Below are 227,792 nucleotides of genomic sequence, written 5' to 3'. Positions count from 1 at the left end.
GAGCTTCATACAGTTCGACCACTTCTGGAAGATGGCGGTCACGCGGCCATCCGCCAGTGAGTCGGTGAAGCTCTTGGCCTTGATTTCGTTGACCAGGCCGGTTGCCTGCCATCGTCGCGCCGTCATGACCCGCTCAAGTTCGGTGAGGCAGCCGTTCTTGGGTACCGGTTGACCCTTGTACATGGTCGCCGGAGCCTGGGTTGTGGGGTCGGTACCGGTCAAGACGATCAGGGCCTCCGGGGACATGTCGCCGATTCGTTGGGGCTCGCCAGTGGGCGCTGTGGTCCCGGTCTGGCGCCGAAGGTGGTACCCCCATTGCGAAACGGTGTCCAGGTCGGTGACGCCGTAGCGGCGGTAGAGCACGGAGTAGGCGGACGTGATCACGCTGCTGTCCGTGGCCGGCTTGGCCGGGACCGGGTAGTCGAGTCCGAAGCGCACCATGCAGGACCGGATGGCGGCCCTGTTCACCCAGTCCAGCTGTGCTGACTGCGTGGGCGTAGGCATGTAGGTCTCGATGGGCAGATGCAGGCTCTCCAGCGGTGGCGCAGGCGATGCGGACATGACTATGGGTGGCTTCTGCGCTGATGCGGAGGGTGACGTGCAGCCGCTTGCCATGGACAGTGCGCATACGCCGACTGCAGCCATGCGGCGAAACCTCGTGGGGAACATGGAAATCCTCAGAGCGGCCAAGAGTGCCATCAAGGCCGTCCACCGGTATTTATCGGTGGACGGCCTGATGTTACGGACGGTAAGGGTCGACGCCGACGCCGGGGCAGTTCACCGGGTCGTAATAACCGATCGAGGCCTCGTTGTTGCGGAGGTTGGACGTGAGGTTGCCACCTCGGTACGCAGGGACCCAGTTGACGTCGCCGACGTAGTTGGGATAGACCCAGACTCCCAGTCGGCACTCCGCCGAGTTCTCCACGGACGCCGCGTTGTTGCGCACATTCTGACCTGCGCCGGCTGAGCCGTACCCGTCATTTTCGAAGGTTCCGTAGATCGTGTTCTGAGAGGTGGAAGCGGTCCACCAGATGGCGCCCTCTGCACCCGGGGAGTAGTAAAGGCAGACGTCCCTGCGCTGGGGCCCACAGCGGACGGGTGCCGAGGCGGTGTTCCAGCCGCTGACGGTCGACTCGGAGGCACTGGCCGGACCTGCCCCGGCAATGAGGCCCGAAGAAGCTACAACGACCGACGCAGCGGCGATGGCGAGGTTGCGGGTGGCCGATCCGACGATGAAGCCGGACCTGGCAACGGTGTTCCCTATCAAGTTCTTCCTAGGAATCTCGGTGTTGCTGCTCGCGCATGCAGACTTCAAAGGAGCGCAGCGATCCCCGATGCTCCGTTGCCCGGGGTGGTCCCAGGGTTGTTGGAGTCCTGGCGCGTCAGGTGCTCGGGGTAAGACTCTGGCAGCCTAGGAGCCCACCGGATCTCGTAATTGACCCAGCGTGCGGACTTCCTTGATCATGCGTGCAAGTGCGGCTCAGGCAGGTGGGCTCCGCGAGGGCCGCGTTTGCGTTCATGTCCGTACCCCGTGCGGCGCCGCTGCGGGCAGCCACCTGCCCGGGAGGGGGAAGGTGCCGATGGACTGTCCGGAGTCCTCCTCGCCGCGCACTCGGCTCGCCTCGGCGAGAACACCGCCTGGAAGGACGCCCCGTCCTCCGCCGCGGCCCCTGGTGATCGGTGAGGGTCCGGAGACATCGGGCGTGGTGGACCGGAACAGCGGGTGATGGGACAGCGGTAACCGGTGGCCGCTTGTTGGGAGAACCCGTGACACCCGCGTACTCGTCGCTGACGCATGCGTTGGCCGAGGCCGTGGTCCGATGTTGCCTGGTTCATCGACGGCGCGGAGGACGAGCAGCAGAGCGACGATGGTCACGGGCTGCTGGCAGTGCGGGCAGTTCCGTCGTGGTCGTGCTGGGGCTTGGTTTTCTGGTCAGGAGACACGGTCGACGTTCACGGCATCGGGCTTTTCGTGCCTCAGTGCGGTTGTCCGGCGCGGCGCAGGGCGCCGGGGGTGGTCCCGTACCACCGCTGGACGGCCCGGCGCAGGGCCCGGGCGTCGGCGTAGCCACTGCGGGCGGCTATCGCGTCGATGCCGAGGTCGGTGTCGTGGAGCAGCCGCGTGATGTGCGTGCGGCGCAGGGCCTCGACCTCGGTGGTCCACGTGGTGGCGTGCTCGTCCAGGCGCCGCTGCAGGGTCCGCGTGCTGATGGCCATGCGCCGTGCCACGTCGGACAGCGCCGGAGCGGCCGCGTAGGGCAGGGAGGCCAGGGCGGTGCGGAAGAGGTCCAGCCAGTTGTGCAGCGGGATCGAGTCGGCGAGGTTCTGCTCGGCGTGCTTGCGGAGCACGGCGGAGAGGCCGGGCTGGGCGTGGGGCGTGGGGGCCTTCAGGTCGCGCGCGAGGAAGGTGATCGAGCTGACCGGGGCCCCGAACTCGATGGCGCGGGTGCCGTACAGCTCGATCAGGGCGTCGTGCCGGCGGGGCGTTTCGGCTGCCAGGACCACGCGGATCGGGACCAGTCGGCGCCGCAGGGCCTCGCTGAGGCGGCGCTGGTACAGCCCGAGCGCGTAGGCGCGGATGGCGCAGGCCGCCTCATGGGTCAGATCGGAGTTGTTGAGGTGGCTGATCGTGACCTGTTCGCCGTCCTCGGTGACGCGGAGGGTCTCGGTGCCGGAGTCGGCCACGCTGGCCATGTAGGCGGCGGCGTCCCGGATTCCTTCGAGCGGGGTCGGCGCCGAGGTGATCAGGTAGTCCCAGACCCCGAGGGCGCCGAGGGGCGACTGCTCCGCCATCAGCAGGGACACCTCCGTCCAGGGCGCGTGGACGGTCGACAGTTCCGCGATGCGGATGCTCGTGACCGCGGGGGTCCGGCACAGGTCGTCGTTGAGGTGTTCGGGTTTCAGGCCCAGCATGTGCGCGTATCCGTCCGGGGGTACGCCGAGCAGACGTGCGGCATTCACGTTCAGACGGGTGAGGGCCGAAGAAGTCGTTCCTTGATGCACATGCGAGACCACAAGGTCGGAGCATATGCGAGCACGAAGTGCCAGATCGCCTTCGGAGTCCGGCGTCCGATGCCCCCATCGTGGCGCGGAGAGTCCCCGTGGCCGGACCGCGTACGAGGACCCGCCCAGTACCGCCGCCGACTGGCCCTGCGGGCACGCGCTTTCGAGTGACAGCACCGCTCGGCGCCGTGCGGGCCGCCGTCGTGGTCCCCCACGATCGCCGGTGGTCGTTCGTGTCACGGACATGATCCGTCGCCCGCCGCGGAGGAGATTTCGTGCAGGTCCTGCTCATCGCGAGTGCCTTCAACAGCCTCACGCAGCGCGTCCACGCGGAGCTGCGCGACCACGGCCACCGGGTCGCCGTCGAACTCGCCGTCCCCGGCGCCTCCATGACGCGAGCCGTCGACCGCCACCAGCCGGACCTGGTCATCGCCCCCATGCTGCGCACGGCGATCCCCAAGGAGATCTGGTCCGCCCGGACCTGTCTGATCGTCCACCCCGGACCGGTCGGCGACCGCGGCCCCTCCTCGCTCGACCGGGCGGTCCAGGAAGGGCGGACCCGATGGGGCGTCACCGTCCTCCAGGCCGTCGAGGAGATGGACGCCGGTGACGTCTGGGCCACCGTCGAATGCGCCGTCCCGCCCGTCGCCAAGAGCGATCTGTACCGCGGGGAGATGGCCGACGCCGCACTCGAAGCGGTCCTGCTGGCGGTCGAACGCTTCGCCTCCGGCACGTACGCCCCACAGCCCCAGCTCACCGGGCACGCCCGCCCGTACCTGCGGCAGGAACACCGCCGCATCGACTGGGAGACGGACTCCACCGAGCGGGTGCTGAGCGTCCTGCGGGCCGCCGACTCCCAGCCCGGCGTACGGGACGAACTGCTCGGCGGCGAGTGGTACCTGCACGGCGGCCACCCCGAAGCCCGCCTGCGGGGGCGCCCCGGCGAGCTGCTGGCCACCCGCGCCGGGGCGCTCTGCCGGGCGACGACCGACGGCGCCGTCTGGATCCCCGAACTGCGGGCCCGGCGCGTGCCCGGGGAACCGGCGCCCCTGAAACTGCCCGCCACCGTGGCCCTCGGCGACCTGCTGCGGCCCCCGTACCTGCCGCGCCCGCTGCCCGAACACCCCGCCCCGCCGTCCGGCGCGGCCACCGGACGCGACCGGACCTGGTCGCAGACCGATTACCGGGAGGAGGGCGGGGCGGGGTTCCTCACCTTCTCCTTCCCCGGCGGGGCCATGAGCACCGAGCGGTGCCGGCGGCTGCTGGACGCCTACCGGACCGCCTGCTCCCGCCCCACCTCGGTCCTCGTCATCGGCGGCGGCCGCGACTTCTTCTCCAACGGCATCCACCTCGGCGTCATCGAGGCCGCCGCCGACCCGGCCGAGGAGTCCTGGGCGAACATCAACGCCATGGACGACCTCGTCGAAGCCGTCCTGAACACCACCGACCGCCTCGTCGTCGCGGCCCTCGGCGGGAACGCGGCCGCGGGCGGCGCCATGCTCGCCCTCGCCGCCGACGAGGTCTGGTGCCGCTCGGGCGTGGTCCTCAACCCCCACTACCGCCTGATGGGGCTGTACGGCTCGGAGTACTGGACGTACACGCTGCCGCGCCGGGTAGGGGCGGCAGCAGCCACCCGGCTCACCCGCGACGCCCTACCCGTCAGCGCCGCCGCCGCGCTGCGGATCGGCCTGGCGGACCGTACGGTCGCCTGCGCGCCCGCGGCCTTCGCCGACGTGACGGCCCGCCTCGCCGCGCGGCTGGCCGGCTCGCCCGGGGCGCAGGCCAGGATCGCCGCGAAGAAGGCGCGGCGGGAGTCCGACGAGGCGATCCGGCCGCTGGCCTCCTACCGGGAGACCGAGCTGGCCCGGATGCGGGAGACCTTCTTCGACCCGCAGGCCCCGTACCACGCCCTGCGCAGGGCATTCGTGCGCAAGGAGAGCCCGGAGGCCACCCCGGCCCACCTGGCCCGCTTCCACGGCGGCAGCCCCTGGCACGGGGAGGGCGCCTCGCACGGCGACGGCGCCTCGCACGGCGACGGCCCCTCGCACGGCGACGGCCCCTCGAACGGGGACGGCCCTGAAGCGGGCCCGCTCCCACAGCCGGGTGTCACTGGACTGGGCGTACATGACCAGGCACCGGGTCCTCCCACCTGTTAGCAAGAAAGGTGACGCCGGCATGCAGACCCTGCCGGTCCCCGTCGCCCTTGCACTCCCCCCACCGCTCCCACCCCTCCCCTAGGAGGCATCCGGATGGACACAGCAACGCAGACCGAGGCCGAGGATCCCCCGATCCACATCCTCTGGATCAACGCGGGACTGAGCTGCGACGGCGACTCCGTGTCGCTGACCGCGGCCATGCAGCCCAGCATCGAAGAGATCGTCATGGGCGTGCTGCCCGGTCTGCCCAAGATCGCCGTGCACTGGCCCCTGATCGACTTCGAATGCGGCCCCGTGGGCGGCGCGGACACGTTCATCGAGTGGTTCTTCAAGGGCCAGCGCGGGGAGATCGACCCCTTCGTGCTCGTCGTGGAGGGATCCATCCCCAACGAGGCCATCAAGGCCGAGGGCTACTGGTCCGGTTTCGGCGACGATCCGGAGACCGGCCAGCCCATCACCACCAGCGAGTGGATCGACCGGCTGGCGCCCAAGGCCCTCGCCGTCGTCGCCATCGGCACGTGCGCCACGTACGGCGGGATCCACGCCATGGAAGGCAACCCGACCGGCGCCATGGGGCTGCCCGACTACCTCGGCTGGGACTGGAAGTCCAAGGCCGGCATCCCCATCGTCTGCGTGCCGGGCTGTCCGATCCAGCCGGACAACTTCTCGGAGACGCTCACCTACCTGCTCTACCAGGCGGCCGGCTCCGCCCCGATGATTCCGCTCGACGACAAGCTGCGCCCGACCTGGCTGTTCGGCAACACCGTGCACGAGGGATGCGACCGGGCCGGCTACTACGAGCAGGGGCAGTTCGCCCACACCTACGACTCCCCGAAGTGCCTGGTCAAACTCGGCTGCTGGGGCCCCGTCGTGAAGTGCAACGTCCCCAAGCGCGGCTGGATGAACGGGATCGGCGGCTGCCCGAACGTGGGCGGCATCTGCATCGCCTGCACCATGCCCGGATTCCCGGACAAGTTCATGCCCTTCATGGACGAACCGCCCGGCGGCAAGGTGTCCAGCGCCGCCAGCGGAGCCTACGGGGCGGTGATCCGCAAGCTCCGGGCCATCACGGCGCACACCGTGGACCAGGAGCCGAAGTGGCGCCACCGCGGCGACACACTGACCACCGGCTACCGGCCGCCCTGGTGACGGGACGCGAACCGGTCCCTGGCAACCCCCAACATCCGCAGTCCCGTTGAGAACCACTGATCCCGCACCGAAGGGTCACGCAGACACGATGGCACCGAAGACGAACGCAGCCGGTGACGGCAGCGGCCTGGTGGAGATGGCCTGGGATCCGATCACCCGGATCGTGGGCAGCCTCGGCATCCACACGAAGATCGACTTCAAGCAGAAGCGGGTCGCCGAGTGCTACAGCACCTCGTCGGTCTTCCGCGGCTACAGCGTCTTCATGCGCGGCAAGGACCCGCGCGACGCACACTTCATCACCAGCCGCATCTGCGGCATCTGCGGTGACAACCACGCCACTTGCTCCGTCTACGCGCAGAACATGGCCTATGGGGTGAAGCCGCCCCACCTCGCCGAGTGGATCATCAACCTGGGCGAGTCCGCGGAGTACATGTTCGACCACAACATCTTCCAGGAGAACCTGGTCGGGGTCGACTACTGCGAGAAGATGGTCCGCGAGACCAACCCCGGAGTCCTGGAGCTGGCCGAGCGCACCCCGGCCCCGCACGCGGGCGAGCACGGCTTCAAGACCATCGCCGACATCATGCGCTCGCTCAACCCCATCGAGGGCGAGTTCTACCGCGAGGCCCTCCAAGTCAGCCGCTACACCCGGGAGATGTTCTGCCTGATGGAGGGGCGCCACGTGCACCCCTCCACCCTCTACCCGGGCGGTGTGGGCACCATCGCCTCCGTCCAGCTCTTCACCGACTACATGAGCCGCCTCATGCGGTACTGCGAGTTCATGAAGCGCGTGGTCCCGCTCCACGACGACCTCTTCGACTTCTTCTACGAGGCCCTGCCCGGGTACGAGGAAGTCGGCCGCCGACGCGTCCTGTTGGGCTGCTGGGGCGCCCTCAACGACCCCGAGCACTGCGACTTCACCTACGCCAACATGACCGACTGGGGACGGAAGATGTTCGTCACCCCCGGCATCGTCGTGGACGGCAAACTGGTCACCAACGACCTCACCGAGATCAACCTCGGGATCCGCATCCTGCTCGGCAGCTCGTACTACGACGACTGGCAGGGCCAGGAGAAGTTCGTCACCCACGACCCGCTCGGCAACCCGGTCGACGCCCGCCACCCCTGGAACCAGCACACCATCCCCGCCCCGCAGAAGCGGAACTTCGACGACAAGTACAGCTGGGTGATGTCCCCCCGCTGGTTCGACGGCAAGGACCACCTCGCCCTCGACACCGGCGGCGGCCCGCTCGCCCGCCTGTGGTCCACCGCCCTGTCCGGGCTGGTCCACACCGACTACGTCCAGGCCACCGGCCACAGCGTGGTCATCACCCTGCCGCGCACCATGACCAAGCCCGAGACCCGCTTCGAGTGGAAGATCCCGAAGTGGAGCAACGCGCTGGAGCGCAACCGCGCCCGCACGTACTTCCAGGCGTACGCCGCCGCCATCGCCCTGCACTGCGCCGAGAAGGGGCTGGCCGAGGTCCGCGCCGGACGCACGCAGACCTGGGAGAAGTTCGAGGTCCCCGACGAGGGCCTGGGCGTCGGCTTCACCGAGGCCGTGCGCGGGGTGCTCTCGCACCACATGGTGATCCGCGACGGCAAGATCGCCAACTACCACCCCTATCCGCCGACCCCGTGGAACGCGAGCACCCGCGACACCTTCGGCACGCCCGGACCGTACGAGGACGCGGTGCAGAACACCCCGATCTTCGAGGAGAACACCCCGGAGAACTTCAAGGGCATCGACATCATGAGGGCGGTGCGCAGCTTCGACCCCTGTCTGCCGTGCGGAGTCCACATGTACGTGGGCAAGGGGCAGACCGTGAAGCAGATGCACGTCCCCACCGGACTGAGCGGACTGGGCGGATGAGCGCCCGCGAGAACGCACAGGCGGACGCCCGCCAGGCGGGCGTCCGCGTCGAGGAAGTGCTCGACCGGCTCGCCGCCACCGGCGACCGGCAGGTGTGCGAGGCCGCCGAGGAACTCGTACGCGTCCTGATGGACTTCTACGGCGCCGGGCTCGCCCGGATCGTCGACCGCCTCGGCGAGGAGCGGCTCTCCGTCCTCCTCGACGACGAACTGGTCGCGAGCCTCCTCGCCCTGCACGACCTGCACCCCGAGGACGTGGACACCCGGATCGCCCGCGCCCTGGCGGCCGTACGGGAGGACGTGGAGGTCCTCGGCTTCGACTCCTCCACCGGGACCCTGAGGCTGCGCTCGGCGCCCAGTACCGGCTGCGGCTGCTCCGGCGCCGCCGAGGGTCCCTCGCAGGCCGTCGAGGACGCCCTCGCCTGCTTCGCCCCCGAGGTGGCCACGGTGGAGATGGCACCGGCCGAGGCCCCGCAGCCGGCCCTGCTCCAGATCGGCACCCGCCCGCACACCCCGGTCCGGGTGCCGTGAGCGGCGCCCCCGGGTGGTCCCCGCCCGCCGTCCGCACGGACGGCGGGCCCGGGCACCCTGAGCGCGCGGGCCTGCCCCACCGGGTGGACCTCCCGGGCGGGCCGCGCGGCCTGCGCCGGTTCACCGGTGCCCGCCCGCCCCGCCCGGAGACCTGCGAGCTGTGCGGGGTCGCGGTCGCCGAAGGCGCGCACCGGCACGTCGTGGAGACCGAGAAGCGCTCGCTGGTCTGCGCCTGCACCGCGTGCGCCCTGCTGTTCGACCGGCCCGGCGTGGCCACCGGCCGGTTCCGCGCCGTCCCCAACCGGTACCTCGCCGACCCCGCCCACCCGCTCGACGCCGGCGCCTGGGAACGGCTCCAGATCCCGGTGGGCGTCGCCTTCTTCTTCCGCAACGCCGCCCTCGACCGCCTCGTCGCGCTCTACCCGAGCCCGGCCGGCGCCACCGAGAGCGAACTGGACCCCGAGACCTGGCAGGCCGTACTCGGCGCCGGACGCCTCGCAGCCCTCCTCGAACCCGACGTGGAGGCCCTGCTGCTGCGCCGCGAACAGGACCGGACCGACTGCTACCTGGTACCGATCGACATCTGCTACGAACTCGTCGGCCGCATGCGCCTGTTGTGGACCGGATTCGACGGCGGGGCCGAGGCGAGAGCCGCGCTCGCGGCCTTCTTCGCCGAGGTCGGGCGACGCGCCAGGATCCCGGCGGAGGCACCCGCGCCATGACGGACTTCGAGTTCACCTGCACCGGCGTCCGCGCCGACCCGTACGCCGCCGGGCCCACCCTGGTGTTCCGGCTGCGCGTCACGGCCGGCGGGACCCCGGAACCCGCCCGGGTCCACGCCCTGGCCCTGCGCTGCCAGCTGCGCATCGAACCGGCCCGGCGCGGCTACGGACCGGCCGAGGCGGCCGGACTGGCCGACCTGTTCGGCGAACGCTCCCGCTGGGGCACCACCCTGCAACCCGTGCAGTTCGCACAAGTCGCCCTGATGGTGCCCAGTTTCACCGGGGAGACCGAGGTCGACGTGGTCGTGCCGTGCACCTACGACATGGACATCGCGGCGAGCCGCTACTTCAGCGCCCTTCAGGACGGGGAGGCGCCGCTGCTGATGCTGTTCTCCGGCACGGCCTTCACCGGGGCCGGCGGATTCCACGTCGAACCCGTGCCCTGGGACCGCGAGGCCCCGTACCGGATGCCGGTGGCGGTCTGGCGCGAGATGGTCGAGCAGCACTTCCCGGGCTGCGGCTGGCTGCGGCTGCCCCGCGACCTCATGGACGAGCTGCTCGCCTTCCGGTCGCGGCACGCGCTCGCCTCCTGGGAGGCGACCGTACGGACCCTCCTGGACGCGGCGGCCGGACCCCGGCCGGAACCCGCGCCCTCCTTCCGGCTGGGCGCCGTCCTGCCGCGCGTCACGGAGAGGACGGCGCCGTGACGACGGCCACCGCACTGGAATCCCGGTTCGCCCACGCCCGGCAGGTGGCCGACGCGGTCCTCTTCGAGGGGTACGTGCTGTACCCCTACCGGGCCTCCGCGGCCAAGAACCGGCTGCGCTGGCAGTTCGGGGTGCTCGTGCCGCCCGCATGGGGCCGGGTACAGGACGAACACGCCTTCCAGCAGACCGAGATCCTGATGGAACCCAAGGGTGAAGCCACCCTCTGCGCGGAGCTGCGCTTCCTGCACGCCAGACGGCGCACCGTCCAACGCTCGCTTCCCGACGGCTCCTTCGAAGAGGTGGCCGAACTGCACCTCGACGACCGGGTACTGGTGCCCTGGGACGAAGGGATCGAGGAGCGCGTCGAACTGGGCGTGAAACTTGTGGAGTTGACGGGCGACGGGGCGGTGATCCCCTTCGAGCGTCCTGCCCGGGAGGAAGTCGAGCCGGTCACCGGCGCCGACGGGGGAATCGTCGGCCGCCTCGTACTGCGTACCGAACCCGTCGAGGGCCGCGTACGGCTGCGTGCCGTCGAACTCGACGGACCCTACCGGGTGTTGAAGCTCACCGCCGTGGTGGAGAACACGAGCCCCTGGACCCCGGCCGCCGACGGCGGCGACCGGGAGGCGGCGCTGCCGCGCTCGCTCGTCGCCGCCCACCTCCTGCTCGGCCTGAGCGGCGGATCCTTCCTGTCGATGACCGACCCGCCGGAGTGGGCCAAGGGCGCCGTCGCCTCCTGCGTCAACCGGCACACCTGGCCGGTCCTCGCGGGCGAGCCGGGCCGGGCGGACGTCGTACTCTCCTCGCCGATCATCCTGGAGGACCATCCGGCCATCGCACCCGAGAGCATCGGAGCGATGTACGACTCCACCGAGATCGACGAGATCCTCGCCCTGCGCACCGCGGCCCTGACCGACCAGGAGAAACGCGAAGCGCGCGGCACGGACCCGAGGGCCGCCGCGGTGATCGACCTGGCGGAGTCGATGCCCCCCGAGGTGCTGGAACGGCTGCACGGAGCCGTACGCGCCCTGCGCGAGATCACCGGCCCGGACGGAACGGACGAGCCGGAGAACCCGCGGGAGCTCTTGGAACTCTTCGACGAGCAGGCCGTGTTCAGACCCGAGACCCCCTGGTGGGATCCGGCGCACACCGACACCTCGGATCCCGCGCGCGACCGGGTCCTCGTCGACGGCGTGCCGGTGGGCGTCGGCAGCCGCGTGCTCCTGCGGCCCGGCCTGAGGCGCACCGATGCCCAGGACCTCTTCCTCCAGGGCCGCGCGGCCCTGGTGGAGGCCGTGCTGCACGACGTGGACGGGGGCATCCACCTCGCCGTCACCGTGGAGGGAGATCCCGGGGCGGACATCCGCCGGGAGCAGGGCCGGTTCCTCTACTTCCAACCCGACGAACTCAGCCCCCTGGAGGACGCGTGAGCGGCTCCCGCATCCTCGTCGCGGGCATCGGCAACGTCTTCCTCGGCGACGACGGCTTCGGGGTGGAGGCGCTGCGGCAGCTGTCGGCGTACGAACTCCCGGACCACGCCGAAGCCGTGGACTTCGGCGTCCGCGGGGTGCACCTCGCCTACCAGCTCCTCGACGGGTACGACACGCTCGTCCTGGTGGACGCCACCGCCCGCGGCGGCGCCCCCGGAACGCTCTACCTCATCGAGCCGAACGAGCCGAACGAGCTGAACGAGCCGAACGGGTGGGACGGGCGGGACGGCCCGGACGCGCCCGACGGGTCCGGCCGCATCGCTCCGGCGGCGCCCGTGCTCGACGGCCACCAGATGTCCCCGGACGCGGTCCTGGCCCTGCTGCACTCCCTGTGCGAGGGAACGGGCACCACGCCGCCGCGGCGGATCCTCGTGGTGGGGTGCGAGCCCGCCTCCCTCGAAGAGGGCATCGGGCTGAGCGAGCCGGTGGCCGCCGCGGTGCCGGAGGCGGTACGGATGATCCTGGATCTCCTGCGGAACGGGCATGCCGAGCCTGCCGGACATGCCGATGACACCGGTCGCGACACCGTGGCGGCGCCGGTCGCCGAGTTGAGGAGGACCCCGTGAAGAAGGCCGTCATCGGCGGTGCGGCGGCAGCCGCGCTCATCGCCGTACTGAAGCAGATCATCCCCGACGTCAAGCGCTACCTGCGCATGCGCCGCATGTGAGGGAGTCGGCCCGCCGACGCCCGAACGGCGTACGAGCGGGGCCGCGCGTCGGCGTGCCCGACCGTACCGTCCGGGTCCAACCGGTGTAATGGGCCCGGCAGGACGGAGTCCGATGCACGAAATGTCGATCGCCATGGCCGTCGTGGGCCAGGTGGAGGAAGCGGCCGAGGCCGCCGGGGCGAGCGGTGTGAGCCTGGTGCGCCTCCAGGTGGGCGAGTTGGCCGGGGTGGTTCCCGACGCACTGGCCTTCTGCTTCGAACTGGCCTGCGCCGGAACGGTCCTCGAAGGAGCCGAACTCACCACCGAGCCGGTCACGGCCCGCGCGCACTGCACCTCCTGTGCCCAGGAGTGGGCGGTCGGCATGCCGCCCTCGCTGTGCTGCCCCGGGTGCGGGAGCGCGGCACACGTCGAACTGCTCTCGGGCCGGGAGTTGCAGATCCTCAGCGTGACCTGGGAGGACGGCGACGGCAACGGCAGCGGCGATGCCCAGGCCCCGGCCGAGGCCCCGTACCGGCCCGCGAACCCAACCCCGAGGAGCACCGAACCATGTGCCGAGTGGTCGACCTGAAGCAGGCGGTACTCGCCAAGAACGAGGCCGCCGCGCACGCGCTGCGCACCGAACTCACCGCCCGCGGCACGGTGACGATCAACCTGCTCTCCAGCCCGGGCAGCGGCAAGACGGCCCTGCTGGAGCGCGAGTTGCTCCTCGCCCGGGAGCGCGGCCTGTCCGTCGCCGCCCTCACGGCGGACCTGGCCACGGAGAACGACGCGGTGCGGCTGGCGCGTTCGGGCGTACCCGTCAAACAGGTGCTCACCGACGGGCTCTGCCATCTGGAGGCCGGAATGCTGGGCCGGCACCTGGACGGCTGGCTGCCCGAGTCCACGCGGCTGCTGTTCGTGGAGAACGTGGGCAACCTCGTCTGCCCGGCCTCCTACGACCTGGGGGAGTCCCTGCGGGTGGTCCTGGCCTCGGTGACCGAGGGCGAGGACAAGCCGCTGAAGTACCCGACGGCCTTCGGGCTCGCCCAGCTCGTGCTGATCACCAAGACGGACATCGCCGAGGCGGTCGAGTTCGACGAGGACGCTTTCCGCGCGCACGTCCAGCAGGTCAACCCCGGTGTGGAAGTGGCCCTGACCTCCGCTCGCACCGGCGAGGGCATCGGGATCCTGCTCGACCGTGCGAATGCTGTCGCGAACGGCGCGGCCACGCATACGCCGGTCATGGCCGGGCAGGGGGCGGGCCCCAACGGACACACCCACGGACCTGGAGCCGGGCACATCCACGACCACGCGGACGGCCAGGGGCACGGCCACGCCGACGACCACGAGCACGCGGACGGGCGCGCCCACGCTCACCCGCACGCCCATCCGGACCCCGATCCCCAGGCTCAGGCTCGCCCCATTGCGGTGCAGACGCGTTGATGGAGGCGGTCCAGCGCCGCCGGGTCACCGTCCGCGGCGTGGTGCAGGGCGTCGGCTTCCGGCCCTACGTGTACACCCGCGCGACCGGGCTCGGACTGGCCGGCCACGTCACCAACACCGCCGAGGGCGTCGTGGCCGAGGTGGAGGGAGACCCGGCGGCGGTCGCGGAGTTCTGCGACCGGCTCGCCGCCGACGCGCCCCCGCTCGCCGTCGTCGACGCCGTCCATCACCACCAGGTCCCGGCTGCGGGCGGCGCCGGATTCCGCATCATCGCCTCCCGGTCCGGCGGAGCCGTCCGTACGCTGGTCTCCCCGGACACGGCCACCTGCGCCGACTGCCTCGCCGAGCTCGCGGACCCCGCCGACCGGCGCCACCGCCACCCCTTCATCACCTGCACGCACTGCGGGCCGCGCTTCACCATCGTCACCGGGCTGCCCTACGACCGGCCCTGCACCACGATGGCCGGCTTCCCGATGTGCCCCGACTGCGCCCGTGAGTACGCCGACCCGGCCGACCGCCGGTTTCACGCGCAGCCCATCGCCTGCCCGGCCTGCGGACCCCGGCTGCGCCTGCTCGCCGGCACCCCGCCGCGCGAGACGGAAGACGCCGACCCGGTGGCCGGGGCCCGGCGGCTCCTGGGCTCCGGGGCGATCCTCGCCGTCAAGGGGATCGGTGGATACCACCTCGCCTGCGACGCCTCCCGTGCGGACGCCGTCCGGGAACTGCGCCGCCGCAAGGCCCGCGGAGACAAGCCGTTCGCCCTGATGGCCCGTGACGCGGCCGCCGTCGAGGAACTCGTCCACCTCGGGCCCGAGGAGCGGAGCCTGCTCACCGGGCGGGAGCGGCCGATCGTCCTGCTCCGCCGCCGGACAGGCCGCGCCGGTCCGGCCGCGGAGGTCGCCCCGGGCAGCCCCGACCTCGGGCTGATGCTCCCGTACAGCCCCGTGCACCACCTGCTGCTCGGCCTGCCGGGCGACCCGCCCGGACCCATGCTGCTGGTGATGACCAGCGGGAACCTCGCGGGGGAGCCCATCGTCACCGACGACGCCCAGGCCCTGGAGCGGCTGGCGGGGCTCGCCGACGCCTGGCTGACGCACGACCGCCCGATCCACGTGCCGTGCGACGACTCGGTGGTGCGCGTCTGCGACGGGGCACCCCTGACCGTCCGCCGCTCCCGGGGCTACGCCCCGCTGCCGCTCGCGCTGCCCCTGTCCGTCCCCGCGACCCTCGCGGTCGGAGGGGACCTGAAGAACGCCTTCTGCCTGGGCGAGGGGCACCGGGCCTGGCTCTCCGCGCACATCGGCGACATGGACGACCTGGCCACACAGGACGCCTTCGAGCGCGCCGAGCGGCAGCTCGAGTCCGTCACCGGGGTCAACCCGAGGTTGATCGCCGCGGATCGGCACCCCGGCTACCGCTCCGCGGGGTGGGCCGGGCGACACGCGGGCGACCGGCCACTGGTGCGCGTACAGCACCATCACGCGCACATCGCTTCCGCGATGGCCGAACACGGCCTGGACGGGAGCCGCCGCGTCATCGGCGTCGCGTTCGACGGCACCGGCTACGGGGACGACGGAGCCGTGTGGGGAGGCGAGTTCCTGCTCGCCGACTACGGCGGATACAGCCGCTTCGCGCACCTCGCCTACGTCCCGCTGCCCGGCGGCGACGCCTCCGTACGGCGGCCGTACCGGATGGCCCTGTCGCACCTGCGGGCCGCGGGCCTCGACTGGGCGCCGGACCTGCCGTGCACGGCGGCCTGCCCGCCCGATGAACTGCGGGTTCTGGGAACCCAGTTGGACCGGGACCTGAACTGCGCTCCCACGTCGAGCATGGGGCGGCTCTTCGACGCGGTGTCCTCGCTGGCCGGCATCTGCCATCACGCGGGGTACGAAGCCCAGGCGGCGATCGAGCTGGAGTCCGCGGCCCGCGCCGCCGAGGCTCCGTACGAGGACTGTGACCGGGACGGAGGCGGCGAGGGGCCGGGGTACCGGTTCGCCCTGCGCCTGCCCGCGCCCGGTGGCGGTGGTCCCGTCGTGGCCGATCCCTCGCCCGTCCTGGCCGCCGTGGTGGCCGACGTACGTACGGGTACTCCGCCGGCGCTGATCGCGGCCCGTTTCCACGGCGGTGTCGCCGCACTCGTCGCCGACCTGTGCGTCCTGGCGCGCGAGCGGTTCGGCCTGGAGTCCGTCGCGCTGACCGGCGGGGTCTTCGCCAACACCCTGCTGTCCTCGGCCTGCGCCCGGCGGCTGCGCGGACACGGGTTCACCGTACTGCGACACCAGCGCGTACCCCCGAACGACGGAGGCCTGGCACTGGGCCAGCTCATGGTCGCGGCAGCCGTCACGGCCAGTACGACCGAACACCCACAGCAAGGAGAAGCCCATGTGCCTGGCAGTACCCGGCAGGGTGATTGACATCGGGGAGCGGGAAGGGACACGCATGGCCACCGTCGACTTCGGCGGGGTGGTCAAGGAGGTCTGCCTGGAGTACCTGCCCGACCTCCAGGTCGGCGAGTACGCCATCGTCCACGTCGGCTTCGCACTCCAGCGACTGGACGAGGAGTCCGCCAAGCAGACCCTCGAACTCTTCACGGAACTCGGCATGTTGCAGGAGGAGTTCGGCGATCCCTGGGAGCAGGCGGCGCAGGCCGGCGGGGCTCCCTGGCCGTTCGCCGACGACCCGGAGGAGACCCCGGTTCCGGGGGAGGCCCCCGTCCCGGCCCCCGCGGCAGAGGCGGTTCCCGAGATCACGGCGCAGGAGGCGGCTCAGCAGTGAAGTACATCGACGAGTTCCAGGACCCCGCCCTCGCGCGCCGACTGCTGGACGACATCCATGCCACGGTGACCCGGCCCTGGGCTCTCATGGAGGTGTGCGGCGGCCAGACCCACACCATCATCCGGCACGGCATCGATCAACTCCTCCCGGACACCGTGGAGTTGATCCACGGCCCGGGCTGTCCGGTCTGCGTGACCCCGCTGGAGGTCATCGACAAGGCGCTGGAGATCGCCTCCCGCCCCGACGTCATCTTCTGCTCGTTCGGCGACATGCTGCGCGTCCCCGGCACCGGCCGGGACCTCTTCCAGGTGCGCAGCGAGGGCGGCGACGTACGGGTGGTGTACTCCCCGCTCGACGCCCTGAAGGTCGCGCAGCAGAACCCGCAGCGCCAGGTGGTGTTCTTCGGCATCGGCTTCGAAACCACGGCCCCGCCCAATGCCATGACGGTGTATCAGGCGAAGAAGCTGGGAATCCGCAACTTCAGCCTGCTGGTCTCCCACGTCCGGGTGCCCCCGGCCATCGAGGCGATCATGCAGTCGCCGAGCTGCCGGGTCCAGGCCTTCCTGGCCGCCGGGCACGTGTGCAGCGTGATGGGTACGGGGGAGTACCCGGAGCTCGCCGCGCGCCACCGCGTCCCGATCGTGGTCACCGGCTTCGAACCCCTGGACATCCTGGAGGGCGTACGCAGGGCCGTACACCAGCTGGAACGCGGCGAGCACACCGTGGACAACGCCTACGCCCGCGCGGTGCGGCCCGAGGGCAACCCGGCCGCGCTCGCCATGCTGTCCGACGTCTTCGAGGTCACCGACCGGGCCTGGCGCGGTATCGGAGTGATCCCCGACAGCGGCTGGCGGCTGTCGCCCCGCTACCGGGAGTACGACGCCGAGCACCGCTTCTCGGTGACCGGCATCAACACCTGCGAACCGGCAGAGTGCCGCAGCGGCGAGGTGCTCCAGGGCCTGCTCAAACCGCACGAGTGCGAGGCCTTCGGGACCACCTGCACCCCGCGCAACCCGCTCGGCGCCACCATGGTCTCCAGCGAGGGCGCCTGCGCCGCCTACTACCTCTACCGCCGCCTGGAGATCACGCCGGCCCGTACGGTCGTCCCCGCCGAGCGGGCCTCCACCACCGAAGCGCCCCTGGAGGCGAGCCCCGTTGTCTGACACGACCCTGGACATCACCGGCTGGACCTGCCCCGCGCCCCTGCGCGACCGGCCCCGGGTGGTGATGGGCCACGGCGGCGGAGGGGCGCTCTCCGCCGAACTGGTCGAGCACCTCTTCGCGCCCGCCTTCGGGGGCGAAGTGCTGTCCCAGCTCGGGGACTCCGCGGCCGTCACCCTGGGCGGGGTCCGGCTCGCCTTCTCCACCGACTCCTACGTGGTGCGCCCGCTGTTCTTCCCCGGCGGCAGCATCGGCGACCTCGCCGTCAACGGCACCGTCAACGACCTGGCCATGAGCGGAGCCCAAGCCGCCTACCTGTCCTGCGGGTTCATCCTGGAGGAGGGCGTGGAGATGTCCGTGGTGGCCCGGGTGGCGCAGGCCCTGGGCGACGCGGCCCGTACGGCCGGGGTCGAAGTGGCCACCGGCGACACCAAGGTCGTCGAGGCCGGCCACGGCGACGGGATCTACATCAACACCGCCGGCATCGGGATCATCCCCCAGGGCGTGGACCTGCGGCCACAACGGGTGGTCCCCGGCGACGTGGTGATCGTCAGCGGGGAGATCGGGCTCCACGGGGTGGCGATCATGAGCGTCCGCGAAGGCCTGGAGTTCGGCGTGGACATCGAGAGCGACTGCGCACCGCTCGGTGGCCTCGTCCGGGCCATGCTTGCGGTCACCCCCGACCTGCACGTCCTGCGCGACCCCACCCGGGGCGGACTGGCGGCCTCGCTCAACGAGATCGCCGCCGCGTCCGGCGTGGGCGTGGTCATCCAGGAGGGCCGGGTCCCGGTTCCCGTGCCCGTCGCCAACGCCTGCGCGATCCTCGGCCTCGATCCGCTCTACGTGGCCAACGAGGGCAAGCTCGTCGCGTTCGTACCCCGCGAACACGCCGAGGCCGTACTCGCCGCGATGCGCGCCCACCCCGCCGGCCGGCACGCGACGGTGATCGGCGAGGCGGTCGAAACCCACCCCGGCCTGGTCGTGGCGCGCACCGGACTCGGCGGCACCCGAGTGGTCGACCTGCCGATCGGGGAGCAGTTGCCGAGGATCTGCTGAGTACCTCCTCGGTTGATCGACGAGCACCGTCTGGCAGCATGAGGCGATGGAACGCATACGACAGACCGTCGCCTCCGGGTCGCCGCTGGAACCGGAGATCGGCTTCTCCAGGGCCGTCCGAGCGGGCAACCACGTAGCGATCGCCGGAACGGCGCCCATCGGGGAGGACGGCTCCACGGTGGGACCGGGCGACGTCTATGCGCAGACGGTGCGGTGTCTGGACATCGCCGAGCGGGCGCTGGAGGAGGCCGGGGCATCGGCGGGAGACGTCATCCGCACGCGCATCATGCTCACCGACGTGACCCGGTGGAAGGAAGCCGCGAGAGCCCACGGCGAACGGTTCGCATCCGTCCGGCCCGCATTGACGGTCGTCGAGGTCTCCCGCTTCATCGACCCCGCCTGGCTGGTCGAAGTGGAGATCGACGCCGTCATCGGCTGAACCGTCGCACCGGTACCCGGCTCAGGCACCGGTCGTCCTCGGCGTACGGGTTTGGCCGCGGCCGAGGAGTTCGGCCAGTCCCCGCCGGGTGGCGGCGACGACCACACGGTCCTGGGGCCGCAGGACGTAGCCGGGGTGCAGGTCCCAGACCAGAGCGGGAGGCCGGCCGGTGTCCGTCGTCAGTGCGGTGGCCAGGTCGGGGCGCCGGGTCCCGGGGGACGAGGTGTCCAGGGCGATCACCCGCCAGGCACCGGGGCGGAAGGACTCCGAGATCGTGCGGGACTCCAGCGCAGGCTGCCCCGCCACGTCGACGGTGGCGAAGAGCAGCACCCTGCGCTCCACCGGGATCGCACCGAGCACCCTGCGCCCCATCATCGCCCCGGCGAAGGCCGGCGCCGCCAGGTGGGTGACGCTGCGGCTGCGGGTGTGCGCTCCGGGATGGGCCGCGCGCAGGGTCCGGTAGACGGCGGTCGCGAAGTCGTCGTCGTAGAGCCGCATGACGACCCGTACGTCCGGGCGCACCGAGCGGGCGTACAGCGCGGCCTCCAGGTTGGTGGTGTCGGAGCTGGTCAGGGCGAGCAGCGCGTCGGCACGGTGGATGCGGGCCGCCTCCAGCACCCCCTCGTCGGTGACGTCGCCGATGACCACGGGCACGTGGAGGGAACGGGCCAGCGCCACGCCCCGGGCGGTCGGGTCCGACTCCACGCACACCACGGGGATCCCCAACTCCCGCAGCCGCGCCAGCACCCGGGCCCCGATCTTGCCCAGGCCCAGCAGCACGACATGGCCGGACAGGCCGCGCGGTGGCCGCCGTAGCGCCGTGGCGGTGCGGAACGCCCCCAGGGCCTCCAGGGCCGCGGCCACCAGGACGGGCAGCAGGAGCAGGCCGACGAAGCCCGCCAGGATCTGCAGGACCTGCTGCTCGGGCGGCTGGTCGAGAGCCGGGTCGTTGATCGCGAAGATGTCGAGCAGGGTGAGGTACACGGCGCGCAGCGGGGTCTCGCCGGTGATCAGCGAGGAAGCCACCGCCAGGGCGGCCACGGCCGCGGTGATCCCGGCCAGGGACCAGCGGAGCCGACGCGAGAACAGCGAGGCCAGCGGCAGCGACACCTGGTCGAGCCGACGCCCGGCCGACGGCGGCGCCGCGTGCGCGACCGCCTCCAGGGCCACGATCCCGCGCCCGACCGCCGCGGCCACCGCCCGGTCGTCCGGGAGCAGTTGAGGGCCCCGGTCCCCGGACTCCGCCCCCGGAGGGCCGCCGTTCGTGGCCGACAGCAGCGCCAGGGTGCACAGCCCGGCGTCGGCCACCTCGCCCCGGCCCGGCGGGGTGCGCTCCACCGCGCGCAGCAGCAGACCGTCCGCCTGGACCACCTTGCTGGTGCCCGCGACGGCCGAGGCGGCGAGCGCCGGAGCCGCCGTATCGGCATCGGAGAGCACCGTCGTCGAGGAGTCCAGCTCCCGCAGATCGATCCCGGGCTCGGCGACGAGCGCAGCCTGGTCGAGCAACTCCTCCAGGTGCTGGCCGAGTTTGCGGTTGTAGAGCCGGATCACCAGCCGGAGCCGCGGATTGAGCCGACGGGCCACCAACGCGGCGCGGACGTTGGTCTCGTCGTCCTCGTAGACCAGCGCCAGCGCCGCCGCCCCGGCGACCCCGGCGGCCGACAGCGCCGCCTCGTCGGGAACCGCGGCATGCAGCAACCGCATTCCCCGTACGGCGTTTTCGCCACCGGCGGCGGCACGGCCCCGCGCGGCGGGCAACCGCCCCAGCAGACCGCGCACCGGGCCCGGCTGCGGCTGGGCCGCCCCGGGCGCCACGAGCGTCACCCGCTCCTCGTACACGTCCCGGAGCTCGGCGGCCAGCCGGTGGGCGAGCCCGTCGTCGCCACAGACGACCATCCGGCCCGCTTCGACGTCGTGTTGGGGATTCTGAAGTATCGAGGACACCGCCACAGGATGCCCTGCCCGGGCCGGCCGACCAGATCACGGGGTAGGTTCCCGGCATGGCTGAAGACTGGCGGGGGGCCGGCGTTCCTGTCCGGCATGGAGCAGCTCGGAGAAGCCGTCGAGCCGGCATCCCGTCACCTGGGCAAGGCATTTCGACGGGTGAATCCGGAAATCCTCGGCAATACCGCCGGGTTGCCGCACGCGCACGTATGGCCGCGGTTCGAGTGGGAGTCGGCCGACCCGCTGCGCGAGGCGATCGGGGAGGAGTTGGACCGTGTGCGGTTGGTCACTCCCAGGTTGCCTCCGGTCGGAGATGCGTGATCATGGCCGGAATGAACGTTCGTTTCCTCGGCATCGCCGATCTGACCGAAACCCCGTCCGTGGCCGTCGTCGTCGACGTCATGCGTGCCTTCACCGTGGCTGCCTGGGCCTTCGCCCAGGGGGCGGACAGAATCGTTCTTGCCGAGACGCTGGACGAGGCTGTGGCGCTCAAGGCCGGCCACCCGGACTGGGTGGCGCTCAAGGACGGCCCGCCCGCGCCCGGGTTCGACCTGGTCAACTCGCCGGGCCTGCTGCGCACCGCCGACCTCGCCGGACGGACCGTCGTGCAGAAGACCACGGCGGGCACGGTCGGCGCCCTCGCGGTCAAGGAGGCGTCACTGGTGCTGTGCGCAGGCTTCGTGGTGGCGGAGGCGACGGCTCGGCTCCTGCGGACATGCGGCAGCGACAGCGTCACGTTCGTGGTCACCGGCGAGGACGGTCAGGCCGAGGAAGATCTGGCGTGCGCCCAGTACATCGCCCAGAGGGCTGCCGGGACCGCGACGGATGGTTCCCCGGCCGCGACGGAAGCCGCCGGGTTCCTCCGCCGCGCTGCCGATTCGCGCGCCGCCGCCGAGCTGGCGCAGGGCGTACGCGAAGGGGCCCACCCCGACGACGTCGCGCTCTGTCTCGAGCTCGACCGGTTCCCCTTCGCCATGGTGGCGACCTTGGAAGACTCCCTCATGGTCCTGCGTCCGTACGCCGTGCCTCCACGGACGGAAGACGCCCTGCTCTGATCGAACCCGTCGTCCGGACACGACTCCCGATTGCCGTCCGATTGCCCTCCGCTTGCTCCGAGCAGGGGGACGGCGACGCCCTTCGGTCCGCCCTCGTAGGGGTCTTGAAGGGCTGTACGGCCGTGTTCGACTGCACCAGACTCGCGGTCACGCCCACTTCACCTTCCCCGACTCCTCCGAGGTGCCCATGCTTCCGCCGACGCTGCCTTCCGCCTGGAATCCGGAACTCGTTCCGGACGGTCTCGCCGTCCGAAGAGCCGGGGACCTGTGCGAAGAGCTCGACGGTTTCGCCCACACCGCGACCCGGCTGCTCCTGGGCAGCGACGGGCTGACGACGCCCCTGCTGGAGGCCTGGGTCGGCTCCGCGGTCTCCGTCCGCCGGATGAGCCACCGGCTGGTCGTTGCCGGCGATGCCCCCGCCCGAGCAGTGGGCCTGCTGGAGGCCGCGGCCGACGAGATGCTGCTGGAGCGGCGCTCCGTACTGGCGTCATCGGAGGGCGTGGACCTCTCCCGCAACGTGGTGGTGGCCCGGTCCGGGGTCTCCGAGGCCGTCGAGGCGTGCCTCACCGACGGTTCGGCGACGATAGGCCGGATGCTCCAGGCGGCCGGGACCGGCCACCGGCGCACGATCGTCGAGGTCGGACTGGGCACCTGGGGAGGGGAACCCGCGGCGTACAAGACCTACCTCCTGTTCCACGGCGAGCAGCCGTTCGCCACCATCACCGAGCTGTTCAACCCCGAGGTCGTCCCCGCCTCGCTGCGCGCCCCCCTGGCCCTGGCGGGCCGGCTGTGACCGCGCCCCGACGCCACGTTCAGGTGGCCATCGTCGGCGCGGGGCCCGCCGGGCTCGTCCTGGCCAATGTGCTCCACCGGGCCGGAGTCTCGGTCGAGGTCCGTGAACGTTCCAGCCGGGCCCGGACGGAGCAGCAGGCCCGCGCGGGCCTGATCGAGCACCGGGTGGTCGAGTACCTGCGCGACCACGGGCTCGCCGATCGGCTGCTGGCCGAGGGCGGCCGGCACGACTGGTGCGAGTTCACGTGCCTCGGGGACCGGATCCACCTCCCCTACGGGGACCTGTCCGGCGGGGCCGGGCACTGGGTGTATCCGCAGCAGTTCCTGGTCCGCGACCTGATCGCCTCGCTGGAAGAGGCGGGTGGCGTCGTGAGGTTCGACTGTCCGGTCCTCGAAGTCGACACCTCGGGCCCCCGCCCGCTCCTCCGCTGCCAGGACGAGGTCCTGGAGGCCGACCACGTCGTGGGCTGCGACGGCCCGCGCAGCACGGTCGCGCAGTCGTTCCCCGCGGACCTGGACGGAGCCGTCGAGCGGCGGTACCCGTACGACTGGTTGACCGTACTCGCCGAGGTGGACCGACCGGTGGAAGGCATCCGGTACGCCCTCCACGAGGAGGGGTTCGCCGGGATGATGCCGCGCACAGCCACGCTGGCACGCTTCTACCTCCAGGTGCCGCCGGACGCCGATCTCTCGGAGTGGCCCGAGTCCCGCATCCGCGAGCAGCTCTCGCTGCGCCTGGGACTGCGGCCGGAGGCGGGGGACCCCCTGCTGGGCGGGCTGACCGAGGTCGGCATGCTCCGGCTGCGGGGCCGGGTCCGGCACCACGTGCACGCCGGCCGACTGCTGCTGGCCGGAGACGCGGCGCATGTCCTGACACCCGCAGGAGCCAAGGGGCTCAACCTGGCGGTCGCCGACGTCGCCGACCTCGCCGACAGCCTGGTGCGCTACCACCGCGACGGCGACGAGGACACCCTGGCCGGGTACGGAGGCCGGCGCCAGCAGGACGCCTGGGCGACGCAGGAGTTCTCCGACCGGCTGCTGGAGCTGCTGCACCTTCCGCAGGGTGACGCGGAGCAGTCCGCCTTCGGCCTCCGGCTGCGCCGCGAACGCCTCGCACGGCTCTCCGCCCCGGGCCCGGAGGGCGAGATCTTCGCCCGCACCTACGGTGGCGCGGGCCGACTGCACCCTGCTGCGGCGCCCGTGGCCTAGCGAAGCCAATGGACTACGGAGTCAAACCGTCCACGAGTTCCGTCAGAGCCGCCGCCAGGGCAGGGAGGCCGGGGCCCGCGGGGCCGCCCGGTTCGGACATGTACGTGTCCCGGCGGATCTCGATCATCAGTGCGCCGACCCGGTCGTCCTCGCCGTAGTACCTCAGCGGTACGTACGTGCCGGCGAAAGGGCTGTCGAGCCCGGTGCCGCCGAAGCCCGCGAAGGCCTTCTGCGCCGCGGCGAGGAGCGGCGCCGGGGTGTGGAAGGCGTCCGTGCCCAGGCAGATCGGCGGCCGACCGCCCTCGCCGTGCAGTTCGTAGGGGAGGTGCACGGTCGGGTACGAGTGCACATCGATGATCACGGCTCGTCCGACCGCCTCCAAGCGGTCCTGGACGGCCCGGGTCATCGCGTCCGCGTACGGGTGGAAGTAGCGGTCGATCAGGGGCTGTTGCTCGAAGCCGTCCGGACGCAGGCGCTGCCTGTGGGTGGTGTGCGTGTACACCGCGCCCATCCCCACGGCCAGCATCTCCTCCCGGTCGTCGGGGAAGCGCTCGGGGTCGACGACGAGACGGGACAGCCCATTGACGAACTGCCACGGTGTGACGGAGGCCCCGGCCGAGGCGGCCGCCGCGATCTCGGCCGTGCAGGAGTCGGTGATGTGGTCGAGCTCCTGCTCGAGCGCCTGCCCGTCCAGCAGGATGCCGGCGCGGACCGCCTCCGGGACGACGCGCGAGGAGTGCGGAACGTGCAGGATCACCGGCGACGCACCGGATCCGGGAAGCAGCCGGAAGGGCTCGGGCGAGTGGTTCATGTGTGATTCCTCGGTGAACGGGCCGCGCCCGAAGGCGCGCGCCCGGCAGGGTGTGACGGGCGGCCCCATCCTCCCGTGCAACCACCCTGCCAGGCCCGGGAATTGCTCTGTCGGCCGGTAGGGGTGCGGCCCGTCGGTGGCGAAATCCGGCCAGTGCGGACGTGCCGCTCTGGCGCCCGGTTCGGCGCCGGGTTTCACTGCGGGCCCATGAGACGACACAGGATCATGGGCGCGCTCGGCGCGCTGACCCTCGCGGCGGCCACCCTCGCCGCCGCGGGCCCGGCAGCGGCGGCCGAACCCGGCGGCACGCTCGCGACGGCCGCCCCCTTACAAGCAGCCTCCGCCCAGGCCGCCCCCGCACCGGCGGCGCCCGGCTCGGAGCCGCCGCCCGCGGAGTTCGGAACGGACTGGCACGACCCCCTCACCCCCGCCCCGTCCGTGGCGCACCCCGCGACCCGGTCCTGCCAGGTGACCCTGGCCGAGGTCCAGTTCCGCGATTTCACCCCCTACCGGGGCAGCTACACGCCGCCCACCGGATGCGGAACGGCCGACTGGGCGAAGGTGGTGCTCCGCCTCGACGGCAAGGTCAAGGGCCGCCAGTTCGACCGGCTCGGCCACCTCTCCGTCGGCGGGGTGGAGATCTTCCACACCTCCACCCCCGAGCCCTCGCCGGATGGCATCGCCTGGTCCGTGGAGAAGGACGTCACCCATTACCGGGACACCTTCAGCCGGCCGCAGCCCGTCGAGATGCTCATCGGCAACGTCGTCAACGACACCTACACCGGAGTCATCGACGTCAAGGTCACCCTGACCTTCTACGCGGCCGAGGGCTCCTCCGGCCCCGGCCACGGCCGCGCCGACACCGGCCGCCCGGGCGCGGGCTCCGTACCGGACCGCGTCCTGCCGCTCACCACACCGGCCGTCACCCTCCCGCGCAACACCGAGCGGCTGCTCGCCGAGGTCTACGCCACGGGCTCCGGCGGCGGCTGCGAGGAGTTCTGGTACATGACCACCCCCGACCCGGCCCCGTACTCCTGCAAGGCGGCCGACGGCCCCTACCGCGAGGTCCGGATCTCCGTCGACGGCCGGCTCGCGGGCATCGCCGCACCCTTCCCGACCGTCTGGACCGGCGGCTGGTCCAACCCCTTCCTCTGGTACGTCACCCCCGGGCCCCGGGCCTTCGACGTCCAGCCCGTCCGCTACGACCTCACCCCGTACGCCGCCCTCCTCAACGACGGCCGCCAGCACCGCATCGAGGTCTCCGTCGCCGGAGTGCCGGCCGGGCAGAGCGGCTGGAGCGCGCCCGCCAACCTGCTGCTCTGGCAGGACGCGGCCCGCGAGGTCGTCACCGGCGCACTCACCCGCGAGGAGCAGAGCGATCCGGCCAACTCCTCGCACTGGACGCCCGCCGCACCCGGCTCCGAGCACCGCCTGGACACCGAGGGCGGCCACCGGCTGACCGTCGCCGGATACCTGAACACCTCGCACGGCCGGGTGGCCACGACCGTCACGCGCACCGTGCACAACACCTCCGTCCACCGCTGGACCGAGGGGGAGGACCGCGACGGGCTGAGCGCCACCTGGACCGACGAGGAGAGCGTGACGCGCGGAGCGACCACCACCCGGACCAACCGCACATACACCATGGAGGGCGAGACCACCCTCGGTGCGGGCGACCGGCTCCGTACGGTCATCTCGCTCGGCGACCGCGCCGACGCCGTCACCCTGCGCGGCGGGCGGGAGACCGACCGGTCCCGGATCGACGACCAGTACACGGGCGACGCGAGCTACACGGCGAACGTCCCGCGCGACCAGCGCCACGCGGTCGCCACCACCTCCGCCCGCTACCGGATGTACGGGACCGGGGCGCCGGGCGGATGCTACGACCGCACGGTGAACACCGCTCAGGGCACCCTCACGCAGGACCGCCGACTCTGCTGACCCCGGCGGGGCAGGGCGACCTGCCCCGCCCCCGCGGGGAGGCGGGGGCGCAGACGGGGATCGAGAGGGGGGAGCGGCGGGACGACCTTGTTCTTGAATGACCATTCATGTATTTTCGAGTCATGCCCCGCCCCCGCGAATTCGAGCCCGAAGCAGTGCTGGACCAGGCCATGCTGCGCTTCTGGTGGCAGGGCTACAAGGCCACGTCGATCGAAGATCTCGTGAGGGCGACCGGGGTGAAGCCCGGCAGTCTCTACAGCGCCTTCCCCGGCGGCAAGCGCACGCTGTTCCTGAAGTCGCTGGAGCGGTATTCCGCGCTGGTCGTGCCGCAGAAGCTGGGCGAGCTGGCGGCGCCCGGCGCCTCCCTGGCCGAGCTGCGCGGCTACTTCGACGGACTGGTGGGCGACCTGCTCAGTCCGGAGGGCCGGCAGGGGTGCCTGCTGGTGAACACCGCCATCGAGAACGCGGCCGAGGACGACGAGGCCGCCGCCGTCGTGCGCGGCCATCTGGCCCGCTTGGAGCAGTGCATGGCCACCGCCCTGCGCAACGCCCGGGACGCCGGTGAGGTGCGCGCCTCGGTGGATCCGGGCGGCAGCGCCAAGCTGATGGTCGCGACCTGCCAGGGGCTGATGGTCGTGGGGAAGGCCAATCCTGACGGGACGGTACTGCGCGCCATCGTGGACAACGCCTTCGCCGTCCTCGTCTGAAGACTCCCGTCAGGGGCCACCGCATGCGGTGGCTCTTTTTTCGGACCCGATAGTTGAATACCCATTCAAGAATGGACCCGATGCAATGAAGGCCATCGTCATCTCCTCCTACGGAGCTCCCGAGGTACTGCACGTCACCGACCTGCCCGACCCCGTGCCCGCACCCGGAGAGGTGCTGATCCGGGTCAAGGCGTTCGGCCTCAACCACGCCGAGGCCTACATGCGCGCGGGCGCCTGGGGAGAGGTCGCGGCCGTCCCGGGGATCGAGTGCGCCGGACTGGTCGAGGCCGACCCCTCGGGCCGGCTCGCCCCCGGAACCCGCGTCGTGGCGATCCTCGGCGGCATGGGCCGTACCCGCAACGGCAGTTATGCCGAGCTGGTCACGGCACCGGCGACCAACGTGGCCGCCGTGGACTCCTCACTGGGATGGGCCGAGCTGGCGGCCGTTCCCGAGGTCTACGCGACCGCGTGGTACGGGCTGTTCGGCAACCTCGGCCTGCGCCCCGGCGAGCGGGTCCTGGTGCGCGGAGCGACCTCCGCCCTCGGCCAGGCCGCCGTCAACCTCGCCGTCGACCACGGCGCCAACGTGCTCGCGACCACCCGCAACCCGGCGCACGCGCCCCTCCTGAAGGAACTCGGCGCCGAGGACGTCCTCATCGACGACGGCAACCTGGCCGCCCAGGTCAACGGGGGCGACCGCATCGTCGACGCGGTCTTCGACCTCGTCGGCAACAACGCCCTGCGCGACTCCCTGGCCACGGTCCGCCTCCGCGGCCGGGTCTGCCAGCTCGGCTTCCTCGGCGGCTTCGAGCCGGTGAGCGAGTTCAACCCGCTCACCGACCTCCCCACGGGCGTGCAACTCAGCTTCTTCGGGAGCGCCTTCGTCCTGGGCAGCCCCGAATTCCCTCTGACTGCCGTCCCCTTGGACGCGATCTACGCCAAGGTCGCATCGGGAGCCTTGCCGGCGGGGCCGACCCGGATCTTCCGGTTCGACGAGATCGTCGAAGCCCACCGGGTCCTGGAAGCGGGTGGGGCGCTGGGCAAGATGGCCGTCCGCGTCGACTGAGACACCCCGACCACGCCCCGCCCTCCCCACCCGGGCTCGCCCGCCTGCCGTGCACGGCGAGCCCCGGGGAGTCGGCGCTACCCGAGGGCTTCGAAGGAGGCGACGAGGTCGGCGGGGGAGGGCAGTGCGCCGATGTCGGCCTGGGTGGTGGCGGCGGCCTTGCGCAGGTCGTCGTCGGTGAGGAGGCGGCTGAGCAGGGCGGCGTCCACGCTCTCGTCGCTCGCGCGCAGGGCGAAGCCCAGGCCCGTCGCGGCGTCGACGTTGATGAAGTGGTCGGCGCCCTGGGGGAGGATCAGCTGGGGGACGCCCCGGGCGGCGGCGGTGAGCATGGTGCCGGAGCCGCCGTGGTGGACGACTGCGTCGGCGGTGTCCAGGAGCTGGGCGAGCGGCACCCAGGGCAGGGCGCGGACATTGGAGGGGAGGGTGCCGAGCGGGCTCAGGTCGGTGTCGCCGACGGCGAGGAGGAAGTCGGCGTCGACGGAGGCGGCCTCGGAGACCAACCGGGCGACCGGGTTGACGCCCGCGTACGCGGTCACCACCGTCCCGAGGGTGACGGCGATCCGCGGTCGGGAGCCGCGGGCCAGGAGGTCACTGGGCACCGTTCCGCCGCCGTTGTACGGCACGTAGCGGACCCGCCATCCGGTCCCGTCGCCGCCGAGCGAGGCGGGTACGACGTCCAGGACGGTACGGGTGGCCGGGCCCTGGAGGTCGCGGGCCCGGTACTCGTCGTCCAAGAGGCCGGCGAGCCTGCCGACCATGCCGAGACCGGACATGACGCCGAAGTTGTGCACCACGGCGGGTATGCCGAGTGCCGCGGAGACCAGGGGTGCGGCGGCCTGGAAGGCGGCGTGGACGATGAGGTCCGGCCGCCAGGCGGTGGCGAGGGCGAGCAGGTCCTCGATGGTGACCCGGCCGTGCTCCGCGAAGCCGCTCGCGGCCAGCCGCTCCATGTCCTCCGGGCTGCTGCCGTCGTTGACGAACTGCGGGTCGGTGCCGTGCGAGGCGCGCCGGAAGGCCTCCATCAGCGTCGAGCCGTCGCCGATCTCGGCGGTGGGCAGACCGGTCTGCCGGAGCTGGTCGAGCGGGGCCGAACCGGCGAACAGCACGTGGTGCCCGGCAGCCTGAAGCGCCTGGGCGGTCGGCACCATCGGGAACAGGTGGCCCGCCGAAGCGGGGCCGGTGAACAGGATGCGCACGGAGTTACTCCTCGGGTGGAGCCCTTTGATTCCCCTGACAGACCGTGGAACGCGTCGGCTGCCGCGTCAGTTTCCGTAGAGGCGGGCGAATTCCGGACGATCTCGACGGCTGGCCGAATCCAAAGGGGCCCCCGATGCCTGTGCCACCTGTCCGAGAACGTCCGGGATCGTCCTAAAAGTTGCTCGACCCGCGTGGGAACATCCGGGACAACGGGACCGCCGTGACCCAGTGGGACTGCTACGGAGGTGCGACCCGGCTCTGGCACGGGTAACACCTGCGCGGCGCCGCATCCGAAAGAGCCGGCCCGGATCCTCATTTGGCGGACAGGAGCTCCCGGAAGACCCGTGCGGAGCGCGGGTTCTTGGTGCACTGCCACACGCCGTGCGGGCAGTAGTCGGTGATGCTGTGGTAGAGCGGCTTGTGCTCGGCGATCCATACCAGCATGCGCCGCATGTAATCGGGGTTGTCGCCGTTGCGGAACAGCCCCCATTCGGGGTACGAGATCAGCTTGTGGTGCGCCTTCGCGAAGTCGACCTGGTGCTGTAGTCCGTAGGGCTGGGTGACCTGCTCGCGGAAGGTAGAGCCCGGCGGCTGGTCGTAGCTGTCCATGCCGATGATGTCGACCACGTCGTCGCCGGGGTAGCACCGGGTCCAGGCGATCGCGTCACCGCCGCGGTTGGGTGCGAAGTCGAAGCGGAACCGCTGCCCCTCCACCGAACGCATGGCGGCCACGATGCGCCGCCAGTACCTCTGCCAGTTCTCGGGGTCGGGCCGGCACCGGTGCGTGTAGTTGAAGCCGTTCATCTCCCAGCCGAGCACGATCACCGTGTCGGGCACCCCGAGGGCGACCAGGCGCTCGGCCAGCCGCCGGAAGTGGTGGTCGTACTCACCCTCTGCGCCGGAGCCGATCAGCTCGGCCACCCGGCCGTCCGGGACGCCGGCCTCGTTGTGCTCCAGCATCGGCACGTTCAGGACGAACAGCCGGTCCGCCTTCGCCTTGCGCCACCGCGCCCAGCTGCGCAGTGAATCCGGTGCGCCCTCGATGTTCGACCAGGTGTCGCCGGGCAGGTAGGTGTGTCCGGCGCGCAGCTCGGTACCCCCGAGCCAGCGCGAGAGCTCGCGCATCCTCTCGACGCCGGGCGAGCCGTAGTGGAGGTAGGCGCCCACGGCCACCTCGGTCCGTGCGCTGCGGTCGGAATCCTCTTGCGGCGGCGTGGCGAGGGCGCCCCCGGTGACGAGCAGGCCGACGGCGACCGTACTCGCGCAGGCACCCGCCAGCCAGCGGGCCCGACGGGACATGGTGCCTCCACAGGGGTCGCGGTGTCAGCGGTCGGGAGAGCCGGGCCGCCGACGGAGTTCGAGCAGGGCCAGCGCGATCTTCACGGCGGTCGAGATCGTCAGGGCCTGCAGAAACGGCATGCCCATGAGCCACAGGGCCACCATCATGACCGTGAGCACCAAGAACGGCGGCAGCAGATTGGTTCGCCCGATCGCAGCCCTCAGGCGCCCGGCCCTGCTCCGGTGCGGAGGCACCGTACCGATCGGGCGTGCGATGACGCCTTCGTCCTCGGCTTGCTCCATTGGCCGCTGCCCTCTCCTCGTGTTCCCCCACGGAACGAGTCTTGGGTGCGCCCGGGCGGACTGCCACTGCTGTCACCCTTCCCCGCCGCCATCCGGGGGAGAGGTTCGGGCCGGACGCTGAACCCGCCTTTGGTCCAGACCTATTGACCGCCCCTGCCGGCCCTCCTACGATCCGGTCCGGCACAGCCCCACATGTCCCCACCTCACCCAGCGCCGGGCGCCGCACCCCCACGCGTCGGTCATGTCCATGACGCTCGGCCGGAAGGAAGCGCAGCATGTTCCGTCGAAGGTCGCGCACTCCACGTCTCCCGGGAGACATCCGCCCTGCTCCGCCCACCGGCCGTGCCCAGCACGGACCGACCGTCCTGAGCCGCTCCCTGGCCGTGGTGAGCGCCGCAGCCGTCGTCGGCGCAGGCCTCGCGGCGGCGGGCGCCGTCTCGGCCGGGGCCGTCACCGCCGGGGCCGTCGCCACCAACCTGGTGGCCAACTCCGGTTTCGAGAACGGACTCTCCGACTGGACCTGCTCCAGCGGCTCCGCCGTGGCCGTCAGCAGCCCGGTCCGTTCCGGTGCCTCCGCGCTCAAGGCCACACCGGCCGGCCAGGACAACGCCCAGTGCACCCAGACCATCAGCGTGCAGCCGAACTCCCAGTACACCCTGAGCGCCTACGTCCAGGGCAGCTACGTCTACCTGGGCGCCACCGGCACCGGCATCACCGGCACCCCGTCCACCTGGACGCCGAACAGCCCGTCGTACGGGCAGCTCAGCGTCGGCTTCAGCACCGGGCCGAACACCACCTCGGTGACCGTCTACCTGCACGGCTGGTACGGCCAGCCGGCCTACTACGCGGATGACGTGGCGCTCACCGGCCCCGGCGGCAGCAGCCCCACGCCGACGACCGCCCCGCCGACGACCGCTCCGCCCACCACCGCTCCGCCGACGACCGCCCCGCCCACCACTGCCCCGCCGACCACCGCTCCGCCCACCACCACGCCGCCGCAGGGCGACACCTGCCCCACGAAGCCCAGGCCGTCGGGCAAGGTCCTGCAGGGGTACTGGGAGAACTGGGACGGCGCCTCGAACGGGGTCCATCCCGGCATGGGCTGGGTCCCGATCACGGACAGCCGGATCGCCGCGCACGGCTACAACGTCATCAACGCGGCCTTCCCGGTGATCCTCTCGGACGGCACCGTCCAGTGGCAGGACGGCATGGACGCCAACGTCAAGGTCGCCACCCCCGCCGAAATGTGCCAGGCCAAGGCGGCCGGGGCGACGATCCTGATGTCGATAGGCGGAGCCGCCGCCGGCATCGACCTGGGCTCCAGCACCGTCGCCGACCGGTTCGTGGCGACCGTCGTCCCGATCCTCAAGAAGTACAACTTCGACGGAATCGACATAGACATCGAGACCGGCCTGTCCGGCAGCGGCAACATCAACACGCTGTCCGCCTCCCAGGCCAACCTGGTGCGCATCATCGACGGCGTGCTGGCCCAGATGCCCGCCGGCTTCGGCCTGACGATGGCCCCCGAAACCGCGTACGTCACCGGCGGAAGCGTCACCTACGGGTCGATCTGGGGCGCCTACCTGCCCATCATCAAGAAGTACGCCGACAACGGCCGGCTGTGGTGGCTGAACATGCAGTACTACAACGGCAGCATGTACGGCTGCTCGGGCGACTCCTACCAGGCCGGTACCGTGCAGGGCTTCACCGCGCAGACCACCTGCCTGAACAACGGCCTGACCATCCAGGGCACCACCATCAAGGTGCCCTACGACAAGCAGGTGCCCGGCCTGCCGGCCCAGCCCGGTGCGGGCGGCGGCTACATGGCGCCGAGCCTGGTCGGCCAGTCGTGGAACGCCTTCGGCGGCTCGCTGAAGGGGCTCATGACGTGGTCGGTCAACTGGGACGGCTCGAAGAGCTGGACCTTCGGCGACAACGTCAAGTCCCTGCAGGGCCGTTGATCAGAAGCCCCAGGTCGTCGCCGACCTGGGGCTTCGTTCACCCTGAACGGGGCTCCGGCCCCGTGCCCGCGAAGGGCCTAGCGACCGTGTCCCCGCTGGATCTCGAAGTGGTCGATCCGCTGGCCCGACTCGGCCAGTGCGCTGACCTTCAGCTTCGGGGAACGGCCCGTCTCGACCTCCACCGCGAGGAAGGAGTAGTTGGTGTAGCGCACCCGCGACCATTCCACCGTCTCGGTCGCCTTCGCACCGCCCTTGACCCACCGGTAGGTGTCGACGCTGTCGCGGTCCGCGACGTGGCCCTCGTACGAGTCCGGCACCGGGAAGCTGTACAGCGAACGCCCCGCCGCACCGGCCGTGACGTACACGATGCCGTCGCGCGTCGGGTCGGTGCGCTCGCCGATGGGGACCTTGCGGCCGACCTTGTTGCCCTTGATGGCGTCGGTCCGTTCGTACACGTGGTTGTGGCCGTTGATGACCAGGTCCACCTGGTGCTTCTCGAACAGCGGCACCCACACGTCGCGCACCCCGCCCTCCGAGGCGTGCGCACTGGTGGTGGAGAACGCGCAGTGGTGGAAGAACACCACGATGAAGTCCACGTCGCGGTGGTGGCGCAGCTCGCCCAGCCGACGGTCCAGCCACGCGGTCTGCTTCCCGCCGCTGATCCCGAAGTTGGCGGGGATCTCGTACGAGATGTCGTTCGCGTCGAGCGCGACGACTCCGACGTTGCCGTGCACGAACGAGTACACGCCGGGCTGGTTGACCGGGTCCGGGCCGTTGTCGGGAAGGGACCAGCGGGCGTTCTGGCCGCCGTAGCCCTGGGGCGAGTACCAGGCCTCCATGTCGTGGTTGCCGGTCGTCACCATCCACGGCACGGTCTTGGCCACCGTCTCCGTCTGAGCCAGGAACTGGTCCCAGGCCCGCGCGTCGTAGGTGTCGCCGGCGGTGCCCGAACCGGAGGAGTCGGCGTAGCAGATGTCACCCGCGTGCAGGTGGAAGGCCGGGTTCTGGGCCAGCAGCACCGCGTCGTTGCCCAGTGCGTGGTAGCTCACGCCCTGGTCGCCGAAGGCGGTGAAGGTGAAGTTCTCGGCGTGCGAGGGGGCGGTGGTGAAGGTGCCGAGCGTGCCCAGGTTGCGGTGGTCCGCGGGGTCGAAGCCCTCGTGTCCGACCCCGTAGTAGTAGGTCTGACCGGCCCTCAGCCGGTCCAGGCCCACGTGCAGGTAGAACTGCTCGGCCGCGGCGATCTTGCCGCCGTTCAGGACCGGGGTGCTCAGGTGGCGCACCTCGGCCTCGATCTTCGTGCTCAGTGCCCAGGGGCTGGTGCCCACGCGCAGGTACGGCTTCTTCACCGCGAAGGGCACCTGCCAGGACACCCGCATCTGGGTCTTCGGGTCGGCGCCGTACTGCAAGTGCCGTGCGAACGGCGCGGCCAGCGAGCCGTCGACACCGCGCCGCTCGGTGGAGGTCAGCACGGCCGGAGCCGCGTACGCGGGCGAGGCCGCACCGAGGCTCAGGCCGGCACCGGCGACGGCCGCGGTCACCGCACCCGCGCGCAGTGCGCCGCGCCGGGTGAACTTCGAGCGCAGGTAGTCGTGCTGCTCGGCCATGCTCATCCGGGAGGCGAGCTTCTCGGGGATGCCGAAATCGGGAAGGTCCATGGCTGCAAACCTCACGGTCCGAGGCGACGAGGAGTTCGCCGCGAGGTGAACGGACGGGGGAGGGACACCCATGAGAATCCCCGGAATTGCCCATCCCCGGGCCAACCCGCCCCACCTGACGGCGTACGGCCCGCTTCAGCCGGTCGCGCGCAGCGACAGCCGGGCGTAGGCGGGTATCAGCACTCCGCGGGCCGGGCGCCGGCGGACGATGCGCAGTCCCGGGAAGCCCCGCAGCGCCCCGACCACCGCCCGGACCTCGGCCATCGCCAGCGGCATCCCGAGGCAGAAGTGCGGTCCCGCGCCGAACCACAGTCGGCGCAGCTCGGCAGGGTCGGGCCGGTCGGGAGCGCCGTCAGGAGCGAAGGACCCGTACGCCCGGGTGCACAGCAGCGTGGCGATGACCACCCGCTCGCCGGCCTCCACGCGTACGCCCCCGATCCGTCCCGCCCGCGCCGCGCTGCGCAGCATCAGCGGTGTCGGCGACGTCACCCGCAGCGCTTCCTCGATCAGCGCGTCGGTGATCCGGTCCGGGCCCAGGCCGGCGTCGTGGGTCAGCGCGATCAGCCGGGGCACGAAGGAGACCAGCGTCTCGGTGCCGGTCAGCAGGAACACGACGACCGCGGCCCGCGCCTCCGCCTCGTCCAGCCCCAGCGCGCGCAGCCGCCCCGGCACCGTCGACTCGTCACCCGCCCGGTAGGCGGCCGCCGCCGCATCCCCGAGGCGGGCCAACGCCCCTCTCGCCTCCCGCGCCTGACGCCCAGTCAGAGAAGTGCGCCAAAGCCGTACGCCCGCTACGACCGCGGCCGCCCGGGCGAAATCCGCCTCCGTGTCCCGGAGTCCGACGAGCTCGCGGATCACCTCGGTGGCGCCGTCGCGCACGACCCGTACGAGGTCCACCTCCCCGCCCGCCGCGAGCCGCCGCTCCATCTCGCCCAACGGGCCGCGCAGCACCCGTTCGCAGACGGCCGCCACGTGCCCCGGCGTGAACAGTCCGCCCAGGCGCCGGCGCAGCGCCGCGTGCTCCGGGCCCTCCATGTTGATCAGCGCCCGGGGGCCGAGTACCGGGGTCCACAGTCCGCCGGCCGCCCCCGGGCCGGTCTTCGTGTACCCCTCGGTGTCCAGGAGCACGTCCCGGGCCGTCCGGGCATCGCTCACCACCACCCCGACCCGCGGCACCCGCACCACGGGGCCGCGGGCCGCGACGGCCTTCAGTAGCCGGTACGCCACCGGGTGCGCGGCCGTCTGGACCCGGTGTTCCCAGCGCTCCCACTCGTCCATCCGAGCAGGCTAATGCCGACGGTGGCTTGAAATAACCCCTCGATCAAGGATCTTGCCCCGTCAGTCAGTCAGTCGCACGCCGCAGCCGGTCCTTGCCGTCCGCGATCGGACGGCAAGGACCGGCTGCGGTACGCGCAGACCCCGGCGGGCCGGTTACTTGGACTGCGTGGACAGGCTCACGCCGCTGAAGTCCTGCGCGGCGGCGAGGCTGAAGTAGACCCAGCCGGAGGGCGGGTTGTCGATCGTCAGGGTCTCGCCGTTGCCGGCATGGGTGGACTTCGCCTGGTAGCTGCTGGTGGTGGCCCAGCTGCTGCCGCCGTAGTACAGGTCGGCGTTGCCGGTGCCGCCGCTGCTGGTGATGGTCAGCTGCTTGACGCCGGCCGGGAGGTACACGAAGTGGTAGCTGTAGTTCCCGGTGACCGCCGCGAGGTTGTCGCGGCGGCAGTTCCCGTCGAACTGACGGGGGTCGCTGATGGTGCACAGCGGGGTGGACGGGGCCTCCGGCAGGGGGCCGCAGTCGTTGGTCGCGCAGGCGGTCGTCAGCCAGGTGGCGAAGCCGGCGTCGTAGCTGGTGCCGATGGTCTGCTTCAGGACGGTGCGGGCGCCGTTCCAGTCACCGGCGCGGTACTTGCCCAGCACGGTCTGGACGTCGGCGGGGTGCGCCTGGAGCATGTAGCGGACCGCGAGCCAGCCCCAGCGGTAGACCCGGTTCGAGTTGACGTCGGGGTCGGCGTCCTGGCCGTAGACGGTGTCGAAGAGGTCGCTGAGCTTGTAGGTCTGCTTGCCGGCCTCGGCGATCGCGTCGGCGTTGCGCACGCCCCGGTAGCCGTACGAGATGTTCTCGGCGATGCCCTCGACCCACCAGATGGTCGGCGTGGTCAGGCTGGCGTCGAAGTCGCCGGCCATGTTGTAGCGGCCGTCGAGGTAGTGGGTGTATTCGTGGTTGAGGTTCCAGATCTGGAAGTCCGGGCGCAGCCAGCTGGCCTCGTGGGCGATGAAGCGGGCCTGGTTGCCGACGGCGGCCGGGTTGCCCTCCTCGTACATGCCGCCGTTGTCGACGTCGATGTTGTAGATGGCCCAGGCGTAGAGCGAGTACTGGGTGTAGTCGTCGAAGACGACGACCTCGAGGCTGGTGTTCACGTCGCCGGGGATCGCGCCCTTGTCGCCGATGACCCGGTGGAAGTAGGCGTCCTCGTTGACCAGGCTGGTGCAGGTGCTGTCCAGCTGCCCGGGGGACATGTCCTGGGCGCGGATCTTCAGCCCCGGGGTGCACGTGTGCTGGATCGGCAGGACCGCCGGGAGGACGCGCTCGCCCAGATCGCAGATGGCGTAGGCCGCGCAGTTGTACCTGTCGTACTGGCGCGTGTACCAGCCCAGGTTCATGGTGATCGGGGCGGTGGGGCCGACGTTCGGGTAGCGGTTGATCAGGTCCTTCAGCAGCGGCCGGACCCGGTCCTTGAGCTCGGGGACATCGAGGGCGTAGCCGAGGTAGCGGCCGACGTTGCTGACGACGTCCAGGCGGTTCAGCTGCGCGCTGTTGCGCGTGATGAAGCCGGCCCAGGTGTCGAGGACGGCGGGGTCGGCCTTGAGGGCGGCCCGCCAGCCGCGGTCGTCGTTCTTGGCCTTGAAGCCGTTCTCGACGACCCACTCCACGTGCTGCATGGCGAGGTTCATCTGACCGGGCCAGGTGCCGTCGTAGCTGCCGAGCATCCACTTGACGACGCCGGCGTAGCGGCCGGCCGCGTGGGTGCTGTCGATCAGGGTGACGACCTCGTTGAAGATCTCGCCGTTGGCGTCGGTGACGTCCTTGCTGTGCGGGGCGGCGAAGAACGCGTCCAGCGCGCCGAGCGCGGCGCCGTTCAGCGCCGTGCCGTAGTCGCCGACGACGTCCGCGTGGTTGTCCTGTACGTAGTAGCCGGCGCGCAGGAACAGGACCAGCTGTCCGACGGCGGCGCTGTTGCTGCCCGAGTAGGTGGCGGAGGCGTCGCGCAGCGCATTGGCGACGGTCACCATCTGCGCTTCGCGGAACGCCTTGCGCGCGTCCTCCCCGGTGAGGTTGAACAGCGGGTACGTACAGCTGATCCGGGGGAGGGCCTTGAGCTGCTGCACCAGCGCGCTGCCCGTGGCGTTGATCACGCCGGAGAGGTCGCCGCACTCGTCCGCGGCGGCGGCCGGGGACTGCTGGCCGAGCTTGCTGGGCTTGGCGGTCGGGGCGGCCACCGGGGCGGGCGCCGGGGGGATCTCCTCGGCACTGTCCTGGGAGGAGATCCGGAAGCGGGGGACGCTGCGCAGCGCGTCGGGTGACTTGGGGACCGGGATCGACCGCGGCGCCGGGCCCGTGGTTCCACTGGCGTGTGCGGCGGCCCGGGTGGCGGCGCCTGCGGAGGAGGCCTGGCTCTGTGGTGCGAAGAGGCCGAGTGCGATGAAGACGGCTGCGCCGAGCGCGGGAAGTCTGCGCGCGTTGGCCTTCGATATCCGGAAGGGATGCATCTGTGGGGGCCTCCGGGGCCGTTGTGGCCGCGTGTGCTGGAAACACGGGCGTTTGATGTGTGACATGTAAAATTTCACATGTCGCATCGCGCCGTAAGGTTTTTGGCCAGATTTTCCGGCTACCGCAACTGAAACGTTGTCAACTTCCGGCGCAGATCCACGCCAACCACCCGCACCGGACACCGAGGTGAGGCGGGTGCCGGTGCTCTGGCCGGGGCGGGCCGGAGCGTCATTTATGCTTCAAGGCGGCCGCGGGGCGGCGGCTCGTCGCTGACGCGGCACTCCACAACGGCCGGTCAGCCGGTCGGGCCGGTCGAGGAGGGCGTCCTGCGCCGGGCCCCGGACCGGACGGGGACCGCATGGCGCCGATCATGAAGACCTTGGGGAATCGAGTGATCGCCGACACGCGCCCCAGTGGTGTGGCGCGCCCACCCCACCCGCCCGCGAACACAAGACCCCCAGGGAGAAGCGAGGTATGCCAGTGATCTGCGTCGGAGGCATGATCGGAATCGGCAAGACGAGCGTGGCCGAACTGCTCGCCAAGGAGCTCGGCAGCGAAGTCTTCTACGAGAGCGTGGAAGACAATCCGATCCTTCCGCTCTTCTACACGTCGAGCCCCGAAGAGATCCAGGCGAAGCGCTACCCCTTCCTCCTCCAGCTCTACTTCCTGCAGACCCGGTTCGCCGCGATCAAGGAGGCGTACAAGCAGGGCGACAACGTCCTCGACCGGTCCATCTACGAGGACTGGTACTTCGCCAAGGTCAACCACGACCTGGGCCGGATCAGCACCCTCGAGATGGGCGTGTACGAGGGCCTGCTGAACGAGATGATGCGCGAGATCGACGGCCTGCCCTACCGCAAGGCACCGGATCTCATGGTCTACCTCAAGGCGGACTTCGAGACGGTGCTGCACCGCATCGGGCTGCGGGGCCGCGATTTCGAGCAGGACGAGAGCCTCGTCGAGTACTACCGGACGCTGTGGTCCGGCTACGACGACTGGGTGCACAAGCACTACTCGGCCAGCGAAGTCCTCGTCATCGACATGAACCGGACCGACGTGGTGAACAACCCCGAGGACGCGGCCCGCGTGGCGCAGGAGGTCAAGGACGCCCTGGCGGCGAGCAGGCTCCGCGCCTGAGGCCGGACCCGCGCACGGCGCGGGCCCGTCCCGGACCGGCGGACAGTGCCGATGCCGCTGGTCCGGGATCCGCTGTTACTGGTCCTGGATCCGGCGGAAGGGCCGGTCGGCCTCCAGCTCGAAGGCGATCTCCAGCAGCCTGCGCTCGGCTCCGGGGCGGGCGGAGAACATGACGCCGATGGGCAGCCCCTCCGCCGTCGCGCTCGCGGTGGGCAACGAGATCGACGGAGTGCCGACGACGTTGTCCACCGGGGTGAACGCCACGTATGCCAGGATCCGCTCGATCAGCTGCGCGTAGGGAACGGTCGGGCTCAGGTGGCCGATCGCCGGCGTGGTCTGGGCGAGCACGGGCGAGAGGATGAGGTCGAGGCCGCGGAAGGACGCCGCGTACGCCTCCCTCGTACGCTTCAACCGCCGCAGGACGCCGGGAGTCCGCCGCCAGTTGCGGAGGTACTCCTCGCGCAGCCCCTGGCTGAGGCCGTCCATGCGGCGGCGGTCGAAGTCCGCGCCGAGGGTCCGGCCCGTGACGCCGAGGAAGAAGGACAGCATCCCCCAGTACGTCAGGAAGTCGTCGGTGAAACTGGGGTCCATGCTCAACTCCACCGGTTCCACGGTGTGTCCGAGCTTTCCGAGCGTCGCCACGGTCTCCGTGACCGCCGCCCGGGTGGCGTCGTCCGAGCGGACGCCGTTCGGCGAGTCCAGCAGGAACCCGATGCGCAACCGCTGCGCCGAGGGGCCTTCCACCAGACCCAGCGGCGGCAGCCCGGGGCTCCGCCAGTGCCTCTCCGCGGCGGCGAGGAACGCGGCCGAGTCCCGCACGGAACGGCTCAGGATTCCGTCGGAGATGAGATCGATCGGCATCGGGCGGCCCAGAGCGCTCGCCACCACACGGCCACGGGTCGGCTTGAGGCCGACGAGTCCGCAGCAGGCCGCGGGTATCCGGATCGAACCGCCCCCGTCGTTGGCGTGCGCGATCGGCACGGCGCCGGCAGCGACCAGCGCCGCACTGCCGCCCGAGGAACCGCCCGCCGAACGGCCCGTGTGCCACGGGTTGCGCACCGGCTCCGCGCCGTCGTACTCGGTGGTCGGACTGAACCCGAACTCGGGCAGCCGGGTCTTGCCCAGTACGGTGACTCCGCTGCTCAACAGCTGCCGGACGAACGGCGCGTGCTGCCGGGCCGCCTTCGGGCGGAAGGCGGCGCTGCCGTGGCCCGTGGGCAGCCCCTGGAAGTCGGTGTTGTCCTTGACGAAGACCGGTACGCCGGCGAAGGCGCCGTCCGTTCCGGCGCCGCCCGCTCCTGCGCCGTGCGCAGGGCTTTCGACGCGCACCTGAACCGCGCCCAGCCGTGCGTCGACCGCCCGCACCCGCTCCCCGGCATCCCGGGCGGCCTCGGCGGGTGAGACCTCACCCCGCCGGATCGCCGCGGCGAGCCCCACGGCGTCGTGCTCTCCCAGGGCGTCGTCCCGGAATGCGTGCACGATGGCCCGTTCGTCGAAAGTCGTCACCGCTGCCTCAGCCCCCGCCGTTGGATGGTTGCCCGCCATCATTCCGTACCGCCGAGTAACACGCGAGGGGGTTCGCCCATCCATTCGATGTCGCCGAGGGGCTCGGTCGGTGTCGGCCGTGTCCCGAGCCACGGGTGGTGGCGGGGCTCCGGGCGCCGCCTCGCCACCGGTTGTCGTGCCGCGCTCTAGGAAGCGGCCAGGGCCTCCAGGGCCGGAACCGTTTCGGCAGGCGTGGGCAGGGCGGCGTTCTCCGCCCGGAGGCGGGCGGCGGCTTCGAGCAGTGCGGTATCGGTGACGAGGCGGGTGAGGAGCGGGGCGTCGATGCCGTCGGAGGTGGAGCGCAGGGCGGCGCCGGTCGCGGTGAGCGCCGCGGCATTGGTGAAGTGGTCGGCGCCCTGGGGGAGCAGGAGCTGGGGCAGGCCGGCCTGAAGGGCCGTGAGGAGGGTGCCGGAGCCGCCGTGGTGGATCAGTGCGTCGGAGGCGGTCAGCAGCTCGGCCAGCGGGATCCAGGGCAGTGGGCGGACGTTGTCGGGGAGGGTGCCGAGCGGGGTGAGATCGGCGTCCCCGACGGCGAGCTGGAAATCGGCGTCCACCGAGGCGGCGGCCTCGATCAGGCGGATGATGGCGCGGACTCCGTCCAGCTCGGTCAGCACGGTGCCCAGCGTGATGACGACGCGCGGACGGGTCCCGCGGCGGAGCAGCTCGGCGGGGACGGTGCCGCCGCCGTTGTAGGGGAGGTAGCGCATCCGCAGGCCGCCCGGGTCACCGCCGAGCGAGGCGGGGACGATGTTCAGCGCGGTGGGCTGTGCGGGGCCGGCGACCCCGTACGTCTCGTAGGCCTCGGTGAAGTGGTCGGCGAGCCGGCGGACCATGTCGAGGCCGGAGGTGATGCCGAAGTTCTGGAGCACCGACGGGATCTTGAGCTTGGCCGCGACCAGCGGGGCGGAGGCCTGGAAGGAGTCGTAGACCAGCAGGTCGGGACTCCAGCTGTCGGCGACCTCCAGCAGGCCGTCGACAGTGGCGCGGGAGACCAGCGCGAAGCCGCGGGCCGCCCTGTCGAGAATCTGGTCCGGGGTCATGTCGGGGGCTACGTAGCGCAGTTCCTCGCCGCTGGACTGCTCGAGCACGTCCCTGATGGTGCGCCCGTCGCCGATCTCCACGATCGCGAATCCCGCCTCGCGGAGCCGGTGCAACGGCTGCGAGCTCGCGAACAGCACCTCGTGTCCAGCGGCGCGCAGGGCCTGCGCGGTGGGGATCATCGGGAAGACGTGGCCGGCCGCGGCCGGTCCGGTGAAGAGTATGCGCACGGTTCTCCTTGCCCAAGGCTTATCGGTCCAGGACGACTTGTGCGGGCTCGCCCTGGTTCTCCCCGGTGAACTGTCGGGAAGAGACCCTGTGTTCCCGGGAGGGGGTCGATAACCGGACGTTCTGTTATGGGTGTTGTGGCCGGAGGCCGCGCAGAACCAACCGGCAGACCGGCCGAGGGATCTGCCGTCACCCCGTCTGATCTCGGGAAATGCCGTTTGCGTGCGGGTCCGGTCCGACGTAGGTTCTACCGCGCCCGCGCGTCAGCGGGCCCTTTCCTTTTGCAGATCACAGGTTCCTGTTCCCGTGGGGGGTACCACTTCATGTCCTTCAGCGCGCCCGGCTCACCGCCACCCGCGAACCCCGACCAAGCCCAGGTCCACGCCCAAGGCCAAGGCCACGCCCACGCCGAAGGCCATGCCCACGAAGCGGTCCCCTTCAAGCCGTTGCCGGGCTGGAACCCGTTGCCGGTGGCACCCCGTCCGCCCCGCGGCCTCTCCATCGCCACGATCGTGCTGCTCGCGGTCTCCGCCGCGTACGCCCTGTTCCTGACCGGTACCAACCTGTACGTCCGCTCGGTCCTGGAGGACGGCCAGTACCCGGACGCGGGCGCCCCGGACAGCCTCACGCCGCCGGACGTGCTGATGGCGCTGGCCGCCACCATCCAGCTGCCGGTCCTGCTCGCCACGGCCGTCGTCTTCATCATCTGGTTCTACCGCGCCCACAGGACCGCGAAGGTCTTCAGGCCCGACACGGCCACCCGGGGCAGCGGTTGGGCCATCGGCGGCTGGTTCATACCCTTCGGCAACCTGGTCATCCCGTGCCGCATGGCGAGGGAGACCTGGGAGGCGAGCCGCCAGCTCGGTCCCGACGGATCCGACCGGCCCGCCTCGACCGCGTTCATCACCTGGTGGTGGCTGATGTGGCTGCTGTCCCTGCTCGCCGACCGCCTGTACGGGGCCGTGTACGAGAGCACCGCCGACGCGGCGGGCCTCTCCGCCGCCGCCACCGTCGGCGCCGTACAGGGCGTGCTGTCGTTCGTCGCCGCCCTCCTCGCGATCCGCCTCGTACACAAGCTGGCGGCCCTCCAGACCGCCAGGGCTACGACGGGACCGTACGCGGCCGAGTAGCAGGGGCAGCGCCTCGGCGGCCCCGGCGTCAGACCCGCTCCGGAACTTGACGCGGGGCCTCAGGGGCAGAAGCCGGGGCCGAGGCGCCGGAGGTGGGAGCGGCGTCCCGGGCGGTGGGGAGGAGGGGCGGGGTGATTCCACGGAGGAACGCGCGGACCGGCAGCGGCAGGACCTCTGCCCCGCCGGCCGCTGCGGCGAGGTGCTCTTCTGCCGCGGCGACGGCTTCGTGGGCCGTGGTCCGGCCCATGAGTACGGACAGGGTGTAGACGGAGTCGTCCATGGCCTGGAGGGCGGCGGGGTCCTGGGGCGCGGCCGCGAGGCGGGCCTGGCAGCCGCGCAGTCGGGTCAGGGCGTCTTCGGTCCGGGAGGGGCTCGGCGTGAGCCCGGCTCTTCGGGGCCCGTGGGTCGGGGCGGGGGTGCGGGCGGCTTCGACGGCGTGGTGCAGGGCACGTTCGACCCGGGCGGGCAGCGAGGTGCCGCGGGCCGCCGAGACCATGGCGGCGGCCAGGTCTTCGGCGCTGACGGCGGCGTGACCGGCGGCCGTGGCGAGGATCCGCTGGGCATCGCGTTCCGAGCACGGGGTCCTGGCCATGAGTATCCCGACCGCCCAGGTGGCCGTCGGCGCAGACGCCGGGTGCCTACGGGTCAGGAGGATGGTGGCAGCGGGGCGCGTCGGGTCTTCGGGAGTCGGCACAGGGGTCCCTTCAATCCAGGCCAGCGGGGGGCGGCGAGGTGGTCCGCGTAGGGAAGGTATGCCTGCCGTCCCTGCGTGGGGCACGAGCCGCACTAGTGGCGGGTTGGCACCCGTGTGGCGCGGAGTCCGTGCGGGACCGGCCCCGGCCCGGTATCCGGGACGCGCAGGCCCGCTTCGAGGCGCGCACGCCGATCGGGCACAATGAGGGACGGGGCGGAGCCGTAGCGCAGAGGTCGACGCGCGCGGTCTCCAAAATCGCGAGGACACCGGTTCGAATCCGGCCGGCTCCGCCTTCCCATTCAACCTCCTGAGCGCGAAGGCGTCGGCCGCGTCGGCCGGCCCCCGGGCGCCAAAGGCGGCTTCTCCGACTCCGTGTGCGGCGAGGTCTGCACGTACGACCCCACCGTGCGCCTGGGCGCAGAATCCGGCCGTCCGGGCGCCCCCGGCCGCCTGGCGCAAGCACCGTCATATCTGCGGTATTCGCAGATCTAGTGATCGTCTGCCTATTACCGCATTCGGATTACTCTTGATCATCCGCGAGTTCTTCCGTGTTTATGATTCCCGATCTATGAAAGAAAGTCAGAACCGCCAAGCGTTACGCGAATCGGCCGACGTCGTCGTTCTCGGCGCCGGCCCCGCCGGCCTCGTGCTCGCCAACCTCCTGCTCGCCGCCGGGATCGACTGCGTCGTCCTCGAACGCGCCGCTCGCTTACAGGTCCAGACCCGGGCCCGGGCCGGCTTCCTGGCGCCGAACACCGTACGGATCCTGGAACGCCACGGCCTCGCCGCCGGGCTCCACCGCCACGGACGCACGCACGGCACATGCGAGTTCCGCACCGGGGACGGCCGCTTCCGCCTCGACTACGGGGCCCTCGGCCGCGGCGAGCAGCACACCGTCTACCCGCAGCAGAACCTGCTGACCGACCTCCTGGCGCACTACTGCGAAGCCGGCGGGCGGATCCGCTTCCGTACGGAGGCGCTGGCCGTCCACGATGCCGACGGCGCCCGGCCCTACGTCACCACCCGCGAGCCGGACGGCCGCCCCACCCGGTGGGACGCCCGGTACGTGGCCGGCTGCGACGGCCGGCACGGAGCAGCCCGCCGCTCGCTGCCGCCCGATGCGGTGCGCCACCACCACGACCACGGGGTGAGCTGGCTCGGGCTGCTCGCCGAAGCGCCGCCCAGCCTCGATGCCGTCGGCTACGCCGTCCACGACCGAGGCTTCGCCGGCCACATGGCCCGCAGCGCGCAGGTCACGCGCTACTACCTGCAGTGCTGGCGCGGTGCCCCCGCCGACGCCTGGTCCGACGAGCGGATCTGGGACGAGCTCGACCTGCGGATGCGCGCCGCGGAGCACGGCCCGCTGCACAGGGGGCCGATCACCGAGCGCGGCGTCGTCGACCTGGCGTGCGACGTGGTCGAACCGCTGCGCCACGGCTCGCTCCTGCTCGCCGGTGACGCCGCGAGCCTGACCGCCCCGGCCGCCGGGAAGGGTGCGAACCTTGCCGTCCTGGAGGCGGAGATCCTGGCCGGAGCCCTCGTAGAAGCGTTGGCCGCGGGGGACGGCACGGCCCTCGACCGCTACTCGGCCCAGTGCCTGGCGCACATCTGGCGGGCGCAGGAGTTCACCCAGTGGATGACCGGGCTGCTGCATGCGATTCCCGGCCAGGACGCCTCAGGCGGATCGTTCTTCCACGCCTCCCTGCGGCGCGCCCGGCTCGACTCCCTGCGCACCTCGCGTGCCCACCAGGACTGGTTCGCCGAGAACTACGTCGGCGTCTGACCACCGTCCCGCCCGCGCCACCCCACCCCGCTCCGACCGATCCGGCGCCCCCCCCCGGCGCACCCCCGGCCCACGCCGGCCCACCCCACTCCGTCCTGCTCCGCCCCAGCACCCGCCACCCGAGGAAACCTCCCCGATGACGACGACCCTCCCCGACGTAGCGACCCTCCCCGACGCATCTGCGCTTTCAGGCGAAACGATGCTTCCCGACGACACGGCCCGCCTGCGCGCGGCAGCCGCCTTCGTACGGGAACACGACACCGCCACCCTGCTGCCCCTCCTGCTGCCCGGCCTGCGCGGCACGGAACTGAACTCGCTGGCCGCGCACTGCCGGTTCGTCCACGCCGGCCTGCTGCTCTTCCCGACCGACCCGCAGGATCTGAGCAGCCGACTCGCCGACTGCGGGCTCGCCGCCGACACCCCGTCCCAACCCAGCGTCGTCGTACGGGAACGGCTCGCCCGACGCCACCGCCGAGGCACGGGCGAACTCGACGTACGGATCCTGCGCCCCGCAGTCCGGGGCCCGGCCGGGGAGCGCCGCGCGGTAGAGGTGTTCGCCCTCACGGTGCCCGCCGGCTCGGACCTGGAAGCGGTCGCCGCGCACGAGCGGGCCCGGGGCCACGAGGCCCACCTGGCCTTCGAACTGGAGCAACCGGACCCGCTGGTGCTGCGCGGTCTGTGCACGGTACTCACCCGGCACGGCGCCCGCCCCGACGGCGGCGGGTACAACCCGCACGAGGACGGCACCGTCCTCTACTTCACCACCCCGGCGGGCGAGACCTACGGCTACCGGCGCATCGAGCTCTACATGCACGGCGACCACCGGGACGCCCTCGCCGCCCACTTCGACGAGCGCCCCGGCGCGGGCCGGCCGGCGGAGACGCTCCTCCACCTCCTCACCGGAGCGTGGACCACACAGGCCCTCGCCGCGTTCGCACGCCTGCGGCTGCCCGAGGCCATGGACACCGATGCCGCCACCAGCACCCGGGAACTGGCCCGGAGGACCGCCACCCACCCCGACAGCCTCGCCACGCTCCTGCGCTACCTCACGATGCTCGACATCGTGGCCGAGGACACCGGGGGACAGGACGGCTTCCGCCTCACCCCGCTCGGGGCCCTGCTCCGTGCGGACTCCCCGGACTCGATGCGCCCGCTGGCCCTGATGTACGCGGGCCCCTTCTACCGGTCCTTCGGCGCCCTCGACCACACCGTACGGACCGGGCAGCCGGCCTTCGACCACCTCTTCGGCGAGAACCACTTCGACCATTTCGCCCGCGACCCCGAACTCGCCGACCTCTTCGACCGTTCCATGGCCGCGAGTTCACGCATGTTCCAGCCGCTCCCCGCCCACCCCGTGATCACCGCCGCCGCCCAGGCTCCCACCCCCCGGACCGTCGTCGACGTGGCCGGCGGGAACGGCGAACTCCTCGGCCGCATCCTCACCGCACACCCGAAGCTGCGCGGCACGCTCCTGGAGCGCCCCCACGCCGTGGAAGCCGCCCGCCGCTCGCTCGACGCCGCGGGCTGCGGCGCCCGGTGCGACTACCGCAGCGGTGACTTCGCGGACGTGCCGCACGGTGGCGACGTCTACGTCCTCTCCCGCATCCTGCACGACTGGGACGACGACCGGTGCCGGGAGATCCTGCGCCACTGCGCCCGCGCGATGCCCGACCACGCCGACCTGCTGGTCATCGAGCGGCTCCTGCCCACCGACGGCTCCCCTTCGCTCGCCACGGCCTGGGACCTCCACATGATGTGCAACGTCGGCGGCCGCGAGCGCCGCGGCGAGCACTACGCCCGACTGCTCGCCGACGCCGGACTGGAACTGATCGACCGCACGCCCCTGCCCCTGGAGGCGTACGTCCTGCACGCCCGCAAGGCCGCTCCTGAGATCGGCGCCTGAGGTCAGCCGTTGGAGGGGACCGGGCCGAGCATGCGCTTGCTGATCCATTCCAGAGGGCCCGCCGCGGTCATCCGGCGCCTGGAGGTCTTCCCCGAGCGGATGGCCCGCAACATCGACCAGACCCACGGCCTCGTCCACTCCTCCGAGGTGTCTTCCTCGGCCTGGTCGCCGACGGCGCGGAGCGCGAGCACGCGTACCGGCTCGTCCAGGCTGCCGCCGAGGAGGCCTGGCGTACGGAGACCCCACTGGCCGGCGCCCTCGCGGCCCGGGGGGTCGCCGTCCCCGACGGCCTCGTCGATCCCCGGCGGTTCCTCGCCACCGGAGCCACCTCAAGTCCCGACTCGAAGAACTCGGCGCAGAACTCGGCGCGGACCTCAGCAAGGAGCTGTAGCAGCATGTGGAAGTGTGAGCAGGTCATCGGCGGCGCCCTGGACGTCGAGGAGGTGGCCACCCTGTACCGGGCGTCGACCCTCGCCGAGCGCCGCCCCGTGGAGGACACCGGGCGCTTCACCCGGATGCTCGCGGGCGCCAACCTCGTCATCGTCGCCCGCGACGAGGACGGCCGTCTCATCGGGATCTCCCGCTCGATCACCGACGGCGCGTACTCCACGTACCTCAGCGACCTCGCCGTCGACTCCGCGTACCAGGGCAAGGGCGTGGGCCGCGACCTCATCCGCGCCACCCGGGACTCCGCCCCCCAGGCCAAGCTGATCCTCCTCTCGGCCCCGGCGGCCGTGGACTACTACCCGCACATCGGATTCACCGCCCACGATTCCGCCTGGACCATGGACGGCCCGGCCAACACGTAGCCACGGCACCCGCGCGCACTGCGGCAGTGCCGGACCCGGTAGGGGCCGAAAGGAGGGGAAGGGGCGGCCCATGGGCGGGGGCCGGAGGTCCCGAGTCCTGTATCGCGGACGACCGTGGCCTTTCGGCCGGTGTGCTCCGCACGCCACCCGGTGTTCCCTGGAGGAGGACGCCGCGGACATGCGGAAGGAATCCCGAGAGACTGGAAGACCACCATGTCGACGTGCACCGAGCAGAGGGCGGAGGTGATCGCAGAGAACCGCACCCGCAAGGGTCTGCTGCCGCTGTGCCTGAGCGAAGCAGCCGAGCGGTTCTCCTTAGCGGTCCTTCTACGGAATGCGCGCGGTCCTCGTGCTCTTCCTGATCGACACCGCACACGGTCTCGGCATGTCGAAGGGCACGGCGGTGGCCCTCGTCGGCGCCTACCTGTCCGCCTGCTACTTCACCGCCCTGCCCGGGGGCTGGATCGCCGACCGGCTGCTCGGCGCCCGTAGGACCGCCCTGACCGGCGGCATCGCCATCCTGGTCGGGCACATCGCGCTCGCCCTGGAGGCCGGAGCGGCCGGGGTCTGTGCCGGGCTCGTCCTGATCGCGGTCGGCACCGGCCTGCAGAAGCCCAATATGACCGCCATGGTCGGGAAGCTCTACGCCGAGCGGACCGACCAGGAACGGGACGCGGCCTACAGCAAGTTCTATGCGAGCGTCAACGTCGGCGGCCTGGCCGCGACCCTCCTCGTGGGCTGGCTCGGACTGCACTTCGGCTGGAACGTCGCCTTCGGCACGGCAGCCGTCGCCATGGCCGTCAGCCTGTGCGTCTTCCAGTCGTCCGGCAGCCTCCGCGAGGCCGCCGACGCACCGGGCCGCCCACTCACCCGCGCCGAAGCCCGCACGGTGGCCGTCCGCACCCTGTGGAGCGCGGCCGGTGTGCTCGCCGTCGGTGCCGCGGCCCGGGCGAGCGGAACGCTGACGCTGCCGGGCGCGCTCACCGCGTTCGCGGTCCTGGCCGTCGTCGTACCGGTCGGCTGCATCGTCAAGCTGCTGCGCCGCACCGATCTCGACGAGCGGGGACGGGCCGGTATCCGTGCCTACGTGCGGCTGTTCGCGGCGGCCGTCGCCTTCTTCTGCATCTTCGACCTGGCCGGGTCCAACGTGCAGCTGTTCGCGGCGGACCACGTCGACATGATGGGCATCCCGGTCACCTGGCAGGCGGCCCTCAACCCCGTCATGACCATCACCTTCGCCGGAGTCCTCGCCTTCGTATGGCGCAAGGTACGGATCTCCTCGCCCGCGAAGTTCTCCTCGGGCCTCGTCCTCGGCGGGCTGTCGTTCCTCCTGCTCGCTCTCGCCGCGGGCCATGCCACCGGCGGCGCCCACATCTCGCTGCTCTGGCTGGTCGGCCTGTACGTCCTGCTGAGCATGGGCGAGCTGTTCCTCGCCCCCACCGGCCTGTCCATCAGCCACAAGCTGGCTCCGCCCGGTACGGGCTCCCAACTCGTGGGCCTGTTCTTCCTGGCCGCCGCCGCGGGTGACGCCATCGGCAGCCAGGTGGCGACCCACCTGACCGGAGCCGCCCTCTACATCGCGCTCGGAGGCCTGGCGATCGCAGCCGGCCTCGCCATGGCCGCGGCCACACCGAAGCTGCGACTCCTGACCGGCGAATGACACCCATGCGGCATCCGGCTCAGGTCCGGCGCCATGCGCGCAGGGGTTCGGGGCCGCCCACATGAGGGTGATCCACGGTGCCGACCGGCCCCGAATGCCCGCCGAAGCCGTTGTACGCCCTGCTGGCCCCACCGCCCTCAGGAGCACCACATGACCCACTTGCCCTTACCCGCGACCCCTGACCATGACCCCGACCCGGCCGCTGTCCCTGACCCTGTCCGTGTCCCTGGGCCCACCCCGAGCCCCGGCCCGATGCGTCAGACCCTCGGCGAATGGCGCATCGGGCTCGTGGCCTGGCGGCTGCTCGTCCTGCAGACCGCGCACCCCGTCGTAGCGGCCGGCACCGCCCGCTACTCCACCTACCGCGCCCACCCGTGGCGGCGCATCGAGCACACCATGGACAGCGGCAGCCGGCTGTTCTTCGCGGGCCCGGAGGAGCGGCAGCGCGAGATCGCCCGCCTGGAGCGCGCCCACCGCAGGATCCGCGGCACCGACGACGCCGGGCGCCCGTACAGCGCCGAGGACCCGGAGGTCCGGGCCTGGGTGATGGTGACGCTGTACGAGGCCATGACAGCCATGCGCGAGCTGTCCGGCGACCCTCTGAGCCCGGCTGAACTCGACGTCCTGTACGCCGAGTTCAAGGAGGTCTGCGAGGCCCTCGGCATCACCGGCGACGTCCTTCCGGCAACCGCCGCCGATGTGCCCGGCTATGTGGAGCGGACCGTCCGCGAAGTCCTCGAATTCGGCGACCCGGTCCGCTACCTGCTCTTCGACATGCTGCGCGAGGCCCCCGCGCCCCGGCGCCTCGGGCGGCTGCGGCCCGCCTGGCCGCTGCTGCGCGCCGTGGCTGCCCGCACCCTGACCACCCTCACCATCGCCGACCTGCCCCCGTCCTGGCACGAGCGCTTCGGTACGCCCCGGACCCGGACAGCCGCCACCCTGTCCTGGGTGGTCCACCGCGGCATGCGCCAGGTCATGACCCGGCTGCCGGACCACTTGCGCTACCGCGGCCAGTCCGACGGGGAGGGCCGACCCGAAGCCCGCCGGTCGACGTCACCGCGCCTGCCCCGGCCCCGTACGGCCGACTCCCGGCCGGCCCGCCTGGAAGCCTTCTTCCGCCAGGTACTCGATCAGACCGGGGACGGCCGCGTGGACTCCGCCGACCTCCAGGCCATGGTCCACAACGTGTGCTGGCAGCTCGAACTGCCCGCCGCCCACGAGGACCGTCTCTACGCCGCGTTCGAGACCTGGTGGAGGCAACTGTGCGCGGGCACGGACGCGGACGCCGACGGCGCGGTCGAGTGCGCCGAGTTCGTGTCCGCGATGCTCAAGGGCATGGACCAGGACCCGGAGTACCTGGAGAACGGCCTGCGGCCCGCGATGAGCGCCCTGTTCCGGACCGCGGACACCGATGGCAGCGGGCACCTGTGCGCGGACGAGTACCGCATCCTCTTCGGCGGCTCCCGCGTGCACCCGGCCGAGCTCAATGACGGCTTCCGGGAGCTGGACGCCGATGGCGACGGCAGGATCAGCGAGGAGGAGTTCGTCACAGCGTTCACGGAGTTCTTCACCGCCGCCACGGAATCCACCGCCGGGACGGCCCTCCTGGGCCGCCCCTGACGCGGACCCGCGGATCCGCCGACCGCGGTCCAGGACCGAGTGGTCGGCTGCCGACGTACCCTCACCGACTCGTGCCCGGACGGCGGGAGGTCCGCCGTCCGGGCAAGAGCCCTCAGAAGCTGCCTAGGCGCCGCGAACTCCGGTCACCTGCCGGGGCGTTTCAGGCTTGGCGCAGGCAGAGCGTGCCCCAGTGGAAGCCGGCACCGATGGCGCACATGACGTAGGTGTCACCGGGGCGGAGTTTGCCGGCGGTGGTGGTGTGGTGGAGGGCGGTGAAGAGGCCGGCGGCGCCGGTGTTGCCGAGGAGGTCGAGGGTGATGGGGGCTCGGGATGCGGGAATGTCCAGGCGGCGGAGCGTTTCGTCGAGGATGTTGATGTTGGCCTGGTGGAAGAAGTAGTGGTCGATGTCGGTGGGGGTCAGGCCGGCTTCGCGGGTGGCGTTGGTGATGCTCTGGGGGAGGCGGGTCGTCGCCGTCTCCCATACGGCGGGTCCGTCCATGGAGACGTAGTGGGCGCCGGTGCTGAGGGTGTCTGCGCTGGTGGGCAGGCGTGAGCCGCCTCCGGGGATCTGGACGGCGTAGGACAGCCGGGAGCCGATGTCGTAGGACAGCAGCCCGGCTCCCGGGGTGTCGGCGCGGGTGAGCACCACCGCGGCGGCGGCGTCGCCGAAGAAGACCCCGCCGGTGCGGTCAGTGGGGCGGATGACGCGGGAGGCGCAGTCGGCGCCGATGACGAGCACGGTGGAGATGGAAGGATTCTGCAACAGGTGTGCGGCCAGCAGCACGGCATGCACACCGGAAGCGCAGGCGGCGTGGGCGACGTCGAGCGCCATGGCCCGGGTGGCACCGAGGGAGTTCTTGACGATGACGGAGGTCGAGGGCAGGGGCTGGTCGGCGGTGTAACTGGCGACGATGACCGCGTCCAGGTCCGCGGGGTCGATCCGGGCTGCTTCGAGTGCGGGGCGGGCGGCGGCCACGCACATGTCGGAGGTGGCCAATTCGGGTGCCAGGCGACGGCGTTCACGGATCCCGGTGCGGGAGGTGATCCATTCTTCGCTGGTCCTCAGGTTCCGGGTGAGGTCCTTGTTGGTCACGACCGTCGGCGGCAGGTGCAGGCCGGTGCCCGCGATCGCGAAGGGAACCGGGAGCCCGGTGCCGGTGTGGGTGTCCGCGGCGAGTTCGGGGGCGAGGGTCATACCAGGGTGCTCCGGTCCGCAGCGGTGAGGAGTTCGAGGTCGGTGTAGAAACGGCCCGAGGGGCGGGGCTGGCCCAGCAGGATGCGGCGGGCGGCGTCCGCGGTCAGTGCTCCGCCGAGCGCCACACCCGAGGCGAGCTGCGGCCAGCTGCTCAGGGTGACGCCGATCTGGGTGATCGAGGCGGTCAACTCCGGGCTGATGCGCTCCCGATCGACCATCGTGAGGATGGCGTCGACCGCCTCCTGCGGCGTGAGGTCGGCCAGATCGGCGGAGGTCGTCTCACCGAGCAGGCCGTGCAGCAGCGGCCGGTCGGGTTCGAGGTCGAACCGTTCGACGTCCAGCAGCCCCCGGTCGTTCGCGTCCATCACGACCGGGATCCCCAGGGCCCGGGCGCGCTCGCGGGCGGCGAACTTCACGTAGGGCGTGTCGCATTCCTCCACGAGGAGATCGATGGGGCCTGCGCCACCGGAGAAGAAGTCCTCCATCGTCTCGTCGGTCAGACCGCCGGGGTAGATCTCGATGTCCAGCCAAGGGTCGATCTCCACCATCTGACGGGCCGCGATCACGCACTTGTTCAGACCCAGGTGGTGCACGCCCGCGCGCAGCCGGTTCAGGTTGGAGACGCTCAGGCTGTCGAAGTCGGCCAGTTTGAACGCGCCGCCGATCCCCTCCATCGCGAAGGTCAGGGCCGCGCTGCTACCGACCGAAAGCCCGATGATGCCCACCCGGCGTTCCAACAGCCTTCGCTGCTCCGGGCGTTCGATCCGGCCCCGGTTGCGGTCCGTGCGCACCAGGCGGAACTCCTCGCGGGGCAGCAGGTGCACCAGACGTCCCGACCACGGGTAGAAGGCCCAGATCCCGTAGTCGTGCGCGGGGGTCCCGTCCAGCTGTTCCGCCACGGCCCGCTCCACCGCCTGCGCCGATGAACGCAGCCCGGGCTCGCGGCTGGTGACCAGCTCCCTCAGCTGCTCGTCGACCGTGTCCAGGATCTGGCGTACCCCGCCCGAGTCGAGGAGCGCCTCCAAGCCGCGTCGGTCCTGCTCCCGCCCCAGGTCGTAGAGGACCGGCCGCCAGCGTGCCGCGGCCTCGGTGTCGGCCTCGCCGCGCCCTCGACCGGCCGCGACGGCGCCGACCGGGCGCCGGGTGTCCGCGCCCGGAGCCAGGCAGGCCTCGACGGCCGCGCCCAGCCCGGCCTGCCGGGCGGATACGGTGGCGGCCGGGAAGTCCTCTTCCAGGCGCTCGATCAGGTCGGCGTACTCCCCGGCCCGCTGTGCGGCCCGGTAGAGCATGATCACCACGTCTTCGGTGTAGTGCTCCACGTAGCGGCGCGTTCCGGGCACCGGGCGGAATCCGAACCGTTCGTGGAAACGATCCTGCCCGTCAGCGGTACCCGAGGTCCCGATCATCGCCTTGGCGCCGAGGCAGCGCGCGGCCGCGATGGCGAAGGCGTTCAGGTAGACCCCCAGGCCCAGCTTGCGTGCCTGGTGCTCCACCACCAGGCGGCTGTGCTCAAACGTTTCCGCGACACCCAGGCCGTACTCGCGCAGCACTTCCTCGTACCGCCCCGCCCCCAGATACGCCCGGGTCTGGAACAGCTCGCCCGTCTGCGGCGTCGAGAGCCTTACGTAGCCCAGCGGGCGACCGTCCGCCTCCCGTCGGGCGATGAAGTGCCAGGCCCCGAAATCCAGTTCCTGACTGTCCGCGTACGAACCGTCCGCCGCCCGGAAGTCGGGCCGCCGCCCGCGATCGAACAAGATCCTCGCCCGCAACTCCCGGACCAGCCCCACCGACTCGGCCACTCCCGGTTCCTCCGGCCCCAAACGGAACGCCGATACATGCCACGGCACCCCCGTACCCGTAGAAACACCCTTCACGAACAATCACACCTTTCGCCCAGCGCACGCCGTTCGGCTGCGCTCCTGGGGCGCACACCCAGCGCACTCCCGAAGTCACAACGAGCGCCCTCAAGATCGGTTTCACACCGAAGCGGAACCAGCCCGCTCACCCCGCCTTGCCGGCACCCGCGTACGCACACGGGTGCCGGGATCGTCGTGCGGTACGGATGCCGGCGCCATCGGCGGTGAGATCACGCGGGGAGCCGCCGGGACCACCGCACCGGCAGGGCGGTCAGGCCCCTGAGCATGGTGCCCGGGCGGCGCACGAGGGAGTCGGGGTCGACGGCCAGGGCCAGGTCGGGGAGGCGCCGCAGCAGCCTGGCCAAGGCGGTCCGCCCCTCGACGCGGGCGAGCGGTGCGCCCAGGCAGTGGTGGATGCCGTGGCCGAACGCGAGGTGCCCCTGTGCGGCGCGGCGGATGTCGAAGCGGTCGGGATCGGGGAAGTGGCCGGGGTCGCGGGATGCGGCGGCCAGGGAGAGCATCACGCTGTCGCCGGCCGGGATGCGCACCCCCGCGATCTCCACGGCTTCCGCGGCGTACCGGAAGGCCGCGGAGGTGACCGGTCCGTCGTGGCGGAGCATCTCCTCGACGGCGCCGTCGAGGAGGCGCGGGTCCGCCCGGAGCGCGGCGAGCTGGTCCGGGTGGCGCAGCAGGTTCAGGACTCCGCCCGAGATGAGGTTGACCGTGGTCTCGTGTCCCGCGACGAGCAGCAGGAAGGCCATGCCGAGCAGTTCCTCGGGGGAGAGCCCGTCCTCCGCGGCGGAGGCCCGGACCAGGGCGCTCATCAGATCCGGGCCGGGGTCACCGGCCTTGGCGGCGATGAGCGCGGCGAAGTACGCGCTCATCTCGCCGGCGGCTGCACCCGCCGCGGCGGGGGAGGACGGCGCCACGAGCTCGGTCGACCAGGCGTGGAAGAGGTGTTGCTCCTCGAAGGGGACTCCGAGCAGTTCGCAGATGACCGTCTGGGGCAGCGGCAGGGCGTAGCGGGCGACCAGATCGGCGGTCCCGGTCGGGGGGAGGGAGTCGAGGAGTCCGTCGGCGATCTGCCGTACGCGCGGCCGCATCGCCTCGATCCGCCCGGCGGTGAACTCCCGTGCGACCAGGGCGCGCAGACGGGTGTGCTGGGGGGCGTCGGTCTGCAGCATGTTCAGCCCGATGGCGTTGCCGCCGTCGCTCTCCCACGTCGCGGAGTGCCGTATGTCGTTGCGCAGCCGGGCGTCCCTGAGTGCGGCGCGCACCTCGTCGCGTCCGAGAACGAGCCAGACGTCACCGGTCCCGGGAACGTGTACCTGGTGCACAGGGCCCTTCTCGCGCAGTGCGGCGAAGACGGGGTAGGGGTCGGCGGTGAAATCGGCACCCACGGGGGCGAGTTCCTCGAGCGTCGGGGCAGGCATGACGGGTTCCCTTCCTTCCAGACCAAGCGGGGACTGCTCCCCGTTTCACCCGGATGACGCTACACCAGGAAATGGGGTGCTGTCCCCGTTTCATGCTGCCGGCCGGTGCCGAGACGTTGCCGGGGCCCTGGTGTGCGCGGGGTGGCGGCCGGGCAGGTAGTTTGCTCGGGTGAGCCTCCTTGATGATGTGGCAGAGCGCGACGGCTGGCGCTGCTGGGTGTGTGACGAACCGGTCGACCCCGACGAGTCGGTGAACGACCCGCGGGGGCCCAGCGTCGACAGCCGGACCGCCGACCGGAAGGCCAAGGTCGCCGAGCGGCTCGCGCACCGCGGGTGCAACACCCGCAAGGGTGCGGTCAAGGTGGTCATCGCCTGGCCGGACCGCCTGTACGTGGTCGAACCCGCGCCGCTGATCGCCGTCGCCGCCAGGCTGGAGCGCAAGGGCGGCCGCGAGATGGTGGGCCGTTGCCCGACCAAGAAGGACGCCCAGGAGGCGGCGGATTGGCTGGTGGACCGGTTCTCCCGACTGGTGCCGGGGATGAAGGTGACCGCCGACATCGAGGCGGGCGGCGGCCAGTTCCTCGTCGTCCTGTCCACCGGCCGCCGCTGACCGGGGACCATCGGCCGACCGGCGCGAAGGCGCGGGCGGCCCCTTGACGGACCTGCGAGTGCGGGTCCGGTCCGTCCATCCACGAGCCGGACCCGCCTCTCAGGCGGTACTGGCCTTCGCGGACTCCGCGACCCCGGCCACTTCAGTGGTGGCGGCCGGCCGCGGCCTGCGGACGAGCGGAACCGTCGCGCACGCGGCGAGCAGGGACGCCGCGGCGACCGCGTACCAGCCCTCCCGGAACGCGGCGACGGTGGGTCCGTGGGCCGAGGTGCCGAGGATGCCGACCAGGATCGCGACGCCGAGGACCGCGCCGATCTGGCGGCCCATCGAGGTGATGGCCGAGCCGGTGGCGAAGCGGGCGGGCGGCAGGGCGGCCGCGGACGCCCCGGTCAGCACCGGGAGCGTCATGCCGACGCCGAGGCCGGTCAGCATCATGCCGGGCAGGAGCGAAGCCGCGTAGGCCGATCCGGTGTCGAGCGTCGCGGCCCACCACAGGATGCCGGCCGCGAACAGGACGGTTCCCGCCAGCGCGATGCGCCCCGCACCGAACCGGGCGACGGCCGGCCCGATCCGCAACGCGACCGGCGGCACCAGCAGGGGGCCCGGCGCGATGGCGAAGCCGGTGCGCAGGGCCGAGTAGCCCCACACGCCCTGGCACCACAGCACCGCGCCGAGCAGCATTCCGGCGAACGCGACCGTGAACAGCGTCAGGGCGGCCGCCGCGGATGCGAACGCCGGAACCCGGAGCAGCGGCAGCTCGACGATCGGCACGGGGTGGCGGGCCGAGCGCAGGACGAACCAGACGCCGAGCAGCACCGCGGCAGCCAGGCCGCCGAGGGTGCCGGCGCTCGCCCAACCCCAGTCGGGAGCCTTGACCAGGCCGAGCGCGAGCGTGGCGATCGATCCGGTGAGAAGGGTTGCGCCGAACAGGTCGGGCAGCGGACTCTTCTGCGCCCCGGCGCGTCCCGGCGACGGCAGCACCTTGACCCCGAGCGCGAACGTCGCGATCCCCACCGGCACGTTGACGATGAACACCCAACGCCATCCGGCCTCGACCAGGAGCCCACCGGCCACCGGCCCGAGTCCAGCGGCGATCCCGCCGATCGAAGCCCAGGCCCGAACCGCCGCGGCGCGCTTCTCGGGCGCCGTCGTGTCGAGCAGCAGCGCGAGCGACGTCGGCATCAGCAGCGCGGCGCCGGCGGCCTGTACGAGCCGTGCTGCGACCAGCGTCCCGACGCCGGGGGCGAGTGCGCAGCCGACCGAGGCGAGAGTGAACACCGCCAGGCCGGTCAGGAAGACCGGCTTGTGGCCGGTGCGGTCGGCGACGCGGCCGGCGACCACGAGGAGCGCCGCGAAGACGATCGCGTAGCCGTTGAGGACCCAGGAGAGGGAGCCGAGGCCGCTGCCGCCGAACGATCCGCCGATCTCCGGGAGGGCCACGTTGACGATGAAGAGGTCGAGGTTCGACATGAAGACGGCGGCCGCGACCGTCACGAACACGGCTCTGGACGCTCTTGGTGAGTTTGAAATTCCAACTGTCATGAGCCGGAGGCTAGTCAGGTGAGTTTGAAAACGCAATGGACTCGGGGGAGGATGGAGGGGTGACCTCGAATGCGAAGCAGGGCGAGAACGCGGTTCCGCACCCCGAAGTGCCCGGTCGGCCGTGCTCCGTGGCCGCCGCGCTGCAACTCGTAGGCGAACGCTGGGCCCTCCTGGCGATCCGCGAGATCTTCTACGGGAACCAGCGCTTCGACCAGATCGTCCGCAACACCGGCGCCCCCCGGGACCGCCTCGCCGCCAGACTGCGCGCACTGGAAGAGGCGGGCGTGGTCGAGCGCCGCGCGTACAACGAGCGCCCCTTGCGCTTCGAGTACCACCTCACGGAGGCCGGCCGCGATCTCGCACCGGTCATGCGCGCGCTGCTGACCTGGGGCGACCGCTGGGCGGTGGACACTCCGCCGATCGCCTTCCGGCACCACGGCAGGCCCGGCTCCGAGCACGACGCCGAGCACGACCTCGATCCGGCGTCGACGTGCCGGACCTGCGGCGAGGAGGTCGGACCGGGAAGCCTCACCCTCGACGTGCGGGCGCCCGGATGGGACCGGGCCGGGCCGACCGAAGGCTCCTGAACTCCGCAGGGCTCGTCCGGTCGGGCGGGCTGTCCCGCGTCTCGGTTTGGTCCGATCGGTCGGATCTGCCGGTGGGTCGTGCCGGGACGTCGGGAGAGGTGGCAGGGCCGAGGTTATGAATGAAATCGCATGAGCATTTCATCGCCCGACCATCCATGAGCATCAACCTCAGGAGCCACACGATGCGCCCCATCCGAGCGGCCTGTCTCGGCGCGGCCACTGCGCTGGTCACCCTCCTCGCCTGCGCCCCTGTCGCGGCCGCCGCAGCGACGGACACCCACTCCGCCCAAGACAAGAGCAAACACCAGGTCATCACACTCGTCGGCAAGCTCGCACAACAGACGCGCTTCCCCGTCAACCCCGGCGGCCCCGCCGCCCAGGGCGACCGGACCGTCGTCCGTTCGGACCTCTACGACCAGAACGACAAGAAGGTCGGCGAAACCGGAGGCTTCTGCACCACCACCCGGGCGGCGCTGCCGGGGGACGCCGGCGGAGCGGAGGAGTGCGTCGTGACCTACAGCCTCCCGGGCGGCCAGCTCACCGCGCAGGGCCTGTACTTCGGCATCCTCAACCCGGGCCCTCCCCCCTCGTTCGACAACGCGATCACCGGCGGCACCGGGAAGTACGACCGGGCTCGTGGCACGGTCCACGCCGACACGATCGGTACGGGCATTCGGCGCTTCACGATCGACCTCTACCTCTGACCGACCCCGCCCGGTCGGAAGCACAGCGGCGCCCCGCCGGATCCCGTCGTGGTTCGACGGGTCGGCGGGGCGCATCGCTGCACGGGGCAGGCGGTCGATCGGGCCGTCAGTCGGTCAGTCGGTCGGTCGGTCGGTCGGTCAGGAGTAGGCCTCGATCTCCCACAGCGAGTAGCCGTAGCCCGTGGCGCGCTGGGTGCCGGTCACCCTGAGGTAGCGACCGCTCGCGTTCAGCCCGGTGAGGTCGTCCGTGCCTCCGTCGCTCGTGGTGGTGGAGTACGCGTCCCGCCAGGTCGTGCCGTCGTCCGACAGCTGGACCTTGTACGCCTTGCCGTAGGCGACCTCCCAGTCGAGGACCACGCGGTTCACGTTCTTGACGGCTCCGAGGTCGACCTGGATCCACTGCGGGTCGGAGGCGAAGGCCGAGGACCAGCGGCTGGTGGCGCTGCCGTCGGTGGCGGCCGTGGCCGGGTAGTCCGCCGACTGGACCGAGGAGGCCGTGGTCGGCTTGGACAGGGCCAGGTTGGCCGAGGTGACGACCCCCAGGTCGTCGACGGTCAGATCGTCGATCACCAGGTCCCGGTCCGAGTCGGAGGTCTCCGCCGTCAGCTTGCGCATGCCGATCCAGGCGTCCGCGGCGGCCGTGAAGGTCTTCGTGAAGGTGGTCGTGGTCCGGGCCTGCGGGAGCGTGTCGGAGGAGACCTGTCCCGTGCCGGCTCCCAGGGTGAAGGCGTAGTCCCCGGCCACCGACTGCTGGTACTTGAAGGCCACCCGGTACTGGTGTCCCGGCTCGAAGCGCAGGGTCTGCGGGATGGTCTGGTAGAGCAGCCCGGGCCGTTCCTCGTGGGATTTCAGGGAGTTGTTCCCGGCGAGGACGTCGTCGATCAGCTTCCCGTTCCAACCGGCTTGCGTGTACGGGGCGTTGAGCTGGGCGAGGTGCGTGCGCGGGTCGGCGGTGGAGCCACCCGCCGAGCCCACGACGAAGGGGTACCAGCCGGCGTCCACGTTCTCGAAGTCCTCGGCGAAGGCGTGGCCGCCCTGCGGGCTGCGTGCAGTGCGCACCACGCGCACATCGTCGAAGCCGGCCGTTCCCACCGCGCCGTCGGCGCGCAGGGCCAGGGTGGCGGTGGACTGCCCCGCCGGGACGTCGAACAGCACCCGCATGCGCTGCATCGTGCTGCCGTTCTTCTCGTCGGCTCCCACGTTGTTCTTGTACGGGGAACTCGTGGCGTAGACGCTCTGCTCCGTGCCGCCCGTCGGGGTCACCGCCAGAGTGGCCCTGCGGCCGGTGGTCGTGGAGACGTACACGCTCGCCGCGTACGTGCCCGGGGTCAGGCCCGTGAGCTGCTGCGCGACGGAGGCGGTTCCCGCCCCGATGGACAGCTGCGACTGGCCCACCGCGTTGCGGGTGACGGATGCGGACCCGGAGACCGTCCACTTCGAGAGGTCGCCGGAGGTGAAGCCGGGGTCTCGGACCGGGCCGCCCTCGCCGAATCCGGCGTCCGCCTGGGCGGGCGCGGCCGACGGGTAGACGACGTACGGGGTCTTCGCGGCGGCCGTCAGGGTGACCTTGCCGCCGGTCACCGGGAGGTCGCCGACCAGGACACGGCCCTGATCCGTGAGCTTGTACAGCTTGGCCGTGCCGCTCTGCGCCCAGGACGCGGGCACGTTCCAGGTGGAGGATCCGCCGGAGGCGCTCCAGTGGTAGAGCTTGGACTCCCCGCCCTGGCTCCAGGGCAGCAGGTAGCTGTCGCCGATCAGCACGGGGTGTCCGTCCTTGCTGATCGTGCGGGTGTTGCCGCTCAGGGTGGCGCTCACTCCGCCGTCGAAGTCGATGCGGTTCGCGGCCCACTTGCGGATGGTGAAGCCCTGGAGGTACTTGGTGGGCAGGTTGGTGGTGAAGGTGGTGTTGATGAAGTTGGTGAAGTCCTTGGTGCCCTGCCAGCCCTCGTAGGCCGTGAGGGTGCCGCCGCCGAGCAGCGGGTCGCCCGCGATCCAGTCGTCGCGCTGCTGGTTGCGGATGAAGCGCGCCACCTGGGAGTTGACGCCTTTGTAGTTGCTGCCGCCGTAGTTGAGGTCGTTGGCCCAGTGGGACCAGAGGGACTGGTCCTCGAACTTGTCGGGGAACTCGGTGGTGAGCTGGTAGCCGAGGCCGTTGATCTCGCGCGCCAGGGCCTGGGAGGTGTAGCCGTCCCCGTACCAGGTGTCCACGTAGAGGAACTTGAGGTCCGGGGCGACCGACTTCAGCTCCTGCAGGCGGGCGAGCCGCTTGCCGCTGGTGCCGTCCAGGCGGTAGTTGAGGTGGTAGGACTGGTCGAGATAGTCCCAACCCTTGTCCGAGGTAGCGCTGTTGAGGAGCGAAGGGTCGAAGGACCGGGCGACCGGGTAGGCCTCGGTGTCATTGATGTGGACGCCGATGTCGGCGTTGTATCCGGCGCCCGCCGCGACGAGGGTGTTCAGATCGGCGGCGCCGCCCTGCCGGGCGCCGACCAGGCCGTAGTCGGGGTGCGCCGAGTCGTGGCCCTCGGACCCGTACCCCTTGAGCAGGACGAACTGCCCGAGGCCGTCCGTGGCCCGGGCGACCCGCTTGGTCTCGTCCAGCGTCTGGAGGAACGGGTGGGTGGCCTGGGAGGCGAAGTTGTACGGGATGCGCTGGACCACGCGGCGGGCGGTGTCCTCCCAGCCCTGCGGACTGGTCATGATGGAGCGGAAGGCGATGGCGCCGTCCTGCCAGTCGACGGTGGAGTCCGCGTTGCGGTCACCGGTGACCACCACCTTGGCGTAGGGGAGCGGTTCGGTCCCGGAGGCGCCCGCGGCCCGGTGGAGCCAGTCCCCGCTCCACAGACCGGCCCGCCGGTAGCCGGACTCGGCCACCGTCTGCTTCTGGATCCGGCCGCTGTCGGCGGAGTTCTGGCCCGACGGGCTGTCGTAGTACGAGTTGGTGGCGATCGATGCCGCGAGGGAACCGGTGTTGAGGATCGCGTACATCGCACCCTGCGCCGCGCCGTCGGCCGTCGTGCCGGAGGTGAGCTGGGTGAAGGTGTCCCCGGTACCCGTGGTGTTGGTGTTCATCCGGGTGGTCTCGACGGCGGCGCCGGCCTGACTGCTGCGCACCGAGACGAGGTTGTGCTGCGGGACGGAGAGCGAGGCGATCGGTACGGCGCTGTCGGTGATCGAGGTGACGGCGAAGGTGAGGGCGTTGCCGCTGACGGACAGCGTGGCCTTGACCGTGTCGCCGTTGGCGAAGGCCAGGGTGTAGTCGACGTGGTCGGCCGCGACGGTGCTGGAGACGGCCGGGGTCTGCGCGGCGCCGTTGAGGACGACCTGGGTGAGCGGGTCCTCGTTGCCGTAGAGGACGGCGCCGCTGGCCTGGTCGGTGTACTGGACGACCCGCGGGAAGGCCGTGTCGACCTGGACGGCGAGGGCGGGCGAGGCGATGGTGACGGTCCCGGCGGCGGCCGTGGCGGCGGCCGTGGCGGTGGCGGTGGCTGGAGCCGTACCGGCCGCCAGCGCGGCGGCGAGGCCTAGGGCGGCCGCGCACAGGAGGGACGTGGGGCGTAGCGGTCTCATGGGACTCCCTGGGGTGGGTCCGGTACGGGTCCTTGCGGTGGGTGCGGTACGGGTCCGTGCGGCGGTACGGGCAGGGCGCACGGCGTGGCGCCGTGCGGGTCGGGACCAGGGCAGGGGTACGGGCAGGGGTACGGGCTGCGGCCCGGCCGTCACCAGCGCAGGACGGCCCAGCCCCGGTGAGGCAGTTCGGCTCCGAAGCGCAGGGTCTGACCGTGCACGGCGGTGTCCGCCGGGCGGGGCTCGGCCAGCGGGGCCAGGAGCGTTGCGGCCACGGTCCCGTCGGGGAGCCGCGGCAGGTCCACCACCGGGCGGGCGGGATCCTGGCAGCCGTTGGCCACCGTCAGGGTGGTGGCCCCGTAGGCGTACGACAGGTGCGGGATCAGGTACGGGCCGCCGCTGACGAGGGGCAGCGCGGGGGCGGGCCCCTCCAGGAAGCGGACGGTGCGGTGCAGCAGCCGCTGCGCGTGGTCGTCGAGCGGCAGCACGCGTGCGTCGGTCGCCGCGAGCACGGCGACGCGGCCGCCGAGCGCGTTGGCGAAAGCGGTCCGCGCCGCACCCCAGGGGCGGCCGTCCGGCGTGCGGACCTCGCTCCACCGCTCCGCCCCGGGCGCCTCCCGGAGCCGGGCCAGGGCGGGTTGGGCGTTGACGCTGAGGACGAGGCCGCGGAACTCCTCCCCGGCGGCGGCGCCGAGGTGTTCGGTGGCGTACGGGCCCGGTCCGCCCGGGGCCGAGGCCTCCCGGCCCACGGTCTCGGCCTCCTGCAGGCCGATCAGGGCCCCGAAGCCGCGCCGGTGCAGGATCACGGCGGCGACCCCGTCGAGCAGCAGACCGCCGGCCAGCAGGGCTCGTACGGCCGTGTCGTCGAAGGCGTCGGCCGACGGGCCGAACAGGGCCTGCACCGGCGCGGGTCCGGCCGTCACCGGCACCCCGCAGCGCAGCAGGAGGTCGGCCGCCGGGCCCGGGTCGACGGCCAGCTCGGCCAGGCCGCCGCCGTGGGCCCGTACGTGGGCGGCGGCGTCCTGGGCGAAGGGCAGCCCCACGCCGAAGGTGCGCTGCTCGCGCGGGTGCTGACGGCCTACGAGGTCCAGCGCGGGCCGGGCGCGTTCGAGCAGTTCCGGGATCCGGGGATGGCGGCCGGGGCTCCCGCCGTGCACGGGATACAGGTTGAGCAGCAGGGCGTCCGCCCCGGACAGCTGGGCCGCGACCATCTCCGACCAGGTCTGCGCATCGGATTTGGACCAGGAGGTGTGGGGCCAGTTCTCGATCTCCGGCTCGCTCCCAACGAAGTCGGGGCGCAGGGAGCGCTGGAGTTCGAGCATCCACAGCTGGCGGCTGAGCTCGCGCCCGGGGGCGTCGGAGTACGGGGCGAAGTGTGGGCGGTGCACGGCGCGGCCCCCCGGGGCCAGCGCACCGAACAGCGCGCCCCAGTCGCGGCCCTCCACGGAAGCGGCGTCCAGGCCCGAGCTCATCAGCCCGGTACGGGAGCGTCCGGCCGAGCGGCGGTGGACCTCCGCGGCGACCTGCGCGGCCACCTCCAACTGCGCGGTCCGCCAAACCTGTTGCCACAACACGCGCAGCGGGTGCGGGGGACCGGGCGCCGTGAGTGCGGCGACCAGCTCCGGGCGCGGGACGGGGCGGCCGGCCAGGTCGGCCAACCGTTCCAGCATGAGGGGTTCGAATCCGCCGCCCCAGCCGAGCGGCGCGTGGTTGTGGAAGCGGAAGTCGTCCTCCAGCCACAGCACGCGGAAGCCGAGCTCGGCGAAGCGCCCGTAGTGTGCGCTCAGCCAGGCCCGCCAGCGCGGGCAGGCGAAGGAGGCCTGCGCCGCCGAGACCTCCCCGTCCGGGGACACCATCGGGGCGAAGCCGTGGGCACCCGTGCGGCCCCGGTCTGCGTGGCCGGCCGTCACCCAGGGATTGAGGCTCACCTCCAGGCCCGCCCCGAGGAGGACCTCCTGAGCGGTGGCCGCCGCGTCGAACCAGAGGTCCTCCTCGGGTCCGGCGAGGTGTCCGGTGAAGTGCTCCTCGGCGCCGAGGAGCAGGACCACCTCGTCAACTCCGGCGCCTGTGCAGGTTTTGGCCAGTTCGGCGGCCGCGACCGCGACGGAGTCCGTGCCCTCGTAGGGATGGATCTGGAACCGCAGGTGGTACCGGACGCTCACGCCGTCGGCCTCCTCGCCGTCGCCTCGCCGTCTCCGTCGTCTCGCCGTCTCCTCGGCCCCTTCACGGCGCCAATTAGTTTCGTTAGCATCGGAATTAAAAGAGGGTCAGTCAACCCCGCGGACCGAATCCGTTCCGGGCCAGGGTCGCTGGACGTGTGGCTGGCAGACTCTCGGGCACGGCAGTGAGGAGCACCGGTGAAGGCAGATCCGCGAAGCACGGGGCGCGACGGCGGACGGGACGGCGGGCGGGGCGGCGAAGGCGGCGACGGCCGGGACCGCGAAGGGGGCGGCGGCCGGGACGCTGGCCGGGGTGCGCTCGTCGACCCGGTCACGATCAACGGCCCATCCCGGCCCGCCGGGAGGACCTCCATCCGCCGCACCAACCTCGGCCTGGTCCTGCGCCTCCTGCGCGACGCGGGACCTCGCTCACGTGCACGGATCGCCGCCGATACGGGCCTGCCGCGGCCCACCGTCACCGGCCTGGTCACCGAGCTCATCGAGCTCGGCCTGGCCCGCGAGGGGGACGCCCAGCGGGACGGCTCGGTCGGCCGCCCCGGCCAGAGCGTCCGGATCGACGGACGCCGGCTGTGCGGCATCGGCCTCGAGATCAACGTCGACTACCTGGCCGCCGTCGCCCTCACCCTGGGCGGGGACACCGTCTTCGAGCGCCGCGTCGCCATGGACGTGCGTACCGCGGGACCGGACGCCGTCCTCGACGGCGCCGCCGGTCTCCTGCGCGAGGCCCTCGCCGCCCTGGACGCCGCCGGGGTCGCCACGGCCGGGATCACCATCGCCGCCCCCGGAGTCGTCGACATCAGCTCGGGCACCGTCGTCTACGCCGCGAACATCGGCTGGCACGACGTCGACGCCGTCAGCGGGATCCGTACCCGGCTGGGGCGCGGGGCGCCCCAGCTGCGCCTGGAGAACGACGCCAAACTCGGCGCCGTAGCCGAGTACTTGGAGGCCTCCGCCGCCGGCATCCACGACCTCGTCTACGTCACCGGCGAGACGGGCGTGGGCGGCGGGATCATCAGCGGCGGCCGGCTCCACCGCGGGGCCGCCGGATTCGCCGGGGAAATCGGGCACATGCCGCTCGACCCCGGCGGGGCCCTCTGCGCCTGCGGGCGCCGCGGCTGCTGGGAGACCATGGTCGGACTCGCCGCCCTGCTGCGGCACGCCGCCGCACCCGAGGACCCCGTACACGACCCCTCCCTCGACCTGGAGTCGCGCCTGGCGGACCTCCAGGAACGGGCGGCGGCAGGGGACCCCCGGACGCTGGAGGCCCTCGACAAGGTCGCCGCCGGCCTCGGCCTCGGCCTGGCGCTGCTGGCCGACGTCCTGAACCCGCGCGCGGTGGTCCTCGGCGGCTACTTCACCTACTTCGGCGCCTACTTGGCCCCCCGCGTGGAACGCCTGATGGCCGAACGGGTGATGGCCCCGGACACGGGCGGCTGCCGCCTCCTCCTGTCCGCCCTCGGCTTCACCGCCCCGGCCCGAGGCGGCGCCCTGCTCGCCCTCGACCCGGTCTACGAGGACCCGTCCCACGCGGTCCCGGCGGCCGCGGGCCACTGAGGCCGGAAGGAGTCCGTGATGGGGTCCTCGAGCTGGGCGCGACAGCTCGTACGGGTTCCCGGGACTTCCCGTGCGTGTTCGCTCCCTCGGCCATCGCCGCGCTGATCCGGTGCGCGCCGCTCAGACCGCGGTTGCGTGGGCGCACCCGCGGTCAGTGGATGTCGATCGCCGTCTACGGGGTGGCCATGGCGGCCATGAACCTCTGCTTGTACTCGGCCATCGACCGGATCCCGCTCGGTGTCGCCGTCACCCTGGAGTTCCGGGGTCCCTGCGCGGTGGCGTTCCTGGCGTCGCGGCGGATCCGGGAGGGCCTGTGCGCGCCGGCCGCCTTCGCGGGGGTGCTGTTGATCTCCGGGCCCGGTGGGTACTTCAGCGCGGCCGGCCGGGCGAGCGGGCACCAGTGGCTGGTGCTGGCCGCGGCCGCTGTGGTGGGGGTCGCGATTCCGTACGCCGTCGACACGATCGCGGCCAGGGTGTCCTCTGTGCGAGTGGTCGGCACGCTGTTCAGCATCGTCCCGGTCATGGGATCCCTTGCCGGACTGCTGATCTTCGGCGAACACATCAGCAGGACCGCGGTCGCGGGCATCGTCGTCGTGGCCGGCGCGGGGGCCGTTGTCGTGTGGCTGGCGGGGCCCACACCCGAAGCAGCGATCAGTGCATGCCCCCGGAACACCGTCACCGGGCCGGGATCGGCTGAGTGAGGTTGACCGGGTTGCCGTCGGGGTCCTGGATGTGGGCGACGCGCTGTCCCCACGGCATGTCGTTGGGGCCGCTGCGGACCGAGCCGCCCAGCGCCTCCACCCGGGCGAGCGTCTCCTCGACGTCGTCGACACCGATGCTGAGCAGGACCCGCGGCGCTGCACCGCTCCCCGGGTCCGTCTTGGCCACCACCCCGAGGTCGGAGTCGCCGATGCGCAGACCGACGTAGAAGGCCGGACCTTCCTCCGGTACCCGGAAGATCTCCTCAGCGCCGAACAGTTTCGTATAGAAGCCGAGCAGAACGTCCTGGTCGGCAGTGATGATCACGGGCTGGATGGTGGACATGGCACTCCTGTCGGGAACGGTGGTGTCGATGGGTAGACCGTTCGAGAACGGTGAACTCATCGGCAGAACCCACCCCGCTGAGCGGAGCTTCAGAGTTCGACGAGGGTGATCTCGGTGGCCTTGAGGCTGGCCCAGATATCGGAGCCGTCGGCCAGGGCGAGGTCGGCGGCGGCCTGGGGGGTGATTTCGGCGATCAGGTCGGGGGTCCGGTCCGAGGTGATCAGGATGCGCAGGCGGCTGCCGACGACGGTGATCTCTCGTACGACGCCCTGCCAGACGTTGCGGCCGAGCATGCGGGCCACCCAGGGGGAGCGGGGGTGGCGGGTGACTTCGGAGGGGGTGGCGTCCTGGAGGGTGCGGCCGTCGGCGAGTACGAGGACGCGGTCGGCCAGTGAGACGGCTTCGACCGGGTCGTGGGTGACGATGAGGCAGACTCCGCCGAAGCCGGCCAGGTGGCGGCGCAGGGTGTGGCGGACGTGGGCGCGGGTCGTCTGGTCGAGGGCGGTGGCGAGGGGTTCGTCGAGGAGGAGCAGTCGGGGGCGGGCGGCCAGGGCGCGGGCCAGGGCTACCCGCTGGGCCTGGCCACCGGAGAGCTCGCCGGGCTTGCGGTGGGCGAGGTGGCCGACGCCGAGCCGGTCGAGCCAGCGGTGGGCTTCGGCGCGGGCCCGGGCCTTGGGCATGCCGTGGGCGCGCAGCGGCGCGGACGTTGGGCTCCTGGGAGACCGGCTTCACCTCGATCTTCTGGGCGTCGAGGATCTGCTTGCGGTAGCGGCCGACCGGGAACTCGGGGGTGGCGAACGCCGCCAGGTCGCGGCCGTCGATCAGCCGCCGCCCCAGGCCGTCGTCGCTCTCCCGGTAGGTGGGGACCTTCCCGGCGTCGGCCCAGCGTCGTGCGGTGTCAGGGCTGACGCCTCCCGAATTGTCAGGACGTTCGACTGGGGTGAAAATGCCATGCCGCAAGTGCCCTTCGCCTGGCGGATGAGGTGTCCTCCAAGCGGTGTGGGACGTGTGCGGCTAGCGTGATCAATGTGGTGGCCGACAGGTCGCTTTCCCCCACCGATTCAGAGTGAGGCGTTACTCCCATGAGCCTGAGCATCCGCAACCAGATCCCCGGCACCATCACCTCCGTCACGGCCGGCGAGGCCATGTCCACGGTGAAGGTCCGCCTGGCTGGCGGTCAGGACATCACGGCCGCGATCACCACCGACGCCGTCAAGGACCTCGGCTTCGCCGAGGGCACCGCCGTCAAGGCGCTCGTGAAGTCCACCGAGGTTGCCCTAGCGACCGGTCCGGTCGAGGGCATCTCCATCCGCAACCAGCTCGCGGGCACCGTCACCGACGTCGCGACCGGTGGCGCCATGGGCTCGGTCAAGGTCTCCGTCGAGGGCGGCGAGCTGACTGCCGCGATCACCAAGGACGCCGTCGAGGCCCTCGGTCTGGCCGCCGGCTCCTCCGTCGTCGCGCTGATCAAGTCGACCGAGATCTCCCTCTCCCTCTGATCACCCCCGCGTCGACCGAACGCCCCCGCACCTCCTGGTACGGAACGCTCGGCGCGTCCGGGGTCAGACCAGGTCGAGGAGCTGCTTGAACGCGCCGCCGCATCCGCGGTACGAGTCGACCAGACGGATCTCCAGGATCCAGTGGGCCCGCCAACCCCCGCCCACGGTACGGCGGAGCGGCTGATCGTTGTCCGGGCCGATGAAGCACTCGGGCCGTATCCCGCACGCCCCGCAGGTGCCCGAAGCAGGGGCCTGCCCGCTGAGGCGGCCGACGTGCCAGGTACCGAGCGTCCAGCCCGCCCGGGCGGCCAGGGACCGCACCTCGGCCTGCAGCTGTCTTCCGGTGATCTTGTCTTCCCCGAGGAACACCTGTCGGGCTGCCGCGCCCAACTCGGCCAGGTTCTCGACGAGCCGGTGCCTGCCCGGGTCGTCGCCGAGGACGACGGTACGGGCGAAGTCGGTCTCGTGCCCGGCCAGGAGCGGCCCGAAGTCCAGTACGACAATCTCGTCCGCGCCGATCACGCGATCCGGCGGCTCCTGCCCGTACGGGAGCACGGTGTGCGGTCCTGAGCGCACCATCCGTCCCGGCTGGCCCGCGCCGGGGCCGAAGATGCCCTCCGCCACCTCCTTGATCAGGGTGTCCGCCTCGAGCTCGGTGCGGCCGGGTACGACGAGCCCGCCCTGCGCCACCTCCGCGAACACGGCCTGGGCCAGCCGCTGCGCCTCCACCAGCCGCAAGGCTCGTAGGTGCTCGTCCATCCGGTCAGGTACTGCCATGGTGCTCTTCCTCTTCCTGCTGCCAGTGCGCCCGACTACTGGGAGCCGTATCAGTCAACGCCCCTACCCGTCGGATGTGCAGTGGTTGCCCCACCAGTTCCCGGGCCCGGAACCGGACGGTGACCTGGCGATACCTATGAACCACGCGCGGCACGGCCCGCGCGCCGGGGTTGTCGGCGGGCGGCCGGTGGATGCTGGCAGACTTTGATCGCGGAGAGGCGGGTGACGTGCGGGTGGCGTCCTCGCACCGGTCGACGGGAGAGCGGGGCGCCATCGTGGGAACGGGACAACTTCCTCCCGGCCAGAAACTGGCGAAGGGCTGGCCCGTCTCGCACTACGGCCCGGTCCCCAAGTTCCGGCCGGACCGATGGAACCTGCAGGTCTTCGGAGCCACCGCCACGGGGGAGAAGTACACCTGGACCTTCGAGGAGGTCGCCGCCCTGTCCGGCATCACGATCGAGACGGACATGCACTGCGCCTCGGGTCCGACCTCCACCGACCACGAATTCTTCGGCGTACCGGCCGCCACCCTGCTGGAGCTGGCCCCGCCCGCCTCACAGGTGACGCACGTGATGGCCTGGGCGGAGTACGGCTACAGCGCCAACCTCCGCCTCGCCGACTTCACCTCCGAGCGCACCCTCCTGGCCACCCACCACAACGGGGAACCGCTCACCGTCGAACACGGCTTTCCACTGCGTCTCGTCGTCCCGCACCTGTACGGCTACAAGGGCCCGAAGTGGCTGCGCGCCATCGAGTACATGACGCAGGACCGCCGCGGCTTCTGGGAGGAGCGGGGCTTCCACAACATCGGCGACCCCTGGAAGGGCCAGCGCCACTCCTACCAGGAGCAATAGCAGGGCAGTTACCTCGCCCCACGTTCAACGAAGGCGCCACGGGCTGCGGTGGCGCCAGGGCCCTGACGCCCGACCGCTGTATGACACCGCACCCATGGAGCGCCCTGCGGACGCGGTCCAGGTGGGCACGAATCCGGCCGACGTCGCGGTCGACGAGAAGGCCAATCGCGTGTACGTCGTGGCCACCGCTCCCGGCACGGGGCAGGTCTACGTCGGGGGTACGAACGGCGTCGCTGTCATCGACACGGCACACGCCAATCAAGTGACCCGTGTCGGCGACTTCTCGACGACGACCGTCGTCGGCCTGGCCGTCTCCCCCGAGAACGGTGACGTCTACCTCGGCGGTGGTGGTGCAGCCACCTCGGAGGTTGCCTACATCGCGGCCGGCACCTCGTCGGCGGTGCGTATCCCGTTCCCACCGGGCACTGTGGGAACGGCGACCGCAAGCAACGGCATGGACTTCTCCTTCAACGCCGCGCTCCACGAGGTGTACCTGGCGAAGTCGGGTAACGGCGGCGTTCTGAGCCCCGACATCGGCCTCTTGGCCATCTCGTAGACCCACGTGGCCAGGCTCGAGGTGGATTTCCCGACGAAGAAAGCCTGCAGCGCCACCAACGGGAGCGGCCTCTATCCCAGCTCCGTTCGTGGCAGCACCGTCGTCGATCCGAGCTGCAACCTCGTCTACCTCCTTGCCAAGAAGTGCGTTGTGGACGCGACGGGCCAGTGGAAACCCGTCGCGACAACGATCGTCATAAACCCCCGGCGACAAGACTTCAACGATGATCGACGACCCGGCGGGAACGACTTTCTCTCCCCAGGCCGCGGTCTACAACCCCGCGGGAGGGTCGGTCTACGTCTACCTCACCGGTGGAACGAACTGCGGCTCGAGCGGGGGGCGCATCGACCGAATCATCGGGACGAAGGTCACGGGGCAGGCAACGGCCTGCCAAATGTCAAATGCCATCGGGAACTCCTCACGCAAGATCGCCTCGCTGAACAACTTCAACAGGATCTTCGGCGCGCAACAAAAGGTGCCACCGCGCCGGGTGGGCTCGGGGTGGCCGACGGCACCACGCTGCTGACGCAAGCTCCGCTCGGCACGCCCAGCCAGTTCGTCGCGCTGGCCGTGAACAACGCTACGGCGAAGGTGTACGCGGTCGATCCGGCGAACAACAAGGTCGAGGTTTTCCGGACAGGATCGGCCTAGGACCATGCCATACCAGTCACGCGCCATCCAAGGGGGCCGGGATCACCGGCTTCGACCGGGTCGTCGTACCGCCATCGCGGCGGTCGGTGTGATCGCGGCGATCACGCTGGCCGCGTGCGCCGGCAATGACGCCTCGGAGTACACGTTCGACGTCGCTCCATATGTACACAAGGGGCACGTGGTCGAATGCGATGCGTTCAAGGCCCAGGCCGACGCGCAAGCGGTGCTGCGAGCGGACGCACTGGACCCGAACGGACTCGACCGGGACGGCAACGGCATCGCGTGCCCGGACCTCCCCAAGCCGGCGGACAAGAAGCCGGTCCACCGCGACTTCATGACCGACGTGGACGGCGCACCGATCATCGAGCCGTTCAAGCCGTCGCCGACGTAGGAACAGTGGAAGCAGTCGTGCTCGGCCCGGCACCGCGCTCGCGGAGTGTCGCGAGGGTGCGGACAGGGCAACGGCCGGCCCGGAGTGCGGGCCGGCCGTCCGCCGGAGGGTGCGCGCGGCCCGTTACGAGGTGTACGCCTCCAGTTCCGAAAGCTGGCCGGCCGGCCAGCCGCTGTTCGCGGTGAAGGTCAGGCGCAGGTACCGAACGCCTGTGGAGGGAAGGGCGATGGTGACGGCGTTCGTGCCCTCGGTGAACGTGTAGGAGGCGGAGTTCTTCACTGTCGTCCAGGCCGTGTTGTCGGCCGATCCGAGCACGGACAGCGTCTGTGTACGGGTGCCCCAGGAGGAGGGGAGCTTCAGGACGAGGCGGCCGACGGTGCGCTGGGCGCCGAGGTCGACGGTGAGCGACTGCGGGAAGGCGTTGTTGTTGCTCTCCCAGTAGCTGCCCGCGTTGCCGTCGGTGACATTGCCGGCCACGTAGCCCTGGGTGTGGCTGGTGTCGGTCGCCGGGCGGCCCTGCGCCAGGTTGGAGTCGGCCGGGGGTGTGGGAGGAGGAGTCGTCGCGGGAGGCGTGGTGGGCGGGGTGGTCGCGCCGCCGTCGGGTGCGTACACCTCGAACTCCGAGATCTGCCCGGCCGCCCAGCCGGTGTTACCGGTGATGTTCAGACGGACGTAGCGGGCGCCGGCCGGGTTGAGGGCAAGCGTTGCCGTGTTACCGGAGGCGGGGTTGAAGGTGACGCCGGAGGGGCCGCTGAGCGTGGTCCAGGAAGAGTTGTCGGTGGAGCCGAGCACCGAGAGGTTCTCGGTCCGCGTGGCCCAGTCCGCGGACGGTGGCAGCTTCAGGGTGACCTTGCCGATCTGCTTGGTCTCGCCGAGGTCGACCGTCAAGGTCTGGGGGAAGGCGTTGCCGTTGCTCTCCCAGTAGGTCGAGGCATTGCCGTCCACGGTGTTCGCGGCGCTGTAGGACTGCACCGCCGAGGACGCGGTGGCGGGGCGGCCCTGGGCGAGGTTGCCGTTCGCCGGGGTGGTGGGGGGAGTGGTGGGCGGGGTCGTGGGCGGGGTGGTCGGGGGAGTGGTGGGCGGCGTGGTCGGTGGAGTCGTGGTGCCGCCGCTGGGGACGCCGCCGTTGGTCCACACCGGCGTCGGCCACACGCCGGAACAGGTCTGTCCGGTGTTCCAGCCGGAGTTGCCGCCGCCGTCGGTGATCTGCAGACCGGTGCCGATGCAGTTGTGGATCGGGGTGGCGGTCTGGGCGATGTTCTTGGCGGTGACGTTGGTGAGCTTCATCGAGATGTTCGACTGGGCCTGGATGGCGTACGTCCCGGCGCCGTCGATGTTGATGTTGGTGAACTCCACCCCGCTGATGGGGCCCTCGATCGAGTGGATGGCGGCGTAGGAGGAGTCGAGGATGTCGGTGTCGGAGATCTTTATGCTCGCGCCCTGGACGGCCTCGTTCAGGCCGGAGAACCAGATCGCGCCGACCCCGAAGTTCCAGTTGAAGTCGTTGTTCCCGGCCCGGATGAGGGTGTTGCGCGCGGCTGTGATGGTGCCGGCGACCGCGGTGCCCTTGCCGGAGCTGACGCCTGGGTAGCGGTTGGCGATGTGCAGGCCGCCGCCGTTGCTGATGGTGTCGGACATGACGTTGTCCGAGATGGTGAAGTCCTTGCCGCCGTAGGTGACGATGTTGTTCGCCAGGATCGGCAGTACGACGGTGTTGTGGTCGAAGCTGATGTCGGTGTTGGGCTTGTCCTGGGGCCAGGAGGCCAGACCGTCGTCACCCGTGTTGCGCAGGAAGGTGTTGGTGACGCGAGAGTTCGTGACACCCGTGTGGAAGTTCACGCCATCGGCGGTCATGTCGAGGAAACGGCTGTTCTTGATGGTGAAACGGTCCATCGGACCGTCCATCCACGCCGCGACCTTGACGTGCTGGATCCAGAGGTTGTCGACCGTCGAATTGGACATGGCGCCGCCCAGGGCGTTCACCTGGTCGTCGTCGATCCGCTCGCGGACGTCGCCGATGATCGCGAAGTCCTTGAGGGTGACGTTCTGGCTGGGCCCGTTCGCCTCGTACGGCCGGACCGGGCCGGTGTAGCCGCCGCCCGCCACGTACTTGCCGTAGAAGCCGGCCGCGCGGTTGCGGTTGACCGGGTCGCGGCCGCCGAAGACCGTGTACCAGGGGCCCGCGCCCTGGACGGTGACCCCGTCCACGACCACGTGGTCGTAGAGGGTGTAGTTGCCCGGCGGTACGAAGACGAGCTTGCCCTGGGCGTGGCCCGCATCGACGGCGGCCTGCATCCGGGCCGTGGAGTCGGTGGCCCCGGTCGGGTCGGCGCCGAAGTCCGCGACGGCGTCGAGCGCTCCGGCGGGCTTGCCGGAAGCCGCGCCCACCTGCTCGAAGTCGGCGAGGTCGATGGTGAACGAGGGCGACTGCGCGGTCGAGGTCACCTGCACCCGGATCTTGGTTCCGGCCGGGTAGTCGGCGCCGAGCAGGGTGCGGGACTCGTCGTAGAAGTGGTGCGGGTTGGTGTCGCCCGGGTTGTTGTTGAAGGGGTAGCCGCCGTAGTACCAGCTGTATTTCGAGGTCACGGCCAGCGTTTTGACGGACTGTCCGTTCGCCTGCACGTCCAGCGTGGCGTCGCGGCCCTTGCCGTCCCCCGTGTCCGGGAGGCTGTAGCGCAGGGACATCGCGTTGGCGGGCTTGGTGAGGGTGAACTCCACGTACTGCCCGGAGGCTCCAAGTGTCACTGCCTGACGGCCGGACGCCTCGGAGGGGAGGTGTCCGTAGAGGCGGTCGGGGCCGATGAGGGCTCCGTTGGTGGCCGCGTACTCGGCCTCCAACTCGGTGAAGGGCACGGTCGCACCCCGCCCGGGTATGGCGACGGGCGAGGGCGCGGGCACCCCGACGGCATGGGCGGCCGGCGCGCTGCCGACCGCGAGGGCGGTCAAGGCCGCGGTGGCGGCCAGCGAAAGGGACAGGAAGACGGCGGTTCCCCGCCGTCTCAGGCGGCGGACCTGCTCGGGAGTGGGTGCATGACTTTGCGGCGACTGGGACACGGGCGCGTACGTCCTTGCGGCTCGATCGGAGTGTGCGAAGTGGCTCACCGCGGGAGGCTACGACTCCGCATGCAGGAAGTCTATGAATGTGCGCAAGAAGCGGACTTGCTGCTGCAATAAATTCTTGCACTGGCCTCCGCTTTCCGTACTTCCTGCCGTTTTCGCCCGCTCCGAGTCCGGTCGCCCTGAGTGGTGCCATGCCCATCCATCCGCGCTGTCAGATCTTTTCCTGACTCTGTAGAAACCTTGCATGGTTCCAGAGTCCTTTGTACGGTCGGAGCCCGGCGCTTGCACGGTCTCCGAAGGGGTGTCAGATGCTGGAGTTTCCGTTACCTGTCCGCCGAGCGGGACGCACGAGAAGACTCCTTGCGGTGGCGGTCGTCGCCGCCCTGGGCGCGGCGTGGATGCCTGTGGTCTCGGCAAGCGCCGCCCCCGAGTCGACGCACGCCACGACCGCCGCGAGTGCGGTGACCGGGGCCGCGACCGGGTTCACCAGCTACGAGGGCGAGTCCGGAGCCCTCGGCGGCGGCGCGGCCGTCACCTCGGTGACAGCGGCGCCGACCGACCGGTACTCCAGCGCCGCGCTGGAGGCGTCCGGCCACGCGTACGTCCGCCTCGGAGGCACGGGGCAGTCCGTCGGGTGGACCAACACCACCGGACAGCCCATCAGCTTCCTCAACGTCCGCGCCAGCATCCCCGATTCGCCGTCCGGCGGTGGCACCACCGCCACTCTGAACCTGTACGTCAACGGCACGTTCCGGCAGGCACTGAACCTCAACTCCAAGCAGAGCTGGGTGTACGAGGGCAACGACAACTACAACACCAGCGACAACCAGAGCCCGGCCGACGGCAACCCACGCGTGTTCTGGGACGAAGCACGCACCTTCGTCACCGGCGCGCCCATCCCGGCCGGTGCCACGTTCTCCCTCCGGCAGGACTCCGCCAACACCGCGTCCTTCTACGACATCGACGTGATCGACGTGGAGAACCCGCCGCCACCGCTCGCCCAGCCGGCCGATTCGATCTCCATCACCAGCTGCGGAGCGGTCGCCGACAACACCCCGACCAACGGCTCCGCCGACAGCCAGGCCACCGACAGCGGCCCCGCCATCCAGAACTGCATCGACCAGGCCCAGTCACAGGGCAGGACGCTCTGGATTCCGCAGGGCACCTTCTACGTGAAGGGCACCACGGGCCTGCACGCCCAGGGCATCACCATCGCCGGCGCAGGCCAGTGGTACAGCACCGTCTACCGCGACGTACCGGTCCCCAACACCACACCCCTGGCGGCCCTGTTCTCCGTCACGTCCTGCGCCGTGCGCGACTTCCACATCGACGCCAACGCCGTCAGCGGCAGCACCATCGGCGGCGACGGCGGCGCCATGGACACCACCGGCAGCAACTGGTCGGCCGACGGCATCTGGACCCAGCACACCATGTCCGGCTTCTGGGCCTCGGGCACCGGAGGCAAGGTGAGCAACAGCCGACTGACCTCGATCTGGGCGGACGGCATCAACGTCAACAACGTCTCGCTCGGAGCCGACACCGGAGACGCTCTGACCGTCACCAACAACTTCGTGCGAGGCACGGGAGACGACGCGATCGCCGTCAACTCGGTCGACTACAACACCAACGGCGACGGTTCCAGGACCTACTACCACCCGATGACCGACGTCACGGTCAGCAACAACACCTCGATAGCGCCGTGGGGCGGCAAGGGCGTCGCGATCTACGGGGGCAGCGGCCACCAGGTCACCAACAACCGGGTCAGCGACACCGCGCGCTACATCGGCCTGGGAGCCGGCCGCTTCGGTGTCAACGGCGACGACCTGCTCTCCGCGACCGTGTCGGGCAATACCGTGCTCCGCTCCGGCGGCAACGCATACGGCCAGGGGCAGCCGGCCCTGCACGTCGGCAACGGCGGCGACGGCCAGAACACCGGGACCGTCGACAAGGTCGACGTCACCGGAAACACCGTCGGCGACTCCCTCTACGATGCAATCGGCTTCTCCACCTCGACCAACACCCTGCTGAAGGACAACACGATCACCAACCCCGGCCGAGGCGGTGTGGCGATCGCACCCCCCTTCTACCCTGCGCCCACCGGATCCGCCACCATCACGGGCAACACCCTCACCGGGCTGAAATCCGGTATGACCGCCTTCGCCAACAACTCGAGCGGCTTCACGGCCTCGGTCAGCGGCAACAGCTGGCAGGGCGCCACCACCCCGCAAGGCCCCTACGGCGGCACACCCGCGGCCGTGCCCGGCACCGTACAGGCGGAGAACTACGACACCGGCGGCCAGGGCGCGGCGTACAACGTCACCTCCAGCAACGGCAACGGTTCCGCCTACCGCTCCGACGGCGTGGACCTGGAGAGCACCTCGGACACCGGCGGGGGCCAGAACCTGGGCTGGACCACCGGTGGGCAATGGTTCCACTACACCGTGAACGTCGCCTCCGCGGGCACGTACACCGTCAACCTGCGCGTGGCGGCCCCCTCCGCCGCAACCGGCGCTCTGCACCTGTCCGACGCCTCGGGCACGAACCTCAGCGGCGCGATCAGCATCCCCGCAACCGGCGGCTGGCAGTCCTGGACGACGGTCACCACCACCGTCACACTCCCGGCCGGCAGACAGATCCTGACGGTCGACCAGGACCGCGGCGGGTGGAACCTCAACCACCTCACCTTCGCCGTTTCGGACGGGAATCCCACGCCAACGCCCACGCCGACCGACCTGGCCGCGGGCAAACCCACCACCGAGACCAGCCACACCGGTGTCTACCAGTCGTCGAATGCCACGGACGGCAACCAGAACAGCTACTGGGAGAGCGCCAACAACGCCTTCCCGCAGTGGGTCCAGGTCGACCTCGGCTCCCCACAGAGCACAGGCAAGGTGGTTCTGCGGCTCCCCGCCACCTGGGGCGCCCGCAACCAGACCCTGACCGTCCAGGGCTCCACCGACGGCGCGGCCTTCACCACCCTGAAGTCCTCCGCCCCCTACATCTTCGACCCCGCCACCAACAACACCGTCACCCTCACCTTCCCCGCCACCACACAGCGCTACATCCGGGTCACCGTCTCCGCGAACACCGGCTGGCCCGCCGGCCAGCTCTCGGACTTCGAGGTCTGGAACCCGTGAACCGAGCTCGCCGTTCGCGATGAGGCAACCGCACTGACCGCGGCCATGAAGGAGTGGCTGTGACCCCGCGGTCGGACCTGCCTTCAGTTAACCCTTTGCCGAGGAACAGATGGTCCGGCTAAGTTCGCCCGAGCCGTCCACGTTGTTCCGGACCGGCACCGTCGACGAGGAGGTGTGGAGCACATGCGCACGAGTGGCCAGCAGGTGAGCCCGCCTACTGACCTTTGCCACCTCCTCACGACGGAGACACCTTGTCGCTTCGCATCACCCCACTGACCGACCCCGCTCACGGGGCGCACAGCCGACGCCTTGCATGGCTGGCGTCCGACGCCGATTCCAGCCCCGTTGGGACGGCCTTTCTGCGCCTGTTCGACGGCGGACAGGCGCACCTGGCCGAACTGACGCTCCACGTCCATCCCACGGAGCGCCGCAAGGGCGTCGGCTCCAAACTCCTCGACACCGCCGTGGCAGTCGCCCGGGACAACGCCCGACGCTGCGTCAGCGCGCAGGCCGAGGACGGATCGCCCGGCGATCACTTCCTGCCGGCCCACGGCTTCCGCAAAGTGCTCACCTTGAGATTCGCCCGCTTGCCACTGGCCGACGTGGACCCCACCGCCCTCGCCGAGATCATCGAGCGGCCGCACCCCGGCTACCGGCTGGCGTCATGGCAGGGAACCGTCCCCGACGACCTCGCCCGGACGTTCGCAGCCTCACGCCGAGCCATGGACGACATGCCCATGGAGGACACCGACTACGGCACCGTCGTCTGGGACGTGGAATGGGTCCGGGCCGCAGCGAAGGCCGTTGAAGACCGCGGAGACCAACTGCACACGGTCGTAGCCATCGACACGACCGACGGCTCGATCGCCGGGTTCACAGAACTCGTCGTCCCCGGAAGCGGCACGGGTGACGGCCAGCACTACGGCACCGGCGTGCTGCCCGAACACCGCGGACACGGCCTCGGCCGATGGATGAAGGCCGAGTCGATCCGACAGGCCCACGGACGCCACCCGCACCTCGGCGGCCTCCTCACCGACACCGCCGACAGCAACACGCACATGAGACACATCAGCGACAGCCTCGACTACGTACCCACACACACGACAGTCCAGTACCAGCTCGACCTGTAGAGACAACCAGACGACGGGTCGGACCCGGGCATCACCTGGTCCGGCCCGTCGGCACCTTCACAGACCCTCCGTGGCCGCCTACGGGGGCTGCGGCCTGCGGTTCAGTCTTGAGCTCTATGACGATGATGGGGAACTGTTGAGGAAGATCGAAGCCGGAGCCCCGTCAACGCCACAAGATGCACCTCCTCGGCCGTTCAGCCAGCTGCTCGCTCCGCTTGGGCTTTGGCCGCGGCGAGGGCGAGGGCGAGGGCTGGGGCGAGGGTGAGCAAGTCGAGATCAGCCATCAGAAGTTCGACGATCTCTCCATCAAGGCTCAGGCCGTGCGGGCGCGGAGGCGGCGCAGCATGCGGGGGTCCTCGAATCCGACCGCGCGGGCCGCGGCATCGATCGTTGCGCCGTGGCTGATGAGGTGTTGGGCGTGTTCGAGGCGGAGGGTCTGCTGGTAGCGCAGGGGGGTGAGCCCGGTGGCACGGCTGAAGAGGCGGGTGAGGGTGCGTTCGCTCACGCCGACGGCCGCGGCCAGCGTGGGCAGGGGGAGCGGTTGGTCGAAGCGGGTGTCGATGAGGTCCTGGACTCGGTGCACGGTGTCGTCGAGGTGGGACCGGTGGCGGAGCATGGCGCTGGATTGGGGGTCGTGGCCGTTGCGGCGGGCGTAGACGACCATGTCCCGGGCCACTTGGGCGGCGGCGGCCGGGCCGTGCCGGGTTGCGACCAGGTGCAGGGCCAGATCGATGCCGCTGGCGATACCGGCCGAGGTGATCACCCGGTCGTCGGCGGTGAACAGGACATCGCGGACGACCACCGCCCCGGGGTGGCGCAGGGCCAGCTCGTCCTGCAGCTCGTGGTGGGTGGTGCAGCGGCGGCCGTCGAGCAGGCCCGCCCGGCCGAGCGCATCGGCTCCGGCGCAGACGCTGGACACCGTTCCGCCCCTGGCGTGGTGGTCGCGGAGGACCTGGAGGGAGGCGTCGGCGATGGCGGGACCGTCGGCCAGGGTGCCCGGCCACCAGCCGGGCACCACGATCAGATCCTCGGGCCCGAGCTCGGGCCACTCGAGCCCCGCCACCAACGGCAGTCCCTGGGCGGTGGGGACCTGCGGCTGCTCGGCGATGTAGGCGAGGGTGTAGGGGTGTCCGAAGTCGGCCGCCGTGGAGAACACCTGCGCAGGGCCGGCCAGGTCCAACAATTGGACTCCGGGCACCAGGAAGAACACGATGTGGCTCACGATTCGGTCATCGTACGTGCACTCCGGCCTCGGCCTCCAGCCCGTCGATCGTCGCAATGGTGGCGAAGCGTCCGGCGAGGGCGTACTCCGTGCGCCTGATGACCTCCGCGGACGGCAATGTGCGGGGGTCGGCCAGCAGATCGGCGACGCTCTGGTCGGCGGGAGCGTCGCGGTGGGGAATGGGATGCGTCGCGGTCGCGTCGATCACGAAGGTGACCTCGTAGCCGAGATCGCATGCGACGCGGGTCGTCGTCTCCGCGCACTGCTCGGTACGGATGCCGCAGACGGTGAGCTCGCGGATGCCGTGCACAGTGAGGAGCTGCTGCAGGTTGGTGGTGGTGAAGGCGTTGTGCGAGGTCTTGTGGATCACCGGCTCTCCGTCCACCGACTCCAGCTGCGCCATCAGCCGGACATGGCCGAGAGCCGGGTCGAAGACGTCGCCGGCACCGGGCTCGGAGTGCAGCACCCACACCACAAGGTCCCCGGCCTGCCGGGAGAGCCGGACCAGGCGGTTCACCTTCTCAGCGATATTCGGGTCGGAAATCGTTTCCCACAGCGGCTCGGCGCGGAAGGACTCCTGGACATCAATGACGATCAGTGCTCGGGTCATGTCCCCCAGCCTGGCCCGCGCGGGCAGCCAGGGGACAGGCCGCATCGGGTCCGGCAGCGGACCGATCCGGTCAACAGAGGGTTCAAGCGCAGGGGTGCGTGACACCGCGCGAGACCTGTGGCCCCCACCAGCCCACGGCCCATTGGTGGCACGTCTTGTACGCGCCGCAGGACCGAACAGGGAGAACGCTCGCGGGGCCCCGGACCAGCACGGTTCCCAAGTCCGGCGATGTGGGTGGGAGACCGGCTGGGCGGGCTCCAGCGCGATGAGGACTTCGCCGGCGAGTACCCGAGTGACGGGCGACCGGGACCGTCGCCCTCCTCCACCTCGCCCTGGCCGGAAGGGGTTGCCCTCTGCCCTGGCGATGCGGTGCTGTCATGTCCCGATCAGTCGAAACCGGATTGGCCCTGTCTCCCGTCACCGCGGATTCCTCTACGCGGACCGTGACACGGGTCCGGCCGGCCTGGTGCAGGTGCTGGAGGCCTGCGGTGCGCTGCTCGTCGCCATGGTGCGTACGACGCCGCCCCGGGTCCGAGTCCACCACGCCGCCGGGGTGTCGGACCCCGAAGGCTTCGCGGCGATGGGGGTGGTGGAGACGCTGGTGCACATGCACGATGTGGCGGCAGGCTTCGGGCTTGCCTGGACCCCGCCCTCCGCTCTCTGCGCGCGGGTGCTCGGCCGTCTGTTTCCAGAGACTCCGGGCGGCGCGGATCCCTGGCTCACCCTGTAGTGGGCCACCGGCCGCGCCGAACTGCCGGGGCACCCTCGTCTCACCACGTGGCGCTGGGACAGTACACCGCGGCCATAGGAGCGGACCGGCTTCAGCCGTCGCCAGGCTGATGACCGTGCCCTCACCGCGGCGAGAGCGCACCGGGCCACCCGTCCCCAGGGCTCGCCAGAACTGCGCGAATCTACTGTGAGTTGTAGGCCTTGATGCTCACCGCCGGGCCGTTGGAATTGCGGGCCACCGCAGCGGCCGCATCCGCGCTCACCTGCACGACGGAAGTTCCGTGGGCCGGGACCTCCGTCAGGCCGCCGACCGAGGTGACTTCGACGGCCTGCTGGGTCGTGCCCTTGGGCGGCTGGTCCCAGAGGATGTAGGCGATCCGAACGGAGACGGGGAAATCGTCCTCGTTGGTGAGACGGACCGCCGAGAAACGCTCGAACCTGCTGATCTCGTGGCCCTGGCTGTCCAATGCCTGAGTCTTCACGTCGTGCATCCCGGCCGGTATTCGGGCGGCGGCCGCACTCCGCACCGTCACGCGGACATCCGCCACGTCGTGCTCGCCAGGGCCGGAGAACCGCAGGGTGTCCCAGCTCGTCCCGTAGGGCACCACCAGGCCACCGCGGTCGCTTCCGTACACCGTGGTCACCGCGACCTGAGGCATTTCCTGGTGATTCTTGTCCAGAGCCGTGAAGGCCAGGACCGGGGCCACTGAACCCCGAGTGGCGTTCTTGATCTCCAGCTGCTGATTCATCGTCTCGTCCACATGGGAGTCCCCCACGTAGCGGAAGGACAGCGATGCCTCGGCGATCAAGGCGCGCGCAGCTGCGTCGGCTGACGCGGAGGATCCGCTCGCGCCGTCCGCACCGAGCGGCCCGCACCCGCACACCAGCGCCCCGCCCATGGCCACCGCCACGCCTGTGGCAGCCAGTCTTCGCAGTCCCACCCTCACGACCTGCCCCTCCCCGTTGACCACTGTCCGCCGGAGGTTAGTCGATCCTCCTTCCCCGCCATCGGGCACCCCACCTCGGCATCCGCCGGCCCCAGGAGGACCCACCGCTGAACAAGCTCCATGAACCACGGGGGTGAAAAGACTCCGTGGCGGGCGCGGCCGAGCCCTGGCGCCGTGGCCGTCGGCACTATGCCTGGTTCTGTGACGACTGTTATGCGGACTCCTCAGCAGGCCCAGGCCCAGGCCCAGGCCCAGGCCCAGGCCCAGGACCGGCGCGAGGCACCCCGCGACGACGGAACAATGTCGACCGCCCTGTGGATCTGGCCGATGCTGGCCACATTGGCCGTCTGTCTCCTCGGGGTCAACGGTACGCAATTGGGCACCGACGAGCTGGTCACCTGGGAGGTGAGCCAGCGGAGTCCGCAGCAGATCCTGGCCATGATGCACAACGTCGACGCGGTGCACGGTACCTACTACTTCCTGATCCACGGCTGGACGGCTGTGTTCGGGGACTCGCAGGTGGCACTGCGCATGCCCACCGTACTGGCCATGGGCGCAACGGCGGCTCTCGTCACCCTGATCGGGCGCCGACTCTTCGGGCAGCGTGCCGCGCTGTGCGCCGGGCTGCTCTTCGCGCTCATTCCCGCAGTGAGCCGGTTCGCTCAAGAGGCTCGCAGCTATGCCCTGGTGATGCTTCTCGCGACCGCGGCGACGTATCTGCTGCTCCGGGCGCTGGACAAGCCCGGCAAGTGGGCACCCTGGGTGGCTTATGCGCTCTGCGTGATGGCTCTGGGGCTGCTGCACCTGATCGCGCTCACGATTGTGCTGTGTCACGTGACGGCGGTGGTCCTGCGGACCCGCCATGAGCGCCGCGGTCTGTGGTACTTCTTCATCGCGGTTCTGGCCGCCGCCGTGTGCGTATTGCCGGTGGTCATGGTCGGCCGGTCCCAGGCATCCCGCCAGCTCTTCTGGCTGCCGAAGCCGAGCCCTTGGGGCCTGGTCGAAATCTGGCCCCAGTTGTTCGCGTCCGGCCTGTGCACGGGAGCAGTGGTCGCACTGTCGGCTCTGGCATGGCTGGAACGCCGAGAGAACATTCTGCTCTGCGCTTCCGTCGCCGTACTGCCCCCGCTCGTGCTGTGGGCGGCGTCGCACGGAGACACGTCCTACTTCCGCTACCAGTACGCCCTGTTCACCGTGCCGGCCTGGGTGCTCCTGGCGGGGGCCGGGCTTGCCGGAGCCACGAGGTCCTGGCTGCGGACCGCGGTGGTCCTGGCCGTGATCGCGCTCCTCGTGCTGCCTGATCAGCGCAGGATGAGGGGGTCGTTCGAACACGATGTGCCGCACGCTGCGGACTACGCGGGGGCGGCACGCAGCATCGAGAAGTACTACCGCCCCGGGGATGCGGTGGTCTACCAGCGGGGTGCCCCGTGGATGCTGGACCAGGGGGTCCGCTACTACCTCCGTCCCGATGTGGATCCCCACGAGGTGTTCCTCGCAGCGACGGCGGCCGAGAACAACGAGCTGTTCCCGACCTACTGTCCGCGGCCGGCCGAGTGTCTCGCGGGGGAGAGCCGGATCTGGGTGGTGGTACCCGGCAACAGCTCCGACGTCCTGCGAGCGCTCCCCGCACACCAGGCCCTGGCGCTACGGGCGAAGTACACCGCCTACGGCACGGAGACCCTCAGCGGCCTGACCGTCGGACTGCTGGTGCGCAAGCCGTAGCAGCAGGCTTTCCTTGCCATGGATGCGGCGGCCAGATGGCGCATCCATGACTGCCCGATGAAGCAGTGCATCAGCGTGAACAGGTCCGCGAACTCCCCCAGGAGCCCTTGCTTGCGCAGCGCCCCCCCCGGTACTCGTCGTCCGAGACCGGGACGTACGAGATCTCGCGCCCGTCGGGATCCTCGATGCCCAAGCGGGACAACATCGACTACGCGCGCTCGGGTCTTCCTGGGACGCAGTTCGCCGGGAGAAGTCCACGAAGCCACCAAGCTCGCCCCCGGACTCCTGAAGGCACGCCGCCTTTCCTGCATCCATCCGGGCGAAATCCCGCCGACAGGCTGCTCCACGTCCCCAAGGAAGCGCCATGGTCTCTTCGAGAAGACGGGCTCGAAGAACGGACAGGACATTGCACTTGAGGCGTACCGGAACGATCCTGGGCGCGGCCGCGCTGACGATGCTGACGCTTCCAGCCAACGCGCACGCCGCCGCAATCGCATGCGGCGGGGGTGTGTCGACCGGCCGTGTGGCCATCAACGGCTGCATCAGTGCTCAGCGCGGATCGGCCGGCAGGTTTCCTACGCGGGACATCACCGCGTACATCAGGGCCCGTAACACGGGCACGAAGGGACTGAACGTCTCCTACGAGGCGTTCTTCCGCGTCGTCGATGGTGGTCACTGGGAGAAGGTAGGAAGCGGTCGCACCTATGTCGCGGCGGGCGCGGCCGTCGACCCTGTTGCGGTGGGCAGCACGACCCGGGTGTGCGGCCCGGTGAAGGTCGAGATCCGCGTCCATGCCCGAGCCGACGGCGCTGCGTGGAGCGGCTGGTCTCCAGCGGCCACGAAGCAGTGTCAGACCTGATCACGACCTGATCCCCCGAAGGTTCGTGGTTGGCGGGCGGGGCGAGCCGATGGGCGTGTCCCGCCCGGTCGGCCGATCAGGGGCGGTAGCGCAACGGGTGGTCGTCCGGCACCTCGACGAGCGCGATCCGCACCCCGTCCGGGTCCGCGATCCACATCTCGACCAGCCCCCACGGTTCCTTCGCGGGCGCCCTCAGTACGCGTACGCCCGCCGCCGCCAGTTCCTCGTGCGCAGCGTGGGCGTCGGCGACCTGCAGCCACAGCTGCAGCCCGGGCGCCGGCGGCTCCTCGGAGCGGCCCGATACCTCCAGGAACCCACCGCCGAGGAAGTAGACCGTGCCGCGATCCGGCCCGGTCCCGAACTCGCGGTAGATGGCGAGGCCCAGCGCCTCCCCGTAGAAGGCCCGGGAACGTTCCGGATCCGTGGGGCGTAGCAGGATTCTGCTGCCTAGTACGTGAACCATGGTCCGAATCTACGTGGTGGGTCGTGCGAAGGGGTGTGACCGGAGCACTTGGTGGTGTCGGCGGTCGAGCGGGAATGGGTGTCTTGGTGTGCTCCTCTGGCCGTTCTGGAGTATCTGTCGGGTCATCACATATGGCGGCTCTTTCGGATGAACGTGTTGCGCAGAAACCGTTGGCCAATCCTTGGGTGGTGCTACCAATTACCTTGCGTTCGTAACCGAGTTGGGAATCCATCTCGCGTTCGGGCGTGAATCCCACTTCTCAAGCAAGAACGGATTTCTCCCCATGGCAATCGCCCTCCGCAAGACGTTCGCCTTCATGACGCTGGCGCTGACCGCTTCCTTCCTGCCGGCCACCGGGGCACAGGCCGCGGCAGCCGTCACCCCGGTCCTGCGTGCTCCCGGTCTCTACTGCCTCGCGAATGCCTGGGGCACCCCCAAGGTCTCCACGAAGCCGTGCGACCCGAAGGACCAGGGCCAGCACTGGACCGTCTCGGGCCACCAGATCGCCCTGACCAACGCTCCGGCCTACTGCCTCGCCAACACGTGGAACGCCTCGGACGTCTCCACGAAGCCGTGCGACCCGAAGGACCAGGGGCAGTACTGGAATGTCTCGGGCCAGCAGATCGCCCTCGCCTACGCTCCGGCCTATTGTTTCGCCAACGCCTGGAGCACCCCGAACGTCTCGACCAAGCCGTGCGACACCAAGGACCAGGGCCAGCACTGGGTGATCTTCAAGGACCAGATCAGCCTCGCCGCCGCCTGACCCTCACCGCACCACAGGCCTTCCGGGCCGGATCTCGCAAGCCGGTTGCATCGACGGGCCCAGCTGTCAGGTGCCCTTCAGGAGCCCTGACAGCTCGCCCGCAGCCGCCGCATCCCCAAGTCTCTGGGTGTCACGTCTGCTGTGTGTTTGGTGCTGTGCCGAGGAGGGGCTCGAGGGCGCCGCGGAGATCCTCGATCTGCCGGTAGTGCGCGAAGTCATGATCAGGACCTCTTCGTGGTGGTTGTCCGCGAGTTCGCATCGGCAGCGTAGGCGGCCCGGTCGCCTGTGGAGAGACGCTGCCAGGTGACGGCGACGTCCTCGGTGGTCAACCGGTGGATAGCCGAAGGCTTGAGTGGACCGGCTGCCTATCAGCTGTCCAGCGAGAGTGCGTTCTTGGCGTGCCCGATGGATGCCTCCGAGGCGGGTCCGCCGGGATTCTCGGTGGCCAGGGCTTGGTTGAGGGCGACGAAGGGGCGCATCCGCTGCTCGTAGTGGGCATACGCGGCGTTGTGGTCTCCCTTGTCCTGGGCCAGGCAGTCGGCCAGCACGTGGGCGCCCACGAGGGCGAGGCTGGTGCCCTGGCCCGAGAGGGGGGAAGGGCAGTAGCCGGCGTCTCCGAGCAGGGTCACCCGGCCCCGTGACCACTGGTCCATACGGATCTGGGCCATGGCGTCGCAGTAGAAGTCGGGCGCCTGCCGGGCGGCCTCGGCCAGGCGGGTGCCTTCCCACCGCATCGACGCGAGCTTGTCGACGACCAGCCGACGGAGGGCAGCGCCCTCGCGGAGGCCGTGGGCGAGGGGTGCGGACTCGAAGCCGAAGGCGATCCTGAGCTCGCTGTTGCCGCGTACGGGCATGATGCCGAAGCCCGTGTCGCCGTCCCGCAGCCACATCTGCCAGTCTTCCAGGCCGAGGAAATTGTCCGCGCTGAACACCGAGAGGTAGCTGCCCAGATGATGGGCGTAATGCTCCTCCGGACCGAAGGCCAGGCGCCGTACGGTGGAGTGAAGGCCGTCAGCTCCGACCACGAGGTCGAAGGTGCGGGGCGGTCCCTGCGCGAAGTCGACGCGTACGCCGGTCTCGTCTTCGTCGAGCGCGGTGATGCTGTCGCCGAAGAGGTACTCGACGCCTTCGCGCGTGTGCTCGTGCACGATCTGCACCAGATCCTCGCGCAGCACCTCGATGTCCTCGCTGTCGAGCCGGCCGCTGCTGAAGGTCGCCTCGGTGGAGCGGTCGACCTCATGGCCGTCGGCGTCGAGGATCGACATGCCGCGCATCCGGGTCCTTACGCTGCTCGCCTGCTCCAGCAGGCCCATCCGCTCCACGACGTCGAGCGCGACGCCGCGGATGTCCACGGCCTGGCCGCCGGGGCGTTGGCCCGGAGCGCGTTCGACCACGGTGGGCGCGAAGCCGTGGCGGCGCAGCCAGTAGGCGAGGACGGGCCCGGCGATGCCGCCACCGGAGATCAGTACGGTGTGCATGAGAAGCTCCTCTAGTGCTTCGTACGGTGTACGCATACTGAACGTACGCCGTACGGCACCCCTGCTCAACTGGTCAGATTTAAGACGTGTACTAGAGCAATTGCCCTCCATTCGCTGTTGCCGCTGCTACCCTCTGCACTAGTACAGGAGAGGGAGGCGGCAGGACGTGACGAAGGCCATAGGCCCAGCCGGTGATCCGCCCTATCTGCGCATCGTCGCCGGGATCCGGCAGCGCATCGCGGACGGTGAACTCGCTCCCGGGGACCGGGTTCCCTCGACCCGGCAGGTCGCCCGGGAATGGGGCGTCGCACTTGCCACCGCAACCAAGGCCCTGACCACCCTGCGCCTGGAGGGACTCGTCGAGGCCCGGCCCCGTATCGGCACGGTCGTCGCCGGAATCCCTGTCGCCGCAACCGCCGCAACCCCCGCGGCCGGACCGGCCCGCAGGCGCCCGTCACCCGCCCCGGACACCGAGCAGGAGCTGAGCCTCGACCGGATCGTCCGCACCGCCGTCGAGATCGCCGACGCCGAAGGGCTCTCGGCGCTCTCCATGCGCGGGGTCGCGGCCAGGCTCGGCGTTGCGGCGATGTCGACCTACCGGTACGTCCCGAGCAAGGAAGACCTCGTCCTGCGCATGGCCGACGCTGCCTTCGGCGAGGAGTCCTACGGCGCGGACGCCCCCATGGATTGGCGTGCCCGCGTCGAGCTGGGTGCCCGGACCCTGTGGAGCCTCTACCGGAAGCACCCGTGGCTGGCCCAGCTCGGCTCCCTCACGCGCCCCTTGCTCGTGCCCAATCTGATGGTCCACGGCGAGTGGGTGCTCAGCGCTCTCGACGGCCACGGCCTCGACCCCACGACGCTGTTCGACATCCACGTCCTGATCTACAGCCATGTCCAAGGCCTGGCCGTGCACCTGGAAATGGAAGCGCATGCCGAAGCCGCCACGGGCCAGTCGGAGGACCAGTGGATGGACAGCCGCGCCCCCGCCCTCGGGGAGCTGGTGGAATCCGGCCGCTTCCCGACCTTCACCAAGGTGGTCGGAGCGTTCGGGGACGGCTACGACCTGCGTCTCGACGCGCTCTTCGAATTCGGGCTCAAGGCACTCCTGGACGGCCTGACTTCCATCGTCGAAGGCCAGGAAGCCAGGCCTCAGGCCCCGTGATGGCGGCCGCCGGGCCGACCGTACCCGGCCCGTAGTGGCGGTTGAGGGCGTCGATGACCGGCTCGGCGCGCACCCGTGCTTCACAGGACTGGATCAAAGGTCAGCTGAGTCCGTCCGTGATCCGTCGAACGGCTACTCGCCCGAGCCCGCAGCCAAGGCTGGTACCTCCAAGACGAAGAAGAGGAAGCAGGGTTTGGTCGAAAGGGCGTGGAAGTCGTCGGGGAACAACTCGCGGGCGGCTGGGTCGGGTTGCGGCTCGCTGATGACGGACAGGCGGAAGCCGGCGGTGGTGAAGGCGTCGGTCATCGCGTGCAGTGGCTTGCGCCAGAACCTCATCGGGGCGGACTGCCCGTTGAATGTCCAGTCGAAGGTGTAGCTGGTGGTGCCGAAGTAGTCGGGCCGGGGATCCTTGATCGTGTAGGCCACGAAGGGATGTTCCACCGACGCGATCAGCCGGCCGCCGGGCCTGGTCACCCGCCGCAACTCGGCCAGTGCCGGCCCCCAGTCCTCGAGGTAGTGCAGCACCAGCGACGCGACCACGTCGTCGAACGCATCATCGCCGAACGGCAGGGGGTCGCTCAGGTCGACCGCGTGCAGGGCGACGTCATCGCCCAGCCGCCGTTTCGCCAACGCCAGCATCCCTGTGCTGGCGTCGATCCCCGTGACGACCGCGCCGCGGTCACGTAGCGCGGCGGACAGCGGACCCGAGCCGCAACCGGCGTCCAGGATCTGACGGCCGGCCACGTCTCCGGCGAGGGCCAGCATCGCGGGCCGCTCGTAGTACGCGTTCACCAGACTGTTCTCGTTCTCCGCCGAGTACGCCTCGGCGAAACTGTCGTAGTCATTCGCCGCAATCGGGTCTGCGGGCTGGGCGAGAACTTCTGGCAGGTCGGTTAAGCGTTCCATCATCGAAGCCTAGTAGTCGCATGATTCGCCGGACAGGCGCCTCAGCCCGCAGGCTCGCGCCCGCTACCCCGCATCACGTCAACTTCTACGCTCAACACACAACGGCAGGACCCATGCCGCCGTAGTAGTAGGTCGGTGAGGTGAACCACGACTCGGCGTAATACTTCGTGCCGTCGCAGGGCTGATTCACCGGCGGGCCCTGAACGGACCCGGACGGGCCCCAGACCGTGCTGCATTTCTTCGATCCGCCCACCTCTGCCAGATTTTGATTGAGGAGGTGAACGCACAGGGTGATGGAGGTGTTGTTGCCGCCGTGGGTGCTCACCGTGCCCCACGTGGGGTTGCTCTGGCCCATGTACCAGTTGATGCAGGTGTGCACGTACAGGCCGTCGGCATACACGTCCGGGGTGCGGCACGCGTAGTCGACAGTGGCTGCGTGGGCTCCGGAGGCTGTCCCGATCAGGCTGGCGGCGGCCAGAGTCAGGGTGGCTGCGGCGGTTGCGGTCATTTGCCTGAAGCTGCGCAAGGTGCCCTCCCCATGGTGGCGACTAGCGTCGGAACGTGACACTAGGGCGACGCGCAGGAAGCAGAACAGTGCGGAATCCGCCGCGCCGCTGGCTGGAAAATCGCGCTACTCGGAGGGCTTGACCCAATGGGTGAAGACGTAGAGTCCGCGCAGGGCGCTGGCGATCTCCAGAGATGCCGGGTGCCTTCGGGGAGGTCCCGGTCCTGCACGTAGTGCTCGGCTGTTGCGTCCAGGGCGCGGAGCCTGCGGCTGTACATGACGCATCGGAAGGCCCGTACGCCGGTGAGCAGTACGGCGGTGGCCCCGGCGTACGGCTACGGGCCTGCGAGCCGGTGCAGGGTCGCGGCCTTGTGCGCACTCCCGGCGAAGACGGTGCCCGGGGCCGTGGGTGGATGGATCTACTGAGTACAGCCCGTGGCAGAGGGGTTTGAGGGGTCGCAGTTGCCGGGGTTGTTGTTTGTGATGGTGGTGTGGTTCAGGGTGACGGTTCCGCCGTTGTTGTGGAGACCGGCGGGGGCGTGGGCCGCGGTATTGCGTGTGACACGGGAGTCGTTGAGCGTCGCGTCGCCCTGGTTGTGGATGCCGGCGCCGGTTCCTTGGGTGACTGCGTTCCCGTCGATGACGGTGTTGCGGGTGTTGAGCGTTCCAAAGTTGTAGATGCCGCCACCGGAGAAGCTTGCGGTGTTGCCGCGGATGGTGGTTTGGACGTTGGTGGTGAGCGTCCCGAAGTTGGCGATGCCCCCGCCGGTCCTGGCGTTGTTGTTGTGGATCTGGCTGCTGGTGACGGTCGCGGAGGAACTGTTGTTGTGGATGGCGCCGCCCAGGCCTTGTGCTTCGTTGCCGGTGAGGATGCTCGAGGTCAGGGCGAAGGGTGAAGAGATGCTGCTGTGCGAGATGGCTCCGCCGTTACCACCGGTGACGGGGCCGGTGGAGTTGTTGGTGAAGACGCTGAGGTCCACGCGTGTGGCGCCGCTGCTCAGGATGGCGCCGCCGTGGCCGGCTTCGGTGTTGTTGCCGTTGAAGTAGGAACCTACGACGCGGAGGGTTCCGTTGTTGTTGCTGATGGCGCCGCCTCCGTTGCTGGAGGTGTTGCCGGTGAGGCGGGTGTTTGCAAGGGAAACGACGGTGTCGAATCCCAGCTGGATGGCCCCACCCTGGGCGCCTCCGCCGGCTTTGGCGTTGGTGAGGGCAAGGTCTCGGAGAGTCAGGTTCGCGCGGGTGGCAGGGGGGAGGTTGAAGAAGCGGAATTCGTTGTCGGTGTTGTCGTCGCGGGTGATGGTGGCGTTGCGTCCGTTGATGGTGATGGGGCTGGTGATCTGGGGGAGCGCGGCCTGGCCGGGGCCGGCGATCTGCTGGGTGTAGGTGTAGGTGCAGTCGCGGGCGAGGTTGAGGGTGTCGGCGGTGGTGGGGGTGCTGTTGGCGGTGGTGATGGCCTGGATGAGGGCGGCGGGGGAGCAGGTGACGTTGATGGTGGCGGCGTGAGCGGGGGTGGCGATCAGGCCGGAGAAAGTGAGTGCGAATGCGGGCGCGGCGAGCAGGGTGGCGGCCTGGCGGGGGCGGCGCAGTGGCCTCATTGTCTGACTCCTTTTTTGGGGGGAGCGCCGGGGGCGACCCGATCATTGTTTACATCAGATCAACATCCATTCTTTTCGGGACACACCGGACGTATGCCGTGGGGTGCCTCGGCCGGGCCGGACGGATCCGCTCCTCTCCCGAGGCGAGGACCCGAGCGGGCTGATCGGGGGTCAGCCGAGGAAGACGCGTCCGACAGGCATCCAGCGCTGTTCGGCCGAGTACACGCTGGAGGAGTTGACGCTCCAGCGGTAGCCGGCGAAGCCGCCCATCGTGTTGTCCGAGTAGAAGATCATGTACCCGTAGCCGACGCCGGTGCCGGTGGCCCAGTCGGTCACGTTCCCGGTGGCGTCCACGGTCGGCTGGATACGGGAGTCGGGGAACGCCTGGTAGTTGGCGAGGCTCCTCGGATCGGCCGGGACCGCCCCATTTCCGCACGGTCGTCCGCTCGTCGCCGGCCAGCTTGTGGCGGGAGGAGCCCCGTCAGGCCAGTCCTGTTTCGATGGCGCGCCGGACGGCGGCCGCCCGGTCCTGGATGCCGGCTTTGGCGAACAGGTTGTTGATGTGCGTTTTTACGGTGGCCTCGCTGATGAAGAGCTTCTCGGCGATGCCCCGGTTGGGCAGGCCCTGTCCGATCAGCGCGAGGACCTCACGTTCGCGAGGGGTGAGGTCTGCGGGCAGGGCGGGTCCTGGCCCCGGGGACTTCGCGGACGTGGTCCTGGCGGAGGCGAGCAGGCGGTTCTGTACTTCGAGGTCGAGCACCGACTGACCGGCGGCAGCGGCCCGGATGGCCCGGGTGATGTCCTGGCGTCCCGCGTTCTTGGTCAGATACCCGCGGGCTCCCGCGCCCAGTGCGCCCAGGATCGAGTCGTCGTCGGCGAAGGTGGTGAGTACGACCACCGCCACCCGCGGGTACTGCTCGGCCAGCCGGCGGGTCGTCTCGATCCCGTCCATGACGGGCATCCTCAGGTCCATCAGTACGACGTCCACCGGCCCGGCGGCCACGGCCGCCAGCACTTCGGTCCCGTTCGCGGCGGCCGCGACGACGTCGATGTCCTCGGCCAGGCCGAGGACCGCGGCGAGCGGCTCCCGGACGGCGGCCTGGTCGTCGGCGACGACCACTCTCAGCTTCTGCGGCTCCGTGGTCACGTCGCTCATCCCGGGATCACTGCCTTCACCTGCCAGCCGCCCCGCCCCGGCCCTTCGGTGACCGGGCCCGCGGTGACGGTTCCATCCAGTAGGGCGACGCGTTCGCGCATGCCGATCAGTCCCATCCCGCTTCCCGGGGCCGTGTCCACCTCGCGGGTACCGGGGCGGTTGCGGATCCTCAGTGTCACCGATGCGATTTCGAACACCAGCTCTACGCCGACGGCGCCCCCTGGCGCGTGCCGAGCCGCGTTGGTCAGCGACTCCTGGGCGATCCGCAGCAGGTTCTGGGTCACCTGGGTGGGCAGTTCGCGGTCCGTACCGGTGACGGTGAGGGCATCGTGGTGGCCCGAGGATTCGACCATCGCGGTCAGGCTCTCGACGAGCGGTAGCGCGTCCTCGCGCAGCGCGTGCACGGTCCACTGCGCCTGCTTCAGGCTCTCTTTGACCAGTGCGTGGGCTCTGGCGTTGGCCTCCCGGACCTTCTCCAGATCACCGGTGTCGATCAACGCGTCGGCCAGCTCCAGCTGCATGTTGATCCCGGCCAGCGAGTGGGCCAGTACGTCGTGCACGTCCCGGGCGATCCTGCCGCGCTCGGTCAGCACGGCCGTCCGCGCCTCGGCCAGGGCGGCGCGTTCGGCCGACTCGGACGCCGCGATCACCGCCCGTACGCTCTGGCGCTGGCTGCGGTTGAGGATGCCGATCAGGACCGGAGCGCCGGTGGCGAGACCCAGTGTCCAGGGCAGTTGCTGGTGCCCGGGCCCCAGACCGAGGTACAGGACGCCGGCGCAGAGCACGCTGCAGAGCCCCGCGAGGGCCAGGGCCCACCTGGTCTCCAGCCGGTATCCGATGTGGCCGGACAGGAAGAAGGCGAAGAGGTATCCCGTTCCGCTACTGCTGACGGAGATCAGAGCGGCCGAAGCGATGACACCGACGGTCAGCCAGGCGGGGGCGTAACGCTGGGTCGCCGCGTTCTCGGGCAGGCCCCGCGCCAGCAGAGCGGCCGTGGCGACGATGAAGAGGGCGGTGACGGCCAGTGCCCGGCCGCTGAAACCCATGGGCCGGACCGTCACGACTCCGGCAACGACGACCGCCAGGGTCAGGGCCCACCTCACCCGGGGGTCCTGTCCCGGAACCGGACGCACGGCCGCCTCCGGGGACGGTGCCGTCCCTGGAGGCGGAGGGCTCTGCGTCTGGGGCATGCGCAGAAGATACTGCACGGTCACACCGTACGGTCGAGGACGGGAACGGCGCGGACCATCGTGTGGCTGCGGCTCCGGATGAAGATCGTCGCCAGTCGCGTGACCACTTCGGTGAGCGCCATCAGAACGAACGCCGCCACCCAGGCCTTGTCGCTGGTGATCTGATGGGCGGCGCTGAACCGGGCGACATCGCCGGCGCCGCCGTGCTCGACCCACAGCTGGAAGCTCATCCGAGCCCCCATGCCCACGACCCACAGCACGGCCGACACCACACCGGCCTTGATCAGGATGTGCTCGCCCACGGTCCGGACCCTGGTGTAGACGCCACCGGCGATGCCGAGGACGGCACCCACGCCGACGAGGACCGCGATCAGCACCAGGTCATTGCCGGCGGTGGGGATGGTGTCCAGGTACGAGTACGCCACGAAGCCCACGATCCCCAGCGGGATCAGGAAGGTTTTCGCGTCGAGCCGGCCCTCCCGAAGCTGCCGGAAGACGATCAAGAGAAGGGCGATGTCGGTGATCCACTCGGTCGTTGTCATGCCCTCAAGCCTGCTGCGGGGCGGCTCGCGGCGCCTGGACCCAGGGGTGGAGACAAGGGTGGAGTTCCACCGCTCTCCACCTCTGCACCCCGGCCTTCTGCTTGCCGTCCCCGGCGGCGAGCCATGGCCCAGCCTCTGGCTACCCGGGAGCCAGCCTCCATTTCGGTGCGTCCGCTTCGGACGTCCGGGCCCAGTAGAGCTTGGCATCGAGGCCCAGCGCGGTGAGGAAGCCGTGCGATCCGGTCCGCATGCCGGCGGGAGCACCCGAGATGAGCAGCTCGGCGCTGCTCCACTGCGGTGTGCCGCTGCCGATCAGGGCCGTACCCAGGGTGCCGTCGGGGCCGCGGCCGGCTATGGCGGTGCCGCACAGGCCCACCGCGCCGTAGCCGCCCACTCCGCCCACGTCGAGCACGACCGGGCGGCCGGAGCCGTCGAGAACGGCCGTCTGGACGGCGCCCGAGTCGGGCTTGCGGAAGAACACCCGCACCCCGTCGCCGTCGGCGCAGGCGGAGAGTCCGCCGACCGTGGTCGCGGGCAGTCCGCTCTGTTGGGGGCGGGCCGGGAGAGGGGCGCCGGGTTTGGCCTGGGCCCAGGTCAGAACGGACTCCGGGGTGGCGGCCAACACGTGGATGCGGCCGGCACGGTCGGTCGTGGCGGCCGGGTCGCCGTGCAGACCCGTGCCACCGAGGTCGGTCCACGCGGACCACTTTCCCGTTGCGTCCTGCTCGATCCGGTAGAGCCTGAGGTCTCCTCCACGCACGAACACCGCGAGGCGGCCGGAGCCGTCGACGGCGGGGGCCGGGGCCGACAGGTCCGACAACGCGCTGGCACCGCTCTGGGGCGGTGAGCCGAGCGCACGGAAGGGGCCGAAGTCGCCCTCGGGGCGTTGCTGGACGGCGGTGACGACCTCACGACGGTAGTCGCCACCCGGGCCGAGGTGGGTGCAGGTGCCGAAAACGGCGATACGGCTGTCGGGCAGCCGTACCGCTGTGAGTCCGCCGTCGAGCAGCCCGTCCGCTGCCAGCAGGTTCGGACCCGCCCACGTGTCCTTCGTGCCGGACGGCTTGTGCCAGACGGCGAGCTTCTGGTCGAGGACGCCGAATGCCCACAGGCTGCCGTCTTCGCCGGGCTGGAGCCAACTGGTCGAATTGGCGCGGGAATAGCGGACCGACTGAGCCCAGTTGTTGCCGTACGGCCGATTGGAGACCTTGCGGTCGCCGCAACCCGCCTTGCTGCCACAGAAGTTGTCCTTCGGGTCCATCCAGGCGTAGGTCTTCACCGTCTCCGCCTTGGCATCCGCCTGGGCCTGATCGAAGGCGTGGGGCAGGTAGCTGGTGTTGTAGCCGAGGTAGCTCTGGACGGTGAAGTTCGGGCGACCCGAGGTGGCGGCGTATTTCTGGAGCGCCGCCTGGGCGAAGCGGGCGCTGAAGACGTGGTCCTGGTGATCGACGATCTGATGCCTGACGCCCTCACGGGCCGGGCTGGGGTCCAGGGTGCGTATGTGGGTGGGGCGAAAGTGCGCCATCAGAACGACGAGCGCGTCGACGAGCTGGTCCTTGGTGTAGCTGATGGGCTTGGCCGGGGTGGCGGATGCGGGGACGGGCTCCAGGGAGTGGGTCTGGCCGTTCCACAGGCCGCGAAGGCTTTGCGGTACGTCCTTGTACATCTCGCGGGCCTCGCGCACCTGCATCCAGACCAGGTTGATCTGCGGGTGCGCCTGAAGGGTGTCCAGCTCCGCGGAGCCGCCGCCGGTCGTGGGTATCGAGGTACGGGTCCAGGGGCTGGTCTTGTCGCCGGTGGCCATCTGCGCGTATGCCGCGCGTATGCCGTTCTGCCTGGCCTCGGCGTACTGCGCCCGGTCGGCGGGCGGCATGGGGTGCCCCGCGGACGCGAATCCGGGGGCGTTGACGCCGTCGGCCTCCCCGGCCGTCATGTACACCGAGGTCATTGGGCGACCGGAGCGCAGCGAATGGCCCGTGTCCGGGTTCATGAAGAACAGGTCGTCGTCGGCGTGGGCGACGATCTGCATGACCGACTCGCTGCTCACGAGGGGCACCGCCGGGTCGCTGTGCGCTCCGGCCCCGTCGTCCGCGCCATCCGTTCCGCCCGGCCAGGAAGCCGCCGCGTACCCCGCGGCTCCGACGAGCGTCACCGCCGCGGACGCCAGCATGAAGTTTCTGCGGGACGGCGCGGCTCGGTGCCGACTGGGCGTCATCTGTCGATCCTTCGGTGCGTCGGCCCGGCAGGCCTCGTTCTCGGAGAGTCAGCACCGCCCCTCCGCTTCCGGCCGCTGGTGCTGATCGGATCAGACGTGGTCAGAGTCCGATCGAATGGAGAGATGAAGTGATCCAAAGTTGGGTTCATTGCGACCCGTGTATCTCGTGTCACACCCGGGCCACGCCCTGGCCACGCCCTGGCCACACCCTGGTCACGCCCTCGGGCCAGTGGGAATCCTCCTGTTGAGGCGGCGGGGCGGCGCTCGGCCGGCTGCCCAGCCAGCCGTCGGCGCGGGACGAAAGACCTCGGTCACACAGGTCCATGGCACTGCCCGCTGCGTGGTTCAGTACGCCGCGCGTGCCAGCCGTGGACGACTCCGCGGTTCGTCGCGGCCCGACCTGCTCCACCGTCTTGACCGGCACCGAAGACATCGCGTGGCGGGGACCGGGCGGGCGCCTACACCCTGGCGCGGATCCCCGAGACCGCTGGGACGTTGGCCCGCACCGGCCGCCGTTTCTCGTGGCCGGTGGGGCCCGCCTCGACACCGCCGGACCTCACCGCCCTTCTGGCAGCGGCCGGTTGTGCGGCCCGGTGTCCGACGTTGTGCGTCCTCTCCAGGGCGCCCAGCCCGAGGGTGGCGTACGTGGCGTAGACGGTGACCGGATCCATCGCCGAACGCGGCAACCGCGGACCGGCCGGGGCCCCGACCCCCGACGGCCGCCTGATCGGCACCATCACCGCCTACTGTCGCGGCCAGACTCTCTGCCCCGACTGGATCAACACGCTGTGAACGCCGGCACCGGATCCGCACCGATGGGGAACGCTGCAGGCATGGACGACCACTTCGCGCAGGCCCTGTTGACGCTGCGCAGGTTCATCGGCGTGCCCCTGCCCGCCACCGACTGGCGCATCCGCGCCGTGCTGCGCCCCGACCAGGACCGGATCCGGGTCCGCCTGGTTGACTCGCTGGGACGGGCGGCTGTCGGCTTGGGCGGGAATGACGGCCAAACCGATGGCCAGGGTGAGCCCGGCCAGTGCGGCCAGGGCCTTGGGCCGACGTATGAACTCTCGCTTCACGGTGGTCCCTTCACGTGGTGTTTCCCGCTGCCTGGATTGGCGGAAGCGGTGGAACACCACGCTGGAACCTGATCTCATGGTCCGCCGGGGTGTGTTGGCATCAGCGCAGGTCAGGGGGGATGCAGATACCTGACAACCGCGAACTTGTGCGAACGTGCCGGACATTTGGAGGGGGAGGAATGAACAAGCCGGGCGCCGTCCAGGGCCGTTGAAGGGCCGCACCGGCGAGGCCAATGCCCTCGCGCAGTTCCTGAGGGAGCTGACCGCGGAACGCACGGGGGACTGGCTCGCGGAGCGCTACGGCCTGAGCCGGAGTGTGTGGAGCGAGTCCCGATCCGGTCAGAAGATCATTGCGCTGTCGCGCCTCACCCGCGTGATCGAGGACCGCTTCGCCCGCGACGCCCGTGCCCGGGACCAGCAGATCCAAGAGGCACGCCGCCTGTACAACGCCGCCATGGCCGCGGCCGCGGCCGTCGAGACGCCGGACGCATCAGACAGTCCAGCAGGCTTGAAGTCCACCCCTGAGGGTTCGGTTTCAGGGCCTGGGACGGACGGCGCGCCCGTCGGTGGAGCCTCCGGGTTATCCGCGGACAATCCTCCGGCCTCGCCGGATGCCGGACCCATGTCCTCCACGGACGGCCTGCCGACGGTTCCACCGGAGCAGCTCGTGTCGCGTCCGCCCGCAGGACCGGGCAGGCGACCGGCTGGGCGGCTGAGTCGGTGGAGGCCCCCCCGCGCAGTGGGCTGCGCTGGCGGCCCTGGTCACGGTCCTCGTCATCGCCAACCGATCCGACCACGCGAAGGACCCCTCCACGGAAGAGCCCTCGCAGCAGGGCATGGGCCAGGAGCGCCCGGCGTCTACCGAATCGGGCCCGGCCCCCAGCGGTTCCGCGGCCTCTGAACAGTCCCAGCCCCCGCCCGGGACCCCGTCGGACGGAGCACCGTCCGTGTCCGTCCTGCCCGATCCGGCAGTAACCATCGACAAGCCCACCGACGACACGGTCCCCCGCTGCATCGACATCTCCGGTCAAGGGCAGCCCGTCGAAGGCCACCACTTGTGGATCAGCGTGCGCGTCGACAACGAGTACTTCATCCTCAAACCGGTGCGCCAGGACAGTACCGATGGGGCGGGCAGATGGAGCGCCGGCCCTCGACGGACCTTGATCGTTGCTGGGGCTTTCACAGCCTGGTTCCTTCGTGCACCGGCAGTGATCCACATCAGCAGCGGCCGTGGCTGGGACGCCGTCCGCCGGGCCTACGTCGCCACATTCGGCCCGGATCCCAGCGCACCGGGACGACGGCCGAGGTCGCCCACCCGTCCTCCAACGCGGTCATGACGGCCCGGATGTTTCCTCATCCCCGCCGGTGATGTCCAGCACCACCAGGCCGGTTTCCGAGATCTGCTGCTCGTTGATCGGCCTCATTTCCCCACCGGCTTCATGGGGGAAGAGCGCGGTTCTCCGGCGGCTCGGGAACCAGCTGTACGAGGGCGACCCGAATCCGGATCCGCAGCCCGGGCGGGACTGCGCGGAGCTGGTCCAGAGCGGTGCCGCGCTGATGACCGAGCTCGGGCAGTCCGGCGGCGGCCAGGCGCCTGTACGACCCGACCCGCTGTCGGGAAGATCACAGGGAAGCTGACGGGATCGGGAGGGGCGGAGCGGCGTGCCCGGCCAGAATGGGCCCGAAGAGGGGGAATGCCCCGTGTCCGCATTGGGGAGTTGGGCGTGCCGAAAATGAATCCCGTCCTGGCCGCCGCGGCCGTCGTGTCCGCCGCGGTCGTGCTGTCCGGCTGTAGCAGCGAGCCGCCTTCGCTCACGTTCGGGTCGGCGAAGCCGTCGGGTGCGCGGCTCGAGGCACGGCCCGCACGTGGAGCTTCGCTGCCCCTCGCTCAGTGGCCCAACGCGTGCGAGGTGCTGGGTGATGAGGAGATCCGCGCGATCCTGCCGCAAGCGAAGGACTTCCAGCGTGAGCCGGTCAAGGTGACCGTCATCAACTTCAACCCCCTCGAAACCTCGGATCCGGGAACTACGGGCGACGTGCCGACGGGTGGGTGCAAGACCGAGTTCGGGCTGCCGGCCAAGTACAAGAGCAAGCACAACAGCGACATCCGCATCGTCTTCAAGGCCGTCGCCGATCCCGCTCTCGTGGAGGCCTCCTACGCCGAGGACCGAGACGACGAGGCGAAGCGGGCCGGCCAGGACACCACGAAGTTCCGTGACCTCAAGGACTCGCTGGGTGCGGCGGGGTGCTATGCCAAGGGCACGACCGCCACCATGGTCTGCCATCAAGGCCCGTACCAGTTCGAGGTGAGCGGCTCGTCGACCGCGGACGGCGTCGGCAAATACCCGCAGGCCGACGAGAACTGGCGCCAGAAGGTCCTGACCGAGGTGGTACGCACCGTGAGTGCCCGCATGGCGTGAACCCGACGTGGGCGGGGGCACGCCCGTTGTCGCTGAGGGGGAGGGCCGGTTCTGTGACCACTGCTAGCCTGCCGTCCATGATCAAGGGTGGCCTGGCAGGCCGAATAGGCCGCATGGCGGGGGACAGCAAGCCGGAGCGCGTGCTGATCGCCGCCAGTTTTACCAACCGGGTCGGCAACGGTCTGTTCAACGCGGCGTCGGCGCTCTATTTCACCTTGGTCGTAGGCCTGCCCGCGGTGCAGGTCGGCGCCGCGCTCACCATCGCCGGCGTGATCGGCTTGTGCGCGGGGATACCCGGAGGGCATCTCGCCGACCGGCGCGGGGCGCGCACGATCATGATGCTGGCCCTCGCGGTCCAGGCGATGTCGATGGCGGCCCTTGTCCTCGTCGAGAGCTGGGCCGCACTCACGATCATCGCGACGGTCGACCAGATCGCCGCGGCGGCGGGTGGAGCGGCCTGGGGCGCTCTGGTGGTCCGGGTCGGGGGCGATCGCCCGGCCCTGTTCCGGGCGAAGCTGCGCACCTTCGTCAACCTGGGTGTCATTCTCGGAACGGTGGGTGCCGGGCTGGCGCTGGCCGCGGACACCCGTGGCGCCTATGTCACGCTGATCCTCGGCAATGCGGCGAGCTTCGCCCTGTGCGCGGCGCTTCTGCTCCTGCTGCCCCGCTATCCGGTGCTGGCGGCACCGCCGCAGCAGCGTCGCTGGCTCGCTTTCGCGGACCGCCCGTTCCTGACGTTCACCGCCCTCTACGGGGCCATGGGACTGCAATACCCGGTGGTCTCCCTGCTCCTGCCGATCTGGATCTCCGAACACACCCAAGCGCCGCGCTGGACGGTGGCGGCACTGTTCGCCGTCAATGCCGCCTTCTGCGTACTGATGCAGACCAGGATCGGATCCCGCATCGAAACCCCGCACGACGGCGGCAGGGCGTTTCGCATTGCGGGGCTGCTCTTCCTCGTCAGCTGCCCGATGATGGCGATGGCTGCGTACACCCCGGTCTGGGCGGCGGCGGGACTGGTCCTGGCAGCGATCTTCGTGCACAGCCTGGCAGAGGTGTGGGAGTCCTCGGCGGGCTTCGCCCTGGGCTTCGGTTTCGCCCCCGACCACGCCCAGGGCCAGTACCAAGGCCTCCTCGGCCTCGGCTTCAGCGCGGGCCAGGCTCTTGCCCCCGCGATCCTCACCACCGTGGTGCTCGGCCTCGGCACGACGGGCTGGCTGCTGCTGGCGTTGTTCTTCGCGGCAGTGGGCGCTGCCGGCCCATCGCTGGCCCGCTGGGGCATGCGAACCCGGCCGCAGCAGGGCACGGCCGCGGAAGTGACGGGATGACCAGTTAGTACCGCGCCCTCCGGCAGGTCCACCGCGCGGCGCACGAAATCAACTGCCATCTCCGGGATCTCGTCCGGCTTCGGGGACCACCCGGACCACCCCTTGGGCCCGCATTCGTCTTCCGAAAAGCCTTACGCCGAAACCGGCTTACTCGGCGAAGTCCTGCACGACCACCGACAGCCGGGCCCGACCCCTGACAGCCTTTGGGGATGGACAGTGGCGCAACTTCCATCGTCGAGATCATCCTGCCCGGCATCGGGCCCGCCGACCGGGCAGCGGTGGTGCAGCCCACCGGGATCCGGAGGGTGAGCGGGGACCGGAGCGCCGGGGTGTACCGGGGGGACGGGGCACCGCACGAGCCGGGGGCCGGGGTGGTGCGGGAGGTGTACGACTGGGCCACGCTGACCATTGGCGGGGCCCGGCGCGCGCTGTGGCTGTTTCTGGTGCCCTTCCTGCTCCTCAACACGGTCGTGTGGCTGCAGCCCTTCGCGCTGGAGCGACGCTGGGCAACCAGGGCGTACCTGGGCGCCACTCGGCTGGTCGGGCTGACACTGACCGTGCTGGCGGTGGCCACCTGCGCCGAGGTGGCCATGGACCAGCTCGTCAGGCAGTGCGGCAGCCCGGGGATCTGTGACCCTGCGAACCCTGCGGTGCGGGCGGTCGCAGGCCTGGGCGCCGGGTGGGGGCTGGTCGCCGCGGTGGCCGTGCCGCTGACGCTGGCGCTGCTGCTGGCCGCACCGGCCTTCGGGGGCGGCGGGGAACGCCCCACCGGGTGGCTGCTGTTCGCGGCGATGGGCGGGCTGGGGCTGCTGGTGGTGTGAGTGCTGCTGCTGGCCCTGGCCGTCGGGTCGGTGTGGGCGGCGGGGGCACGGCGGCGCCAGGCGTCGTTGTACGGGGCCACGGGCGCGGCCCTCGGGGTGGTGGCCGCTCTCGCGGGCTGGGTGTGCAGCGCCGCGCTGATGATGTGGTCGCGGGAGTGGCTGACGCGGGACGGCGGGGAGTCCGGGATCGTGCTGCCGCGCGCTGTGCAAGCGGTGTCGATGGCACTGCCGCTGCTGCTGGCCACGGCGGCGGTGGCGGCTCCCGTGGTCGGGGTGGTGCTCACGGTGAAGAGGTGGCGGCGGACGCGGTCCTGGCCGCCGCCAACGGACGAGGAGGGCCGGGAGAGGACGCGGCGCACGGAGGAGTTGCGGGCCGCCGAGGACCGGGCGGGGAAGGTGCCGGCGTGGCTGGGCCGGATGGCCGGGACGTCCGCAGCCGCCGCGGTTGCGGCCGTGGGTGGAACCTACGCGTTCCGGCTCAAGTGGCTGACCGCGTACGCGGACCTGGTGATCGCGCAGCTGAACTCGATGGGCGGCGTGATCCTGGTCGGCCTGGTCGCGGTCATGGTGTTCGCGGTGCGGGCGATGGTGCTGCAGCCGCAGATGCGGCGGAACGCGGGGATGATGTGGGCGATCGGCGCCTTCTGGCCGCGCGCCGCGCACCCGTTCACGCCCGCGACCTGGACCGGCCGGAGCGTACCGGAGCTGGTGCACCGGCTGCGGCACCTGACCGGCGGGCCGCAGGACCGCGTCCTGGTCTCCGCGCATTCGATGGGGGCGGTGCTGGGAGTGCTGGCGCTGTGACAGCTGGAGCCGGAGCGGCGGGCCCGGATCGCCCTGCTGACGGGCGGCTGCCCGTTGCGCGCGTACTTCGCCCACTACCATCCGGCCTTCTTCACGGAGGTCTCGCTCCGCTCCCTGGCCGAACCGGAGTCCCTGGCCTGCTGGGCCAACGTCTGGCGCAAGACGGACCCGGCGGGCAGCCCGCTGGACCTGGGGACGGGTGTGACCGAGCACGAGTGGGAGGACGGCGTGGATCCAGGCAGCTCCGCCGGTGACGCGCCGCCGGTCCTGGAGCGGACCACCAGCCATCCGGTGTACCCGCCGCTCCAGCGGCACGACGACTACCGGACGGACGCCCGCACGGTCCCGGTCCGTCAGTCGCTGCTCGACGAGCTCCGCACGGCCGAACTCCCCGCTCCCCGTACACCGGCGTGAGCCGCGGCGACACCCGGGCACCCGTCGGTGCCCGCCGAAGGATGTTCGTCGTCGATGGCGAGGGTGGTTTGGGCCGCGCACAGCGAGGCTCTCTTCACCGGGGCCGCCATCACCCTCATGACCCGCAGAATCGTGCGTGGTACCTGGCCGGTGTGCTGTCAGTGGCTCCCCGTACGGTCTGCGCATGGTTGATCAGCAGTGGCGCGGCGTTCGTCAGCGGGTGGTCGCGTTGGGCGCCCAGCCATCCAGCGGCAAGGTGTTCGGCTCCCTCGGGCACAGGTGGGTCCTGGAAGACCCCCTGACCGATGACGGGCTTGCCGAGCTCGAAGCGCAGATGGGTGTGCGTTTGCCGGATGACTACCGGACCTTTCTCACCTGCGTGGGCGCCGGCGGCGCGGGTCCTGCCCACGGCGTCTTCCCCGTTCGCCGTGTACAAGGCCGCTGGCGCTGGGAAGGCGACGGTGCCGACCTGGCCGACCTGGCCATGCTCGCCCGGCCGTTTCCCGACCACGGCCCGGACCCCGAAGCCCTCGTCACACTTCTCGCCGAACGACCTGAGGAAGAGGACTTCGACGAGATCGAAGACTTCGACGACGCCATCGAAGCGTGGGACGAACGCTGGGAACCCCTGATGTTCGCCCCCGAGCGCACCGCCGGCGCCATCGTGATCTCCCACCTCGGTTGCGCCCAGAGGGAGTGGCTGATCATCAGCGGCACCCACCGCGGCACCATCTGGTCCGACTGCCGAGCAGACGACGCCGACCTCGTCCCGCTCCTCGACCAGGATGGTGGGGCGATCACCTTCGCCAGCTGGTACACCGACTGGCTGCAAAAGGCGGAGCTCACCGCAGACCCACCGGCTACGAACGTCTGACGCCGGCCGTGTGCGGCACTGTGTCGGCGACACGATGAGCGTCGTAGTTGGTCACGGGCTCAGATCGCGCACCGATGAGTTTCCTGCACCGTGTCGGTCTGTACGCGTGAGACCGACTCACGGAAGGCTGGCGTCATGCGGAAACTGATCTACGGCATGAACCTGTCCCTGGACGGCTACATCGCCGCGCCCGGCGACGACATCGGCTGGAGCGTGCCGAGCGACGAGCTGTTCCAGTTCTGGTCCGACCAGTTGTCGGCGACCGACCTGACGTTGTACGGGCGCAAGCTGTGGCGGACGATGAGCTCCTACTGGCCGACCGGCGACCAGCAGCCGGGCGCCACCCCGGCGGAGATCGAGTTCGCGCGCCGCTGGCGGGACATGTCGAAGGTGGTGTTCTCCTCGACGATCGACACGGTCGACTGGAACACCCGCCTGGTCACCGGTGACGCGGTCGCCGAGATCACCCGGCTCAAGGCCGAGGACGGAGGTCCGATGGACATCGGGGGCGCGACGCTCGCCGGGGCGGCCATGCGGGCCGGGCTGATCGACGAGTACGTGCTGGCCACCGCGCCGGTCCTGGTGGGCGGCGGCACGCCGTTCTTCACCGCGCTGGACAACTGGGTGAACCTCAACCTGGTGGAGACGCGGACGCTTCCCGGAGGCGTGATCCTGACCAGGTACGAGACGAGGCGCTGAGCGCAAGACCGCCGTCGTCATCACCGCGAAGTCCGCCGGGCGCAAGGTCTTCGGCCTCGCCACCGCAGGCGTCCGTCTCGCTTGACCTCTTGCGTGTCAGTCCGGCAGCCAGTGCAGCTCGTGCGCCAGGGTTTTGGCGACGGCACGGATCCGGCGGTGCAGCGGCGACTGCTCGTGTGGGAGGACCAGGTGGATCGTCAGGCTGGGCGCGCCCCGCAGCGGTCGCCAGGTGAGACCGGCCGGTTGTGCCGTGGCTGCGGCTTCTCCGGCCGGGGCGAGGGTGACCCCGTCGCGCAGGTCGCTCTGAGACATGTCGAAAGAGACTGCGGGCGTCTGGAATCGGGGGTGCGGTCGGGTGTCTCGGAACAGTGCGGACAGCTGATCGTGGATCACGGGGTTGGCCGCACGGTCCGGGAGTCGCAGCGGATACGCGGCCGCGTCGGCGATCTCGATCTCCGGGTGCTCGGCCAGCGGATGGTGCTGCGCCAGCTGGACCCCGGCGCGCATACGCCGCAGCAGGAACCGGCGTACGCCACGGCCCGGTTGTTCACCGCGGGTGATCCCGGCATCGATGCGGCCGTCGGCGACCGCGGGGGAGATCTCCGGTGTCGCCATCGGGACCGCGCCGACCTCGAGTCCGCTGTTGCCGCGAATCAGCCTGTCCACCAGGGCCGGTACCGTCTCGGCCCCGGTGCTGAGGCTGTATCCGATGCGCAGCGTGCCCAGTTCACCGGCCGCCGCGCTCCGGGCGGTTTCCCACGCCCGGTCCAGCGAGGCCAGCGCGGGCGGCGCGGACTCCGCCAAAGCCGCACCGGCCGTGGTCAATTCGACGCTACGCGTGTTGCGGACCAGCAGGGCCGTACCGAGTTCCGCCTCCAATCGGCGCATCCGGGCGCTGAGTGCGGGCTGTGCGATGCCGATCCGTGCGGCCGCGCGGGTGAAGTTCAACTCCTGCGCCAGCACCAGGAAGTACCGCAGGCTCACCGTATCCGGCGCCACGTGCCCTCCCCGCCGATTGATAACGATCCGTTCTGAGCCTATCCCGTACCGGTCTTTCCCTCGACCGCACATCAAGTCCTAACCTGCGCATATGACGATTCAACCGACAGCAGTACCCGTCGTCGGGATCGATCGATCTGAGTGTCAATTGGAAGTCGGACGTGTCCGGCCCAACACAGGAGGTTTCCATGGCTAAGGGCTACTGGGTCAGTGTCTACCCCGCCATTTCCGACCCTGAGACGCTGACTTCCTACGACAAGCTGGCCGGTCCGGCTGTCCAGGCCGGGGGCGGGCGCGTCCTGTCCCGGATCCCGTCCCGTGGCGGTCGAGTCGTCGCCCACGAGGCCGGCATCGCGCAACGCGTCGTTCTGATCGAGTTCGACAGCTTTGAACAGGCCGTCGCGGCATACGAGAGCGAGGCGTACCAGAAGGCGCTGGTGGCCCTCCCCGACGGCGTCGAGCGCGACTTCCGCATTGTCGAAGGCATCGAGTAACCGGCGGCCCAGGCATCGCTGAGCATCCGTCACCTGATACGCGCACGGTGCTGAACGACGACTCACGGGACGACTTCGAAGCGATGCCCCGCGTCCCAGTTCGTTGTCGACGTCCTCGACGGCCTGATCCCTGTCGGGCCATCGACGCCGGGGCCGCCTCGGAACGGGGTCGCTTCGGGAGTTCCGCCTGCGGAGCCAGCGCCCGCACCGACCGTCGCCTTCGGCGCAGCGAAGCAACCTGCGATGCGACCGTACGCCGGACGGTGCGGGCTCGGCGTGGGGGAGTGGGACTTCATGGTGACGCCCTCCGTGGGAGGGGCCTTGCACTGACCCACAAAACGGCGGCGTCCTCACCGGTTCGCTCCCCGCAACAACACCTCCGGCATCACCGTGGGCCACGACCGAAACGGTGACTCACATGCTCCGGACTGTGTCCGCGCACCGGGAGCTGATCGAGACGTTCATCGGCGAGGCCCCGGACACTCCTCAGCCGCTCGACTCGGCGATCAAGGGTCCCGGGCAGTCCTCGGCCTCCCTACCCGGCCCGTGAATGACCCCTGGGCCCCCAGCCCGCGCCCTCCCACCACGGGTCGAGGCGATGCTGCGCGCCCTGGGCACTGCTTCTTGGATCATGTGCGGAGCCAGATGATGAGGGCTGCGAGGGTGACGGTACCGAGGTAGATGTAGGCGGTGTCCCCAGGAAAATCGTTTGGCGGACCATCGCAACCGCTGATACTTTCCCGGTGGCCGTGCGAGAGAACGAGGAGGTGGTACCCGTGAACGCAGTTTCGACATGGGTGCTCCCCTCCGGAGTCACGGTCGGACGATAGGCAGGTCGTCCGGGAGCGCCATTCCTGTGCACTCCCGAAAGGCACGACCATGCATTTCACTTCTGAGCAGCGCCTCGACGACGGCGTCCTCGAACGCGAATTCACCCTCGGCGAGATCCCCGGCATCCTGTGGACACCCTCATCGGCATCCGCATCCGCACCGGCCCCGCTGATCCTGCTCGGCCACCCTCCCCTCGGGCTGCGAAAGATGCACCCCCGACTGGTGGCCCGGGCCCAGCAGTCCGCGGCGGAGGGCTTCGCCACCGCCACCATCGAGCTCCCCGGGAGCGGCGACCGGCCCCGTTGGCCCGCCGCCGAGCAGGCCCGCGCCGACATGCGCCGGGCGATGCAGGCCGGCGAACCGGTCAGCGACGAGATCATCGACGCCCTCGTCCTCCCGCTGGTCGACAAGGCGGTGCCGGAATGGCAGGCCGCCCTGGACGCCCTCCTGTCGCTGCCCGAGATCGGCGGCCCGGTCGGGTACTCGGGCGGCGTGATCTCCATCGGCGTCCGGCTGGCGGTGGTCGAGCCCCGCATCTCGGCCGCCGTCCTGTTCGCCGGGAGCTTCGTGCCTCGTGCGGTGTTCGAGGAGGCCCGGCAGGTCACCATTCCCCTGCACGTCCTGCTGCAGTGGGACGACGAGGGCAACGACCGGCAGGCGGCCCTGGAGCTGTTCGACTCCTTCGGCTCCAAGGAGAAGTCCCTGCACGCCCATCTCGGCGGGCACACGGGAGTCCCGCAGTCCGCGGGGGACGCCGCAGCCCGGTTCCTCACCCGACACCTGAAGTGAGGCCGGGCCGTCGGACCGGCAGCGCACGGTAGCACCGCGGGCCCCTGCCGAAACTCTCGGCAGGGGCCCGTGCCGCCGTCCGGTCGTGACGGTCGCAGAGGCGTCCGTCGGTGGCATGGCGGAGCCGGGTACAGCCATGTCATCTTGAATGCCTGTTCTTGATGGACCGTCATGGGGGGCTTGGGGATGGGTTCAACAAGGGTGCCGGTGAACGGACGCCGCGTGCGGGACATCGTCAGCGACGTGGTGGCGAAGGTGGCACCAGAAGAGATCGTGATGGTGGAGGGGTTACTGGCGCTCGACGACGCCGCGGTGGTGCAGCGGTTGTCGGGCCGGGGCCGGCGCGATCCGCTGGGGTTCGGTGTGACCGAGGTGGCCGCGCTGGTCACACCGGTGGTGTGGCTTGTGCTCGCCCAGGTGTCCTCGACCATCGTCGGGGCAGCCGTTGAAGGGGCCGGCCGCCGCACCGGCCGTTGGCTGTGGCGGCTCGTCCGCCGGCCCCAGCCGCCGGCCGTTCTCCCGCCGCTGGACCGGGCCCAGCTGGCCGGGGTACACCAGCGCGTCGTCGAGGCGGCCGTGCGGCGAGGGGTTGCCGCCGAACGCGCGGGGGAGGTCGCTGACGCCGTGGTCGCGGCGTTGGTACTGGCGGAGCCGGACCCCCTGCTGCCGCCGGGAGCCCCGGAGATGCCAGGGCCCCCGGAGGGGACGGGGGTCCCGGAGGGGGCGGGAGGGGGTCCGGCTGGGGCGGGTGATGCGGCCACTGACGGCCCGCGGTGAACGCCGCCTCCGCTCGACCCCGCATCGACGAGCGGGCCCTGGGCGCGGGCACGACCACGCGCTTCGCCATGCTGGTCGCCCTGATACTGGCCGCCAGCGAGGCGATAGTCCTGCTGGTGGTGCGGACCCTGAATGCCGCCGACGGCGTCGACTGCCTGCTCGCCGCCGGGATGGACCCGGACCGGGTCGGCGACGCGGTCGCGGTGAGCCGCTTGGGCGCCCAGTGGATTCCCTTCTGGGCGTGCATGGACCAGTCCGCGCCGCTGCCGCCCTGGTGGCAGCTGGCCGTCATGCCGGTGCTGCTCGTGCTCACGGCCGCGCTGGTCTTCCTGCTTCTGCCGGCCTGGAAGATCCGACGACGGCGCCTCGTCGCCCTGCACACCCTCGACACGGACGGTGCTGTCCTGCGACTGGTCCAAGAGGCGGTCGATGCCGCGGGGCTGGCCAAGGTGCCCCGGATCGTCGTCGACCGGGCCGCCCCGACAGCGGGCGCGGTGGTCTTCGGTCGCACACGCCGGCCGACCGTCAGCCTGCACGGCGGCCTGCTCGCCTACCGGAGCACCGATCCCGCGCGCGTGCGGACGGTGCTCCTGCACGAGCTCGCCCACATCGTCAACCGCGACATCAGCGTCACATACGGAACCGTCGCACTGTGGCGCACGTTCGTCACACTGGTTCTGCTGCCCTACCTCATCTGGTCGGCCGTTTACATCAACACCCTGGAACTGTCGACCCTGGTGACCACCGCCCCGTACGAGATCCGTACGCTCCTGTTCCCCCTCCTCCTGGTCGCCCTCGTCCACCTCGCACGGGCCGACGTACTGCGCGCAAGGGAGATCCACGCCGACCTCGCGGCGGCCCGCTGGGGCGCGGACCTGCACCGCGCCATGGCCCTGGACCCCGCCCCCCGGGGACTGCGCTCCGCCGCCGGCTCGCTCAAGGAGCTGTGGAGCACGCACCCGCCGACACGGCTTCGCCAGTCGGCCCTTTCCGATCCGGCCCCGCTCTTCGGACTGCGGCCGCTGCCAGTCCTTCTGACCGGTGTGAGCGCGGTACTGATCCACGGTCACCTCCTTTCCTACCTCGCCACGTACCGGCGCTTCAGCGCCTGGATACTCCAAGGGACGGCGTTCATTCCCGCCCTCCTGGTGTGCGGGGTGATCGGCATCGCACTCTGGCGAGCGGTGGCCTACGCGGTGATCACGGGCCGCCCGGCCCCGTCCGGGCTGCGCACCGGACTCTGGCTGGGCGCGGGCCTCGGGACGGGAGCCCTGTGCACCGGGTTCGGAGCCGGTGTGTCGCAGTGGTGGATCGGCGGGCCAGCGGGCCTGCTCCTGGTCGTGGCCGCCGGCACCGCCTTCACCGTCTGGGTCACCCAGTGCGCCCGCCTGTGGGCCGGAAGCTGGCGAGGCCGGTCCCTGCGCCCCGCCCTCGTGCTGTGCCTGACCGCCGGATTCGTCGTCGCATCGGTCTGGTTCACCTGGCAGACGACCCAGGGGATCTACGGGTCGTTCTGGCAGTCGATCGGTACCGGCGGCTCGCGCCAGTCGGTCCTGCGGATGTTCCCCGGCGCGACCGACACGGGACACCCCGCTGTCGCGGCCACCGCTGTGGTGCTTCCCCTGCTCCTGAGCTCGGTGAGCTGGCCCCTGTTCACCGCCGCCGCCTCGGCGATCTGGCTCGTTCCCGCCCTGCCCCTGGCCTTGGGACCGACCGGCGACAGCCCTCGCTGGGTGGCCCGGGCCCGGCTCGACGGAGACCTCGCCGCCGCCCGGTGGGAGACGCCTCCACCGCTACGCCGGGCACTGGGGCCAGGGCTGCTCGGCGGCACGGGGTGCTGGCTCGCGGTCGCGGGTGTCCAGGATTACCTGCACCATGAACAGGCCGGTCCAGCACCGGGCCTGGGGATGGCGACACTGCGATACCTGGCCCTCACGTTCGTGGCGCTGGCTGGGGCACTGGCCGTCACCGCGGTGTGGGCCGGCCGCGGACGGCACCTCCTCGTCACGCTGGTCGCAACCCAGACGGCAGCGACGATCGGCCTCGCGGGCACGGTGCTGCTGATGTCCCTCGACGGCTGCGTCGCACCACTGAGCGTGCGCAACGCCGACTGTGGCTGGCGCCCGGCATGGCAGGCGCTTCCGGACGGATACCTGTTCGGCTTCGTCAACCTCACCCTCCTGCTCGCCGCCCTGATTGCTGTCCTGACCACCCTCCTGCCGGCCGTGGTGGCGGCCTTCCCGCGACGACGGCGCGCCCGACCCGGACCGGCGGCGGGCAGGTGCCCGTCCGGCGGGCGGTCCGTCAGGTCCGTTGCCCGCTGGTCCGCGGTGGGCCTGCCGATGGCCCTCGCCCTCGCCCTCGCCGTCGCGGAGCCGCTCGTCCTGGCGAAGTACCAGACCGCTCTTCCGAACTACGCCGCAGGACAGCGGAGTTTCCAGCAGCTGCTCGGCGATTCGCCACCCCCCACGTCACCGAGGACCCGGGCCCGGCAGGTCAACGCCTGGTACTGGCACGGCGGGGGATACCTTCTGGGCCAAGCCGTCAGGACTTCCGGCCGACTGAAAGCCGTGGACGTCCCACTCGAAGCCGATCAGGCGGAGGCACGTGCCCGGGCGCTTGCCCGGATCCGCTCGCTCTGCGTAGAGCTCGGTAACCTCGCCGCGTGGGAGGACGGGTACTACTTCCGCGTCCCCGACGCCGAGATCCAGTCCGAATGGCACGACTTCGGCCGCATCGCCCGCGACGGCAGCCGTGATTGCCTGTCAGCCGTGGACCGGCAACCTTTTGACACAAACGCCTTCCTCGACCTCGCCCTGGCCAGGTTCGAGCTGGACGTCGCCGACTCCCACGCCGAGAACGCCACCATGGGCATCACCGAGATCCTGCGGAAGGAGGGCTACCGGACCTAGGCACCGTTTTTGGATCATGTGCGGAGCCAGATGAGGGCGAGAGGTCGGCATCGCCCGTCAGCGGCGAGGCGGATCTTGGTGGTGAATCCGCCTCGGGAACGTCCCAGGCACTCGCCGATCTGACCACTTCCTCGAGCCGGACCACCAGTTTCCGCAGCACCGGATCGACCTGGTTCGTCCCCCGAGCGTTCCCCTTTTGAGGATCGCTGGCCGTCGGTGTTCTTCTCGCGCCGGCGGCGTGCTGGTGGGCCCGCACTGCTGTCGAGTCCACCGATACGTCCCAGTCGATCCCACCCGGCGTCCTCGGCGGCCTGGTGCTGTGCCGCGTTAGTTCATGGAGGAATGCAGGTGAACCTCCCTGCGTCCGCTACGTCGGTTGAACGTGACGGTGCCGACGCAGACACCGTCCGCGCGGCCTGGATCTGCGAGCTGTGTGTCCAGGTCGTGGACACGATAAGGTCCGCTCGATAGTTCGAAGCCTTCCGGTCTGCCGGAAGGCTTCTCTCGTTCTCGAGGAGGACCAGATGGCAGAATTTGTCGTCCGCAGAGCGGGCGGAGAGGACCGCGACGTCCTGGAACGACTCTGGCCGCTTTTCCTGCACGACCTGTCGGAGTTCTGGGGCGTCCTGCCGAACCCGGACGGAACCTACCGCCGCGAATGGCTGGAGTCGGCGATCGGCGATCCCACCTGGTCGGCTTATCTCGTGTGGTCTGGTGACCGGCCGGTCGGCTTTGCGTTCGTACGCGCGCTGGACAGCGATGCGCGCGTGCTGAACAGCTTCTTCGTGGTGCGTGGGGCACGCCGGTCCGGCCTCGGGTTGCGAGCGGTGCAGGCCGTCCTGGCCGCGCACCCCGGCCGATGGGAGATCGCTTTTCAGGAGGAGAACGCGGGCGCGGCACGCTTCTGGCGTCGCGTCGCTTCCGAAGTCGCGGGCGAGGCCTGGACCGAGGAGCGGCGACCGGTGCCTGGGAAGCCCGAGCTGCCGGGGAACACATGGGTTGCCTTCGATGCGCGGTAGTCCTCCTTCGCGTTGGTTCGTGAAGGGGTGTTGGCCGGGCCGGCCGGTCACCGAGGTAGAGGTGGCAGGCACGCGAAACTGCTGTTGTCCTTGTGGGCCAGCTCCTTGAAGCGCCTGCGGAAGTCGGTGGACAAGACGGACGCTTGGGGGGCTTTGGCCCCCGTCGTCTCCATCAAGGGCCACTCGTACGTCATGATCGCGCGGGAGTAGCAGACCGCGGCTCCCTGCATCCGCTCGCGTTGGGGTTCGGGCGCGTAGTCCGCCACCTCGTACAGCTGGTCCACCCCGTGCGCCGCCGCGCCCACGGCGTCGCCGGCCTCTCCGTACGACTCGGCCGCGACGACGATCACGAACGCGACCAGCAGCACGGCCAGCGTTTCGAGCGGGCTGCGATCAGTGCGCTGGTTGTGGTTGTGGACATGGGCGGCCCTGGGCCGACGGTAGTTCTGTTCATGTTCATTCCTCCACCACCTGGAAGGCCCGCTCGGGGCAGTTCGCCACCGCCTGCCGCAGAGCGTCGGTCATCTCGGCACGGCGGCTCTCCGCCTCGGGGACGTAGGCGTAGCCCTCGTCGTCGAAGTCGACGGTCTCCGGGAGAAAGGTGAGACAGTGCGCGTGTCCCTGGCATTGCCGGGAGTCGATCCGGATCCGGTAGATCGCACTCACCGCCCGATCCGGGGGGTGAGCGGGCCCGGACCGTGCCAGGGCTCGGTCGGGTCGGTGCGGGAGAAGTCCGGCACGGCGGCGAGGAACTCCTGCAGGGCGACGACCAGTTCCCGCCGCCCGAGGTTGGAAGCGGCACACCGGTGGAGGCCGACGCCGAACGCGAGGTGCCGGGTGTCCCGGCGATCCAGGACGATGTCGTCGGGGTCGTCGTAGGCCTCCGGGTCACGGTTGCCGGCTCCGAAGACGAGCACGACCCGGTCACCGGCCTTGATCTTCTGGCCGGCCACTTCGGTGTCCTGGACGCAGGTGCGCGCCATCGCCTGTACGGGAGACAGCGTGCGCAGGAACTCCTCCTCCGCCGGTATCTCATCGGGGTGCTCCCGCAACCGGGCCTGGGCTTCGGGTGCTGGGCGAGATACCACAGGCTGGACCGAATGGCCCAGGCCGTCGTGTCCAGGCCGGCGAGGAACAGCAGGTAGCAGAACAGCAGCTCGTCGTGCGTCCGCTTGCGGCCGTCGATCACGCGTGGCCGCCGTCGGCTTCGACGACTCCAGCGCCGCCCGGTCCTGCCGCCCGCGGCTGACAACCGTACGCCAGCCGGTGGAGGGCATGGCGGCGGAGATGGTCCGGCTGTTGCTCGACGCCGTGGCGGCTCCCGTGGCGGTCGGGACCGCGGTGGAAGCCGCCACGGCGGTGCTGTTCGAGCCGCGGCTGGTCATCCGGGATTCGGCCTGACCCGGCGACGGCCGATCCTGGAAGGGACGACCTAGCCGTAGAAGTGCGGCAGGAAGCGCTGGCTGGGGGTGCCGTCAGCGCACGTCCACAGCGAGATGACCCTGGGTTTGGCGCCCGTGGTGTTCAGGCACAAGTCGGTGTTCTTCTGCTTGATCAGCCAGGTCCCCGGCTCCTCGCCCCAGTAGTAGATGCTGAAGACCTGGGAGGTCTGGCCCTCGCAGTCCCATTCGTTGAGGCCGTCTCCCATCTTCGCGAAGCGGCCGTTGTCGACGTCGATGCACTTGCCGGTCGACCTGTTGACGAAGTTGAAGTCGAACCTGCCGGCACCGGGAACGCTGCGCAGCTTCCACTGGGATTTGCTGGGGTTCCAGGTGTCGCTGACCAGGTGCGTGCCGTTGGCGTTGCTCCCGCGTTCGAACGTGAGGTACTTCTCGTGGTCGCTGTCGCTGGTCAGCTCGACCACGGACCCGTTCGCCACCATCTGCGTGCGGAAGTAGACCGGGTAGTGGTCGGAGCCGCGGCCGCCCATGCGTACCCCGCGGTAGTTCGCCAGCGGGCGCGACGAGATCATGTAGTCGAGTTCGCCGCCGCTCTGCTGGGTCGCATCGCCGGTGTGGTAAACCTGGGCGCCCAGACCCGCGGCGAGGGTGTGCATGCCCTGGTCCGGGTCACGGTTGAAGTCGCCCATGACGGTCCACGAGCGGCCCGCCGAGGTCGCCTGGTTGCGGACCTGGCGTACCAGCTCCTGCGCTTCGTTGTGCGCTCCTGTAGCCGCCGCGTGCACGTTGTAGTAGATGTCGTCGTCGAAGCGCAGCCCCATCGCGGGGCGGGCGCCGGCCCGGCCGGGCGGGGCGACGTAGACCTCGTGGGCCATGGTGTGCGTGACCATGGCGAGGTTGACCCGGGTGTCTCCCAGCGGACTCATCCAGTACACGAAGCGGCTGCCCCAGCGATACAGGTGGACGGTGTAGCCGCCGCGGTTGTAGGACTGCTGGAGCACCATGCCGTACAGACTCGGTTCCGACCCCGCCTCCTGGACGGCGACGATGTCGTTGTCGTTGCTGAGCTGCCGGACGTCCGACCAGCGGGCGCCTTGCGAGTTGTACGTCGCGATGGTGTGGGCGTTGGGCGTGTCCGCGGCGGCCGGCGATGCCGGCAGGCCGATCAGCAAGCCGACGAGCGCGGCCATCGCCATCAGCGTGGCGAGCGTCCTGGTGCGTGGGTGAAGAACGTCGGGGCGTGGCAAGGTCGGCGCCTTTCCTGGGCAGTAGATGAGATGGGGGACTGTGTCAGGGGCCGCTGACGGTCCACCAACGAGGCGGACCGCACCGCGTCAGGGCCTGCGCGATGTCGTGATCATTCAGTGGTCTCGAGTAAGTCGTCGATCCAGATCATTCAAAACCGCTCACGACATCACACAGGCGCTAGTACTGCCGGGGCGGGCAGTTCTCGTCGCCCCACGCGGTCGTCACGGGGCAGTCCTTGCCGGGGTCGAGCCACCGGGGAAGTTTCGCGTCAGCACTGACGCGGTGCCCGGCGCCGGGCACCTCCGAAGCGGCGGAGGCGGAGGTGGCGGCGCCGCCCCATCCGATGCCCGCGGCCAGTACGAGGGCCACCAGGGCCCGGCTCGTGTTTCCCCGCATGTGCGTCAACTCCTGCTGTGTCGCCCGGCAGTGGTCAGTCCGCCGGTGTCGTGCTCGGCTCGCCAGCCGCGTGTTCCGGCTGTGATCACCACTGTGCCGACCCGGCGTCGCCCGTGGCACCCCCGCGGGGCATCATCTGTGTGCCATGCACTTTTAGGAGGGGTCCGATGGACGGAACACCAGGTGACAGCGTGGCAAGGGGCATACCCGAACTGGGCAGCGCGGCGGTACTGCTCTACCGCTGGACCGTTGTCCACGAGAGCCTCACCCCCGCCGCCCTGTCGAGGGCTGCCGCCGAGACCGGAATCAGCGAGGACGAGAGCCACCGGGCGCTGGACTCCCTCCTCGACGCCTGTCTCCTCCAACAAGTCCCCGCCACCACGGGAGATCCCGGCGTGCGCTGGCAGCCGGTGAGCCCCCAGGCCGCGGCCGGCCAACTGCTCTCCGACCGCGACGCCGCCCTCCGCGCCCAAGAGGAATCCCTGCGTACCCAGCGCCGTCAGATCCAGGAACAGCACGACGGGCTCGCGGCCCTCATGCCCGTCTACCTCCAGGCCCGCCAGCACGCCTTCCCGCAGGGCACCATCGACCACCTACCCGACAAGTTCGCGGTCCGCACCCTGCTCACCCAGGTCATCGACTCCTGCCGCAGCGAGGTCCTGGTCTCCAAGGACGGCGGAGCCTTCCCGCCCGCCGCACTGCGCGAAGCACTTCCCCGCGACCTCGCCCTCCTCCAGCGCGGCATCACCATGCGCAGCCTCTACCAGCACGCCACCCGCTTCGACCAGCCCACCCGCACCCACGCCGAAGACCTCGTCGCTGCAGGCGCCCAGATCCGCACCCTGCCCGAGGTACTGCCCCAGATGATCATCGTGGACCAGGTCCTGGCCCTGCTCCCGGCCCGCTCCGGCGGCGCCCTGATCATCCGCGAACCCGACCTCCTCTCCTACCTCCTGGACGTCTTCGAACGCGACTGGGCCCATGCCACCCCTTACGCCACCGGCCCCCACGCCGCACATGGCGTCTCCCAGGCCATGAAGCAGACGATCCTCGTCATGCTCGCCAAAGGCATCAAGGACGACACCATCGCCCGCCGCCTCGGTATCTCCCTGCGTACCTGCCGCCGGCACGTCTCCGAACTTCTCGAGACCCTCGGCGCTCGCAGCCGCTTCGAAGCAGGAGTCATCGCCGAACGACAAGGACTCACCCACCATTCGGCATCCCCGCCACCGCCTGCCCACGCCCCCGCTATGGAAGTCGCCCCGGACACCGCCCGGCCCGGCCCCGCACCCTCGTGCCCGGCCTGCGGTGCGAGCCTGCCCGCACGGACCCCAGGATCCACCGGCCGACCAGCCCGCTATTGCTCCCCCAAATGCCGCTCCAGCGCCTACCGCATACGCAAATCCCCGAGGGCAGCACTGCCGGAGGACAACAGCGCACGCGCGTCACGAAACCAGTCACCTGCGTGACGAAACTCCGCTAGGGGCCGGACTACCGCCGATGCGCGAGCCGCGTCCAGGCGGTCACGGATCCGCCCGGCTGCAGGCCGTGGAACGCGTGCAGGCGCGCCTGATGGGACACGAGGAGAGCCGGAAAGCCAGCGGCGTGCTCGGCGTACTCGATGCCGTGCCGTGCCGGCTCGGCAGGGGGACGGTTGAGCCAGGTGAACAGATGAGGGGAACATGGACCCCGAGGGGGGCCGCTCGCGGCATGGGCGCAACGACGTGAGCGCCGAGAACGCAGCCGCGGCCAACGACCACCTCAACGGCTTCAGCGGGCCCTGAAGCTCCGGGCCATCGGCCGCTTCCCACAAGCGAGCCAAGGCCACGGGGCGTCACGTGACGCCCCTACGAGGTTTCACCCAGCCTTTCACCAGGAGATGGCCGGGGTAGTTGAACCACCGCAGGCGGATGGGCGCTTACCGGTCGAACAAGCCTCGCTCCCCAGCCCGCAGACGAGTTGCCCATCACGCAGCAGGCTCTCGGGCTGCCCTCGAGCCTTGCCGCCGCCAACCATGAGGGAGTTCCGCCTGCCGCGACTGACGAACCTGGCGAAGAGCCGTGTCCTACCGGCTCGAGGCGCGGCCAACCGCCCCGCTACGCCCTACTTCTCCTCCGGCTCCCAGGCGCGGAGCAGGTCGAGCAGCCCTGCGTCTCCGTCAACGTGCAAGGAGTCGGCCTGGATCCGGTCGTACAGGTAGAGGACCAGCTCACTGGCCGTGCCGTGGACGGAGGCGCCGGCTGCGTCCGAGTCTTCGCCGATCGCGGCGGTGGGCGTGGGGATACGGGTGATGCGTGCGCCGTCGCCGTCGACGGTGAGGCGCCAGGAGCGGCCCTCGGCGGCGTGGAAGTCGAAGGCCGTGGGCTTGTGCGGCCAGGCACTCGGCGTTGCGCAGACGGTGAACAGGAACTCCTCCACACCGTCGAGTGCCAGCTCGACCGGCAGCGGCTGCGAGGCGCCCCCGGCGAGCTGCGCGTCGTAGGTGTGCACCGCGGTCTCCTGGACCCGGTGCCGGGCGGTGCCGCCGGCGGTCTGCGGTGACTGCGACGCGGGCCACCACGTCCAGCAACCGCTCTCCGGTCCCGCCGCGCGCAGGGCGTCCAGCAGAAGCTGCGTCGACGCCTCCAGCCAGGCCAGCAGGGCCTCACGCTCCTGCGGCACTTCCAGCGCGGCGCGCGCGGCGACGGCCTCGGCCGGGGGAGCGTCGGCAGACCCCGCGCCGACGATGGCGGCCCAGAAACGGTCTCCCCCACCCAGGTGCTTCACCAGATCGAACAGCGTCCACCCGGGGCAGGTCGGCACCTGCGCGTCGAGACCGGGCGCGGCGGCGACCACGGCGCGGAAGGCGGTCGACCGTTCATCGATCAGTCGCAACAGGTCAGGGAACTCAAGATTCTTTTCCACGCCGGATGTCTATCACCGTGCTCCGATGATCGGACAGCGATTTTCACAGTCGCCGCCGGTTGGCCATTGCGGACGTCCTCGCCTCCCACCGCTCGGGTGACAAGCTGCGCACTGCTGCGAGCTGTCCTCGTTGCCTGTGCGGGTGATGGCGGAGGCTGCCAGTGTGATGGTTCGGACGGTGTGGAAGTGGCTGGCGGAGGCGCGTGAGGGCCGTTGGGAGCCTGTGGTGCGGCCGACGCCTGCAGCGCCGTTGGCTCCGTCGAGGAGGGGCGTCAGCTGGAGGGCGAGGACCTCTGGGTCGGCCGATCCAGCCTCCTGCCGTCAGCTATTCCCGCGGACCAAACCCACGCCCTAGACTGCGACCGCTTCGGGACTTGGCGATCATCGGGAGGGCGTGCGAGATGAAACGAGCACTGACCAGCGCATTGGCGGCCGTGGCGTTAGTCGTGTCCGGGGGGAGTGTCGCCACCGCTTCCGACGGCGCTCCGCCGCGCACGACGCACGGCCCTTGCCAGTACACACAGACCCCGGACGAGCCGCCGGCACGCTCTGTTCCGCTGCCGCCCGACCCGCGGCGCACCCCCAGTCGTGGCACGGTTGATATGGCTGTTCCGACCAGCCAGGGCCCGCTCCCGCTGCACTTGGACCGGGCCAAGGCGCCGTGCACGGTCCAGAGTTTCCTGCACCTGGCACGGCATGGGTTCTACGACCGTACGGTGTGCCACCGTCTGACGGCGTACCCGACGCTGAAGGTCCTGCAGTGCGGCGACCCGACCGCTACCGGTGAGGGCGGGCCCGGGTACAAGTACAAGGACGAGCTGCCGGTGGACCTGCCGCCGGCACCGACCGATCCGACCGGCGCGCGCCGCCTCTATGGGCGCGGCCTGCTGGCGATGGCCAACGCCGGTCCGGACACGAACGGTTCACAGTTCTTCGTCGTTTACGGCGATTCCGCGCTGCGACCGAACTACACGGTGTTCGGCACAGTCGGCGCCGACGGCCTGACGACACTCGACAGAGTCGCCGCCGGAGGCATCGAACCGACCGCGGAGGACCCGACACCGGTCGACGGCGCACCCGTGCTGCGGACCGAGCTGCTCCGCGTCCGGCCGTCCTGGCAGCATTGACGCACCGCGGCGTGTCCACGTCCTCCGCGACATCGTGGGTGGTTGTCCAGCAAGCCGCAGTCGGTCCGCTCGCGCATCCCCATCAGGTTCTCACCGCACGTCACGAGATCCCGTCGGCGCATCTCCCGGGGGCCGGAAAGGCGGCTCGGCCAGTCCGTTGACCACCCGACCTCTTCGGTGGGCACCTCACCGCGGAGCCGGCGCAGGATTCCACGTCGCCCTCACAGGGGCTTCTGGTCGACGGTGAACCCGGTGTGGGTATGCCGTCGACCAGGTGGCATCGGTTCAGAGCAGCGCGTGCGGGTACTGTGCGGCGCGCTGCTGAAAGGCCAGGACTGCCGGGTTCTGGACGGCGCCGCCGCGGATCTCGATAGCTCGGCGAATGGTGTGGTCGCCGTCCCAGCCGGCCGGCCCTTCGAGGACCGACCGCAGGAACGGAATCAGCGCCTCGCTGTTCTCCCAGGTGGCTGCATCCCATAGATAGGAGGGGCTGTGGTCCACTGCGTAGTAGTGGACGTGGTCACCGACGGTGAACATCGGCGCGTTGAAGGTGGTGGCCCGAGCCCAGGCGAAACCCATGCCCTCATCGCAGGAGACGTCGATGACGAGGGTGCCGGGCGCGAGCTTCGGCAGGTCCTCCTCTATCAGGAACATCAGCGGCGCCGCGGTGTCCTGGAGAACGCAGTTGACGATGATGTCGTGCCCGGCGAGGAAGTCGGCCAGCGGCTCCGGGCCGTCCTCGGTGACCACGATGCTGCGCCGCGGGTCGAGGGTGTCGTCGGCCTCGTCGTGGTCGAAGTGCACGATCCGTGCCGAGTGGATGGGTGAGCTGACGGCGGCGATGCCGCGGGCAGTCAGCACATCCACATCGTGAACGCCCAGTGCACTGAGTGCGGTGACCGCGCCGCGGGCGGTGGCGCCGAAGCCGATCACTACCGCACGCCGCCGGCGCCCGTAGTCACCGGTGGCCCCGGTCAGCTGCATGGCGTGCAGCACCGACGAGTAGCCGGCCAGCTCGTTGTTCTTGTGGAAGACGTGCAGACTGAATCCCCCGTCCCGGGTCCAGTGGTTCATCGCCTCGAAGGCGATCACCGTGAGTCTGCGGTCGATGGCGGCCTGCGTGACCTTCTCGTCCTGCACGCAGTGCGGCCACCCCCACAGCACCTGCCCCTCTCGCAGGTCCTCCAGATCTTCGTGCAGCGGTTTGGCCAGCAGGATGACGTCACACTCTGTGATCAGTTCCTCGCGTGAGCGGAAACCGGCAACCCACGGAGCAAGCTGTCCGTCCGAAACACCGAAGTGATCGCCGTAACCGGTCTGCAGATAGATGCTGGGCTGAAGGTCGGCGTCGATGCGTTCGAAGTGCGCTGGGTGGATCGGCAGACGGTACTCGTTCTCTTTGCGGGTCTGCGACATGATTCCGAGCTTGAGCTGCTGCAAAATGCCCCTTTGATTACTGCCTGTCTAGCACACACCGGCGCCGGCGCCTTCAGCTGGCAAATGGGGAAGCCGGTCCGGACCGCCGTCGGCGCCGCCCTCGCGGCCCGGATGTTGTCACGGGACGGTCACGTTCGGTAGACAGCCGCCCTGAAAGCCGCCCGTTCCCTGGAACTCATCGCCGCCCGCACTGCGCACGGGCCGGCCCATGACGCCCGTGGGCTGGCGCTCGTTCTCATCGACAGCCAGGTCCTAGTGGAGCTTGGTGCCGACCCAGGTCGCGGCGCCGCTCGTAGCGCCACGCCGCGTCGAGGTCTACAGGCGCCGGAATCGTTCTCGTGGCCATGGCGAGCATCGGAGCGGTCTGCGGACAGTCCGTCCGCTGACCGGCCTTCCTCATCGCCTTGCTGGTGCTCCCGGCGTTATGGCTCAGGGGGTGGTGAGGAAGTCGTAGTAGTCCGTGCCCGCGACGAGTACGGAGGTGAAGGAGAGGGGGAGCCCGTCGGCGTCGAGGGGGACTTCTTGTGAGGTCTGGCGGGTGAATCCGAGCGAGACGCCGGGCACGACCAGGCTCTCGGTATCCGGGGCCGTCACGGTCCAGCCGCGCTCACGCACCCGCTGGAGGATCTCCTCGGCCGGGTCGGTGAACACGTCGTGGCCGTCGAACAGAACCCGGGTGGTCGTGTGCTTCCCTTCGCCCGGCCACCACAGTTCGAACGCGTTGAGGCAGCCGTCCTCGTCGAAGAAGGCGGTGTAGCCCACCCCGTCGAAGGACCCCATGGCACGCCGTTTGGGTCGGCCCGGGCGCGGTCCGATGACCCGCGGCTCGCCCCAGGGGGCCACGGCGGTCATCGCCTCGTCGAAGTCCATGCCCAGACGCAGGGGGTGCACACCGTTCGGCGGGTCGAGGAACAGGTCCATCATGTTCTCCGGTCGATCTGTTTGAGGACGTCGTACTCTGTCGACCAGCCAGTTCTGGTCAGCATGGCCTGGATCTTCTTGTTGACCTTCAGGCTCTCGACCATGTCCGCGATGTGGGTGTCGTACTTGTCGCCGTACAGGTCACGGATTTCGTTGATGTCCATCCTCATCGCGAGGTCCCAGCGGCCGCTGTCGATGAGGGCCCGCTGATCGGCACGCCACTGCACGGAGTCCGCCCCCGAACCGGTGCTCGTGACCTCGCCATGGTCGTCGCACTCCGCCAGAACCGCAGAACCGCAGAACCGCGAGCGCGGCGGTCAGCTACGCGAGTACGACGCATTCGCGTCGACCTTGAGCCGGGGGATGGCTCTGGACAGTGCGTTGCACAGGGCGAAGACCTCTTTCGGACGGTCGTCCAAGTCTTCCAGGGCGGCGAAGGCGGTGGCGACGGCCAGACGGGCCGTGCTCAGCGGGGGTTCAGTGGTCACCGACTCCACCAGTTCCTTCTCGGTGTCACCGTCCAGGGTGGCGGCTTGGTGCAGCGCATCCGTGGAGAGGGGCGCCCGGTTCGGCGGCGGACGGACCCGTGCTGATCTTCCCGCACTTGTCCGCCGGGGTGGGGTCTTCGACGTTGAGGCAGAGCATCTCATCGGCCCGGGCGGTGGACTCGTAGAGCATCTTCCAGAGGGGGAGGCCTATCCCGCAGGGCGACGTCGAGGCGCCACAGGGCGGCGATTTGGTTCTGGGTGACGGTCCCTCCGGCATGGCGATGGTCGTCCCTTCGGAGTCCGTCTGAGGATTTCGGCGGGCTGTTCAGTACCGGCGTAGTAGGGGCCAGAGCTCCGCCCATGCCCGGTCCGGTCCCGCGCACAGGACTACGGCTGCGTGCTGTTCCTGGTTTGCTGTGCCGTGGCCGTTGTCGACGTGCGCGACGGTGTGGCAGTCCGTGAAGTGGTCTTGTACGTCGGGGTATTGCGCTGGGTGGACGAGGAGTACTGGCCCGTTGGCGGTCGCCGGTGGAGGGCCCCAGGCGTGCAGTCCCATGTGGCCGGAGTACGGGGATGGCAGGCCGAGGGCGGGCCCGTACTGTGCGAGGGCTCCGGCCTCGCCGTAGTTCGCGGTCAGTAGGACGGCCGTGGCCCGCTGGTCGGCGGGGATTGCCGCCCAGCCGGTGGCGGTGGCGCGTGCGAGCTCCGGCCAGCCGACTTCTTCTCCGATATCGGGATCGACGGTCATCGGCACGGCCAGTGCCGAGGCCGGTAGCACCGGCAGGGCGGCCAGCGCACTGGTGAGGAGGGCTGCGAGCAGTGCGCAGGCCAGTTTGGCGCGGTGCTCGCGCAGCCAGTGGGCGTAAGGTTCGCAGCCGGCCGCCGTGAGGGCGTACAGCAGCGGGATCGGGTAATAGGCCTTGCCGCCGCCCACCATCACCAGGAGGCAGAGCACCACCCAGGCCACCGCGACGGGTCGGGCCCAGCGCAGCTCCGGGCGGCGCAGCAGCCGGCTCAGCCCGGTCAGCCAGAGGGGGGCCAGCAGTGGGGAGAGCAGGAGTACCTGCATGGGGATGACGAGCAGCCGCCCGCCCGCTCCGCCGTCGGAGCTGATTCCCTGGGCGACCGTCAGCTCGGGCCAGCCGTGCGCGGCTTGCCACCACAGCACGGGCAGCGCGAAGGGGAGCGCGGTGAGCAGCGCGGTCAGCGGGCCGACAAGGGTGCGCGGCCGGGGCATGAGAAGGCCGCGCCGCGCTGCGGTCAGGGCACCGGCCGCCAGCGCCGCGAGGAGCCCGAGCACCAGCAGCTTGTTCAGGAGCGCGATCCCGACCGCCGCGCCGAGCAGTGGCCACCAGCGGGTCTCGCCGGTGCGCAGCAGGCGGAGCGTCAGCAGAATGACCGTCAGCCAGGAGGCCAGGTCGAACGTCGCGGTGGAGAGCAGGTGGCCATTGCCCAGCAGATGGCCCGAGCAGGCCGCCGCCGCTGCCGCGATCACCTGCCCGCCGCGCCCGGCTCCCAGCTCGCGGGCGATCAGCGCCGTCAGTACGATCGAGGCCGCTGCGAGCAGCGCGGGCAGGATCCGTACCCCGGTCGGAGTGGCACCGAAGAGCTCCGAGCCGAGCCGGGCCAGCAGCGGGGTGAGCGGCGGCTGGTCCGGATAGCCCCAGGCCAGGTGGCGACCCGCGAGCAGGAAGTACAGCTCATCGCGGTGGAAGCCGTATCGGCCCGACAGCGCGATCAGCACCACCGCGGCAGCGGCCGCGATTCCCCCGACCGGCCCGGCCGCGAACGGCCCCAGACGCGGCTGTGCATCCCCCCGAATACGCATGCCCCCAGTCTGACCGCCCGGGACGGGGCCCGAGAAGAGCCCGGGCGGAGCCGTTGGTCCACGGTGCCGTGTAGGAGCTGGAGAACTCCGTGCGGCCCGCCCCTGTCTGCAGAGCTCCGCGAAGCCGGGCTGGTCCACGTCGCCGAGACCCGCCAGGTCCGCGGCGGCACCGAGCAGTACTACCAGCGCACGGCACGCCACATGGTCGTCGCCGAACCCCAAGCGGCAGGCACCGCCGCGATGCTCGCCGCGGTCGCCCAGGAGCTGGACCGCTCTCCCGCCGAAACCCACCTGACACTACGCCACCTGCGTCTCAGCCCCGCGAGGGCGAGAGAGCTCGGCGAGGCCCTCGCCCAACTGGTCGACGGGGCCGAGGAAGATGCAGAGGACGAGCCCGTGCACGGCGTGTTGGTGGCGCTCTATCAGCAGGCTCTCCCGACCGGCGCCACCGGTTCCGCCGAGCGGCACCAACCTCACGAGACAGCACTAGTCACCGCCGCGATCGGCCCGCACTGCTCCCGGTTCCCCCGCGTCGACAGGATCAAGTCCGTTAGACTCTGCCCGTGTCAGGACGCTTGCGAGATGCTTCGGATTCCCTTCCCGGCGGTGGGCGGGCCACGCTGTGACGAGCGGTGGAATAGCCGAGGCCGAAGGACCGGTGAATCGTCCGCCGAGCTATTTCGAGCAGCCGGTCTGGACGGGGCTGGGGCTCCTGGTCGTGTGTGCCGGTCCCGTGATCCTGCTGGCCGGCATCGGCGGGTACGTCCCCGACGACGACAGGCTGGGCGTCGTTGTGACCGGCCTCGTGTGGACCCCTTTCACCGTGGTCGTCCTGGTCCTGGCCATCGTCGACACCGTGCGGGGGCAGCGCGTGTGGCGCGACCTGGACACGGGCGGCGTGCGCGTCACGGGCAGGGTCACGTCCGCACAACGCGTGTGGTGCGGCGAGGACGAACGTTGCACCAGAGTCCGGATGCTGGTCAGCGTGCCGGGCCGGCCGCCGTTCGCCACGAGCCACCTCGTCGCCGGGGAGGAGATCATCGAAGTCGGTACGGGGATCCCGGTCGACGTGCACCCGACGCGCGACATCTTCCGCCTGGTCGCCGACCCGTCCACGGGTGGGGCGTCCCGGTAGCCCTCGCCCGCACCGAACTGCCGCCGCTAGAGCGGATGATCAGCCTGAGCCCGGAGTCATACGGAGGGACCGGCGCCTACCCGCTCAACCCCTCTTGGCAGTCCGAACGCTGGCGGCCGGCCGGGCCACCTTGAGTCGGCCCAGGCCCCGATCGTCGATGTGGGTCATCCCGATTTCAGGACTGGTGTTGAGGATGCGGCGGCAGCATCGGGTGCTGAACGTCGTTAAAAGACGGGGTGGTTGCGCGATCCAGCGGCTCCCCGACGCCGAACGAGAACGGCTGCTCGCCCTGGCCCGGCGCTGGTACGAGCGAGGCGCTGAGGTGAAACTCCGCGACAGGACGGGGGAGTTCGGGCCCGTGCACGAGGAGCACGTCGAGGTGATGGCGCCTCACGAAAACGGCCACCCCATACTCGGACCGGCCCCAAGGTTGCTCGGCCTGATCCCCCAAGTGGACGAGGCTGTGAAGGGCTGCGACGGCTGCGAATTTCACGATGTGGAGGCCTGCACGCCAAAACCTATGGCCCGCAACCTGCTGGGAATGATCGGATAGACGCATGAGCCTTCCTCGTACCGGAGCGGCCGGGATTGTCGTGCCGGTCCTCATCCGCGACCTGACGCCCACTGATCTGCCGGCCTGTACGTGGTCCGGCTCGGCCGCCCATCTGGTGAAGGTGGAACGGGAGCTGGAGCGCGCGGCAGCCGGAGAAGTGGACTACCTGGCGGTGTGCACACCGGCCGATGTACCGGTGGCGATCGGAGGCATCGACTACCAGGTCACGGCCGACGCAGGCACACTGTGGCAACTCGGGGTGCACCCGGCCCTGCAGTCATGCGGTCTGGGCACGGTCCTCATCCGGGCCGCGGAGGACCGCATCAGGTCACGCGGCCTACACAGGGCCGAGCTCGCGGTGGAGGAGAGCAATCCACGGGCCCGAGCCCTGTACGAGCGACTGGGCTACCTGACCCACGGCCGCCGACCGGAGGCCTGGGACGTCCAAGCACCGGACGGCTCACTGCGCCGGTACGAAACCATGTGCACGCTGATGCACAAGCGCTTGCCATAGGGGGGACGCCGCATGGCGATGGAAGTGTGGGCACCGCTCTTTTCACTCGCAGGCGTCGCCCTCGGCGGTAGCCTCACGGCGCTCTCCCAGCGCGCCACCCAGCGTTCCGCCGAACGGCTGGAGGAACGCCGCCAGGCAGCGGCCACCGGCGAAGCGCGCCGGGCCGAGCAGATGACCGCGATCAAAGACTTCATCGCCTGCGCCCAGGATGCCGAACGGGCGGCCTACAGCCGTCCCGAGGAGTGGGGCGATGACGAGGCCTGGAACAGTGCCGCTTCGGCTGCCATGACCAAACTCTGGATCGCTGAACGGCACCTCGTGCTGCTCAGCGACGCGGGTCTGCACGCTCCTGCGCACAGGTACGGCCGGGCACTCAACCAGGCGGTGTGGCGAGAGATCGGCGACATCGAGGTCAACGAGCACCTTGAAGAACACAAGATCGCCTTCATGACCGCAGCACGCGCGAGCCTGGCCTCCCCTTGAGTTCAAGCAATCTGGGCGGCGTTCAGGATCTGCCGTGTCGAGCGGCCTGCGACGCCGGTGCCGAAACCCTGAGCAGCCGGGGAGCAGAGAGCGACACTGGCCGATTCCACAGGTTCCCGTCACTGCCATAGATGGAACCCGTCAGCGACCTGCAGGGCATCGGGGGCACCGCGCCGGGCACCCCAGGCGTAGGCGTAGGCCCGGTCCCGGCAGATGATCTCCACGCCGGGGTGGCGGACCAGCCACACGGCCAGTGGCCCGGCTTCACGTATCGGGAGCACATCGACCACGCGATGGTCTTCGACGCTGGTCAAGACGGCGGAGTAGGTCTGGCCGCGACGGATCGCGAAGTCGTCCACGCCCAGCACTCGCGGCGTGCTGAAACATGGATCGGGCCATGCCATGACCCTGCGCAACAAGGTCATCCGTCCCGCGCCGAAGCCCATGGCGGTCCGCTATGAGGCGACCGTCCTCATGGCTGCCATCGGCGAATGGCTGTGATCAGCACACATCAAGCGCGTTCAAAACCAGCCCGCAGGCATGGAGGTGCTCTCACTCCACGGCAGCATTGAGGAGAATCTGCGCCAGCTCGCGCGGCTGGGAGAACATCGGCCAATGACCGGTGTCCATCTTGGCCAGCCGCCAGCGCTTGCTGTTCAGCAGCTCGGCCACATCATCGTCGGGCTCGGTGTCATCGGGCTCGGCCCCCGGCATCACGCACAGGATGTATGTCGCCGGAAGTTCACCGAGCGGCCCCTCCAGCACAGCGGGCTCGGTCAGCGTGGCACCTGGGTGAGGCGTCGAGCCATGCACGAGGCGTGCGATCTGCTCATCGGTGAGACCTTCGCCATCGTAGTGAGAAGCTGGCGCGAGCGGCCAAAACCCTCCGTTCTCGGCGATCGATGACTCCACTGCCGCCCCGCCGTCCGGCCAGGCAGCGGCAAACGACTCACCGTCAGTTGGAACACTTGAGTCGACGAATACCACGCGGGCCAGTCGGTCACCGATCCGCTCCGCAGCCTGACCGACCGGGATGCCCGAGTAGCTGTGACCCACCAGGACGACGTCACGCAGACCCTGGCGTTCTACCTCGGCAACGATGTCCTGCACGTGAGTCGCTTGCCCCGCCGGTACACCCCGCTTGTCAGCAAGACCGGACAGCGTCAACGGATGGACGCCGTGGCCAGCCGCACGCAGATGCGGCACCACTTCGCCCCACGCCCACGCCCCGAGCCGTGCACCTGCAACCAGCACGAAATTCACCATGCCCGCACCGTAGCCGGGCAGTCTGACGATCTCCTAGAAAATGCTTTCGATAGAGGTCCTAGAAGCCACACCCGGCACCCCAGGGCGGCCCAACATACGAAGGGCTCGCCCTGTCCCGCCGCGGACCCAGTTCGTCGAACATGCACGAAGCACCATCGACGTGTGAAGCCAACCGTCTGCTCCCATTGAAGCCGAGCGCCTCGGTGATCTCGTCGTCGCCGCCAGTGCCCTGACGGACCGTGAGATCGACCCCGAGCCCGGCCGCAGACTCGCGGACGCCGTCTCCCGGGCCGACGACGCCGACCCCCTGACCCGCTGGCGCGCACTGTCCCAGCTGGCCCGTCACCACGAGCTGCAGGGCGACTTCAACGAGCAGCGCGAAACCCTCGCCGCCCTGGTCTCGCTCAGCAATTCCATGAACCGGCCGGCCCTCCAGGTGCGCGCCCGGATCAACCTCGCCCGCTGCGCGCGCAGCAAGTTCAAACTGGCCTTCCAAAAGGGTGAACTCGTCCGCGCCGCCGACCTGGCCGCCGAGGTCTGGCGCACGGGGGCCGAGGGGACTCTCAGCCTCTAGGGCGTGTGTGATGTCGTGATCAGTCGGCGGCTTTGAGGAGGTCGTCGATCCAGATCATGGCGGCGCGGAGGCGGAGGCCGACGAGGCAGCTGCCTGGGGTTCTGTCGTAGCGGGTGGCGATTCCTCGCCAGGCTTTCAGCTTGTCGATTTCCGCGTTTTCACAGGTAGGCGCGGTTGCTGCGCGACCGGCAGGTGGACTCTTGCCTTCGCGAGCACGGGGATGAACTGCGGGCTGTCCCCGGCCTGCCCGGCAGGCAGGACCAGCGCAAGCGGACGACACTGGCGGTCCGCGCCGAGGTGAATCCTGCTTGTGAGCCCACCCCGGGACCTGCCGAGCAGGGCTTCCTCAGTCCTACCGGATCCCCCCGGGAACAGCGCATCACCCAGCAGCTGATCACGACATCACACAGACCCTGGCACCGACGTCCCCGCGCCGGACGCCGGGTACGTACGCCGAACCGGTCGTGGGCCACGCCACCGTGCCTGCCCGCGACCGGCCTTCGGCGCGAGAGCGCGGGCCCGTCCGGCCCCGTATGCCGGTCTACCCCGAGACCGTCCGCCCCGCCTCCGTTGCGCGGTCCGTCTGGCGCCGGTAGTGGCGGGCGGCCCGGGCGCGGTTGCCGCAGGACGGCTTGCACCATTCCTGCCGACCGTGTGACTTGACGAAGTACCGCACACAGCGCGGAGCCGTGCACGACCGCAGCCGCTCACGGTGCGGACCGCTCAGGAAGTCGATCGCGGCGCGGGCCAGGGCTGCGACGAGCCGGACCTCCGGATCGCTCTGCGCCGACAGCAGCCGGGCCGTGGGGGAGTCGCCCGAGGGCCAATCCAGCTGTGGTGCGACGGGTTCGCGCGCGGCGACGGCGTTGAGATGGGCCAGAGCCTGGTCGACCGGCATCAGTCGATGTGCGTCCGCCCGGCTGGGCGGCGCGGGCCTGACCGTCCACGCGAACAGCGCCCGCACGGCACGCCGCAGCTCGACGATCTCGGCCCTGAGCCTCTCGTCGGCCGTGATCGCGCCGACGTCGACCTGCCCCGCCAGGCCGTCCGCCTGTGTGCGGATCCAGACGTCGGTTCCGTCCGTCGTCGTGAGGTCGTCGGCGACGCCGCCGTCCCCGTCATGGCGGATCGTGCTCGCCAGTTCCAGTGCGAGCCACCGTTCCATCAGCGTCTCCTCTCCGTCCGTCGGCCCCACTTGATCACACTCTCCGCCCAGTCTAGAGTCTCTAACGGTAAAATGAGAATTACCGTTAGAGTCCGGAAGGGGAGCCGCCCCGGCCCGGACCGGCGGCGGCCGCCGCAACGGCCACCATTGAGGGAGGGAACGAGATGGCGGTGCTGCTCGCACAGATCAGTGACCTGCACTTGGACGGCAGCGAGCGGGCGACCCGGCGCGCGACCCGCGTCATGGACCACCTGCGGGCCCTGCCCCGCCCGGTCGACGCGCTCCTGGTCACCGGGGACATCGCTGACCACGGCACGGAGGCCGAGTACGAGGAGGCGGCGCGGATCCTGGCGGCCCCCTTCCCGGTGCTCCCGTGCCCCGGCAACCACGACGCGCGCCCGGCCTACCTCAAGGCCCTGCTCGGCGAGGTACCCGACGACCGCCCCGTCAACCGCATCCACCTCATCGCCGGCACGGCCGTCCTGATGTGCGACTCCACCATCCCCGGGCGGGACGAGGGGCGTCTCGACTCCGAGACTCTCGCGTGGATCGACGCCGAGCTGAGCGCCCTGCCACGGGACGTACCGGCGCTGATCGCCTTCCATCAGCCCCCGGTCGGACTCCACCACCCGCTGCCCGACGCCTACCGGCTCGAAGAGCCGGACGGCCTCGCAGCGCTCCTCGACGCACACCCCCGGGTCGCAGCCGTCCTCACCGGACATGCGCACACCGCGGCCGCCTCGACCTTCGCAGGCCGGCCCCTGATCGTCGGCCCGGCCGTCACCTGGACCCTGCGCATGCCCTGGGAAGGTGATGAGCCCGCCGACCGCGACCAGCCGCCGGGCCTCGCCTTCCACATCCTGGGCGACGACGGACGCCTGACCACGCACTACCGCGTGGTGCTCTGACCCCGCCCATGATCCAGCCGTACGCCGTACTCGCCTTCGTGACGGCGGTACTGCCCTTGGTCGCCACCCCCGGCACCAGCCTGGCCCTGCTCATGCGGCACACCACGGAGGTCGGCCGCCGCCGGGCACTGCCCGTCATCCTCGGTACGGTCACCGGCCTGTACGCGCACGCGACCCTCGCCACGGCCGGCCTGTCCGCTCTGGTCATGCACTCCAGCCAGGCCTTCAACGCCGTCAAGCTTGCCGGCGCGGCCTATCTCATCGCCCTCGGCGTCTGGACCTGGCGTACGGCCACCCGGCCCCCGCCCCCACACCGCCGGCCCTGCCCACCCCACCTGAACTCGCTCTACGCCCAAGCGCTGCTGGGCAATGTCCTCAACCCCAAAGCCGCCTCGATCTACCTCACTTTGGCCCCCCAGTTCCTCACCCCCACCCACCCCCTGGCAGCCCAACTCTTCACCCTGGCCACGGCCCACGCCCTGTTGATGACCCTCTGGCTTCTCACCTGGACCCTTCTGATCCGCAGAGCCACCCTCCTCCTCCACACCCCCCGTGCCAAAGCCACGGCCGCCAGACTCACGGCCCTGGCCTTCCTGGCCCTCGGCATTCACGCAGCCACCGCCTAGCGCCGGCGGCGAGGTAGCGGAAGGAGTGTGTGCTGTGGCGGGGGAGTGGGACGGTCGTGGCACATGTGCCGTCGCCGCGCCCGACTGCCTGACAGCTCCGCCATGTGGGTCGCGGCGCCGGAGCGGTGACGGGCCGCGCCTCCGCCGGGCAATGACGACGTACAGAGCACGGCTCCCGCACCCTCGTAGCCGCGAGGTGTCGTGATCGGCTCCCGCCCCCGACCATGGCGCTGGGCAACGTCCGGCCGGGCGCCGTCCGGGTGAGCCGTGAGGGGAAGACATGCTGCGATATGTACGCAGACTGCGGGCCGTGGTGCTGATGTGCGTGGCGGGACTGGCACTGGCGGGAGCGCCCGCCTCGGCCGCGACCGAGGGTGGGGCCGTGGCCCGGGCCGCGACCGCTGCGGCGAAGCCGGCGTTCCAGCTGCCGTTCCCGTGCGGTACGACATGGGAGATGCACACCTGGGCCCACAACCCCGCGCTGGACATCGTGGTGGAGGGAAACACCGGATCGGACGGCCTGCCCGTCCAGGCGTCGGCCGCCGGCACGGTGTCCGCCACCTACTGGAACAACGGCTCTGGAAACACCATCCAGATCAGCCACGGCAACGGGTGGTTCACGGCGTACTACCACCTGAAGGATGACCCGGCGACCTACGTGAAGAAGGGCGACCCCGTCCTGCCGTCCACCCGGATCGGCCGGATCGGCACCTCGGGCGCCTCGGGCTGGGCCCACCTGCACTACGAGCAGCGCTACCTGGCCACGGGCGGCGACTTCACCGACGAGAGCAACCGGGTGCCCGTCCACTTCGACGGCGTCGAGTACACCGGGCCCTCGAAGGACTGGATGAGCGTCACCAGCCGCAACTGCGACGGCACGCCGCCCGCTTGGCAGGACTGCCCGTCCGGCTATGTGTGCTTCTACTCGGGCGCCGACGGCACCGGCACGGTCTGCCGCTCCGCCGGCAACGAGCCCAACAGCACCTGCGGTCTGCGCAAGTCCTTCTTCAACAACGGTACGGCCGATCCCGGTTACGACCACGTGCAGGTCAACTTCCGGGAGGGCGGCAGCGCCTGCCTGCACTACGGCTGGAGCGAGGGGCGTGGGAACCTGCCCGCCGGCGGCCGGACCGTCGAGAGCTTCCAATGGCGCGGCGAGTGCTGAGAACGCGCCGCCGTTACAGGATTGATTGATTCCGCTGGCTAACCTTCCCCCGGCACTCTGGGGGAAGGAAACGGCGTGTACAGCATCATCGTGATTCCGGGGCCCACCATGTCCCCGGCCGCACAGATCCACCTGGCACCGGGGCAGACCCTTCGGTTCGGCCGCGGGAACGAGGGCGACGGCTGTCTGCGCGTACCGCACGCCGGGGTCTCGCGCTCGGCGGGCGAGATCGCCGCCACCGGCACGTACTGGTCGCTCAGCAACCTCAGCCGCTCGTCGACCTACGTGGTGGAGAACCCCGAGGGCGCCGGCGAACACATCAAGATCGCGCCCGGAAGACTGGGCGCACCCGTCCCGTTCGAGTTCGCGCGGATCGTCCTGCCGGCCGGTTCCGAACTGCTCACCCTGGACGTCTGGGCACCCCGCCACGACTACGCCGACCGGAACGAGACCGGTGAGCCCGGCGGGGAGCCGACCGTACTCCCGTTCCCGCTCGACCGCTCCAGCCGGTACTTCCTGGTCCTCACGGCGCTCTGCGAGTCACGGCTGCGCGGCCAACCGTACGCACCGTTGCCCACCGTTGAGCAGGTCGTCGAACGGCTGAAGCCGCACTGGACGGCCGCGAACCGCGCCGCCGTCCAGTGGAACATCGACTACCTCGCGGTCAAGCTCCGCCTCAAGCCCGGCCCCGACACGGTGGATCCGGGACCGAGACTGGTCGGCAAGAAGGAGATCCTGGTCTCGCTCGCCCTGCGCTTCGACCTCGTCGGTGAGGACGACCTGCACGTCCTGCCGGCCTTGGCCTCCCCGACAGGTACTGCACGTTGACCGGGCGGGCGGGCCATTTAGGCGCCCTCACGATCCCGCTGGGCTACCGGGTCGGGCCCTGGATCACCGGCCGCCTGCTGGGCGCCGGCGCCTTCGGCAGCGTGTACGCGGCCCTGCGCGCCGTTCCCGAACCCGAGCTGCCCGGTCGGGCGGCGCTCAAAGTCCTTCCGACCGGCACCCGCACCCCACGCCAACTGCGCCACCTGAGCGAGCTCGCCGATCGCGAGACCGAGGTGCTGCGCCGGGTGCGCACGCCCCGCCTGATCCGGATGTACGAGGTGCTCACGGTTGACGACCCCAGCCGTCCCGAACTCGACGGCGCCACCGTGCTCGTCCTGGAGGAGGCGCAAGGGTCCCTGGACACCCTGCTCGCCGGCGGCGTGCCGCCTACGGGTCCCGTCCTCCTCACCCAGGTCTGCGAGGGGCTCGACCAACTGCACCGGGCGGGTTGGGTGCACGGCGACCTCAAGCCCGGGAACGTCCTGCTGATGCCCGACGGTTCGGCGCGGCTCGGCGACTTCAACATGGCGGCGGAACTGGAGGGCACCCATGCGTATTCGCCGGCCTTCGCGACGCCCGACTACACCCCGCCGGACCTGCTCTGGTCGGAGGTCGGCGAACGCGGGATGAAGATTCGTCCGACGGCCGACATCTGGGCCTTCGGCGTACTCGCCCACGTCGTCCTGACGGGCACGCTGCCGCTGCCCGGCGGCACGCCCGCCGCCCGCCGGGACGGCGCCCTGCGCTACGCCAGGGGCGACGAGGAGCTCCGTCTGTCGCCGGAACTTCCCGAACCCTGGCGGGACATCGTCCGCGACTGCCTGGCACGGAGCCACGAGGACCGGGCCGGACACACCGCGGCGTCGCTGTTGTGCCGGGCGCAGGCGGCGGCCGCCGGCCGGGCCGAACCGACGTACGCACCACCAATCCCGCGGGACCCGGAGCCGCGAAGCCCTGTCCCGCAAACCCCCGTACCGCGAAGCCCAGAGCCGCGCGGTGCCGAACCGCTCGGTGCCGAACACGGCTCGAAACCACGCACCCCCGGTCCACGACGGCGCCGCCACGTGCTGATCGCGGCCGGGGCGGCCGCACTCGCGGGCCTGGGAGCCGTGTGGGGCTCGGGTCTGCTGCCCCTCGCAGGTACCGGGGCAGCGGGGTACGACCGGTGCCGGCGCGGGGCCGTCTGCTTCTTCGCGGAAGAGGACGGCCGGGGCGAGATGTGCTCCTGGGTCGACGGAGACGCCGACTGGACCGACACCTTGAGCCCCTGCCCATGGACGGCGCGCCGCGCGCCGCGATCGGTCTACAACAACGGGTTCGACCTCACGGAGGGGGCGGCCAAAGTCGACGTCCTCTACTACGCGCAGGCCGACGAGCGTGAGCGGCTGGGCTGCGTGAAGGTGCACACCAGGACGAACCTCATGGGCGCTGACCTCCCCCGTTCCCACGCCTGGGTCCCGAACTGCTGACCACCCCGTGCGGTACCTCGTACCTGCGAGGTACCGCACGGCAGGCCGCTTCGAGAGTCTTGAGGCACATCACACCGCTCTGACAAGGGGTTCACGATGCGCGTCAAGCGTTCCATCCTCGGCATGGCCGGCGTCTCCGCGATGCTTTTCGCGGCGGCCTTCACCACAGGGTCGGCCCAGGCGGCCGCACCCTCGGAGCAGAGCACGGCAGCGGCCCGCGTCCAGGTCGCCCCGCCCGCGCCGGCGACGGCCGCCCAGCCGACGTCGCTCGTGGCGGCCGCGTCTCCGGGCATCTCGCCGTCGGCTCCCAGCGGGCACGTACCGCCGAGCGGCACGTACGGCTGCTCGAGCGGGAACCTGTGCACCCTCGTCTGGGACCCGACGACCTCGGACTGGAAGATCTTCTACCTCAACGCCTGCCGCCTGTACTCCGTTTCCAACTGGAACGGCAACGGGTGGTACCTCGACAACCAGACGGGCGGGGTCTGGTCGTACTTCTACGGCAGTGGCGGCGGGCAGCTGACCAAGTTCCAGCCCACGGGCACTCAGACCGGCTACGACTGGACGCCGGTCTACTCCATCCGCAATTGCTGACCGACCCCATGCGGGCCCGGCCCCGGTCGCTTCCGACCGGGGCCGGGCCCGCATGGGGGCATACGGGGCTCGGCGGCGACCCGGAGCTGGTCGAACCTTTCGACATTGTTGATCACGCTCCGGGTTGTAGCCGGGCCCGTGACCTGCGTAAGAGGATATCGGGGCAACTCACTCGGCCCGGTGGCGGGATTCACCGCAGAGTCGGATTTTCATCAGGCCGGTGTGCTGGCTCCTCTCGGGGTTTCGGCGGAGATTCGTGCGGCCGAGGACCTGCATCTCAGAAGGTGTGCCCTGTGTGCGCGAGTGCCTGCTTCAGCAGTACGCCGTGGCCGCCCGGCATCTCGTTCTGTACGGCCAGGTCGGTGGCCTCTTGAGGACTGAACCAGACCAGGTCCAACGCGTCCTGCCTGGGCCGGCAGTCGCCGGACACCGGAACGACGTAGGCCAGCGACACCGCGTGTTGGCGGGGGTCGTGATAAGCGGTGATGCCGGCGGTGGGGAAGTACTCGGCGACGGTGAAGGGCTGGAGGGAGGTGGGGATACGGGGCAGAGCCACCGGCCCGAGGTCCTTCTCCAAATGTCGCAGCAGTGCGTCACGGACCCGCTCGTGGTGCAGGACGCGGCCGGACACGAGAGTCCGGCTGACCGTTCCGTCCGGACCGATGCGCAGCAGCAGCCCGATGCTGGTGACTTCACCGCTCTCGTCCACCCGCACAGGAACGGCCGTCACGTACAGGATCGGCATCTGGGCCCTGGCCACTTCAAGCTCATCCGTGGTCAGCCAGCCGCGCGTGGTTTCGGTCATGTCAGACATTGCTCGATCGTACGTTCCTGGTGCCGTATCCACAGGACCCACAGGCCCCTTCACACTTGCAGTTCCCCATTTCGGCTGCTGAGGCGACTTCGGGATCCGAGTACTCCATCTCAGTTGAAGCGGAGGGAAGGAAGGCGAGGCGCGCACCCGTGTAGCGGGACAGCTCCGATCCGCCGCGGGACCGGCTTCGGAGCCACGTCGACCGTGATGGCGACGGCAACGCTGCTGAACAGCCAGATCGGGAATGGGGATGACCTGCCTCGCCGTGGAGGGCGGCTTGTCCGGGCCTGCGCCCTCGGTGTCGTAGACGAACAGGCTCTTCGACTTGAGGCCGACGGCGTAGAGGGTACGGCCGTCCTCTGCGAGGTCGAGGTCGCCGAGGCCCTCCTTGCCGACCGCGTTGTTGATCTCCATGGTGTCGCGGGTGAGGTCGATCGAATGCTTGGCGTCCCCCGCGTCGGGAACGGTCGCGAACGGGGAGGTTCCTGCTGCCCCGGTCGACGACGTAGATCCCCCCGGGGCCCGCGGGTCCGTAGGGCATCAGCCGCTTGGTCAGCGCACCGGTGAACAACTGGTCGGTGTCGCGGCGGTGGGTCAGGCCATGGGCGGCTCCGGTCTCCTCGTACGTGGTCTCGTCGACCGGGGCCGGACTGTCACCGGTCCGGTGGTACGGCCACGAGACCAGGGCCTTGGTACCCGGCTGCCCCGGTGCGCTCTGGTGGTGGCAGGGGGTGGCGAGGTCCGGGTTGGCCTGGCAGCGGTCGGCAGGGTTGCGGACTCCCGTCACCACCGAGGCGTTCCCGCACGTGACGTCGATGTACGAAGCGGGCCGGCCGTCGGCTGTGAATCGGTAGTCCCTTGCGGGGAGGGAGGGCCCGCAACCCCTGGAGGCTGACGTGACGGATGACCGAGCCGGACTCGGCGAGCTACTGGCCGCGGTGGGGGAGTGTCGCGCCGCTGGGCTCGCTGGAGGTCGTGGCGCGTAGTCCGCCTGACCGGCTGTGCGCCCGGTAGGTGGCGTTCCTGTTATCCGATGCCGATGTTGCCGGCCGGGCCGGCCCTGGTGTGGACCCGCGCCCGCAGGCGGGACGGCCTCCGCGTGTGCGGTCCCCGCCGGGGCGTCAGGGCAGTTGCACGGCGGGCCGCAGGTCGAGGTGGACCTGGACCGTCGTGCCCGTGGCGCCGGTGTGGATGCGGACCAGCGTGGCGTACTCGTTGACCAGGAGCAGTCCGCGGCCTCCGGGCCGCTCGGCCGGAGGCGGTACGCGACCGGCGAGCGGATCGCGCAGCAGCCCGAGGTCTTGCACTTCGCACACCAGTTGATCTCCCTCGGCCCATAGCCGCAGGGTTCCGCTCCCACCTGCGTGCACGACGCTGTTCGTCGTCAGCTCGGCGACGATCAGCGAAAGCGCCGCGCGGCTCTCGTCGGTCGTGCCGAGCCGCGAGGCGATCCGGACGGCGAACAGGCGTGCGTCGTGCAGACGCCCTCCGTCGAACTCGAAGGTGGCGGCGTAGGCGGGGTGCGGCAGCGGCTCGTTGCAGTGTGCGAGAGCGTGGCTGGGGGAGAAGACGCTGCTGACCTGCTCCCGGCCGTCCTCGATGACGGCCGGATGGGTGACCCGCGCGTCGGCGAGTGCCTCGGGAGGGAGCCGTTCCGCGTCGTACGGACACAGGACGGTCACGTCACGACCGTGGAAGGCGGCGTTGATCAAGGCTTCGTGCTGGACGCACGCCGGGTACTCCCGAGGGGCACGACCCGGCCAGATGGGCTCACCGACGATACGGACGGGCCCGGACCGGTGGGTGTCGGCGAAGGCCAGCAGGACTTTGGGGATGATCCGGCCCGGATTGCGCCCTGCCAGCGTCATGTCGAGGAATCGGACACCGGGTCCCGTGGGGTTCGAGTCCATGTTGCGGAGTTCCGCCCTGATCAGCTGAAGATTCGCGTTCGGTACGGCTACCGCGACGGGCTCTCCCGCTTCTTCTCCGGCCCTGATGAAGGGCACCAGAGCTGCCACGTACTCGTGCTCGCCACGGTAGAAGAACGCGGGGTGTGCGAAGCAGCTCGCGGAGATCATGCGGCTCATCATGTTCTGGGAGCCCCGGCTGGTCATGACGATCCCTTCCGACACCGACGTCTTTGTCGTGCTGCTGCCCGGGAACCAGTCGTTCATGCCGTGATGTGTCGGTATGACCCGTTACTTTCGTCTTTCCGGGTGGGACCGGAGGTGTTCGAGGCGGTGGCAAACGCCTGTTTGCACAGCGCGGCACCTGGAGGGAGTGGACGAGCGAGTGTCCTGCCGTCCAGGCGAGACCCGCCCCGCGCGCTTACGAGGCGACGGCGTCGTCCGTGGTGATGTCGTCGGCCAGGAGGCCCGTCCTCAGCCGTTGCATAATCCGGTTGAGCAACCGGGAGACGTGCATCTGGGAGAGGCCCAGCCGGTCGCCGATCTCGGACTGGGTGAGTTCCCCTCCGAAGCGCAGGGCCAAGATCTGCCGATCGCGGTCGCTGAGCGTTGTCAGCAGGGGCTTGAGCGTTTCCAGGCACTCGATGCGGTCGTACGCCTCGTCCTCGGTGCCGAGCGAGTCTGTCAGCGGTGCCACCTTCGTGTCCTCGCCGCCGAGGGGTGCATCGAGAGAGCCTGCGGTGTAGCCGTTGGAGGCCTGGAGGCCCTCGTCCAGTTCGGCGTCGGTGATTCCGAGGCATTGCGCCAGCTCGTGTTCGGTCGGTCGGCGGCCCTGTCGCTGTTCGAGGGCGTCATAAGTCTTGGCGATGTCGAGACGTAGCTCCTGCAGACGCCTGGGAACCTTCACCGACCAGCTGGTGTCACGGAAGAACCGCTTGATCTCACCGCTGATGGTGGGTATCGCGAACGTGGCGAACTCGATCCCGCGTTCCACGTCGAACCGGTTGATGGCCTTGATCAGGCCGACCGTACCGACCTGGATGATGTCCTCCAGCGGTTCCCTGCGCGCGCGGTAGCGGCGGGCCGCGTACTTCACCAGGCTGAGATTCAGCTCGACCAGGGTGTTGCGCACGTACGAGTACTCGGGGGTGCCCTCCTCCAGGGTGCCCAGGCGCCGGAAGAGCGCGGTGGACAGGGTCCGGGCGTCCGTGGTGCTCACGGCGACCGGGTTCTCGGGGATACCGAGCGGGTCCGGGAGGAGCTCGGTATGGAGGGGGTCCGCAATGTCGCGGGAAATGGGTGACATGTGAAACCTCCGACGGATGGGGCTGCGGCCGAAGAGCGCAGCGGGGGACCGTCGTCGTCTTCCCGATCGACATATACCCGCTCACGGGGCGGGCTGACCCTCTCTCGAGGCACGGGATCCCGGATGGGGTTCGCGCCTCCGGCTGCCAAACGCGACGGCCCCTGGGCCGTCGCGTGAAGGCGACGGCCCAGGGGGCGGAAGGGATGACGACAGGCGGGATTCAGTTCTTGGACCTCTTGAGGTGGTCCGCCGCCTTCGCCGCGGCCTCCTGCGCCTTGCCGGTGAGACGTTCCGCAGTGCCTCGCGCCTGCATGCTCTTGTCGTCCATCGCGTCGCCGGCGGCTTCCTTGATCTTGCCTTTGACCTGCTTGGCCTTGGCCTTCGCCTTGCTCATGATCGTCAGTCCTCTCGGTCGTGCGGTGTTTCTTCCGACGGGCCGCGACTGCCCGGGACCTCGCGGTGTATGCCTCCCGAGCCGGTCCGATGCCGAGCGGCGACCCGGGCCGCCCCGGACTTCCGACGGGCACGCTGGGGGATTGCTTCCCCGCTCCGGGCTACGCGCCGGGCATCAGCCGCATCCCGTTGGCCCTGGCCGACCGGATGCGGCCCTGGCTTCCCGTACCGCCCGGAGCCGCGAGGGATGCGGCTGCCCCGCACGAGTGAAGGCGGTGGGTCGTCGCGCTTCCGTGCGGAGCCGGCTGCGCCGCGCGGAGGCATACTCGTGACCATGGACGATGGCGACGATGACCTTTCCCTTGAGGATCCAGAGCTGTCGGCCGCCGATGTGTCAGTGACCGTCTCCTACGAGACTGCCGACACCTGTGTGATCGCCGTGCGTGGCGAAATCGACATGAGTACCGTCGCGCCGCTTTCCGACGCGCTCGCCGCGGCGGCCCGGTCGCACGGCCGCGTGATCCTGGACGCCTCCGGAATCAGCTTCGGAGACTCCTCTCTCCTGAATCTGCTCCTGCACATCCACCAGGCCACCGATCTGCGCATCGCCGCGCCCGGACACCAGCTCAGGAGCCTGTTCGCGATCACCGGAGCCGACACCGTCCTCGATGTGAGGGACTCCATGTCGTCCGCCACGGAGGACTGAAGGACGGCGAGCCGCCTCTCGCTGGAGGACCTGTCGTCCGGCGAGCGCGGCGGCCACCGGTCGCACAGCGGCGCCCAGGGCCGCACGTACGACCAGCTGTACCAAGAAGCCAAGCACCGCAACATCGAGGGCCGCTCGAAGATGAACAAGGAACAGCTGCGGCGCGCACTCGGCGGCGGGAGCTGAGGGAGTCACGCGTCTCGCTGAACCGGAGCAGGCGCTCGCCCCGCCGTCCGGGCGGGCCCTGATCCACGGGCCCGAGCAGGAAGCCGACGTGGTCCCCATCGCCTTCGGCGTGTCCTCGTACCCGGCTGACGAACCAGGCGAAGCGGTCCACGACTACCGGCGCCGCCCCGTCGCCGGACCGCCCGCCGAACCACTGCGCGACGGGCTTCTGCGCGCGGAGCAGGACGTGGACCGCCGTCACGAGGTGTATCGGGTAGTTGAGGACGCCGGTGAATCCGTACGGTCCTGTTCCGGTCGCGGAAAGCACCTCGGGTGAGCGGGTGGATATCACCCGCAGAAGATCAGGGCCGATCGACAGCTAGGGGCAGAATTCTCGGGTACACGCGATCTGAAGCACCCCGGCGGATCAACCGTTCCGTCGAATTCCCGACATGAGAACGAGGACATCATGCTTTTCGCCGGACTCATCCTCCTGCTCATCGGATTCCTGACCGGAATCTCCATCCTGTGGACCATCGGGATCATTCTGCTCGTGGTGGGCGCGGTGCTCTGGATTCTCGGCTCGGTCGGCCACGCGGTCGGCGGACGACGGCACTACTGGTAACCGGTGGCCATGGTGGTACGCCGGGGCGCTGGACCGCCGGCAGGACCGGCAGCCGCGCCCCGGCCGCTCCGTGCCGGCGGTCCGACGGCAAGCGGCTCCCGCCCCCGTCAGAAGGCGGACTCCTTCGATGGCCATCCGTCATCAGCTGATCCGGCGTCCCCCGCACGCGGTGTGGACCGTACTCGCCGATGAGACCCTCGTCGTCTGCGAGGAGCACCCGCTGCGCCCCGGTCCTAGGGAAACGCGTGCGCCGGGTAGCGTGGTGGGTCGTCATCGCCGTATTGGTGTTGTAGCTGATCGGTTTCGTCGCCTGCCCCAAGGGCGGCAGCGGCCACTGGTACCGCTGGTGGCGGTCCGGCATCTGAGTTCCCCCTCGCGGCGTAGGGAGAAAGGACGTATGGCAGGAAATTCCCTGTCGTCCTCCCAATACCAGAAGAGTCGTTTTCGCGTGACTGAACATGTGTGGAGTTACAAGTCGACCGCCGGTCACCTGGCCGGTACCGATCCGACCGGCTGCAAGGTGGAGGCGACCGACGGCGACATCGGCAAGGTCGACAAGCACTCCTACGAGGTCGGTTCCGCCTACCTGGTCGTCGACACAGGAGTGTGGGTCTTCGGCAAGGAGGTCCTGCTTCCGGCGAGCACCGTCGTCAGCATCGACCCGGGGGAGCGGAAGGTCTTCGTCGACCGGAGTTCGGGACACAGGGGCGGTGTGCTGACGCCGCGCGCAGTTGCCTTCGTCGCCCGGCCCGGCGCCCCGGCCCCCGCCGCCGTGCAGCCGAACCTCTCGCCGCTCCCATGGCGCTCACCCTCACGGCGAAGGAAGCGTTCGAGGACGACGACGCCTTCCCAAGTGGGCCGGACCGGTCTGATCGGAGTCCCGGCCGGTGCCCACGCGCTGGATCGAGGCGACGTGCTCCTCATGCTGAGCACCGACATTCCTACCGCGAGTGGTACCCGAACGGCTGCAGGGCCAACGCCATGCCCTCAGGACATCGGGGCCCAACTCTGGGTGTCCGAGGGGCAGATCGTGGCCTTCTGCGGAGACGGTGGTCCGAGCATGCTGCCGGGCGACTTCATGACGATCAAGACGTATGGCTGCCGGTGAAGCTCGTCGTCTTCGACAACCGCCGCCTGGGCCGGACGTCCTGACCAACCCCGAAGAGGTGGCCGTGCCGGGAAGGTCGTCCGTGAGCCAGGGGTGGGGTTTCGGCAGCGCGAAGGTTCAGGAGATTCCTCCGAGCCAAGCAAGGCTGACCCTGCCTCAGACGGGCCGGGGAGTCAGCGGCCGGAATCCCCGGTCCCCGGCCGCGTTATCGGCCCGTTACCGGGTATCCGCGCAGCAGACAGCCCATGCAAGCGGAGAAGGATTCGAAGGAAAGGACACCTCGATGACGAGGAACGGGTCACACGGCAGCACGTCCCTCCCCACCGCAGAGGAACTTCTTCGGCAGGTCGAGCGCACGCGGAAGGAGCTCGGACGGACGGTCGGAGCGCTGTCCTCCAAGGTGGACGCCGCAACGCGGGCCCATGACGGGATGGCCGGCGTCAAGGGGCAGGTCGGGCAGGCCACCGCTCGGCTGCGGATTACGGCCGCGCACGTGGGGCGGTTCGCGGCGGACAAGGGCAAGGGCAAGGGCCTCGACTCCGTGCGGGACAAGGCGGTTCGGGCCGCGGCACGGAGCAACCGCACCGCGTTGATCGCGGCCGCCGGAGTGCTGGCCGGCGTCCTGATCGTCCGGCGCGCACGGCGGGGGACGCCAGGGCGACGCTGACCGGGGCCGGCTGTCAGTGCATTGGCTGACATCTTCTGCCTCCGTCCGGGGGCTCATCGTGTCTGTCGACGCGGCTGCCACCCTGGGTGGCGGGCAAACCTGAACGGGTGCAGCCCGGGCCCCGGGGTTTGAACGGACCGGCATCGAGCAGGCGCCATGCGAAGCGAAACCCGACAGTTGAGCTGAGCGAAAAGGACCTGGCATGGCCGCGGACAAGCAGGAGACCAAGGACGTCGTCGCCGTCATCCTCAAGGACCACCGCACGATGGAGGACCTCTTCCGTCGCATGCGCAGCGTGGAGGCGGACCGGGCCGGCGCCCTCGCGAAGTTCTCCGCGCTTCTCGTCGCGCACGGCGAGGCCGAGGAGGCCGAGGTGTACGGCGCGCTGAAGAGGTTCAAGGACGTGGACAACGCGGAGGTCGAGCACGGGACCAAGGAGCACGCCGAGGGCAACGACGCGCTGCTCGCGCTGCTGGAGGTGTCCGAGGTGGGTTCCGACGCGTGGGACGCGCGCCTGGAAGACCTGGTCAAGGCGGTCACCCACCACCTCGACGAGGAGGAGCGCACCATCCTCAACGATGCCAGGGAGAACGTCCCGGACGAGCGGCGCGCCGAACTCGGAGCGGCGTTCCTCCGGGAGCGGGAGCGGCAGCTCGCCGCCGACTGCGGCAGCGTCGAGAACGTGCGGGCGGCCGTACGGGGATGACGGCGCCATGACCTGCGCCGGCGTGGTTCACCGGGAACCAAGCCGGTGGGCGCCGCCCACGCCGCCACCGAGTCGAAGGATGAACGGAGACGGACATCGAGCGTGCGCGCCGCTGCCCCGGTGCGCTGCACCCGGTCAGGGAACGCGTAGGGCCAGTACGACGACGTCGTCCGCGGAAGCAGGGTTGGCCGGCCTGCTGCTGATCCGACGGAGCAGTTCGGCCGGTGGCCGGCGTTCGACCAGGTCAGCGTCCAGTCGGGACCGCCGTCGGCGAGGTCCAGGCGTGCGTGGAGCAGTGTGCCACTGGCCTCGACCGGCAGGACCGAACATGCTGCCTCGAGGGCGGTCAGAGCACGGGCCGGGCTGTACGGGGGTGGTCGAGGGGGGCCTGCCGCAGCATGCTGGGGATCTGGCCCATGACCGGCATGGTCAGGACCTGGTGTTCCACCGAGTCCTCGATGTCCGGGTCGGGAACCCGGTGCAGCTCGTCTTTGCCGGCGACCTGCAGGCCGACGTACGACGGCTTGCCGGCGCCGACGAAGAGGTCCCGCAGCCTTCGCCGTACGTCCTCCAGCCCTGACGTCTGGGCCAGCTCCTCCGACGCCCTCAGCAGCAGCTCGGCGTGGTCCAGCCCGGCCTGGGCCTCGTGCTCCAGGCGCTGGGCATCGCTCTGGGCGCGCTCGGCGGCGGCCCGCGCGGTCTCCAGCACGGTCTGTGCCGACCGGCTCTGTGCCGACAGGAAGCGCAGGCGCAGCTCGGCGGAGCAGGCTGCGGCGAGATCCTCCAGGTCGGTCAGCTCGCCGTGGTCCCACGTCCGTGGCTCGTGGTCAATGGCGCACAGGCAGCCCAGGATGAGCCCTGCATGTGGGGCCGGCCGTAGTGGCGGGCGGACTGGTCCGGGGAGCGTGCTCTCCGGAGCGCTTCACTTCTCCTCGTCTTCGCGGCTCTTCGGGCCCGCCCAGCGCCGACGCCCCGTCGTGGGGTTCGGCTCGGGGGCGGGCCGGTCGAGGCGGCTCGCCTCGTCCGTATCGGCCGCGGCCGTTCGCTCTTCGCCGCGGCGCGGGGCGGGCCGCACGCTCCGCGTCGTGCGGTGCCCGTCGTGCGGGGGTACGCCTGCGGCACCACCTTGTTCGTCCATGACGGCCTCCTCGGCCTTGAGCGGAGTCCCTCCGTGGCGGCTGCCCGTCCCACGCCGGCCGAAACCGGGGAATCCCGGTGGTTACGGAGAGTGAAGGCGGCGGTGGCCCCGAACGCGAGGTGCGGCCACCGCACGTCAGAGGTCTGCGGCTGGAGGCCCTGGAGGTCTCTTCCACCGGCTCCTGCGGGAAGGTACGCCCCGCCGACTTCCGGCGCCGGGCCTCGGGCGAAGGCGGCATACCGTCGTTCCGCGATCGGCACCATCGGTCCGGCAGGGGGAGGATGAAAGGGAAGGACTCATTGCGACTGTCCCGCGTCGGCACTGGCGCAGAGCGGAGAGAGTGATGGGAGAAGGAGCCGCAGGTGCGCAGCATGACCTCGACGGACCGTCCCGTCCGCCCGCGGATCCAGTAGCGGACGAGCCGGGGGACGGGATACGGCGAGCGTACGAATTGGTGTTCCCCGGCGGAGCCGAGGGCGGCCCGGACGTCGTGCGGGTGACTGTCACACACCGGACGGGGCCGGGAGGCCACCCCGTCTACGAGGACGCCACGGGCATCATCCAGGCGGAGATCAGCGACCGATCGGAAGTGCGCGTCCTGGCCACCGGCGCCGGTCAGGAACCGGCTCACGGGGTCACGGCCCGCCCCTTGGACGGATGATCCACCACTTGGCCGAGGCCGTCCGGTCCGACACCGGTGCTCAGGGCGCGGGGACGCGTACCGCGAACAGGACGGTGTCGTCCTGGGCTTCCCGCGGGCCGATGGTGTCCAGGAGCGAGCGCAGCAGCGCGTGCAGCCGGATCCCCGGCGGGGCCGCCGCGAGCTCTTGGGTGAGCCGTTCGACGTTCTCGTCGATGTCCGCGCCCCGTTCCTCCACCAGCCCGTCGGTGTACAGCAGCAGCGTGCTGCCAGGGGGAAGTGAACGGCTTCCGCAGGTGCGGGGCCGGGGCGGCAGGGCGTGGTGCAGCAGTACGTCGTGCTGGGTGAGGCTTTCGACCGCGCCGTCAGGGGTGAGCAGGAGGGGGGAGGGATGGCCCGCGTTGCTCCACCTCAGCTGCCAGTGACCTTCCGCCTCCGGACGGATGTGGGCGTGGACGGCGGTGCCGCTGGCCGGCAGGTCCAGGCGCCGGCAGGCCCGCTCGAGGGCGCCGAGGGCCTGTTCCGGTCCCTCGCCGGGGTGGTCGTGGTCCGCCTGGCGCAACATGCTGCGGACCTGTCCCATGAGGGCGGCAGCCCTCATGTCGTGTCCGGTGATGTCGCCGACGGTGAGGGCCAGCGCACCCGTGGCGCCGCTGCCCGGCACGCGAGGCAGTGGGTACGCGTCGTACCAGTCACCGCCGACCATGTCGTCCCGTGCGGCGGGCCGGTACAGGGCGGCCAGTTCCAGACCGGGTGCGTCGGGGAGGTCGGTGAGCATGGCCCGCTGGAGCTGGCTGGCTGCGGTGACGCGGTCGTCGAGGTGGAGCGCGCGTTCGACCGCCTGGGCGGTGTAACCGGCGAGCGTGGTCAGCACCGCCCGTTCGTCCAAGTCGATCTCGTGCGGGGTGTCCCACCCCAGGACCAGGGCGCCGAGGACGCCGTGCGTGCCGCGCAGGGGCAAGCAGGCGGCGGTGTGGAGGTTCAGGGCGTCGAATCCCGGGCTCGCCATGGTGCCGCGCACGGTGTCGGACGCTGTGTCGGCGGCCGACTGCGGCCCGGCGACCACGACCATCCGGTTCTCGCGCACGGCTCGGGCGACCGGCCAGGGCGAGCCGAGGGCGAACTGCTCGGGAGCGCTCACGTGGGGCACGTCACCGTCGACGGGACTCAGGACGGGGTGGAGCATCCCCTGCCGGACCAGGAGCAGATCGACGCGGGCGGGCTTGAGGTCCCCGCTGACCAGGTCTCCGACCCGCTGGCGTACGTCGTCCAGGCCACGGGTGTCCGCGAGGTCCTCGGAGGCCTGCAGGAGCAGCTCCGAACGGTTGAGCAGCTCGTGCACCCGGGTGGTCTCCCCCTCGGCCGCGACGGCCGCGTCCTCGGCCGCTTCGCGGGCCTGGCGCCCGATCTCGGAGCGCACCCGCATCCGGGCTTGGGCGCTGCACGCGGCGGCCAGGTCCGACAGGTCCTGTACCTCGTCCTCGCTCCATACCCGGAGGTCGCCGTCCATGACGGCGAGGACGCCGAGGAGCTCGCCGGAACTCCCGACCAGAGGTACGCCTGCGAACGAGAAGGCCGCAGTGCCGTCGCCGGCCCGCGACAGGAACAGTGGTCGCCCGTCCTCCGCGACCCGGCGGCAGCACTCCAGTACTGCCGGGTCGGGTCTCGTTTCGGGCGGCCAGCACTCGGGGAGCACGCCTGCTGCTTCGCCGGCCGGCTCCAGGCATACGAGTCCCAGCGGGACCGCGAGTACGCGGGTGGCGAGCCGGGCGAACCGATTCAAGGGTTTCCTTTTCACCGCGGTTGGGGCGAACCGGGCCGTCTCGGCCCGGCAGGCGGGCCTGCGTGTCTACGGAAGGGGTCTTCTTGGGCTGGGCCCGGGCAGGACCTGTACCGGCGTTTTCAGGTTCCTCATCCTAGGCCTGTGGGCGACCAGCGGATGTACCCGTACAGGCCCGTCCCGGCCGGGCGCGCAAGGCGCGAGACCGTGCCGTCGGTGCGTCCCGGCACTGCGCCGGGCGGATCTCGGACCCGCTGCGCGCACGGGCCCCCGGTGAATGAAGCTCCGACGGTGGGGCAGGCGAGTCCGGGCGGGAGGAACGGGAGGGAAGCCCTCGCCGTCCCCTGCCGATCGAAGGAGTTGTTTCCGAGTGACAGAGCACGTGTGGACGTACAAGTCGACCGCCGGTCACCTGGCCGGTACCGATCTGACCGGCTACAAGGTCGAGGCGACCGACGGCGACATCGGCAAGGTCGACAAGCACTCCTACGAGGTCGGTGACGCCTACCTGGTCGTCGACACAGGAGTGTGGATCTTCGGCAAGGAGGTCCTGCTCCCGGCGAGCACGGTGATCCAGATCGACGTCGACCGGGAGAAGGTCTACGTCGACAGGACCAGGGAACAGATCGAGAACGCCCCGGAGTTCCATAGCGAGAAGCACCTCGGTGACGTCGACTACCGTGCGGAGCTCGGCACGTACTACTCCGTCGGCGGCCCGTTCGGGGGCCGCATTGTCTGACCTCCTGGTACGTGGGAAGGGGCCCGAACTCGTGGAGTTCGGGCCCCTTCCCACGTCGGGCCGCGGTCCAAGGTCGGCACGGCCCCCGCCTCACGGGGGTGACATCAGCGGGGCCCACCAGCGGGCCGGGGGCAGGTCCCGGACCCGTTCGCCGCCGCTCTGCAGCATCGTGCCGAAGGACGGGCCGAACACGGTGAGGAGCGCATGGCCGCTCCAGGTGCTGCTTCCACGTGGGAACCCTCGTGGCCGGGAACCCACCGCGGAGAATCCCGGCCCGGCGTACGGTCCAGGGCACGGACAGTGCAGCGGTTCCGCGGACCGTCCACCCCGATGGCGGCGTCCATGTGTCCGGGCGATCAGGTCGGGCATACGCGGGACCGGGAAGGACGCCCGCCGGACGTCCGGCCAGGGCGGTCGGCGGACGCAGCCGCCCGCCGCGGACGAACACGTGGGCCAACGGTCGAGGTGAGGCGACAGTGAATACGAAGGGAGCGGCCGAGGGCGATCCTCGGCGCGTGCGCGGGCCGGTCATGGGCCAGCGGCGCCGGCTCGCCCTGCGCAGTGTCCGGGGCGCGGTCGGCAAGAGCCGTGACTTCACCCGCCAGACCCTGCGGGACTGGGGGTGGGACGGCCGGGAGGGTGCCGAGGACGCATTGCTCGTAGTCTCCGAGCTGGTGACCAACGCGGCCCTGCACGCGCACGGTTGCGAAGAGCTCGTGCTGACCTCCGGTGAGACCCTGCGCATCGACGTGCTCGACGGAGTGACGGCGCTGCCGCGCCCCGGGGCCGAACGCCGGCCGGGCGTCCCCGGCGGCCACGGCCTGCACCTCGTGGAGCGGCTGTCCGACCGGTGGGGCTGCTACCCCCATGGCACGGGCAAGGTCGTCTGGGCCGAGATCGAGTCCTCCCGGCTGCTGCGGCTCAGGCGCGGGCGCCGGGCCCCCGTGCCCGTTCGGCGTTGAAGCGGGCTCCGGTGAGCAGGGCCAGGTTGGCGAACCAGAGCCAGACCAGGAAGACCACGGTGCCGGTCAGTGAGCCGTAGAGCCGGCCGTAGGTGTCCAGCTCCGTGTACAGGGTGAAGAGCCCCGAGGCGGCCAGCCAGAGCAGGGCTGCCAGTACCCCGCCGGGCAGGCCCCGCCGGGCGCCCCGGCTCTGGTCCGGGCCGGTGCGGAAGAGGATCAGGACCAGGAGGATGACCACCATCAGCAGCAGGGGCCAGCGAAGGAGCGTGATGCCCTCCGCAGCGGCCCCGCCGGCGGCCCGGGCGGCGCGTCGGGCCGGCGGCCCGGACACGACCAGCCCCAGGGCGCCGACGACGAACAGCACCAGCAGTACCGAGGCGTTGACGACCAAGATGTGGGCCGCGCGCAGCGGAGGCCGTGTATCGGGCACCTCGTGCATCGCGTGCAGGGCGCGGCGGAACACCGCCAGGTAGCTGCACGCCGACCACAGTGCACCGAGCACGCCGCTGATCACAACGGCCCACATCGAGGACTGCTCCGCCGCGAGGCCGTCGAGGGCGTCACGCAGTACCCGCGCCGACTGAGGGGGCGGGTAGGAGGTGAGCCCGGTGATCAGCCGGCCCCTCGTCGCCTCGCCGAGCAGTCCCACCAGGGAGACCGAGACGACGAGCGCGGGCAGGAGCGCCAGTACGGCGTAGTAGGTGAGGGCGGCCGCCTGGTCGGCGAGGTTGTCGGTCCAGACACCGACGGCCGTACGCCGCAGCTCGGCGCGGGTGCGTGCCGCGAGGACCACGGCGTGCGGACGGCCTCTGCGTGACGCTCCGCGGGGGATTTCGGTCATGCGGTGCGCGTGCCCGGCAGGGCCCCGTGCATGCGCCCCTGGCCTGGGGTACGCAGCCTTCTGCGACGCGGACCGCTGGTTCTAGGATGCGCCGTACCGGTCCGTACATCCTCAGCGATCTGCGCTGGGGCGCCGGACCGGTCCACCTGCGCTACGGCAGCTTCACCCTGCGGCACTGCTACGACGAGACCGCGGCCGCGCATCCGGCCGCCGTGCCCGCCGAACGATTCCCCGTACCGGGGCAGTTCCTCGACGAGGCCGTCGAGGAGATCCTCTCCGGTGCCCCGCGAGGCACACCCGGCGGCCACTTGCCCGCACCGGCCGGACCGTACCTGCCCGTCGAGCCGCGGGACTGGCCCGCCGCCCGTACCTCGATGAGCGCGGCGGTGCGCGCGAGCGCCACCCCGGACCGCGAGGACCGCCTCGTCCCGGGCGACATCGCCCAGTGGCCCATCGCGGTCAGATCTCGCCGCGCCAGGCGCCCGTGGCGACCCCACGCGACTCGATGAAGAGCTTGAACCGCTTGAGATCACCCGAGACCTGACGCTTGACGAAGCCGAGCTTGTCGGCGGCTGCCTCGGCCAGACCGTCGGGGGCCCAGTTCATGTAGAGGACGATTTTGGTGGTGGTCGCGTCGATCGGCTCGAAGGTGACGAGTCCGGCCTGCCGGGCCTCGCCGTCGACCGTCATCCACGCGACGCGCCGGTCCGGGAGCTGTTCGGTGATCTGCGCGTCGAACTCCCGCTGCACACCGTTCACGTTCGTCACCCAGTGGGTGAGCGTGTCCGTGCGCTGCTCGATGCGCTGGACCCCTTCCATGAAGGCGGGGAACTCCTCGAACTGCGTCCACTGGTTGTAGGCCGTGCGTACGGGGACGTTGACTTCGACGTACTCCTCGACGTGCGACATGTGCACCCCTTCCGTGTGGTCGGGAGCCCCCACCCCGTGGCGCGGGCCCCGTCGGACATCTGCAGGCGCGGCTACCCCCACTGTGGATCCCCATGCGCTGCCCGGGCGGCACGGTCCTGCCGGGACGGACGGCCGTGGTGCCCGCGCCGCGTGTGTCAGCTCCCGCACGTGGGGCAGCCGCGTGGAAGTCCGTGCCGCCTGCATCCGCTGGGGAGACATGAACAGCGTCCTTCTCTTGCCGACCGTGCTGTCGGGCTCGATCCTGCTGACCGTCGCGGCCGGCTGGCTCGGCGACCTGCTGCTGCGCCGAGCCGGTGCACGACATCCCGAAACGCCCCTGTGGAACCTGTTGCGGCGCTGCAGGCCCGCCGCGCGCATCGTCCTGCTCGCCGCGCTGCTCAGGGGCGGCCACCGGTTACCTCGCGTGGGGGCCGGTGCGTGACAACGCGGCCGCTCTCGGCAGGATCCTCGCGCTCGTCCTGATCGGGGCGGGGGCTTGGCTGATCGTGGCGGTGGCCTCCGCCGCCGTCGAGTCGGCGTAAGCCCGCTACGCCACCGGCCCCCGCGACCCGGCCCCCGCGACCCGGCCCGCGTGCGCCGGGTCCGTACCCAAGGTGGTGGAGGACATCACCCTCACCTTTCTCGCCGTGCGCACCTGGGACGAACGCCGGATCACCATGCCCGTCTCCTACTTCACGACGGGCCCCTTCGAGAACTGGTCCCGCGGCGGCGTCCAGATGACCGGTACGGTCTTCTTCCACTGCGACCACGGTGCACCCCTCGGCCTGATGCGGGAGAAGGTCCAGGAGATCCTGCACAGCTGCCGGGAGTGGGACGGCCGCGGCTGGGACCTCGCCGTCACCGAGACGACCCCGTCCGCCATCGTGGTGCGGGCCATCGTCACGGCCAAGGACGCCGACGAGCTGTGGACGCTGCGCTGCGCGGTACGGGAACAGCTCGTCGCCTCGCTCGCGGAGAAGCACCCCGCAGCCCTGCCGCGCGTCCTGCTGGGACCGGCCCCGGGAACGGAAGGCACGGCGCCCGACTTCCGCCGGTGACCCGACTCCCCGACGGGCAGGGTCCGTACGGTGTGCGTACGGACGAACGCGCGGGGTACACGCGGGTCATGACCGTACCCAAGACAAGTGTCCTCGTCCTGGACAGCGCCGAGCCCGAGTCCTTGGCCCGGTTCTACGCCGAACTGCTCGGGGCCGCGTCCGGTCCGGCGACCGGTGACGGGGAGCTGTTCCTCGTCACCGGCGGCTCCGGTGTGGTCCTCGGGGTCCGCCGTGATCCGAACCACTCGCCGCCGAGTTGGCCCGCACCGGAGGACTCCCAGCAGGCCCATCTGCGGATCCTGGTGGCGGCGGACTCCTTCGACGAAGCCGAGCGGGAGGCAGTGGGCCTCGGGGCGCGCCCGTTGTCGGCCGAGGAGGACGGCAGCCGACTGGACAACCGTACGACGCTGCGCAGGTTCAGCGACCCGGCGGGACACGCGTTCGTCCTCGCCGCCGTCCGCGAGGAGCCCCCTGCACATCGCGTCGTGCGGTGAAGCTCTCGGGTACGGCCCGCCTCGCCTACGGGGCGGGTCGTACGAAGAGCGCCGGGCGCACCACCGGAGCGGACCTGCCGGGGCCGTCCCGGGTCAAGGACCGGTCGACCTCCCGGACACCAGCCGGGCGGCCTCGATCTCCGCCCACACGGCCTTCCCGTGAGCGTGGGCGTGCGAGCCCCAGCGATCGGACAGGCGCTCGACGATGTACAAGCCGTGGCCGCCCGGGATACCCCGCTGTGGGGCCGGGTGGGGTTTCGGGAGAGTCGTCGTGCCGTCGTACACCTCGATCCGCAAGGCTTCTCCGGACGTCAGGACGAGCTCGTGGCAGCCGTCGGCGTGCAGGGACGCGTTGGTCAGCAGCTCGGACACGAGGAGCAGGGTGTCCTCGGAGGTCTCGGTCCCGTCCCAGCCCCAGTCCCGTAGGGCCTCACGGGTGAAGTCGCGGCCTTTGGCCACGGCGCCGCGCACTCCCACGAGGGCGAGCCTGCGGCGCTGACCTCTGGCGGGAGGGCCGGCGCTCAGCGGACCACCCGTCTCAGGTCCGATGGGTCCGATGGTCTCCACCGAGATCTCTCACCCCCACGCTTGGCACTGGTCTCTGTTCCCGGGCCCTGCCCGGCCGTCTCGGGGTCGACATCCCGGCCGCCCCGTACGTCCGCCTGCGGCCCGGGGACGCTCGGGCCCGTCCGTGACAGTCTAGGCGACCGCCGCTCTCAGGCCGTTGACATGTGGAGTCGCAGCGTGAAGCCGCTGTCGGTGGCGCGGACCTCGACCAGATCGCAGAGCTGGTGGATCATCCACAGGCCGCGGCCGCCGTTGGTCGATGCGAGGGACGGTCGGCGGCGCCCCGCCAGGGGGTCGGCCAGTCGGCCGCCGTCGTGGATCTCGACGACGACTTCAGCCCGGGCGCCGCCCGTGGTCCACAGACGCAGGGTGCCCTTCCCACCTCCGTGGGTGAGGGAATTGGCCGCCGCCTCGCTGACTGCCAGGACGAGATCGCCGCGCCGATCCGGGGTCAGGGCCGTTCCACGAGCCCACCTGTCGGCTAACTCGCGGACCTCGGCCAGCCCTCCGTGGGTGTACTCGAGCCGGGGCGCGTCGCCGTCGGGTTCGAGTAGGAGGCGATCGCAGTCCGCCGTCACCCTCGACGCGTCGGTGTAGGCGGGGCTCGGCAGGTCCCGGCCTTCTTCGATCAGCGTGGGGTGCGTGCGCCGGGCATCGGCCAGCACCGCGGGCGCCAGTCCTCGTACGTCGTAGGGGCACAGGATGGTCGCGGCCCGGCCGGCGAAGGCCGTGTTGATGAGGGCCTCGTGGCGCGTGGCCTCCAGCAGCTCGGCGGTGGTGCGGCCGGGCCAGATCGGTTCGCCGACGATCCGGGCCGCTCGGCCCGTGTTCCGGTCGGCGAATTCCTGCAAGGCGGCCAGGATGCGTCCGGGATTGCGGCCCAGCTCGGTCATGTCCGTCCAGGTGACCTTCGCCGCGCTCCCGCCGAGGCTCTCGCGCAGGGCGTCCAGGCGGGGTTCCGGCACGGCGACGAGCACCGGCTCGTCCGCGGACAGGGCGCCCCGTACGAAACCCCCCACCCCGGTCACGTACGCGGGGAGGCCCTCGTAGAAGAGGGCGGGGTGGACGAAGGCCCCGGGCCCGGCAGGCGCAGGAACAGTGATCATGCTGCGACCTCCAGCGCGGCGCATTCGTCCGGGAACATCTCCACGACCTTGCGAAGTGAGTATGGCGGGTCGTGGAGCAGCAGGCGTCGCCCTTGCCCGTTGAGTTCGGACGCCGCCTTCAGCAGGGCGGCGACCGCGGCCGGGTCGAGGAACACCACGGCGGAGAGATCGAGGTGGACGACGGGGCCGGGAATCCCGGTCACCACGCCGAGCGCGTCGCGCAGGGCTTGCCGGGAGTCCAGGTCGCAGCTGCCGCTCAGGCGCGCGCCGGGGCGGTCCCGCAGGCGCTGGGAGGTCAGGGCCGTCGCCGGATCCGTTCCCGTGCGCCCCTGCCCGCGCCGCACGCCCGCCTCGGTCTCCGCGCAGTCGTCCTGGCGTGTCTCCGGGCCGACGGGGGACGCGGAGGGGGTGTGCCGGTGAGGGACGGTCATCGTCCGGTCCTACTCAGTGAGCATGCCGGCGCGCAGCCGGGCCAGGGTTCGGGACAGGATGCGCGACACCTGCATCTGCGAGATGCCCAGCTCGGCGCCGATCTCGGCCTGGGTCCTCTCCTGGCCGAAGCGCATCTGCAGGATGATCCGGTCCCGCTCCTCCAACTGCTCCAGCAGGGGAGCGAGGGTGTGGAACTCCTCGAACAGCTCCATGGCGGGGTCGACCTCGCCGAAGCGCTCCGCGAGCGGCCGTGTCGCCGTGGACGCCGCGTCGCCCTCCGCGACGGCGGTGTCGAGCGAACCGCTCGTGTAGCCGTTCGCGGCCACGAGCCCGTCGATGACCTCGTCCTCGGACAACTCCAGTTGGAGGGCCAGCTCCTTGACCGTCGGCGCCCTCCCCAGGACATCGCTCAGGGCCTCCTGGGCCTTGGCGAGCTCCGTGCGCAGCTCCTGCAAGCGTCGCGGTACGTGCACGGCCCAGGTGGTGTCGCGGAAGTACCGCTTGATCTCACCGATGATGTAGGGCAGGGCGAGCGTGGAGAACTCGACCTCCCGTTCCAGGTCGTAGCGGTCGATGGCCTTGATGAGGCCGACCGTTCCCACCTGGATGACGTCGTCCATGTCGAGGCCCCCGCCGAGCACCCGGGCGCGGAAGCGCCGCGCCGCGAACTGCACGAGGGAGACGTTCATCTCGATCAGCGTGTTGCGCGTGTACTGGTACTCGCGCGTCCCCTCCTCCAGGGTGCGCAGCCTCCCGAAGAAGTGCCGCGAAAGCTCCCGGGCGTCGCCCGGCGCCATCTCGCGGGCGTTCTCCACCTGGAACTGGTCCACGTCCTGCGTTGGCGCTTCCACGGTGCCCCGGTCGCAAGCAGGGGCCTGCGCTTCTGTGGAACGAATGGGTCCTGTGACGGTGGCCGAGCGAGACATGGTGGCCGCTCCCTCCCGATTGACTGACGGCTGCCCGAGCGCTTCTGCCCCGGCCTTCCGGTCCTACACACATCGGTGGGCAGTGGTTCGTCCCCCGGGTCGAGCCGTGCGTGCGAAGGACCGCGCCGCACCCGGGGGCTCCGTCGGCCGAGCGGCCGGGCATACTCCCTTGACGACGACGTTGCGGGCGCCGATCCGAGGAGGCGGACATGACCGGAGCAAGGGACGCGTTCCAGCCAGGTGTGGTCGGGGACGCCTACTCGGCGCAGGGCGGGTGGGTGGTGGTGGCCCGCGGGGAGCTGGACCAGGACACGCTGGCCCCTCTGGAGGAGGCCCTCACCACTGCCGCGGGCCGGTACCCGCTGGTGGTCCTGGACGCGAGCTCCATCACCTTCGGGGACTCCTCCTTCCTGAACCTGCTGCTGCGGCTGCACCACCTCACGACGCTGCGCATCGCCGTCCCCGGCGAGCAGTTGCGGCGGCTCTTCGCTTTGACCGGCACCGACACCGTCCTCTCCCTCCACGCGAGCGTCGAGGAGGCCCTGGCGGCGTGAGCGCCCGCCGGTCAGCCGGACCACGGACCGCCCGCGTGCGGGTTCCGTCCACCGGCGGGCCGGAAGCACGCGGTGATCGCCTTGCCGCCGTGGCTCGCGTGCACGTCCAGTGAATCGGCCAGTGCGCTGACGATCCCCAGCCCGCGACCGGAGGTGGCCCCTTCGCCGGCGTCGGGCCCCCGGAGGCGGGGGAGTCGCGGGTCGGCGTCGCAGACGCTCACGTGCAGGCAGGAGCCGTCCCAGGTCAACACCAGATGCGCGGTGCCGACCGCGTGCAAGTGCGCGTTGGTGACGAGCTCGGAGACACAGACCAGAACGTCGTGCGCGGTATCGGCCGCCGAACGGCTCCACGGCAGGGACGCCAGGTGCACGGCGGTCCACTGCCGAGCCGCCCGGACTCCCTCCGCGACCGGAAACGAACGTGCCCAGCCCACTGCCCTGACCGTCATCACCGTCGCCTCGTCCCTGCCGTCGTACGCGCGTCATGGGGCTCGTCTACCCGGAGCCGGCGAGAGCATCCAAGGCCGCCCTGTGGCCGGCTGGGCCTGCTGTTCTCCCGCATCGACGTCACCACGGCCCTTAGCCACGTCGAGCGGGGCGCCGACCTCAGCGGACCTGGGCTCCTCGGCCTGCCGCCCGTCGGCCAGATTCCGGTGAAATCGAGCCGTTCTGGTACCCGGTGGGGATGACCGCCGGATCAGGGGCAGGCGCGTACAGAGCCTCGCGGGGTCGTGTCCGTGTCCTGACAGGGCGGGCGGTGCGCGGCCCGTCGAGGGAGGATCCGGCTTCCGAAGGAGAACGATCATGCTGATCACCGTCAGTCGCTCGGGAGGCTTCACCGGCGTGGACAAGGTGCGGAAGATCGACACGTCCGCCCGGCGGGACGCCGCGGCATGGGAGGACCTCGCGCGACGCGTCCTGCCACCGGTGGCGGACGGCTTCCACTACCGGATCACGGTCGACGACCAGGAACTCGTCCTCGACGAGACGGGCCTGACCGGAGACCAGCGCGAACTCATCCGCGCGGTCCTCGGCGAAGCGGCCTGAACCCGGCACCTGCGCCAGGGCGGGCCCCCCCACCGCAAGGGTCCGCCCCGATGGAGCGACTGCGGCTGGCGCGTTGTGTCGTGGACGACGGCTGGCTCGTGCGGCGAGCCGCGGAGCGTTTCCAGGTCAGCCACACCACCGCGGTCCGCTGGGCCGGCCGCTACCGGCAGCTCGGTATCGCCGGAAATGAGTGACCGTTCAAGCGCCCTCGTGATGTCAGGCGGCGTGCTTCACGTGGCGGACCAGCCACGTGAGCAGGTCGTCCAGGTCGGCGGCGGCCGAGAGGACCTGGTCGGCAGCCTCGGGGGTGTGCAGCCACTCCTCGCAGCCGAGGGGGCGGGCGGCGATCAGAGAGCGGTGGCGCAGCAGGTTCGTACGGGAGTGGTTTGTCGGATAGCCGCGCGGGGGACGTTTCATTACGTCCCCGGAGATGTCGTAGCCCTTCTTCCGCACGTCCTCGACGATGGCGGACAGTTCGCGGCCGCTCCCCTCGGAGGCCACAGCCTTGCGGAACATGTCCACCTGGCCGGGATCGGGGTACCACCAGGCGCCCTGGATCCGCAGGCCGTCCAGGGAGAACCGGAGACCGATCTCGATCTTGCGGCCGAGGCGGATCACGGCGCTCTGGTGCTGCCACCACCAGGAGTCGGTGCGGTAGTGCCAGACGGAGAAGTCCTCGTATCGGGGGTCGGTGTCCGCGACCTCGTTGAGCAAGTCGATCATCGGCTGCCGGACCAGGCGTTCGCGGTCCGCGCGACAGCGCTCGCGGGTCGCGTGGGTCGGTTCGCCCTGGAGCTGCCACAACACGTCCATGGCCTGCTCGGGCCAGCCGGTGAACTGTCTGCGCATCCGGGCAGATTAGCTCACCGTCGTTGCCGTTCCCCCTGTGCCGCAGAGCGGCTCGGTCGCGTGCTGTGGCACGGCGAGCTCCGGCGTCGAAGCCGCTGACGAGAAGCAGTTGTCCAAAACGATCGCCCGCCACGGCCGCGTGGACCTTCTCTGCATCAACGAGCTGGGCCCACTGCCTCTACCTGTTCGACGGAGACATGGAGCAGGTCGCCGAAGTGTTCGAGGAACACCAGACCGGAACCCGGGGCCATCACCATGGCCGGCTACCTCGACGAGGGCGGCGGCCGCTACGACACCCTCTATGCGGGAGTCAACGGCGCCGCCGCCCCGACCGCGAAGCCCACCGCCGTCCTCACCATCGCCAACGGCCTCGCCCTGATCGCCGCCTACTTCCAGGAATCCCCCTGACGCGGTGAGGGGGGTGCGGGGCTCTCGTCGAGGAATCCGCCCGACTGGTGCTGCCACAGCTTCGCGTACGTGCCCTCGCAGGCCAGCAGCTCGTGGTGCGTGCCCTGTTCGACGATGCGGCCGCGGTCGAGGACGATGAGCCGGTCCATGTGGGCCACCGTGCTCAGCCGGTGCGCGACCACGAGGGCGGTCCGCCCCTCCATGAGACGCCACAGCGCCTCCTGTACGAGGACCTCGCTCTCGGAGTCCAGGGCGCTGGTCGCCTCGTCCAGCAGCAGGATCGGCGCGTCGCGCAGGATCGCCCGGGCCAGCGCGACCCGCTGGCGCTGGCCGCCCGACAGCTTGACCCCGCGCTCGCCGACCATCGTGTCGAGGCCGTCGGGCAGTGCGTCGGCGAACTCCGTGACGTGCGCCGCCTGGGCCGCGCGCCGGATCTCGGCCTCGGTGGCACCGGGCCGGGCGAACGCGATGTTCTCCCGCAGGGTGCGGTGGAACATCGCCGGGTCCTGCGGGACGTACGCCATCAGGTCGCGCAGATCGCGCTGGCGCAGCCTGCTGATGTCCCGGCCCCCGATCAGGATCCGGCCCGCGTCGATGTCCGTCATCCGCAGCAGCAGTCGGGTGAGTGTGGTCTTGCCGCCACCGGAGCGGCCCACCAGCCCGATCTTCGCCCCGCTGGGCACGTCCAGGTCGAGCCCTTCGAACAGCGGCTGCGCGCCCGCGTGGGCGAAGCCCACCTTCTCGAAGCGCACCTCGCCGACCCGGTCCGGCTCCGGCACCGGCTCGGGGGAGTGTGGGTCGAGTACGGTCGCCGGCGTCAGCAGCAGCTGCGTGAACTGCGCGGCCTCCGTCATCGAGCTCTCCAGGCGGCGGTAGATCTGGTTGAACTCGAACATGATCCGGGTGGCGTTGGAGAAGTACGTGAACGCGACCACGACCGCCTCCACCCCGTGCCCGCTTCCGCCCGCACCCCCGTCCCCGCCGCTCCCGGCGATCGTGACGGCGATCAGCAGGCCCAGCGCGTTGGTCACGACGGACATCGGTGCGACGAGGGTGTCGATGCGCAGGTTGCCGTAGTCCCAGGACCGCAGCGTGAGCGCGCGCGACTGCGCGACCCGGGACCGGTGCTCGGCCGCCTCGCGCTCCTCCGCGGCGAACGCGCGGACCGTGTCCATGTTCATCAGACTGTCGGAGACGTGCCCCGACACCCGGGCGATCGCCTCCTCGCGTCGGGCGACGAGCGCCTGGCGGCGCCGGATGAGGGGCAGTACGCAGCCCCCCGTCACCGCGATCATCGCCAGGAGTGCCACGACGAGCAGCGGCTCGTAGCGCCAGAGCACCACCGAACCGAACAGCAGCGGTACGAACCGGCCCACGACCGAGAAGGTCAGCGCGTCGACGAACTCCTCGAAGCGGGAGGCGAAGCTCAGCACCCGCTTGGTGAGCGACCCGGCGAAGTTGTCGTGGAAGAACGCGGCGTCCTTTGCGAACAGCTCGTCCATGCCGACGATGTACAGCCGCTCGATGCCGAGGGCGTCGAGCCGGTTCAGACAGTGCAGGCCGAGGCGCCACGCCGCTTCCGAGAGCAGCAGGACACCGGCGAAGCCCAGGACGTACGGGAGGCAGGCGCCGAGGCCGAGCCCGGCGCCGCCCGCGATGCGCCCGACCAATTTCGCGACGACCAGCGGGGCGATGTAGCTGATGCCGATGTTGCCGAGGGCGGGCATCAGCATGGCGGGCGCCGTCAGCCACCGCAGCCGCGCCAACTCCCGCCCGTAGTAACGCAGTGCGAGGACCACCGGCCCCCTGCCTGGCGGACCCCCTCGAGCTGGAGACGCTTCCATGACCACCCTACGTATTCACTCGGTTACGGATATCGCAGTCTCCCGCGACGCCGACCGCGCCGTCCAAGCGTTTTCCGTGAGCGGGCCGCCTCGGCGCAGCACGGTCACGGTCCGGGCCCTCACCGTTTCGGGTGGTTCTCCGCACCGGCGGATTGTTCACGGCACCCTCTCCGACCGGCTCGTATGCCCGTCGGGCACGCCCGGGACGTCAATCCGCGCGTTTGCTCCTGCTGTTGCCGAATGCGAGAAAAGGGCGGCGCAGGCACGATTGCCTGAGGCAACGAGGGGAGCAGTACGTGGGCGGTATCACTCTGGTGACGGACGAGCAGGCCGCCCCGCGGCCAGCTCCGGTCCGCTTCGAGAAGAGGAGCAGTCCCGAGCCGGGAGGCCGGGACCTCGCGAGCGGGCCGCCGTCCTCCGCCGAAGTGGTTCCGCCCGAGGAGTCCAGCCCGCGCCGGGTCCGGCTGGTGTTCTTCGGGCTGATGCTGGCGCTGCTGCTCGCCGCGCTGGAACAGATGATCGTCGCCACGGCGCTGCCGAAGATCGTCGGGGAACTCCAGGGTCTGGAGCGGATGTCGTGGGCCATCACGGCCTATCTGCTCACCTCCACCATCGGGCTGCCGCTCTACGGCAAGCTCGGCGACCTCTTCGGCCGCAAGAGCGTCTTCCAGTTCGCCATCGTGGTCTTCATCATCGGCTCCGCGCTGGCCGGCTGGTCGCGCACCATGAACGAGCTCATCGCCTTCCGCGCGGTTCAGGGCATCGGCGCCGGCGGGCTCATGATCGGTGTGCAGGCGATCATCGCGGACATCGTGCCGCCCCGGCAGCGCGGCCGCTTCATGGGGCTGATCGGCGCAGCCTTCGGCCTCGCGTCGGTCGCCGGACCGCTGCTCGGCGGATTCTTCACCGACCACGCATCGTGGCGCTGGTGCTTCTACATCAACGTCCCGTTCGGGCTGATCACCATGGCCGTCATCGCCGTCGTGCTGAAGCTCCCCAAGCCCGCGGTCCGGCCCCGGCTCGACGTGATCGGCGCCGTCCTCCTTGCCGCGGCCTCGACCTGCCTGGTGCTGCTGACCAGTTGGGGCGGCACCGAGTACGCGTGGGACTCGCGGATGATCCTGGGGCTCGCCGTCGGCGCTGCCGGAACGTCCCTGCTCTTCGTGGTCGCCGAGCACCACGCGGCCGAGCCGATCATTCCGCTGCGGCTGTTCCGAGACCCGGTCTTCACGGTCACCGCTCTGGTCGGGGCTGTCGTCGGCATCGCGCTGTTCGGCGCCGCCAGTTATCTGCCGACCTACCTCCAGATGGTCGAGGGTGCCACCGCCACCGAGTCCGGGCTGCTCATGCTGCCGATGATGGGCGGGGTCGTCGTCGCCTCCATCGTCTCCGGCCAGCTGATCAGCAGGACCGGCCGATACAAGGTCTACCCGGTTCTCGGCGGGGCGCTGTCCACCCTGGGCATGTGGCTGCTGTCCCGGCTGGAGACCAGCACCACCCAGCTCACGTACAGCCTGTGGATGGCCGTCCTCGGCGTAGGCATCGGGCTCGTGCTGCCGGTGCTGGTCCTCGCCGTGCAGAACTCGGTGCGGCCCACCGACCTCGGCACCGCCACCAGCGCCAACAACTACTTCCGGCAGATGGGCGGCAGCATCGGCGCCGCCGTCTTCGGCACGGTCTTCGCCGGCCGGCTGGCCGACGCCTTTGCCGACAGGCTGCCCGCCGGCATCGGGCTCCCGGACCCTTCCGCCATTACCCCGCAGCTGGTGCACTCCCTGCCGCCGACCGTGAGGGACGCGTACATCGCGGCCTACGCCGAGGCGATGCCGCGGATCTTCCTCTACCTCGTGCCCGTGCTCGTCCTCGGCCTGCTCATCGCCTGCTTCCTCAAGGAGAAACCGCTGGTGTCCCACAACGCCCCCGCAGCCGATTCACTGGTCTCCGAGGCCCTCCCGCAGCCGCTCCCCGGCGAGGTCCCCGCCGCACGGACCTCAACCGATGCCTCTCAGCCGGGCGGACTCCCGGTCTGCGGATCCGTTCGGCACCCCGACGGCAGCACGGTCCCCGGCGCCGCCCTGACCCTGATCGACGTGAGCGGCCATCAAGTCGGCCGGGGCGCCAGCGGAGCCGACGGACGCTATGCCCTGAGCGTGCGCGGCCCCGGTTCGTACGTTCTGATCGCGGCGGCCGGCGGCCATCAGCCGCAGGCCGTCAGCGTGACCGTGGGCGAACGGCCGGTCGAGCTCGACGTGGTGCTCGGCGGCGCCGGACGGCTGGCCGGTGCCGTCGTCACGGCCGACGGCACCCCGGTCCGCGACGCGGCCGTCACCCTCACCGACGTCCGGGGCGAGGTGGTCTCCTCCACCCGCACCGACCGGGAGGGCATGTACGTCATCTCGGAGCTGGTGGCGGGGGAGTACACCCTGGCCGCGAGCGCCCCGGCGTTCAGGCCGGCCGCACTGCCGGTGAGCGTGCAGGCCTCCCGCGAGACCCGCCAGGACGTGGAGCTCGCAGGCGGTGCGGTCCTGCGCGGCACGGTGCGCGCCAGCGCGGGGAGGCCGGTCGAGGACGCCAGGGTCACTCTGCTCGACGCGGCCGGCAACGTGGTGGACACCCTGACCACCGGTTCGGACGGGACCTTCCGGTTCATCGACCTGCCGTCGGGCGAGTACACGGTCATCGGGGCAGGCTATCCGCCGGTGGCCACGGTCCTGCGGGTCGCGGGCGGCGGACGCACCGAGCGGGACGTACGGCTCGGGCACGCAGACTGACGAACGGTCACGAAAATGGCCGGGCTGCCCCCGCAGGGGCAGCCCGGCCATTTTCGTCGTGGGGTCTCAGCACGCGGGGCACGGGTGCGTGGTAGGCCGCCGTGCCAGGCGTGTCACGTCGACAGCGGTGTACGGGTGGTCGACGCGGCGGCGTCCGCGGTCTTGTCGCGGTCCTGCCAGCCGGTGCCCTGCTGGGCCTCGCCCGCTGGGGATACACCTCAGCAGTTCAGCCACGGTCTCGATCACTGTCACGCTCCGCAACCACCGGTCTCGCCCGGAGCGCACGATGCCAGCTGGGAGGACGAGCTCGAACGCATGACCCGAGACGTGTCCAGGGCGGCTAATGACGAGCCGCGCCCTGGAGCTTGGGGATAGCCGGGCTTCCACTCACCACTCCGGGTAGGCGGCGGCTCCCGTGCGCCGGGCCCGCACGTTGGCTGTCAGCCTGTCGAACGCCTCCGGCGCCAGGACCTCCTCCCGCTCCTCGACTGTGTGGACGGCGACCTCGGTGTGCTCCCCGAAGTCCAGGACGATGTTCTCGATCTGCTCCCCCGTGAGGGAAGCGCCGGCCGATCCGAGCACCCGGGTGCCCTCGTACCCGCCGACGTGACTCGCTGGAAGGAAGCGGCGCGAGCGCACGGGGCATAACTGATCGACGCCCTTGGGCGAGATGGCGTTAACTGGCCGGCATGCCAGAACTGCGTACCGATCGTCTCCTGCTCCGCCGATGGCGGGAGTCCGACCTCGAGCCGTGGGCGGCCATGAACGCCGATCCCGAAGTCCGAGAACACCTGGGGGAGCTGCTGACGCGGGAGCAGAGCGATGCTGTGGTGGCACTCATGCAGGCCGAGTTCGATGAGCGAGGTTTCGGGTGGTGGGCACTCGAAGCCAGGGAGACGGGTGAGTTCATCGGCCGCGTCGGCTTGGACGAGGTGGACGAGGACATGCCGTACGCGGGAGTGGATATCGGGTGGCGGTTGACGCGTTCGGCGTGGGGGCACGGTTACGCCACTGAGGCAGCCCTGGCCTGCTTGGCCTTCGGCTTCGAGGCTCTCCGACTGCCGGAGGTCCTTGCGTCGACGACCGTGAACAACCTTCGTTCCCAGGCAGTGATGCGCCGGATCGGCATGACCCGCGACCCGGCCGACGATTTCGAGGATCCGAGCGTGCCCGAAGGGCCGCTTCGGCAGTGTGTGCTGTACCGGACGACCACCTGCAAGGTGCCCACGGGCTTCACCACGCGGCGGGACACGACCCCGGCGGGCTGAGCAGGTCCGAGTTCGATTCGGCGCTTCCGCTGGAGAGCACGGCCATGGTCCCCAAGGGAACACCCAGTACCGCGTCAGGCAGCGTTCGCCCCGTCGGAGACAGTCCCGCTGGTGTGGTGGTTCCGTGCTGACACTGGGCCTCGCGGGCCCCAAGGGGCAGGACGGGCCTACCGTCTGCGGCGCCGGGAGATGCGGGAGCGGTGTCCGGACGGAGCCGGCGGGGCCAGGGCGAACGTCACCGTGATGTGCGCCCCTCCGAGCGGCCCGCGGGTGATGCGCATCGTGCCGCCCGTCGCGCTCGCGGCCCGCTGCGCGATGTCGAGGCCCAGCCCCGTGGAACCGGTGCTGCTTCCGCGGGACAGGGCCCGGTCCGGTTCCGGGATGCCAGGTCCACCGTCCTCCACCACCAGCTCCACTGCCTGGGCGGTGCGGACGACGCGGACGCCGAAGGGTGTCCCGGCGGGGGTGTGGCGGAAGACGTTGCCGATGAGCGCGTCCACCACGGCGGCGACGTCGTCGTCGGAGAGGCCGACGGCCGTCGGCTCCTGTGTGAGGTCGAGGCAGCAGGAACGGTTCTGCTGTCCCGCCAGGACCGTCCAGAAGGCGGTCCGGCGGCGGACGACTTCGGCCGCCTCGCAGCGCGGGCCGGATGACCCCGCCCCGCCGGCGGGCCGGCCCGCGGCCGGTTCCGTACCGAGCATGCCCTGGCCCATGGGGCCCACCGCGAGCGGGGTGCGCGCCGCAGCGATGATGGCCTGGAGCTCCGCCTCCAGCTCGCCGACCGCTGCCTCGACCCTGGCCGACTCCGGCGTGCCGGCCATCCGCTCCGACGCCAGGTGCAGGGCGGTCAGCGGAGTGCGCAGCCGGTGGGAGAGGTCGGCGACGAGTTCGCGTTCGACGGCGAGCAGCTCGTTCATCCGATGGGCCATCGCATTGAACGCGACGCCCGCGTCCCGCAGTTCCGTGGGGCCCATGGGATCCACCCGGGTGTCCAGGTCGCCCTCGCCGAGCGCGCGGGACGCCTGCGCGAGCCGCTTCGAGGAGCGGACGACCTTCGATCCGAGCCGGTCGGCGACCAGGACGGAGCCTGCGATCAGTCCTACGGCGAGGAAGACCATCACCGCCCACGACTCCTTCACCCCGCGGGTGAGTTCCGCCTGGGGCACGAAGTTCTCGATGACGGCGACCTCGTCGCCGGGCAGCACCACCGGCTGCAGACAGATCCAGCCGTCCGGGATCTCCTGCGAGATCGACTCGCGCCCCCGCTGCGCCCGTTCGAGCAGGGCCGCGGGGGCCTTGGAACTGCCCAGGGCCCCCGAGCCCGGCAGATGGACGACCAGGTGGTCGGCCGCGTCCAGGCTCGCCGCGGACTCCCGCAGGGCGTCGGGATCCGAGGTGAGGGTGAGGACCGGTGCCAGGGCGGCGGCGCGCTGCTCGGCGGCGGTGACGCCCTGCTCCTTGACCAGGGACATCACCAGGGCGGCCAGCGGTATGAGGAAGGAGAGGGCGACCATGGAGGTAACGGCGAGCGCCACTCCGGCGAGTGAGCGTCTCAACGCGGTGCCACCAGCTTGATGCCGACGCCGCGGACGGTCAGCAGGTAGCGCGGGGCCGCGGCGCGTTCGCCGAGCTTGCGGCGCAGGGACGACAGGTGCACGTCGACCGTCTGGTCGTCCACGTACGGCTCGCGCCAGACCTCGGTCAGCAGGCGCCGTTTGGAGACGACCTGGCCGGTGTGATGGGCGAGGAACGCCAGCAGGTCGAACTCCCTTCGTGTGAGGCGTAGCTCCTGCCCCGCCAGGTGGGCGGTGCGTGCGCCAGGGTCCACCGCTAGTTCGCCCACGGTGGTGGGGCGCAGCGGCTCGGCGGTCGGATCCACCGCTGCCCCGCTCGCTACGGCGCCGCCGGGATGCGCGCTGCTGGTGCGCCGCAGGACGGCGGAGAGGCGGGCCAGGAGCTGTCCCCCGGAGAAGGGTTTGACCAGGTAGTCGTCGGCGCCCGCGTTCAGGAGGTTGATGATCTCCGCCTCGTCGTCGCGGGCGGTGGCCACCAGCACGGGTACGGAGGAGATGCCGCGGATCATGCGCAGGGCGTCGGTTCCATCGAGATCGGGCAGTCCCAGGTCGAGGACCACCGCGTCGACGGGCGACTGGGTGACCTCGCGCAACGCGCCGAATCCGTCGGCCGCGCTGCGTACGGCGTACCCCTGCTCCGTCAGGACCTCGATGAGTGACTGTCGGATGCTGGGGTCGTCTTCCACGACCAGGACGCTCGGCATGCGGACACCTTAGGGGCTCGGTCGGCCGGGGACGCAGACAGGTCACCGTCTCAGGGGGCGACGAAGGCCGGGCCGTCGGCCGTGACGCGCAGGTGTACGGGGTGGTCGGACACCGGGATGGTGCAGCCGTCCCGGGTGCTGCAGCTCGCGTAGCCGAGCAGTACCGTCGCCTCCCCGCTCCCCGCGGCGCGGACGGCCAGCGTCGTGGTGACCGGGCCGTCCGGGTAGACGGGGACGGGCGCGTCGACCCCGGGCACCGCGATCGACCGCACCTCCGCGGCGGCCCGCAGTTCGCCCTCGGCCCCGAGGGCGCCGGTGACGGCCACCGTGGTCGGCCGGCCGACGCCCTCGATGCCGGTGGGCGGCAGATCGGTGCTGTAGAGGTGGAACCCCTCGGCCTCGGGCGCGAAGACCGCGGTGATGGTTCCCTTCGAGGCGTGCCAGTGGGACAGCGAGAGGGTGACGGTGACCCCGTTCTCGGAGAAGCGCGTCGTGGGCGCGGGGCCGCCGGACGCCCCGGCGGGTTCCCCGCCGCAGGCCACGAGCGCGGCCAGGGGGACGAGGGCGGCGGCGACGCGAGCCCTGCGGGAGCGCCGCACCTGCGTGGAAACGTTCACGACGCCCACTTGCGCAGGAAGGAGCCGATGCCCTCAGAGGTCAGGGACGGGTTGCCCGTGACGTGGGTGTCGGTGCGCAGCGTGCCGGAAGGCGAGACGACCACCAGGACGGGCATCGTGTACGTCCCGCCCGAAGGGCTGTACTTGCGCAGGAGCGCGGAGTTGGCGGAGCTGTTGCCACCGATGTCGACCTTGACGAGGTGGTACGAGGACCCGAGCAGCGTCGAGGTCGGTGGCTGGGCGAACACCTTGTCGGCGGCCTTGCAGTTGCCGCACCAGTTCGCGCCGAAGTCGAGCAGCACCATCCGCCCGTCGGACTTGGCCGCGCGCAGGGCCGCGTCGATCAGCTTCTGCGCGTCGGCCGAACTGTCGTAGCCGGGGCCGGGTATGGAGGCCGGCGCGGGCGCGGCTGACGTCCGCGCCGGCTTGGCGGCCGTCCCGGCCGCACCGCCGGACCCGGACCCTGCGGCGGTACGGAAGGGGCTCGGCGAGGAGCCGGCCGGGGTCGGGGTCGCGGACGGCGAGGCCGACGCGGTCGGGGACGCCTCGGGGGACGCGCTCGCCGGCGCCGTCGCGGTGGGGAGCGCCTCCGAGGACTGCTGGGCGCCGGCGGGCGCGGAGGCGGGCCCGCACGCGGCGGTCAGCCCGGCCGCGACCACGGCCGCGGCGACCAGCGGCAGGCGCCTCCCGAGCGGTGCGGCGGAGCGGGCGGGCGTCGTACGGCGTTCGGCGCGGACGGATCGGAGCATGCGAGAACTCATGGCGGAGACACCCCAGGGCAAGGTTCGGTGGCGGGTGGGCTGAGCGCACCCCGGCTCGGTGAAACCGGGGGCCCGATGGTTCACCGGGGTGTCGTGCCCCGGTGCCGAAGGCCGCTCGGCTGACGCGAGCATAGGACCGCTGCGGGCTCGCGGAACCTCGTCGGCGCGATCTTCAGGTTGCCCTAAGGAACAGCTCACCTCCCGCTTCGGCGGATCCCGGTCCCTGAGTGCACACAGGCCCGTGAACGCGCACAAAAGGGGCGGTGGTTGCCGGGCGGCACCGACCGGCTGCCGTGACCGGGCGTCAGTACGAGGTCTCGCGCACGCTGGCCTTCGCCTCAGGGGCCACCGTCGCGGTGATCACCGACCGGTGGTCGCCGCTGGTGAAGGTGACCGTGAGGGTGTCGTCGGCGGTCTGTGAGGTGGTCGTTTTGAAGCCGCGGCCGGGGACCGCCGAGATCAGGCACACGCCCCGGCTCCCGTACCGGACGGTGACCTTGCCGCCCTCCGAAGGGACGGTGTACAGGCCCGCCCCGCCCTGCTCGCAGTCGACGCCGGTCTTCGGCGCGCTGCTCCCGCGGGTGCCCGGCGGGGTCTTGGCGGGGGAGGGGGTGGTGGGTGAGGAGGAGGGCCGCTGTGTCTCCGCGGGGGAGGTGCTCGCGGCGGCGGTCGCGGACGGGGAGGCCGGATCCGGCGCCGAGCTGCCCGCCAGCCAGGCGGGGGGCGTCTCGATGACCACCGGGGCGGAGCGCGCGACCGGGGGCGTATGCCTCGTCGACCCGACCACGAACTGCACCGTGGCGAGCACGGCGGTGACGCTGGCGGCCGTGCACGACAGCCATATGAGCAGGTAGCGCGGAGTTCGGGGCACGGCCCCATAGTGGCCGACGCGCGGGACGGCCCGTCACCGGCTCCCCGAACGCCCGCAGCCGCGTAGGGGCGGGGACGGGGAACGCCGACGTCCCCCGTCCCCCCGTAGGGGCCGAGGGACGTGTCCGCGGGGCCGGAGCCGCTCGGTGGGCCGACGGGGGCTGCGTCGGCCGGGGCTCCGCTACCTCCCGGTGCCGAAGTCCTGCGTCCACCACGGGCCGCCGTCGCCCTTGTGGACGCCTATGCCGATCTCCCGGAACTCGCAGTTGAGGATGTTGGCCCTGTGCCCGGAGCTGTTCATCCAGGCCTTCATGACCGCATCGGCATCGGCCTGCCCGCGGGCTATGTTCTCGCCGAGTCCGGACCACTGGTACCCGGTGGCTTCCACCCGACTGGTCATGGTGGACCCGTCGGGTCCGGTGTGGGACATGACGCCGCTGCGGGCCATGGTGTCGCTGTACGCCCGTGCGGCGGCGCTCAGCTTCACGTTGACCGTCAGGGGGCCGCACCCTGCTGTCGCCCGCTCCTTGTTGACCAGGGCGAGGACCGCGGACTCGGCGTCAGCGTTGACGGTGCCCGAGCCGCCGGGGCCGTCGGATCCGGTCTCCTTCGTGGGGGAGGGCTTGGGCTTCGGCTTGGCCGGCGGGGCTGCCGCCGACTTGGCCGGAGCGCTGCTCGCCGGTGTCGTGGGAACGGCCGGAGGGGTCGATTCCGTGGCCGGGGCGCCGGGAGTCCCGGAGGGGCTCGCGCTCGCCGGGGCCGAGGCCTCGGGGGAGCCCGTCGGCGTCGCCGATCCTGTGGCGGACGCCGTACCGGCCGCGCCGCCGGCCCGCTGGTCCGTGCGGGCGTCACCGTGGGAGTCTGCCACCGCTACACCGACCGCCACGGCTGCGGCAGCCGCGGTGACGGACAGCACGATGCGGGTGCGCGCCGTCTTCTTCCGGCGTGCCTCGACACGGGACGGGGTTCCGGGAGTCCGGCTGCGGCTCATGCGGGTAACACCTCGCTGGAGAGGGGGAGGAGGGGAGTCCCGCCCGAGCCTAGGCCCGTGACCAGCGAAGAGAGCACCCTGGCAGGGTTCTTCAGGATCCCCTAAGGAAGCCCGCAGGATTGGGACAGGGACGAGTCGGGCAATGACCCCAACTCGACCCGGCGGGGGCCAGTGCGCGCTCGGGGGCGCACGGAGCGGCGTTCACTGCGGGTTCACCTCGCCCGGTGATGCTGGGTTTCATGGCCCTCAGTAGACGAGCACTACTGGCACAGGCGACCGCGGCGGCGACCTCCGCCGCCCCCCACTCCGTCACGGCAGCGGCAGCGGCCTCGGAAGCGGAGCCGACGACCACCACCACGACACTGCGCGGCACGATCCCGCCGGGCGCCCCGGACTTCGTGTACGTGCCGCTGGAAGTCCCGCCAGGTATAAGGGAGTTACGCGTCTCCTACCGCTACGACAAGCCGGCCACCCCGCCCGGCACCCCGGGAAACGCCCTCGACATCGGGCTGTTCGACCAACGCGGCACCGCACTCGGCGGGCGCGGCTTCCGCGGCTGGTCAGGCGGCGCCCGCAGCGAGTTCTTCCTGCGCGCCGACGAGGCCACCCCCGGCTACCTGCCCGGCCCACTGGAGCCCGGTCGCTGGCACATCGCGCTCGGCCCCTACACCGTGGCCCCGCAGGGAGTCGCGTACGAGATCACCGCGAGCCTCACGTTCGGCGAACCGGCGCCCGCCGCCCCCGCGCACCACCCGCCCGAGCGCGTCCCGGGCCGCGGCCGTGCCTGGTACCGCGGCGACTGCCACATCCACTCCGTACACTCCGACGGCCGGCGTACCCCGGCCGAGATAGCCGGTCTCGCCCGGGCCGCGGGCCTGGACTTCATCAATACCTCCGAGCACAACACCAACAGCTCCCACACCGACTGGTCGGACGCCGGTGCCGAGAACCTGCTCGTCCTCACCGGAGAGGAGATCACCACCCGCACCGGCCACGTCCTGGCGGTGGGTACCGACCCGGGGACGTTCATCGACTGGCGCTACCGTTCCCGCGACGGCCGCTTCGAGCGCTTCGCCGGCGCCGTTCGGCAGGCCGGGGGGCTCGTCGTACCGGCCCACCCGCACGCCAACTGCATAGGCTGCGCCTGGAAGTTCGGCTTCGGCGAGGCCGACGCGGTGGAGGTGTGGAACGGCCCCTGGACCCCTGACGACGAGGTGTCCCTGGCCTCCTGGGACGCCACCCTGCGCGCCGCCCGCGGAGACCGCTGGCTCCCGGCCCTGGCGCACAGCGACTACCACCGAGACCCGGACCGGGTCGGTGGACCGCAGACCGTCGTGCTGGCCGACGACCTGTCACGCAGGGCGATCCTCGCGGGCCTGCGCGCGGGCCGTGCCTACGCGGCGGAATCCTCCGCCGTCTCCGTCGACTTCACCGCCGTCACCCCGCGCGGGGGCCACGCGGGGATCGGGGAGCGGCTGCGGTCGGATGACCCGGGTACGGAGGTCCTCGTCCGGCTGTCGGTGGCCGGTGCCGAGGGGTGCGAGCTGCGGCTCGTCACGGACCAGGGCGTGGTGCACACGGAGGCGGGGGCGACGTCCCTGGAGTGGCGCACCACGCCCGCCCGTTCCGGGTACGTCCGCGCGGAGGTCCGCCACCCGCCCCAGGTGCCACTGCTGCCCGGGCCGCCGGCCGCGTTCACCAATCCCATCTGGCTCGGCTCCTGATCGGCCGGGGCCGCCACCCCGGGACTCGTAGTCGGTACTGATCGGCCGAGTGACGTCCTTAGCGAGCACGCCCTCGTCGGCCCATTTGGCGCAGAATTCGTAGACCGTGTTCCAGTGCGGGAGGCAGCGCCACTGGATCCCGGCGCGGTCGACCTCCAAGATCGCGTCCATGATCTCGCGCAGGTCAGGCTCGGGCGGTCGGCGGAAGTCCAGGGTCCCGCGACGCTCGAAACGCCACTCTTGGGGGTCTCCGCGGAGGACGAATTCCTGCCGCGGGAACCTGTCGACTGTCCTCCGGAATTCCGCAGGGCTCAATATCCCCTCCCGGCAACTCTGATATCCCTGTGAAACATGCGCCCCACTGGGTTGCGGAAATGGGAACCAGCCGATTTCAAGGTCCCGCCATGATCCTCGTAATACGGTGCTACGGTGAGCCCCGACTCACGGATGACTTTACCGTCGACCAAACCCTGGAGGCATCAATGTTCATGGAAATCATTGATCGTATGGAAACCAAGGATGACCTCAGAGCGGAAGACGTCATCTTCGCCACACTGCCATCGCTCGGAATGGACCGGATGACCGCGGAGGGCGTCGAATTCGTCCTCTGCACCTCCGCGCTCACCGCCCAGGTCTGACCCCGGACCCCGACAAAGGAGCGGATGCGTGTCGCGACACCTGCCTGTCCAAATCGAGGACGTACTCGGCACCCGCACCCTGGAGCTGGCGGACCTGACGATCGGTGAGCTGCTCGCCGCCAACCGTCTCCCCGAGACCATGTTCCAGCCCTACGTCGTCAGGGGGGCCACCACGACACCGGTCCCCCTGACGACACGGCTGGACGACCTTCCCGAAGACGCCGAACGGCTGCTCGTGCGGGCCATCCGCAACACGCTGTTCCCCACGGTGCTGCCCGCGAGCGGTGAACCCCTGGCGCCCGCCGGCCCGCCGGGCGCGGGGACCGGCTTCCGGTCAATGCGCACGGCGCCGGACGGAACGGCACACGAAGTCCACGCGGTGGTGGGGCAGGACGAGGCCCGGAGCATCGTCGCCTCGCAGGTGGCCGAATTCGAGGAGAAGTACGCGATTTCCGCCGGCGGCTGCGTATTCGGAATATCCGGAGGTGGCGACAGCAACGCACTGGCGTACGGGCTGGCCAACTCCGTTCCGCGGGACCGTCTCGTAGCCTTCACCCTGGTATTCGGCGCTGTATTCTCTCCGGAGGCCGCGGTCCGGGCGGGAGTGCTGTGCCAGGACCTCGGAATTGACCACCGCGTACTGCAACCCGACGAGATAGGGGAACTCCTCGGCGTCAGAACGTCGATGGACGAGCTCTACAAGGATTTCAGCGACACCTTCACACACGAGGCACTGCACTTCTTCGGAACCTTCCTGATCCTGCGCACGGCGCGGAAACTCGCCGACGAGCAGGGTCTGCGCGACCTGGCATTCGGATACAACCGCGAGGACCTGCTGGCCGAGGCCATGTTCATGGTGATGAACGGCCGTCGTCCGCTCTCCTACCCGGTCCGCACTGTCGGCAGGCACCGCGTGGTGATGCCCGTCTGGAAGGCCCCGAAGCTGCTGCTCGACGCCTGCCACCCGAATTTCAGCCTGGAGAACTACCGGGAGCGCGACCCCCACACCACCCGTCAGCGGAGCCTCGCGTTCTTCCTCGCGCACGCCATGGACTCGGCCTATCCCTCCTTCGGGCTCAGCATGCTGACCGGGATGTCACAGGCGTTCGACGGGGCCTGGGGCGAGGTCACCCACCACGAGGACCTGGACGTGTTCGTCACCGAGCAGGCCAGCACGCAGAGCATCGAAAAGGTTCGCGCACTCCTGTCCCGGCACTTCGGACAAGGGGCCGTGAACTGAGATGCCGCCTTTGCCCGTCCCGGACCTGCCCGTTCCCACCCGCTGGGCGCGGACTCTGGACGATTGGCCCGCACGGTTGCCGTCACAGCTGGTGGCGGGGCTGGAGACCGCCCGTTGCTCGGGACGGCTCGACGAGCTGCGCCGCGCCGACGGACAGTACCCGGACTTCACCGCTACGCTGCGCGCGGCGCTGGCCGGATCCGCGCGGAGCGTCACGCTGAGCTTCTCCGAACCCCGGTGGACGCTCGCCGTGGTGTCGACCGTCGGCGCCCTGCTCGGGCATGTCGGGCACCCGGTCGACCCCACGCTCGGCGGCTCGGTCTCCGAGGTACCGACCGGCGGGACAGACCGCTACGAGCAGAACTGGCACACCGACAGCACCCCCTGGGTCACGCCCAATCGGTGGACTGTCCTCGGCCTACTGCGTGCGGACCCTGCCCTGCACGAGCCTGCGACCGGCGTGCTGCCGTGGGACGAGGTCGACGCGGCATGGCCCGGTGCAGCTGAGGCGCTGGGAGTCCTTCGAAACCACGAGGTTGCATGGCGCCTGCGCTACCCCGGGCTGGCCCAGCTCCACGCTCCGGTGCGGGGCGCCGTACCGCGCTGGTTCCGCCCCGCGCTGGACGAAGTGATCGACTGCGGTCCGCCCGCCGTGTCCCTCGCCTGCCAGTCGCTGGAGCGCGCGGTGGACGGGGCGACGCGCTGGTACGAGGCGGTGGTCGCCCCCTCCCGGGTGCTCGTCTTCGACAACCACGCAGCCTTGCACCGCGGCCCCGCCATCAAGCAACCCAGCACCCGTACGCTGCTGCGCTTCAAGGCTGGCGGGTCACCCAACCCGCGTGCGGTAGGACCCGCATGAGCCCCGGCCTCCGCTTCCCGGGTCTGTCGCTGGCGCAGCGGCCTGAGCTCTTCGAGGCGATCAGGACTCACGGCACGGCGTCCGCGCGACTGGTATCGCCGTGCGCCTTCGGCGGCGAGAGCGGCTGGCTGGTCTCAGACATGCCCACCGCGCGCGACCTGCTGACCTCGTCCGCCGGGCAGAAGTCGAGGCCCGCGGATTCCCAACGGCTGCTGGGCGGCGTTGGCGTCCTGCACGCCGACCAGGTACGCGACGTCAAACGCCGACTCGTCATCGCCATGGGGCAGGAGGCCCGGCAGCGGCACCTGCTGGCCGAACATCTCACGGCAGCGCTCCGCGGGCGGGAGTCGCCGCCGGGGCCGGGACCTCTGACCGAAGCCTTGTCCGCCTCCCTGCTCGCCCAGCTCACCGGGCAGAGGCCCGGTGCGGTGGACGGCGGACGGCTCCGGGAGCTCGTACGGGCGAGCTGGGCGCGGCTGGAACGGCCTGCAGGGCCGGCCGCTCACGGCCCCGGTGGCCCCGAGGACGACCTCGCGTCCTTCGTTCACGCGCTGGTCGAGACCTCGGGCTCCGGTTTCACCCGGCACCTGCGCGACCAGGGCTGGACCACGCCCCGCATCGCGGAGGAGCTCCGGGCCATGGTCCTGGCGGGCTGGGGCAGTACGACGGCGGCGGTCCTGAGCGCCGTCGCCCTGGGTGTCGCCCCGCAGTGCACCCGCCAGGCCCTCGACGAAGTCCTCAGGATGTACCCACCGAGCTTCATGATCGCCAGGCGGATCGTGGAGCCGCGCCGGGCCTTCCCCTTCGCCGCAGGGGACCTCGTCGTCGTCAGCCCCTGGCTCATCCACCGGCACGGGCGGGCCTGGGCCCGGCCCGAGGAGTACACCCCGCACCGATGGCAGACGACGCCGGGGCCGCACTGGTTCCTGCCGTTCGGCCTCGGACCGCGCAGGTGCCCGGCCGCCACCTTCGCCCGCGCGCAGATCGCCGTGGCCGTGGAACTGTACGGAGACCGCTTCCCGCCGCCAGTGTCCGGCCGGCTGGCCCTGGTCGAGTCACGCAGCCCCGCACTGGTCCCGCGCTGGGACGAGGTCCTGCCCTCCCCGTAGCAGAACCGCCTGGCGAAAGCCCGCCGGCGCGGCGACCGGGCAGAAGCCCGGACGCTCCGTCAGTAGATGGTCAGCCTGCCGAGCTCGGATCCGAACGATCCTGGACACCGGAGACTGCGCTACATCCGCTACGCGGACGACCACCTCCTCGGATTCACCGGACCGAAAGCCGAGGCCGAGCTGATCAAGCACCGCCTGGCGAAGTTCCTGCGTGACGAACTCAGGCTGGAACTGTCCCAGGACAAAACGCTGATCACCCATGCCCGTGTCCGCGAGCCGAGTGCGTCCAGGACCGGTGCCCCTCCTGGAGAGACGCATAGGCTGGCGCACCGTGAACGACGAGGCGAACGACTCAGCGATCAAAAGCGAGCCCGAGTACATCTCACGCGACAGGGCCCACCGGCGAGGCCTCCCTCGCTGATGTTCCGAGTCTTCGGCATGGCGAAGGACGGACAGGACCGGCCGACGGGGCATCAGAACCCCTACCAGCAGCCGGACCACGGGCAGCGGTCGGGGGCCCTCGGCCTCGCCGGGCGGCTCCGCGGATCCTCAGCACCGTCCGGCCGGCGCGGGTCGGTCACTCCACCCAGGGCTTCCACACGTTCTCGTTGCGCTCCACCCACTTCTTCGCCGCCTGCTGCGGCGACAGCTTCTCCTCGGCGATCATCAGGGACACCTCGTTCTGCTGCTCCTTGGTCCAGTGGAACCTCTTCAGGAGGTCGGCCGCCTTTCCGTCCGACTCCGCGAAGCGCGTGTTCAGGTACTTCTGCAGCGGTGTGTCCGGGTAGGCGCAGGCCACCTTCTGCGGATCGTCCGCGCAGCCCTCGGTGTACTGGGGGAGCTTGACCTCGGTCATCGGGACACGCTCGAAGAGCCACTGCGGCTCGTACCAGTACGTCAGGAAGGGCTTGTGCTCCTTGGCGAGCTGCTTGATCTGGGTGATCTGGGCCGCCTCGGAGCCGGCGAAGACCACTTCGAAGTCCAGGCCCAGGTTCTTCACCAGTGCCTTGTCGTTCGTGATGTAGGACGGGGAGCCGTCCATCAGCTGGCCTTTCCCGCGGCTCTCGGGGGTGCGCAGCTGGTCGGCGTACTTGTCGAGGTTCTTCCAGTCGGTGACGTCGGGATGGGCCTCGGCGAAATACGTGGGGACGAACCAGCCGATGTGGCCCGTCACTCCCAGATCCCCGCCGGGGGTGATGGTCCGCTTGTCTTTTACGTACCGCTTCTCCTGTTCGGGGTGGCCCCAGTCCTCCAGGATCGCGTCGACGCGACCCTGGCTGAGGGCGTCCCAGGCGGGGACCTCGTCGACCTGGACGGTGTCCACCCGGTAGCCCAACTCGTGTTCGAGGAGGTAGGAGGCGACGGCGGTGTTCGCCTGGGCGCCGACCCACGACTGGACGGAGAGGGTGACGGTCTTCGTTCCCTGTGCGGCGGCGTACGGGGAGGACTGGCGGGTCATGTCGGCGGCCCCGCAGCCGGTGAGGACGGCGAGTCCGGTCGCGGCGGCGAGTACGGCCGCGGCGCGCCGGCGGTCGAGGCCGAGGCCCCGGTGGTATGCGTCGCGCATGTCAGGCCTCCTTAACGGGCTGGGTGAGGCGGTCGAGGAGCAGGCCGAGGCAGACGATCGCGGCGCCGGCCACCAGGCCGGTGGCCAGGTCGCCCTGCGCGAGGCCGAGGACGACGTCGTAGCCGAGCGCGCCGCCGCCGACCAGGCCGCCGATGATGACGACGGCGAGGACCAGTACCACGGCCTGATTGACAGCCAGCAGCAACGCGGGCCGGGCCAGGGGTAGTTGGATCTGCCGTAGTAGCTGTGAGCGGGTGGCTCCGAGCGAGCGGGCGGATTCCACGACGGTCGCGTCCACCTCGCGCAGGCCCTGGACGGTGATCCGGACGACGGCCGGGAGCGCGTACACCACGGCGGCCGCGGCGGCCGGTGCGCGGCCGACGCCGAACAGCGCGACCACGGGGATGAGGTAGACGAACTGCGGCAGGGTCTGGCACACGTCGAGGACGGGCCGCAGCAGCCGTTCGGCGCGGGCGCTGCGGGCGGCTCCCACGGCGATCGCGAAGCCCAGTACGAGCGTGACCGCCACGGCGGCCAGGACCTGGGCGAGCGTGTCCAGGGAGGCTTCCCACACGCCGAGCACGCCGACGGCGCCCAGGGCGAGTACCGCGGTGAGCGCGGTGCGCCAGGTGCCCGCGAGCAGGGCGAGAGCGGCGGTCACGAGCAGGAGCAGCCACCAGGGGGCGGCCTGCAATCCGCTGCGCAGCGGGTCGAGGATCCAGCCTGTGAAGCGCGCGGCCCAGTCGGCGGTGCCGCCGACCACGGGTACGCCGGAGTAGAGGTGGTCGGTCATCCAGGCGACGGCCGAGTTCACCGGATCGGCCAGGGACACGGTCCAGGACTCGGGCCACAGGGAGCTGCCGGCGATGCGGCCGGCGACGGCGGCGGCAACCGCCGCGAGGAGGGTGAGCAGGCGGCCGTACCAGCCGGAGAACACCCGGCGGAGCAGGTGCTGTTCGTGGGCGTGCACGGGAGCGGCGCCGATCCGGCGGCCCGCGGCGTCGGCGGTGCGGTCCAGCACCACGGCGAGCAGCACGATCGGGATGCCGGCGGCCAGGGCGGCGCCGACGTCCACGGAGGCGAGGGCCTGGTAGACGCGGTCGCCGAGGCCGCCCGCGCCGATCACGGACGCGATGACGGCCATGGACAGGCCCGTCATGATGGCCTGGTTGACGCCGAGCAGGAGCTGCAGCCGCGCGAGCGGGAGCCGGGCGGTCAGCAGGCGTTGGCGTCCGGTGGCGCCGAGCGAGGCCGCGGCTTCCAGGACGCCCGGGTCGGCGTCGCGCAGGCCGAGGGCGGTGAGCCGGGCCATGGGCGGGGCGGCATAGACCACGGTGGCGAGGACGGCGGCGGGCACGCCGATGCCGAAGACCAGCACCATCGGCAGCAGGTACGCGAAGGCGGGCAGGATCTGCATGGTGTCGAGTACGGGGCGCAGGACGCGGTCGGCGCGCGGGGAGAGCCCCGCGGCGAGGCCCAGCAGGGCGCCGAGTACGACGGAGGCGGCGACGGCGACGACCATCAGCGCGAGGGTCTGCATGGTCGGCACCCACATGCCGAGAAGTCCGCAGGCGGCGAAAGCGGCGGCGCAGGTCAGGGCGAGCCGGATGCCGGCGAGGCGCCAGGCGACCAGGGCGGCCAGGGCGGTGACCCCGGTCCAGCCGGCGGCGAGCAGGAGCACGTACACGGCGCGGACGGACACCACGACGGCGTTGCTGACGTGGCCGAAGAAATAGAGGAACAGCGGGTGGCTGTCGCGGTGGTCGATGATCCAGTCACCGGCGCGGCCGAGCGGGCCGGACAGGTCGACCGCCAGGGCCGCGGGCCAGCTGCCGGCGCCCGGGAAGGCCACGGCGAGCGGGATCAGCAGGGCGACGGCGAGGCCCATCGGGAGGAGGACCCCGCGGCGCGCGGCGAGGGCGGCCAGGGGTCCTCGGGGGCGGTCCTGCGGAGCGGACTCGGTGCCGGAGGGACGCGGGCCGGCGGGCCGTTCGGAGGACTGCGGGGCTTCCGAAGGGGCGGCGGTGCGGGTGTCGGGCGGGGTGTGGGTCGGGGTCGCGGTCATGCGCACCACCTCCGGGCATCGGGGACGGGGGCCGTGGGACGGGCCGGGCAGGTCATGCCGCCACCCCCCGTCCGGTGGTTGCCGGGAGCCCGGCCACGACGGCGAGCAGCCCCGCGTCGTCCACGACGCCCAGGCAGCGGCCGCGGTCGACGACGCGGGCCGAGCCACCGCTGCGGGCTACGGCCTGGATGGCCTCGACCACGGTGGTGGCGGGGTGGAGCGCGGGTCCCTGTTCGGCCTCGTCGGCAGTGGCGGGGCGCATCGCGGTGCGGACGGTGAGCACCTGTTCGCGGGGGACGTCGCGGACGAAGTCCCGTACGTACTCGTCGGCGGGCGAGCCGACGATCTCCTCGGGCGTGCCGAGCTGCACGATGCGGCCGTCGCGCATCAGCGCGATCCGGTCGCCCAGGCGCAGGGCCTCGGCGAGGTCGTGGGTGATGAAGACCATGGTGCGGCCCTCTTCGTGGTGGAGCCGGGCGACCTCCTCCTGCATCTCGCGGCGGATGAGGGGGTCCAGGGCGCTGAACGGCTCGTCGAACAGGAGCACTTCGGGGTCGGCGGCGAGGGCGCGGGCGAGACCGACGCGCTGCTGCTGGCCGCCCGAGAGCTGGCCGGGGCGCCGGTCCTCCAGTCCTTCGAGGCCGACCTTGGCGACGAGTTCGGCGGCCTTGTGCCGGCGGTCACCGCGTCCGACGCCCTGGATCTCCAGTCCGTACGCCACGTTGTCGAGGACGGTGCGGTGCGGGAGCAGGCCGAAGTGCTGGAAGACCATGGCCGTGCGGTGGCGGCGCAGGGCGCGCAGCTGGGTGGCGTCCATGGCGAGGACGTCCTCGCCGTCGATGGACAGGCTTCCGGCGGTGGGCTCGATGAGCCGGGTGAGGCAGCGTACGAGGGTGGACTTGCCGGAGCCGGACAGGCCCATCACGACGAAGACCTCGCCCTTGCGGACGTCGAAGGTGACGTCACGGACGGCCGCTGTGCAACCGGTGCGCTCGCGCAGTTCGGTGGCGGACAGGTCGGCGTCGGCGGAGCCGGGTACCTTCGCGGCGGCCTTGTCGGGCCCGAAGACCTTCCAGAGGCCGTCCACGGAGAAGACCGGGGACTCGGCGGGGCCGGTGACGGGCGCGGCGGGGGTGGTGTTCATCGGGTACCGCCTTCCCGGGCAAGCAGTTCGGCTGCCTTTTCGCCGACCATGAGCACTCCGATCATCGGGTTGACCGCGGGCATCGTCGGGAAGACGGAGGCGTCCGCGATGCGGATGCCTTCGAGCCCGCGGATCTTCAGGTCCGGGCCCACGACGGCCCCGGGGTCGTCGTCGGCGCCCATCCGGCAGGTGCCGGCCGGGTGGTAGACGGTGTGCGCGACGGAGCGGGCGTAGGCGCTCAGCTCCTCGTCGCCGGTGATCTCCGGGCCGGGGCACACCTCTCGCTTGAGCCAGCCGGCCAGGGGCTGGGTCGCGGCGATCTGCCGCGCGAGCTTGATGCCGTCGACCAGGGTCCGGCCGTCGTAGTCGTCCTCGTCCGTGAAGTAGCGGAAGTCCAGGGCTGGTTTCACCTCGGGGTCCGCGCTGGTCAGGTAGAGGCGGCCGCGGCTGCGCGGCTTGGGGATGTTGGGGGTCATCGACACGCCGTGGGCGGGGCGTTCGTAGCCGATGCGCTCAGGGTTGTCGGTGAAGGGGACCTGGTAGAAGTGGAACATCAGGTCGGGCCCCACGGAGTCGGGATCGCGCTGGACGAACAGCCCCGCGTCGCTGTCCATCGCGGAGTTCTCCGGTATCGGGCCGTCGGTCTCCCAGACGATCACCGACTCGGGGTGGTCGAGCAGGTTCTCCCCGACCCCGGGCAGGTCGTGCACCGGCGGGATGCCGAGGGCTTCCAGGTCCGCGCGCGGGCCGATGCCCGAGTGCAGCAGCAGCCGCGGGGTGTCCACGGCGCCGGCGCACACCAGCACCTCGCGGCGGGCGGTGACCAGGGATTCCGTGCCGTCCGAGGCGCGTACGTGGACTCCGCGCGCACGGGTGCCGTCGAGTTCCAGGCGGTGGGCCCAGGTCTCCAGGAGGATCGTGAGGTTGGGGCGTTCGTCCATGACGGGGTGGAGGTAGGCCACCGACGCGGAGGAGCGCTTGTTGTCCTCGGGGTGGTAGGCAAGGTCGAAGAAGCCGGCGCCCTCGTGGAAGGGCTTTCGGTTGAAGCCCTCGACGCGCGGGACGCCCAGGGCGCTCTGCGCGGAGTCGACGAAGTCGCGCGCGATGGCGTTGCGGTCCTTCTCGGCCACCGGGACGATGTTGTTGAGGAGCCTGTCGAAGTACGGGTCCATGGCGGCCGCGTGCCAGCCCTCGGCTCCCGACTGCGCCCACTCGTCCCAGTCGGACGGGAGCGGCTTGAAGGCGATCAGGGTGTTGTGCGAGGAGCAGCCGCCGAGGACGCGGGCGCGGCTGTGGCGGATGTGCGAGTTGCCGCGGGGCTGCTCGGTGGTGGGGTAGTCGTAGTCGAGCTCGCCGCCGAGCAGGCCCGTCCAGCGGCGCAGGGTGAGCACCTCGGGGCGGTCGACGTCGCTGGGGCCGCCCTCGATGACGGCGACGGTGACGTCCGGGTCCTCGGTCAGGCGGGAGGCGATCACGGAGCCGGCGGTGCCGCCGCCGACGACGACGTAGTCGTACTCCTGCTCCGTGGGGGTGTGGGTGGGGCTGTGCGTGGGGGTGGTCATGCTCTGCTCCTCCTTCAGCCCGCGAACCAGCGCACGGGGCGCGGGGCGAGGTTCTGGTACACGTGCTTGGTCTCGCGGTACTCGGCCAGGCCCGACGGGCCCAGTTCGCGCCCGATGCCGGACTTGCCGAAGCCGCCCCACTCCGCCTGCGGGAGGTAGGGGTGGAAGTCGTTGATCCAGACGGTGCCGTGGCGCAGCCGGCCGGCCACGCGGCGGCCGCGGCCCGGGTCGGAGGTCCACACCGCGCCGGCGAGGCCGTATTCGGTGTCGTTGGCGAGCGCGACGGCTTCGGTCTCGGTACGGAAGGTCTCGACGGTCAGGACCGGCCCGAAGACCTCCTCCCGTACGACGCGCATCCCGCGGTGGCAGCGGTCCAGCACGGTCGGCCGGTAGAAGTAGCCGGGCCCGTCGGGGCGTTCGCCGCCGGAGCGGAGGACGGCTCCCTCGGCGAGGGCGGAGGCCACGTACTCCTCGGTGCGTTCGCGCTGGGCGGCGGACACCAGCGGTCCGCACTCCACGGCCGGGTCGGTGCCGCGGCCGAGGCGGATCAGGTCGGCCCGGCGGGCGAGTTCGGCGACGAAGCGCTCGGCGACGCTCTCCTCGACGATGAGCCGGGAGCCGGCGGAGCAGACCTGGCCGCTGTGCATGAAGGCGGCGTTGAGGGCCTGGTCGACGGCGGTGTCGAAGCCTTCCTCGGTGGCGCAGGCGTCGGCGAAGACGACGTTGGGGTTCTTGCCGCCGAGTTCGAGGGCGACCTTCTTGACGGAGTCGGCGGCCGCGCGCATCACCTTCGTACCGCTCGTGAGACCGCCGGTGAAGGAGACGAGGTCGACGTCGGGGTGGGCGGCGAGGCGCGCGCCGACGGGGTCGCCGGCTCCGGTGACCAGGTTCGCGACGCCGGCCGGCAGTCCGGCCTCCGCCAGCAGGCCGATGAGGGCCACCGTGGACAGCGGGGTGATCTCGCTGGGCTTGAGCACGAAGGTGTTGCCCGCGGCGAGGGCAGGGGCGATCTTCCAGGAAGCCTGGAGGAGCGGGTAGTTCCACGGGGTGATCAGGGCGCAGACCCCGACGGGCTCGTGGACGACGACGCTGTGGACGTCGGGGGTGCCGGCGTCGACCACGCGGCCCGCGCTCTCGCCGGCGACGAGGTCGGCGAAGTAGCGGAAGGCGTCTGCGACGCAGTCCACGTCCACGCGGCCCTCTTCCAGGGTCTTGCCCGCGTCGCGGCACTCCAGCAGCCCGAGGCGTTCGCGGTCGCGGTGGAGCAGGTCGGCGGTGCGGCGCAGCAGTGCGGCCCGCTCCAGGACGGGGGTCTGGGGCCACTCCCCGCCGTCGAAGGCCGCGCGGGCGGCACTGACGGCCGCGTCGGTGTCCGCGATGCCGCCCTCGGCGACGACGGCGAGGACCGTGGCGTCCGCCGGGTCGAGGACCTCTCGGGTGGCTCCTGATACCGCGGAACGCCAGGTCCCTGCGATGTGGATGGTCGTCTGCTCGGACACGACTCGTGTACCTCCGATTTCGGCACCGCGGCTTACCCGCAGTGGTGTTGCTTGTTCCCGCTTGCCCCGGTCCATGGAAGCTATGTCCCATCCGTCACTGGAAGTGACGGGGGTCACTCCCCGTCACTCCGAGGGGATGCGGGACAGATTGGGGCATATCGAATGCCCTCGGAGGACGGGCGGCGCGTACGGCCGCGACCGGGGAACGCGGGTGGCGCCGACGGCGCCGTGGTCAAGACGCGGTGGGCCGCGTCAACGAGGCGGCCCACCAGGCAGAGGCCGGGACCGTTTTCCAGGAGGCGTCGGTGCCGAGGAAGGCTCGGTGCGCGACGGGGTTCGGTGCCAGAACGGCCGTTGTGGGTGGGATCGGCGGAAGACGCTCGGCTGGGAAGCCCCGGCCGAGCGTTTTCGTGCGCGTGCTGCCGCTGGTGGCTTAGTACCAGTGGTGGTTCTGCCAGAAGCTCCAGGCGCCGACGGGGCTGCCGTAGCGGGAGTTCATGTAGTCCAGGCCCCACTTGATCTGGGTGGCCGGGTTGGTCTTCCAGTCCGAGCCCGCCGAGGCCATCTTCGAGGCCGGCAGGGCCTGGACCAGGCCGTACGCGCCGGAAGAGGAGTTCGTGGCGGTGTGGTCCCAGCCGCTCTCGCGGGAAACGATGTTGTTGAACGCAGCGAACTGGGCCGGGTCCTTGATCATCTGCTGGGCGATCGCCTTGGCGCTCATCGGGGCGGCCTGCGCGGGAACCGCGGCCAGCATGGAACCGGCGACGCCCAGGGCGAGGACGGTACCCGCGAGGGTCTTCTTCGAAGCGGCGATGCGGCGGATGACGGCGTTGGACACGGATTGACCTTCCGAGGGGGACAGGGACGGTCGCAGGCATGCCGAAGACATGCGTGAGCCACTCACGCGAAGGAGAGGGGTTCGTCGGGGGGAGCGGGAGACCGGGGGTGAACCCGGGGGGATCTCCGTCCGCCCTGCGACTCATCCAGTTCTACGGGGGCTTCGCGGGCCCTGGCAACGACCCCTCTACTAGTGGTCTTCGCAGGCGGGCCGGAACGGTCCCCCCGGTGGCCGGTTCGGTATCGGGGCAGGTGGGAGGCGGTGTGAGGGGGCTGGTAGGGGCCGCTTGAGGACTACTATCCCGGTTCGTATGTGACCTGGGTCCTGTGGGGCGGGTCACCGCCGAAGGGCCCAGGTCTCACCCTCCGTGTGCGCCCGTATCTCTTTCAGGGAAAGGTTTGCGGCCGGATCCGCCCCCGGATCGAAGGGAACGGGCGCGTCGAAGGCAGCTTTCCGTATCGCCCGCCGCAGCCTGCTCCGCTTCAGCGTCCGCGGTACCCTCCCCGAGCTGCGCGGCCTCGTCCTGGGCGGGCTGGTGGCGGTGGTCCTGGGCGCTCTGGTGCCCATCGCCACCAGCCGGGTGCTCGGCCAGTACGTACCCGATGCCGAGAACGGCCTCATCGTGCAGACGCCCGTCGCGCCCGTCGCGACCGCCGTCGTCTCGGCCACCTTCATGCTGCTGCAGAACATCTCCATCCTGCGCATGGAAGGCGGCATCGAGGCCACCCTGCAGCCTGCGGTGTGGGACTGGCCGCTCCACCGGCGAACTGGCCGGTGCGGCCATGGGCATCAGCGCCATCCGCCGCGTGCTGTCCGGCATCGGCTCGGTCTGCGCACAGGCGGGCGCGGTGGGCACGATGAACCTCGTGCTGCTGCTCGTCTGCAGCGTGCCGCTGGCGATGGCCGCCCTCGCCATGCTGGCCGTCATCGCGACGGTCTTCCTGGGCCTGGGGCTGTGGCAGCTGCGCTACCAGCGACGGCTGATCAAGCTCGGCAACCGGCTCAACAACCAGGCCTTCCAGACCCTGCGCGGGCTGCCCAAGCTGCGCGTCGCCGCGGCCGAGAGCTTCGCCTACGCAGCCTGGGCGCGGGAGTTCGCCCGTACCCGCGAGCTCCAGCAGCGCATCGGCCGGATACAGAACGTCATCACGGTGCTGGGCGCGGTCTACCTTCCGCTGTGCACGCTGGTGATGTTCGTACTACTGGCCGGACCGGCCCGTGGCGCCCTGTCCGCCGCCGAGTTCCTCACCTTCAGCACCGCCCTGACGATGCTGCTGTCCTCGGTCACGCAGCTGACCGGCGCGCTCATCTCGGCTGCCGCGGTGCTGCCGATGTTCGAGCAGGTCAAGCCGCTCCTGCGGGAGGTCCCCGAGGTGGCGGGCTCCAGCACCCGGCCGGGCGAGCTGACCGGCGCCATCGAGGCCGAGAACCTGTCCTACCGCTACAGCGACGACGGCCCGCTGGTCCTGGACGACGTCAGCTTCCAAATCCGCCAGGGGGAGTTCGTCGCGATCGTCGGTGCCAGCGGCTGCGGCAAATCCACCCTCCTGCGCCTGCTGATCGGCTCCGACAAGCCGGTCTCGGGCAGCGTGCTGCACGACGGCGGCGGCACGGTGTCGGGCGGACAGCGCCAGCGGCTGGTGATCGCCCAGGCGCTCACCAGCAAGCCGCGCATCCTGTTCTTCGACGAGGCCACCAGCGCGCTGGACAACGAGGCCCAGCGCGTGGTCATCGAATCCACCCGCTCCCTGCGCGCCACCCGTATCGTGATCGCCCACCGGCTGTCCACGATCATGGACGCCGACCGGGTGATCGTGATGTCGGACGGCCGCGTCGTCCAGCAGGGCCCACCTGCCGCGCTGCTCGCCGACGCGGCCGGCTTGTTCCACGACCTGGTCCGCCGCCAGCTGCGATGACCGCGGATCGATCCGTCGGCCCCCGGTCGTCAGGTGCCGCGTGAACCAGTCCCGGGCGAGGCCGGCCACTTCGGCCAGTGCGCCCGGCTCCTCAACACAGGAGATGATGCTCGGCGATCAATCGCCTAGTGCTGTGGCCGGAAAGGTTTGCCGGGTTGCGGTGTCCGGTGCGGTGCATCGCAAGGCGGAGGGCCACGTCTCGTACTGGACGTACTTGCGTGGTCCGACAACGCGGCGAGGTGCCGTGCCGGGCGCCGCGACCCGGTGAACCTTTCCGGTCACAGCACTAGTAGGGCTTGGTCAGGTTCAGTCGTTGGTGGCGTGTCCGGATGATCGGTTGTTCCGTTGATCGGGTGTGATGCCTGAGGAGTTGGCTGCTGTCCGGTGTGATCTGGAGGACTTCGCGGCGGAGGTGTTCGAACCGTTCGCACGGGCGGATCAGCGTCGGTGGGGGTCGGTCTACCTGCGCGGGCTGCTGACAGACGGCGGACGCAAGTCCGTCGAGCCGATGGCCGCCCGGCTCGGGGAGGACGGGAACCGGCAGGCCCTGGCACACTTCATCACGTCCAGCCCATGGAACCCGGCCCACGTGCGGGCCCGCCTCGCGTGGATGATGCAGGCGGCGATCAAACCGACCGCGCTGATCATCGACGACACCGGGTTCCTAAAAGACGGCGATGCCTCGGCTTGTGTGACGCGGCAGTACACCGGGACCGCGGGCAAGGTCACCAACTGCCAGGCAGGGGTCTCGCTCCACGTTGCCGGCGACCATGCCTCGGCGGCGGTCGACTGGCGACTGTTCCTCCCGGAGACCTGGGACCCCGCCTCGCCGAAGGCCGATCCCGCGAAGGCGGCCCGCCGGGCGAAGTGCGGCATCCCCGAAGGCTTGGGCCACGTCGAGAAGTGGCAGCTGGCCCTGGACATGGTCGACGAGACACGGTCGTGGGGCCTGGACGTCCCCCTCGCGATCGCCGACGGCGGATACGGGGACACCGCTGCCTTCCGCATCGGCCTGGAGGAACGCGGGATGCACTACGTGGTGGGCATCTCCACCACCGTGACCGCCCAGCCCGGCGACACGGTGCCCTGCACTCCGCCCTACCGCGGCACGGGACGCAGGCCGGCGGCGAGGTATCCCGAACCGGCCCGGAGTGTGAAGAACCTGGTCATCGAGGCCGGGAAGCGGGCGGCCAGGCCGGTGCAATGGCGCGAGGGTTCCCGTCCCGGCACGGGCCGCAGCGGCTTCAAGCGGATGTACTCGCGATTCGTTGCCCTGCGGATCCGGCCCGCCGGCCGAGAGGTCCGCAAAGCCATCGAGGGGCCGGAACTGCCCGCGTGCTGGCTGCTGGCCGAGTGGCCTGCCGATCATGCAGAGCCGATCCAGTTCTGGTTCTCGAACCTGCCCGCGGACACACCGCTGACCGCACTCGTGCGGCTGGCGAAGCTCCGCTGGCGAATCGAGCACGACTACCGCGAGATGAAACAGGCCCTGGGCCTGGCCCACTTCGAGGGCCGCACCTGGGCCGGCTGGCACCACCACGTCACCCTCGTCTCCGCAGCCCACGCCTTCTGCACCCTCCAGCGACTGGCCAGAGCCCCAAAAGAAACGGCGCCGGCCTGACCCTCTACCGGGTCGTCCGCGAACTGCAGACCCTCCTCGCCACCTGGGCCGGCGCCTGCCCCACCTGTCACCGCGACATACCCACACCAACACCAACCTGACCAAGCGCTACTAGCCGGGTCACTCGGCGGCGAACGACGTTTGAGCGGACGGGCCCGGGAGCGTGGCGAGTTCGCCCAGGGCGCGGGCGCTCGGCGCGGGGGAGACCAGCCACTGCAGATGGCTGCCCGCCAGTGTGCGGACGTCGTACGGGTTGTCGGGCGTCAGCTCGTTGCCCTCGCGGATCAGCCGGTCCTGAAGGGCAGGAGGCAGGCTCGTGTCATCGGCCAGGCGGATGTAGGTCTTGGGGATGCGGCCCCAGGTCGCGGCCTGGGCCCGGTCGGCGGAGCCGCCGACGTCGAGGTTCTCGTCGGGCTGGAAGGTGTTCAGGAAGGTGTGGAACTGCTCGTCGGTGCCGTCGGCGAGGAAGGCCGCCTTGAACGCCGCGAGCGCGTCCGGATTCGCGGTGCGGAAGTTGACACGGAGCAGGCCGAGGTCGGCGGGGTTTCCGGCGAGCGCCGAAGCGAAGGCGGCGGGGTCGACCGTGGCCATTTCCGGCTCGGCGTAGTAGTCGCTGACGTCGAGGTGGACCGGGCACCAGGCCGAGACGTAGACCAGGCGGTCGATCAGATCCGGGCGTGCGTTGGCCGCGGCCGTGACCGTGATGCCGCCCCGGCTGTGGGCGACGAGGATCACGGGGCCGTTCCGCTTGGCCCGTTCGAGGACCCCGATGAGGTGCGCGACGTTGTCGGCGAGCGTGACGCCCTTGATCGAGCCGGGCGCGGTGGCCAGCCCCTCGGGGTCCTGCGGGGACTGGTAGGCGCGGGTGAAGGTGGCCTGGAACCCGTGGCCGGGCAGGTCGACGGCGACCGAACGGTGCCCGAGGAGGCCGAGTTCGGCTTGGAGGGGTGCGAAGGAGAAGGAGTTCGCGAAGGCTCCGTGCACGAGTACGAAGGTCGGTTGCATCCGTGTTGTCACTTTCCGGCCGCCGCGCTTGGGCGTCGGCCATCGGGTCGGTCGGCCCTGGGTGTCCGGGCCTGAAGAGCGGGTTGGCGGGCAGCAGCCCTATGAGGTCAGATCCGATGTCTGACGCAGGACCAAGCAGAGGAAGCCGAAGCTGTCCCGGTACCCGTGCAGCCAATCCGAACGCGCGGCGTTGGCCGTCTCCAGTACCTGTGCGGCGGCCGGATCGGCAGGGTGGTCCAGAGCCCATGCGGCCAGCGAGCCCCAGCAGGCCCACTCGTAGGCGTCCAGCTCGCCGCGGGTGCTGGCATGGCCGTGGACGGGGGTCCATCCGTCGGCGACGACGCTGTCCACCGTGGTCGCCAGGTCGGCGAGGTCACCGAACATCTCGACTGCCTCTGGTGAAGGGGCGCGGTCCCAGAACGACTCGCCGATCAGAACGCGGCCGCCCGGAGCCAGGTGCTTGCGTGCCGCCGCTAGGGTGGGGAGGAGACCGCCGAATGCGTGCGCGGCGCCGACGCTGATCACCAGGTCGAACGGCTGAGGAGAGCCGAAGTCCGCGGCCTCCTGCTGGTGGAGTACCAGCCGCTCTCCGACTCCGAGTTCGCTCGCTGCCTGGCGGGCCTTCCTCAGGGAGATTTCGGAGACGTCGACGCCCTCGGCGTGCAGGTGCGGGCGCTCCGCCAGGGCGCGCAGGAGCCACTCCGCCGTGCCGCATCCGAGGTCGAGCACGCGCTCGTCGCCTCGCGGGAGGCCGTGTTCGAGCAGCCGACTGACCGACTCGTCGGCGAGCGGAGATTTGATCGGGTGGTCGCAGTGGGCGATCGCGGAGATCTGTTCGCGGGTCATCGGCGCGGTGTGCCCCGTGTCGAGGATCAGCTTCGCGGCCACCGCCGTGCCGTCGGTGCGGATCGTGGCGGCGACGGCCTTCGCCCGTGCGCCGGTCTCCGGGGTCAGGGCCGCCCCGAGTGCGGCGGACAGGGATTCGAAGGTCGGGGTCGGGCCGTCGTGGGCCGCGCCGATGCCCAGTTCGGCCACGCGGGCGGCCCAGTGCGGCTGGTCCACGAACTGGGGTACCACCACCTGGGGTGCACCGGCCCGGGCCGCGGTGGTCGTGGTGCCCGCACCGCCGTGGTGGACGACGGCCGCGACCCGGCGGAACAGGGACTGGTGGTTGACGTCGCCGACGGCGAAGCAGTCGTCCGAGTCGTCCACCAGGCCCAGGTCGGCCCAGCCGCGGGAGACGAGCACGCGGTGGCCCTGCGCGCGGGCCGCTTCGACCGTTGTCCGGGCGATGTCGGAGGCCGTTCCCATGGGCATGCTGCCGAAGCCGACGTACACCGGTGGGGTGCCGGCGTCCAGGAACGCCTCCAGATCGGCGGGCAGGGGGCGTTCGTCGGGCAGCATCCACGCGCCGGTCTGTATGACGTCGAGGTTCGTCAGCTGCTGCCAGGGGCCCAGGACCGGGTCCACCGCCAGCCACGGCTGTTCGGTGAACACGTGGTCGCGGACGTTGTCCACCGGGGCGAGGCCGATCGCCGCGCGGTGGGCGTTGAGGGGCTGGAGGTAGAGGGCGTCGACCTTCTGGGCGTCCAGGTCCCACAGGGCCTGGTTGTCGGTCATGCCGGGCGGAGCCGGCGGGCCGGGCCGCGGCGACGGCAGGTAGTGGGCGGAGGGCATCTCGAACGGGTGGAAGCCCGCGTATACGTAGCGGATGCCCAGCTTCTCGGCCACCGACCGGGCCCCGGCCGGCATCAGACCGCTCGCCACCAGCACGTCACAGTCTTCGGCCGCTTTGCCGACCGTGTCGAAGTGCTCGGCGACGAGCTCGGCCGCGAACGCGGCCGCGTCCGACGGCGGCGCTCCCGTCCGCAGCGCGCGCACGTCCCGCCCGAAGGGCACCAGTTCGGCGCCTGCACCGGCCAGCAGCTCCGCGAACTCCTCGTCCGGCGGCGCGCACACGCGGACCTCCGCGCCGAGACTCCGCAGCTCAGCCGCCAGTCCCGCCAGCGGCGCGATGTCGCCGCGGGATCCGTACGCCATCAACAGCACACGCATGTCGTCCTTCTCATTTCTGTGGATGCCGGTCTCCGCCGGCAATCGTGCGGCAGGACCCGGTCTTCCGGGTCGTGCCCCCGGCCCCTTGGGCCGGTTCGTGTCGGGTGGTGGTTGCCGCGCGGTGGTTGCCTGACGCGGCACTAGCTCAGCCGACAGTGTCGAGGAGCAGCTTCGCCGCCCGCGTCGCACCGTCGGCGCGGACCGTGTCGGCCACGGCCTTGGCCCGGCCGACGGTGTCCGGGGCCAGGGCCGTCCTGAGCGCGGCCGACAGGGACTGGGCGGTCGGAACCGGGCCGTCGTGGGCCACGCCGATGCCCAGTTCGGCCACCCGGGCGGCCCAGTACGGCTGGTCCGCCAGCTGGGGCACCACCACCTGCGGAGCGCCGGCCCGAGCGGCCGTCGTCGTCGTACCCGCGCCGCCGTGGTGCACGACGGCAGCCACTCGTCCGAACAGCTGCTGGTGGTTGACCTCGCCGACGGTGAAGCAGTCGTCCCGGTCGTCGATGAGGCCCAGTTCCGCCCAGCCCCGCCCCACGAGGACCCGGCGGCCCTGCGCGCGGACCGCCTCGATGGCCACCCGGGCGGCCTCCTCGCCTCCGCGTACGGCCATGCTGCCGAAGCCCACGTACACGGGCGGCGCGCCGGCCTCGAGGAAGGTCACCAAGTCCTCCGGGAGCGGCCGCTCGTCGGGCAGTACCCACGCGCCTGTCTGTACGACGTCGAGGTCCGGCGTCTCCAGCCAAGGGTCCAGCACCGGGTCCGTCGCCAGCCACGGCCCTTCGCCGAAGGCGTAGTCGCGGACGTGGTCCACCGGGGGCAGGCCGATCGACGCCCGGTTGGTGTTGAGCGCCTCACCGAACAGCGCGTCGATGCTCCGGGCGTCCAGCTCCCACAGTGCCCGGTTGTCGGTCACCTCCGGTGGGAACGGCCGCCCCGGGTAGGCCAGCGGCGGGCGCTGCGGCGACGGCAGCGTCAGCTGCTGGAAGGTCACGGACACGTAGCGGATGCCCAGCTTCTCGGCCACCGACCGCGCTCCGGCGATGGCCGGCATCGCGCCCGTGGCCACCAGTAGATCGCAACCCTCTGCCACGGCGGGGATCACCTTGAACTGACTGGCAATCAACTCCGCCGCGCGCTGCGGCAGATTGGCCTTCGACGGCGCCGGGGCCGCGGTCGTCAGCGCGCGCGCCGACTGGCCGACGCCCACCACGGACACGCCTATCCCGGCCAGCCGCTCCGCGAAGTCCTCGTCCGGCGGCGCGCACACCCGCACCTCCGCGCCGAGTTCCCGCAACCGCACCGCGAGCCCCACCAGCGGCTCGACGTCCCCACGCGACCCGTATGTAGACAACAGCACACGCACTTCTTGAATCTCCTGTATTCCGTAGTCTGGCGAATCGTGCTGCCTTCACCCTCCACTCGAGACGGGCGAAGGGCAGTGGGAATGATCAATTGTGTCTCTTGAATCACCGCGCCCAGGGCAGTTCAGGGTGCCCTCTGTGCCGGGAACGGAGGCGACTCCGTCGGCGGGCATCGAGACTTGTGCCTCGGCCCGTTCCAGGGAGCGGATCCGGCGGAGACGGCCCGCCGGCAGGATCAGGGTCCGGCCGGCCGCGACCTTCACCGTACGACCGCGGCAGGTCACCTCCAGCGTGCCCGCGGTGACCGTCCAGACCTGCGCCCGGCTGATGGAGTGCTCGGGCCGGTGGCGCCGGCCTCCATCGTGACCGTCCAGGTGCTGAGTTCGGTGCTGCCGCGGCTGGGGGCCGCCAAGCCGGCCATGGCGGCGTTCGGGGAGATGGTGAGGGATCAGACCGGCCGCCCGCTGGTCGCGCTGCTCGGGCGGGAGGACGTCCGTACCTCCGCGGGGCAGGACGACGTCTATGGCGGCGTCTTCGCGCCTCGGGGACACGAAGCCGTCGTCTGCCATGGCCACTTCGTAGCCGAGGTGGGTGCACAGGAACGCGCGGGAGGCGTCCACGTCGGCGACGGTCAGGGAGAGGGTGGAGGAGGAGACGTTCATGACAGCGCCTTCGCGAAGTGAGTGAGGGGGAAACCGGTGTCGAACGCCCGCCCGCCGACCGGGTCTTGGACGACGGTCACCGCAGGATCGGAGCTGATGGGCGTGCGGGAGGCGACGTACTGCGTCAGGTAGGCGTACGGGCTGGTGGGCCCGGCCTTCAGGTCCGGGTCATGGGTCGCGTGGGCTCCGGCCCTTGCGATGGGGCGGTCCAGAGCGGCGGATATGTAGCAGATGAGCCTTCGCACGTGCTTCTCGCTTCTCGTTTCCTCGAGTCGGAGGTGGGGTGAGGCTTGGGCGGGGGTGGATGTGGCGGTGGTCACGGATCAGGTCGCGGGCACGTCGAGCTGGAGCTCGCACGTGCGCCGGTAGGAGCGGAACCCCAGGCGGTGGTTGACCGCCAGCATGTGGACGTTGTCGTCGGCGTTGTCCGTCTCGATCTCGACGACGGCGGGGTACTCGGCGCGCAGCCGGTTCGCCATGGTGGCCTTGACCCACAACCCGAGCCCGTGGCCCCGGTGTTCTGGCACGACCGCCGTGTCGTACTGCTGGACCCGCGGCGGCGCACCGCGGGGGATCAGGATCTCGGTGTAGCCGGCCATGGAGCCGCTGTCGTGCACGGCTGCGACGGTCAACAGGGTGTCCCCGCGGTCGGCGACCACCGCGGCCATGGCGCGAACGCGGTCCGCGTCCCACGCCACACTCCCGTAGTCCAGGTCGCCGACGGGCATGTCGTTCATCGCGTTCTTGGCAGCGGCGAAAGCGGCGGCGAGGTCGTCTGGAACCGTTCCGGTCCAGCCGGTCAGCCGGTACCCGGGGTGCTTGGCATCGGCGATCCGGAGCAGGTCGGCCCCGTCCGTCTCGTCGAGGCGCAGCACGAGGTGACTCAAGGCCAGTGCCCGGCGGAAGCCCCGTCGTCCGCTGAAGGCTTCGCCCGGACCGTCGGCCGCGGCCGTGGCGATCAGGCTGCGCCGGCTCTCGGCGCGGCAGGCGGCAACGACCGCTGACAGCAGGAGGGAGCCGGTTCCCCGGCGCCGGTGTGCGGGGTCGACGTGGAGTTCCAGCTCGGCCAGGTGCTCCTGGCCCGCGGAGGTGAACACCCTCAGGGCGGCGACTCCGATGGGGAGCCCGTCCGTGCCGGTGGCCAGCCACATCAGCCGGCGGCTGCCCAGAGCGGGCTGGGTGAGCTGGGCGTGGACCTGTCCGGGGTCGGGGACCGGAACGCCGGGCAGGTCGTGGGCCGTCGAGGCCGCGACGACCCGATGCCAGGCGATGGCTTCGGCGGCCGAGACGTGCTGGAGCGGGTTGACTTGTGCTGATGTGGGCAAGGTGACGGCCTTCGTGGTCGAGTCGGGCGTACGTCGGACACTCGGGGCATTTCGCGTACTTGGGGCGCTCGTCCAGTCGGTGTGGCGCACGAGCGGCCAGTCGACGTCGATACGGGCTGCCGTGGCGAGGTAGTTGGTGAACACGTTGAGAGAGACATGGGCGATGACCTCGACGATCTGCCCATCGGACAGGCCGGCGCGCCGGGCCGCGGCCAGCTGCTCGTCGGCAACGGTTCCGCGGTCGCGAACCGTCGCGGCGGCCAGCTCCAGGACTGCGGCGGCCCAGGGGGCGTCGGCCTTGCCCCGGCGTGCGCTGGTGGCCTCGGCCGCACTCAGCCCGGCCACCACGGTCCCGCGGAACGCATGCACGGACAGGCAGTAGTCGGACCCGTTCTCCTGCGCCACGAGCAACGCGATGCTCTCGCGCACGTCCGCCGGCAGGGTTCCCTCCGCGCTCAGCGTGGTGACGACGCCCAAGTACCCCTTCAGTACGGCCGGGCTGTTGGCCATCACCCTGGCCAAGTTGGGGATGACCCCCAGGGCGCGGTGCGTGGCGGTGAACAGAGCTGCGGTTTCACCGGTCGCAATCTCCGGTTCAACGGTGTGGAGTGACATGCCGGTAACCATGCGGCTTGATCTTGATACATTCGCGATGCTTCTTCGATGCACGCACTGGTGACCCCGGGAGTAACGGCATGCGGTTCACGATCCTCGGCCCGGTGGAGGCCGTGGCTCCCGGTTCGGATGCGCCCGGTCTGGCTCCCCGTCATCGTGCGGTACTCGCCTACTTGTTGCTGCACTCCGGGGTCGCGATCAGTACGGATCGCCTGATCGACGCGATGTGGGGGCCGCTGCCACCGGATTCCGCCCGCGCACAGATCCAGACCACGGTCGCCGCGATCCGACGGATGCTGCGCGCTTCGGAAGCCGACGGGATGCTGGCCACGCGACCGGCCGGGTACGTGATCACCCCCGAACCGGGGCAACTCGACCTGGACGAGTTCACCAGCCTGACCGCCAGAGCAGCGGCCGTCTCCGACGAGCCGGGGGACGCCGCGGACCAGATACGTGCTGCGCTGGCGCTGTGGCGGGGGGAGCCGCTGGCCGACATCACCGCCCATTACGTCCAGAGCGCCAGAGTGCGTCTCAACGGCCAACTGCTGACCGCCGTCGAGCGCCTGGCCGAGTTGGAACTGGCCCGGGGGCGTCACGCAGACCTGATCGACGAACTGTCCGTCCACGCGGCCGCCAACCCCTTGCGGGAACGGCTCTGCTCCCAGCTGATGCTCGCCCTGCACCGCGCCGGACGCCAGACCGACGCGCTGGACGTGGCAAGAACCTTCCGGGCGACCCTGGCCGATCAGCAGGGACTGGACCCCGGCCACGCATTCGGCAAGCTCGAACAGGACATCCTGCAGGACGCCCCCGGTCTACGGCCACCGGTCACCGCGCCGGCGAAGCCGCAGGGGATCAACTTCCTGCCCTACGACGTCCCGGACTTCACCGGACGCGAGGGCGAGCTGGACGGCTTGATCCGCCTATGGTCGGGCAACAACGGTGGCGTCGTGACGATTTCGGCGATCGACGGAATGGCCGGGGTAGGCAAGACGACGCTCGCGGTCCACGCGGGACACCGCCTCGCGGACCACTTCCCGGACGGACAGCTCTTCATCGACCTGCAGGCGCACACCGCCGGACAGGCGCCGCTCGACGCCGGTGCCGCGCTCGAGATGCTCCTGGGACAACTCGGCGTGCCCACCCAGCAGATACCCGCGTCGGTCGCCGACCGCGCCGCGCTGTGGCGGTCCGAACTCGCCGGCCGCCGCGTGCTGGCCGTGCTGGTCAACGCCCTCGGCGCCGACCAGGTACGCCAGTTGCTGCCCGGCTCCTCCCGTGTCCTCATCCTGATCACCAGCCGCCGGCGGCTCACCGACCTGGACGGGGCACATGCCCTGTCCCTGGACGTGCTGCCCGCCGCGGACGCCTTGGAACTGTTCACGGCGATCGTCGGCCAACGGGCGGCGGCCGAACCCCTGGCCGTCCTCGACGTCCTGCAGCTGTGCGGATTCCTGCCGCTGGCCGTCCGGATCGCCGCCGCCCGCCTGCACCATCGCCCGCGCTGGACCGTCGCCTACCTGGCCGACCGGCTCCGCGACCAGCGCCGCAGGCTCTCCGAGCTGGCCACCTCGGAGCGAGGAGTGGCAGCGGCGTTCACGCTGTCCTACGAGCAGCTGACCGCGGACCAGCAGCGGATGTTCCGGCTCCTGGGGCTCCAGCCAGGACGCGATATCAGCCCCGAGGCGGCGTCCGCGCTGGCCGGCCTCCCGCTGGAGGAGGCCGAGACGCTCCTGGAAGACCTCCTGGACGCCCACGTCCTGACCCAGCACCAGCTCGGCCGCTACACCTTCCACGATCTGCTGCGCGAACACGCTCTCGCCACCGCGGCCCTCCAGGAACCGCCGGGCGCCCAGCGCGAGGCCCTCGACCGGCTGTTCCACCACTATCTCCACACGGCGTGCGCGGCCATCGACCACCTCTACCCCGAGGGCAGGAACCGCAGGCCGCGAATCCCCGCGCCGGACACCCCGGCCTGGCCCCCGCGGGACGAGGCCGAGGCGATCACCTGGCTGGACGGCGAACGCGCGAACCTCATGGCGTCCGCCCAGTACGCGGCCGAGCACGACTGGCTCCCGCACGTCGGCCAACTGGCCGCCACCTTGCACCGCTACCTGCTGGGCCACGCCCACCAGGCCGACGCCCTGGCCCTCAACGGCCTGGCGCTGCGAGCCGCCCGCCGGAGCGGCGACACAGCCGCCGAAGCCCGTACGCTCATCGACGGCGGTCAGGTGTACTTCTGGTGGCACGGCGACTACGAGCAAGCGGCCGAGCACTTCCGGCACGCCCTGGACCTCGCGCGCGAGATCGGCGACCAGGGCCTCGCGGCCAGCGCACTGGCGGCCCTCGGCACCATCTCCACGCGGCGGCGGGAATACGACCGGGCCCACGACCAGTGCGCGCAGTCGCTCGTGCTCTTCCGGGAGCTCGGCGATCGCGGTGGCGAAGCCAGATGCCTGACCGACCTCGGCATCGTCCACGAACGACAAGGACGTTACGAGGACGCCCACGAGCACCACCGGCAATCGCTGATCGCGTACCGCGAGACGGGGTCCCGCATCGGCGAAACCGTCGTGCTGAACAACATCGGGCTGCTGTACCAACGGCAAGGCCGCTACGACGAGGCCCGGCACCATCACCGCCAGGCCCTCGACCTGAGCCGCAGGTTCGACTTCCCCGGAGACGAGGCCGAGTCGCTCAACGCCCTGGCGGAGGCCACCCGGTCCATGGGCAACCTTGCCGAGGCGGCGGCCGAACACCACAACGCGCTGACCATCGCTAGCGAGTTCAGCTACCGCCCCGAGCAGGCCCGCGCCCACGACGGCCTGGCGCACGTCCACCGCGACGTCGGCCGCATCGACCTCGCCCACGACCACGCCCAACAGGCCCTTGGTCTTTACACTGCCCTCGCGGTCCCCGAGGCCGACGAGATCCGCACCTTTCTCACCGGGCTGCCGCCGACTCCGAGCGAGCCCGAACCGTCGGCATCCACCACCGACCAGCCGTCTTGAACGCCATCAACCAGCACCTCGAACGCGCGTTCAGCATCCGTGGAACGGCATGGACCGCGCGGGGTGCTCAGAGCCGCCGGAAGGGGGCTTTCGCGTTGGTGGCTTGCCGGTGTTCGCGGAAGCCTTCGCCTTGTCCTGGTGGGCGTTGATCCACTCGTTCGTCTTGACCGTGCCGCGCAGCACGGCCTCGACCACGTTCGGGTGCTCCCTGAGGGACGCCTGCGACACGACGATGTTCGTGATCACACTGTGCGTGGAGCGAGGCCCTACGTATGACGTCAGGCGGGCTGACAGATGGCGCTGGACGTCCGAACCAGGTCGATGTGCCGACGGGTGGCAAGAGCGGGCAGCAGACGGTGCGCATGGTGTGGTGTTCGCGCTCGGCGTGGGCGCGGTGGATCAGCCAGGAGGCCCGGATGTTGTCCTGGCCGGCCGTCGGCGTAGCCGTCTGGTCCAGCACGCTGTGCATCGCTGGGCATCGGCCGGGACACCCGGCCGGACATCCGGTGGGATGACCGGTCGGGTGTCCCGGCCCGGCGGTTCAGTTCTGCCAGCCCACCTTCGTGTAGTCGACGTCCGCAAGGCCGGCCGCGCCGTAGTTGGCGAGGCCCTTGCGGTCCGCCGTGACCTCCGGGCGCTGGTACAGCTCGATGGAGTGGCCCAGCTTGAAGATCTCGGCGTCGGCCTCGTTGTAGAGCTTCAACGCCTCGGCGTGGTCCGTGGTCTGGCCGGCCTTCTTGAGCAGCTCGTCGATCCGCGGGCTGCCGACCGAACCGAAGTTCTGGAAGAGGTTGTCGCCCTGCGGCTGCTGGAAGACCGGGATGAGCTTCGAGGTGTAGGCCTCGTCGACGTTGCGGAAGCTGACGAGGTCGAAGTTCCCGGTGTTCACGAACTTGCCGAAGTAGTCGTTCGCCGGGACCTTCTTGATGTCGACCTTCACGCCGACGGCGCTCAACTGCTGCTGCACCAACTGGGCCTGGTCCTCCTGAGAGGACGAACCGCCCGCGCTGAGGGTGTAGTCCAGGGTCAGCTCCTTGCCGTCCTTGGTCCGCGGCTTGCCCTGGCCCGCGTCCTTCCAGCCGGCCTCTTCGAGGAGCTTGTTCGCCTTCGCCGGGTCGTAGGCGTCGAACTCGCTGGAGTTGTCCTTGTAGCCCGCCTGGTTCGGCATGAAGAAGTGGTTGTTCAGCGGCTTCAGTTCGAAGGAGAGGTCCTTGGCGAAGCTGGCGTTGATGCCCTTGCGGTCGATGGCCGCTTGGAGCGCGTTGCGCACCTTGACGTCCTGGAGCGGGCCGCGCCCGGCGTTGAGGGTGATGTGGACCTCGTCCCAGCGGGCGCCGCGCCGAATGTCCGTCGCGGGGTCCTTGACCAGCCGCTTGTAGTCCTCCGGCAGCAGCGCGGGTGCTTCGTCCAGCTCCTTGTTGAGGAAGGCCTCGGTGCGCGCCGAGCGGTCCAGGACGCGGTAGACGAGCGAGTCCAGCTTGGGCTTGTCACCCCACCATTGGGGGTCGGGAACCAGCGTGATGGTCTGCGCGGTCTTGTCGTAGGTGCCGATCTTGAAGGCGCCCGCGGTGACCGGCGCCTTCTCCGTCCAGCCCTTGTTGAACTTCTCGGGGGTGTCGGTGTACGCGGCCGGGTACAGCGGGTCGAAGAGTCGCGTCCAGTCGGCGTACGGAGTGTTGAACGTGATCTTCACCCCGTGCTCGTCGGCGCCCTGCTCGACCTTCGCGATCTGGTCGTAGCCGGAGGTGTCCGCCGCCTCGTACGCCTTGTCGGAGCCGTTCTGCGCTTTCCACTGCGCCTCGAAGTCCTTCCAGCTCAAGGGCGTTCCGTCGGACCAGTGCGCCTTCGGGTTGAGCTGGTACTCCACCACTTGCGGGCTGGTCGAGACGACCTTCGCCGAGGCCAGGAATGCCGGGTTCGGCTGACCGACACCCTTCGCGTCCGCGTAGAAGAGGTGCGGGAGCACGGTCCTGGCGATCTCCGAGCCGTCGCCCTGCTGTCCGTCCACCTGGTTGACGTTGTACTGGGTGATCCACTGGTCGATCGCGATCCTGAGCGAGCCGCCCTGTTTGAGGGAGCTCACCGGCTGTGCGTTGATGTTCTGCCCGTCGACCGCCGGCGCCTCCTCCTTCTTCGATGATGCGCCGTCGTCCGCGCCGGAGGAGTCGCAGGCCGACACCAACAAGGTGGCCGACAGGACTGCGGCTGCGGCGATGACCGTGGTTCTGCGCATCGGGACACTTCCTCCGGTTGTGGGGCGGCCTGAGCGGGACCGCGGCAGGGCCGACCGTAGGAGATCTTGCGCTCCTGGGGGAGGCCTGCTGGAATCTCGCTATGTTTTCTTAGCATGTCCGCAACAAGTAGCGGTCAAGCTGTGTGAACAAGCCGAAGAAAACGCCAGGTTGACCTGCCACGGCCGTGATCCCCGAACCGCCTCCGGGTGTCGCGTTCTCCTGACGATCCCCCGTGGATCACGAGCACTTGCGGAGGTTCACACCCGTGGCCGCCTACCTCGCCAAGCGGCTCGGCTACTACGCCGTGCTGTTGCTGGCCGCCGTCTGTCTCTCGTACCTGCTCGCCTCTTACGCGCTCGACCCGCGGGCGTACTACGAGGGCCGCCAACCCCCTTTGTCGCCCGCCTCGGTGGACCACCACCTCACCGCGCTCGGCGTCAACGACCACACCCCGCTCGTCTCCCGCTTCTCCGCGTGGGCCGGACGCGCCCTGCGCGGCGATCTCGGACAGACCATCGACGGAACCCCGGTGGGCGCCGAGTTCGGGCGGCGGATCGGTGTCAGTCTGCGGCTGCTGCTCCTCGGCACGATTGCCGGGACCGTGATCGGAGTGCTCGCCGGGGCCTGGACCGCGGTGCGCCAATACCGTTTCTCCGACCGGGCAATGACGCTCGCCTCCTTCGTGTTGCTCTCGACTCCCGTCTTCCTCCTGGCTGTTCTGCTGAAGATCGGCGCGATCTGGATCAACACGAAGACCGGTGCCGACGTCATCCAGTTCACCGGCGAGAAGAGCCCCGGCGTCGAGACCGGCTTCTGGGCGGTGTTCAAGGACCGGGGCGTCCACCTGCTGCTGCCCACCATCTCCATCGGACTCGGCGTGATCGCCGGCTACAGCCGCTACCAACGCTCCACCATGCTGGACGTGCTCGGATCGGACTACCTGCGCACCGCCGCAGCCAAGGGCCTGAGCCGCCGGACGGTGCTGCTCAAACACGGCCTGCGAACCGCCCTGATTCCCATGTCGACGTACTTCAGCTACGGATTCCTGGCCCTGTTCACCGGCGCCACCTTCACCGAGACGATCTTCGGCTGGCACGGGATGGGCGAATGGTTCATCTCCTCCATCGGCAAGAACGACGTCAACTCGGTCGTCGCTGTCAACGTGTTCGCCGCCGTGACGGTGCTCCTGTCCGGCTTCCTCGCGGATGTACTGCACGCCGCGCTCGACCCGCGCATCCGCAACGCCTGACCCACACGCCTGATCCAGGAGAACACCGACCATGACCGCCGCCATCGAGAGCAGCGTCCCGGGCACGCCGAGCATCGCCCGTCCCGCCGGGCGCACCACCGTCGTACTGCGCCGCTTCCTGCGCAACCGCAGCGCGCTGGTAGGCGCCGCCGTCCTCATCCTGCTCTTCCTGCTCGCCTTCGCCGGACCGCTCGTCAGCCCGTGGGACTACAGCCACATCGACTACACCGCGCTGCGGTCCGCGCCCGGCGCCGACCACTGGTGGGGCACCAACCGGATCGGCCAGGACGTCTTCGCGCAGACCGTCCGCGGGCTCCAGAAGTCCCTGGTCATCGGGCTGCTGGTGGCGCTGTTCTCCACGGTCCTCGCCTCACTGGTCGGCGCCTGCGCCGGGTACTTCGGCGGCTGGCCGGACCGGCTGCTGATGTTCTTCGTCGACCTGCTGCTCGTCTTCCCGTCGTTCCTGATCATCGCGATCGTCTCACCGCGGCTGCGCAGCGGCGGTTGGGTCGCCTTCGTCGGGCTGCTCGCCGTGTTCGGCTGGATGATCACCGCGCGGGTGGTCCGGTCGATGACGCTGTCACTCAAGGAACGGGAGTTCGTGAAGGCGGCCGTGTACATGGGCGTGAGACCGCTGCGGATCATCTGGCGGCACATCCTGCCCAACATCGCCTCGTTCCTCATCATCGACGCGACGATCGCCGTCGGCGGCGCAGTGATGAGCGAGACCGCGCTCTCGTACTTCGGGTTCGGCGTGCAGGCGCCGGACGTCTCGCTCGGCACGCTCATCGCGAGCACCACGGGGGCGGCGGTCACCTACCCCTGGATGTTCTTCTTCGCCGCCGGGCTGCTGATCGTGTTCGTCCTCGCCGTGAACCTGCTGGGGGACGGACTGAGGGACGCCCTCGACCCCACGTCGACGCGGTCCCCCAAGCGCACCCGCGCCGGATCGAAGGGAGTCGGCCGATGACCGCGACCCGCGCAGTGCTGTCCGTCAGGGACCTGGAGGTCGACTTCGACGGGACCCCCGCAGTGCGCGGGGTCAGTTTCTCGCTCGCCCGCGGTGAAGTCCTCGGCCTGGTCGGGGAGTCGGGGTCGGGCAAGTCGGCGACCGCGCTCGCGATGCTGGGTCTGCTGCCGGCCAACGCCGCCGTACGCGGCTCGGTGCGACTCGGCCGGACCGAGCTGGTCGGCGCTTCGGACACAGCGCTGACGGCGGTGCGCGGGCAGCGCATCGGGATGGTGTTCCAGGACCCGCTGTCCGCCTTCACCCCGGTGTACCGGATCGGGGACCAGATCGCGGAGGCCGTACGCGCCCACCAGGACGTCTCGCGGGACCGGGCGCGGGCGCGGGCCGTGGAACTCCTCGACCTGGTCGGCATCCCCGAACCCGACCTGCGCGCCCAGGCGTTCCCGCACGAGTTCTCGGGCGGTATGCGGCAACGCGCCATGATCGCGATGGCCATGGCCAACGACCCGGACGTGCTGCTCGCAGACGAGCCCACGACGGCCCTGGACGTCACCATCCAGGCCCAGATCCTCGACGTGCTGCGCACGGCACAGCGGGAGACAGGGGCGGCACTGGTCCTGGTCAGTCACGACCTCGGAGTCATCGCGGGAACGGCGGACCAGGTCGCCGTGATGTACGCGGGGCGCATCGTCGAGACGGGGACGGCCTCCGAGGTCTTCGGACGCCCAGCGATGCCCTACACGATGGGGCTGATAGGGGCGGTACCCCGGCTCGACGGGGGTGACGGCGCGCTCGTCCCCATCCCCGGCTCGCCGCCCGCGGCCGGGCGGACCGGTCCGGGATGCGCTTTCGCGCCGCGCTGCCCGATGGCGCAGGAACCCTGCACGCAGGCCGTCCCGGCGCTGCGGCCGTCGGCGCGGGACGCTGGAGATCACCTCGCCGCTTGCGTCCGTGCCGGTGAGATCGTGGAGAAGGGGCTCGAGGTACTCGACGTCTACCCCGTGCCCGAGATTCCGCGGGCACCCGAGCGCACCACAGGGGAAACGGTGCTCGCGGTGACCGGGCTCGTCAAGACGTTCCCCGTACTCAAGGGGACGGTCTTCAAGCGGCGGGTCGGGACGGTGCACGCCGTGGACGGGATCGACCTCGCCATCCGCGCCGGGGAGACCCTCGCGCTGGTGGGGGAGTCGGGGTCGGGGAAGTCCACCACCCTCTTCGAACTCCTCCACCTCGCCAGGCCCGAGGACGGTGACATCGAGCTGTTCGGAAAGGCCACGGCCACGCTGACCAAGGCCGGGCGACGGGAACTGCGCAGCCAGGTGCAGATCGTCTTCCAGGACCCGATGGCCAGCCTCGACCCCCGCATGCCGGTCGGCGACATCATCGCCGAACCGCTCCGCGCACAGGGGGCCGACCGGGCGAGCGCCGCCCGGCGGGTCCCGGAGCTGCTCGACCAGGTCGGGCTCGACAGGGCCGCGGCCGAACGCTTCCCGCACGAGTTCTCCGGCGGGCAGCGCCAGCGCATCGGGATCGCCAGGGCGCTCTCCGTGCGGCCGAAGCTGCTCGTGCTCGACGAACCCGTCTCCGCCCTCGACGTCTCCGTCCAGGCAGGGGTCCTGAACCTGCTGCGCCGACTCAAGTCCGAGCTGGGGCTCGCGTACCTCTTCGTCTCCCACGACCTGTCCGTCGTACGGCACATCGCCGACCGGGTCAGCGTCGTCTACCTCGGGCGGACGGTCGAGGCCGGTGCCGTCCGGGACGTCTTCGAGCGGCCCCGCCACCCGTACACCCAGGCACTCCTGTCCGCCGTACCGCTGCCCGACCCGGAACGCGAGCGCGAACGGCAGCGCGGCCGGATCCTGCTGGCGGGCGACCCGCCGAGCCCCACCCGGCGCTACGAGGGCTGCCGGTTCAGGGGCCGCTGCCCCGTGTACGCGCGACTGGATCCGGATCAGCGCGAGCGCTGCGAGACGCAGGCCCCGGAGCCGACCGCCCACGCGGCCGACCACGTGGCCTCGTGCCACTTCCCGACGGTGCGGGAGGTGCTCTGAGCGGAGGTGGTCCGGTCCCTCAGGTCCGGCACGGCCGGCGCTGTGCCGCTGCGCCGGCGCAGGCGCTCGTGTTCAGGCCGCCGGTCATGGCGAGGCCGAGGCAGCCGTCGCCGGCCGTACCGGCCACTGCCGAGAAGTCGATCAGCTCGATGAGCATGAAGGCCAGGCCGAGGACCAGCGGGCCGAGCGCTTCGGGGACGAGGGGTGATTCCCCGTTCCGTCCGGGTGAACAGGCGCCAGTCGGAGAACCGGGACAGGTCGGCGACGATCCGCAGTTCGCGCCCGCCCAGCGCGGCCGTGACCGCAGGCAGGTCGCCCGCGACGCCGAACTGCGCCTGGCCTGCGAGCACGGCGTTCAGGCGTCCCGGCCGGTGGGCTGGGTGGTGACGGTGGCGTCGATGGCCGGCGAGCATGTGGTGCAGGAACTCACTGACCGCCGTCACCTCGATGCCATCAGGGCCGGGCCGGAGGCCGGTTGGAGTGCCGGCCGTTGACGACCGTGCGCAGCTGCGCCCAGCCGCACCAGCCACTACAAACGACGCGGCCACACGCCACCAGAGCCTGCCAACCTAAAGACCCTTGCAGTGCTAGCCCGCGGCCCGCGAGGGCCGGATCAGGCGGCGAACGGATTCGACCACCGTCTCGCGGTGGCGGGCCAGGCGCGCCGGGGACCAGACGGCGCCCGGGCCACCCGCCGCCGCGGCGCCCACCGCGCCCGTCCACGCCTGCGCGAGGCCCAGTACGAGCGTGAGCAGGTCCTCGGGATCCAGCTCCGGGTCGATCCCTCCCGCCCGCTGCGCCTGCTCCACCGCCGCGATCTTGCCCCGGTAGGACTCCGCCTCGGCGTCGGTGGTGCCCGGCCGCTCCAACTGCTTCCACTGGACCAGCCGCATCAGGTCCGGCCGCTCGACCAGGTGGTCGAAGATGGCGCCCGCGTAGCCGGGCAGGTCGCGGGCGTCGAAGGGGACGGACTCCGAGCCCGTCTCCAGGGCCTGCTGGAGTACGGCGTCGAAGAGCTGTTCCTTGTTGCCGTAGTAGACGTAGATGAGCCGCTTGTTCGCCTGGGCGGCCTCCGCGATGCGATCGACCCGCGCCCCGGCGATGCCGTACGCGGCGAATTCGGAGAACGCCGCGTCGAGCAGCCGTGCCTTCGTTGCGCTGGAATCCCGTGCCATGGCAGCCAGCCTAGCAAGTAACTATCTAGTTATTGACATCCGCCGCACCCCTCCTGCAGAATCGAACTATCCGGTTAGTTACTTACTGACCCCACACCCCACGGAGGGCATCATGGAGATCCGCGCACTGGGCGGCCAGGGACTGAAGGTCGGCGCCGAGGGCCTCGGCCTCATGGGCATGAGCGCCCATTACGGAGCCACCGACGAGACCGAGTCCCTCGCCACCATCGACCGCGCCCTCGAGCTGGGTGTGACCCTGCTCGACACCGCCGAGGGCTACGGCCCCTTCCTCAACGAGCAGCTCCTCGGCAAGGCCCTCACCGGCCGCCGCGACGACGCGGTCATCGCCACGAAGACCGGCGTCGAGTTCACCGACGAGGGCGCCTTCCGCGGCCACAACGCCACCCCCGAGTACATCCGCCACTCCGCAGACCGCTCCCTGCGCCACCTCGGCACCGACCGCATCGACCTCTACTACCTCCACCGCGTCGACCCGAACGTGCCGGTCGAGGAGAGCATCGGTGCCATGGCCGAGCTGGTCTCCGCCGGCAAGGTCGGTCACATCGGCATCTGCGAGGCCGCCGCGACCACCATCGCCCGCGCCCACGCCGTCCACCCGCTGGCCGCCGTACAGACCGAGTACAGCCTTTTCGAGCGCGGCATCGAGCACGACGGCGTCCTCGACACCCTGCGCGAACTGGGCATCGGGCTCGTCGCCTACTCCCCGCTCGGCCGCGGCTTCCTCTCCGGTGCCATTACCACCCCGGACGACTTCGCCGCCGACGACTTCCGCCGCACCGACCCCCGTTTCCAGGGCGAGAACTTCGACCGCAACCTGGCGGTCGTCGACCGGGTCCGCCACCTCGCCGCCGAGAAGGGGGTCACCCCCTCGCAGCTCGCGCTCGCCTGGACCCTGAGCAGGGGCGCGGTGCCGATCCCCGGCACCAAGCGCCGCCACTACCTGGAGGAGAACGTCGCCGCGACCTCGGTCACCCTCACCGAAGCCGACCTGGCCTCCATCGACGCCGTCGCACCGCATGGCGTGGTCTCGGGGGACCGGTACGCGCCCGAGCTCATGACGTCACTGAACGGCTGACCCGCCGCCGCATCGCGGCCTGTGCGGACGCATTCGATCAGGTAGCCGTCGTTGTCGGGTTAGGGCTGCTTCGCCGCGGTCCACGCCCGGCGGCCGGGCCTAGAAGCCCCACGACTGAAGCCCTCGTTGGCTGCGTGGCTGGGCCGCCGCAATGGGGCGTGCAATCCGGGGCCGGGTTGTCGCTGAGAGGGAGGGGGTTGCGGTATCGGTGGTTCGGTGAGCTGGGGTGGACGGCTTCGCGGCGTCAGGTCCGGCTGACCTGGGGTTGGTGTGGGTTGGTTGGGAATCCTCTGGGTGTTGCAGATGGCGCTTGGGTCCAAGACGTTGTTTCTTTTGGTGGTTCTCGGGCCGAGCTGTGCAGGATCCTGCTGTGGTGCTGTTGACGTGGGTTGCTGAGGTGGCGGCCGAGCCCCTGGTCCTGGAGCCGGCTGACCGGCGGGTGGAGTGGGAGACCAAAACCTGGTCGCTGAGTACGGCGGATGGGGACAGGAGTTCGTTGTCCGTCGCCGCAGTGGTGGCTGCCTTCGAGCGGACTGCTGCTGCCATCCGGGAACGCATTCGCGATCTGGGCTTTCCCGGCGTGGCGACGTTCTACGTGTGGCACGACGAACAGGCCGGGCAGCTTCGGTGCTCGACCGGTTCTGTGGCCCCGGATGCGTTGCCGTTCAGTGGTACCTATGTGGCTTCCGACGACCTCGGTCCGGTCATCGAGGGCTTTCTGTCCGACAGCGAGCCGGGTTCCATCGCCTGGTCTGATCTAGACGATGTGCAGAGCGCCTCGGTGAAGACCGGGACCGAGCCGGAGATCAGACCGTTGGCTGTCTGGGTCGCCAGTGTCGGGGCCTCACGCTGACTGTTCCTGTCCGTCCACACGGGCGAGTCTGCGGCGACAGATAAGGGCTGCGGCTATGCAGGCGAAGGCGAGGAAGTGTTCAGCCTTGCGCTCGTAGCGTCGGTGGAGCCGACGGTAGCCGACGAGCCAGGACACGGTCCTCTCGACAGCCTATCGGTGGCGGCCGAGCCCCTGTGAGGACTCGATCCCTTTGCGGGCGATGCGGTGGCGGATGCCGCGCTTGCGGAGCCATCGACGCAGGTGATCGTCGTCGTAGCCCTTGTCGGCGTGTAGTTTCGCCGCTCGTCGCCGTCGTGGGCCTCGGCGTGAGCGGATCGGCGGGATGCCCCGCACGGGCGGTTCAAGGGTTTGGCTGTCATGCATGTTCGCCCCGGAGATACTCACCGACGGCGGCATTCCATTCCGGTCGGTGAGCAGATGGATCTTCGATCCCAACTTGCCTCGGTCGGTCGGATTCGGTCCCGCCGGAGGCCCCCCTTTGCAGCCCGCATGCTGACGGACTCGATCGCGCAGCGCGACCAGTCGAGTTCCCCGCGGGCTCCGAGTCCGTCGAGGATGACGCGGTGGAGCCGGGCCCAGACCCGGGCCCGGCTCCACTGGGCGAAGCGTCGGTACACCGTCTGCCAGCTCGGGCCGAACACCGGCGGAAGCTGCCGCCAGGTACGGTCCGAGGTCGCCACGAAGATGATCGCGGCCAGAGCTTCGCGGTCACCCGCACGACACCGGCCCCCACCCTGCGGACGTACCACCTCCGTCGGCGGTACCACCCGCCGGAACAGCACCCACAACTCGTCCGGCACCAGCCGCTCAACCAGATCCGTCATGGACGGCTCAACGAACGATCGCTCCAAAAGAATCGACGTCCAAAGTAGGTCGGAATCTGTCCTATATGGCCTCTAGTCTGCGGTGTATGCAGAAAAACGAGGACGGCGTCGAGGTTCTTGTCCCCGCGAGCCCGGCCGAGCTGGAGGCATGGCTCGACGAGCATCACGGGGAACGGACCGCGCTCTGGGTGAAGATCGCCAAGAAACATACCGGCATCCCGTCGCTCACCTGGGAAGAGATGGTCGACACGGTGCTCTGCTTCGGCTGGATCGACGGTTTGCGCCGAGGCTTCGACGACACCTACTTCCTGCAGCGCACGACACCCCGCCGCCCCCGCTCGCCCTGGTCGCAGGTGAACGTCGACAAGGCCGAGGCCCTGATCGCCGAGGGACGGATGCGCCCCCGCGGCCTCGCCGAGGTCGAGGCGGCGCGGGCGGACGGTCGCTGGGCGACGGCATACGCCTCGCAGAAGAACGCCACCGCGCCGCCGGATCTCGTCCAGGCGCTCGACGCGAACCCGTCGGCGCGGGCGTTCTACGAGACGCTCGGCAAGTCCGACCAGTTCGCCCTGTATCTCGGCCTGGTCACCGCCCGCACCGAGAAGACCCGGCTGGCCCGCCTGGAGCGGATGGTGGCGACGATGGCGAGGTCCGAGAGGCCATCATGATCAACCGTACTGGGGGTCCAGGGGGCCCGACACCCGCCCCTAGAGGCCTTCGGCGGATAACTCGCCCGTGCGGGCGGCCGGATTCACCGCAGACACCTCACGAAGCCAGGGGTCCCGTAAGTGATCTTGCCGCGTGATGATCTTGGCCGTGCACAGGTGTGATCACGGCATCCGAGCCGTCCTGGATAGCTCCGTGCACCGGGCTGAGTCCGCGCGCCTTCGGTAAGTTGGTGGTTGGTGGTCGGCCGACCGCTACCAGGTAATCACAACGACTGCCGGGCCTGGGCGGAATCCGGTGCGAGGGCCGCCGTCGGCAACACGATGACCATCGCCGATGGCGACTACCCGGGCACCGGGCTCGTGATGGCGCACCGCCGCCGCAAGGGAGAGGACCTACCCTAGTGATCAGCAGATGTGGGTTGGTGCTGTTCGGCCACCGCTGGTGGCGGTAGGCGAGGTACTCGCTGATCGCCTCGGCGGTGTAGTCGTCCAAGGGACGGTTCAAGCCCTCGGGGTCGAGTCGCCGTCCCGGCAGGTCCAGTGTTCGACCAGCATCGATCGAATCTGGCGGGCGGGCAGCGCATGGATGCCGGACAGGGCCACGACCACGCGAAGGGCCGGATCCTGCAGTGCGGCGAGTGCGACGGACTCCACCTCGTCGGTAGTGAGTGATGCGGGGATCTTGATCGCCACCTTGCCGCCCTTGATGCCTCGCATCGGCTTGTCGAAGACCTTCATCCCGGCCGGGGTGAGCCCGTGACCGTGGTGGGCTGTCTTGCCGACGTCCATCCCGAGGAAGACACCCACGCCTTCGATGTCGAACATCGGACCCTCTCCAGGTCGTTGACCGTGTCGGCCTCGCCAGTGGCACCGTGCTCGCGCATCCACGTTGTTCAGACCTGCCGCCCGCGAACTGCCCGGCATCGCGCCGGACCGGGCGGTGGCCGGGTCTCTCATCAGCGGCTCCGACGGCACGCCACGGACCCCGAAGCCGAGACGCTGCTCGGAGATGTGGAGCGGCACCGCGACCTGGCCGTGCGGCAGAAAGCGCAGCAGCGGCACACCCAGCTCGATGACGAATCGGCCGCCGGGCTCCAGATGGCGTGCGGCGCGGGCGCGCGGGGCCTGCCGGGCGCACGTGGTGGGGTCGGGATCCCTGCTCGATACCCTGGTCGGCAACGACTGCCCGGCAGGTCTTCACGCCCGGCGGCGGTGGCTGAAGGCGCCCCGGTAGGCGGCCGGGGTCATGCCGATCTGGCGGGTCAGGTGCTGACGGAGGGACTCGCCGGAGCCGAGGCCGCTGTGGTGTGCCACGTGGTCGACGGTGAGATCGGTGGTCTCCAGCAGCTCGCGCGCCCGTAGCAGCCGCTGCTGGAGCAGCCATTGGAACGGGGTCACGCCGGTCTCGGCCGTGAAACGGCGGGTCAGGGTCCGCACGCTGACCCTGGCCTGACCGGCCAGGTCGTGCAGGGAGATCGGCTGGTCCAGGTGTTGCAGGGCCCAGACGCGGGCCGCGTCCAATGAGGAGTCGGTCTCGGCCGGCAGTGGGGTCCGCACGAACTGTGCCTGCCCGCCGTGCCGCACCGGGGTGACGACCGCGGCGCGGGCCGCCGCATTGGCCGCGGCCGCCCCGTAGTCGGAGCTGATCAGGTGCAGACACAGGTCGATCCCGGCCGCCGAGCCCGCACCGGTGAGGACCTGTCCTTCCTCGGCGAACAGCCGGTCGGCGTCCACGCGCACCTGGGGGAAGGCACGTTGCAGTTCCTCGGCCAAGCCCCAGTGGGTGGTGGCGACACGGCCGTCGAGGAGCCCCGCCTGGGCGAGGACGAAGGCGCCACTGCAGATCGAGGCGACCCGCTTCCCCGCGGTGGCGGCCTCCCGCAAGGCGTTCAGCACGGCCGGCCCGGCGTCGTGCCTGCTGGCGGTCGAGGGAACGATGACGGTGTCCGCCGCCCGGACCGCTTCGAGGCCGTGCCGGATCACCACCTCGATGCCGCCGGAGGCGGCGACCGTACCGGGCACGGCGGTGCACACCGTCACCTCGTAGCAGGGGCGGCCGCCGAGCTCGGCGGCGCCGAGCAGCGCCGACGGCATGGACAGGTCGAAGGGCTTGACGGCGGGGACGGCCAGTACGGCGACACGATGCATGGCTAGATCCTTGGGGTCCATGGCATTCAGGCCACTGACCCTACCCCGCCTCACCACGACACAGTTGGGCGAGCGGACGGACGGACGGGCCTCCGCGAACCATGTCTCCCCTCTTCAGGGAGGCGCTTGACTTCGAGGGAAACCGGAGACAATGTCATGGCTGAATCAGCCGAATCAGTGGTCATCGGGGCAGGCGCGACCGGCGTTGCGACCGCCAGGCTGCTGGCCGACAGCGGCAAGCGGGTCCGCCTCATCACCCGCAGCGGCAGTGGCCCCGACCACCTCGGCATCGAACGGATCGCCCTGGACGCGGGCCGCACCGACGAGCTGGCCGAGGCACTGGCCGGCTCGACCACGGTCTTCAACGCCGCCATGACCGCCTACCACACCTGGCCGGAAACCATGCCGCCGTTGTTCACATCGATCCTCGCCGCGACCGAGCGGGCCGGCGCCGACTACGTGATGCTCGGCAACCACTACGGCTACCAGCAGACGACCGGGCCGGTCACCGAGCGCACCCCGATGACCCCGAAGACCCGGAAGGGCCGGGTGAGGGCCCAGCTGTGGCAGCAGGCCAAGGCCGCCCACGACGAAGGGCGGGTACGGGCCACCGAGGTGCGGGCCGGCCAGTACCTGGGCCCCGGCGCGGTCTCGCCGTTCACACTGCTGGTCGCGCCCCGGGTCCGCGACGGCGAACTGGCTCTCGTCCACGGCAACCCCGATGCGGCGCATGCGTTCTCGTACACCGAGGACGTCGCGGCGGCGCTGGTGGCGGTCAGCGGCGACGAACGAGCCTGGGGACGCGGTTGGCACGCACCAGTCATCACTACGACCCTCCGCCGGGCAGCGACCGACCTCGCCGAACTCCACGGAGCCCCCGAACCCCGGCTGGAGCCGCTCACCGAAAGAGACTTGGCGCTGCTGTCCTTCGCCGATCCGCTGTGGCGGGAGTTCGCCGAGATGAGCTACATGTCGGAGCGTCCGTTCCTCGTGGACGACAGCGACATCCGCGACGTCTTCGGGCTCAAGCCTTCAACGCTCCGCGAAGCGTTGGCGGCCTGATGCCGGGTTGGGGCGGACCGGGGCTCCCGGCCCGCCCCACCCGCCTGAACACGACCGGTGTCGTGAACAGCGATCCCGTTCAGTCCAACGGGAGACGACCGTTGCCCCGGTACGGTGCTTCGTATGACCGATTCCGATATCGAGATCGATATCGAGATCACCGCAGACCTGGTCCGCGACCTGCTGCGGGAGCAGCATCCGGACCTTGCGGGGCTGGACATCCGCGAAGTAGCGGGCGGATGGGACAACCGGCAGTGGCGCCTCGGGGAAGAGTTGGCCGTGCGCATGCCCCGTAGGGAACGTGCCCCGGACCTCCAGCGCAAGGAGTGCCGGTGGCTGCCCGTCCTGGCCCCGCGCCTGCCGCTCCCGGTCCCCAACCCCGTACGGGCCGGTGGACCGTCCGCGCGCTTCCCGAAGCCCTGGACGGTCATGACGTGGGTCCCCGGCAAGCCCCTGGACTCCACTTCCATCAGCCGCGGCGACCACGCGGCCGACCCTCTGGCGGCCTTCCTCACCGCGCTCTACGTGGAGGCGCTTGAAGACGCGCCGATCACCTCGGACCGCGGCCAACATCCCAAGAAGTGCACGGAGGGCTTCGACCACTTCTTCCACGCCGTCGTCCCGGGCGGCATCGCCGACGACGTCCGGTCCGTCTGGGACGACGCCGTCGCGGCGCCCGAGTGGGAGGGCCCGCCTCTGTGGGTGCACGGCGACCTCCATCCCGCGAACGTCGTCGTCTCGGACGGGATGCTCGCGGGCGTGATCGATTTCGGTGACATGTTCGCCGGCGATCCGGCGTGGGACCTCGCGGCCGCCTGGGTCATCCTTCCCGCGGGCGCCGCCCTGCGCTTCTTCGACGCCTACGCGCAGGCGGACGAGGCGACGATCCTGCGCGCCCGCGGGCTGGCTGCTCTGAAAAGCCTGTTCCTCATGCTGATGGGCCGGAACGGAGACCGGGGCCTGCCTGGAGGCAAGCCGACGTGGGGACCGGCTGGCCGGGCAGCGCTCGATCGCGTGCTGAGCGACGGTTCGATGTAGACACGGACGGAGCGACCGGACATCCGGTGTGCGGCCGCGAGATGGTCTGACCGCGGGCGGGGATCCCGCCCGCGGTGCGGTGTGGGAGGTGCTGGTGGACAAGGACGAGATCTGGACGTCCGAGGAGTACGGCAAGTCGCACGAGGGCCGGGTCGGGACGCTCCTGGGTGACGGAAGCAGCCGCAAGCCGGTGTCCTTCGACTCGAGCTCCGGAGGCTTCGGTTGGGAGGTCCGTCACTGGTCCGTCTACAACGGCGGAACCTACTCGCAGCGCCCCCAGGCGCATGCCCTGCAGGGGGAGTGCTCGTGCGGCTGGCGGGGCGAGCCCCGAGTCCTGGACCGGACGACGGCTGGCGACCTGCCCTTCCGGGAGTACGGCTGGGAGACAGCCGGGGAGTGCCAGGACGACTGGGACCGGCACATCACAGCCGTCGGAACCACCACCGTCCCCCTGCCCGCCGAACTGGAGACCCTTCTCCAGGACGTCGCCGCGGCGATCGAGCGACGGCGCCAGCGGTTCGGCCACGCACACAAGGCCGCACTCCAGCTCGTCCGCGTCCACGACGCGATAGCGCACGAGAAACTGCCGATCGCCAACATGGTGCGGGCCCCCAAGTCGAAGCCCGAACCCGACAACGCGGACAGCTTCCTGCCCAACGGGGCCGCCGCCAAGGCCGGACTGAACAAGTCGATCTACGATGCGGGTTGGGGGGCGTTCCTCGCGATCCTCACCAGCAAGGCTGAAAGTGCCGGCCGGAAAATCGTCGCGGTGGACCCTCGCAACACCTCGCGCGAGTGTCCCGAATGCGGGCACACCGCGAAGGAGAACCGTCCCGCGCAGGAGAAGTTCCACTGCGTCTCGTGCGGCCACGCCGCGCACGCAGACACCGTGGGCGCGATCAACGTTTTGAACCGGGCCGGGCTGGTCCGCTGCAACGCCAACACGGCGTAACAGGAAGCCCCGTCATTTATGGCGGGGAGGAGCCACTGAGGTCTCGTGACCGTCGGGCAAGACACAGATTCGCCCCCAGCGGCCGTGCCTGCCCGGACAGGTCCCCGTGAGCCGGGCCGCGTCGCCCTCGCGCACGGCCTGGTCGTGCCGGCGGACTGCCCCCGGGAAGCCGGGCTTGAGTCCTGCCGGAGACACCAGTGCAGGGCGCGAGACCCCAGGATGTAGCGGATTCCCGAGGTCTCGTGCATCGGCAGATTCTGGCTGTGGGTACCCCCCCCTGAAACCCGTTGCGCCGATCGCCTTGCATCCTGTTCCTCGTCGAAGAGATCTAATAGGGGGTATTGGATGTGGTCAGTGGTGTCGACGGGAGAGGTGCCGGCCGGGGAACGGTTCGACTGGTACTCCGACATCGTCGCGCGTGAGGTGATGCCTGCCGCGCTCAGCAGCGAGCGTCCCACCGAATTCCAGGGCGAGGCCGCAGTGTTGGACCTGGGGGAAATCCGTGCGTCGAGGTTCTCCTTGTCCCCCCTGCGCTCGCGGCGCACGGCCGCGATGATCCGGCGTGGCGACCCGGAGCAGTACCAGCTGGCCCTTTTGCGCAAGGGATCCACGTCGCTGTCGCAACACCGCAGCGAGTGCACCATCGGAGCAGGCGACCTCATGCTCTGGGACACCTCACGGCCCTCCGACAACCAGATGCCCGCCGCGGGCGGTCAGGTGCAAGCCACGATCCTGCTGCTGCCCCGGAACATCATGCCGCTGCGCACCCAGCGCCTGGACCAGATACTGGCCCGCCGCATACCCGGCAATCAGGGCATGGCCGCGATCCTGGCGGCCTTCATGACCTCATTCGAAGGCCACGGCGCCGAATGCACACCACAACAGCTGCGTCATCTCGGCAGGATCGCCGTCGACCTCGCGACGGCCTGCCTGGCCCAACATCTGAGCGCCGAGGACCAGCTTCCTGCCGAAGTCCGGACACAGGCCCTGGTTCAGCGGATCCACGCTTTCATCGAACACAACCTCAGCGACCCGGGACTGAATCCCTCGGCAGTCGCCGCCCACCACAACATATCGGTACGCACTCTCCATCAGCTCTTTCACGACCAAGAGGAGAGCGTCCAAGCCCTGATACGTCAGCGCCGCCTCGAGCGGTGCCGCGCCGATCTCGCCAACCCTCGTCTGCGAGCCCACCGTTTGAGCGCCATCGCCGCCCGTTGGGGCTTCAGTGGACCCGTGGTCTTCAGTCGTACCTTCCGCGAGGTATACGGAATCAGCCCTACCGATTTCCGTGCACTGAGCGTCAAGGATTCCCGCACCCAACGTTCAGTCTGACGATCGATTCCGGACTAGATTCGGCAGCGTCGGATCTACTCTTAGTCACCATAGATGCGATGATCTCAATATGACCGGTGGTCGACTCCGGGCTTCTCGACCTAGGTGTCGTTGCACCCTCCATTTCAACTTTGGGGAACTCGTGAGAATTGGCAAGACGGTCGCTGTGGCCCTTGGGGCAACAATTCTGGCCGCCACTGGAATTGTCAGCTCCGCGGGCATTGCCGCAGCAGGCAGCAATGGCCAACAGGTGTCCGTGTCGACGCGCTATTCCGACCGGATCGAAGTGTGCGGCAACAACCAGGCCGGCACCCGCATATGCAGCGACTTCATCAACACCCCCAACTATTGGACCCCAGTGGGAGGTTGGTGGTGGCAGGGAACCGTCGAAGTCTGGGGAAAGCAGTACGATGGCCCCAACGGCACCCCTGTCTACCGGTACGCGACGTGCTATGTACCCAAGAGCCAGTCAGGCGACTGGACGTCCTGCGACCTGGCCGGAGACCTCTGAGTCCCGGCGCACACGCTCCGAGCGGACCCCGCCGAGGGCGCTCGGTCCGGCGCGGTACGCCGGAGACATGGCGAAACGACGCCCGTATCCGAGTGATCTGTCTGATGAGCGTTGGGAGTTGATCGAGCCGGTCCTCGCGGCCTGGCGCTTTGAGCGCCGGGGTCGGGCCTTGGATTTCGGTCGGCCGCCCGAGCGCGATCTGCGCGACATCATGGACGCGATCTTGTATGTCGACCGGACCGGGGTCCAGTGGCGCTACCTTCCGCATGACTTTCCGCACTGGAACACCGTCTACGGGTACTTCGCAAAATGGGCCGACGAGGGCGTGTTCGCCCAGCTCAACGGCATGCTCAGGCAGCTCCTGCGGGAGAAGGAGGCACGCGATGCCGAGCCTTCGGCCTGCGTGATCGACGCCCCGAGCGTCAAGACCTCCACCAGCGTTCACGCTTCCGGCCAGGGCATCGACGCCGGGAAGAAGATCGTCGGCCGGAAGCGGAGCATCGTCACCGACACACTCGGCCTTCTCCTCGCCGCACTGGCCTCCGCCCTCAGCCCTGAGTGGCAGGTGATCGCCCCTGACCAGCGCGGCCACGGCGACTCCCAGCGCGCCCGCGAATACACCCGCGCCGGCTACCTCGCCGACCTCGCCGACCTCCTCGTCCACCGCGGCATCGACCGGGCCGTCTTCCTCGGCCACTGCCCAGGCGCGATCAACGCGTTCCACCTGGCCTCCGAACGCCCCGACCTGGTCGAGGCCCTGATCAACGTCGACACCGCCGTCGACCTGCCTGACCACGGAACCAGCCCCCCCTCGCCTTCGTGCTCGACTTCCCCTATACCGCTGCCACCTGCTAGGAACTGGCCGCCGCCTGCGGACTCCTCACCGCCGTTCTCGGCCCTCTGCTGAGCCCGCTGCCCGGCGACGCCGGCTGGCGGCTGCCTTTCCACCCGCAGGACACCGTCGACTCCGAGAACCTCGTTCACGGCGACCACTGGAAACAGTGGCTCGCCACCGACTGCCCCGCACTCCTCATCCATGGGCTGCGCAGCCAGGTCCTGCCCGCCGAACAGGCCCATGCCATGTGCTCCAGGCGCCCCGGCACGGTCTACCGTCGGCTGGACACCGACCACTTCGTCCAACAGGCCGACCCCGAGGGCTTCGCCATCACGGTCCGGGAGTTCCTCGCGGGGATCTGAACCACCTTGATGACCGGTCCGCCGCACCGGCGCCGGCGGACCAACCGGAAGACCAACCCGGCGTTCTCGCTGTAGGCCCGCGCGTTGTCGGTCGGTACCCGTTCGACGGTGACGCCTGGGGCGCGAACCAGGCGGTCCGTTGCTGGGGCTTCCCCTCAGGGCGAGAACCCCCAGCCCCCAGCCCCTTCGCCTGAGTGAATAGCGCCGTCGAGATCCTCGAACGCCTGGCCTCGAATGCCCGGCGCAGGAGACCAGGTATCCGCCTCGTTCATGACCTCGGAGGTAATGGCCGAGACCTATGGCACCGGGCAAGGATGGTGCCACGCCCCACAGCCACCCCACAGCCGCCCCACGGAAGGACCCCCGTCATGCCGTACTTCGAGTCCACGACCGATCACACCCGCCTGCACTTCGTCGACTACGGTCCGGCGAACGGCCCCGTCATCGCCTTCGTCAACAGCTCCTACCTCAGTACCGAGATGTGGGAGTACCAGATGCTGCCGCTGGCGGCCGAGGGGTTCCGGTGCGTAGGGCTCGACCGCAGGGGACACGGCAGGTCCGAGGACGTCTGGGGCGGCTTCGACCTCGACACGCTGGCCGGGGACCTGGGCTCCCTGCTCGACCACCTGGACCTGCTCGACGTCACGCTGGTCGGGCACTCTTTCGGCACCGTCGAGGTCGTCCGCCACCTGGCCCTCGACGGCGGTGAGCGGGTAGCCCGGGCCGTTCTCGTCAGCGGGGTGGCGCCCGGGCCGGCCCGGTCTTCGGATCACGCCGAGGGACTGGATCCGCAGTTCATCCGCGCGTTCAACGAGACCTTCCAGCAGGACCGCGCCAAGTTCTTCGCCGACGGGGCGGACGCCTTCTTCGCCCGCCACCTCCCGGGCCCGGCGGTGTCGGACGCGTACGTGGCGCACATGGTGGACCTCTGCGGGGGAGCGACGGCACGGGCCGGGACGGCCCTCAACGACCTCCTGCCCTCACTGAACCTCGTACCGGAGCTCGCGAAGATCGACTGCCCGGTCCTCGTGGTGCACGGCTCCGCCGACGCTTCCGCCCCGCTCCACCTCACGGGAGGCCGCGCCGCCGCCCTGATCCCGGGCGCGACACTCCATGTGTACGAGAACGCGGGCCACGGGCTGTTCGCGACCCATGCGGACCGTCTCAACGAAGACCTGCGTGCCTTCGCCCGTAGCTGACTAAACCTGTTTGTCATCCACCAGGACCGGCCGGGTCTGCCGATGGCCTTGAGGGTCTCGGGGCGTTTGACGGTCTTGCCGACGTCGTGGCGGGGTGCCCGGTGTTTGTTCTTGGCGTCGGGTGGCCGCCCGGGGTCGGCGCCTCGGCGCCTCGGGGCTCGGGAACACGGGACGGGGTGAGGTGAGATGTAGGGCTGCCCCCGTTTGTGGACATCTCTTGAGGATCAGATTGTGGGATCCGAGATGGAGGTGTGGTGGTGGGTACTGCCCGGTATTCGGAGGAGTTCAAGCGGGGCGCGGTCGAGCTGGTGTTGTCCACCGGCCGGCCGGCCGGACCGTCGGCTCGGTGGCCAAGGAGCTCGGGGTCAACGGCGAGTCGTTGCGCCAGTGGGTCCACAAGGCCCAGCCCGCGGCCGGCGGGGACGGTGACGCGATGACACCGTCTGAGCGTGAAGAGCTGAAGCGGCTGCGGAAGCAGGTCCGTGAGCTGGAGCTGGAGAAGGGGACTCTCCACAAGGCTGCCCAGTATTTTGCGAAGGAGATGGGTCGTTGACCGGCCGCTGGCGGTTCATCTCTGACCACGATGTGGAGTGCGGCATCCGGCGGCTGTGCAGAATCCTGCAGGTCTCCCGGTCGGGCTTCTACGGCTGACGTCTGGCGGAGCCGGCCCGCACGGCAAGGGCCGAGGCCGAGGTGGCTCTCACGGAGCAGATCCGGATCATTCACGGCACGACTCGAGGCGCCTACGGGGTTCCGCGGGTTACCCGCGAGCTGCGGGAAACCGGCCTCGGGGCGCTGGAGGACCTCGGCTTCACCGGCCTGGACGACGATCCCGACGACCCCGTGATCATCACCGGCCGCAAAGCGACCTGCGGCCATTCCCCTCGGGACCGCCCAGAAGGAAGCGAACAAGCTGATCAGTCGCGAGCGCGCGGCGAACGAGCACGGCTTCGCCGACCTGAAGAACTGGCGGATCCTCATCAAGGTCCGCATGAACGCCCGACACGCGACCACGCTCCTGCGGGCCCCCTGACAGGCCGCCCGTCACCGGGATCAGCGAGAGCGCGATACCGGCTTCGGTGGCGAGGTAGCCCAGCTGGACGAGGGCCGCTGCCTTCATGCCCCCGGCTGCCCCGGCCGCCAGGTCCATAGACCCGCCGATGGTGCGGGCACCTGAGGCGATGTCCTTGAGGTGTTTGCCCTTGACCGTGTTCCAATGCGAGTTGAGCGCCTCGATCGACTCGCCCCTGCCGGAGGACAGCAGACGCTCGACGTGGTTGTTCGCGAGCTGCCCGTCGTCCTCGAGGTCGTCCGCGAACTCCCGGAGCGCGTCCGCCATGTCGCGGTACGCGTCCTCGTCGACGTTGGGCCAGGCCACACCGATCAGATCCAGCGGTGTGTCAGCCCAGTCCGGCACCGTAACAGCCACGCGAAACATCCCCAGGGTCAAGACTGATCATTTAGCCGAACAGTCCTGCCACGTGCCGGGAGGCTTGGGTAATGCCCGCCGACGATCCTCGCACCCGAGAGGTGAAGGAAATGCGGTCAGTACTCCGTCGGCGGGGGAGGCCTGGGCGCCGCTGCCGACGGGCTGGGCCAGGCGGCGGCGCAGGTCGGGGGTGCTCCGCGACAGCCAGGCAAACGTCCGGCATATCGGCCCGCGCTAGGCGTGGGCCGATCGCGGTGATTACGGGGCGGGTTCGTAGACGACGGTGGTGGTGGGGCAGTCCTCCGCGAGGCCGAGGAGGGCCTGGTGCTCGTTCTCATCGACAGCCAGGTCCCAGCGGAGCTTGGTGCCGACCCAAGTCGCTGCGTAAGTGCAGTGGTAGGAGCGGTCCGAGGGCAGCCACTCGGCCGGATCTTTGTCGGCCTTGGACCTGTTGGAGGCGGCGGATACCGCGATCAGGGTGTCCGGGCTGTTCTGGTCGTTCGCGTAGGCCTCGCGCCGTGCCGCCGGCCAAGGCGCCCGTTCAGAATAGAACACCTCGGCCAACGGGACGAGGTGGTCGAAGTCGAGGCGGCCGGCGCCGGTGATGACGAGGTTGTCCTAGGGGCTGCGCCAGGATCCGCCTGTCAGTTTGCACCCAGCCGATACCTGCGGCGACGTCACTGCCTCGGTGAGGATGACTTCCCCCGCGCCGAGGTCATCCTCGAAGAAGCCGTTGAGCGGCCCGAGGTCGCGCCGGGCTGCAAGCTGGCCGGGGAGAAGCGGTTCTCGCCGTACGACAACACCTGGGTCACCGCAGCCTCCGGACTGGACGTCGACCACCTGGTGCCCCTCGCCGAAAGCTGGGACTCCGGCGCCTCTGCGTGGACGGCGAAACGCCGCGAGGCCTACGCCAACGACCTGGCCACACCCACCTCCCTGATCACGGTCACCGCGAAGTCAAATCGCGCGAAGGCAGACAAGGGCCCCGCCGACTGGATGCCTCCGGCCGCAGAGTACGCCTGCACGTACGTGACGGGCTGGGTCGAGACCAAGCTCCGCTGGGGCCTGGCCGCCGACGACCGCGAGCGTGAAGCGCTGCTCGGGCTCGCGGAGGACTGCCCCGGCGCGAACATCTCCTACGAGATCGCACCGTAGACGGTCCCGGTTCAGGCCAGGCGGGATCCGATACGGAAGCGCATCTCGCCTGCGGCCCGGCGGACATCCTGGGGCTGCTCGTAGACTTCAGGCAGCCCCAGGAGCACCATGACCGACCGCGCCTCGTTGGCGCTGATCAGCTTCAGGCGCGGCTCGGTGACCCCGTCAAGAAGCACGTCCAGCAGCTCCAACGTCTCTTCCGTCATCTCTTCCATGCCGGGAACAACGTGAGACAGGCCCGTACGTCATCTGACGACACGGACGTCATGACCTCACGGCGTCTGCCTGTTCCATCGGGTGTTCACGAGTGCCCTTGGCTTGCCGCGTCCGGAGCTGTTGGTGATCGCTTCCCGTTTGCCGGGTGATCGGTTCCCACCCGGACTGCCCTGGTAGAGAACATCAACACTGTGGGGAGAGGCAACCGCCGGGGCGCTCGCTCCTGGCCGACGAAGCCGGATTCCCAGGTCCAAGCGGCGATCTCGACCCGGTTCCGGGCATCCAACTTGTCCTGCACGTTCCCCAAGTGGGTCTTCACCGTGCCCACGGCAATGGACAGTTGGGCAGCGATTTCCGCATGGGTGCGCCCTCGGGCCACCAGGCGCGCGAGGTCCAGTTCTAGCCTGTGGGTTCTTGAAGTTCTGCCAGTAGTGCCGGCACGGACCGTCGGGTGGCTTTCTTTCCGGCGTACAGGAACGGCCATTGGGGGCCGTTGAAGTGGCCGGGTACCAGGCCCAGGCGCTTGCACAGCCCGCGGCCGACGGGGAACGCGGCGGTCAGCAGGCCGAGGAAGTCGTTGAAGCCCGGGGTTCCCGTTGCGAACGGGCTGAAGGTGAGCCAGGAGTCCAGGCTCGCGACGGCTGCGGATGTTGCTTCATCCGCTGTCCAGTGGCGTCCCAGTTCGGACAGTGCCAGCCCTGGGAAGCCGGCCTGTGCGAGTTGGTCGGCGAGTTCCCGGGCGACCTCAACGTTCGCTGCGGTGATTCCCTGGGATTTGACCCGCTCGCAGACCGCAGCCGTCCAGGCCACCAGCGTGGTGTGCTCCTGGGTTCCGACGAATTTCCCGATGTCGGTCCGGTTTGTCTCGATGCTGCGCAGGACGTCCAGCAGTTGCCCGGTGACCTCGGCGAGATTGACGGGGACCGCCTCGTCACCGGCCTGCGCAGGGTGTGGCAGGTGCGGTAACTGAGGTGGACACGACATGGAGGCGATCCGGGTGATGAACTCACGGTCGGTCCTGCGCATCAGGAAGGGAACGTCGGCGTCCGATTCGCGGATCGCGTGGCCGTGGTTGTACGCGTCACGGAGCACTGCGATGACCTGTCGGCGCGGATCGTCGCCGCCGAATCTCCGTGCCGTCTCCAGCGTGCCGGGCGGGATGACTTGCTCGGCCTCTCCCGAAGCCAGCAGCCGCTCCCACTCCAGGGTGCCTTCCCGGTCCTCCTCGACCGCTGCCTCCGCGAACGCCCACCCCTGCTCGTCCTCGGCCGCCACGACACGCCGCAGGCTGCGGTCCGAGATCGCCAGGTCGTCCTCCATCATGCTACGGATCGCCCCATCGACCGCGGTGTCCCACCGTGCCCCGGCCCACGGGTGGGCATCGCGCGCTTCGCGGTCGATCAGCCACTTGCGCCGCGCGACGATCCTGATGTGCCCCTTCTCTACATGCTTGACGAAGCCGGCTGGCGTGATCCGGCAGTCCGGATCCTGCAGAAGCGCGCTGGACGGCGCCCACAGCGTCAGCGGCTTGCTGGCCGCCAGCATCCTGTGCAGTTCCCCGTACCCTGGGGCGCCCAGCTCGCTGATATGGCAGAACGTCGCGAACCGTGCCGGTGTGGACGTCATTGGGCCACCACTTCCCTTGAGTACGCGTCAGGTGCCGCAGGGTCGTAGACCCCGTCGGACAGTCCGGTGATCTGCAATACGGCGGAGCCGTCGTTACGCACAGCGTGGGAAACCATGGGCGGCACCTCGATCAGCACTGCCCCGTGCCCCTCGAACCCCCGGCTGTGCACAGGCGTTCCCTCGCTGCCCTCATCCCAGTGAGCCGACCACGCGCCCTGATGCACAACGATCAGCAGCTCGCGTCGCGCCCGGTGAAAGTGGTTCCCGCGCACGCCCCCGGGCACAAGCGTCGTCACATGCACATCTACGGATCCGCCGGCCGACCCGAGCCAGGTGGCAGGCAGCGCAAAACTGCTCCCCCGCTCATCTCCGCCGTCCGGCAGTACATGAAAAATCAGACTGTTCAGGCCCATTTCCACAGCCTGACAGGTCAGGCCCGCCCAAGAGAGCGGAACCCCGGACCCGCTCGGTCTCCGCAGCCACGCCGGGCATTCTCTGCCACAGGGATTGCCAGACCTTCTTCACACGGGCGTACGGCTCAGCCGACCGTCAGCCACCACCGCTCAACTCATAGGGGTGAGCGGAGCGTTGTGGTGACCGGCCCCCCGCCGCCCAGTATCCGCTGGGGCCGGCACCCCGCACCCGCGGTGACCGACAGCGAAGCGAGCGGTGCGCTCGGCGGCCCCTCCGGTGTCCGCGCCGACGACGCCGTTCAGTCCACGAGTACGCCGGGGTTGAGGATGCCTCGCGGATCGAGTGCGCCCTTCGCGGCCCGCAGCGCGAGGGCGAAGGGCTCGGGGCGCTGGCGGTCGTAGCCGGGTCGGTGGTCCCGGCCGACGGCGTGGTGGTGGGTGATCGTGGCCCGGTGGCGGTGCAGGACCTCGGCCGCGACGGCCTTGAGGTCGTCCCAGACGGAGTCCTCCCCACCGGGCCGGCCGGCTGCGAGGACGGTGAAGTAGGGTGCCGCGCCGTCCGGATAGACATGCGTGAGGCGGCAGTTGACGGTAGCGGGATGTCCGGTGGCCTTGACTGCCGCGGCGGCGACCTCGGTACGTACGGCGTCGATCAATCCAGGGATCCGGTCCCAGGTAGCTGCCGTCTCGAAGGTCTCCGCGACTGCGCCCATCCTGGCGAGACCATCGCGGAGGTAGGGCATCCGCAGGAAGGCGGAACGCCAGGCGCTTACGGCCGCGTCGCCACCGGGGCCCCCGTTCGCGCCGGCCGCGCTGTCGTGACGGCCTCCGTGTGAGCGGGTCAGGGCGAGGGCCCGTTCGAGCCGGGCGGTCACCGGTTCGTCGGCCGACTCGAACCCCAGGACCAGCACGGCGGAGCGGTCCTGGGCGGCGCCCGACAGCGCGGCCTCGCCGGCGTCCAGCAGACGGCAGTTGGCGGGGGAGAGGTCGGACTGGGCGATGGTGCGCACCGCCCGGAGCGCGTCGGGGAAGCCGGCGAAGAAGACCGCGGCGGAAGCCTTGTGCCGGGGGCGTTCCTGGAGTCGGACCCACGCCTCGGTGATGACGCCGAGAGCCCCTTCAGAGCCCAAGAACAGCCGGTCGTGGGAGGGGCCCGCCCCGGAGGCGGGCAGCCGCCAGGAGCTGCTCGTGCCGGCCGGGGTGACCACGTGCAGCGCCTGCACGAAGTCGTCGATGTGCGTGCGGCCGGTGGCGTAGTGACCGCCGGCCCGGGTGGCGAGCCAGCCCCCCAGGGTGGAGAACTCGAAGCTCTGCGGGAAGTGCCGCAGGGTGAGGCCGTGGGGCCGCAGTTGGTTCTCCAGGATCGGCCCGAGCGTGCCGGCCTGGATTCGGGCGGCCCGGCCCTCGGTGTCGACTTCCAGGACTCTTCTCATGGAGGTCAGGTCGAGGGACAGCACTGCCCGGTGGGCGTCCCCCCTGTACTCCACGCCCCCGGTGACCGAAGAACCCCCGCCGTACGGGACGACAGCGACTTGCCGGTCGCTGGCCCACTCCAGCAGGTCGGCCACGCCCCGGTCGTCCGTCGGGCGGGCTACGAGATCGGGGATGCGGCCGGGCCGCCCCCGCAAAGCCCGCACCACGTCGCGGTACGCCTTTCCCATGGCGTGGGCGGCACGGTCCCCGGGGTCGGCGGTTACCAGGTGGGCAAGGCTTCGCGGAGGTTCCACGGCGGGATCTGCCATGTCCAGGTCGCGGACGCGGGGCACGGGGATCGGGCGAGCGAGGGTGCCGGGGAGCAGGGCGCCCATCGCGGTGCATTCCGCGTCGTCGGGATGAGCGTCCTCCCAGCCCCAGCCCCACCAGGAGCGGGTACGGGACGTCGACTGCGTGGTGCTGCCGGCCATGGATGCTCTCCAGAGGTCGCAGGAATTTACCTAGAGGTAAATTACCTACTGATAATATCGGCGCATGGCAACCCCGATGGCAACCCCGATGACAACCCCACCGTCGAAAGCCGGCACCAAAGGAGTCCCGCGGGAGAACCGTCGCCGGCAGATGCTGGAGGCCGCCACGGAGGAGTTCGGCACCCGCGGCTACGCGGCTGCGTCACTCCCCGCGATCGCCGCCCGCGTGGGCGTCACCAAGACGCTGCTGCACCAATACCTCGGCACCAAGGAGGATCTGTACATCGCCTGCCTGGAGCCCATCGGGGACCGGCTCCTGGAAGCCATCCGGACGGCGACGGGCGCCGACGGGACCGCGCCGC

General features: G+C 70.5%; 206 protein-coding genes, 1 tRNA gene and 26 pseudogenes (2 of these 233 only partly in view). 126 read left to right on the top strand and 107 right to left on the bottom strand.

The annotated features are described in order from the left end of the window. The 3 genes from OG490_RS01445 to OG490_RS01435 form a co-directional block, all read right to left on the bottom strand. A protein-coding gene (locus OG490_RS01445) for a hypothetical protein (RefSeq protein WP_330294425.1) crosses the window boundary here: on the bottom strand, positions 1-561 show its 5' portion. Its footprint begins 267 nt before the window's first position; 561 of the gene's 828 nt are visible here — the first part of the coding sequence; it begins with the start codon at positions 559-561; its stop codon lies beyond the left edge, outside the window. A 178-nt stretch (positions 562-739) separates the two neighbouring features. Beyond that, a complete protein-coding gene (locus OG490_RS01440; protein WP_330294424.1) occupies positions 740-1,267 on the bottom strand; it encodes a peptidase inhibitor family I36 protein in 528 nt (175 codons plus the stop codon). A 710-nt stretch (positions 1,268-1,977) separates the two neighbouring features. Then, positions 1,978-2,961, bottom strand: a complete 984-nt coding sequence (locus OG490_RS01435) for an AraC family transcriptional regulator ligand-binding domain-containing protein (RefSeq protein ID WP_330294423.1) — start codon at positions 2,959-2,961, stop codon at positions 1,978-1,980. Positions 2,962-3,278: 317 nt separating this feature from the next. On the opposite strand from OG490_RS01435, the gene OG490_RS01430 reads away from it, so the two are divergent. The 16 genes and pseudogenes from OG490_RS01430 to OG490_RS01360 all read left to right on the top strand — a co-directional run bounded on the left by OG490_RS01430 (position 3,279) and on the right by OG490_RS01360 (position 19,150). After that, entirely contained in the window at positions 3,279-5,159 is a 1,881-nt protein-coding gene (locus OG490_RS01430) for an enoyl-CoA hydratase-related protein (RefSeq protein ID WP_330294422.1), read from the top strand. A gap of 93 nt (positions 5,160-5,252) precedes the next feature. Beyond that, positions 5,253-6,308, top strand: a complete 1,056-nt coding sequence (locus OG490_RS01425; protein WP_330294421.1) for a hydrogenase expression protein HypE — start codon at positions 5,253-5,255, stop codon at positions 6,306-6,308. An 88-nt stretch (positions 6,309-6,396) separates the two neighbouring features. Beyond that, positions 6,397-8,181, top strand: coding sequence for a nickel-dependent hydrogenase large subunit (locus tag OG490_RS01420; RefSeq protein WP_267815113.1), 1,785 nt, complete (start codon positions 6,397-6,399; stop codon positions 8,179-8,181). After that, the gene (locus OG490_RS01415; RefSeq protein ID WP_330294420.1) at positions 8,178-8,711 is read left to right on the top strand and encodes a hypothetical protein; all 534 of its coding nucleotides are present in this window, start codon (positions 8,178-8,180) and stop codon (positions 8,709-8,711) included. The genes OG490_RS01420 and OG490_RS01415 overlap by 4 nt, the downstream gene beginning before the upstream one ends. Positions 8,712-8,794: 83 nt before the next feature. Then, the gene (locus OG490_RS01410) at positions 8,795-9,433 is read left to right on the top strand and encodes a DUF5947 family protein (RefSeq protein WP_330300733.1); all 639 of its coding nucleotides are present in this window, start codon (positions 8,795-8,797) and stop codon (positions 9,431-9,433) included. Beyond that, complete coding sequence (locus OG490_RS01405; RefSeq protein WP_330294419.1) at positions 9,430-10,140, top strand: DUF6084 family protein; 711 nt, start codon at positions 9,430-9,432, stop codon at positions 10,138-10,140. The genes OG490_RS01410 and OG490_RS01405 overlap by 4 nt, the downstream gene beginning before the upstream one ends. After that, positions 10,137-11,570, top strand: coding sequence for a hypothetical protein (locus OG490_RS01400; protein WP_330294418.1), 1,434 nt, complete (start codon positions 10,137-10,139; stop codon positions 11,568-11,570). The genes OG490_RS01405 and OG490_RS01400 overlap by 4 nt, the downstream gene beginning before the upstream one ends. Further along, complete coding sequence (locus tag OG490_RS01395) at positions 11,567-12,196, top strand: hydrogenase maturation protease (protein WP_330294417.1); 630 nt, start codon at positions 11,567-11,569, stop codon at positions 12,194-12,196. The genes OG490_RS01400 and OG490_RS01395 overlap by 4 nt, the downstream gene beginning before the upstream one ends. Next, positions 12,193-12,297, top strand: a complete 105-nt coding sequence (locus OG490_RS39070) for a DUF6893 family small protein (RefSeq protein WP_443065732.1) — start codon at positions 12,193-12,195, stop codon at positions 12,295-12,297. The genes OG490_RS01395 and OG490_RS39070 overlap by 4 nt, the downstream gene beginning before the upstream one ends. A gap of 112 nt (positions 12,298-12,409) precedes the next feature. Beyond that, positions 12,410-12,865 (top strand): hydrogenase maturation nickel metallochaperone HypA/HybF, encoded by a 456-nt coding sequence (locus OG490_RS01390; protein ID WP_330294416.1) that lies wholly within the window; start codon positions 12,410-12,412, stop codon positions 12,863-12,865. Beyond that, the gene (gene hypB, locus OG490_RS01385; protein ID WP_330294415.1) at positions 12,844-13,719 is read left to right on the top strand and encodes a hydrogenase nickel incorporation protein HypB; all 876 of its coding nucleotides are present in this window, start codon (positions 12,844-12,846) and stop codon (positions 13,717-13,719) included. The genes OG490_RS01390 and hypB overlap by 22 nt, the downstream gene beginning before the upstream one ends. Next, positions 13,719-16,133, top strand: coding sequence for a carbamoyltransferase HypF (gene hypF, locus OG490_RS01380; protein WP_330294414.1), 2,415 nt, complete (start codon positions 13,719-13,721; stop codon positions 16,131-16,133). The genes hypB and hypF overlap by 1 nt, the downstream gene beginning before the upstream one ends. Beyond that, positions 16,102-16,374 (top strand): annotated as a pseudogene (locus OG490_RS01375) (HypC/HybG/HupF family hydrogenase formation chaperone); the annotation flags it as partial. The gene hypF and the pseudogene OG490_RS01375, both read left to right, overlap by 32 nt. Before the next feature lie 116 nt (positions 16,375-16,490). Then, positions 16,491-17,657 carry a hydrogenase formation protein HypD gene (hypD, locus tag OG490_RS01370; RefSeq protein WP_330294412.1) on the top strand — a complete coding sequence of 389 codons (1,167 nt, stop codon included), beginning with the start codon at positions 16,491-16,493 and terminating at the stop codon, positions 17,655-17,657. Next, the gene (hypE, locus tag OG490_RS01365; RefSeq protein ID WP_330294411.1) at positions 17,650-18,711 is read left to right on the top strand and encodes a hydrogenase expression/formation protein HypE; all 1,062 of its coding nucleotides are present in this window, start codon (positions 17,650-17,652) and stop codon (positions 18,709-18,711) included. The genes hypD and hypE overlap by 8 nt, the downstream gene beginning before the upstream one ends. Before the next feature lie 46 nt (positions 18,712-18,757). Continuing rightward, the gene (locus OG490_RS01360) at positions 18,758-19,150 is read left to right on the top strand and encodes a RidA family protein (protein ID WP_330294410.1); all 393 of its coding nucleotides are present in this window, start codon (positions 18,758-18,760) and stop codon (positions 19,148-19,150) included. Between the two features lie 21 nt (positions 19,151-19,171). On the opposite strand, the gene OG490_RS01355 is transcribed toward OG490_RS01360, so the two are convergent. After that, positions 19,172-21,046, bottom strand: a complete 1,875-nt coding sequence (locus tag OG490_RS01355; protein WP_330300732.1) for a potassium channel family protein — start codon at positions 21,044-21,046, stop codon at positions 19,172-19,174. Between the two features lie 129 nt (positions 21,047-21,175). On the opposite strand from OG490_RS01355, the pseudogene OG490_RS01350 reads away from it, so the two are divergent. From OG490_RS01350 to OG490_RS01335, 4 genes and pseudogenes are all read left to right on the top strand, one after another. Further along, a pseudogene (locus OG490_RS01350) lies at positions 21,176-21,415 on the top strand (diadenosine tetraphosphate hydrolase); the annotation flags it as partial. Between the two features lie 11 nt (positions 21,416-21,426). Further along, positions 21,427-22,149 carry a 2-phosphosulfolactate phosphatase gene (locus tag OG490_RS01345; RefSeq protein ID WP_330294409.1) on the top strand — a complete coding sequence of 241 codons (723 nt, stop codon included), beginning with the start codon at positions 21,427-21,429 and terminating at the stop codon, positions 22,147-22,149. A gap of 187 nt (positions 22,150-22,336) precedes the next feature. Then, on the top strand, positions 22,337-22,942 hold the full coding sequence (locus tag OG490_RS01340; protein ID WP_330294408.1) for a chorismate pyruvate-lyase family protein: 606 nt from the start codon (positions 22,337-22,339) through the stop codon (positions 22,940-22,942). Next, positions 22,939-24,150, top strand: coding sequence for an FAD-dependent monooxygenase (locus OG490_RS01335; RefSeq protein ID WP_330294407.1), 1,212 nt, complete (start codon positions 22,939-22,941; stop codon positions 24,148-24,150). Before OG490_RS01340 ends, OG490_RS01335 begins: the two co-directional genes overlap by 4 nt. A 13-nt stretch (positions 24,151-24,163) precedes the next feature. Here OG490_RS01335 and OG490_RS01330 read toward each other — a convergent pair whose 3' ends face one another. Further along, complete coding sequence (locus tag OG490_RS01330) at positions 24,164-24,961, bottom strand: N-formylglutamate amidohydrolase (RefSeq protein ID WP_330294406.1); 798 nt, start codon at positions 24,959-24,961, stop codon at positions 24,164-24,166. A 207-nt stretch (positions 24,962-25,168) separates the two neighbouring features. Here OG490_RS01330 and OG490_RS01325 point away from each other — a divergent pair, with 207 nt between their 5' ends. The 3 genes from OG490_RS01325 (at position 25,169) to OG490_RS01315 (ending at position 28,675) form a co-directional block, all read left to right on the top strand. Next, a complete protein-coding gene (locus tag OG490_RS01325; RefSeq protein ID WP_330294405.1) occupies positions 25,169-26,902 on the top strand; it encodes a peptide-N4-asparagine amidase in 1,734 nt (577 codons plus the stop codon). Between the two features lie 122 nt (positions 26,903-27,024). After that, a complete protein-coding gene (locus OG490_RS01320; RefSeq protein ID WP_330294404.1) occupies positions 27,025-27,609 on the top strand; it encodes a TetR/AcrR family transcriptional regulator in 585 nt (194 codons plus the stop codon). An 85-nt stretch (positions 27,610-27,694) separates the two neighbouring features. Further along, positions 27,695-28,675, top strand: a complete 981-nt coding sequence (locus tag OG490_RS01315; protein WP_330294403.1) for a zinc-binding dehydrogenase — start codon at positions 27,695-27,697, stop codon at positions 28,673-28,675. Between the two features lie 77 nt (positions 28,676-28,752). Here OG490_RS01315 and OG490_RS01310 read toward each other — a convergent pair whose 3' ends face one another. The 3 genes from OG490_RS01310 to OG490_RS01300 form a co-directional block, all read right to left on the bottom strand. Then, positions 28,753-29,871: a glycosyltransferase gene (locus OG490_RS01310; protein ID WP_330294402.1), complete on the bottom strand. Its 1,119-nt coding sequence runs from the start codon at positions 29,869-29,871 to the stop codon at positions 28,753-28,755. 313 nt (positions 29,872-30,184) lie between these two features. Then, the gene (locus OG490_RS01305; protein ID WP_443065731.1) at positions 30,185-31,171 is read right to left on the bottom strand and encodes a glycoside hydrolase family 26 protein; all 987 of its coding nucleotides are present in this window, start codon (positions 31,169-31,171) and stop codon (positions 30,185-30,187) included. 24 nt (positions 31,172-31,195) lie between these two features. Continuing rightward, complete coding sequence (locus OG490_RS01300) at positions 31,196-31,453, bottom strand: hypothetical protein (RefSeq protein WP_330294401.1); 258 nt, start codon at positions 31,451-31,453, stop codon at positions 31,196-31,198. A gap of 275 nt (positions 31,454-31,728) precedes the next feature. On the opposite strand from OG490_RS01300, the gene OG490_RS01290 reads away from it, so the two are divergent. Further along, the gene (locus OG490_RS01290; RefSeq protein WP_443065730.1) at positions 31,729-33,414 is read left to right on the top strand and encodes a carbohydrate binding domain-containing protein; all 1,686 of its coding nucleotides are present in this window, start codon (positions 31,729-31,731) and stop codon (positions 33,412-33,414) included. Between the two features lie 77 nt (positions 33,415-33,491). Here OG490_RS01290 and OG490_RS01285 read toward each other — a convergent pair whose 3' ends face one another. The 3 genes from OG490_RS01285 to OG490_RS01275 form a co-directional block, all read right to left on the bottom strand. Then, positions 33,492-35,069: a purple acid phosphatase family protein gene (locus OG490_RS01285; protein ID WP_330294400.1), complete on the bottom strand. Its 1,578-nt coding sequence runs from the start codon at positions 35,067-35,069 to the stop codon at positions 33,492-33,494. A 135-nt stretch (positions 35,070-35,204) separates the two neighbouring features. After that, the gene (locus OG490_RS01280; RefSeq protein WP_330294399.1) at positions 35,205-36,347 is read right to left on the bottom strand and encodes a cytochrome P450; all 1,143 of its coding nucleotides are present in this window, start codon (positions 36,345-36,347) and stop codon (positions 35,205-35,207) included. Positions 36,348-36,500: 153 nt separating this feature from the next. Next, positions 36,501-38,837, bottom strand: coding sequence for a M9 family metallopeptidase (locus OG490_RS01275; RefSeq protein ID WP_330294398.1), 2,337 nt, complete (start codon positions 38,835-38,837; stop codon positions 36,501-36,503). A gap of 475 nt (positions 38,838-39,312) precedes the next feature. On the opposite strand from OG490_RS01275, the gene OG490_RS01270 reads away from it, so the two are divergent. After that, on the top strand, positions 39,313-39,975 hold the full coding sequence (locus OG490_RS01270) for a deoxynucleoside kinase (protein ID WP_330294397.1): 663 nt from the start codon (positions 39,313-39,315) through the stop codon (positions 39,973-39,975). 75 nt (positions 39,976-40,050) lie between these two features. On the opposite strand, the gene OG490_RS01265 is transcribed toward OG490_RS01270, so the two are convergent. Beyond that, positions 40,051-41,481, bottom strand: coding sequence for an amidase (locus OG490_RS01265; protein ID WP_330294396.1), 1,431 nt, complete (start codon positions 41,479-41,481; stop codon positions 40,051-40,053). A 185-nt stretch (positions 41,482-41,666) separates the two neighbouring features. Then, positions 41,667-42,788, bottom strand: coding sequence for a nucleotide disphospho-sugar-binding domain-containing protein (locus OG490_RS01260; RefSeq protein WP_330294395.1), 1,122 nt, complete (start codon positions 42,786-42,788; stop codon positions 41,667-41,669). A 321-nt stretch (positions 42,789-43,109) separates the two neighbouring features. On the opposite strand from OG490_RS01260, the gene OG490_RS01255 reads away from it, so the two are divergent. Next, a complete protein-coding gene (locus tag OG490_RS01255; protein WP_330294394.1) occupies positions 43,110-43,916 on the top strand; it encodes a DUF4328 domain-containing protein in 807 nt (268 codons plus the stop codon). A gap of 28 nt (positions 43,917-43,944) precedes the next feature. On the opposite strand, the gene OG490_RS01250 is transcribed toward OG490_RS01255, so the two are convergent. Then, positions 43,945-44,508: a DUF5133 domain-containing protein gene (locus tag OG490_RS01250; RefSeq protein WP_330294393.1), complete on the bottom strand. Its 564-nt coding sequence runs from the start codon at positions 44,506-44,508 to the stop codon at positions 43,945-43,947. A gap of 317 nt (positions 44,509-44,825) precedes the next feature. Here OG490_RS01250 and OG490_RS01245 point away from each other — a divergent pair. The 3 genes from OG490_RS01245 to OG490_RS01235 all read left to right on the top strand — a co-directional run bounded on the left by OG490_RS01245 (position 44,826) and on the right by OG490_RS01235 (position 48,296). After that, positions 44,826-44,900, top strand: a tRNA-Trp gene (locus OG490_RS01245). Between the two features lie 278 nt (positions 44,901-45,178). After that, entirely contained in the window at positions 45,179-46,393 is a 1,215-nt protein-coding gene (locus OG490_RS01240; RefSeq protein ID WP_330294392.1) for a 4-hydroxybenzoate 3-monooxygenase, read from the top strand. Positions 46,394-46,592: 199 nt separating this feature from the next. Next, on the top strand, positions 46,593-48,296 hold the full coding sequence (locus OG490_RS01235) for a methyltransferase (protein WP_330294391.1): 1,704 nt from the start codon (positions 46,593-46,595) through the stop codon (positions 48,294-48,296). Between the two features lie 2 nt (positions 48,297-48,298). Here OG490_RS01235 and OG490_RS01230 read toward each other — a convergent pair whose 3' ends face one another. Next, complete coding sequence (locus tag OG490_RS01230; RefSeq protein ID WP_330294390.1) at positions 48,299-48,487, bottom strand: hypothetical protein; 189 nt, start codon at positions 48,485-48,487, stop codon at positions 48,299-48,301. A gap of 204 nt (positions 48,488-48,691) precedes the next feature. On the opposite strand from OG490_RS01230, the gene OG490_RS01225 reads away from it, so the two are divergent. The 3 genes from OG490_RS01225 (at position 48,692) to OG490_RS01215 (ending at position 52,385) form a co-directional block, all read left to right on the top strand. Then, positions 48,692-49,105: a GNAT family N-acetyltransferase gene (locus OG490_RS01225; protein ID WP_330294389.1), complete on the top strand. Its 414-nt coding sequence runs from the start codon at positions 48,692-48,694 to the stop codon at positions 49,103-49,105. A gap of 334 nt (positions 49,106-49,439) precedes the next feature. Beyond that, complete coding sequence (locus OG490_RS01220; protein WP_330294388.1) at positions 49,440-50,765, top strand: peptide MFS transporter; 1,326 nt, start codon at positions 49,440-49,442, stop codon at positions 50,763-50,765. 252 nt (positions 50,766-51,017) lie between these two features. Beyond that, complete coding sequence (locus OG490_RS01215) at positions 51,018-52,385, top strand: oxygenase MpaB family protein (RefSeq protein WP_330294387.1); 1,368 nt, start codon at positions 51,018-51,020, stop codon at positions 52,383-52,385. Between the two features lie 160 nt (positions 52,386-52,545). Here the strand turns inward: OG490_RS01215 and OG490_RS01210 are convergent, their stop codons facing one another. From OG490_RS01210 to OG490_RS01200, 3 genes are all read right to left on the bottom strand, one after another. Beyond that, complete coding sequence (locus OG490_RS01210; RefSeq protein ID WP_330294386.1) at positions 52,546-53,580, bottom strand: 3-oxoacyl-ACP synthase III family protein; 1,035 nt, start codon at positions 53,578-53,580, stop codon at positions 52,546-52,548. Continuing rightward, positions 53,577-55,379 carry a GNAT family N-acetyltransferase gene (locus OG490_RS01205; RefSeq protein ID WP_330294385.1) on the bottom strand — a complete coding sequence of 601 codons (1,803 nt, stop codon included), beginning with the start codon at positions 55,377-55,379 and terminating at the stop codon, positions 53,577-53,579. The genes OG490_RS01210 and OG490_RS01205 overlap by 4 nt, the downstream gene beginning before the upstream one ends. A gap of 287 nt (positions 55,380-55,666) precedes the next feature. After that, on the bottom strand, positions 55,667-56,869 hold the full coding sequence (locus tag OG490_RS01200) for a cytochrome P450 family protein (RefSeq protein WP_330294384.1): 1,203 nt from the start codon (positions 56,867-56,869) through the stop codon (positions 55,667-55,669). Between the two features lie 169 nt (positions 56,870-57,038). Between OG490_RS01200 and OG490_RS01195 the strand changes: the two genes are divergently transcribed. Then, complete coding sequence (locus OG490_RS01195) at positions 57,039-57,479, top strand: hypothetical protein (protein ID WP_330294383.1); 441 nt, start codon at positions 57,039-57,041, stop codon at positions 57,477-57,479. Positions 57,480-57,578: 99 nt separating this feature from the next. Here OG490_RS01195 and OG490_RS01190 read toward each other — a convergent pair whose 3' ends face one another. Then, positions 57,579-58,979, bottom strand: a complete 1,401-nt coding sequence (locus OG490_RS01190) for an MFS transporter (protein ID WP_330294382.1) — start codon at positions 58,977-58,979, stop codon at positions 57,579-57,581. A gap of 101 nt (positions 58,980-59,080) precedes the next feature. Here OG490_RS01190 and OG490_RS01185 point away from each other — a divergent pair, with 101 nt between their 5' ends. Beyond that, positions 59,081-59,608 carry a winged helix-turn-helix transcriptional regulator gene (locus tag OG490_RS01185; protein ID WP_330294381.1) on the top strand — a complete coding sequence of 176 codons (528 nt, stop codon included), beginning with the start codon at positions 59,081-59,083 and terminating at the stop codon, positions 59,606-59,608. Between the two features lie 182 nt (positions 59,609-59,790). Further along, positions 59,791-60,312 (top strand): allene oxide cyclase barrel-like domain-containing protein, encoded by a 522-nt coding sequence (locus OG490_RS01180; protein WP_330294380.1) that lies wholly within the window; start codon positions 59,791-59,793, stop codon positions 60,310-60,312. A gap of 138 nt (positions 60,313-60,450) precedes the next feature. Here the strand turns inward: OG490_RS01180 and OG490_RS01175 are convergent, their stop codons facing one another. Together OG490_RS01175 and OG490_RS01170 are read right to left on the bottom strand one after the other, a co-directional pair. Continuing rightward, positions 60,451-63,879, bottom strand: a complete 3,429-nt coding sequence (locus tag OG490_RS01175) for an endo-alpha-N-acetylgalactosaminidase family protein (protein WP_330294379.1) — start codon at positions 63,877-63,879, stop codon at positions 60,451-60,453. 149 nt (positions 63,880-64,028) lie between these two features. After that, entirely contained in the window at positions 64,029-66,038 is a 2,010-nt protein-coding gene (locus OG490_RS01170; protein WP_330294378.1) for a hypothetical protein, read from the bottom strand. A 195-nt stretch (positions 66,039-66,233) separates the two neighbouring features. Between OG490_RS01170 and OG490_RS01165 the strand changes: the two genes are divergently transcribed. Beyond that, complete coding sequence (locus OG490_RS01165) at positions 66,234-67,610, top strand: ROK family transcriptional regulator (protein WP_330294377.1); 1,377 nt, start codon at positions 66,234-66,236, stop codon at positions 67,608-67,610. A gap of 158 nt (positions 67,611-67,768) precedes the next feature. Then, positions 67,769-68,311, top strand: coding sequence for an EamA family transporter (locus OG490_RS01160; RefSeq protein WP_330294376.1), 543 nt, complete (start codon positions 67,769-67,771; stop codon positions 68,309-68,311). Here the strand turns inward: OG490_RS01160 and OG490_RS01155 are convergent. Together OG490_RS01155 and OG490_RS01150 are read right to left on the bottom strand one after the other, a co-directional pair. Beyond that, complete coding sequence (locus OG490_RS01155) at positions 68,286-68,654, bottom strand: VOC family protein (protein ID WP_330300730.1); 369 nt, start codon at positions 68,652-68,654, stop codon at positions 68,286-68,288. The two genes, OG490_RS01160 and OG490_RS01155, sit on opposite strands and share 26 nt — an antisense overlap. A gap of 89 nt (positions 68,655-68,743) precedes the next feature. Beyond that, positions 68,744-69,361: pseudogene (locus OG490_RS01150) on the bottom strand (ATP-binding cassette domain-containing protein); the annotation flags it as partial. A gap of 375 nt (positions 69,362-69,736) precedes the next feature. Here OG490_RS01150 and OG490_RS01145 point away from each other — a divergent pair. After that, positions 69,737-70,153, top strand: coding sequence for a TOBE domain-containing protein (locus OG490_RS01145; RefSeq protein WP_330294375.1), 417 nt, complete (start codon positions 69,737-69,739; stop codon positions 70,151-70,153). Between the two features lie 63 nt (positions 70,154-70,216). On the opposite strand, the gene OG490_RS01140 is transcribed toward OG490_RS01145, so the two are convergent. Beyond that, positions 70,217-70,930 carry a M24 family metallopeptidase gene (locus tag OG490_RS01140; protein ID WP_330294374.1) on the bottom strand — a complete coding sequence of 238 codons (714 nt, stop codon included), beginning with the start codon at positions 70,928-70,930 and terminating at the stop codon, positions 70,217-70,219. A 191-nt stretch (positions 70,931-71,121) separates the two neighbouring features. Between OG490_RS01140 and OG490_RS01135 the strand changes: the two genes are divergently transcribed. From OG490_RS01135 to OG490_RS01120, 4 genes are all read left to right on the top strand, one after another. Continuing rightward, positions 71,122-71,784 (top strand): molybdopterin-dependent oxidoreductase, encoded by a 663-nt coding sequence (locus OG490_RS01135; RefSeq protein WP_443065729.1) that lies wholly within the window; start codon positions 71,122-71,124, stop codon positions 71,782-71,784. Between the two features lie 94 nt (positions 71,785-71,878). Beyond that, positions 71,879-72,340 (top strand): hypothetical protein, encoded by a 462-nt coding sequence (locus tag OG490_RS01130; RefSeq protein ID WP_330294372.1) that lies wholly within the window; start codon positions 71,879-71,881, stop codon positions 72,338-72,340. A 6-nt stretch (positions 72,341-72,346) separates the two neighbouring features. Next, positions 72,347-72,991 carry a hypothetical protein gene (locus OG490_RS01125; protein WP_330294371.1) on the top strand — a complete coding sequence of 215 codons (645 nt, stop codon included), beginning with the start codon at positions 72,347-72,349 and terminating at the stop codon, positions 72,989-72,991. Between the two features lie 88 nt (positions 72,992-73,079). Next, a complete protein-coding gene (locus OG490_RS01120; RefSeq protein ID WP_330294370.1) occupies positions 73,080-73,382 on the top strand; it encodes an excalibur calcium-binding domain-containing protein in 303 nt (100 codons plus the stop codon). Between the two features lie 123 nt (positions 73,383-73,505). On the opposite strand, the gene OG490_RS01110 is transcribed toward OG490_RS01120, so the two are convergent. Continuing rightward, positions 73,506-76,436 carry a discoidin domain-containing protein gene (locus tag OG490_RS01110; RefSeq protein ID WP_443065728.1) on the bottom strand — a complete coding sequence of 977 codons (2,931 nt, stop codon included), beginning with the start codon at positions 76,434-76,436 and terminating at the stop codon, positions 73,506-73,508. 371 nt (positions 76,437-76,807) lie between these two features. On the opposite strand from OG490_RS01110, the gene OG490_RS01105 reads away from it, so the two are divergent. Both OG490_RS01105 and OG490_RS01100 read left to right on the top strand, forming a co-directional pair. Continuing rightward, the gene (locus OG490_RS01105) at positions 76,808-79,579 is read left to right on the top strand and encodes a galactose-binding domain-containing protein (protein WP_330294369.1); all 2,772 of its coding nucleotides are present in this window, start codon (positions 76,808-76,810) and stop codon (positions 79,577-79,579) included. A 251-nt stretch (positions 79,580-79,830) separates the two neighbouring features. Then, positions 79,831-80,709 (top strand): GNAT family N-acetyltransferase, encoded by an 879-nt coding sequence (locus OG490_RS01100; RefSeq protein ID WP_330294368.1) that lies wholly within the window; start codon positions 79,831-79,833, stop codon positions 80,707-80,709. Positions 80,710-81,022: 313 nt separating this feature from the next. On the opposite strand, the gene OG490_RS01095 is transcribed toward OG490_RS01100, so the two are convergent. Together OG490_RS01095 and OG490_RS01090 are read right to left on the bottom strand one after the other, a co-directional pair. Beyond that, positions 81,023-81,931, bottom strand: a complete 909-nt coding sequence (locus tag OG490_RS01095; protein WP_330294367.1) for a GlxA family transcriptional regulator — start codon at positions 81,929-81,931, stop codon at positions 81,023-81,025. 7 nt (positions 81,932-81,938) lie between these two features. Continuing rightward, positions 81,939-82,541 carry an isochorismatase family protein gene (locus tag OG490_RS01090; protein WP_330294366.1) on the bottom strand — a complete coding sequence of 201 codons (603 nt, stop codon included), beginning with the start codon at positions 82,539-82,541 and terminating at the stop codon, positions 81,939-81,941. Positions 82,542-82,929: 388 nt separating this feature from the next. On the opposite strand from OG490_RS01090, the pseudogene OG490_RS01085 reads away from it, so the two are divergent. Beyond that, positions 82,930-83,349 (top strand): annotated as a pseudogene (locus OG490_RS01085) (hypothetical protein); the annotation flags it as partial. A 103-nt stretch (positions 83,350-83,452) separates the two neighbouring features. On the opposite strand, the gene OG490_RS01080 reads toward OG490_RS01085, so the two are convergent. Then, positions 83,453-84,211, bottom strand: coding sequence for a hypothetical protein (locus OG490_RS01080; protein WP_330294365.1), 759 nt, complete (start codon positions 84,209-84,211; stop codon positions 83,453-83,455). 219 nt (positions 84,212-84,430) lie between these two features. Between OG490_RS01080 and OG490_RS01075 the strand changes: the two genes are divergently transcribed. Together OG490_RS01075 and OG490_RS01070 are read left to right on the top strand one after the other, a co-directional pair. After that, positions 84,431-85,939 carry a glycosyltransferase family 39 protein gene (locus OG490_RS01075; protein ID WP_330294364.1) on the top strand — a complete coding sequence of 503 codons (1,509 nt, stop codon included), beginning with the start codon at positions 84,431-84,433 and terminating at the stop codon, positions 85,937-85,939. A gap of 412 nt (positions 85,940-86,351) precedes the next feature. Further along, on the top strand, positions 86,352-86,798 hold the full coding sequence (locus tag OG490_RS01070) for a hypothetical protein (protein ID WP_330294363.1): 447 nt from the start codon (positions 86,352-86,354) through the stop codon (positions 86,796-86,798). 76 nt (positions 86,799-86,874) lie between these two features. Here OG490_RS01070 and OG490_RS01065 read toward each other — a convergent pair whose 3' ends face one another. Beyond that, a complete protein-coding gene (locus tag OG490_RS01065; RefSeq protein WP_330294362.1) occupies positions 86,875-87,261 on the bottom strand; it encodes a VOC family protein in 387 nt (128 codons plus the stop codon). Positions 87,262-87,544: 283 nt separating this feature from the next. Between OG490_RS01065 and OG490_RS01060 the strand changes: the two genes are divergently transcribed. Continuing rightward, a complete protein-coding gene (locus tag OG490_RS01060) occupies positions 87,545-88,024 on the top strand; it encodes a ricin-type beta-trefoil lectin domain protein (RefSeq protein ID WP_330294361.1) in 480 nt (159 codons plus the stop codon). A gap of 368 nt (positions 88,025-88,392) precedes the next feature. Here OG490_RS01060 and OG490_RS01055 read toward each other — a convergent pair whose 3' ends face one another. Continuing rightward, positions 88,393-89,502 (bottom strand): FAD-dependent monooxygenase, encoded by a 1,110-nt coding sequence (locus tag OG490_RS01055; RefSeq protein ID WP_330294360.1) that lies wholly within the window; start codon positions 89,500-89,502, stop codon positions 88,393-88,395. Between the two features lie 166 nt (positions 89,503-89,668). Here OG490_RS01055 and OG490_RS01050 point away from each other — a divergent pair, with 166 nt between their 5' ends. Next, positions 89,669-90,664: a TetR/AcrR family transcriptional regulator C-terminal domain-containing protein gene (locus OG490_RS01050; protein ID WP_330294359.1), complete on the top strand. Its 996-nt coding sequence runs from the start codon at positions 89,669-89,671 to the stop codon at positions 90,662-90,664. 132 nt (positions 90,665-90,796) lie between these two features. On the opposite strand, the gene OG490_RS01045 is transcribed toward OG490_RS01050, so the two are convergent. The 8 genes from OG490_RS01045 to OG490_RS01010 form a co-directional block, all read right to left on the bottom strand. After that, positions 90,797-91,570: a class I SAM-dependent methyltransferase gene (locus OG490_RS01045; protein WP_330294358.1), complete on the bottom strand. Its 774-nt coding sequence runs from the start codon at positions 91,568-91,570 to the stop codon at positions 90,797-90,799. Positions 91,571-91,661: 91 nt separating this feature from the next. Continuing rightward, positions 91,662-92,078: a hypothetical protein gene (locus OG490_RS01040; protein ID WP_330294357.1), complete on the bottom strand. Its 417-nt coding sequence runs from the start codon at positions 92,076-92,078 to the stop codon at positions 91,662-91,664. A 416-nt stretch (positions 92,079-92,494) separates the two neighbouring features. Beyond that, entirely contained in the window at positions 92,495-93,670 is a 1,176-nt protein-coding gene (locus tag OG490_RS01035) for a hypothetical protein (RefSeq protein ID WP_330294356.1), read from the bottom strand. Between the two features lie 171 nt (positions 93,671-93,841). After that, positions 93,842-94,024, bottom strand: coding sequence for a hypothetical protein (locus tag OG490_RS01030; RefSeq protein WP_330294355.1), 183 nt, complete (start codon positions 94,022-94,024; stop codon positions 93,842-93,844). Between the two features lie 127 nt (positions 94,025-94,151). Then, the gene (locus tag OG490_RS01025; protein WP_330294354.1) at positions 94,152-94,826 is read right to left on the bottom strand and encodes a response regulator transcription factor; all 675 of its coding nucleotides are present in this window, start codon (positions 94,824-94,826) and stop codon (positions 94,152-94,154) included. Further along, positions 94,823-95,929, bottom strand: a complete 1,107-nt coding sequence (locus OG490_RS01020; RefSeq protein WP_330294353.1) for a sensor histidine kinase — start codon at positions 95,927-95,929, stop codon at positions 94,823-94,825. The genes OG490_RS01025 and OG490_RS01020 overlap by 4 nt, the downstream gene beginning before the upstream one ends. A 107-nt stretch (positions 95,930-96,036) precedes the next feature. After that, the gene (locus OG490_RS01015) at positions 96,037-96,558 is read right to left on the bottom strand and encodes a hypothetical protein (RefSeq protein ID WP_330294352.1); all 522 of its coding nucleotides are present in this window, start codon (positions 96,556-96,558) and stop codon (positions 96,037-96,039) included. 139 nt (positions 96,559-96,697) lie between these two features. Then, positions 96,698-98,773, bottom strand: coding sequence for a PIG-L family deacetylase (locus OG490_RS01010; RefSeq protein ID WP_330294351.1), 2,076 nt, complete (start codon positions 98,771-98,773; stop codon positions 96,698-96,700). Positions 98,774-99,241: 468 nt separating this feature from the next. Here OG490_RS01010 and OG490_RS01005 point away from each other — a divergent pair. The 10 genes and pseudogenes from OG490_RS01005 to OG490_RS00960 all read left to right on the top strand — a co-directional run. Beyond that, a pseudogene (locus OG490_RS01005) lies at positions 99,242-99,364 on the top strand (GNAT family N-acetyltransferase); the annotation flags it as partial. Positions 99,365-99,430: 66 nt separating this feature from the next. Then, entirely contained in the window at positions 99,431-99,565 is a 135-nt protein-coding gene (locus tag OG490_RS01000) for a hypothetical protein (RefSeq protein ID WP_330294350.1), read from the top strand. A 41-nt stretch (positions 99,566-99,606) separates the two neighbouring features. Continuing rightward, the gene (locus OG490_RS00995) at positions 99,607-99,924 is read left to right on the top strand and encodes a hypothetical protein (protein WP_330294349.1); all 318 of its coding nucleotides are present in this window, start codon (positions 99,607-99,609) and stop codon (positions 99,922-99,924) included. Between the two features lie 1,652 nt (positions 99,925-101,576). Then, a complete protein-coding gene (locus OG490_RS00990; protein ID WP_330294348.1) occupies positions 101,577-102,272 on the top strand; it encodes a hypothetical protein in 696 nt (231 codons plus the stop codon). Positions 102,273-102,349: 77 nt separating this feature from the next. Then, positions 102,350-103,600: an MFS transporter gene (locus tag OG490_RS00985; RefSeq protein WP_330294347.1), complete on the top strand. Its 1,251-nt coding sequence runs from the start codon at positions 102,350-102,352 to the stop codon at positions 103,598-103,600. A gap of 209 nt (positions 103,601-103,809) precedes the next feature. Next, positions 103,810-104,421 (top strand): hypothetical protein, encoded by a 612-nt coding sequence (locus tag OG490_RS00980; RefSeq protein WP_330294346.1) that lies wholly within the window; start codon positions 103,810-103,812, stop codon positions 104,419-104,421. Continuing rightward, positions 104,422-105,225: a hypothetical protein gene (locus OG490_RS00975; RefSeq protein WP_330294345.1), complete on the top strand. Its 804-nt coding sequence runs from the start codon at positions 104,422-104,424 to the stop codon at positions 105,223-105,225. A 54-nt stretch (positions 105,226-105,279) separates the two neighbouring features. Then, a complete protein-coding gene (locus tag OG490_RS00970) occupies positions 105,280-105,639 on the top strand; it encodes a hypothetical protein (protein ID WP_330294344.1) in 360 nt (119 codons plus the stop codon). Positions 105,640-105,823: 184 nt separating this feature from the next. Next, on the top strand, positions 105,824-106,513 hold the full coding sequence (locus tag OG490_RS00965) for an SMI1/KNR4 family protein (RefSeq protein WP_330294343.1): 690 nt from the start codon (positions 105,824-105,826) through the stop codon (positions 106,511-106,513). 135 nt (positions 106,514-106,648) lie between these two features. Further along, positions 106,649-107,212: a dihydrofolate reductase family protein gene (locus OG490_RS00960; RefSeq protein ID WP_330294342.1), complete on the top strand. Its 564-nt coding sequence runs from the start codon at positions 106,649-106,651 to the stop codon at positions 107,210-107,212. A 96-nt stretch (positions 107,213-107,308) separates the two neighbouring features. Here the strand turns inward: OG490_RS00960 and OG490_RS00955 are convergent, their stop codons facing one another. Continuing rightward, entirely contained in the window at positions 107,309-108,211 is a 903-nt protein-coding gene (locus tag OG490_RS00955) for a LysR family transcriptional regulator (RefSeq protein ID WP_330294341.1), read from the bottom strand. A gap of 188 nt (positions 108,212-108,399) precedes the next feature. Here OG490_RS00955 and OG490_RS00950 point away from each other — a divergent pair, with 188 nt between their 5' ends. The 5 genes from OG490_RS00950 to OG490_RS00930 all read left to right on the top strand — a co-directional run bounded on the left by OG490_RS00950 (position 108,400) and on the right by OG490_RS00930 (position 114,014). Next, positions 108,400-108,705, top strand: a complete 306-nt coding sequence (locus tag OG490_RS00950; RefSeq protein ID WP_330294340.1) for a DUF1330 domain-containing protein — start codon at positions 108,400-108,402, stop codon at positions 108,703-108,705. A 418-nt stretch (positions 108,706-109,123) separates the two neighbouring features. Next, the gene (locus tag OG490_RS00945; protein ID WP_330294339.1) at positions 109,124-109,255 is read left to right on the top strand and encodes a hypothetical protein; all 132 of its coding nucleotides are present in this window, start codon (positions 109,124-109,126) and stop codon (positions 109,253-109,255) included. A 329-nt stretch (positions 109,256-109,584) separates the two neighbouring features. Then, on the top strand, positions 109,585-110,325 hold the full coding sequence (locus tag OG490_RS00940; protein ID WP_330294338.1) for an alpha/beta hydrolase: 741 nt from the start codon (positions 109,585-109,587) through the stop codon (positions 110,323-110,325). Between the two features lie 207 nt (positions 110,326-110,532). Continuing rightward, positions 110,533-111,102 (top strand): hypothetical protein, encoded by a 570-nt coding sequence (locus OG490_RS00935; RefSeq protein ID WP_330294337.1) that lies wholly within the window; start codon positions 110,533-110,535, stop codon positions 111,100-111,102. Further along, a complete protein-coding gene (locus tag OG490_RS00930) occupies positions 111,099-114,014 on the top strand; it encodes a M48 family metalloprotease (protein WP_330294336.1) in 2,916 nt (971 codons plus the stop codon). Before OG490_RS00935 ends, OG490_RS00930 begins: the two co-directional genes overlap by 4 nt. Positions 114,015-114,043: 29 nt before the next feature. On the opposite strand, the pseudogene OG490_RS00925 reads toward OG490_RS00930, so the two are convergent. Further along, positions 114,044-114,303, bottom strand: a pseudogene (locus OG490_RS00925) (hypothetical protein); the annotation flags it as partial. A 235-nt stretch (positions 114,304-114,538) separates the two neighbouring features. Here OG490_RS00925 and OG490_RS00920 point away from each other — a divergent pair. Continuing rightward, a complete protein-coding gene (locus OG490_RS00920; RefSeq protein WP_330294335.1) occupies positions 114,539-115,033 on the top strand; it encodes a GNAT family N-acetyltransferase in 495 nt (164 codons plus the stop codon). Positions 115,034-115,080: 47 nt separating this feature from the next. On the opposite strand, the gene OG490_RS00915 is transcribed toward OG490_RS00920, so the two are convergent. The 3 genes from OG490_RS00915 to OG490_RS00905 form a co-directional block, all read right to left on the bottom strand. Then, on the bottom strand, positions 115,081-115,401 hold the full coding sequence (locus OG490_RS00915) for a bestrophin-like domain (RefSeq protein WP_330294334.1): 321 nt from the start codon (positions 115,399-115,401) through the stop codon (positions 115,081-115,083). An 88-nt stretch (positions 115,402-115,489) separates the two neighbouring features. Then, positions 115,490-115,699, bottom strand: a complete 210-nt coding sequence (locus OG490_RS00910) for a ferredoxin (protein ID WP_330294333.1) — start codon at positions 115,697-115,699, stop codon at positions 115,490-115,492. Continuing rightward, positions 115,696-116,121, bottom strand: coding sequence for a cytochrome P450 (locus OG490_RS00905; protein WP_330294332.1), 426 nt, complete (start codon positions 116,119-116,121; stop codon positions 115,696-115,698). Before OG490_RS00905 ends, OG490_RS00910 begins: the two co-directional genes overlap by 4 nt. An 88-nt stretch (positions 116,122-116,209) precedes the next feature. Here OG490_RS00905 and OG490_RS00900 point away from each other — a divergent pair. After that, positions 116,210-116,434: pseudogene (locus OG490_RS00900) on the top strand (substrate-binding domain-containing protein); the annotation flags it as partial. Positions 116,435-116,465: 31 nt separating this feature from the next. Here OG490_RS00900 and OG490_RS00895 read toward each other — a convergent pair. Together OG490_RS00895 and OG490_RS00890 are read right to left on the bottom strand one after the other, a co-directional pair. Next, a complete protein-coding gene (locus OG490_RS00895; protein WP_330294331.1) occupies positions 116,466-117,623 on the bottom strand; it encodes an RICIN domain-containing protein in 1,158 nt (385 codons plus the stop codon). 235 nt (positions 117,624-117,858) lie between these two features. After that, on the bottom strand, positions 117,859-118,077 hold the full coding sequence (locus OG490_RS00890) for a hypothetical protein (RefSeq protein WP_330294330.1): 219 nt from the start codon (positions 118,075-118,077) through the stop codon (positions 117,859-117,861). Positions 118,078-118,268: 191 nt separating this feature from the next. On the opposite strand from OG490_RS00890, the gene OG490_RS00885 reads away from it, so the two are divergent. Beyond that, positions 118,269-119,546 (top strand): helix-turn-helix transcriptional regulator, encoded by a 1,278-nt coding sequence (locus tag OG490_RS00885; protein ID WP_330294329.1) that lies wholly within the window; start codon positions 118,269-118,271, stop codon positions 119,544-119,546. 634 nt (positions 119,547-120,180) lie between these two features. Here OG490_RS00885 and OG490_RS00880 read toward each other — a convergent pair. After that, complete coding sequence (locus OG490_RS00880) at positions 120,181-120,981, bottom strand: maleylpyruvate isomerase family mycothiol-dependent enzyme (RefSeq protein ID WP_330294328.1); 801 nt, start codon at positions 120,979-120,981, stop codon at positions 120,181-120,183. A gap of 401 nt (positions 120,982-121,382) precedes the next feature. On the opposite strand from OG490_RS00880, the gene OG490_RS00875 reads away from it, so the two are divergent. Next, positions 121,383-122,108, top strand: a complete 726-nt coding sequence (locus OG490_RS00875; protein ID WP_330294327.1) for a peptidylprolyl isomerase — start codon at positions 121,383-121,385, stop codon at positions 122,106-122,108. A 285-nt stretch (positions 122,109-122,393) separates the two neighbouring features. Here OG490_RS00875 and OG490_RS00870 read toward each other — a convergent pair whose 3' ends face one another. From OG490_RS00870 to OG490_RS00850, 5 genes are all read right to left on the bottom strand, one after another. After that, on the bottom strand, positions 122,394-123,548 hold the full coding sequence (locus tag OG490_RS00870) for a N(5)-(carboxyethyl)ornithine synthase (protein WP_330294326.1): 1,155 nt from the start codon (positions 123,546-123,548) through the stop codon (positions 122,394-122,396). A gap of 426 nt (positions 123,549-123,974) precedes the next feature. Then, positions 123,975-124,469 (bottom strand): hypothetical protein, encoded by a 495-nt coding sequence (locus tag OG490_RS00865; protein WP_330294325.1) that lies wholly within the window; start codon positions 124,467-124,469, stop codon positions 123,975-123,977. Then, positions 124,466-124,693 (bottom strand): hypothetical protein, encoded by a 228-nt coding sequence (locus OG490_RS00860; RefSeq protein WP_330294324.1) that lies wholly within the window; start codon positions 124,691-124,693, stop codon positions 124,466-124,468. The genes OG490_RS00865 and OG490_RS00860 overlap by 4 nt, the downstream gene beginning before the upstream one ends. 90 nt (positions 124,694-124,783) lie before the next feature. Next, entirely contained in the window at positions 124,784-124,954 is a 171-nt protein-coding gene (locus OG490_RS00855) for a hypothetical protein (RefSeq protein WP_330294323.1), read from the bottom strand. A 325-nt stretch (positions 124,955-125,279) separates the two neighbouring features. Then, on the bottom strand, positions 125,280-126,782 hold the full coding sequence (locus OG490_RS00850; protein ID WP_330294322.1) for an ArnT family glycosyltransferase: 1,503 nt from the start codon (positions 126,780-126,782) through the stop codon (positions 125,280-125,282). 658 nt (positions 126,783-127,440) lie between these two features. On the opposite strand from OG490_RS00850, the gene OG490_RS00845 reads away from it, so the two are divergent. From OG490_RS00845 to OG490_RS00830, 4 genes are all read left to right on the top strand, one after another. Then, positions 127,441-127,917: a hypothetical protein gene (locus OG490_RS00845; protein WP_330294321.1), complete on the top strand. Its 477-nt coding sequence runs from the start codon at positions 127,441-127,443 to the stop codon at positions 127,915-127,917. 211 nt (positions 127,918-128,128) lie between these two features. After that, complete coding sequence (locus tag OG490_RS00840; RefSeq protein WP_330294320.1) at positions 128,129-128,470, top strand: hypothetical protein; 342 nt, start codon at positions 128,129-128,131, stop codon at positions 128,468-128,470. A gap of 4 nt (positions 128,471-128,474) precedes the next feature. Next, positions 128,475-128,984 carry a GNAT family N-acetyltransferase gene (locus OG490_RS00835; protein ID WP_330294319.1) on the top strand — a complete coding sequence of 170 codons (510 nt, stop codon included), beginning with the start codon at positions 128,475-128,477 and terminating at the stop codon, positions 128,982-128,984. Between the two features lie 12 nt (positions 128,985-128,996). Then, positions 128,997-129,467 (top strand): hypothetical protein, encoded by a 471-nt coding sequence (locus OG490_RS00830; protein WP_330294318.1) that lies wholly within the window; start codon positions 128,997-128,999, stop codon positions 129,465-129,467. A gap of 125 nt (positions 129,468-129,592) precedes the next feature. Here OG490_RS00830 and OG490_RS00825 read toward each other — a convergent pair. Together OG490_RS00825 and OG490_RS00820 are read right to left on the bottom strand one after the other, a co-directional pair. Then, positions 129,593-129,895, bottom strand: a pseudogene (locus tag OG490_RS00825) (transposase); the annotation flags it as partial. Positions 129,896-130,019: 124 nt separating this feature from the next. Continuing rightward, entirely contained in the window at positions 130,020-130,733 is a 714-nt protein-coding gene (locus OG490_RS00820) for an alpha/beta fold hydrolase (RefSeq protein ID WP_330294316.1), read from the bottom strand. 415 nt (positions 130,734-131,148) lie between these two features. On the opposite strand from OG490_RS00820, the gene OG490_RS00815 reads away from it, so the two are divergent. Then, the gene (locus tag OG490_RS00815) at positions 131,149-131,307 is read left to right on the top strand and encodes a hypothetical protein (protein WP_330294315.1); all 159 of its coding nucleotides are present in this window, start codon (positions 131,149-131,151) and stop codon (positions 131,305-131,307) included. Positions 131,308-131,326: 19 nt separating this feature from the next. On the opposite strand, the pseudogene OG490_RS00810 reads toward OG490_RS00815, so the two are convergent. Together OG490_RS00810 and OG490_RS00805 are read right to left on the bottom strand one after the other, a co-directional pair. After that, positions 131,327-131,661 (bottom strand): annotated as a pseudogene (locus OG490_RS00810) (hypothetical protein); the annotation flags it as partial. A 187-nt stretch (positions 131,662-131,848) separates the two neighbouring features. Next, on the bottom strand, positions 131,849-132,472 hold the full coding sequence (locus OG490_RS00805; protein WP_330294314.1) for an ABATE domain-containing protein: 624 nt from the start codon (positions 132,470-132,472) through the stop codon (positions 131,849-131,851). Positions 132,473-132,636: 164 nt separating this feature from the next. On the opposite strand from OG490_RS00805, the gene OG490_RS00800 reads away from it, so the two are divergent. The 6 genes from OG490_RS00800 to OG490_RS00775 all read left to right on the top strand — a co-directional run bounded on the left by OG490_RS00800 (position 132,637) and on the right by OG490_RS00775 (position 138,062). Further along, a complete protein-coding gene (locus tag OG490_RS00800; protein ID WP_330294313.1) occupies positions 132,637-133,380 on the top strand; it encodes a metallophosphoesterase in 744 nt (247 codons plus the stop codon). An 8-nt stretch (positions 133,381-133,388) separates the two neighbouring features. Further along, complete coding sequence (locus tag OG490_RS00795) at positions 133,389-134,006, top strand: LysE family translocator (RefSeq protein ID WP_330294312.1); 618 nt, start codon at positions 133,389-133,391, stop codon at positions 134,004-134,006. A gap of 280 nt (positions 134,007-134,286) precedes the next feature. Continuing rightward, a complete protein-coding gene (locus OG490_RS00790) occupies positions 134,287-135,171 on the top strand; it encodes a peptidoglycan DD-metalloendopeptidase family protein (protein WP_330294311.1) in 885 nt (294 codons plus the stop codon). A gap of 75 nt (positions 135,172-135,246) precedes the next feature. Continuing rightward, on the top strand, positions 135,247-135,999 hold the full coding sequence (locus OG490_RS00785) for an FHA domain-containing protein (RefSeq protein WP_330294310.1): 753 nt from the start codon (positions 135,247-135,249) through the stop codon (positions 135,997-135,999). Beyond that, positions 135,996-137,468: a serine/threonine-protein kinase gene (locus tag OG490_RS00780; RefSeq protein WP_330294309.1), complete on the top strand. Its 1,473-nt coding sequence runs from the start codon at positions 135,996-135,998 to the stop codon at positions 137,466-137,468. The genes OG490_RS00785 and OG490_RS00780 overlap by 4 nt, the downstream gene beginning before the upstream one ends. 96 nt (positions 137,469-137,564) lie before the next feature. After that, entirely contained in the window at positions 137,565-138,062 is a 498-nt protein-coding gene (locus OG490_RS00775; protein WP_330294308.1) for a hypothetical protein, read from the top strand. Between the two features lie 277 nt (positions 138,063-138,339). Here OG490_RS00775 and OG490_RS00770 read toward each other — a convergent pair whose 3' ends face one another. From OG490_RS00770 to OG490_RS00755, 4 genes are all read right to left on the bottom strand, one after another. Then, positions 138,340-138,867, bottom strand: a complete 528-nt coding sequence (locus tag OG490_RS00770; RefSeq protein WP_330300728.1) for an NUDIX hydrolase family protein — start codon at positions 138,865-138,867, stop codon at positions 138,340-138,342. A gap of 1,130 nt (positions 138,868-139,997) precedes the next feature. Continuing rightward, entirely contained in the window at positions 139,998-140,954 is a 957-nt protein-coding gene (locus OG490_RS00765; protein ID WP_330294307.1) for an anti-sigma factor RsbA family regulatory protein, read from the bottom strand. 250 nt (positions 140,955-141,204) lie between these two features. Then, positions 141,205-142,089 carry a SigB/SigF/SigG family RNA polymerase sigma factor gene (locus OG490_RS00760; protein ID WP_330294306.1) on the bottom strand — a complete coding sequence of 295 codons (885 nt, stop codon included), beginning with the start codon at positions 142,087-142,089 and terminating at the stop codon, positions 141,205-141,207. Positions 142,090-142,309: 220 nt separating this feature from the next. After that, positions 142,310-142,483, bottom strand: coding sequence for a CsbD family protein (locus OG490_RS00755; protein ID WP_330294305.1), 174 nt, complete (start codon positions 142,481-142,483; stop codon positions 142,310-142,312). A gap of 333 nt (positions 142,484-142,816) precedes the next feature. Between OG490_RS00755 and OG490_RS39065 the strand changes: the two genes are divergently transcribed. The 6 genes and pseudogenes from OG490_RS39065 to OG490_RS00720 all read left to right on the top strand — a co-directional run bounded on the left by OG490_RS39065 (position 142,817) and on the right by OG490_RS00720 (position 146,459). Beyond that, on the top strand, positions 142,817-143,188 hold the full coding sequence (locus OG490_RS39065) for an STAS domain-containing protein (protein ID WP_443065727.1): 372 nt from the start codon (positions 142,817-142,819) through the stop codon (positions 143,186-143,188). Next, positions 143,189-143,374: pseudogene (locus OG490_RS00745) on the top strand (plasmid stabilization protein); the annotation flags it as partial. A 448-nt stretch (positions 143,375-143,822) separates the two neighbouring features. Further along, on the top strand, positions 143,823-143,978 hold the full coding sequence (locus OG490_RS00740; RefSeq protein ID WP_330294304.1) for a DUF6131 family protein: 156 nt from the start codon (positions 143,823-143,825) through the stop codon (positions 143,976-143,978). 448 nt (positions 143,979-144,426) lie between these two features. Beyond that, a pseudogene (locus OG490_RS00735) lies at positions 144,427-144,672 on the top strand (PRC-barrel domain-containing protein); the annotation flags it as partial. Positions 144,673-145,369: 697 nt separating this feature from the next. After that, the gene (locus tag OG490_RS00725) at positions 145,370-145,753 is read left to right on the top strand and encodes a DUF3618 domain-containing protein (protein WP_330300727.1); all 384 of its coding nucleotides are present in this window, start codon (positions 145,370-145,372) and stop codon (positions 145,751-145,753) included. A gap of 202 nt (positions 145,754-145,955) precedes the next feature. After that, positions 145,956-146,459, top strand: a complete 504-nt coding sequence (locus OG490_RS00720; protein WP_330294303.1) for a hemerythrin domain-containing protein — start codon at positions 145,956-145,958, stop codon at positions 146,457-146,459. A 496-nt stretch (positions 146,460-146,955) separates the two neighbouring features. On the opposite strand, the pseudogene OG490_RS39060 reads toward OG490_RS00720, so the two are convergent. Then, a pseudogene (locus tag OG490_RS39060) lies at positions 146,956-147,318 on the bottom strand (serine/threonine protein phosphatase); the annotation flags it as partial. Between the two features lie 63 nt (positions 147,319-147,381). Continuing rightward, on the bottom strand, positions 147,382-147,597 hold the full coding sequence (locus OG490_RS00710) for a hypothetical protein (RefSeq protein ID WP_330294301.1): 216 nt from the start codon (positions 147,595-147,597) through the stop codon (positions 147,382-147,384). Positions 147,598-147,940: 343 nt separating this feature from the next. Between OG490_RS00710 and OG490_RS00705 the strand changes: the two genes are divergently transcribed. Further along, the gene (locus OG490_RS00705; protein WP_330294300.1) at positions 147,941-148,258 is read left to right on the top strand and encodes a DUF6296 family protein; all 318 of its coding nucleotides are present in this window, start codon (positions 147,941-147,943) and stop codon (positions 148,256-148,258) included. 40 nt (positions 148,259-148,298) lie between these two features. Here the strand turns inward: OG490_RS00705 and OG490_RS00700 are convergent, their stop codons facing one another. Next, on the bottom strand, positions 148,299-150,020 hold the full coding sequence (locus tag OG490_RS00700; protein ID WP_330294299.1) for a SpoIIE family protein phosphatase: 1,722 nt from the start codon (positions 150,018-150,020) through the stop codon (positions 148,299-148,301). A 367-nt stretch (positions 150,021-150,387) separates the two neighbouring features. Between OG490_RS00700 and OG490_RS00695 the strand changes: the two genes are divergently transcribed. Together OG490_RS00695 and OG490_RS00690 are read left to right on the top strand one after the other, a co-directional pair. Beyond that, positions 150,388-150,756 carry a PRC-barrel domain-containing protein gene (locus OG490_RS00695; RefSeq protein WP_330294298.1) on the top strand — a complete coding sequence of 123 codons (369 nt, stop codon included), beginning with the start codon at positions 150,388-150,390 and terminating at the stop codon, positions 150,754-150,756. Between the two features lie 476 nt (positions 150,757-151,232). Beyond that, a complete protein-coding gene (locus tag OG490_RS00690; RefSeq protein WP_330294297.1) occupies positions 151,233-151,718 on the top strand; it encodes an ATP-binding protein in 486 nt (161 codons plus the stop codon). Here OG490_RS00690 and OG490_RS00685 read toward each other — a convergent pair. Continuing rightward, entirely contained in the window at positions 151,678-152,559 is an 882-nt protein-coding gene (locus tag OG490_RS00685; protein WP_330294296.1) for a YihY/virulence factor BrkB family protein, read from the bottom strand. The two genes, OG490_RS00690 and OG490_RS00685, sit on opposite strands and share 41 nt — an antisense overlap. A gap of 86 nt (positions 152,560-152,645) precedes the next feature. On the opposite strand from OG490_RS00685, the gene OG490_RS00680 reads away from it, so the two are divergent. Beyond that, on the top strand, positions 152,646-153,068 hold the full coding sequence (locus OG490_RS00680) for a class III lanthionine synthetase LanKC N-terminal domain-containing protein (RefSeq protein ID WP_330294295.1): 423 nt from the start codon (positions 152,646-152,648) through the stop codon (positions 153,066-153,068). On the opposite strand, the gene OG490_RS00675 is transcribed toward OG490_RS00680, so the two are convergent. Beyond that, positions 153,019-153,468: an SRPBCC family protein gene (locus OG490_RS00675; RefSeq protein ID WP_330294294.1), complete on the bottom strand. Its 450-nt coding sequence runs from the start codon at positions 153,466-153,468 to the stop codon at positions 153,019-153,021. The two genes, OG490_RS00680 and OG490_RS00675, sit on opposite strands and share 50 nt — an antisense overlap. A gap of 217 nt (positions 153,469-153,685) precedes the next feature. Here OG490_RS00675 and OG490_RS00670 point away from each other — a divergent pair. Together OG490_RS00670 and OG490_RS00665 are read left to right on the top strand one after the other, a co-directional pair. Continuing rightward, positions 153,686-154,526: pseudogene (locus OG490_RS00670) on the top strand (mechanosensitive ion channel family protein). 68 nt (positions 154,527-154,594) lie between these two features. Further along, entirely contained in the window at positions 154,595-155,020 is a 426-nt protein-coding gene (locus OG490_RS00665) for a VOC family protein (protein WP_330294293.1), read from the top strand. 93 nt (positions 155,021-155,113) lie between these two features. On the opposite strand, the gene OG490_RS00660 is transcribed toward OG490_RS00665, so the two are convergent. The 4 genes from OG490_RS00660 to OG490_RS00645 form a co-directional block, all read right to left on the bottom strand. Then, on the bottom strand, positions 155,114-155,497 hold the full coding sequence (locus OG490_RS00660) for an ATP-binding protein (RefSeq protein WP_330294292.1): 384 nt from the start codon (positions 155,495-155,497) through the stop codon (positions 155,114-155,116). A gap of 239 nt (positions 155,498-155,736) precedes the next feature. Beyond that, a complete protein-coding gene (locus OG490_RS00655) occupies positions 155,737-156,693 on the bottom strand; it encodes a sensor histidine kinase (RefSeq protein WP_330294291.1) in 957 nt (318 codons plus the stop codon). Next, entirely contained in the window at positions 156,690-157,124 is a 435-nt protein-coding gene (locus tag OG490_RS00650) for an STAS domain-containing protein (RefSeq protein ID WP_330294290.1), read from the bottom strand. The genes OG490_RS00655 and OG490_RS00650 overlap by 4 nt, the downstream gene beginning before the upstream one ends. A 9-nt stretch (positions 157,125-157,133) precedes the next feature. Beyond that, positions 157,134-158,051: a SigB/SigF/SigG family RNA polymerase sigma factor gene (locus OG490_RS00645; protein ID WP_443065726.1), complete on the bottom strand. Its 918-nt coding sequence runs from the start codon at positions 158,049-158,051 to the stop codon at positions 157,134-157,136. 209 nt (positions 158,052-158,260) lie between these two features. Between OG490_RS00645 and OG490_RS00640 the strand changes: the two genes are divergently transcribed. Then, positions 158,261-158,605, top strand: a complete 345-nt coding sequence (locus tag OG490_RS00640; RefSeq protein ID WP_330294289.1) for an STAS domain-containing protein — start codon at positions 158,261-158,263, stop codon at positions 158,603-158,605. Positions 158,606-158,616: 11 nt separating this feature from the next. Here the strand turns inward: OG490_RS00640 and OG490_RS00635 are convergent, their stop codons facing one another. Continuing rightward, positions 158,617-159,054, bottom strand: coding sequence for an ATP-binding protein (locus OG490_RS00635; RefSeq protein ID WP_330294288.1), 438 nt, complete (start codon positions 159,052-159,054; stop codon positions 158,617-158,619). 355 nt (positions 159,055-159,409) lie between these two features. On the opposite strand from OG490_RS00635, the gene OG490_RS00630 reads away from it, so the two are divergent. Further along, entirely contained in the window at positions 159,410-159,652 is a 243-nt protein-coding gene (locus OG490_RS00630; RefSeq protein WP_330294287.1) for a protealysin inhibitor emfourin, read from the top strand. A 50-nt stretch (positions 159,653-159,702) separates the two neighbouring features. Continuing rightward, positions 159,703-159,856, top strand: a pseudogene (locus OG490_RS00625) (helix-turn-helix domain-containing protein); the annotation flags it as partial. 12 nt (positions 159,857-159,868) lie between these two features. On the opposite strand, the gene OG490_RS00620 reads toward OG490_RS00625, so the two are convergent. Continuing rightward, on the bottom strand, positions 159,869-160,501 hold the full coding sequence (locus OG490_RS00620) for a DUF2461 family protein (RefSeq protein WP_330294286.1): 633 nt from the start codon (positions 160,499-160,501) through the stop codon (positions 159,869-159,871). 85 nt (positions 160,502-160,586) lie between these two features. Here OG490_RS00620 and OG490_RS00615 point away from each other — a divergent pair. Continuing rightward, positions 160,587-160,691, top strand: a pseudogene (locus tag OG490_RS00615) (IS21-like element helper ATPase IstB); the annotation flags it as partial. A 65-nt stretch (positions 160,692-160,756) separates the two neighbouring features. Then, entirely contained in the window at positions 160,757-160,909 is a 153-nt protein-coding gene (locus OG490_RS00610; RefSeq protein WP_330301196.1) for a hypothetical protein, read from the top strand. Here OG490_RS00610 and OG490_RS00605 read toward each other — a convergent pair. Next, positions 160,888-162,753 carry an ABC transporter ATP-binding protein gene (locus OG490_RS00605; RefSeq protein WP_330294285.1) on the bottom strand — a complete coding sequence of 622 codons (1,866 nt, stop codon included), beginning with the start codon at positions 162,751-162,753 and terminating at the stop codon, positions 160,888-160,890. The two genes, OG490_RS00610 and OG490_RS00605, sit on opposite strands and share 22 nt — an antisense overlap. A gap of 296 nt (positions 162,754-163,049) precedes the next feature. Here OG490_RS00605 and OG490_RS00600 point away from each other — a divergent pair, with 296 nt between their 5' ends. Further along, a complete protein-coding gene (locus tag OG490_RS00600; protein ID WP_330294284.1) occupies positions 163,050-165,524 on the top strand; it encodes an MFS transporter in 2,475 nt (824 codons plus the stop codon). Between the two features lie 387 nt (positions 165,525-165,911). Here OG490_RS00600 and OG490_RS00595 read toward each other — a convergent pair whose 3' ends face one another. After that, complete coding sequence (locus OG490_RS00595) at positions 165,912-166,106, bottom strand: hypothetical protein (RefSeq protein WP_330294283.1); 195 nt, start codon at positions 166,104-166,106, stop codon at positions 165,912-165,914. Positions 166,107-166,213: 107 nt separating this feature from the next. On the opposite strand from OG490_RS00595, the gene OG490_RS00590 reads away from it, so the two are divergent. Further along, the gene (locus tag OG490_RS00590; RefSeq protein WP_330294282.1) at positions 166,214-166,792 is read left to right on the top strand and encodes a GNAT family N-acetyltransferase; all 579 of its coding nucleotides are present in this window, start codon (positions 166,214-166,216) and stop codon (positions 166,790-166,792) included. 167 nt (positions 166,793-166,959) lie between these two features. On the opposite strand, the gene OG490_RS00585 is transcribed toward OG490_RS00590, so the two are convergent. The 6 genes from OG490_RS00585 to OG490_RS00560 form a co-directional block, all read right to left on the bottom strand. After that, positions 166,960-168,348: a HAMP domain-containing sensor histidine kinase gene (locus OG490_RS00585; RefSeq protein ID WP_330294281.1), complete on the bottom strand. Its 1,389-nt coding sequence runs from the start codon at positions 168,346-168,348 to the stop codon at positions 166,960-166,962. After that, positions 168,345-169,070: a response regulator transcription factor gene (locus OG490_RS00580; protein WP_330294280.1), complete on the bottom strand. Its 726-nt coding sequence runs from the start codon at positions 169,068-169,070 to the stop codon at positions 168,345-168,347. The genes OG490_RS00585 and OG490_RS00580 overlap by 4 nt, the downstream gene beginning before the upstream one ends. 50 nt (positions 169,071-169,120) lie before the next feature. Then, positions 169,121-169,687 carry a hypothetical protein gene (locus OG490_RS00575; RefSeq protein ID WP_330294279.1) on the bottom strand — a complete coding sequence of 189 codons (567 nt, stop codon included), beginning with the start codon at positions 169,685-169,687 and terminating at the stop codon, positions 169,121-169,123. Continuing rightward, on the bottom strand, positions 169,684-170,436 hold the full coding sequence (locus OG490_RS00570) for a thioredoxin family protein (protein WP_330294278.1): 753 nt from the start codon (positions 170,434-170,436) through the stop codon (positions 169,684-169,686). The genes OG490_RS00575 and OG490_RS00570 overlap by 4 nt, the downstream gene beginning before the upstream one ends. 316 nt (positions 170,437-170,752) lie before the next feature. Next, entirely contained in the window at positions 170,753-171,319 is a 567-nt protein-coding gene (locus OG490_RS00565) for a hypothetical protein (protein WP_330294277.1), read from the bottom strand. Between the two features lie 180 nt (positions 171,320-171,499). Then, entirely contained in the window at positions 171,500-172,309 is an 810-nt protein-coding gene (locus OG490_RS00560; protein ID WP_330294276.1) for a CAP domain-containing protein, read from the bottom strand. A 239-nt stretch (positions 172,310-172,548) separates the two neighbouring features. Between OG490_RS00560 and OG490_RS00555 the strand changes: the two genes are divergently transcribed. Next, a complete protein-coding gene (locus OG490_RS00555) occupies positions 172,549-174,033 on the top strand; it encodes a CehA/McbA family metallohydrolase (protein WP_330294275.1) in 1,485 nt (494 codons plus the stop codon). 72 nt (positions 174,034-174,105) lie between these two features. Here OG490_RS00555 and OG490_RS00550 read toward each other — a convergent pair. Continuing rightward, a pseudogene (locus OG490_RS00550) lies at positions 174,106-174,348 on the bottom strand (transposase); the annotation flags it as partial. 191 nt (positions 174,349-174,539) lie between these two features. Here OG490_RS00550 and OG490_RS00545 point away from each other — a divergent pair. The 5 genes and pseudogenes from OG490_RS00545 to OG490_RS00525 form a co-directional block, all read left to right on the top strand. Continuing rightward, positions 174,540-174,671 carry a hypothetical protein gene (locus tag OG490_RS00545; RefSeq protein WP_330294274.1) on the top strand — a complete coding sequence of 44 codons (132 nt, stop codon included), beginning with the start codon at positions 174,540-174,542 and terminating at the stop codon, positions 174,669-174,671. A 28-nt stretch (positions 174,672-174,699) separates the two neighbouring features. Further along, positions 174,700-175,911 carry a hypothetical protein gene (locus OG490_RS00540; protein ID WP_330294273.1) on the top strand — a complete coding sequence of 404 codons (1,212 nt, stop codon included), beginning with the start codon at positions 174,700-174,702 and terminating at the stop codon, positions 175,909-175,911. Between the two features lies 1 nt (position 175,912). After that, a complete protein-coding gene (locus OG490_RS00535; RefSeq protein WP_330294272.1) occupies positions 175,913-176,770 on the top strand; it encodes a hypothetical protein in 858 nt (285 codons plus the stop codon). Beyond that, complete coding sequence (locus OG490_RS00530) at positions 176,767-177,879, top strand: cytochrome P450 (RefSeq protein ID WP_330294271.1); 1,113 nt, start codon at positions 176,767-176,769, stop codon at positions 177,877-177,879. Before OG490_RS00535 ends, OG490_RS00530 begins: the two co-directional genes overlap by 4 nt. Then, positions 177,880-178,150 (top strand): annotated as a pseudogene (locus tag OG490_RS00525) (maturase); the annotation flags it as partial. Positions 178,151-178,456: 306 nt separating this feature from the next. Here OG490_RS00525 and OG490_RS00520 read toward each other — a convergent pair. From OG490_RS00520 to OG490_RS00495, 6 genes are all read right to left on the bottom strand, one after another. Continuing rightward, positions 178,457-179,446, bottom strand: coding sequence for an ABC transporter substrate-binding protein (locus OG490_RS00520; protein ID WP_443065725.1), 990 nt, complete (start codon positions 179,444-179,446; stop codon positions 178,457-178,459). Position 179,447: 1 nt separating this feature from the next. Beyond that, entirely contained in the window at positions 179,448-181,334 is a 1,887-nt protein-coding gene (locus OG490_RS00515; protein WP_443065925.1) for an ABC transporter permease subunit, read from the bottom strand. A gap of 229 nt (positions 181,335-181,563) precedes the next feature. Further along, the gene (locus OG490_RS00510) at positions 181,564-182,655 is read right to left on the bottom strand and encodes a quaternary amine ABC transporter ATP-binding protein (RefSeq protein WP_330294269.1); all 1,092 of its coding nucleotides are present in this window, start codon (positions 182,653-182,655) and stop codon (positions 181,564-181,566) included. Next, positions 182,652-184,217 (bottom strand): GMC family oxidoreductase, encoded by a 1,566-nt coding sequence (locus tag OG490_RS00505; RefSeq protein ID WP_330294268.1) that lies wholly within the window; start codon positions 184,215-184,217, stop codon positions 182,652-182,654. Before OG490_RS00505 ends, OG490_RS00510 begins: the two co-directional genes overlap by 4 nt. Before the next feature lie 14 nt (positions 184,218-184,231). Next, positions 184,232-185,716, bottom strand: coding sequence for an aldehyde dehydrogenase family protein (locus tag OG490_RS00500; protein ID WP_330294267.1), 1,485 nt, complete (start codon positions 185,714-185,716; stop codon positions 184,232-184,234). Between the two features lie 433 nt (positions 185,717-186,149). Continuing rightward, on the bottom strand, positions 186,150-186,605 hold the full coding sequence (locus tag OG490_RS00495) for a transglycosylase SLT domain-containing protein (RefSeq protein ID WP_330294266.1): 456 nt from the start codon (positions 186,603-186,605) through the stop codon (positions 186,150-186,152). A gap of 421 nt (positions 186,606-187,026) precedes the next feature. Here OG490_RS00495 and OG490_RS00490 point away from each other — a divergent pair. Both OG490_RS00490 and OG490_RS00485 read left to right on the top strand, forming a co-directional pair. Further along, positions 187,027-188,470, top strand: a pseudogene (locus tag OG490_RS00490) (ATP-binding cassette domain-containing protein); the annotation flags it as partial. Between the two features lie 355 nt (positions 188,471-188,825). Further along, positions 188,826-190,091 (top strand): IS701 family transposase, encoded by a 1,266-nt coding sequence (locus OG490_RS00485; RefSeq protein WP_443065724.1) that lies wholly within the window; start codon positions 188,826-188,828, stop codon positions 190,089-190,091. A 120-nt stretch (positions 190,092-190,211) separates the two neighbouring features. Here the strand turns inward: OG490_RS00485 and OG490_RS00480 are convergent, their stop codons facing one another. The 7 genes and pseudogenes from OG490_RS00480 to OG490_RS00450 form a co-directional block, all read right to left on the bottom strand. Next, positions 190,212-191,096 (bottom strand): alpha/beta fold hydrolase, encoded by an 885-nt coding sequence (locus OG490_RS00480; protein WP_330294264.1) that lies wholly within the window; start codon positions 191,094-191,096, stop codon positions 190,212-190,214. 99 nt (positions 191,097-191,195) lie between these two features. Next, positions 191,196-191,942, bottom strand: coding sequence for an SAM-dependent methyltransferase (locus OG490_RS00475; protein WP_330300724.1), 747 nt, complete (start codon positions 191,940-191,942; stop codon positions 191,196-191,198). An 18-nt stretch (positions 191,943-191,960) separates the two neighbouring features. Next, positions 191,961-193,151: pseudogene (locus OG490_RS00470) on the bottom strand (glycosyltransferase); the annotation flags it as partial. 145 nt (positions 193,152-193,296) lie between these two features. After that, a complete protein-coding gene (locus tag OG490_RS00465; protein WP_330294263.1) occupies positions 193,297-194,508 on the bottom strand; it encodes a glycosyltransferase in 1,212 nt (403 codons plus the stop codon). A 51-nt stretch (positions 194,509-194,559) separates the two neighbouring features. Then, on the bottom strand, positions 194,560-195,174 hold the full coding sequence (locus OG490_RS00460; protein WP_330294262.1) for an AraC family ligand binding domain-containing protein: 615 nt from the start codon (positions 195,172-195,174) through the stop codon (positions 194,560-194,562). Then, positions 195,171-195,419 (bottom strand): hypothetical protein, encoded by a 249-nt coding sequence (locus OG490_RS00455; protein ID WP_330294261.1) that lies wholly within the window; start codon positions 195,417-195,419, stop codon positions 195,171-195,173. Before OG490_RS00455 ends, OG490_RS00460 begins: the two co-directional genes overlap by 4 nt. 78 nt (positions 195,420-195,497) lie before the next feature. After that, positions 195,498-197,114, bottom strand: coding sequence for a GNAT family N-acetyltransferase (locus OG490_RS00450; RefSeq protein ID WP_330294260.1), 1,617 nt, complete (start codon positions 197,112-197,114; stop codon positions 195,498-195,500). A gap of 80 nt (positions 197,115-197,194) precedes the next feature. Here OG490_RS00450 and OG490_RS00445 point away from each other — a divergent pair, with 80 nt between their 5' ends. After that, the gene (locus OG490_RS00445) at positions 197,195-200,125 is read left to right on the top strand and encodes an AfsR/SARP family transcriptional regulator (protein ID WP_330294259.1); all 2,931 of its coding nucleotides are present in this window, start codon (positions 197,195-197,197) and stop codon (positions 200,123-200,125) included. Between the two features lie 111 nt (positions 200,126-200,236). On the opposite strand, the pseudogene OG490_RS00440 reads toward OG490_RS00445, so the two are convergent. The 3 genes and pseudogenes from OG490_RS00440 to OG490_RS00435 form a co-directional block, all read right to left on the bottom strand. Continuing rightward, positions 200,237-200,371 (bottom strand): annotated as a pseudogene (locus OG490_RS00440) (sulfate ABC transporter substrate-binding protein); the annotation flags it as partial. A gap of 32 nt (positions 200,372-200,403) precedes the next feature. Further along, complete coding sequence (locus tag OG490_RS39055; RefSeq protein WP_443065723.1) at positions 200,404-200,604, bottom strand: putative leader peptide; 201 nt, start codon at positions 200,602-200,604, stop codon at positions 200,404-200,406. A 62-nt stretch (positions 200,605-200,666) separates the two neighbouring features. Further along, the gene (locus tag OG490_RS00435; protein ID WP_330294258.1) at positions 200,667-202,358 is read right to left on the bottom strand and encodes an ABC transporter family substrate-binding protein; all 1,692 of its coding nucleotides are present in this window, start codon (positions 202,356-202,358) and stop codon (positions 200,667-200,669) included. Between the two features lie 266 nt (positions 202,359-202,624). Between OG490_RS00435 and OG490_RS00430 the strand changes: the two genes are divergently transcribed. The 3 genes from OG490_RS00430 to OG490_RS00420 are packed head-to-tail and all read left to right on the top strand — an operon-like array spanning position 202,625 to position 206,629. Next, positions 202,625-203,608, top strand: a complete 984-nt coding sequence (locus tag OG490_RS00430; protein ID WP_330294257.1) for an ABC transporter permease — start codon at positions 202,625-202,627, stop codon at positions 203,606-203,608. Between the two features lie 31 nt (positions 203,609-203,639). Next, a complete protein-coding gene (locus OG490_RS00425) occupies positions 203,640-204,578 on the top strand; it encodes an ABC transporter permease (RefSeq protein WP_330294256.1) in 939 nt (312 codons plus the stop codon). Then, positions 204,575-206,629: an ABC transporter ATP-binding protein gene (locus tag OG490_RS00420; RefSeq protein WP_330294255.1), complete on the top strand. Its 2,055-nt coding sequence runs from the start codon at positions 204,575-204,577 to the stop codon at positions 206,627-206,629. The genes OG490_RS00425 and OG490_RS00420 overlap by 4 nt, the downstream gene beginning before the upstream one ends. A gap of 19 nt (positions 206,630-206,648) precedes the next feature. Here the strand turns inward: OG490_RS00420 and OG490_RS00415 are convergent, their stop codons facing one another. Beyond that, positions 206,649-206,786, bottom strand: a complete 138-nt coding sequence (locus OG490_RS00415) for a hypothetical protein (RefSeq protein WP_330294254.1) — start codon at positions 206,784-206,786, stop codon at positions 206,649-206,651. Here OG490_RS00415 and OG490_RS00410 point away from each other — a divergent pair. Further along, the gene (locus OG490_RS00410; RefSeq protein ID WP_330294253.1) at positions 206,779-207,123 is read left to right on the top strand and encodes a hypothetical protein; all 345 of its coding nucleotides are present in this window, start codon (positions 206,779-206,781) and stop codon (positions 207,121-207,123) included. The genes OG490_RS00415 and OG490_RS00410 overlap by 8 nt on opposite strands. Before the next feature lie 93 nt (positions 207,124-207,216). Here the strand turns inward: OG490_RS00410 and OG490_RS00405 are convergent, their stop codons facing one another. Next, positions 207,217-207,804: a TetR family transcriptional regulator gene (locus OG490_RS00405; protein WP_330294252.1), complete on the bottom strand. Its 588-nt coding sequence runs from the start codon at positions 207,802-207,804 to the stop codon at positions 207,217-207,219. A 112-nt stretch (positions 207,805-207,916) separates the two neighbouring features. Between OG490_RS00405 and OG490_RS00400 the strand changes: the two genes are divergently transcribed. Together OG490_RS00400 and OG490_RS00395 are read left to right on the top strand one after the other, a co-directional pair. Next, a complete protein-coding gene (locus OG490_RS00400; RefSeq protein WP_330294251.1) occupies positions 207,917-208,900 on the top strand; it encodes an aldo/keto reductase in 984 nt (327 codons plus the stop codon). A 370-nt stretch (positions 208,901-209,270) separates the two neighbouring features. Beyond that, on the top strand, positions 209,271-209,753 hold the full coding sequence (locus tag OG490_RS00395; RefSeq protein ID WP_330294250.1) for a hypothetical protein: 483 nt from the start codon (positions 209,271-209,273) through the stop codon (positions 209,751-209,753). Here OG490_RS00395 and OG490_RS00390 read toward each other — a convergent pair. Beyond that, positions 209,745-210,577, bottom strand: a pseudogene (locus OG490_RS00390) (IS5 family transposase). The gene OG490_RS00395 and the pseudogene OG490_RS00390 overlap by 9 nt on opposite strands. A gap of 86 nt (positions 210,578-210,663) precedes the next feature. Here OG490_RS00390 and OG490_RS00385 point away from each other — a divergent pair. Both OG490_RS00385 and OG490_RS00380 read left to right on the top strand, forming a co-directional pair. Next, entirely contained in the window at positions 210,664-211,245 is a 582-nt protein-coding gene (locus OG490_RS00385; protein WP_330294249.1) for a YdeI/OmpD-associated family protein, read from the top strand. 234 nt (positions 211,246-211,479) lie between these two features. Further along, positions 211,480-211,644: pseudogene (locus OG490_RS00380) on the top strand (IS5/IS1182 family transposase); the annotation flags it as partial. 588 nt (positions 211,645-212,232) lie between these two features. Here the strand turns inward: OG490_RS00380 and OG490_RS00375 are convergent. After that, positions 212,233-212,355, bottom strand: a pseudogene (locus OG490_RS00375) (SAM-dependent methyltransferase); the annotation flags it as partial. A gap of 87 nt (positions 212,356-212,442) precedes the next feature. Beyond that, positions 212,443-213,393, bottom strand: coding sequence for a GlxA family transcriptional regulator (locus OG490_RS00370; RefSeq protein WP_330294248.1), 951 nt, complete (start codon positions 213,391-213,393; stop codon positions 212,443-212,445). 156 nt (positions 213,394-213,549) lie between these two features. Here OG490_RS00370 and OG490_RS00365 point away from each other — a divergent pair, with 156 nt between their 5' ends. From OG490_RS00365 to OG490_RS00325, 9 genes and pseudogenes are all read left to right on the top strand, one after another. After that, a complete protein-coding gene (locus OG490_RS00365) occupies positions 213,550-214,455 on the top strand; it encodes an NAD-dependent epimerase/dehydratase family protein (RefSeq protein WP_330294247.1) in 906 nt (301 codons plus the stop codon). Positions 214,456-214,578: 123 nt separating this feature from the next. Continuing rightward, positions 214,579-215,493 (top strand): aminoglycoside phosphotransferase family protein, encoded by a 915-nt coding sequence (locus OG490_RS00360; protein WP_330294246.1) that lies wholly within the window; start codon positions 214,579-214,581, stop codon positions 215,491-215,493. A 505-nt stretch (positions 215,494-215,998) separates the two neighbouring features. After that, a pseudogene (locus OG490_RS00355) lies at positions 215,999-216,445 on the top strand (RNA-guided endonuclease InsQ/TnpB family protein); the annotation flags it as partial. Between the two features lie 345 nt (positions 216,446-216,790). Beyond that, positions 216,791-217,780 carry a helix-turn-helix domain-containing protein gene (locus tag OG490_RS00350; protein WP_330294245.1) on the top strand — a complete coding sequence of 330 codons (990 nt, stop codon included), beginning with the start codon at positions 216,791-216,793 and terminating at the stop codon, positions 217,778-217,780. A gap of 142 nt (positions 217,781-217,922) precedes the next feature. Beyond that, a complete protein-coding gene (locus OG490_RS00345; protein WP_330294244.1) occupies positions 217,923-218,291 on the top strand; it encodes a hypothetical protein in 369 nt (122 codons plus the stop codon). 67 nt (positions 218,292-218,358) lie between these two features. Continuing rightward, positions 218,359-218,823 (top strand): annotated as a pseudogene (locus OG490_RS00340) (IS5 family transposase); the annotation flags it as partial. Between the two features lie 33 nt (positions 218,824-218,856). Next, positions 218,857-219,198 (top strand): alpha/beta fold hydrolase, encoded by a 342-nt coding sequence (locus OG490_RS00335; RefSeq protein WP_443065924.1) that lies wholly within the window; start codon positions 218,857-218,859, stop codon positions 219,196-219,198. A gap of 658 nt (positions 219,199-219,856) precedes the next feature. Further along, positions 219,857-220,687: an alpha/beta fold hydrolase gene (locus OG490_RS00330; protein WP_330294243.1), complete on the top strand. Its 831-nt coding sequence runs from the start codon at positions 219,857-219,859 to the stop codon at positions 220,685-220,687. 94 nt (positions 220,688-220,781) lie between these two features. Then, entirely contained in the window at positions 220,782-221,240 is a 459-nt protein-coding gene (locus OG490_RS00325) for a transposase (protein ID WP_330294242.1), read from the top strand. Positions 221,241-221,717: 477 nt separating this feature from the next. Here the strand turns inward: OG490_RS00325 and OG490_RS00320 are convergent. Together OG490_RS00320 and OG490_RS00315 are read right to left on the bottom strand one after the other, a co-directional pair. After that, a pseudogene (locus OG490_RS00320) lies at positions 221,718-222,116 on the bottom strand (WXG100-like domain-containing protein); the annotation flags it as partial. Between the two features lie 258 nt (positions 222,117-222,374). After that, positions 222,375-222,671, bottom strand: coding sequence for a DUF1524 domain-containing protein (locus tag OG490_RS00315; RefSeq protein WP_330294241.1), 297 nt, complete (start codon positions 222,669-222,671; stop codon positions 222,375-222,377). A gap of 18 nt (positions 222,672-222,689) precedes the next feature. On the opposite strand from OG490_RS00315, the gene OG490_RS00310 reads away from it, so the two are divergent. Then, positions 222,690-223,271 carry an HNH endonuclease family protein gene (locus OG490_RS00310; protein ID WP_330294240.1) on the top strand — a complete coding sequence of 194 codons (582 nt, stop codon included), beginning with the start codon at positions 222,690-222,692 and terminating at the stop codon, positions 223,269-223,271. Between the two features lie 11 nt (positions 223,272-223,282). Here the strand turns inward: OG490_RS00310 and OG490_RS00305 are convergent, their stop codons facing one another. The 5 genes from OG490_RS00305 to OG490_RS00285 all read right to left on the bottom strand — a co-directional run bounded on the left by OG490_RS00305 (position 223,283) and on the right by OG490_RS00285 (position 227,430). Further along, entirely contained in the window at positions 223,283-223,486 is a 204-nt protein-coding gene (locus OG490_RS00305; protein WP_330294239.1) for a hypothetical protein, read from the bottom strand. Between the two features lie 86 nt (positions 223,487-223,572). Continuing rightward, positions 223,573-223,971 (bottom strand): response regulator transcription factor, encoded by a 399-nt coding sequence (locus OG490_RS39050; RefSeq protein ID WP_443065722.1) that lies wholly within the window; start codon positions 223,969-223,971, stop codon positions 223,573-223,575. Further along, positions 223,887-225,113, bottom strand: coding sequence for a hypothetical protein (locus OG490_RS00295; RefSeq protein WP_330294238.1), 1,227 nt, complete (start codon positions 225,111-225,113; stop codon positions 223,887-223,889). The genes OG490_RS39050 and OG490_RS00295 overlap by 85 nt, the downstream gene beginning before the upstream one ends. After that, positions 225,110-225,526 (bottom strand): polysaccharide biosynthesis C-terminal domain-containing protein, encoded by a 417-nt coding sequence (locus tag OG490_RS00290; RefSeq protein ID WP_330294237.1) that lies wholly within the window; start codon positions 225,524-225,526, stop codon positions 225,110-225,112. Before OG490_RS00290 ends, OG490_RS00295 begins: the two co-directional genes overlap by 4 nt. Before the next feature lie 299 nt (positions 225,527-225,825). Continuing rightward, complete coding sequence (locus OG490_RS00285) at positions 225,826-227,430, bottom strand: FAD-binding oxidoreductase (protein ID WP_330294236.1); 1,605 nt, start codon at positions 227,428-227,430, stop codon at positions 225,826-225,828. Positions 227,431-227,518: 88 nt separating this feature from the next. On the opposite strand from OG490_RS00285, the gene OG490_RS00280 reads away from it, so the two are divergent. Further along, a protein-coding gene (locus OG490_RS00280) for a TetR/AcrR family transcriptional regulator (RefSeq protein WP_330300722.1) crosses the window boundary here: on the top strand, positions 227,519-227,792 show its start. It continues 359 nt past the right edge of the window; the window shows 274 of its 633 coding nt (coding positions 1-274); the start codon lies at positions 227,519-227,521; its stop codon lies off the right edge, out of view.

This window comes from Streptomyces sp. NBC_00503 (assembly GCF_036346895.1).
GTDB lineage: Bacteria > Actinomycetota > Actinomycetes > Streptomycetales > Streptomycetaceae > Streptomyces.
Note: the sequence above shows the minus strand (reverse complement) of the source record. Positions and strands in the feature narration are given on the sequence as shown.

Coding starts and splice junctions, on each gene's coding strand:
- OG490_RS01255 (WP_330294394.1), top strand. CDS start 43,110: ATGTCCTTCAGCGCGCCCGGCTCACCGCCACCCGCGAACCCCGACCAA.
- OG490_RS00875 (WP_330294327.1), top strand. CDS start 121,383: ATGAAACGAGCACTGACCAGCGCATTGGCGGCCGTGGCGTTAGTCGTG.
- OG490_RS00515 (WP_443065925.1), bottom strand. CDS start 181,334: ATGGGCCTCGCCGTCGCCCTGCTGATCCCGCTCGCCGTGGCCTTCCCG.
- OG490_RS00560 (WP_330294276.1), bottom strand. CDS start 172,309: ATGAGCCGCAGCCGGACTCCCGGAACCCCGTCCCGTGTCGAGGCACGC.
- OG490_RS01075 (WP_330294364.1), top strand. CDS start 84,431: ATGCGGACTCCTCAGCAGGCCCAGGCCCAGGCCCAGGCCCAGGCCCAG.
- OG490_RS00420 (WP_330294255.1), top strand. CDS start 204,575: ATGACCGCGACCCGCGCAGTGCTGTCCGTCAGGGACCTGGAGGTCGAC.
- OG490_RS00305 (WP_330294239.1), bottom strand. CDS start 223,486: ATGGAAGAGATGACGGAAGAGACGTTGGAGCTGCTGGACGTGCTTCTT.
- OG490_RS39065 (WP_443065727.1), top strand. CDS start 142,817: ATGGACGATGGCGACGATGACCTTTCCCTTGAGGATCCAGAGCTGTCG.
- OG490_RS01060 (WP_330294361.1), top strand. CDS start 87,545: ATGGCAATCGCCCTCCGCAAGACGTTCGCCTTCATGACGCTGGCGCTG.
- OG490_RS00425 (WP_330294256.1), top strand. CDS start 203,640: ATGACCGCCGCCATCGAGAGCAGCGTCCCGGGCACGCCGAGCATCGCC.
- OG490_RS00330 (WP_330294243.1), top strand. CDS start 219,857: ATGCCGTACTTCGAGTCCACGACCGATCACACCCGCCTGCACTTCGTC.
- OG490_RS00405 (WP_330294252.1), bottom strand. CDS start 207,804: ATGGCACGGGATTCCAGCGCAACGAAGGCACGGCTGCTCGACGCGGCG.
- OG490_RS00630 (WP_330294287.1), top strand. CDS start 159,410: ATGCTGATCACCGTCAGTCGCTCGGGAGGCTTCACCGGCGTGGACAAG.
- OG490_RS01305 (WP_443065731.1), bottom strand. CDS start 31,171: ATGTCCCGTCGGGCCCGCTGGCTGGCGGGTGCCTGCGCGAGTACGGTC.
- OG490_RS01065 (WP_330294362.1), bottom strand. CDS start 87,261: ATGGTTCACGTACTAGGCAGCAGAATCCTGCTACGCCCCACGGATCCG.
- OG490_RS00645 (WP_443065726.1), bottom strand. CDS start 158,051: ATGTCTCGCTCGGCCACCGTCACAGGACCCATTCGTTCCACAGAAGCG.
- OG490_RS00945 (WP_330294339.1), top strand. CDS start 109,124: ATGCTCCGGACTGTGTCCGCGCACCGGGAGCTGATCGAGACGTTCATC.
- OG490_RS01180 (WP_330294380.1), top strand. CDS start 59,791: ATGCGCCCCATCCGAGCGGCCTGTCTCGGCGCGGCCACTGCGCTGGTC.
- OG490_RS00555 (WP_330294275.1), top strand. CDS start 172,549: ATGGCCCTCAGTAGACGAGCACTACTGGCACAGGCGACCGCGGCGGCG.
- OG490_RS00530 (WP_330294271.1), top strand. CDS start 176,767: ATGAGCCCCGGCCTCCGCTTCCCGGGTCTGTCGCTGGCGCAGCGGCCT.
- OG490_RS01355 (WP_330300732.1), bottom strand. CDS start 21,046: ATGGTCGTCTGTGGCGACGACGGGCTCGCCCACCGGCTGGCCGCCGAG.
- OG490_RS00620 (WP_330294286.1), bottom strand. CDS start 160,501: ATGCGCAGACAGTTCACCGGCTGGCCCGAGCAGGCCATGGACGTGTTG.
- OG490_RS00505 (WP_330294268.1), bottom strand. CDS start 184,217: ATGACCACCCCCACGCACAGCCCCACCCACACCCCCACGGAGCAGGAG.
- OG490_RS01345 (WP_330294409.1), top strand. CDS start 21,427: ATGAACGTTCGTTTCCTCGGCATCGCCGATCTGACCGAAACCCCGTCC.
- OG490_RS00820 (WP_330294316.1), bottom strand. CDS start 130,733: ATGGTGAATTTCGTGCTGGTTGCAGGTGCACGGCTCGGGGCGTGGGCG.
- OG490_RS01055 (WP_330294360.1), bottom strand. CDS start 89,502: ATGCACACCGTACTGATCTCCGGTGGCGGCATCGCCGGGCCCGTCCTC.
- OG490_RS01220 (WP_330294388.1), top strand. CDS start 49,440: ATGCGCGCGGTCCTCGTGCTCTTCCTGATCGACACCGCACACGGTCTC.
- OG490_RS01225 (WP_330294389.1), top strand. CDS start 48,692: ATGTGGAAGTGTGAGCAGGTCATCGGCGGCGCCCTGGACGTCGAGGAG.
- OG490_RS01010 (WP_330294351.1), bottom strand. CDS start 98,773: ATGACGCCCAGTCGGCACCGAGCCGCGCCGTCCCGCAGAAACTTCATG.
- OG490_RS01160 (WP_330294376.1), top strand. CDS start 67,769: ATGTCGATCGCCGTCTACGGGGTGGCCATGGCGGCCATGAACCTCTGC.
- OG490_RS00850 (WP_330294322.1), bottom strand. CDS start 126,782: ATGCGTATTCGGGGGGATGCACAGCCGCGTCTGGGGCCGTTCGCGGCC.
- OG490_RS00545 (WP_330294274.1), top strand. CDS start 174,540: ATGGAAACCAAGGATGACCTCAGAGCGGAAGACGTCATCTTCGCCACA.
- OG490_RS01290 (WP_443065730.1), top strand. CDS start 31,729: ATGTTCCGTCGAAGGTCGCGCACTCCACGTCTCCCGGGAGACATCCGC.
- OG490_RS00830 (WP_330294318.1), top strand. CDS start 128,997: ATGGCGATGGAAGTGTGGGCACCGCTCTTTTCACTCGCAGGCGTCGCC.
- OG490_RS00940 (WP_330294338.1), top strand. CDS start 109,585: ATGCATTTCACTTCTGAGCAGCGCCTCGACGACGGCGTCCTCGAACGC.
- OG490_RS00650 (WP_330294290.1), bottom strand. CDS start 157,124: ATGACCGTCCCTCACCGGCACACCCCCTCCGCGTCCCCCGTCGGCCCG.
- OG490_RS00800 (WP_330294313.1), top strand. CDS start 132,637: ATGGCGGTGCTGCTCGCACAGATCAGTGACCTGCACTTGGACGGCAGC.
- OG490_RS00950 (WP_330294340.1), top strand. CDS start 108,400: ATGGCTAAGGGCTACTGGGTCAGTGTCTACCCCGCCATTTCCGACCCT.
- OG490_RS00510 (WP_330294269.1), bottom strand. CDS start 182,655: ATGAACACCACCCCCGCCGCGCCCGTCACCGGCCCCGCCGAGTCCCCG.
- OG490_RS01240 (WP_330294392.1), top strand. CDS start 45,179: ATGAAAGAAAGTCAGAACCGCCAAGCGTTACGCGAATCGGCCGACGTC.
- OG490_RS00410 (WP_330294253.1), top strand. CDS start 206,779: ATGAGCATGAAGGCCAGGCCGAGGACCAGCGGGCCGAGCGCTTCGGGG.
- OG490_RS00475 (WP_330300724.1), bottom strand. CDS start 191,942: ATGACCCGCGAACAGATCTCCGCGATCGCCCACTGCGACCACCCGATC.
- OG490_RS39055 (WP_443065723.1), bottom strand. CDS start 200,604: ATGCCCAGCGATGCACAGCGTGCTGGACCAGACGGCTACGCCGACGGC.
- OG490_RS01360 (WP_330294410.1), top strand. CDS start 18,758: ATGGAACGCATACGACAGACCGTCGCCTCCGGGTCGCCGCTGGAACCG.
- OG490_RS00790 (WP_330294311.1), top strand. CDS start 134,287: ATGCTGCGATATGTACGCAGACTGCGGGCCGTGGTGCTGATGTGCGTG.
- OG490_RS00755 (WP_330294305.1), bottom strand. CDS start 142,483: ATGAGCAAGGCGAAGGCCAAGGCCAAGCAGGTCAAAGGCAAGATCAAG.
- OG490_RS00805 (WP_330294314.1), bottom strand. CDS start 132,472: ATGGAACGGTGGCTCGCACTGGAACTGGCGAGCACGATCCGCCATGAC.
- OG490_RS00675 (WP_330294294.1), bottom strand. CDS start 153,468: ATGTCGCACGTCGAGGAGTACGTCGAAGTCAACGTCCCCGTACGCACG.
- OG490_RS01300 (WP_330294401.1), bottom strand. CDS start 31,453: ATGGAGCAAGCCGAGGACGAAGGCGTCATCGCACGCCCGATCGGTACG.
- OG490_RS00815 (WP_330294315.1), top strand. CDS start 131,149: ATGAACCGGCCGGCCCTCCAGGTGCGCGCCCGGATCAACCTCGCCCGC.
- OG490_RS00495 (WP_330294266.1), bottom strand. CDS start 186,605: ATGTCTTCGGCATGCCTGCGACCGTCCCTGTCCCCCTCGGAAGGTCAA.
- OG490_RS00985 (WP_330294347.1), top strand. CDS start 102,350: ATGATCAAGGGTGGCCTGGCAGGCCGAATAGGCCGCATGGCGGGGGAC.
- OG490_RS00680 (WP_330294295.1), top strand. CDS start 152,646: ATGCGCCGTACCGGTCCGTACATCCTCAGCGATCTGCGCTGGGGCGCC.
- OG490_RS00535 (WP_330294272.1), top strand. CDS start 175,913: ATGCCGCCTTTGCCCGTCCCGGACCTGCCCGTTCCCACCCGCTGGGCG.
- OG490_RS00450 (WP_330294260.1), bottom strand. CDS start 197,114: ATGTCACTCCACACCGTTGAACCGGAGATTGCGACCGGTGAAACCGCA.
- OG490_RS01425 (WP_330294421.1), top strand. CDS start 5,253: ATGGACACAGCAACGCAGACCGAGGCCGAGGATCCCCCGATCCACATC.
- OG490_RS00290 (WP_330294237.1), bottom strand. CDS start 225,526: ATGGGCCTGAACAGTCTGATTTTTCATGTACTGCCGGACGGCGGAGAT.
- OG490_RS01235 (WP_330294391.1), top strand. CDS start 46,593: ATGCTTCCCGACGACACGGCCCGCCTGCGCGCGGCAGCCGCCTTCGTA.
- OG490_RS01325 (WP_330294405.1), top strand. CDS start 25,169: ATGAGACGACACAGGATCATGGGCGCGCTCGGCGCGCTGACCCTCGCG.
- OG490_RS00580 (WP_330294280.1), bottom strand. CDS start 169,070: ATGCCGAGCGTCCTGGTCGTGGAAGACGACCCCAGCATCCGACAGTCA.
- OG490_RS00570 (WP_330294278.1), bottom strand. CDS start 170,436: ATGCTCCGATCCGTCCGCGCCGAACGCCGTACGACGCCCGCCCGCTCC.
- OG490_RS01175 (WP_330294379.1), bottom strand. CDS start 63,879: ATGAGACCGCTACGCCCCACGTCCCTCCTGTGCGCGGCCGCCCTAGGC.
- OG490_RS00795 (WP_330294312.1), top strand. CDS start 133,389: ATGATCCAGCCGTACGCCGTACTCGCCTTCGTGACGGCGGTACTGCCC.
- OG490_RS00480 (WP_330294264.1), bottom strand. CDS start 191,096: ATGCAACCGACCTTCGTACTCGTGCACGGAGCCTTCGCGAACTCCTTC.
- OG490_RS01250 (WP_330294393.1), bottom strand. CDS start 44,508: ATGGCCAGGACCCCGTGCTCGGAACGCGATGCCCAGCGGATCCTCGCC.
- OG490_RS01275 (WP_330294398.1), bottom strand. CDS start 38,837: ATGCATCCCTTCCGGATATCGAAGGCCAACGCGCGCAGACTTCCCGCG.
- hypB (WP_330294415.1), top strand. CDS start 12,844: ATGTGCCGAGTGGTCGACCTGAAGCAGGCGGTACTCGCCAAGAACGAG.
- OG490_RS00775 (WP_330294308.1), top strand. CDS start 137,565: ATGCGCGTCAAGCGTTCCATCCTCGGCATGGCCGGCGTCTCCGCGATG.
- OG490_RS01320 (WP_330294404.1), top strand. CDS start 27,025: ATGCCCCGCCCCCGCGAATTCGAGCCCGAAGCAGTGCTGGACCAGGCC.
- OG490_RS01420 (WP_267815113.1), top strand. CDS start 6,397: ATGGCACCGAAGACGAACGCAGCCGGTGACGGCAGCGGCCTGGTGGAG.
- hypF (WP_330294414.1), top strand. CDS start 13,719: ATGGAGGCGGTCCAGCGCCGCCGGGTCACCGTCCGCGGCGTGGTGCAG.
- OG490_RS00360 (WP_330294246.1), top strand. CDS start 214,579: ATGACCGATTCCGATATCGAGATCGATATCGAGATCACCGCAGACCTG.
- OG490_RS01025 (WP_330294354.1), bottom strand. CDS start 94,826: ATGAGCGACGTGACCACGGAGCCGCAGAAGCTGAGAGTGGTCGTCGCC.
- OG490_RS00285 (WP_330294236.1), bottom strand. CDS start 227,430: ATGGCCGGCAGCACCACGCAGTCGACGTCCCGTACCCGCTCCTGGTGG.
- OG490_RS00370 (WP_330294248.1), bottom strand. CDS start 213,393: ATGCATCGTGTCGCCGTACTGGCCGTCCCCGCCGTCAAGCCCTTCGAC.
- OG490_RS00770 (WP_330300728.1), bottom strand. CDS start 138,867: ATGACCGAAACCACGCGCGGCTGGCTGACCACGGATGAGCTTGAAGTG.
- OG490_RS01280 (WP_330294399.1), bottom strand. CDS start 36,347: ATGGACGAGTGGGAGCGCTGGGAACACCGGGTCCAGACGGCCGCGCAC.
- OG490_RS00865 (WP_330294325.1), bottom strand. CDS start 124,469: ATGATGGACCTGTTCCTCGACCCGCCGAACGGTGTGCACCCCCTGCGT.
- OG490_RS01145 (WP_330294375.1), top strand. CDS start 69,737: ATGAGCCTGAGCATCCGCAACCAGATCCCCGGCACCATCACCTCCGTC.
- OG490_RS00365 (WP_330294247.1), top strand. CDS start 213,550: ATGGCTGAATCAGCCGAATCAGTGGTCATCGGGGCAGGCGCGACCGGC.
- OG490_RS00605 (WP_330294285.1), bottom strand. CDS start 162,753: ATGGAAGCGTCTCCAGCTCGAGGGGGTCCGCCAGGCAGGGGGCCGGTG.
- OG490_RS00995 (WP_330294349.1), top strand. CDS start 99,607: ATGGACGACCACTTCGCGCAGGCCCTGTTGACGCTGCGCAGGTTCATC.
- OG490_RS01155 (WP_330300730.1), bottom strand. CDS start 68,654: ATGTCCACCATCCAGCCCGTGATCATCACTGCCGACCAGGACGTTCTG.
- OG490_RS01215 (WP_330294387.1), top strand. CDS start 51,018: ATGCGTCAGACCCTCGGCGAATGGCGCATCGGGCTCGTGGCCTGGCGG.
- OG490_RS00610 (WP_330301196.1), top strand. CDS start 160,757: ATGGCCGGCTACCTCGACGAGGGCGGCGGCCGCTACGACACCCTCTAT.
- OG490_RS00350 (WP_330294245.1), top strand. CDS start 216,791: ATGTGGTCAGTGGTGTCGACGGGAGAGGTGCCGGCCGGGGAACGGTTC.
- OG490_RS01200 (WP_330294384.1), bottom strand. CDS start 56,869: ATGCCTGCCCCGACGCTCGAGGAACTCGCCCCCGTGGGTGCCGATTTC.
- OG490_RS00705 (WP_330294300.1), top strand. CDS start 147,941: ATGGGAGAAGGAGCCGCAGGTGCGCAGCATGACCTCGACGGACCGTCC.
- OG490_RS00740 (WP_330294304.1), top strand. CDS start 143,823: ATGCTTTTCGCCGGACTCATCCTCCTGCTCATCGGATTCCTGACCGGA.
- OG490_RS00520 (WP_443065725.1), bottom strand. CDS start 179,446: ATGCGCGACGCATACCACCGGGGCCTCGGCCTCGACCGCCGGCGCGCC.
- OG490_RS00295 (WP_330294238.1), bottom strand. CDS start 225,113: ATGACGTCCACACCGGCACGGTTCGCGACGTTCTGCCATATCAGCGAG.
- OG490_RS01390 (WP_330294416.1), top strand. CDS start 12,410: ATGCACGAAATGTCGATCGCCATGGCCGTCGTGGGCCAGGTGGAGGAA.
- OG490_RS00445 (WP_330294259.1), top strand. CDS start 197,195: ATGCGGTTCACGATCCTCGGCCCGGTGGAGGCCGTGGCTCCCGGTTCG.
- OG490_RS00725 (WP_330300727.1), top strand. CDS start 145,370: ATGACGAGGAACGGGTCACACGGCAGCACGTCCCTCCCCACCGCAGAG.
- OG490_RS00920 (WP_330294335.1), top strand. CDS start 114,539: ATGGCAGAATTTGTCGTCCGCAGAGCGGGCGGAGAGGACCGCGACGTC.
- OG490_RS00765 (WP_330294307.1), bottom strand. CDS start 140,954: ATGATCTCCGCGAGCTGCTTCGCACACCCCGCGTTCTTCTACCGTGGC.
- OG490_RS01045 (WP_330294358.1), bottom strand. CDS start 91,570: ATGGAACGCTTAACCGACCTGCCAGAAGTTCTCGCCCAGCCCGCAGAC.
- OG490_RS01135 (WP_443065729.1), top strand. CDS start 71,122: ATGCTGGCAGACTTTGATCGCGGAGAGGCGGGTGACGTGCGGGTGGCG.
- OG490_RS01315 (WP_330294403.1), top strand. CDS start 27,695: ATGAAGGCCATCGTCATCTCCTCCTACGGAGCTCCCGAGGTACTGCAC.
- OG490_RS01270 (WP_330294397.1), top strand. CDS start 39,313: ATGCCAGTGATCTGCGTCGGAGGCATGATCGGAATCGGCAAGACGAGC.
- OG490_RS00980 (WP_330294346.1), top strand. CDS start 103,810: ATGGACAGTGGCGCAACTTCCATCGTCGAGATCATCCTGCCCGGCATC.
- OG490_RS01330 (WP_330294406.1), bottom strand. CDS start 24,961: ATGAACCACTCGCCCGAGCCCTTCCGGCTGCTTCCCGGATCCGGTGCG.
- OG490_RS01210 (WP_330294386.1), bottom strand. CDS start 53,580: ATGACCCTCGCCCCCGAACTCGCCGCGGACACCCACACCGGCACCGGG.
- OG490_RS00435 (WP_330294258.1), bottom strand. CDS start 202,358: ATGCGCAGAACCACGGTCATCGCCGCAGCCGCAGTCCTGTCGGCCACC.
- OG490_RS01405 (WP_330294419.1), top strand. CDS start 9,430: ATGACGGACTTCGAGTTCACCTGCACCGGCGTCCGCGCCGACCCGTAC.
- OG490_RS00460 (WP_330294262.1), bottom strand. CDS start 195,174: ATGAACGTCTCCTCCTCCACCCTCTCCCTGACCGTCGCCGACGTGGAC.
- OG490_RS00415 (WP_330294254.1), bottom strand. CDS start 206,786: ATGCTCATCGAGCTGATCGACTTCTCGGCAGTGGCCGGTACGGCCGGC.
- OG490_RS00640 (WP_330294289.1), top strand. CDS start 158,261: ATGACCGGAGCAAGGGACGCGTTCCAGCCAGGTGTGGTCGGGGACGCC.
- OG490_RS00685 (WP_330294296.1), bottom strand. CDS start 152,559: ATGACCGAAATCCCCCGCGGAGCGTCACGCAGAGGCCGTCCGCACGCC.
- OG490_RS00635 (WP_330294288.1), bottom strand. CDS start 159,054: ATGACGGTCAGGGCAGTGGGCTGGGCACGTTCGTTTCCGGTCGCGGAG.
- OG490_RS01015 (WP_330294352.1), bottom strand. CDS start 96,558: ATGACAACGACCGAGTGGATCACCGACATCGCCCTTCTCTTGATCGTC.
- OG490_RS01035 (WP_330294356.1), bottom strand. CDS start 93,670: ATGAGGCCACTGCGCCGCCCCCGCCAGGCCGCCACCCTGCTCGCCGCG.
- OG490_RS01130 (WP_330294372.1), top strand. CDS start 71,879: ATGGAGCGCCCTGCGGACGCGGTCCAGGTGGGCACGAATCCGGCCGAC.
- OG490_RS01285 (WP_330294400.1), bottom strand. CDS start 35,069: ATGGACCTTCCCGATTTCGGCATCCCCGAGAAGCTCGCCTCCCGGATG.
- OG490_RS00400 (WP_330294251.1), top strand. CDS start 207,917: ATGGAGATCCGCGCACTGGGCGGCCAGGGACTGAAGGTCGGCGCCGAG.
- OG490_RS39050 (WP_443065722.1), bottom strand. CDS start 223,971: ATGGCCGTTCCTGTACGCCGGAAAGAAAGCCACCCGACGGTCCGTGCC.
- OG490_RS00965 (WP_330294343.1), top strand. CDS start 105,824: ATGGTTGATCAGCAGTGGCGCGGCGTTCGTCAGCGGGTGGTCGCGTTG.
- OG490_RS00710 (WP_330294301.1), bottom strand. CDS start 147,597: ATGGACGAACAAGGTGGTGCCGCAGGCGTACCCCCGCACGACGGGCAC.
- OG490_RS00590 (WP_330294282.1), top strand. CDS start 166,214: ATGCCAGAACTGCGTACCGATCGTCTCCTGCTCCGCCGATGGCGGGAG.
- OG490_RS00665 (WP_330294293.1), top strand. CDS start 154,595: ATGACCGTACCCAAGACAAGTGTCCTCGTCCTGGACAGCGCCGAGCCC.
- OG490_RS00655 (WP_330294291.1), bottom strand. CDS start 156,693: ATGATCACTGTTCCTGCGCCTGCCGGGCCCGGGGCCTTCGTCCACCCC.
- OG490_RS00385 (WP_330294249.1), top strand. CDS start 210,664: ATGCAGAAAAACGAGGACGGCGTCGAGGTTCTTGTCCCCGCGAGCCCG.
- OG490_RS00835 (WP_330294319.1), top strand. CDS start 128,475: ATGAGCCTTCCTCGTACCGGAGCGGCCGGGATTGTCGTGCCGGTCCTC.
- OG490_RS01340 (WP_330294408.1), top strand. CDS start 22,337: ATGCTTCCGCCGACGCTGCCTTCCGCCTGGAATCCGGAACTCGTTCCG.
- OG490_RS00960 (WP_330294342.1), top strand. CDS start 106,649: ATGCGGAAACTGATCTACGGCATGAACCTGTCCCTGGACGGCTACATC.
- OG490_RS00720 (WP_330294303.1), top strand. CDS start 145,956: ATGGCCGCGGACAAGCAGGAGACCAAGGACGTCGTCGCCGTCATCCTC.
- OG490_RS00890 (WP_330294330.1), bottom strand. CDS start 118,077: ATGCGGGGAAACACGAGCCGGGCCCTGGTGGCCCTCGTACTGGCCGCG.
- OG490_RS01140 (WP_330294374.1), bottom strand. CDS start 70,930: ATGGCAGTACCTGACCGGATGGACGAGCACCTACGAGCCTTGCGGCTG.
- OG490_RS00895 (WP_330294331.1), bottom strand. CDS start 117,623: ATGGCCGCGCTCGTCGGCTTGCTGATCGGCCTGCCGGCATCGCCGGCC.
- OG490_RS00760 (WP_330294306.1), bottom strand. CDS start 142,089: ATGTCACCCATTTCCCGCGACATTGCGGACCCCCTCCATACCGAGCTC.
- OG490_RS01090 (WP_330294366.1), bottom strand. CDS start 82,541: ATGACCCGAGCACTGATCGTCATTGATGTCCAGGAGTCCTTCCGCGCC.
- OG490_RS01040 (WP_330294357.1), bottom strand. CDS start 92,078: ATGACCGCAACCGCCGCAGCCACCCTGACTCTGGCCGCCGCCAGCCTG.
- OG490_RS01415 (WP_330294420.1), top strand. CDS start 8,178: ATGAGCGCCCGCGAGAACGCACAGGCGGACGCCCGCCAGGCGGGCGTC.